Below are 223784 nucleotides of genomic sequence, written 5' to 3'. Positions count from 1 at the left end.
TGGGCGCCGCTGACCGCGCAGACGCAGGTCCGGGTGGGGTTCCACGGCCGGGCGGCCCATCCGACGGGCGATCCCACCGGTGGGATCGACGCCTTGGCGGCCCTCGTCCAGCTGTTCAACACGGCAGCGGTGATGAGCAGGAGGTTCCCTCCGGGCTCGCACGTCCAGGGGATCGTGACGGAGGGAGGTGTCGCGACCAACGTCGTACCGGCCTACGCCGAAGGCCTGTTCGGGCTGCGCGCGGCCACGGGCACCGCGCTGGACGCCCTGGTCGCGGACCTGGGCCGGTGGGCCGAAGGGGTCGCGGCCGCGACCGGCACCGGGGTCGATGCGACGCGGCTGGGCAGGGGTTACGCCCATTTCCGCGACAACGACGTCCTCTCGGACCGGTTCGGCCTGCACATCGGACGTTCGGGCATCCGGTTGACCGAACCCGTCGGCGGAGTGTTCCTCGGGTCGTCCGACATCGGTGACGTCAGCAACCGGGTGCCCGCCATCCACCCGTTCGTCGCCATAGTGGGCGACGGGGCGTCGGACCACACCCCGGCCTTCACCCGCGCCGCGGCGTCGGACCGTGGACGCGAGGTGATGCTCGCCGCGGCCGAGGCACTGGCCTGTACGGCGGCCGATGTCCTCACCGATGCGGGACTCGCCGCCCGGGCCTGGGAGCGGCAGCGCGAAAAGGCGGCGGCCGGACTCTGAGGGCAGGACGCGACCGGCTGGCCGGCGACCCGCTGTGCCACCCCCAACCGAAATCCGGTCCGTTTCACGTGGAATGCCAGGTTTTCTGGGTACGCGCAGCATGACCGTGTGAGACCACGTCGATGAAGGGATCGGTCATGCCGCGAGGATCCAGCCCCAAGCGCGAGCGCCAGTACGAGCACATCAAGGAGTCCGGGAAGGAGCGCGGGATGTCCGAGGACCGCGCCAAGGAGATGGCCTCCCGGACGGTGAACAAGGAACGCGCGCGTTCGGGAGAGAGCAAGACCGCGAGCAGCAGCTCGACCCAGGGCAAGTCCGCCTCGCAGCGCGGCGGCGAGAAGTCCGGCGGCGGTGGCGGCGGCAGCTCCTCCGGACGCACCAAGGACGACCTCTACCAGGAGGCGAAGAAGCGCGGCATCGAAGGCCGTTCCACGATGACCAAGCAGCAGCTCAAGAACGCCCTCGGCCACTGACCGCGAGTGGGAGCGTACTTCCGTGCCTGACGCGGTGGTGATCGGCGCCGGCCCGAACGGGCTGGTGGCCGCGAACGTGCTCGTCGACGCGGGCTGGAGCGTGGAGGTCCTGGAGGCGCAGGAAGAGCCGGGCGGGGCCGTGCGCAGTGACCGCCGGGTGCACCCCGACTACGTCTCGGACGTGTTCAGCGCCTTCTACCCGCTCGCCGCGGCCTCGCCGGTCCTCGCCCGCCTCGACCTGGCGGCCGAGGGCCTGCGCTGGAGCCACGCCCCCGCCGTTCTGGCCCATCCGCTGCCCGACGGGCGGTGCGCGGTGCTGGAACGCCGGGTCGAGGACACCTGCGCCGGTCTGGCCGGGTTCGCCGCGGAGGACGGCGACGCCTGGAGGGAGCTGTACCGCACGTGGAGCCGGCTCGGGCCGGACCTCGTACAGGCCCTGTTCACGCCCTTCCCCCCGGTCCGGTCCGGGTTGCGACTGGCTGCGAGGCTGCGCGCCTCCGGCGGTCTGCGGCTGGCCCGGAAGCTGGCCCTGCCGGTACGCCGCCTGGGCGAGGAGGAGTTCTCCGGGGAGGGCGGCCGGATCCTGCTCGCCGGGAACGCCCTGCACGCGGATCTGGCTCCCGAGGCGGCGGGCAGCGGCGGTTTCGGCTGGCTCATGTCGATGCTCGGGCAGAGCCACGGGTTCCCGGTCCCCGTCGGCGGGGCCGGCGCGCTCACCGCGGCGCTCGTGAACCGGCTGCGCCGCCGCGGCGGCGTCCTGCGCTGCGGTGAGCGGGTGGCGGCCGTGGTCGTACGGAACGGCACCGCGGTCGGGGTCCGGACGGCGGGCGGTGAGGGCGTCGCCGCCCACCGGGCGGTCCTGGCCGACACCTCGGCGCCCGCGCTGTACAGGGAACTGGTCGGCGAGGAACACCTCCCGTCCCGCCTGGCGCGCGATCTGGAACGCTTCCACTGGGACTTCGCCACCTTCAAGATCGACTGGGCGCTGACGGGACCGGTGCCGTGGACGGCCCCGGGAGCGGCCGGCGCGGGCACCGTCCACCTCGCCAGCGGTGTCGACGGGCTCACCCGCTTCGCCGCGCAGATCGCCGCCGGCCAGGTCCCCGACGAGCCGTTCACCCTGTTCGGCCAGATGACCACCGCGGACCCCAGCCGGTCACCGGCCGGCACGGAGTCGGCGTGGGCCTACACCCACCTCCCGCAGGACATCACCGCCGACGCCGGCCCCGACGGCATCACCGGCCGCTGGGACGCCCGCGAACAGCGGGCCATGGCCGACCGCGTGGAAGCCCAGGTGGAACGGTTCGCGCCCGGCTTCCGTGACCTGATCGGCGCCCGCCGGATCCTTGCGCCCACCACCTTGCAGGCCATGGACGAGAACCTGCACAACGGCGCCATCAACAACGGCACCACGGCCCTGCACCAGCAGCTCGTCTTCCGGCCCACTCCCGGGACCGGTCGGCCCGAAACCCCCGTGAAGCGGCTCTACCTGGCCTCGGCGGCCGCACACCCCGGCGGCGGCGTCCACGGCGCTCCGGGCGCGAACGCCGCCCGTGCCGCCCTGCGGCTGCACGGATGGCCGGCTCTTCTCCACCGGGCCCAGCGCGTCTGACGCCCTCGGAGCACGGCACGGCCCCACCGACGACGGGTCCCACCGCCCTGCCGGGTGGTGGGACCCGCTCCGTCCGGTCCTGCTCGCTGCTATTCGGGCATCCCGGCGTCGCCGGTCTTCTCGGCGGCCCTGCGCTGCGCACCGCTGTTCGGGGTCAGCGCGTCTCCCGCCTCGCCCTCGTTCGTCTCGGTGAGCGCGGCCTCGTCCGCTTCCTTGCGCGCCTCCTCGTCGCCGCTCTCGCCGGGCGCCTGCGAGGGAGGGGTCGTGGTCCGCTCGTGCTGCTGCCTCTGCTTGCTCATCGCGCTCCTGTCCTCTGCGTCGACATCACCATGGGTCGCGTCTGCCCCGTCAGCACCACCGCACGCTCACGACGTGATCGTCAACTCCGCGCACCGGGTGACGACGGACCCGAGGTCCTGGCGCTCGGCGTGGAGCCGCCGCTGGACGCGGGCGCCGTTCCCCTCCGCGTGCAGTCGCGCGATGGCCTCACGGACGCGTTCGTCGTCATCGTGGTCCTTCAGCGCCTCGCGCACGTGCTGGTACAGCGCGTCGACGGCGTGCTCGGCGGACGTCTCCCGCATCGTTTCGGGGTGCAGCAGCGGTCCGTCCAGGCCGGAGCGGGCGGCACGCCAGTTGGCCAGGCGCAGCAGGCTCGTGTCGACCCGGGCCGGCGGTTGCCCGTCCTGCCAGGCGCGGGCCGCCGTCTCCACCAGACCGCGGATGAGGGCGGCGAGCAGGACCGGTGTGGAGGCGTCCAGGCAGACGTCCGCGACCCGGATCTCGACGGTGGGGTAGGTGGCCGACAGCCGGGCGTCGAAGTAGATCATGCCCTCGTCGCGCAGCACGCCGGTGTCGATCATCTCGCGGACCTGCTCGTGGTAGCGGTCGGCCGAGCCGAAGATGCCGACGGGGCCGGCGGAGGGCCAGCGGTTCCACACCCGGCTGCGGTAGCCGGCGTACCCGCTGTCCTCGCCCTGCCAGAAGGGGGAGTTCGCGCTCATTGCCGTCAGCACGGCCAGCCACGGCCTGATGCGGTCGAGGACGGCGACGCCCTCCTCCTCCGAGGCGACCGACACGTGCACGTGACACCCGCAGGTGAGCTGCTCCTGCGCCGTGAGACCGAACTGCTCCCCCAGCCAGCGGTAGCGCCGGCCCACGCTGAGTGACGGCTGCACGGGCAGGGGCGAGGTGGCGACCGCCGCGACCACGGCGCCGGCAGTCGCCGCGTGGCGGGCCGCCTCGCCCCGGATACGAACGATCTCCTCATGGAGCTCGCCCATCTGCGTGATCGGTTTGGTGGCGAACTCCAGCTGCTCCTTGTGCAGTTCCTTCTCGAACTCGTGTTCCGCCGCGCCGCCGGCACCGGATCGCTGCCAGGTCCGGCGTTCCGCGGCCGCCAGGACCGCTCCCGACACGGCGAGAGGAACCCCGCTGTCGGCGTCCACCAGCAGCAGTTCTTCTTCCACGCCTACGCTTCGCATGTCGCCGCCTGTGCATCGAGCTGTCAGATGCCCCGCACCTGCCCCGGCCGCGCCCGGGCCATGCGGCCACCCCCGTCCGGCCCGGCCCGGTGTACCCCGGCCGGACGCGGCTCATGAACGCACGGGCACCGGGCACACGCCCCTCACCTGACGAAAGGGGCATGGACATGCTCGGAATCACCGCCGCAGTGCTGTTCTTCATCGCGTTCCTGATCAACGCGGCCGGCATCGCCACCAACGACGTGCTGAGTTCCACCAACATCATGCTGATCGGTCTCGCCGCGCTCGCGCTCCACGTCGCCGGTATCGGCCATGGCTGGGCGGCCCGCGGCCGGAGCCGCAGGCGCTGACGCGGTCACGTGCCGGGCGACGGTCCGAGGTCGGCCCCTACGGTCCTGCCGACCCGTGCGCCCGGCCGTCTTCCCGGTCGACACCGTCCTCGGACGGCCCCGCGCGGCGCGCCGGTCCCCCGCGACCGGGCGCGTCTGGTGCCTTCGGGCGACACGAGGGCCGGAAGGCGTATGGCACCGGCCGGGCGGGGCACTGGCGAAGTATGACGCGACGCGACGGGGGCGGCCCCGACCACGAACACCGACGCCCCGATGGAGTCGGCGACCTCACGGTGGAGGCGCTGGGCTCCTTGTCGAAGGCACTGGAGACGGTGGAGCGCGCCCGGGGCCACCTCTACGGATTCCACCAGCTGACGGGCACGGCGGACCTGGAACTGGACCGCGCTGTCCGGCTGCTGCGGGAGGCGGGACACGAGGATTGGGCCGATCGGGTGGAGGAGGACATCCTGGGACGCAACGTCATCCCGGGGCACTGGACCTTCCAGATCGTGGAAGCGTACGACCGTACGTACTACGAGGCGTTCAAGAGTCTCGAACGGCAGGCGGTCGAGGCACTCGTCTCGGGCAGGCAGCACCTCTTCGAAGCGGAGATGAAGGAGGCCCGCCGGACGGCCGGCCACCCCGACCACGTGGCCCGTCCCGCCGATCTGCGGCCCGGCGACGACACCCCGGAGCAGCCGTGACGCCCCGGGGCCCGGCCGCCGCTCCCGGCGCCGCCACTCGAGTGACCGGGGCCGGGGCCACGGCCACGTGCCCCGCAGCACGGTCGTGTCGCGGTGAGGATGGACCGGCCCGCCGGCTGACCGGACAGAACACCGCCCAGTTCGAGCCCACCGGCTCGGAGGAGGACGTACATGGACGCACCACTTGGAGGAAGAGGAGAAGGACTGGTTCCCCGACGTCCGCAAGGCCGTGGGACGCAACCGGGTCACCGGACCCGGCCGGCAACTCGGAGCGGAGGCCGGCGGTCGCCGCGGCGACGCACCGCTCGACGGGTGTTCGGCGGCGGGGCCTCGACCGTGCTGGCCGTCGCGCTCCTCGCCGGCTGCGGAGCGTCCGCGGTGCGGGTGGACGGCGCCCGCGACACGGTGCGCGTCTTCGAGGCGGCCCTGGCCTCCCACGACTACGCGGCGGCGTGCGCACTGCTGGCCCCGGGGACGCGCACCCAGCTGGAGCAGGACGAGAAGCAGACGTGCCCGCAGTCCCTCGGCGGCCAGGAGCTGCCGGTGTCGGCGGCGATCGACACACCGCAGGTCTACGGCCGGCAGGCCCTGGTCCGTGCCGGAACGCAGACGCTGTTCCTCTCGCAGTTCACCGGTGGCTGGCGGGTGGTCGCCGCCGGCTGCACCCCTCAGGGCGACGAACCCTACCGGTGTCTGGTGAAAGGCGGTTGACATGCGGGGACTGTTCGCAGCCTGCCTGGTCGTGATCGTGGGCGGGCTGGGGTACTTCATCGCGATCGGGGCGATGCACCGGTGAACCGACACGGGCAGGACCGCAACCGGCCCGGGAACTTCTGGAGGGACAACAGCCTCACGCTGGCCTTCGGCACCGCGTTCCTCATCGTCCTCCTCGGACAGGCGCTCGCCGGACACGCCGAGTTCAACGAACAGCTCACCGTCGACGGTCTCCAGCGGATCAGCCTGGGCCAGTACGTGACGTCGTCGGACTTCGCCGTGGACGTCACCGAGAACTGGCAGTCCGAGTTCCTGCAGTTCTCCCTCTACATCTTCGGGACCGTCTGGCTCGTCCAGCGCGGGTCGCCGGAGTCCAAGGAACTCCACAAGATCGGTACGGAATCCGACCGGGAGCAGCGCGTCGGCGACCACGCCACGGAGGAATCGCCCCGCTGGGCCGGCACGAAGGACTGGCGCCAGGGCGTGTACGCGCGCTCGCTGGGCCTGGTCATGGGCGGGGTGTTCGCCCTCTCCTGGGCGGCGCAGTCGATCACGGGCACGGCCGCGAACAACGATCAACAGCTGGGCCAGCTCCAGGACCCGGTCGGATGGGGCGGTTACGTGGTCTCGGCGGACTTCTGGAACAGGACGCTGCAGAACTGGCAGTCGGAGCTCCTGGCCGTGGCGGCCATGGTCATCCTGTCCGTGTACCTGCGCCAGCGCGGCTCCCCGGAGTCCAAACCGGTCGGCGCCGCCCACACCTCCACCGGGGTCGAAGGCTGACCGCCCCGGACGGAGCCCTGAACAGCTCGACAACGCGGGCACCAATGCCGCGACCCCCTCTCTCGTCCTGGACCCGCCACGGTGCGCCAAGTCCTCGACGTCGATACGCGGGCGGCCCTGTCAGCGGGCCGGGCCGCCTCCCAGGTACCGTTCCAGCCAGTCCGCGGCGGCCCGCCGGTAGAGCCTCCTGTTGTCCGCCCGCAGGAACTCGTGCCCCTCGTCCCGCAGGGTCAGCTGCCGTGCGGGAATCCCGCGGCCGCGTGCGGCGCGGACGAACTGCTCGGACTCCGTCGGTGGCACGTTGGTGTCGTGTTCGCCGTGGACGGCCAGCACCGGTGCCCGCAGTTGGTCGATGCGGCTCATCGGGGACAGGGTGCGCAACAGCTCCCGGTCGTGTTCCGGATGGCCGTACTTGGCGGTGGCGGACTGGGCGATCCACGGTTCCGTGCCGGCAAAGAACGTCGCGAAGTCCGACATCCCGCAGACCGCCACCCCGGCACGGAAGAGCTCCGGATGCCACACGAGGGAGGCCATGGTGAGGTAGCCGCCGTAACTGCGCCCCATCACCCCCAGCCGTACGGGATCGGCGTAGCCGAGGGCGACCACGTGCGCGGCGCAGTCGGCGACGTCGGCGATCGCGGCGAACCGGCCGGCGCCGAGGTCGGCGTCCACGAAGGAGCGTCCCCAGCCGGAGGAGCCCCGGACGTCGGGGGCGAAGACGTCCAGGCCCCGGCCGAGGAGTTCGTGGTAGAGCGGGCTGAACACCGGCCGCTCCTGTTCCTCGGGACCGCCGTGCAGGTGGATGACGCACGGGGCCGCGGCCCGGATCCCGGCCGGGCGCGCGGTAGTACCAGCCGCCCAGCGTCAGGCCGTCCCGGGCGCGGCAGCGCAGGGGCACCGGGCGGACGGGAGGCCGACCGGGCGGCACCGCGTCCTCGTCGCGGGCCGACCAGCCGGCGCGCGCGGGCACGAGCCCCTGGTCCAGTTCCCAGATGCCGGGCCGGCGCCGGGAACCGGCCAGTGCGGCGAACAGGCCGCCGCGCTCCAGGGGCGCGATGCGGGTGACGACCTCGTGCGGCAGGTCCGGCCGGTGCCGGGGGCCGGGAGCGCCGTCCTCGTCGGTGAGCGGCAGTCCCACGCTCTCCAGCTCGGTCGCCCCGTGGACGTTCCAGGCGAGGAGCGCCCACCGGCCGTGGTCGGGCACGCTCAGCAGGTCGAGGCCGACCCCTTCGCGTTCGACCGCCACGGAAACGGCCCGGCCGGCGCCCTCCTCGTCCAGCCGGACCTCCAGGAGCGCCGCGAACTCGCGGTCCGTGTCGCTGCGCACCCAGACGGTCCGCGCGTCGGCGGAGAACCTCCCGATCCACGGGTCCCCGTCGGCGACGTGCAGGGAGAAGGTCGAACGGCCGGAGGCGGTGTCGAGCACGAGGGCCTCGCGGCGGCCTCGCGGACCACGGCGGACGAGCGCGAAGCGGCCGTCCGGGCTCGTGTCGCACACGCGCAGCGACGCCGCCCCCTCCTCGCCGTACAGCAGGACGGGCGCGTGCGCCCCGTCCGGGTCGACGAGGTAGGCGGCCAGACCCCCGCCCCGGACCTGGCCGGAGGCGGGTGCGGGGCCCGTGGCCGCGAAGGCCCGGTGCGCCGCCGCGCCCGCGAGGAGGGTGGCGGGGCCTCCGCGGTCGGACCAGGCCCCGCCGGGGCTCCACACGCCGCCGGGCGCCGGGGCACCGTCGACGTCCGACGGGAGGTGTCCCGCTCCGGTGTGCTCGGCACCGGAGACGGAGGGCTGGGCGACGGTGACGGCCAGGGCGGTGCCGTCGCGGGTCCAGCACCCGAGGTGCGCCGAGCTTCCGGGCTCGGCTCCGGCCAGCACCTGCCGTCCGGTTCCGTCCGGGCGCACCACGAGGACACGGGTGTGCTCGCCGCCGCCGGGCGCGGACGTGTAGGCGATCCAGCGCCCGTCGGGCGACCAGGAGACCTCGGTCACCGGGTCGGGGTCGCCGTCCAGGACGTGGGCCTCGCTCCCCCGGGCGGGACCGCTCCACAACTGGGGTACGCCGGCCCGGTCGCAGATGAAGGCGACGTGCTGGCCGGTGGGGTCCGCCGAGGGGTACCAGCATCCGTGGGCCGTGAGCAGCGTGGGCGGGTCGGCGCTGAGGTGGTCGGGCAGCCGCGCGGGTACCGGCGCGGGGGAGGCGGCGTCGGGGGACACCGCGTCGGCCCCCGTCGTGCCGGGGGCCGACGCGGCTGCGCCCGCCGCACCGAGTGCGTGATCCAGCAGGTCCGTCCGCTCCAGGGGCATGGCCACCTCTCCCAGGCTTCCTCTTCCCGAGTGTTCCCACCACTCGGCGCCGACATCCCACCGCGGTACGTCACCGGATGCCGTGCGCCTGCAGCCAGATCTCCAGCGTCGCGACCTGCCACAGGGTGTTGGCCCCGCGCCTCGCCCGGTGGCGGTTGGGCGCCGCGAGCAGCTCGTCGACGAGGCGCTCGTCGAAGATCCCGCGCCGTCGCGCCTCGGGGGCCGTCAGGGCGTCCCGTACCCGGGCCAGTACGGGTCGCGCCATGTGGCGCACGGCGGGTACGGGGAAGTAGCCCTTGGGGCGGTCGACGACCTCTCGGGGCAGGACCGCACGTCCGACGTCCTTGAGAACCGCCTTGCCGCCCTGCGCGAGCTTCAGCCCCGGCGGGCAGGCCGCGGCCAGCTCCACGAGGTCCTGGTCGAGGAACGGCACCCTGGCCTCCAGTCCCCAGGCCATCGTCATGTTGTCGACCCGCTTGACCGGGTCGTCCGGCATGAGGGCGTGGACGTCCATGCGCAGGGCGGCGTCGAGTGCGGTGTCGGCTCCCGGCGTGGCCATGTGGCGGCGGACGAAGTCCGTGGAGGCGTCGTGGTCGGTGACGAGGTCCGGACTGATCATCGCGGTGAGGTCGGCGTGCGTCCGGTCGAAGTACGCGCGGGCGTAGGCGTCGTCCGCTCCGGCCCGGGTGGCGGAGGCGATCTGCGGATACCAGTGGTAGCCGGCGAACACCTCGTCCGCGCCCTGGCCGCACAGGACGACCTTCACCTCTTTGGAGACCTGTTCGGACAGCATGTGGAACGCGACGGCGTCGTGGCTGACCATGGGCTCGCTCATGGATCCGATCGCGGCTTCGAGGGCGGTGGGGAGCCGGTCGGAGGGGATCAGGAACTGGTGGTGGTCGGTCGAGAACCGGCGGGCCACGAGGTCCGAGTACAGGAACTCGTCGCCGTCCTCGCCGTTCTCCTCCTCGAAGCCCATGGCGAAGGTCGGCACGTCGGCGTGCCCCTCCTCGGCGAGCATGGCCACCATCAGGCTGGAGTCCAGACCGCCGGACAGCAGCACGCCGACGGGTACGTCGGCGACCGTGCGCCGACGTACCGCGGTGCGCAGGGCGTCGTGCACGGCCTCGCGCCAGAGGACGGGGTCGTCCCCGAGCTCGGAACGCCGCATGTAGGAGGGCTGCCAGTAGCAGTGGTCGTGGGAGGTGCCGTCGGGCTCGACGACCCGGACGGTCGCCGGCGGGATCTTGCGTACGCCGGCCAGCACCGTGCGGGGTGCGACCACCGTGCCGTGCCAGCTCAGGTACTGGTGGAGGGCCGCGGGGTCGATGGACGTGTCCACTCCCCCGCCGGCCAGCAGGGCCGGCAGTGAGGAGGCGAAGCGCAGGCGGTCGCAGTCCTCGGTGACATAGAGGGGCTTGATGCCCAGCCGGTCACGGCCCAGGACGACGCGTCCGGTGCGGTGCTCGGCGACGGCGAAGGCGAACATGCCGACGAAGAAGTCGACGCAGTCCCGGCCCCACTCCGCGTACGCCTTGACGACGACCTCGGTGTCGGAGTCCGAGAAGAAGCGGTAGCCGTGCTTCTCCAGGCGGGCGCGCAGCTCGCGGTGGTTGTAGATGCAGCCGTTGAACACGACGGTGAGACCCAGCTGGGCGTCGACCATGGGCTGGGCGCCACGCTCCGACAGGTCGATGATCTGCAGGCGCCGGTGGCCCAGGGCGACCGCCGCCTGCGACCAGATTCCTCTGCCGTCGGGTCCGCGCGGCTCCATCTCATCGGTCATTCGTTCGACTGCGGCGAGGTCGGGGCGCCTGCCGTCGAACCTCACCTCTCCGCTCAGGCCGCACATGAGGCACCTCCGTGCGCCTCGACGCCCCGGGGCGCCCGGCAGACTCCGCTCTTGTCGGCGGACCAGGTCGCGTAAGCCATGCTTCTGCACTCCTGTGCCGGTTCGGCCGGCCCGTGCGAGCCGGCCCGAACGGGCGATCGACATGTATCGCGCCTGCCCGCACCTGGGGCTTTCAAGCGGAACGCGCTCCTCCGGGCGGAAGGGCGGGGTCCTCACACCCGACCGGGCAGGGTGCCCAGCTCCCCGAGGAACCGGGTCAGCGCACGGGTTCCGAGGCCGAGGGCGCGGATGTCGACGTGCTCGTCGGGGCCGTGCCACCGGTCACCCGGGAGGCCCGTGCCGAAGAAGAGCACCGGGGCCCCGCAGGCCCGCGCGAGCTGCGCGGCGGGGGCGGCCCCGCCGTTGCCGATGGGGCGGGCCGGAGCCCCGTAGGCGTGTCCGACCGCCTGGTGCAGTGCGGCGAGGGCGGGGTGCTCCGGGGGTGTCCGGTAGGGGTCCGAGATGGTCGGGGAGACCTCCAGGTGGTAGGCGTAGCCCGGCCGGCGGTGCCCTCGCACCCAGGCTCGGAGCTGGCCGGCGACCGGGTCGGCCCGCTGGTCGGGGACGAGCCGGAACAGCAGGTCCGCGGACGCCTCCGCCGGGATGAGTCCGAGCGCCGGAGCGCCCGTTCGGCCGGCCGTGAGCCGGGCGATCTCGACGGAGGGGCGGGTCCACAGGCGTTCCGGCACGGAGAAGCCGGTTTCGCCGTCCGCGGCGAACGTACCGGTGGCGGCCAGCCAGGCCGCGAGATCGAAGGGCAGCGTGTCCAGCGAGGCGCGCAGCGCCGGAGCGGGCTCGGCCACGGCGTCGTAGAAGCCGGGCAGGGTGACCCGTCCCGACCCGTCGGTGAGCAGGTCGAGCATCCTGCACAGCTCGGAAGCCGCGTTGGAGGCGGCGCCCGACAGGGCCCCGCTGTGGCAGTCGCGCCGGGCCCCTCGGACGGTGAGGGTCGCGGTGACCGACCCGCGGACCACACCGCAGACGGCCGGTTCGTCCAACGACCACAACATGGAGTCGGACACCATGACCACGTCCGCGCCCAGGTCGTCCGCGTGCTGCTCCAGCAGGTCGGCGAGGTGCACCGAGCCGATCTCCTCCTCGCCCTCGACCAGGTACTTCACCGTGACGGCCGGGGCGGCCGCCTCCCGCTCGGCGAGGTGCGCGCCCAGAGCCCACAGGTGGCACATGATCTGCCCCTTGGCATCCGAGGCGCCCCGCCCGTGGAGGCGGCCCTTCTCGCGGTCGTACAGGGGCGCGAAGGGCGGTGCGATCCGCCACTCGGAGGGGTCCACGGCGTGCACGTCGTGGTGGCTGTAGACGAGCAGGGCCGGCGCGTCGGGGTCGGCAGCCGGTCGGCAGCCGTACACGGCCGGAAGGCCTGCCGTCTCCCACACCTCCGCTCGGGGAAAGCCCGCGCGGCGGAGGGTGTCGACCAGCCAGCGGGCGGACCTGCGGACGTCGGCGGCGCGCTCCGGATCGGAGGAGACGGACGCGATGCCCACCCACCGCGCCAGCTCCGCAAGCGCGTCCGGTCCGGGCGGCGTCCCGTCGTAGGCGCCCCCGATGGTGTGATCGGCGGAGTGCCCCGCGTTCATCGTCGCCGCGGCCGCAGCCTCACCGCTTGCCGCCGCCCGGGCCGCGGGTGCGGCGCGGCGCCCTGGGCTGCGCGGGGGCTGCGTCGCCCTGACGGGAGCCACCCTCCAGGAGGTCGAACATCTGCTCCATGACCCGCTGGAAATCGGTCCAGGGGGCCGCCCGGTCCTGGCCGTCGGCAGTGGGGTCCGCGGGACCTGTGCCCGCTCGGTTCGAGGTCATGTTCCACCTCTGGGAGTCAGCGCCCGGTTCGGTACCGGTTCGTCTCGCGCGCCGGATGCGTGCCCGGGGCACCTGCCCCGCCGCCTGGCGTTCATGCGCGCCCGTCGGGCTGACCGGGCCGGGCGTCGCCGACGTCCGGTCGGCACCGGGCGTCCGTCCGCGGCGGCGCGGCAAGCCGGTGGCCCGCGGCAGGTGTGGGAGGTCCGGGCGCGGGCAGACGAAACTCGCAGCCCCGCTCCCGGCGGGGCTGACCAGCTTCGCAGGGCGCGCCGGTGTCGGGCGACGAGGCCCGGCCCCCGCCGTCCGGAGGAGGATTCCATGGCTCCCGCCGAGAAGGACAGGGTCACCTACCGCGACGGCCGTGAGGACGTGCACCGCGGCCGGATCGAGGAAGTGCGAGACCCCGGCCCGCACGCGGTCTACCGAATCCGCAACGAGCGCACCAACGAGCTTCAGATCATCACCCAGGAGCAGATCGAGGGCGGGCCCGAAGAACCCGGCTCCTGAGCCGGGGCGACTGCCTTCGGGAACGTGGGGAGGGTCAGGCCCGCACGAACTCAAGTGCCTCTGCCAGGGCGTTCTCCCGGTCCCGTACCGCCTCCAAGTCCCTGGCGATGACGGTGTAGCGCCACGTACGGCCATCGTCGGGCTCGTCCGCATGCAGTACGACGCCTTCTCCGGTCTGCGGGTCGAAGGCGAGGCCGTGCACCTGCAGGCGGCCCACGGCCTGCGCGAACGTGAAGGCGTGGCGGGTCGTGCGTTTGTCGATCATCCAGGCGGGACGGGGGACGGAGGAGTGCGCCGCCAGCCGCATCACCATCGCACGGGGTGTGGTCGTTGCCGTCCGGCGCACGTTGCTCTCACTCGCGTGCACCACACCGTCCGTGCCGACGAGCGCGTCGAGACCGAACGGTCCGAGGTGGCCCCGGCCCGCCAGATGGTGGCCCAGCGCGGTTCCCCAGCGTTCCAGCTCGTGCGCCGCGTGCGCGTACGCGGGCGGGAGGGGGGAGACATAGCCGGAGAAGGAACCCCGCACCGTGCGCATGGCCCCGCTGAACAGGACCCGTGGTCCGCCCGCGGTGTTCTCCATCTGGATGCTGACCGACGCGGCGACGGGCACGAACTCCTCGACCACCCACAGGCCGTGGGGCCCGCCGACCGGGTCGAGGCGCACGGCGGTTCCGCGCACGTCCCTGGCCGAGAGGAAACGCATTCCGTAACCTCCGGCCGATCGGTCGGGCTTGACCACCACCTGTTCGTGCCGTCCGAGCAGGCTGTGGACTGCCGACTCCACCTCGCCGCGGCCACAGACCGCCCCTTCCGGCAGGCGCATGTCCAGTTGCTCGGCCACCCGGCGAAAACCTGCCTTCGTGTTGAGGAGCATCGTCGTCGCCAGAGCGGCCGTGGCGTCCTCCGCCGTGGCATACGGGTGCACGGTGATGCCGAGTTCCCGGGCGAACGCGATGGCGGATGCGTCGGGCGCCGTGGGGAGCAACTCCGTGCCCGGTTCCCGGGCGTGCAGCCGGACCCGGTCCACCAGGCCCGCCGCACGGACGGCGTCGGCGAGCGGAACAGCCCCGGCCGGTGGTACCTCGATGACGGCCGCGGCCTCCGGCGCCGTCCCGGTCAGCTCCCCCACGTAGCGGCGGAACTCCGGGCTGAGGCGTCCGGGAGCGACCAGGACGTCGCCGGTCCGCAGCAACCAGGCCTTGCGGGGTGCCTGCTGTGCCCACGTCTGCAGGACGCGGCCCTCGGACAGGTCGACCGCCAGGTCGGACAGGAAGTTGGCGAACACGACGCGGGGCGGACCGCCTGAAGCACGCACGACGGGGATCCTTGCGCGGTTCACGGAAGGCCGAAGCCGAGGACGGGGTCGGTCTGCACCGGGCTACCGCCGCCCGGGTCGGCCGACGCGAAAACGTGCACGGTGACCGTGGGGCCGGCATCGCGTACCGCGTGCATACGGTGGTAGAAGGTCTCGTCGAAGCAGAACCCCCGGCCTGCGCCCACCTCTTCGGGGTGCGGGGCACAGCCGAGGCGCGCCCGCTCGTGCGAGAGGGCTCCCCGAGCCACGAACACGGCCCCCCGCACCCCTTCGTGGTCGAGATATGCGGTACCCGGCGGCATATGGCTCCAGCTGAGGGCCCAGACACCGACATCGTCAGCCAGGAACAGCCGGATCCAGCGGCTCTCCCCGTCGGTGTCGGCCAACCGTCCCCGCCAGCTCGGGTAGTCACGGCCGGCATCGTAGGCGACGTCCAAGAGGTCCTCGGGCCGCAAGACGGACGGCGCGGACGCTCGCTCGCTCATCCCTACCACCATCCTCAGGCCTCGGACCACCACGCCATGAGGCGCACCGACCCTACTGACCGGCGTCTGCCCCCACCGAGCCGCTTCATGCCGCTGTCCGTCGACCGACGAGCGGTCCGCGATCCGCGGTCCGTTATCCGTGCGTTACCGGTGTCCTGCCGCCAGGGAACGGCTTCTTCGAACGTCAGGGCCGTCGGGACGCGAAGTCCCACGGTCAGGGGACGGTCAGGATCGCGTTGCCCCACAGACCGGCTCCTTGGCGCAGCAGCGCAAGAACCTGTTCGTCATCGGGCGGGGGCGCTCCGGGGAGCCACACCAGGACGACGCGTCTCGTCGCGACGACCATCCGCGTCCACTCTTCCGGGACGATGCCCGGACGAGGCCGGTAGAGCTCGGTTCCGTCCCAGGTGACGGCCACGGCGCCGTCCTTCGTGACCGCCCTCCATGACGGCGCCGGCCGCAGCAGGTCTGCGGCGTCGGCGGGGAAGGGGCTGAGGCCCGCGTCCGAGAGCCGCTCACGGACCGCCCCGTCGTCGGGTTGCCCATCGTTCACGAACACCAGGAGCGGCAGATCCCCCAGGGGTGTCCCCCGGAATCCGACGGTCTTGAACGCCCACGTCATGCGCTGCCTCCGGCGTTCGCCCTCGGTCGTCTCCGGGGCCGCCGGCTCAGCGGGACGCCGAGGGCGATCGGCCGCCGGGAGGTCCCTCGGATGTGCGTGGGCATGTCCCTCTCCTGGCCGTGGTGTCGCCAGGCGGCTGCCCGGGGCGGTGGTCCGCAAACGGCTGCCCCCAGGTCCTGTCGTCGAAGTCCCTCCGCGGCTACCGCCGGGGGGTGCCCCCGGCCTTCGGGCGGGTCGACGCTCCTTTGACGACACTCCCGTGGTGTACCGGGTCCACGCGCGGGCAAGGGCGAGCCATGAGGATCCGCGGCACGCGTGGCAGCGGGCACTCGAGCCCGTTGGAGGGCCGGGTGGCCGTGGTCACCGGGGCCGCGAGGGGACTGGGCGCGGGGCTCGCCCGGAGCCTGTCGCAGCGTGGCGTCCGCGTCGCCCTGATCGGCCTGGAAGCGGACCGACTGGGCCGTGTGGCAGCCGAGTTGCCCGGCCCGGCGGGCTGCTGGCCGGTCGACGTGACCGACGCGGGCGCCCTCGGTGAAGCCGCCGACGCGGTGCGGGCGACCCTGGGCCCGCCGTCGGTGGTCGTCGCCAACGCCGGGGTCGCAATGGGCGGGACCCTGCTGGACTGCGACCTCGCCGCCTGGCGGCGGGTGGTCGAGGTCAACGTCGTGGGCAGCGCCCTGACAGCGCGCTGCTTCCTCCCCGACCTGCTGCGCACGCACGGCTACTACTTGCAGGTGGCCTCCCTGGCGGCCCTCGCGCCCGCCCCGCTGCTCAGTGCGTACTGCGCCTCGAAGAGCGGGGCGGAAGCGTTCGCTCACGCACTGCGCGCCGAGGTCGCCCATCGCGGGGTGGACGTCGGCGTCGCCTACCTGAGCTGGGCCGACACGAGCTTGATCCGGGGGGCCGACGAGACGGAGGCCTTCCGGACACTGCGCGCCCATCTGCCCTGGCCCGCCTCGGCCGTCCACGACCCGGACACCTGCGTACGGGCCATGGTCCACGGCATGGAACGCCGGTCGGCCCACGTGTACGCCCCGCCCTGGCTGCGCGGGGTACAGGCGGTACGCGCCCTCCTGCCGACGGTCGTCGCGTACCGGTCCCGCCAGGTCCTCGCGGACGGCCGGGACCCCGCCCCCACCGGTCTGCTGGGACCGGGCGGCGCAGCCGCCGAGTCCCGGTGACGGTGCCGCACATCGGGCGGACCGGTGCGCGCCGGTGGCCGATCAGGCCCGGACGCGGGCACCCGTGGCGGTGTACTCCTCCACCACCCGCGCGAGCATCCTGAGCATTTCCCGGTGCCGGAGCTGGAGGAGCGCGTCGAGCACGGTGTTGTGCAGCGCTCCGCCGAGGCCGCGCAGGGGGTGCTCATCGATGATGACCAGGGACTCCTTGCCCCATGAACGGATTTCGATCGCGACCCGCGCCGTCCCGAGCGGGCCGCTGTGCACCTCCAACTCCAGCTCCTCGGCCTCCCTCACCCGCCGTACGACGGTCGTACCGGAGGCCGTCCACGGTCCGAACCGGACGGTGTACTCGAGGGAGGATCCGAGCGCGGGCCACGTCCCGCCGGCGGGGCGCGAGTCACTGGTGCCCACGACCCAGTCCGCGTAGCGCGAGGCGTCGGCGAGCACGGCCCAGACCTCTTCGGGCGCGGCATGGATCAGTCGATGTCGAACGGCCATCGTTCCCTCCCGGAACCGCGGTGGCGGCGGCAGATCCAGCCGCCGCTCGTGACACGGCGTCTGCCCGGCCGGTGCACCCCTACACGCCGGCCCCGCCCCGCGGGTGACGTGTGTCCGGCCGGGACGCGGGTAAGCGCCACGGAACAGCCGCTGTACTGCCCGATCTCCCCGAGAGCACGAGGGCCCGACCGGGCGGAGCGAGGTGACACGATGCGCTCACTCGAAGGCCTGCGCCCCCATGGCGGCCACCTGGCCGCGATGGCCGCGTTCGCCGCGTACTCGGCCGGCTGGGCCGCGGTGCGGCAGCGGTCCGGGCGGCCTCGCCCGGGTCCGCCCGGTCCGTGGGAGCTGCTGCTCACGGCAACGGCCGCCTTCCGCCTCAGCCGCCTGATCGGAAAGGCGACCGTGACCCGCCCGCTGCGTGCCCCGTTCACACGGGTGGACTGCGCCGGAGCTCCGGCGGAACTCAACGAGTCCCCGCGCGAGGAACCAGGCCGCAGGACCGCCGGCGAGCTGATCAGCTGTCCGTTCTGTCTGAGCGTGTGGCTCGTGACCACCCTCACCGGTGCCCGCGCCGTGTGGCCCGGGGCGACGAGCACCGTGACCGGGGCGCTGACCGCGCTGACCGTGGCCGATGCGCTGCAGTACGGCTACGCGGCGCTGTCCGAGCACGCCGGCCACCGACCGAACGGCCGTGGCGCGGATCACGAAGGCAGGTGACGGGCAGGACGGTCAGGTCGGACGAACCGGGGGGACCGGATGTCAGGAAGTGACCCCTCATGGTCGTGTCGTACCGGAACGACGTTCCGTCTCCCCACGGTTACCCGCTCCCGGGCGGCCCGCGGTGATCGCCCGCGCCGCGAACGTCGGCCAGCGGGTGGAGACGTGCGACGAACGGGCCGACCGTCTCTGGCTGGAGCTCCTGCACGAGGTACGCGTGGTCCTCACCGCCGTGCAGTTGCTCTTCACCTTCCTGCTGGCCGTCGCTTTCACCCCCGCCTATGACCGGCTGGACGGCGCCGGACGCCTCCTGTACCTCCTGTGTCTGCTGTGCGGGGCGACCGCGATGGCCGCGCTGACGGGCCCCGTCGCCCTCCACCGGATGGTCACCGGGCTGCGGTTGAAGTCCGAGACGGTGGCGTGGGCGTCCCGGCTGGTCGCGGCGGGGCTGGTCCTGCTGTTGTCGATGACGTCGCTGGGCCTGTTGGTGGTACTGCGCCAGGTCACCGACCCCACCACCGGCCTCGTCCTGGGCTCCGTCCTGTCCCTCTGGTGCGCCCTCTGCTGGGGCGTTCCGGCGTTCATGTTGCGCCGCCGCAACCGCCTGCGCCCCGCCTCGCGAGCCGACGGCCTCCCGGAGATCATGCGCCTCCCCCGGCGCCGGGAGATCAAGGAGTGAAATCCGCAGGGTGAGCTGCTTGTCGAACACGGTCAGCAGCGGCATCGGATCCGCCGCGCCCCCGGTAGCGAGGTGGTATCAGGGTGGGTTTCCTGGGCAGCCGCCGGATATGAACCCACTTGCGTGCACCGGAGAGTCGTACTGGATGCGGACGGCGGGCCTGCCGTCCTTCGCGCCGCTGTCAGGGCCCGCCGAAGCGGACGTGGCGGTCATCGGCAGCGGCATCGTCGGCCTCAGCACGGCCTGGGAACTCGCCCGGGCGGGACTGGGCGTGCTCGTGCTGGAAGCGGGCGCTCTGGCGGGCGGGGTCACGGGCCACACGACCGGTAAGCTCACCGCCCTGCACACCGCCGTGTACGACACGCTGCGGAGCAAGCACGGGGACGAGACCGCGCGGCGGTACGCCGCGTCCCAGAGCGCGGCCCTGCGGCACGTCGTGGAGGTGTCGGGCGAACTCGGCATCGACTGCCAGCTGGAACGGCGCCCGGCCGTCACCTACTGCTCCGAGTCCGGGGGCGTCGATGCCCTGCGCGCGGAGGCCGACGCGGCGCGTGCGGCCGGCCTGGACGCGTCGTTCGTCACGGAGACCGGTCTGCCCTTCCCCGTGGCCGGCGCGGTCAGGGTCGAGGACCAGGCGCAGTTCCACCCCCTGGCCTACCTCGGCGGACTCGTCGAGGACATCGCGGCGCTCGGCGGCCGGCTGCACGAGGGCACCCGCGTCACACGGCTCGACGACGGCGATCCCTGCCGTCTCACCACCGAGTCCGGCGACATCGTGACCGCGAGGCACGTGGTCGTCGCCACCCACCACCCCGTGTTCGACGACGCCCTGCTCTCCACCCGGCTCACGCAGCACCGGGACCTCGTGATCGCGGGTGCCGTGCCCCCCGACCAGGATCCGGGGGGCATGTACATCACGCAGGAGAACGGCAAGCGGTCCGTCCGTACGGCGCCCACGGCGGACGGCGGGCGGCTCCTCATCGTCACTGGCGAGGCGTTCGCGCCGGGTTCCGGCGAGGACACCGAGGCCGGGTACACCCGCCTCCGGGCCTGGGCCGAGGAGCACTTCCCCGGGTTCTCCGCGGCGTACCGCTGGGCCGCGCAGGACAACAGCTCGACGGACACGCTTCCCCTCGTCGGCCGTCTGCCGACGAAGGGCGACAACGTGTACGTGGCCACCGGATTCGCCGGGTGGGGCATGACGGGCGGGGTGCTCGCCGGGACGGTCATCGCCTCACTCGTCCGGGGCGAGGAGGACCCGTGGGGCGGGCTCTACGACCCCGGCCGCGTCGGCTCGCCCGCACGATCGGCCCCCACCTACCTCAAGGCCCAGTGGGACGTCGGCAAGCACTTCGTGAAGGACCGCCTAGACACCCTCGGCGAGGGGACGAACGGTCCGGTCGAGGACCTGCGGCCCGGCGGGGGCACGGTGGTCCGCGCCGGCGGCAAGCCCTGCGCGGTGCACCGCGACGACGACGGCGCACTGCACGCCGTGTCCGCCGTCTGCACGCATCTGGGGTGCCTGGTGGCGTTCAACAACGCCGAGCGAACCTGGGAATGCCCCTGCCACGGATCCCGGTTCGGCATCGACGGCGAGGTCCTCCAGGGCCCGGCCCTGAGCCCGCTGGAGCGTCGGGACCCGAAGCGGCTCTGACCCGGACGGGCCGCACCGAGCGGCTGCGGCTGCCGTGCCGGGCGCCTGCCGGGGCGGCACCCGCCCGTGTCGGTCCGGCCGACAGGGCGCTTCTTGTCCAAGATGGCTCCATGGGTTTCCGGCTCTGAGGGAGAAGAATCCGATGGACTGCGACCGGGGCGGGCGCCCGTGGTGAGGGGCGGCGGGAGCGATGGGCTGGGGCAGGTGCTGGCATGGGTGCTGCACCGGTCCCACGACGCCTCGGCCCTGGAGGTCGCCGGGCTGATCGACGAGGCGGCCGGCCGTCTCGGCATCGGATCGACGCGGCTGTTCCTCGCCGACATCCAGCAGAGCCGGCTCAATCCCCTCCCCCAGCCGGGGGGCCGCGAAACGCCGGCCGGTATCGACATCGAGAACTCCCTGGCCGGCCTCGCCTACCGCACCCAGCGGGTGCAGCAGAGCAGGGACCGGGACACCGCCTGGTTCCCCATGGTCGACGGCATCGAACGGATCGGCGTCATGCAGGCCTCCTCGTCCGGCGCGGCGGCGGACCGGATGGAGGCCGGCCGTGCGCTGGCGAACCTGGCGACGTTGCTGGTGGTGTCCCAGTCCTCGCACAACGACCTCATCGTCCGGCACCAGCGGACGAGCCCGATGACCATGCAGGCGGAACTGCTCTGGGCGTTCCTGCCGCCGCGGACCATCGGCACGACCCGCGCCACGTCGACCGCGATGCTGGAACCGGCCTACGACATCGGCGGCGACGCCTTCGACCACACCTTCATCGACGGCACACTGCACCTGACCATGCTGGACGCGATGGGCCACGATCTGGCCTCGGGAGGGGCCAGCGCCGCAGCCGTCGCCGCCTGCCGCTCCACACGCCGGTCCGGAGCCCCCCTCCCCGAGATCGCCTCCACCATCGACCGCACCTTGGCCCGGTGGATCCCCGACCGGCTCATGACCGGGGTCATCGCCGAACTGGACACCCACAACGGCGACTTCGTCTGGATCAACTGCGGCCATCCGCCGCCGCTCCTCATCCGCGACGGCCACGTCCTGCCCCGAGCCCTGGAACGCGACGCCGAGCTCCCCCTGGGCCTCGGGTTCCACGGCCAGGAACCCCCCACCCGGCACCACGCACGCCTCCAGCCCGGCGACCGCGTGCTGCTCCACAGCGACGGCGTGACCGAGGCCCGCTCCCCCGCCGGCGACCTCTACGGCGAGGAGCGGCTGACCGACACCGTGATCCGCTCCCTCGCGTCGGGGCACAACGCCCCGGAGGCCCTGCGCCGGCTGGTCGGGACCCTCCTCGCCCACCAGGAACACCGCTTGCGCGACGACGCCACCATCCTTCTGGCCGAATGGCACCCCACCCCCTGACGCGGCGCCGGGGCTTCGCCCTCGCCCGGTCCGGATCAGGGCGCCTCGGGGACGTGGACCTGCAGGACGCAGATGTCGTCGCGGTTGCCGGGACGCCGGCCGGCCAGGGTTTTGGCGAGGGAGCCGTTGCGGTCCTCCCGCACGAGCCGCAGCGCCGTGTGTGCGAGCCGGTCGAGCCCGGCGCCCAGGTCCTCGCGGGGCTCCTCCACCAGGCCGTCCGTGTAGAAGAGCAGATGGTCCCCGGGCAGCAGCTCGGTGACCTGCTCCCCGTAGAAGGGGCGGTGCGTCGCTCCCAGGAGGCTTCCCCCGGGCTGGGGGAGGTAGACCGCTGCGCCGTCCCGGAGCAGCAGCGGGGGGAGGTGCCCCGCCCGCACCCAGGTCAGCCGGTGGTCCCAGGGCTGGTAGCGCCCCATCACCATGGTGGCGGTGGCGCGGTGGGCGTCCCCGGCGGTGTGGAGCAGGAGGGTGTTGAGCCTGCCGAGGACCTCCGGCAGGGGTGAGCCGGTGATGCTCATGCCCTTGGCGGTGAACCGCAGCTGGGCCATCGTGCCCACGGCCGACAGACCGTGGCCGGCGACGTCCCCGACGACGAACAGTGCGCTCCCGTCGGGGAGTTCGATGGCGGAGTACCAGTCGCCCCCGACGTTCAGCCCGCTCTCGGCCGGGACGTAGGCCACGTCGACGCGCAGACCTGCCAGCTCCAGGGACTGTTCGGCGATCGGCAGGAGGGTGTCCTGGAGTCTCGCGGCCAGCGTGCGTTCCGCCTTCAGCATGCCGCGCTGGACGAGGTTCGCGCGTTCGCTCTCCTTCAGGGCCATCTCGGCGCCCCGCTGCGCGGTCAGGTCCTGGAAGAAGCCGTGCACCTCCACCGGGTTGCCGTCCGCGTCCCGCTGCGCCTCGGCGACGATCCGCAGGTGCCGGACGCCGTGTGCCGTGGTGATGCGGAAGGGCTGGTCGACGGCCCCGCCGTCACCGAGCAGCCGCTGGACAGCCGCGCCCAGTTCCGGCAGGTCCTCCGCCACCAGGTGTTCCGGCAGTTCCTCCAGCCGCATGGGCCCCAGGGCGGGCGCGCGGTCGAAGATCGCGTAGACCTGGTCGGACCAGGTGATCGTGTCCGTGATGAGGTTCCAGTCGGCCCAGCCGAGGTTGCCCAGGCGCTGCATGTCGTCCAGCCGGCGGGTCTCCCGTTCGCTCGTGTCGTGCCGGATCCACGTCACGACCAGACGTTCCCCCAGCCTCGACGCCCGGACCGAGTAGACGGACTGCCGAGGGGCCCCGGCCGCCACCTCCTCGTAGGTGAAGGGCTCGCTCTCGTAGACCGCCCCCGTCGCCAGCGTGTCCAGGTACCCCTCCCACACGTCGCTGCCCGCCACCGTCGGATACGTCTCCAGGACCGTCCGGCCGATGAGCTCACCGCCGCGCCGACCGGCCACGTCCAGCGCCTCGGGCGCCGCCGCGTCGATCCGGAAGTCGTCCACCTGACCCGTCGGCGAGCGCAGCGGGGTCAGCAGGACCGCCGGCCCGGGCAGGGCGTCGAAGACTGACTGGATGCCGTCGACGTCGTGCTGGAGCCGGTCGAACCGGTCGGGCCCCGCCGGGTCTTCCCCGAGAGGGCCGGCACAGAGTCCGACCGCCCGCCGGAGGAGGGTACGGGTGCGGGCGTCGAAGGGTCCGTACCGGGTACGGAAGACTCCGACGACCGCGCTCGCCGGCCGGCTCCCGGGTACGGGGAGCCAGGCGCGCGAGGGCCAGCGCTCGGGCGGCTCGCCGATCAGCTGGTAGTGGTCCGCGTCCCGCGCCAGGTCCTCGATCCACACCGCCCCGCCGGCCTCCAGGGCCTCCAGCGCCGCCACACCGCTCAGGGGCGGGATGTGGCTCCACTGCCGGGCCGTCGCTTCGTCGACCCCGGCGTGCGCGGCCAGCTCCAGGCTGCCGGCCGTGGCCACGGTGTAGACCATCACCGCCGCCACGTCCTCGGAGCCGCCCAACGCGTCGAGCAGCAGCTCGGCGACTTCGGGCGGGGTGCACGGGCCGGCGGCCGTCAGGGCTTCGGCCAGCCCGGCGAGGAGCGCCCGGTGGGCGGCCGGAGGACCCACACGGGCCGGCACGTAGCGACGCGTGTCGAAGGGGGTGTGTTCCGCCACGGGCGTCGTGTCCCCGGCCCTCCGCCCGGTGGCGTGCGGCGCCGGCAGGCCGGCTGCGGCCTGGCCCTGGACGATCCAGCACTCCTCCAGCACGCTGCGCCGGTGTCGCGCCGCGCCGTCGAGCAGTTCCTGGTGGGCCGCGTCCGAGGACAAGCCCGTCCGGGCCATCAGGATGCCCTTGGCGCGCTCCAGGACGGCCGTCATCGAGGCCTGTGCCTCGAGGTCCACGACCTCTGCCCGGAGTCGGGCCACGACTTTCGCCAAGGCCAGCATCTCGGGGCTCGCGCCCCCGTCGGCCGTAGGTGGCACGGAATCGCCCTTCACAGGTCGAGCATGCCACGCGCCACGGCCACCGGGGGCACGCGGGCGGGATCACGGAAGGGATGGCTCGTCCACTGCGGTCGCGTGGCCGCGGTGACGACGAACCGGCGGCCGTGGCCGGACGGGCGGCCGGGCGCGCGGCGCTCTCGCGGTCCTGCCGGCGGCGCCGGTCGGGGCCGCAGGCGTACCGGGCGGGGCCGGGGGCAGGTGTCCTGAGAGGTCCGCCCGGCTCGCGTACCCGCCGGGCCGGACTCCGTCCCGGTCGAGGGAGGGCCGCAGGTGGCGTACGGCATCGTGTGGGAGGAGACCGCCGTGTACGCGGCGGCCCGGCACCTCGCTGACGATCCGGCCGGCCTGCGACAGCTGCTGTTCGCCGTGGAACTGCTCTCGGGCGAGCCCTGCCCGCAGGGCGCTGCCCGCTTCGGCTCGGGCCTGTGCCGCATCCACGTCGGTCGCTACCGCGTCCTCTACACCCTCGCCCGCGATCCGGGGGCCGTCGTCATCCTGCACGTCGGCCGCCTCGGATGACCGGCTCGCCCGGCCCGCCCCGTCCGCCTGTCGTCGGGGGGCGGGCTCCCTTACCGTCGAAGTGAGCGGTGCGCTGTCGGCCTGCCCTCGGACAGTCATGTGTGAGCCCACTGGGAGATGCGCCATGAAGATGCTGATCAACAGTCCCGAGACCGTGGTCGCCGACGCCCTGCGCGGGCTGGCGGCCGCCCACCCCGACCTCGACGTGGACCCGGAGGCCCGGGTCGTCGTGCGGAAGGGCGCGAGCGAGGGCGGGCGGGTCGGGCTGGTCTCCGGCGGCGGTTCCGGCCACGAGCCGCTGCACGGCGGCTTCGTCGGCCCCGGAATGCTGTCGGCCGCGTGTCCCGGTGAGGTCTTCACCTCTCCCGTGCCCGACCAGGTCGTGCGGGCCGCCAAGGCCGTGGACTCCGGTCAGGGCGTGCTCTTCATCGTGAAGAACTACACGGGGGACGTGCTGAACTTCGACATGGCCGCCGAACTCGCCGAGGAGGACGGCATCCGCGTCCGGCGCGTGCTGGTCGACGACGACGTGGCCGTCACCGACAGCCTGTACACGGCCGGGCGGCGCGGCACGGGAGCCACCCTGTTCGTCGAGAAGATCGCGGGGGCGGCGGCCGAGGAGGGCGCCCCGCTGGACCAGGTCGCCGCGGTGGCCGAGCGGGTCAACGGGGCCTCCCGCAGCTTCGGGGTGGCGCTGAGCGCGTGCACCACCCCCGCCAAGGGCAGCCCCACCTTCGACCTGCCCGACGGTGAGCTCGAACTGGGCATCGGCATCCACGGCGAGCCCGGCCGTGAGCGCCGCCCCATGATGTCGGCCCGGGAGATCGCGGAGTTCTCGGTCGGCGCGGTACTGGACGACCTGGCGAACGTGGCCCCGGCCGACGGGCCGGTGCTGGCCCTGGTCAACGGCATGGGCGCGACGCCACTGCTGGAGCTGTACGGGTTCCACGCGGAGGTGGCGCGGGTGCTCGCGGAGCGCGGCGTACCGGTGGCGCGGACCCTCGTGGGGAACTACGTCACGTCGCTGGACATGGCCGGGTGCTCGGTGACGCTGTGCCGGGCCGACGACGAGATCCTGCGGCTGTGGGACGCGCCGGTGCAGACCCCGGCGCTGCGCTGGGGCCGCTGACCGGTACGGAGGGACCGCCCGCGGGTGCCCTCAGGTGGCGGGGTGGGGGCCGACGGCCTGCCGGTAGGCGATGTGGCCGCCCAGGGCGCCGGTGACGGCCACGGCCGCCAGCCCCGCCCACGACCACAGCCTGCCCTTGGCCGGCCGGCCGCCCAGCCGCGCCGCCAGCGAGACCGCGTAACAGCTGACGGCGGCGGCGTTGGCGACGGCGTGGGCGAGACCGACGCGGGCCTGCTCGGGCGGCAGGTCGGCCCAGTCGGCCCAGCCGGCGACCGCGGCCGGGGCCACCCCGGCGAGGCCCACGGCCGTCAGGGTCGTGGCCCCGCGCCGCTCCCCGGGTACGACGTCGAGGACGGCGGCGGACAGCCAGCACCCGATGGGTACCTGGACCAGGACGGGGTGCAGGGGGTGGCCGAGTGGCCTGCCCCTGAGCAGGTCCCTCACGTCTCCCAGGGGGAGCGAGCGGATGCCCCGCTGGAGCACGCGGATCGCCGGGTCGGCCAGGGTGGTCCGTTCGAGGCGGTCCAGGGTCGTCAGCCACCATCCGGAGGCAGCGTTCAGGGCGGGGGCGACCTTCGCGGGGTCGAGGGTTTTGGTGTCCATGGAGGGCGCCTACCCGGCTTCGGGGCCGCGCCCCACGTTGGTGTCGCCCGAATGGGGCGGGCCGCCGGCCGGACACCCGCCGCCCCCTCGGCCGGTCGACGGGCACCGGGAGGCCGGGACCGGCCGGCGCGCGCCGCATGAACGGCGGTCGAGCCGGCGGGCGCGGTGCCGGCCCGCCGGATGCCGGTGTTCAGAGGGTCTCGCTGAGGGAGTCCGCCAGCCGCCGCCGTGCCGTCCGGGTCGCCGGCAGCGCCGCCGCCGCGACCGCACCCAGGACGGCGCCGACGACCACCGTCAGCAGCACCGGGACCGGTGGCAGGCGGGCGATTCCGGCCCCGATCCCGCTCGACGCGCCCTGGACGTCCACCAGCCAGCCACCGGCGAGGGCGCCCACCGCCGTCCCCAGCAGCGCGGACGCGAGCGCGGTCAGGCCGGCGGCGGTCACGATCATGCCCCCGATCTGCCGGGGCGTCAGACCGATGGCCTTCAGGGCGAGCAGGTCCCGCCCCCGGTCGCGTACGCCCGTGCCGATGAGCGTGAGCAGTTCGATCAGCCCGATGAGCGCCAGCACGGCGATCAGGGCGCCGATCACCCCGCGCGCCGGTTCCAGCCGGTCGGCCGGGTTCGGTGTCTCGCGGATGTCCAGCGTTGTGCCGGCGGCCGTGGCGAGCGCGCCCCTCACGGACCGGGGGTCGGCCCCCGCGCGCAGTTCCAGGGCGTGGAAGGCGGGCCGCAGCTCCGGGTCCCGCTCGCGCAGGGCGTCGAGGGTCGTGGTGATCACCCGGCCGCCGGACTCGGGCTCGATGGTGCGGCCTACGAGGTGCAGGATCTGGGGCCGCCCGCCGACGGTCATCCGTACCCAGTCGCCGACGTCCACGCCGAGGAGGTCCAGCAGACCCTGGCCGGCCACGGCCTCGTCCGGGCCGGCCGGGGCACGTCCCTCCACCACGGCGGAGGGGTACGGCTGCCCGGCCGTGCCGAGGCCGCGCAGGGTGATCGTGCCGGTCTGCCCGGGGACGAGCGCCGCCATCTCCGCGCCCGGATGGACGGCGACGACGCCCGGGACGGCCGAGAGCGTCCGCGCCAGCTCCGCGTCGGACGGTCCGGCGGGCTGCTCGGGCCGTACGGTCAGGGCCGCGGCCAGGCCCACCTGCGCCGGGCGGCTGCGGAACTGGTCCAGCGTCGACCAGGCCACGAGGGCGACGGTGATGAGGACGAGCGGCAGCGCGAGCCGGACCACGGGGACGAGCGTCCGCCCGCGTCGGGGGAACGCCGCCCGCCATCCCAGGACGAGCGCGGGGGGCACCCGGATGCCCAGCGCCCGCTTGCCGAGGGCGGTCATCGGTGCGGCGGACGGCAGCGCCGCCCGGGCCACGGGTACCGGCGGCACCCGTCCGGCCCGCCAGGCCGACAGTCCGGTGGAGGCGGCGATCAGCAGCACCGCGCCGCCGGGAATGCCGATCATCAGGGCGGTGTGTCCGGGCAGGTGCTGCCAGACGGCGGCTGCCTCCCCGATCCGCCCGGGGATCCGGGCACCGAGCAGCGCGATCGCCGTGGTGCCGAGGGCCACGCCGAGGAGCGCGAAGGCCAGGTGCTGGACGAGGAAGCCGCGGGCGACCTGGCCGGGGGTGAAGCCGATCGCCTTGAGGACGGCGATGTCCCGCAGCTGGCCGCGGACGCGGGCGCCGACCGCGCCGGAGGCGGCGAGGGCGGCCGCGAGGAGGGCGCCGAGACCGAACACGGCGAAGACCGTGCCGAGGAGCCGGTCGTCACCGCCCGCGTCGGCGCGGGCCTGCTGCCACTTGGTGACCTCGGCGACCCGGTCGGCGCCGAGCACGGTGACCGCACGCTGGACGATGAAGTCGGTGTCGTCGGGGTCGTCCAGGCGCAGTCCGACGCTCTGCCCGGTGTCGCCCCGGGCGATCCCGTCGAGCGTGGCGGGGAGCACCCAGCCGATGCCGGCCGCGCCGCCCGGCTGGTAGCGGGGCTCGGCCGCGTCGGCCGTCCCGCTCACCCGCAGCAGGTGCGGGGCGCCGTCCGGCCCGGTGACGCGCACGGTGTCGCCGGGCTCGGCCCAGAGGGCCCGGGCGACGGAGGTCTCCAGGACGACGGCGCCGACGGCCCGGCCGCCGCCGGTGTCGGCGGCGTCGGGGCGGGCGAGCCAGCTGCCGTCGGCGACGAGCGGGCGTCCGGTCTGCGGGGGCTCCACGTCGGCGGCGCGGAGCGTCACCGCGGCGCGGGCGCCACGGGACTCGACCGTGGTCGCGGCCGTGCGGTAGGGCCCGGACAGCGCCGCCACGCCGTCGACGCCGGCCAGCGCGTGCGCGTCCGTGTCGGCTCCGGCCCGGGTGTGCAGCCAGATGTGCGCGCCCTGGGACTGGTTGAAGACGCGCTGCCAGGGGTTGGCGGCATAGCCGAAGAGCGCGCCGGCCAACAGGAGCGAAGCGATGACGCCGGCGCTGGCGAGGACGACGAAGAGGGCTTCGCCGCGGTGTGCGCGGAAGTCGGCCTGCGCCCAGCGCAGCGTGGCCCGCACGGTCAGTCCTTCAGTTCGAGTACGCCGGAGACGCCGCCGGCCGGACCCGGGCGGCCGCCGCCGAGCTGGGCGTCGTCGGCTATGCGGCCGTCGAAGAAGCTGATGACGCGGTCGGCGGCGCTGGCCATCCGGGCGTCGTGGGTGACCATGATGATCGTCTGGCCGCGTTGGTGGAAGCGTGTGAGCAACCTCAGCACCTCACGGGTGCCCTTGCTGTCGAGGCTTCCGGCCGGTTCGTCGGCGAGCAGCAGGGCGGGGTGGTTGACCAGGGCGCGGGCGAGGGCGACCCGCTGCTGTTCGCCGCCGGACAGCTCTCCGGGCATGGAGCGCTCGCGGCCTTCGAGGCCGAGTTCGGCGAGCAGTTCGGCGCGGGAGTCGCGGGCGGCCTTCGGGGAGGCGCCGGCGAGCAGGGCGGGCAGTTCGACGTTGTCGGCGACGGTGAGGTTGGAGACGAGGTTGAAGAACTGGAAGACGACGCCGATGCTGCGGCGTCTGAGGACGGCCCAGCGGGCCTCGCGGTAGGCGTCGACGCGCTCGCCGTCGAGCCACAGCTTGCCGCCGTCGGGCCGCTGGAGGCCGCCGATGAGGTGCAGCAGGGTGGATTTGCCGGCGCCCGAAGGTCCGGTGATCGCGACGAACTCGCCCGGCCGGACGGAGAGGTCCACGCCGCGGACCGCGGGCACCGGGGCGCCCTCGCCGTGGTGCGTCTTGGTCAGGCCCTCGGCCCGGACGATGGGCACGGCAGGAGCGGCGGTGGCCTCGTCGCTCATTCCAGCTCCTCCTGGCAGCGTTCCAGCCAGTCGAGGTCGGCCTGCAGGTGCAGCATGGCGCCCTCGATCAGCAGTTGGGAGATCTTGTTGTCGCGGTCCTCGGCGGCGGCCAGCTTCGACAGGTCCCGCATGGTGTTGAGGTACTGGCGCCGCTGCTTGTTGATCAGGGCGATCGGATCGGCCAGACCCGACTGCGGTGCGAGCGCCAGTTTCATGAAGAACTCGTCCCGTACCCGGGGTTCCTCGGCGGTGTCCTCGAACCAGGCCAGTACGGCCTCGCGCCCCGCGTCCGTCAGCTTGTACGTGCGCTTGTTGGGCCGGCCCGACTGTTCGACGTCCTCGCCCTCGATCAGGCCGCTCTTCTCCAGCCGGCCGAGGGTGACGTAGATCTGGCCGACGTTCGGCTGAGGGTACGCGGCGCCCAGCAGCTTCTCAAGGTCCTGCTTGAGCTCGTAACCGTGCGCAGGGCTACGGGTGAGGAGCGCAAGGAGCGCCAGCCGCACTCGCCCCCTCCTTCCCGCTGCGTAGTCAACCGTTCACTGGCGTACGGGCGGATGTCACCTGCGTCCGGTCCGTCTGCCTGGACGTCTAGTATCGCCCATGCCTAACGGGTATATATAGGCCACGATGGGTCGGCGGCGCAGCCGGATCGTGCACTGGGAGGAATCTATGCGGTGGATGCGTGCCGCGGGTAGAGCTCTCCTGGTGGTGGCGGTCGTCCTGGCGGGGTACGCAGGTCTCGGCGTCCGCCCGGACGAGGGCGCGGCCTCCGGTGCCCGCGGGCCCCTGACGCTCGTGACGGCGGGCGATCTGACCGATTACCTCGGCCCCTTGCTGGACGACTGGAACGCGAGCCGTCCCGACGAGCGGGTGACCCTCGTCGAGCTGCCCGACTCGGCCGACGAGACCCGGGCCCAGATGATCAGCGAGCTGCGGTCGGGCCGCGACCGGTTCGACGTGCTGAACATCGACGTCGCCTGGACCTCGGAGTTCGCGGCCGCCGGATGGATCTCGCCGCTGCGGCGGGACCGGTTCCCCCTGGACGCCTTCCTGCGTCCGGTCGTGGACACCGCGACCTTCGACGGCCGGCTGTACGCGGTCCCGTACGTCACGAACGCGGGGCTGCTCTACTACCGCAAGGACCTCCTGGACCTCGCGGGCGAGCAACCGCCGCGGACCTGGTCCGAACTGGCCCGCCAGGCACGCACGATCGCCCCGCGGTACGGGCTGGACGGCTACGCGGGCCAGTTCCTCCCCTACGAGGGGCTCACCGTCAACGTCACCGAGGCCGTGCACTCGGCGGGCGGTTCGATCCTGCGCGACGACGGCGCCCGCGTCACGGTGGACTCCGACGGGGCGCGTGCCGGGCTGCGGTTCCTCGCGGACGGCGTGCGCGAGGGCTGGATCCCGCGCGACGCCCTCGGGTACAAGGAGGAGGAGTCCCGCAAGGCGTTCCAGGACGGCCGGCTGCTCTTCCTGCGGAACTGGCCCTACGTGTACGCGGACGCGAGCGCGCCCGGGTCGAAGGTCGCCGGCCGGTTCGGTGCGGTGCCGCTGCCCGGCGCCGACGGGCCCGGCACCAGCGTGCTGGGCGGCTCCAACCTCGCCGTGAGCAGCCGTGCGCGGCATCCGGCGTCCGCGGCCGATCTGATCTCCTACCTCACCAGTGAGCGGGTGCAGCGGCGGGTCCTCACCGAGGGTTCGCTGCCTCCGGTGCGGGCCGCGCTGTACGAGGATCCGGAGCTGGTGCGCGCGTACCCGTACCTGCCGACGCTGCGCGAGAGCGTGCTCTCGGCCGTACCGCGGCCCAAGAGTCCGCGCTACGACCAGGTGAGCCTCGCCGTACAGGCCGTGGGGCAGGACGTGATGGCGTTGCGGCAGACGCCGGACGACGCGGTCGCGCGGCTGGCGCGCGAGCTCGGGGCCATCTCCCGTACCGGCTGACCAGCCGGCTCCCTGCGTTCTCGTGGCTGCCCCTCTCCAGGGCTCCTACTTACATGTTAAGTAGGAGCCCTTCCTCATGCACCTGTGCATTCAAGGACAAACCACCCCAGCTTTTGTCGGTTTCTGGACACATCGTTGACACCTTCCAGTCGCTGCTACTTAACATGCATGCATAACAGCGCACCTGATCCAGGGCGCTCTCGCATTCAGCAGACAGGTCGACGCGAGATGCTCAGCACCCTTCCGGCCGGTACCGGTCACCCCTCCCGCAGCGCCGCCCCCTCCGCCCCCTGGTGGCGGGACGCGGTGATCTACCAGGTCTACGTCCGCAGCTTCCTCGACAGCACCGGGGACGGCGTCGGTGACCTCGCCGGCGTCCGCGCAGGCCTCCCCTACCTGCGCAAGCTCGGAGTCGACGGCATCTGGCTCAGCCCCTTCTACCCCTCGCCGCAGCACGACCACGGCTACGACGTCGCCGACTACTGCGGCGTCGACCCGGTCTACGGCGACCTCGCCGAATTCGACCGGCTGGTGTCCGACGCCCACCGGCTCGGGCTCAAGCTGCTGCTCGACATCGTCCCCAACCACTGCTCCAGCGAGCACCCGTGGTTCCGGGAAGCGCTCGCCGCGGCGCCCGGCAGCGCAGCGCGCGCCCGCTTCCACTTCGCCCCGGGCCGCGGCCCGGACGGCGCGCAGCCGCCCAACAACTGGCACGCCATGTTCGGCGGACCGGCCTGGAGCCGGACCACGGGGCCCGACGGCACCCCCGGCGACTGGTACCTGCACCTCTTCACCCCCGAGCAACCGGACCTGAACTGGCGCGATCCCGTCGTGGGCGACGAATTCGAGCGGGTGCTGCGCTTCTGGCTGGACCGGGGCGTCGACGGTTTCCGCATCGACGTGGCCGCCGGGCTGTTCAAGCACCCCGATCTGCCGGACTCGGACGACCCCTCCGCGGACGAGCGGGCGCGGGACGCCGTCAACCAGCTCGCCTGGAACCGGCCCGAGGTCCACGGCGTGTGGCGGCGCTGGCGCGCGGTCTGCGAGGAGTACACCGCCCGGGACGGCCAGGAGCGGCTGCTGGTCGGCGAGGTGTCCGTGCCCACCGCGCGCGAGCACGCCGAGTACGTCCGCCCCGACGAGCTGCACCAGGCCTTCTTCTTCGACCTGCTCAGCGCGCCGTGGGACGCGGACGCCTTCCGTGCGACGATCACCGAGGCGATCCGCGACATCGCCGGCACCGGCTCCACCGTCACCTGGGTCCTCAACAACCACGACCAGGTCCGCACGGTCACCCGGTACGCGGGCGAACCGGGCGTCGAGGGCAGCGGGCTGGGAGCGGCCCGCGCCCGCGCCGCGGCCCTGCTCATGCTCGCCCTGCCCGGCGCGGCCTACGTCTACCAGGGCGAGGAGCTCGGCCTCCCGGAGGTCCTCGACCTGCCCGACGAGGTCCTCACCGATCCGATCTTCCGCCGCACCGGGAGCCGCAAGCACGTGCGGGACGGCTGCCGCGTACCCCTGCCCTGGTCCGGACACGCCTCGCCGTTCGGCTTCAGCCAGGAGACCGCCGGCGTCCAGCCGTGGCTGCCCCAGCCCGCGTGGTTCGCCGAGCACGCCACCGACCGCGCACTGGCCGACACCCGTTCCTTCTGGCACCTCTACCGCGACGGCCTCCAGCTCCGGCGCACCCTGCCGCAGCTCGGCGAGGGCTCCCTGCGCTGGCTGGAGGCGCCCGCGCAGGTCCTGGCCGTCGCCCGCGGCGAGGGCCTGATCTGCGCGGTGAACTTCGGCACGGAGCCGGTGCCCGCCCCGGTACCCGGCGCTCCGCTCCTCGCCAGCGGGCCCTGTCCCCCCGGGGTGCTGCCCCCGGCCACCGCTGCCTGGTGGACGGGCGAGTGCCCGGCTGCGGGCCCGGCGGCGGCCCCGCAGCACGTGACTCCGTAGCACGCGCCCCTCCAGAGAACGCACCCCCGCAGCAGCCCTCCTTTCCCAGCCCCGCACTTCCCCGAGAGGACTCCCCATGCGACGACCGCGCACCACGACCCGCCGGAGCACCGCCACCGCGACGGCCGCTCTCGCCCTCGCCCTCGGCGCCACCGCCTGCGGCGGCACCACCGGACCCGCGAGCGGCGGCGAACTCGGCAGCCAGACCGTCACCGTCGCCGGCGTCTGGACCGGAGCCGAACAGCAGAGCTTCAAGAAGGTCCTCGACGCCTTCACCCAGAAGACCGGTGCCCGGACGGTGTTCGTCCCTTCCGGCGACAACGTCTCCACCTTCGTCGGGAGCAAGATCGAAGGCGGCAACGCACCCGACGTGGTGATGGTGCCCCAGGTGGGCGTGCTGCAGCAGTTCGCGAAGAAGGGCTGGCTCCGGCCCCTGTCCGACCGGACCGCCCAGACGGCCGGGTCCACCCTCGCCCCGGTGTGGAAGGACTACGGCACCGTCGACGGCCAGTACTACGGCCTGTACTTCAAGGCCGCTCACAAGTCGACCGTCTGGTACGCCCCCGAGGCCTTCGCCCAGGCCGGTGTCACCGAGCCCAAGAGCTACAGCGACATGCTGAAGGCCGGCCGCACCCTCGCGGACTCCGGCCGCCCGGCCTTCGCCATAGCCGGCGAGGACGGCTGGACCCTCACCGACTGGTTCGAGAACGTCTACCTCTCCCAGGCCGGACCGGAGAAGTACGACCAGCTCGCCCAGCACCGGCTGAAGTGGACCGACGAGAGCGTGGTGCGGGCGCTGACCACCCTCGGCGACCTGTTCAAGGACGAGCAGCTCGTCGCCGGCGGGGCCCAGGCCGCGCTGGGGACCGACTTCCCCTCCTCGGTCGCGCAGGTCTTCGGCCCGGAGCCCAAGGCGGGCATGGTCTACGAGGGCGACTTCGTCGGCGGCGTCGCCAAGGGCCAGTTCGGCAAGAAGCTCGGCCAGGACGCCAAATTCTTCCCCTTCCCGTCGGTCGACGGGGGCAGGGCGCCGGTCGTCAGCGGCGGTGACGCCGCGGTCGTCCTGAAGGACGGCAAGAACGGCACGGCCGGCATGAAACTGGTCGAGTTCCTCGCGAGCGCCGAGGCGGCCGAGGTCTGGGCGGGCGCCGGCGGCTTCCTGTCCCCCAACAACGAGGTCGACTTCGCCAAGTACGGCGACGACACCACGCGCAGCACCGCCAACTCTCTCATCGCGGCGGGCAATTCGATTCGCTTCGACATGTCGGACCAGGCCCCGGCAGCGTTCGGCGGCACCAAGGGCGCGGGCGAGTGGAAGCTCCTCCAGGACTTCCTGCGCGACCCCTCGGACCCGCAGGGCACCGCCGCGAAGCTCGAGGCCGAGGCCGCCAAGGCCTACGGGAACTGAGGCGACCGACATGGCTGACACCGTGACCGTCCGCCCCGCGGCCGACGGGCGGCGCCGGGCCCAGCGCAGGAAGCGCCGCCTCGCGGTCGTCTTCGTCCTGCCGGCCCTGCTGCTGCTCGGCGCGCTGGTCGTCTATCCCGTCCTCTTCTCCTTCGGCCGCAGCCTCTTCGACGCGGACGGCGACCGGTTCGTCGGAGCCGCGAACTACGCGGCGATCGTGCAGGACCCGGCCACCCTCAAGGCGATCCGCAACAGCGCCATCTGGGTCGTCGTCGCCCCCACCCTGCTCACCGGACTCGGCCTGCTGCTCGCCGTGCTCACCGAGAAGGTCCGCTGGGCGACCGCGTTCAAGCTGGTCCTCTTCCTGCCGATGGCCGTGTCCTTCCTCGCCGCCGGCATCATCTTCCGGCTCGCCTACGAACAGGACCCGGACCGGGGCGTCCTCAACGCCGCCGTGGTGGGGGTCCACGACGGCTTCGACGACGCCGCCGCGTATCCGACGGCCCGCGCCCGGGAGGGCCACGGCCTGACAGGCGGGGCCGGCGGCCCGTACAGCACCGCGGCGACCGTGCGGCCCGGGGGCTCGCTCGGCCTCGGGTTCATCGGGGTGGCCCCCGACGCCCTGCCGCCCGGCGCGAAGGCCGCCGCGGCGGACGCGGCCGCCGACGCTCCCGGCACGGACGCGATCGGGGGCGTGGTCTACCTCGACTTCGCCCCCGGCGGCGCGGGCACGCCGGGCCGGGTCGACCCCGGCGAGAAGGGGCTGCCCGGCATGGAGGTCGAGGCCGTCCGGGACGGCCGGGTCGCCGCGACCGCCACCACGGCCGACGACGGCACCTTCCGCCTGACCGGCCTCGACGACGGCGACTACACCGTCCGGCTGCCCGCGGCCAACTTCGCGGCCCCGTACCAGGGTGTGGACTGGCTCGGTCCCGCGCTGGTGACACCGGCCATCATCGGCGCCTACCTGTGGGTCTGGACCGGCTTCTCGATGGTCCTGATCGGCGCCGGCCTCGCGGCCGTCCCGCGGGACGCGCTGGAGGCGGCGCGGATGGACGGCGCCACCGAGGGACAGATCTTCCGCAAGATCACCGTGCCGCTGCTCGCACCGGTGCTCACCGTCGTCTTCGTGACCCTGGTGATCAACGTGATGAAGGTCTTCGACCTGGTGTGGATCATCGCGCCCGGACCGGTCCAGGAGGAGGCGAACGTCCTGGCCACCCGCATGTGGCTGGTGTCCTTCGGCGGCGGCAACGACCAGGGGCTCGGCAGCGCCCTCAGCATGGTGCTCCTGCTGCTCGTCGTCCCGGCGATGATCTTCAACGTCCGGCGTTTCCGAAGGAGTGGAGCATGAGCGGCCACAGCACCGTCGAGCGGCACGGGCCCTCGCCGTCCCCCACGTCCTCGCCGGCGCCCTCCGCGGCGCCCCACCCGGCGCCCTCCGCGTCGGCGCCCTCCTCCGCGCCCGGACGGCGCCGCGGGGGACGGCTCTCGCGCCTCCTGGGCAGTTCGGCCGTCCAGGTCGTCCTGATCCTGGTCGCCCTCGTCTGGATCACACCACTGGCGGGTCTGCTGCTGTCCTCCCTGCGCTCCGAGCAGGACAACGCCACCGACGGCTGGTGGACCGCGCTCACCGACCCCTCGCAGCTCTCCCTGGACAACTACACCGCCCTGCTGCGGGATTCGGGAATCGGAGCGGCGTTCTGGAACACCGTCCTGATCTCCGTACCGACCACCGTCCTGGTGGTCGTCATCGCGGCACTCGCCGGATACGCCTTCGCCTGGCTGGAGTTCCCCGGCCGGGACGGCGTGTTCCTGGTCGTCGTCGGACTGCTCGTGGTGCCCGTGCAGATCGGGCTGCTCCCCGTGGCCAAACTCTTCGGCGCGGTCGGCCTGTTCGGTACGGTCGCGGGCGTCGTGCTCTTCCACGTCGCCTACGGGCTGCCGTTCGCGATCTTCCTGTTGCGCAACTACTTCGCCGAGATCCCGCGCGAGATGCTGGAGGCCGCCCGGATGGACGGCGGCAGCGAGTGGCGGATCTTCTCCCGGCTCGTGCTGCCGCTCGGCCGCCCGGCCATCGCGAGCCTGGCCATCTTCCAGTTCCTCTGGGTCTGGAACGACATGCTCGTGGCGCTGCTCTTCGCGGACAACGGCTCGCAGCCGCTCACGGTGGCGCTGCAGTCCCAGATGCGGCAGTTCGGCAGCAACATCGGTGTCCTCGCACCGGGGGCGTTCCTGTCCCTGGTGGTCCCGCTGGTGGTGTTCTTCGCCTTCCAACGGCACTTCGTGCAGGGCGTGATGGCGGGCTCGGTGAAGTAGCCGCCTTCGTACGCGCCGTGCGAGCGCCTCCGCCCGGCGAGTGAGCCGAAGGCGGCGCGCCGGCGAAGGCGGGCGAGCGCCCGGAGGAACCGCGAGGCACGAGCGGTTCCGAGGACGTACGCCCGCCTGGAGCCGGCAGGAAGCGCCGCCGGAGGCGAACCGAGCCCTGAAACGCGTACGGAGGCGTTCGTACGCCCGCCCGTGGTCAGGCGTTCGGCAGCCTCGGGCGGTGCTCCGCCCACGGCCGGATCTCCTCCAGCTGCGCCGCGACCCTCAGCACCGACACCTCTTCGTCGCGGCGGCCCACCAGTTGCACGGCGAGCGGCAACCCGTCCGCGGCGAAGCCGGCGGGCACGGACGCCGCCGGGTGGCCGGTGACGTTCCACAGCGCGGTGTAGGCGACCATCGGGCGGGAGCGCGCCAGCGCGGTCAGCAGGCCGGCGCCGTCCAGCGCGCCCACCGGGCGCGGGCGGGCGGCGATGACCGGGGTCAGCAGCAGGTCCATGGAGGTGAACATCCGGTCGGCGCGGTCCGCGAGCCGCTCCCCCGCCCGGACCCCGCGTTCCACGGCGGATTCGGGGACCAGGCGGGCGAGCGCGAGGGTGCTCCGGGTGCGCGGCTCCAGCAGGTCGGGCCGTTCGACGGCGGCGGCCTCCGCGCGCACCCCGCCGCAGAACTGCGCGGCGAACGGGGCCGTCGCGTCGGGGTAGCGGGGTGTGACCTCCCGCACGTCGTGGCCGAGTTCGCGCAGCGCCCGTACGGTCTCCAGCAGGGCCCCGACGTGTTCGGGGTGCGGGCGGACCCCGGGCACGGCGGGTTTGGCGGAGTACCCGATGCGCAGTCGGCCGGGCGGGGTTTCCAGGGCCCGGACCCAGCCGGTGGCGACGGGTCGGGCGCTCCAGCGGTCGGCGGGGGTGGTGCCGGCGAGGACGTCGTAGAGCAGGGCGGCATCGCGGACGCTGCGGGTCAGCGGTCCCACGGTGCCGAGGGCGTACCAGAGGTGGGGGTTCGGGGCGGTGGAGACACGGCCGCGCTGGGGCTTGAGGCCGAACAGACCGCAGCAGGCGGCCGGGATCCGGATGGAGCCGCCGCCGTCCCCGCCGAGCGCCGCGCCGACCAGGCCGGCCGCGACGGCGGCGGCGCTGCCGCCACTGGAGCCGCCGGGGGTCCGGGTGGTGTCCCAGGGGTTGTGGGCGGCGCCGTGGGTGACGGACTCGGTGAAGGGCCACTGCCCGAACTCCGGCATCGTCGTCTTGCCTATGACGACGGCCCCGGCGGCGCGCAGTCGGCGTACGGCCTCGGAGTCGGCGGCGACGGGGGTGCGGTTGGCGGCGCCGCCGAAGGTGGTGACCTGTCCGGCGACGTCGAGTTCGTCCTTCACGGCGACGGGCACGCCGTGGAGCGGGCCGTACGTCCGCTCCGCCTGCGCGTCGCGGGCGTCGGCCTCCGCCAGCGACTGCTCGGCGAGGACGACCCGGAAGGCCCCGAGTGCGGGGTCGAGCCGCGCGATGCGGCGCAACGCGGCCTCGACGAGGGCGCGGGAGGTGATCTTGCCGGTGCGCACCAGCTCGGCCTGCCGCTCGACTCCCTGGAACATCAGCTCCGCGTCGTCCCTGTCCATGTCCACCCCTTCGCCCGTACCTGCCGGTAACACCGGGCCAGGCTGTCGCCCCACCGCCCCCGCGTCAAGCACACGTCCGTCCCCGCGGCAAGCACGCAGGCCCTTTCGGCCTGCCTTCGCGGCGGGGCGCGCGTGGAGCGGTGCGGGTGCTGCCCGCGCCGGTCATCACCGGCTGTTCAGGATCTGGGGGGAGAGGTTTTTGATCAGGCTGTTGGTCCAGCGCATCTGGCGCAGCGTCCGGGGGTGGCAGGAGGACGACAGTTGCAGCAGGCGCTCGTCCCGCGCCGCTCGGGCGGCCTGGGCGAGCATCTCCCAGTACAGCGAGTTGCCGGCCGCGCCCAGATGCAGGCCGCGCAGGTCGTCCAGGAGGAGCAGGCCCGGGTCCATGATGCTGGCGGGCGGCTCGGACGGCTGCCCCCGTCCCGTCGCCGTGCGTCGCGGCAGGGGCCGGCCGACGGCGTCCCGAGATCCAGGCCGTAGTGGGAGCCCGTCTCGGACAGTCGACGGCTGTGCTCGTCGGACCACGTCGCAAGGTCCTTCGCGATGTGGTGCACCTCGTGTTCCGCACGGTGCCGCTCGGCCACCGCGGCCAGTTCCGCGGCCAGATCGCGCTCGCCGTGGTGCAGCGCGCGCAGTGTCGTGATGATGCCGTCGCTTGCGGGCTTCGCGTTCACTGAGCGCCTCCCGTGGGCTGGTCACGGTCGGGGGCGTGGCGGCCGGGGTCGGGGCGGTCGGGGTCGTGGCGGTCGGGGTCGTGGCCGCCGGGTTGCCGGTCCTCGATCACCGCGGCCGCGGGACCCCCGCGGGTGGCGGGCACCCCGTCGGGCCGCGCGGGCGCCGATGCGGTGGTGGTGGGGGCGGGGGAAGGGCGGCCGTCGCCCTTCTCGACGAGCCTGACCGCGGCGGCGGCGGTCTTGAACAGCGGCTGCTTCGAGGCGGGGTCCCAGTCGGTGATCGTGGCCTCGTTCGCCGCCCGGCCGGGATTCGACCCGTCCGGTCCGGTGCCGTGCTCGGTGTCCCAGTAGCCGTAGTGGAACGGTACGAAGACCAGCCCGGGGCGGATGCCGGAGATCCGCAACCGGCCGCGCAGCGCACCGCGCGGACTGCTGACCTCGACCAGATCGCCCTCGTCGAGGTCCAGTGCGGCCGCGTCGTACGGGGACATCTCCACCCACACGTCCGGAGCCGCGGCGTTCAGCTGCGGCACGCGGCCCGTCTTGGTCCGGGTGTGGAAGTGGTAGAGGGTGCGGCCGGTGGTCAGCTGGAACGGGTGGTCCGCGTCCGCCGGCTCGTGCGGTGGCAGGTATTCCGCGGCTTTGATCACCGCTTTGCCGTCGGGGTTGAGCGACCGGTACTCCACCACCGACACGGCGGCACCGGTGACCAGGTCCTTGCCGTACGACTCGCAGGCGTCGGGGTGGGCCCACGCGATCCCGTCACCGTAGAGCCGGTCCGTGCCCTCGGGGGCCTCCTCGTTGCACGGCCATTGGATGCCGCTGCCGCCGCGCAGTCTGTCGTACGACAGACCGGTGTAGTCGCACGGCCGGCCGGCACTGCACCGCTTCCACGCCTCGAACGCCGACTCCGCGTCGTGCCAGTGGATCAGCGCGCCGCCGTCCTTGTCGCGGAAGTCCATCCGGCGGGCGTAGTCGAGGAAGATGTCGAGGTCGGTCCTGGCCAGTCCAGGCGGCTCCACGGCCTTGTCGGACAGGTGGACCGTGCGGTCGGCGTTGGTGAACGTGCCGGTCTTCTCGCCCCAGGTCGCCGTCGGCAGCACGACGTCGGCCAGCTGTGCCGTCTCCGTCAGGAAGAGGTCCTGGACGACGACGAAGAGCCGTTCCCGGGAGAGCAGCGAGCGTATCCGGGACAGTTCGGGCAGTGAGACGGCCGGGTTCGTGCCGCTGATCCAGAGCATCCGGAGGGAGCCCTGCTCGGCGTACCGGAACATCTGCATGGCGTGCGTCGGCGGCGCGTAGTGGGGGATCTTCGAGGGCTCGACGTTCCACACCCTCGCCAGGTCGGCCACGTGCTCGTCGTTCTCCCAGTTGCGGAAGCCAGGCAGGTCGCCGTTGGCACCGCACTCACGGGTGTTCTGCGCGGTGGGCTGCCCGTTCATCTGCAGTACCCCGGCCCCGGGGCGTCCCAGCATGCCCCGGATCAGGTGCAGGTTGTTGACCTGCACGGCCGCCGCCGTCGCCTGGTGGGACTGGTAGACGCCCTGGAGCACGGTGGACAGCAGCCGGTCCGCCGTACCGAGCAGCTCGGCCGCCTCCGAGATCCTCGCTGCGGGAACGTCGCAGATGCCGGCCGCCCAGTGCGGGCCGCAGTCCTTCACAGCGGTGGCGAGTTCGTCGAAGCCGACGGTGTGGGCCTCGATGTAGTCGCGGTCGATGCGGCCGGTACGGATGACCTCGTGCAGGAGCGCATTGAGCAGCGGCACGTTCGTGCCGGCGCGGGGGGCCAGGTGCACGGCGGCCCGACGGGCCACCTGCGTGGGGCGGGGGTCCACGCAGACCAGCCGTGGCGGATCGGTGCCTTCCAGCCGGTCCAGGATGCGCATCCACTGCACGGGCTGGGTCTCGGCCACGTTGTGGCCGAACAGCGCGATGACGTCGGCGTGGTCGATGTCGTCGTAGCTGCCCGGCTGGCCGTCGCAGCCGAACGACTCCTTGAGCGCCTCCGCCGCCGTCGCGGTGCACAGGCGCGTGTTGCCGTCCACGTGGTTCGTACCGATGCCGGCCCGGGCCAGGACGGCGAGGGTGTAGTACTCCTCGAGGAACAGCTGGCCCGAGGTGTAGAACCCGATGGAACCGGGGCCCCGCTCGTCGAGCAGCTCCCGGGAACGGGCGGTGACCTGCTCCATCGCCGTGTCCCAGTCCGTCTCGACCAGCCGGCCGCCGCGCCGGACGAGGGGCCGGGTGAGCCGGTCGGGAGAGGCGTTGGCCTGCCAGCCGAACGCGTCCTTGGGGCCCAGTCGGCCCCGGTTGACCCGGTCCGCCAGCCGGCCGCGGACGCCGACGATCGCGTCGTCCACGACCGCGATGTCCATGGCGTCGCCGTCGGAGTGGAGGATGGACGCGCTCTGCACCCACCGCTCCACGTCCTGGGGCGCCACACCCTCCTTCAGGTACAGGTCACGGCGGCCCGGCCACGGTCGGTGCCGGGCGTACGGGGTGCGGGAGCCCCACGGCTCGGCGATGCGGTCCACCCGCTGCTTACCGTTCATGGCATGCGGCTACCCGCCGCCTCCCGTGGCACACGGGCGCGTCCCGAGGACCGCGGGGCGACCGTGTCACGGAGTGCGGTGCCAGCGTCGCTCTTCGCGTCGGCGGCGCGCGATGACGTACAGGTCCGCCACGGCCACGAGGGCGAGCAGGAAGCAGCAGACGGCCAGAACCGTGAAGACGGTCCGCGGCGGGTCCGCGTCGGCGGTCGTCCCGGACCCGAGCACCAGCATGAGGGCGCCGAGCAGCGCGAAGACCGGTGCGAAGATCAGGGAGAGCAGGCGGCGGAGCTTGAGATCGCTCCGGGCCCACTGGGGTTCGCTGCCGTCGTGCCGCCAGCGGGCGGCGGCCGCGCGCGCCTGCCGGTCGGCGGCGCGCGCGTTGCGGTAGTGCTGGTGTCGGTGGGGCGCCATGACGATCGCCCTCCTGCTGTCGAAGGTCCGTACTGCGCGGAGACCCGCGGCGGCGTCGGGCTGCCACCGGCCTGTCCCCGGACGGTTCGCCTGCCCGGGCGGGCGCCGTTCACACCCTGCCGGGGGCCGGTCCGTCGGCGCTCAGGACGGGCCGGGAGCGGCGGGAGGCCCCTCTTCGGCTTCCGGCCCGGGTACCGGTTCGCTGAGCTGCTCGCGCAGGTAGTTCCAGACGACTGCGATGAGTGCGGCCACCGGTACGGCCAGCAGGCTGCCCACGACGCCTGCCAGGCTGCCTCCCAGGGTGACGGCCAGGAGGACCACCGCTGCGTGGAGGCCGAGGCTGCGGCTCTGGATCATGGGTTGGAACACGTTGCCTTCGAGCTGCTGCACCGCGACGATGATGGCCAGGACGATCAGGGCGTCGGCCGGACCGTTCGACACCAGGGCGATGAGCACCGCCACCAGGCCGGCGAACAGGGCGCCCACGATCGGCACGAACGCCGATACGAAGGTCAGAACGGCCAGGGGCAGCACCAGGGGCACCCCTACGATCCACAGGCCCAGGCCGATGAACACCGCGTCGAGCAGCCCGACGAAGGCCTGGGACCGGACGAACGAACCGAGCGTCGCCCAGCTACGAGCCGCCACGACCGGAACGTCAGTGGCGAGGCGGCCCGGGAGCTGACGGGTGAGCCAGGGCAGGAAACGGGGGCCGTCCTTGAGGAAGAAGAACATCAGGAAGAGCGCCAGGACGGCGGTGACCAGCCCGTTGAAGACGGTGCTCACCCCGGTGGCGACGGTGGAGACCGCGCTTCCCACGCTGTTCTGGAGGCGGTCCATCGCCGCGTCGGAGGCACCGGCGATCTGGTCGTCGCCGATGTTCAACGGCGGCCCGGCCGCCCACTCGCGCAGTCGTTGGATGCCCTCGGTGACGCCGTCGACCAGTTCACCCGACTGGGAGGCCACGGGGACGGCGATCAGCGCCACGATGCCGGCGGCCACCAGAAGGGACAGGACGGTCACCGTGGATGCCGCCAGGGCGGGCCGCCACCCCCGTCGACGCAGGAAGTCGGCCAGGGGCCAGGTCAGCGTGGTGAGGAACAGGGCGATTATGAGCGGCCAGACGACCGACCACATCCTGCTGAGCACCCACAGGGCCGCCGCCGACATCACCCCGACCACCAGCAGTTCTGCGGAAATCCGTGCCGAACTGCGGAGTGCGGCAGCGGCCTTGGCGGAGCTCAGAGTGGCAGACATGGCGTCACCCTACGCAAAGCGACCGGAAAGCGAACACGGCCGGGCCCGGTGAACCGCGTGACCGGGCACGGATACTTGCCCGATGGACGGATCGAGGGCCTCATGGGTCAACACCACGCACGACTGGACCGGCACCGTGGACGCGGACCATCTCGCCCGGATACGCCGGGCCCCTGCGGAGTTCGCGCCGGGCGGGCCCGCACACCTCGTTCTCGAAACCGTTGCCTACGCGGCCGACGAGGCGGCGGCCCGGGGCGGTGGACAGTGTGTGATCACGCTGCACCCCGACGGCTCCGTGTCGGTGCAGGACGATGGGCGGGGCACCGACACCCGGGTCGACGAACGGGGCCACGTGGTCAAGAAGCCGGTCATGGCCACGAAGGACCTGCGGTTCTTCGACTCGCCGGAGTCGGAGCGGCTGCCGGACGGACATCCCCGGCGCGGCATGTCCGTCGTCGCAGCCCTCAGCGAGTGGCTGGTCCACACCAACCGCCGGCTCAACGGGTCCTGGAGCCGCCGCTATGAGCACGGCGTTCCGGTGACCGGACTGCAGGACGTCGCGGCGGACGGGACCACGGGGACCCGCATCCGCTTCCTGCCGGACGAAGGCCTGCGTTCGCGCTGGTCCTTGACCGCCGACGAGGTGGAGCGGTGGCGCGAGCACTGGCCGCACCTGACGGTCCGCGTCGACGACCGGGGCGCGGCGGACACGCTCCCGCCGGGGCTCCCCGCCCGCTGAGCAGGCCGTGGCCGCCGCTTGCGGTTCAGGCCTCATGCCCCGTGGGCGCCGGGACGATGCGGCGCGACCGGCGACGTGGCGGCGCGGTGGCCGGGCGGGTGGGTGGAACCGGCCCGCGCCGGGCGGCGTCTTCGTGAGTCCACAAGATCGACTTCTTCGGAGGACGCCCCCATGACCGGTACGGCAGCCCGCTACCTCTATCTCACCCGCCACGGCGAGGCGTCCTCGGACGAGAGCGAACTGACGGACGCGGGTCGTCGGCAGGCGGTCCTGCTCGGCCGGCGGCTGCGCGGCGTCCCGCTGACGGCGATCCACCACGGGCCGCTCGCCCGGGCCGAGGAGACCGCCCGGCTGATCGGCGAACAGCTGGAGGGTGTTCCCCGCCACCGCTGCGAGACGGCCGGCGACTACCTCCCCCACCTGCCGTCGCGTGAGGAACTGCCGCCGGAGGCGGCCGACGCCTGGACGGGGTTCCTGAGTGGGTTCACGGCCGAGGAGCGCGAGCAGGGCCCCGGGCTCGCGGCGGCGGCGCTCGCGGCGTTCACCGGGCCGGTCGCCGGCGACGCACCGCGCCACGAGCTGGTCGTCACCCACAACTTCCTCGTGGGGTGGCTCGTCCGGGCCGCGTTCGCCGCGCCCGAGTGGCGCTGGATGGGCATCAACCATGCCAACGCGGCCCTGACTGTGATCCGTTACGCCCCCGACCGGCCTCCGGCGGTCCTCCTCTTCAACGACACCGGCCACCTCCCGGCCGAGCTCCGCTGGACCGGCTTCCCGCAGGAACTCCACGTCTGAGCCCGGGCCCCCCGCGGCCGCCGGTGACGGCGGGGACCGCCGGACCGCGGGACCGCCTCCATTTCCGTCACGCTGCACGAGGACGCGGAGGACCGGGCACCGCCGTCACCAGGCAGAAAGCACCGGGCGCCCGGCCCGCTCGGGCCCGGGACGTGCCCCGCCAGCTGCGCGAACACCCTCCGACGTCCGCTATCCGAATGACCTGTCCGTAAATCGACCACCCATTGGCGACCGCCCTTGGGACCTGCCAGGCTCGTCTTCAGTTGAGCGTCAGATCACAGGCATCGAACCGCAATCAACCTTGAATCGAAGGCGAATCCTGTCATGCGTCACCACATCGTCGCCGTATCCGCCCTGAGCCTTCTCTGCCTCGCGGGCAGCACCGGTCTCGCGGAGGCTCAACCCGCCCGTGCGCACGGCCCGTCCGCGATGGTCTTCACCATCGCCCAGGGGTCCGGCGCGCCCACGGACACCGTCCTGCGCGCCTCCACCCTCACCTGCGCCTACACCGCGGAGGGCACCCACCCCGACCCGAGGGCCGCGTGCGACGCCCTCAACGCCACCGACGGCGAACTCGACCGCCTGCTGGCGGCGCCGAACCCGTCGCGGGTCTGCCCGATGTACTTCGACCCCGTCACGGTCACGGCCGACGGCGTCTTGCAGGGCAGGCGCGTCGCCTGGAAGCACACCTTCTCCAACCCGTGCGTGATGTCCACGACGCTGAACGACAGTCCCGTCTACGCGTTCTGACGCCGCGCAGCCGATGGGCCGGTTCGGCGGTCCGGAAGCCGGGGAGGGTTCCGGACCGCCCCGGCGCGGCTCTGACAGACCTCTGGTCACTGGGACGTGCGGAACTCGTCGAGCTTCTCCGCGAAGGCCTTCGTCTCGGCGACCAGCTTGTCGCGGGCGTCCGCCCGGGCCCTGTCGCCCTCGGCCTTGAACGCCGGGGTGAAGTGCGGCTGGAGTTGGGTCCACCAGCCGTGGTCGAGCATCGCCCAGGCCTGCGGGCACAGGGGAGCACGGGATTTCGGCAGGTAGCCGGTGCCGACCAGCGGTCCCTCGAACCTCTTGGGGTCGCTGCCCTCCAGGTAGCACAGGAAGTTGAAGACCCGCTGCTGGGTGACGGGGTGGTCGCTGGCGAACCCCTCCAGGGTGAGCTGTCCCTGTTTGCGGGCGATCTCGTCGAAGAGGAGCGCGGCGGCCACGGACGGATCGGGGCCGATCTCGTTGACGGTGTAGAACGACGCGAACCCGTCGGCGGCGTCCTCCTCGAGGCCGAGGTTCGCCAGCATGAACTGCCGCTGGAGGGCGTGGCCCATCTCGTGGCCGAGGATGAACTGGGTGGAGAGCACGGCCAGGTCCCGGGCGTTGTACTTGTCCTCGGGGAAGAGGGCGGGACGCTTGACGGTCTTGACCACGTCGTCGGAGTACTGCTCGATCTCCTTCAGGAACGACGGCGGGATGAAGACCGTCCGCCCGTCGGGTTGGGTGACGGCGTCCGTCACCCCCGGCGGGACCTTGTCGGTGACCTTGACGACCAGGTCGTGCGGGAGGGCGATCGACCGGTTCGCCCAGTCGGCGAACTGCTCCAGCACGCGGGACTGCCGGAGCGCGTCGACGGCCGGGCGGTCCTCGGGCTTGATGGCGTCGTCCTCGTAGACGATCGTGACCCTGCCCGCGGGGTCGGGCTCCCCGTCGGCGGCGGCCGCGGCGCCCGTACCGGTACCCGCGGCGGCGGCGAGGACGGCAGCGAGCAGCGTGCCCGTGAGGACGGCCCTCGCGGTCCTGTTCCTGCGCCCGCGATCGCTGCTGAGCACGCTGGTCGGCTCCTTCCCGGAGCGGAGCGGCACGCGGATCCCCTCCTCGTGCCCTTTCTCCACCATGACCCATTCCCACCCGTTCGGCGAAGGGTGGGGACGGCCGCGGGCCGCTCAGCCCGGCGTTCGGCGCAGGACGAGGCAGAGGAAGCCGAAACTGTCCCGGTACCCGTGCAGCCATCGGGACCGCTGGGCGTTCGCCGTCTCCAGCACCTGCGCGGCGGCCGGGTCGTCGGGGTGGTCCAGTGCCCACGCGGCGAGCGAGCCCCAGCAGGCCCACTCGTAGTCGTCCAGCTCGCGCCGGGTGCTGACGTGACCGTGGACGGGGGTCCAGCCGTCGGCCACCACACGGTCGACGGTGGTCGCCAGGTCGTCGAGGTCGCCGAACATCTCGACGGCCTCCGGGGAGGGGGCGCGGTCCCAGAACGATTCGCCGATCAGGACGCGGCCGCCGGGGGCCAGGTGTCCGCGGGCCGCGTCGAGGGTGGGGAGGAGGCCACCGAAGGCGTGCGCGGCCCCGACGCTGATCACCAGGTCGAAGGTCCGCGGGGAGGCGAAGTCCGCGGCCTCCTGATGGTGCAGGACCAGCCTGTCGTCCACCCCGAGGCCGCTCGCCGCCCGGCGGGCCTGCGTCAGGGCGGTCTCGGACACGTCCACGCCCTCGGCGTGCAGGTCCGGGCGCGTCGCGAGGGCGCGCAGGAGCCATTCCGCCGTGCCGCAGCCGAGGTCGAGCACGCGCTCGTCGCCCTGCGGGAGGCAGCGTTCGAGAAGTGCTCGGACCGAGTCGTCGTCGAGCGGGGCCTTGATCGGGTGCCCGGCGTGCGCGAGGCCGGAGATCCGCTCGCGGCTCACGCGGCCGTGGTCCATGTCGCCGACGGGCATGTCGGTCGTGGCGTCCTCGGCGGCGGCCGGGGCGGCGGCGTCGGCGGTCGTGGCTTCTGGCAGCGGAGTGAGGGGTGCGGAGGGGGACAAAGCGGCGGCTCCGTGGTCGGTGCGGGCGAGGAAGGCCGGGCGGCCGGCGGGGCGGCCCGCACCGCGTGCATCGCGGTCAGGTCGACGCCCCGGTCCGCGCGCGGGGTCCTCGTGCGGGGGTGCGTGCCCCCACGATCTTCCGCCCGGCGCCGCCGATCAACGGGATTTTCCGGGCGGTCCGATGACCGCCCCGTCCTCCACCTCTACGGGATGCCGCCGCGCCCCGCCCCTCGACGACGGCGACGACGGCCTCAGGGAGCGGGGGTGGTGCCCGGCACCGGGGTTTCGGCGGACCAGAAGTCGGAGCGCACGTTGGGGGCGGGGATGGCGCTCTCGCCCTCGTACGTGGGGCCGGTCGCCGCCTTGGACGGGGCCGCCACCTTCGAGTTCTTCACGCAGGGGCTGGTGACCTCGAAGAACGCCTGTCCCTGGTGGCCGAAGAGGACCATGATGCCGAAGCCGTCGGGGGACGTGGCAACGATCTCGGGCGTCTCCTTGTCCGGGTTCACCGTTTTGATCTGGTAGCCGCTCGCCTTCCAGAAGTTCTCGACCACACCGAGGAAGTTGCCGCGCCGCTGCTCGGAGACGACCGTCATCACCGTCCAGTAACGCGTCAGGTCGCAGCTGCCGGTCGTCGTGGTGTCGTGGACCCATTCGATGTCCGGCTTGATCGCCCCGACCGTCGCGTAGAACATCGCGTCGGCGCGCTCCGCGGCTCCCTGCATGTCCATGCCTGCCACTGCCCCTCGTCCGTCCTTGGTGCCGTCCGCCGGTCCGCATCCCATGAGCAGCGCGCCGGCCACCGCCAGCGCACCGGTCAGGCGAACGGTCCGATTGATGCGCTTCATCGGTACTCTTCCCTCACGATCTTCTCAGGCTGTCCGGCGACGATCCTGGCGATGTTGTTCGCCGACGTCTGGTCCTTCTCCGGAGTGAAGTACTGCGAGTGTGCGTCGAACCCTCCGCCGTCGAAGACCATCCTCGGCCCGTCGTCGACGAGGAAGCGCTGCGCCCCGAAGGCCTTGCTCGCCGGGTCCTTGCCGAAGTACACGTCGTCGTCGCCGAGGTCGAAGAGGTCCCGGCCGACGGCGACCCCCAGCGGGCCGCCCGTCAGCCAGCCCAGTGCCGCCTCGTCCTTCGAGGGCAGGTGGGTGACGGGGTCGTTGTCGGCGGCGCCGACGAAGACGTGGTCCTTGCCCACGCCGAGCTCCGTCGCCTTCTGCGCGTCCACTCCGGGGCTGCCGAGCAGGATCACGTCGTCGACGCCGGGTATGCCGCCGGACTGCTTGGCGGCCGTGCCCACGGTGAGCGAGCCGTAGGAATGCCCGATGGCCGTCACGTGCGGGTCCGCGTTCTGGTTCGTCGCGGAGAGGCCCGCCATGAACTGGTTGTAGGCCGGAGCGCCGCGTTGCGCGTCCCCCTTCGACATCACGTCGATGTTCTGCGGGGCGTCGTACCCCAGCCAGACGATCGAGGAACTGGAGGGGTCCAGACGCTGGGCTCCCTTGGCCGTGTCCTGGGCGCGCTTCATCGTGTCGGAGACGAATTCGTCGTTGAGCCTGGTGCTGAGACCGGGGACGTACGCCGAGACGTTCTTGGAGGTGTCGGGGTTTCCGTACGCGACGATCGCGCGTCCGTTGCCCTCGTCTCCGATGCCCAGGAGGAACATGGGCGGGCGGCTGGGCTCGTTGAGCTTGTCCTGGATCCCGCGCAGGGCGCTGAGCTTGGTCTCGGCGTCGTCGCCGCCGTGTCGCGCCAGGTCGTCGATGAGGACGGGCAGGTAGTTGCGGTTCGCCTCGTCGCGGGCGGTGGCCGGGATGCCGTCGAGGTTTCCGACCAGGTCGGGGGCGATCTCCAGGTACTCCTGGCGTTGTTCCTCCGTCAGGCCGTCCCACCACTTCTTGCGCTCCGCGGGGCTCTTGTCCTCGGGGACGCTTTCACCGAGGTACGTCCCGGCGGTGGAGCGGACGTCGGAGGTGTCGCGGGAGACGTCCTTCAGTGTGGCGTCGGTGACATCGAGGCCCTTCTCCGCCTTCAGGCCGCCCAGGGTCTTCGCGTACCGGGCGTCTATCTCCCGCGCGGAGCGCAGGGCCCGGGCGACGCGGTCGGCCACGTCCTGCGCCTTCGCCGCGTTCGGGTTCAGCGGCTTGAGGCCCATGTAGCCGGGGTACAGCGGCGACTGGCCCTGCTGGCCGAGGCCCGGCGGTTCGAGCGCGAGGCGGGAGCTGCCCTGGACCTTGCCGCCGGGGGCCTCCTTCTTCGCCCCCGCCACGTCCTCCACCTCGGTGGCCGGATAGCTGACGGAACCGTCGTCGTGGACGGTGAGGTTCAGGGCGGCGGCGTCCGCGAGGGCCTGCTTCAACTGGCTCTGGGGCTCCGCGAGGTCACTGGCGAGCCCGTTGAGCGTCGTACGGACGAGCCCGCACTCGGAGTGCAGGTAGTGGAAGTTGCGGCTGAGGCGCTGGAGCCTGCCGAGGGCGGCCTTCGCCGACTCGCTCTTCTGGGTCTCGCGGAGTTTGGCGGACATCGCGCGGTCGACGCGGACGCGGTCGGAGTCCGAACGGTCCGACACCTCGTGCCACTTGTCGCCGGCGTCGGTGAACTCGGAGGTCTTGAGGTCGCGCAGCTGCTTCCAGGTCAGGGTTGCGGTCATCGCTTCTCGTCCGCCTTGGATCCGCCGTCGACGCCCTTGAAGGAGCTGTCGATCGCGGCGTCCGTCTCACCCATCTCCTTGGCGACCTTCAGCAAGGCCCCTTCGAGCTGGTCGCACTCGTCGCGCACCGCCCGGAGGCGTTCTTCCCAGGAGGTGAGCACGCTCTTGAGCGCGGCGACGGAGGCGAGGCCGGCGGCTCCCGACTCGACGCCCTCGTGGCCGGGGCCGAGCGCCGCGCGGCTCGTCTCGGTGTTGGTGCGCAGGTCACCGGCGGTGCCCGAGGCGCTGGCCCAGGGGCCCTTGCTGTGCTTGAGGTCCACGTCCCCGCCACCGCCGCCTCCGGAGTCGGGTGCGGCCGAGGCGAGTTTCATGGCGGGCCCGCCGTCGATGGGCCCGAACAGCTCCTGCCAGCGCTCCGAATAGGACACGGCTCCCCCGTCTACGTATGCGTTCGGCTCCTGCGCCCCGAGAGACTAACGCAGGTCACGTATGTGTGTGCGATCGGGAACGGGTTGTGCGCGGGGGCGCCCCGGGCCACCCCGTACCGCCCGCTGTCCCGGGACCGCCACGGGCTGCTGCCCCGCGGCGTCATCTCCGACCCGGGCACCGGGCAGGGTGCGGCGGCACGGCTCGGCGAAGTCCTCCGGGAGGCGTTGCCCGGCCGGTCCCCGGCCGGTCCCCGGCCAGGACTACGCTGGGGGACATGGTGATGCGTGATGCGTCGTTCGTCGTCGACGACGGCGTCGAAGTGCCCGTTCCCGCGGCGGGTGAGGTGTGGACCGTCGGCGCCGTCATCCTCAACCGGGACGGCGCGGCCTTCGCCCAGAAGCGGAGTCCGGACCGGCGGCTCTTCCCCGACACCTGGGACATCGTCGGCGGGCACGTCGAGGCCGGCGAAACGGTCCTGGGAGCCCTCGCTCGCGAGGTGGAGGAGGAGACCGGCTGGCGCCTGAGCCGCGTGCGGCGGTTGCTCGGCACGACCGCCTGGACCGGGGACGACGGCGGTGGCCTGCGCCACGAGGCCGACTACCTCGTCGAGGTCGACGGCGACCTGGACGATCCCGTGCTGGAACGGTCCAAGCACTCCGCCTACGGCTGGTTCGGCCGCGACGACCTCGACCGCCTCAAGGAGAACCGCGGGCCCGGGGAGTTCCTGATCCACGACCTCGTCGCACGGGCCCTCGCCGGAGGCCCGGGCAACGCTCAGTCGGCCGGGGCCTGTTCCTCGTAGCGGCGCACCTCGTCGATCACGCGGTGCAGGAGGCTGCGCGCGGCCGCGATGTCGGCCGTGGCGATGTCGGCGGTCAGCACCTCGTGGATCGCGCTCGCCCGCCGGGTGATCCGCTCCAATGTGGCGTGTCCGAGCGGGGTGAGGGTCAGGAGCGGTGATCCGCGGTGGTCCGGGTTCGGGCGGAAGCCGGCGAGGTCCTCGCGGACCAGGTCGTTCGCGACCCGCTGGACGCCCTGGCGCGCGATCCCGAGACGGCGGGCGGCCCGTGCGACGGTCAGCGGCTCCTCGGAGACCACGCTGAGGAGTTGCCAGCGCGCCTGGGTCTGGCCCTCGGCCGCCGCGACGCCCTCCCCCATCCTCCGGAGCAGGCCGGCGGCCTCGAACACGTCCGCGACCAGCAGTGCCAGCTCTTCCGCCACGTCACACCCCTCCGGTATCCGACAGCACGATGACAGTTCGGGAACCTGTTGTCGTGATGTGCGACATGGTACGGGCGGCGTGGCGACGGCGGGGTCCTCGGCCGGCGGTGCGGCCAGGGCGCGGGCGACCGCCGCGGCGACGGCTGTGGCGTGCCGGGGACGTGCCGCGGGCGTGCCGCGGGCGTGCCGGGCCGCCCACGACCCACCCGGTGCGTGAAGTCCGTCAGGTCGCGCTCCGCGAGCGGCGAGCGCTCCGCCTCCACGACCAGCCGGACCCGGTCGCTCAGGGGGTGTCTTGCCGAGGGGACCGGGCCCGCGGCGCCCGCACCCGCCACCGCGCCTCGCCCCGTTGCCCTCGCCCCGGTCGGACCGCTCGTCCCTTTCGTTGCAGCAGCCGGGTACGAGCGTCCTGCCCGGCTGCTCCGTGTCCATGACCCGCAGCCCGCCGGACGCGAACAGGTCGTCCAGGGTGAGCGGGCCGTGCAGGAGCGCCCCGAGCGGGCCGCCCGGCCGCGGCGGACGTCCGTCGCCCGGTTCGGGCTCGCGTCGTTGCACGCCGCGACCGGCCTGACCGCGGTGCCGTCCTCCGCCGGGGCCGGGTGGTCCCGGTCCGCGTTCGTCAGCGGCGGGCCAGGAACTCCGCAATCCTGATGAACCCGTCGCCGCCGTGTCCGCTCCCGATGGCCCCGCGCGCCCATCCTTCGGCGGCGCGCATGACGGCGGCGTCGATGCCGTGGGCCTCGGAGGCCTCCACGATGTGGGTCATCGACGAGGCGGCCGAGGTGAGCGGGTTGCCCTCACCGGAGTACGTGCCGCCGTCCACCTCCGCGGCGGTCTCGTCGAAGAGCGGCGGGAGGATGGCGGCGATGCCCCGGGCGAACGGGGCCAGCTCCCGCGCGGTGATCCCCTCCGCCCGGGCCACCGCCAGGGCGTGGGCGTAGCCGGCCATCGCCGTCCAGAAGACGTCCAGCAGTGCCACGTCGTAGGCGGCGGCGCGGCCGATGTCCTCGCCGAGGTGGGTGTGGGCGCCGCCCAGTGCCTGCAATACGGTCCGGTGCTCGTCGTACAGCTCGCGCGGGCCGCTGTGGATGAACACCGCCGCCGGGGTCCCGATGGTCGTGGTCGGCGTCATGATCGCGCCGTCCAGGTAGCGGACTCCGTGCGCCGCGGCCCAGGCCGCGGTGTCCCGGGCCCGGTCGGGGGTGTCGGCCGTCAGATTGACGACCGTGCGCCCCTTCAGGGCGGCGGTGACCTCGTCGCGCCGCAGCACGGCGTCGGCGGCGTCGTAGTTCACCACGCAGACGACGGTCAGCCCGCTCGCGGCGACTGCTTCCTCGGCGGTCGCGGCGCCGACGGCGCCCCGCTCGACGAGTGCGCGGTCGCGGCCCGGCGTGCGGTTCCACACCGTGGTGCGCAGACCGGCCTCGAGAAACGCGGCCGCGAGCGAGCGGCCCATCGGCCCCAGGCCGAGTACGGTGACGGAAGGTCCTTCGTTGAACGAGGACATGGCTCAACTCCTCATGGAAAAAGTAGAATTACGGCTGGAACAAGCCGGAACGGAGAAGCGGAAGATGACGCGCGGTCGTGCCCAGGACCCGGACGTCTGCGGTGTGACCGCCGCGATCGCCGTGATCGACGGGAAGTGGAAGACCAGCCTGCTCTGGCTCCTGGAATCCGGGCCGTGCCGCCCCGGCGAGCTGCGCAGGCAGCTGCCGGGCATCAGCGAGAAGGTGCTGACTCAGGCGCTCCGCGAGATGGAGGCGGACGGACTCGCGCACCGGGAGGTGTACGACACTCTTCCGCTCAAGACGGAGTACTCCCTCACGGCCTTCGGCCGGGAGCTTTCGGAGGTGTTGGCCCCCCTGTCCGACTGGGGCCACCGGCGCCTGGAGAGGCTCGCCGCGAGCCGGCCGGCCGCGTCCTGACGCACCGCATCACATCACCCCCGCTCCGGTCGGCCCCACGGCCTCAGTCGGTCCCACCCGGTCCGGGGCGCCCCGTCGACCGCCCCCTCACCAGGGTCCCCCGGAGGCCGCGTCCCGCCAAGTACCCACAAAAAGGTGGGTACTCAGGCCAGGCGGGTGCTGATGCGGTAGCGCATGTCTCCGGCCGCCCGGCGGATCTCCTCGGGCTGCCCGTCGGCCTCGAGCACCCCCAGCAGCACCATCAGTGCCCGTGCCTCATCGGCGCTGATGAGCTTCAGGCGCGGTTCCGTGACCCCGTCGAGCAGTGCGTCCAGCAGGTCCAGTACGTCGTCCATGCCCACACCAACGCCCGACGCACCGGCCACGTCACCCTGGCGTCCGGCTCCAGCCGGGAGCGGACACCTCGGCGAGGAGCCCGCGCCGCAGCCGGTCGAGCGAGGCGTCGAAGCGGTCCCACTCCGCCCCGCCCGATTCCCGCCCGCGGCGCAGGTCGAGGTAGGCGCGGGCGGCGGTGTCCCGGCCGGTGCCCGGGGCCACGGAGCCCGGGACGTAGTGCCGGAAGGCGGAGAGGTGCTCCGTGCGCATCGTGGCGGCGACCGTGCGGAACAGTGCGGATATCCGTTCGGACGCGGCGGCAGCGTCGTCCGTGCGCGCGGCGGCCTGTCCCGGTCGGCCTGCCCGCAGTGCGGCGACGGCCGCCTTCGCGTGCTCCGCCACCGCGACGAGGAGCATGTCGCGGGCCTGGAGGACGCGGACGAAGAGGTATTCGTCGTGCAGGACGTACGCCGGCTGCACGGTGACGCCGAACCATGCCCAGGCGCCCGTCGCGGGCGGCCGGAGCAGCCCGGCGCGGGCCGGCGGGCCGCCGCCCGGCGCGACGAACCGCCGGGCGTGCCGCAGCCGTGCGGCGACCGTCTCCGCGTCGGGCCTGCCCCGGCCGGGCCCCTCCCGCGAGCCACCGGCCGCCCCGGTCTCGAACCGGACGACGTCGGCCACGAGCAGGGTGGCCATGCGCTCCGCGCTCGACGCGGGATGGCGCGCGTCCAGGAGCAGCTCCAGCACGGGCAGCGACAGGTACGTGCGGCCCCGGGAACGGTTTTCGTGCTCGTCGAGCAGGCAGTCGAGGAAGGCGCGGAGCAAGGGCGGGCCCGTCGCTTCCGCGGCGCTCCGGTCACGCAGTGCGGCGAGGCGCATGAGCATGCGCTGGGGCAGGAAGTGCTTCCCCGTCCGCCGCACGTGGGCGTTGACGGACCGGGCGAGAACGAGCCCGTCGGATCCCGCCGGCACCTGGTCGGCGGCCACCCAGCGTCTCTGCGCCCGGAGCGTCGAAGCGCACCGGTCGTCCTGAGGAGTCATCGCCACTCACCTCTCCCGTGCCGCTGCGAGGGCGCCGGCACCGACTTCCACCAGACGCCACCGGAGCACCGCGGGTCATGTCTCGGGAATTCGTGTCTTGACAGCACGGGCAACAACGCCCCCGCCTGGAACAGCACCCGGACGCAGGCCCGGAGCCGGGCCCCGCTCCTGAGCCGGAGCCGGAGCCGGAGCCGGAGCAGGAGCCGGGATGATCAACGGGTGCGGGCACCCCTTAGGGTGCAGTCATGTCCGACCTGATCGTCCCGTCACAGCGGACCCTGCGCCTGGAGCCCGTCACCGCCGACAACTTCGACGCGGTGTGTGCCGTACAAGTACGCCCCGACCAGGGGCATCTGGTGTCCCCGGTGGTCAAGTCCCTGGCCGAGGCGTACATCCATCCCACCAGCGCCTGGCCGCGGGCCGTCGTCGACGGCGACGACGTCGTCGGCTTCGTGATGGCCTTCCACGACATCGTCTGGGATCCGGCGGTCGATCCCGGCGACCGGCGCAGCGGCATCTGGCGTCTGAACATCGACGCCGGCCGCCAGGGCAGGGGCTACGGCCGCTTCGCGGTTCACGCCGTCCTGGCGGAGATCCGGCGCCGCGGTACCCATCCCCGGGCCCACGTCAGCTGGCACAGCGGCCCCGGCAGCCCCGAACCCTTCTACCTCGGCCTGGGGTTCACCCCCACCGGCGAGGTCTCCGGCGACGAGCGCGTCGGCGTGCTCACCCTCGACGCGACCGCACCTCGGGCGGACTGAGCACGACCGTGCAGCCGGGTCCCGGCGCCAGTTCGGTGTCGGGCCCGGACGCGCCCGTACGGAAGGCCTGCGGGCTCATCCCGCGGACGCGTTTGAACGCCGCGGACAGGGCGAACGCACTGCCGTACCCGACCCGGCGGGCCACCTTCTCGACCGTGGCGTCCGGTTCGCGGAGCATGTCCGCCGCCAACGCGAGCCGCCAGCCCGTCAGATAGCCGACCGGCGGCTCACCCATCACCTCCCTGAACCGGCGTGCCAGGGAAGCCCGCGACACCCCGACCCGTACGGCCAGTTCCTCCACGGTCCACCCGTGCGCCGGGCTCTCGTGCAGCAGCCGCAGCGCCGGGCCGACGACCGGATCGCTCTGGGCCCGGAACCAGGCGGGCGCGCCCGCATCGGCCGCCGAGGGCCACGCCCGCAGCACGCCGATGAGCAGCAGGTCCAACAACCGGTCCAGCACGACCTCCTGGCCCGGCTCCTCGCGCGAGATCTCGGACGCGAGCAGGTCGATCAGTGTCGCGTCCGCCGCCCTCGCCGGCCCGACAAGGATGTTCGGCAGTGCGTCGAGCAGCCGGCGGCCGATCTCGCCCGGGGCCTGATAGGTGCCGCTGAGCATCACCGCCGAACCGGCGTGCTGGTCCGCGGCCCCCCAGGTCCGCACGCCGAGCGCCATGGAGTCGGTGACGTCCTCGCCGTCCGGCGTGCTGCACCGCTGGTCCGGCCCCACCGTCACCTGTACCGGGGTGCCCGGTGCGTCGGCCACGGTGTACGGGTCGGGCCCGCGCACCACCGCCACGTCTCCCGGGGCGATGAGCACCGGCTCGCCTCCGTCGGGCAGCAGCCACGCCGAGCCGCGCACCATCGTCGCCACCGACAGCGGAGCGCGGTCCTCGATCCGCAGGGCCCACGGCGGGTTCAGCACGGACTTGAGGAGGAAGGCACCGCGGGCCTGTGGGCCTTCGAGCAGCCCGGTCAACATGTCCATGCGTACATCTTCTCCGCGGGCGGGGGGGGGACGGATGCTCAGGAGGCGGGGACGTCCCACACGCCGGTGGCCGCGGCCTCCCGGGCGAAGTCCGTGAAGTCCCTGGGTGCCCGGCCGAGAACCTCTTCGACGCCGTGCACCACGTGCGCGTTGCGTCCGTCGAGGATGAGGGTGAACAACTCGGCGAAGTCCTCCGGCAGGCCGTGCTCGCGCAGCTCGGCGCGGTAGGCCTCGTCCGAGACCGGTACGTAGGCGATCTCCCGTCCGGTGACCTTCGACAGCTCGGCCGCGACGTCGGCGAAGCTCAGCAGGCGCGGGCCGGACAGCTCGTACGTCCTGCCGATGTGCCGGTCGTCGGTGAGTGCGGCCACGACCACGTCGGCGATGTCGTCGGTGTCGACGAACGCCTCGACGGCGTCGGCGGTCGGCAGGGCGATCACGCCGGCGAGGACCGGCTCCAGGAAGAAGCTCTCGTCGAAGTTCTGGTTGAACCAGCTCGCCCGGACGACCGTCCAGTCGGCCCCGGACGCCTTGAGCTCCTCCTCGCTGCGTTGTGCGGCCGCCTCACCGCGTCCGGAGAGCAGCACGAGACGGCGCGCGCCGGCGGCGACCGCCACCTCGGCGAAGGCCCCGACCTGCTCGGCGGCGCCGGGGAAGGCGAGGTCGGGGTAGTAGGTCACGTACACGCGGTCGACCCCCTCCAGGGCCGGGATCCAGGTGCCGGGCTCGTTCCAGTCGAAGGCCGGCTCCCCGCTCCGGGACCCGATCCGGACGGACCGGCCCTGCTCCGCCAGCTTCCCGGCGACCTTGCGGCCGGTCTTGCCGTTCCCCCCGATGACGAGGGTGATGGCCCGGTCGGTGGCCTGCGTCTCGTTCTTCGTCGTCTTCGTCATGCCCTCAGTCAAGTCGAGCCAGACGAGACGCGACATAGCCGAAACACTCACCCGCATACGTGAGCGTCTACGGGGCGGCGTGGACAGGTGTGGACAGTGGTGGGCAGTCGTGAGGGGTGGTGGGGGCTGGAGAGTGGACAGCGGGCGAGGCGAGGGTGTGTGCCGGGGGAGGCAGCGTCCCGCCGACGAGGGCGAGCCCACTTCCCCATCTCCCCGAAGGAGTCCCATCCATGACGTCCCGTCCGCTCCGCACCGCGACCGTCCTGGCCGCCGCCGCGGCTCTCTCCGTCACCGCCTCCACCGCCTCCGCGTACGCCGCTCACGACACCGACCGGCGTACGCCGCGGATCGTCGCGGCCTGGGCCGGTGCCTGGAACGGCAGCGACCCCCGGGCCCTCGGCGCCCTGTTCACCGCCGACGGCACCTACACCGACGAAGCCGTGGCCGTCACCTTCCGCGGCCGCAAGGAGATCTCCGGGTGGAAGGCCCGCGCGGATTCCCTCATCGACAACGTCCACGTCACCGTCCGGAGCACCCGCGTCGAGGGCGACCGCGTCACCGTGCGGGCGGTCTACTCCGGCCACCTCAAGGGGGCGCCCAGGCCGTTCGCCGTGCCGATGACCACCGTCCTCGACCTGGACGCGCACCGGTGCCGGATCGAGTCCGACCAGGACCACTACAGCCTGGCGACGGTCCTCAGCCAGTCCGGTCTGCCCGCCGGCTGGACCCCGCCGACCGGCTGAACCCCGCCGGCGCCGCGGCACCGGCCACCCCTCGTCTCCCGCCCGTGGCGGTGACGGCCGGTGGCCGGTGGCCGGTGGCCGGTGGCCGGTGGCCGGTGGCCGGTGGCCGGTGGCCGGTGGCCGGTGGCCGGTGGCCGGTGGCCGGTGGCCGTGCAGAATGGACGGCCGAGGGCTCAAGTCGACCTGGGGGGACGGATCATGCGTGTCGGGGTGTACCTCGCACATCCGCGAGCGGGCAGTTTCAACCACGCGGTGTTCGACACGGTCGTGGACGAGTTGCGGGGGCTCGGGTGTCAGGTGGTCGCCCACGACCTGTACGCCGAAGGGTTCCCGCCGCTGCTGTCCGCCGAGGAGACGGAGACCGTGTCCGAGGCGCCGGGGGCCGATGATCCGCACGTGGCACTGCACCGGCGGGAGGTGGCCGGGCTCGACGCCCTGGTGTTCGTCCACCCGAACTGGTGGGGCATGCCGCCCGCCGTCCTGACCGGCTGGGTGCAACGCGTCCTGGTACCCGGCGTCGCCTACAAGCTGGGCAGCGCGGACGGTGAGCCCGCGGGGCTGCTGAGGGCGGGCCGGGCCCTCGTGCTGAACACCTCCGACACGCCGGACGAGCGGGAGGAGAGCGAGTTCGGCGACCCGCTGCAGCGGATCTGGGCGGCGTGCGTCCTGCCGTACGTGGGAATCGTCGACGTACGCCGAATCGTCTTCCGCACGGTCACCGGCTCGACCGATGAGACCCGCCTGGACTGGCTCCGCCGGGCCCGCGGCGCGGCGGCCGCGCTCACCGCCTGACCGGCCTCAGGTCGTCGGGACGGTGGTCGTGGGGGTGTTCCAGCCCGAGATCCGCAGTCGCGGGTCCGATCCGCGCAGGTCCGCCGTCCGGTACGTCGCCGTCAGCGTGGCCGACTCCCCCGGCCACAGGCTCACCTGGTTGTCGCTCCACCGCACCGGCAGCACCGGTTCCCCCGACACGCGCACGACGTGGACGTCCGTGAGCAGCGCGGGGGTGCCGCCGGTACCCGCATGACGCAGGGTCACGGTCGTCGTGGAGGTCCCCGACGCGGCGTCCGTCGACGTCGACGTCGACGTCGATGCCGTCGCCGTGACCGGCGTCCGCGCCATCGAGTCCAGGCCGCGGAGGTCGGCGTAGGCACTGGTGGGCGTGTGGAACCAGTCGCTGCGCCGGTAGTCGAGCACGTCCGGGGCGGTGGACAGCCAGTAGACGTTGCGGCTCACCTCCCGTCCGGCGGCGTCGGTCAGCAGCAGCCGGGCCAGGTAGGTCGTGGGCAGGCCGGGTACCGACTCGGGGACCGTCAGGGCGGCGCGGTTCACGCCGCCGCCTCCCGCGACGCGCAGGCCGGTCACCGTGCGGTCGTACTTCTGCGTGCCGTCGGGGGCGAAGAGCGTCACCCGGGCCGTCAGCCCGGAGGCGGGTTCGGGGCGGTTGTTGACGACCGCGACGGAGCGGTCGTCGTAGCCGTACTGCACGTGCAGGGGTTCGTTCGCCTTCTTCGCGCCGAAGTAGGAGCCGCTCTGGTCGAGGTAGCGGTCGACGAGCTGCCAGTGGAGCGAGGTCCAGCCGCTGTTGAACATCCAGTGCACGAGGCCGGTGGACGGGTCCGCGGGGTCCTTGGCGTTACGGGCGTACGCCTCGAACTGCGCGCGCACGTTCTCGTACTGGGCGAGCTGCGCCTTGCGGACGTAGTCCTCCAGGCTCGCCGGGGCGCCGTAGCGGGCGGTGAGGGCGGTGTCGTACAGCTCCAGCGTGTCGAAGGTGGCGGACGGGGAGCGGTGGTACTGGACGGCGGTCGGGTCCTTCCACAGGGTTTCCAACTCGGCCGGCGTCATCATGCGACGCAGGGTGTCGAGGGTGGGGACGGAGGGGCCGGCGCTGGTCTCGGAGTTGAAGCCGCCGGCTCCGCCCTCGCGTTTGTCGTACCAGTAGGCGGGCGGGACCCAGTCGTACGGTCCGGTCATCTTCATCCCGGAGCGGCCCGTGATCGCGGACGAGGTGTCGGCTGCCGCGGGGATCACCGGGGCCTGCCAGTCGGCGGCCTTCAGGGCGTCGAGGTAGCCGCGTTCGATCTCCTCGTCGGGGGCGGCGTCACTGCCGATGAGGAAGGAGATCACGCCGGGGTGGTGGCGCAGGCGGGCGGCTTCGGCGGCCATGGAGGCGCGGGCGGTCGCGTGGTCGCCGGTGGTCCACCGCTCTCCGGCGCCGTCTTCGTTGAACTCGGCCTCCCATTTGGTGCAGCACTCCCAGCCGGGAAGGGTGAGGATCCCGTACCGGTCCGCGAGGTCGAAGAACTCGTCGGGCTCGATGTGGCCTTCGAGGCGCAGGGTGTTCAGGCCGAGGTCGAGCGCGTACTTGAGGCGGTCCTCGACGTAGATCGGGTCCCAGCGCAGGAACTCGTCCGGGGACCAACCGGCGCCCTTGATGAGCAGTGGCCGGCCGTTGATCTCGTACTGGCGGGCGCCGTCCGCGTTGAGGGGCGCACGTACGTCGCGGATGCCGAAGGTCTGGTGGGCGGTGTCGGAGGGGGTGCCGCTGCTGTTGCTGTCGTCGGTGGCGGTGGCGATAATGGTGGCCGTCAGGTCGAGCTCGTACATCGGCTGACCGCCCATCTGCGCCGGCCACCACACACGGGGCGACGCGAGTCGCAAGGCGGGGTGGTCGGCGGGTGAGAAGGCGACCGTGCGGGTCTCGTGGGCAGCGAGCGTGACGCTGCGGGTGAAGGCGGCGCCTGGTTCCCGGCCCTGCCGCACCGTGCCGGACAGGGTCGTGGTGAGGGGGGCGTCGGAGTCGTTGCGCAACCGGGCCTTGACGGTCAGGTCGGCGGTCGCCATGGACGGCATGGCCAGGGCCGGGACGACGTGCGCGTCGCGCAGGGCGACCGGTCCGGCGCGGCGCACGGTGACGTCGCGGACGATGCCCATGTTCTCGTCCGGGGGCGGTTGCAGCCAGTCGAGCCAGCCCATCGTGAGGTGCCTGCGGGGGTTGTTGGGCTGGATCCGGAAGGCGACCGTGTTGGTGCCGGGCCTGATGAGGGCGGTCACGTCGAACTCGTGCCGGGTGTACGCGCCGGCGACGGAGCTCGTGGTGGCGATCCGGCGGCCGTTGACGAAGACGTCGGCGGCGGAGATCACGCCGCTGAAGTCCAGGTGGGTACGGGCGGTCGTGTCGGCGATGGTGAAGTCGGAGCGGAACCACCAGGGCACGGCGAAGTCCGCGGCCGGGATCCGTCGCTGCTGGGTGGAGTGGAAGGGGTCGGGGTGGACGCCGGCCGCGAGCAGTGCGGCGAGGACGGTGGAGCGGGGGGCTGCGGGGTACCAGCCGGTGGCCGGGTACCCGGGGGTGGAGACGGCTTCCGCCTTGTCGGCGACCTTCGCCGTGGACTGGACGGCGTAGCCGGAGAGCGGGGTCGCGCTGCCGGGTGCGGCGGGCACGACGGTCGTGGCCGCAGCCGTGGCGGGGGCCGTCACCGATCGGGGTGGCGCCCCCGCGCCCCGTACGGCGGGTGCCGCGCCGGACGTGCCCGCGGTGAGGACGAGGACCAGGCCGGCCACGGCGAGGGAGACGGTCTTCGCATGGTGGTGGGCGAGGCGGCGGAGCACGGGGCCTCCCGCGGGACCGGGCCCGGGATCACGCACGGCCGATCCGGGGGCTGCTCTTCGGGGTGGGACGGCTGCCGCGGCAGGCGAGCCGGAGTCACCGAGTCTGCCACGGGCGGGGCCGCGGGCGGCGGCGACAGCCCGGAGGCCGCGGGATCTCTTGCGGGTGCGTCGCCGGTCCTGCGGTGCGCTCAGGGGAGCACGACGGACGGGTAGTCCTCGGTGTAGGAGTCGCCGCCCGCGCCGTGGTAGGTGCAGGTGCGGGCGGCGGTGTCGACGTCGTACCAGACGACGCCGGCGTCCCAGCAGCCGCTGACGAACTCGGGGAAGGTCGTCTCGCCGGCCTGGTCCGCGCGCAGCGCCGCGATCAGGCCTTCCCGGTCGAAGGGCGGCGCGACGGCGAAGCCGGTGACGAGGGGCTCGCCCTGGACGACGACGTGGCCGTGCTCGGTCAGGTAGAGGAACGCGTTGGAGGGAACGGCCATGCGGCAGTGCCTCACACCGGCCTGGCGCAGGCTCTCGGCGAGGTACGGAAACCCGCCGACCCGCGGCCGCGCGGCCGCACCTCGCTCCATGGCGGCCTGCAGTCGGCTGATGGCGTCGGTGGCGGTGTGGGTGGTCATCAGGGGCTCCTTGCCGCTCCGGTGAGTCAGGGGGGTGGACGGGGGTCCGGTGCGCGTCGCCTCGAAGGCGACACCGCAACATGACACCATGATGCCACACAGACAACATGTTGTCACTCCACCCCCAGGCCACACCCCCTCCAGCAGTCGCCGGACCGCAGGCCGAGACCGGGCCGCAGGCCGAGACCGGGCCGCAGGCCGAGGCCGGGCCGCAGGCCGAGGCCGGGCCCGACACCCCCAGGCCGGCAGGCCGGCAGGCTGGGACCGCAGGCCGGCAGGCCGGCAGGCTGGGACCGCAGGCCGGCAGGCCACCGGGGCGGAGGGCGAAGGGGCGCCAGGCCGCCAGGCCGCAGGCCGCAGGCCGCAGGCCGCAGGCCGCAGGCCGCAGGCCGCCAGGCCGCCAGGCCGCCAGGCCGCCAGGCCGCCAGGCCGCAGGGGCGGAAGAATTGTTGAATGTTGCCGCAATGGCCGGGAATCTTCGGTCAATTTGGTGGATTGCGTACTGATGTTTCATCATCATGACTGCACGTCAGCTTTCGGCGTGCGTCGAGGAGGCGGGGGCGCCGGGGGGTCCCCCGTTCGTACCGGCAGATGCGGCAGGCGGGTTCACACGCGCCGTGCCCCGCCGTGGCTCCCGTCCCACTTCCATCACCTAGGCAAAGGCCCATGTCCGCCCAGCAACTCTCGGACCTCATACGTTTCGCCCGTCACAACTCGCCCTTCTACCGGGACCTCTACGCGTCCCTGCCGCCGCACGCGGACCGCCTCACCGACCTTCCGGTGGTCGACCAGGAGTCCTTCTGGGCGGCCAACACCCTGCAGGACAGCCGCGTCCTGACCGGCCCGCTCAGCGAAGCCACGGTCTACAAGACCGGCGGCACCACCGGGTCCCCCAAGTTCTCCGTCTACACCCGGGACGAGTGGCGGACCTTCGTCACCACCTTCGGGCAGGGCCTCGTCGACGCGGGGCTGCGCCCGGGACACCGCGTCGCCGACCTCTTCTACGCCGGGGAGCTGTACGCCAGCTTCCTCTTCGTCCTCGACTCGCTCGCCCACGCGCCCGTGGACAACGTCCGCCTCCCCATCGGCGGCGGCGCGCCGCCGGAATCGACGATCGCCACGCTGCGCGACCTCGGCGCCGAGGTCGTGGCCGGCACGCCCACCACCCTGTGCCGGCTCGCCGAGCAGGTCCTCGCGTCCGGTGTCCGGCTCGGTTCCGTCGAGCTGCTCCTCTTCGGCGGCGAAGCGCTCTTCGACGACCAGCGCCGACTGCTGGCCACGGCGTTCCCCGGCGCCGAGGCCCGCTCCGTCGGCTACGCCAGCGTCGACGCCGGCCTGCTCGGCCGTCCCGTGCCCGGCGACGACAGCCGCGTGCACCGGACCTTCATCCCGCACTCGCTCGTCGAGATCCTCGACGACTCCACGGACGAGCCCATCACCGAACCGGGTCGCCCCGGCCGGGTCGTCGTCACCAGCCTGTTCCGCCGCCTGATGCCGATCATCCGCTACCCGGCCGGCGACCGGGCCGAGTGGACCGGCACCGGGCCCGGGCACTTCCGGATCCTCGGACGCGCCGAAGAAGGCGTACGGGTCGGCCCCGTCTCCCTCTACACCCAGGACGCCCAGGACGCCGTGGCCGCGGCCGACACCGCCGGGCAGGTGGTCGGCATGCAGCTCGTCGTCCGCCGCTGGGAGGGCCGTGACGGGCTCGTCCTGCGGCTGGCGACCGCCCCCGGGGACGAACGGGCCACGGAGCGGCGCGAGGCGCTCGCCCGGGCCGTCGTCGCAGAGCTGGAGACCGTACGCCCGCTCTACCCGGACAGCGTCCGCGCCGGCTTCGTGCACCCGCTGTCCGTGGAATGGGCGCGCCACCGCGACCTCGCCGTCAACCCGCGCTCGGGCAAGCTCGTCCGGGTCCTCGACGAGAGGCCGACGGCATGACCGCCCCCCGCTCCTCGGCCCCGCTGATCCTGCGCAACCGCGCCTTCGCCGCCGTGTGGCTGGGCCAGGTGCTCACGCAGGCCGCCGTCCGCATGTTCCAGGTGGGCGTGTCCTGGTGGATCGTGGCGTACGCCGTGCACGACGCCCGCGGGCTGGCTTCCGGCCTGTTCATGGCGGCCTGCACGCTGCCCGCCGTGGTGCTGGCCCCGGTGGTGGCCGGTGCGGTGGGACGCTTCGCCCACCGCTCCGTCCTGCGGAACGCGGCCGGTCTGGCCGCCGCCACCGCGGGCGTCCTCGCCGTGTGGGCGCAGGGCGGCGGACCGCCCCTCGCCGGGGTCTACGCCGCCGCGCTGGCGCTGGCCACCTGCCAGGCGTTCTTCGACCCGTGCCTGACCACCTCGGTGCCCGAGCTCGTCGACGACGCCGACATCGAGACCGCGACCGGTTTCGAGCTGTCCACCCAGTCCCTGGCGGGCCTCGGCGGAGCGCTGCTCGGTGCCCTGACGGTCGACCGGGCGGGCGTGGCCGGGCTGGCGGTCGGCTGCGCGGCCGCCTACGCCGGGGCCGCCGTCCTCGTCGCGAGCGCGCGCTTCCGCACCACCGCCGGCACCCCGCACAGCGCCCCGGCCGACGCGGCCGACCCGGTCGATCCGGCCGACCCGGCCGCCACCGACCAGGCCGCGCGGCGCCCGTTGCGCCACATCCTCCGTGAACTGCCCTACGTAAGGCGCATCCTGGTCTGCTTCACCGCGGCGAACCTCTTCACCGCCGCCGTGTTCGTCGTCATCCCCCTCTACACCCGCTCCGTCCTCGGTGGCGGCGGCGGCACGGTCGCCCTGCTGGAGGCCTCACTGGGCGGCGGCGCCCTCGTCGGCGCCTTCACCGGCACCCGGGTGCCGGGGCGGCCGACGGTCGCCGGTGCCTACTGCCTGGGCCTGATGGCCCTGGCGCTGGCGCTGCCCGGACTGTTCGCCCAGCGCCCGGTCGTCGCCGGCTGCCTCGCGGTGGCCGGCTGGTGCGCCGGGGCCGTCAGCGTCCGCTTCGTGGCGCTCTTCCAGCGGCTGGTGCCGACCGCCGACAAGCCCGGCTTCTTCGCCGTGATGCAGGCCGTGCTGGGCGCCTCCCTGCCGGTGGCGTCCCTGGTCTTCGGCTCCGCCGGCGACCTCCTCCCGCCACAGACGCTCTGCCTGGTCCAGGGCATCGGCCTGCTGCCCGCCGCCTGTGCGCTGGCCCTGCTGGGGTCCCGTACGCCCGAACCGGCAGCCGCCGCAGCGCCCGCCCTGGCACCCGCCGCAGCACCCTCCGCCGCACCCGCACCCGCACCCGCAGGAGCCGCGGCACCGGCGTCCGCGGCACGCCCGGAGACCGTGGGAGGCTCCCGGTGAGTCCCGTCATCACCCGGGCCGGCGGCGCGGACATCGCCGAACTGCGCCAGCTCTACTACGCCGTCTACGGCCCGCACTACCCCGTCGCCCTCGGTACGGACCCGGCCGAGATGGCCCGCCTCATGGCCGACCCGCACTCCCTCTGGCTGGTCGCCCGCTGTCCCGGCACCGGGGCCCTGGCCGCGTCCGCCGCCATCCACGGCGAGGCCGGCAGCCGCATCGCCCGGCTGGAGGGCATCGCCGTGCACCCCGAGCACCGCTCGGCGGGTCTGGCGGCCACCCTGACCGGGGCGCTCTGCGCCGAAATGCTGGACACCGGCCGGCTGGACTCGGTGTACGCGACGGTCCGCACCGTCGGCTCCGGCCCGCAGCGGGTCGTCGCGCGCAACGGCTTCCGGCCGCTGGGCATCCTGCCCAACGCGGTGGATCTGCGCAGCCGCGAGAGCCTCGCGCTCTACGCGCGTCACTCCCCCGGGGTGCTCGACCGTCGGGTGCCCGTCACCGAAGTACCCGCCGCCCTGCTGCCGTTGCTGCGCACGACCGGAGCCGCCCTCGGCATCGGCTACCCGGGGGTCCGCGCCGCCTCCGGCCGGCCACCGGCGGCGGCCGCACTGCACGGGGCCCCCGAGCGGCTGGAGTTGATCGAGGCCCCGGCGTTCGTACGCCGCCGCTTCCGCGAGCGCTTCCCGGGCGCGGAGGGCTGGTTCTACCCGCTGCACACCCCGAACGTACTGCTCACGCCCGAGGACGGCCGGTTCGAGGTCTACGCCTACCTCAACCGCGCCGGCGGGTACTGCTCCCTGCTGACCGCCCACCCCGACCCGGCCGCCGCCGCCTCCCACCTCGAAGCCGTCACCCGGACCCTGGCCCGCGCCGGCGCGGGCTACGTGGAGGCGCTGGTGCCGCTCGCGCACCAGGAGGCCCTCTCCGCCTTCCTGACCCAGGGGTTCGTCGCGGGAGCCCTCTACCCGGCGATGCGCGCGGACGGCGACGGCTTCCACGACTACGCCGTCCTGTCCCGCTCCAGCGAGCGGATCGACTTCCGCGGCGTCGCCGTCGAACCGCCCCTCCAGCCGTACCTGGACTGCTACGCCACGGCCTGGGCGTCGGCCCACCTGCCCACATCATCCGAGGTTGCCCCATGAGCCCGACACGCCCCATCGATTCCGAAGACCCCACCCACCCTGAGAAGCCCACCCACCCTGTAAAGCCCACCCACCCCGTGAGGCACATCGACCCCGTGAAGCACATCGACCCCATGAAGCCCGCGAGCCGCACGAACCCCCATCTCGCTCCGGTCACCGTGCCCGACCCGGCCCTCCTGCCCCACGTGCAGCAGCTGTGCGACCTGACCGACCCCTACGCCCACGGACCCGCGGTGGACGAGCTGTTCGCCGCCGCCATGGCGGAGACCAACGCCTGGCACACCGAGCGTTCCCCGTTCTTCCGCTCCCTCCACGAGGCCACTCCCCCGGCGGAGCCGTACCGCACGCCGCTCGTCCACGCGAACTTCTTCAAGCGGCACGAGGTGCTCTCCGTCCCGCGTGAGGACGTCGAACTGCACCTGACCTCGTCCGGCACCACCGGCCAGAAGTCGCAGATGTTCTTCGACCACTGGACCATCCGCTCCGCCCAGCGCATGGTCGCCCGGATCTTCGAGCGCAACGGCTGGATCACCCCGGACCAGGAGGTCAACTACCTCCTCTACAGCTACGAGCCGGCCCCGTCCCTGAACCTGGGCACCGCCTTCACCGACAACTACCTGTGCGACTTCGCCCCGGCGCGCAGCGTGGAGTACGCCCTGCGCAACACCGGCGGCGACCACGAGTTCGACCCCTTCGGCTGCATCGCCGCGCTGCGCCGCTTCGAGCGGGAGGACGCCCCGGTGCGCATCCTCGGTTTCCCCGCCTTCCTCTTCTTCACCCTGGAGCGGATGCGGGCCATGGGGACGGCGCCGCTGCGCCTGCCGGAGGGCTCGCTCGTCGTCCTCGGCGGCGGCTGGAAGGGCCACGCCGACCGGCGCATCGAGAAGGAGGAGCTGTACGCACGCGTCACCGAGCAGCTCGGCATCCCCGGTGACCGGATCCGGGACACCTTCGGGTCGGTGGAGCACTGCATCCCGTACATCGAGTGCGACCACCACCGGCTGCACGCTCCCGTCTGGTCGCGGGTGACGATCCGCTCCACCCGGACCCTGGAGCCCCTGCCGTACGGGGAGCGCGGCTACCTGCACCTCGTGTCGCCGTACATCACCTCGGTGCCGGCGCAGAGCGTGGTGATGGGCGACCTGGCCTCCCTGCAGCCCGGCGGGGCGTGCGGGTGCGAACTGGAGACCCCTTGGTTCACCGTCCACGGCCGGGCCGGGGTGAGCCGCAACCGGAGCTGCGCCGTTGCCGCGGCCGAACTGATGAAGGGAATGGCGTGACCATGAGCGTGCACCACCACTACTGGCAGGGTTCCTTCATCGGCGACGAGGAGGCGGGGCGGCGCCTCGCGGGGCTGCCCGCCGCCGTCGAGGCGGCGCTGGCCACGGACCTGGAGACCGAGACCGTGCTGGCCGCCTGCGACGCCCTCGCCGGCGCGCTGTGCGACCCGGCGCACCCCGTGCACGGCCGGCTCGCGGCACACCTGCCCGAGGGCGAGGACCCGTCCGTGCTGGCCGAACTCGGCGCTCTCCTCGGCCGGCGCGAGCTGACCCGCAAGCTGCGGCGGGAGCTGGGCGGCACGGCTCCGGGCCGGCTGAACCGGGCCGATCCGCGCGAGACCGTCTACGAGGCGTGGGCGCCGGTCGGCCTGGTCGCCCACATCGCCCCGGGCAACGCGGCGACGGTGGCACCGCTGAGCATCGTCGAGGGCCTGCTCGCGGGCAACGTCAACATCCTCAGGACCAGCAGCACCGACAGCCTGCTCACCCAGCACCTGATGGCCGAGCTGGCGGCCCTGGACCCCAGTGGTGCGCTGGCCGCGCGGATCGTCGTGCTGCGGTTCCCGTCGTCGCGGCAGGAGTGGCTGCGCCTGATGTGCGCGCCCGCGGACGCCGTCGCCGTGTGGGGCGGGGAGGGCGCCGTGGAAGGCGTGGCCGCCCATGTGCCGGCCGGGTGCCGACTGGTGGAGTGGGGCCACCGGATCTCCTTCGCCTACCTGACGAGCGACGCCTGGTCGGACGCCGTGACGCTCGGGGCGCTCGCGGACGACGTGTGCCTGCACGAGCAGCAGGCCTGCTCCAGCCCCCAGGTGGTGTACCTCGACACCGAGGACGAGGCCGAGGTGTTCGCCTTCGCCGAGCGTTTCGCCGCCGTGCTCGCGGCCCGGCCGCCCGCGGTGGGCACGGTGTCCGCGGCGGACCCGGACCCGGCGGAGGCGGCCGAGCTGACCACCACCGAGCTCGTGGCCCGGCTGGAGGAACACCTCGGTCTCACCCGTGTGTTCGCCGCCCCCGACGGCTCGTGGCGGGTCATGGCCGACACCCGGTCCCCGCTGACGGCGTCGCCGCTGTACCGCAGCGTCTGGGTGAAGCCGCTGCCGCGGAAGCGGATGATCACCACCCTGCGCCCGATGCGCCGCTACCTGCAGACGGCGGGGCTCGCGGGCAGCCGGACCGACATCGCCGAGCTGTCCCGCACCGTGCTGGCCGCCGGCGTCACCCGGGTGACGCCGGTCGGGTCGATGCTGGAGAGCTACGCGGGCGAGCCGCACGACGGGGTGTACGCCCTCCAGCGCTACAGCCGCCGCGTCGCGGTGCAGGCCGATCCGGCGCTCTTCGCCACCACCGCCTGCCTGGACGACCTGGCCCGGCCCGTGCTCCTGCCGGCGCCCGCGGGCCCGCTGCTGGGGAAGGAGGACGTGCAGGAGCCGGGGCGCCGGCTGGCGCGCGCCGATGCCGAGCTGTACTTCCGCAGCGGCGGCAGCACCGGCGCGCCCGCGCTGTCGGTCTTCAGCTACGACGACTACGACACGCAGATGCACGCCGCCGCCCGCGGCCTGCTCGCGGCCGGCTACGACCCGGTCGGGGACCGTACGGCCAACCTGTTCTACTGCGGTGCCATGTACGGCAGTTTCATCAGCTTCTTCTCGGTGCTGGAACGGCTCGGGGGCGTGCAGCTGCCGCTGTCGGCCGGCCCTGATCACCGCGCCACGGCGCGGGCGCTGATCGAGCACGGGGCGGACACCCTGTTCGGGATGCCCTCCTACCTGTGGCAGCTGCTGCACGCGGAGGCGGACGCGCTGCGGGCGTACGGCGGTCTGCGCAAGGTCTTCTACGGCGGTGAGCACTTCACCGCGGAGCAGCAGCGGGCGCTGAAGGAGACCTTCGGGATCGAGGTGATCCGTTCGATCACGTACGGCAGCACCGACCTCGGCCCGCTCGGCTACCAGTGCACCGAGAGCTCCGGCGGCATCCACCACCTGCACGCCGACCTGCACACCATGGAGGTCCTCGACCTGGCGGAGGACCGGCCGGTGGCGCCGGGCGAGACGGGCCGGCTGGTGTTCTCCACGCACGCGCGGCGCGGCCAGGACCTCGGCCGGTACGTGATCGGTGACCTCGGCCGGGAGGTCCCGGGCCGCTGTCCGTGCGGCCGCCATGCTCCCCGCTTCGAACTGCGCGGCCGCACGGGTGACGTGATGCGGGTGGCGACGTACTTCCTGAACCACCGGCGGCTGGTGGACCTGGCCGCGGAACCCGGCGGGCACCGCGGTGAACTGCAGGTCCGCCTCGACGCCGGGGACGCGCGCGAGCGGCTCACCGTACGGGTGGAACGCGGCGCGGCGACGGACCCGGCACGGCTGCGGGAGGTCTTCCTGGCGGGCTACCCGGAGCTGCGGTCGGCGGTGGCGGAAGGGCTGCTGGACCTGGCGGTGGAGGCCGTCGACGGCGCGGCGCTGGACCGCAGCCCGACCAGCGGCAAGCTCCTGGCGGTGGTGGACGCCCGCCGCTGAGCCCTGGGGCGTGCCGTTCGGACCGGCCGCCCGGCACGGTACGAACGACACGCCCTGGTCGGTCCGGGGCCGGGTCACCAGCCCAGGCTGCCGGGCTGTCCCTTGAACGGGCCCGTGATCTCGTCCGTGATCCATCCGCCGTAGAAGCCGCCCTGCTGGGCCCGCACCGGTTCCCCGTCCACCGTGCACGACTCCAGCCGGTCGGCGCGGAAGGCGAGATGGCCGGCGATCGGCGCGTAGCCCGGGCTCGGCGCCTCGTAGCTCCACGCGACGTCGGGCACGGGCGGGCGGCCGGACTGCGGGCCGAGGGTCCAGTAGGTGGCCGTCCCCTTCCACTCGCAGAAGCTCCGGTTCGCCGAGGGACGGAGGGCTTCCGTGCGGACGTCGGCCCGCGGCACGTAGAAGACCGGCGGATGGCTCGTCTCCAGCACGCGGAGGCAGCGGCGGGAGTCGGCGAGGACCACGCCCGCGTGGCGCACCACCACGCGGCGTGCGTCGGGCTCGATCCGCGGCGGGCGGGGGTAGTCCCACACCGATTCCGTCCCGCGCGGGACCGCGCTGTGCTTGCGCGCGCCGCCCGTACTCGTCTCGCCCGTACTCGTGTCGTCCGTGTTGGTGTCGTCCGTGTTCGTGTCGTCCGTGTTCATGGGGCCTCCCGTCGGGGTGGTCGCTGTTCGGCGGGCGGATCGGGCGGGGCGTCCGCGTCGCCTGCGGCGCGGACCAGGAAGACCTCGTCGAGGAAGCACCAGGCCCAGTCCTCGTCCGCCGCCAGCGACACGGCGACCGGGTGTCCGCTCGCCACATGGTGCCCGTGGGCGTGCAGTCCCTTGGAGCTGTCGCAGCATCCGACGTACCCGCAGGTCGCGCACTGACGCAGCCGCACCCAGGCCAGCCCGCGCGCCAGACAGCCCGCGCAGGCGGCGGGCGACGCGGCCGGGGCGGGGCGGAAGTCCTCCAGGAGGTCGCGGTGCGGGCACGCGCCTCCGTCCGGGCGCCCCGCGTCGGCCGCCACCCGCCACACGTGCTGTCCGCCCATCGGGCCCCGCCTCCGCTGCCGGATCGCGCCCGCCGCTCGCGGACGCCTCCTCCGCGTCCTCTTCGGACCGGGCGGCCCGAACGGATGCGGCGCCGCGGGCCACCCCTGAGGGTGCGTCCGAAATGCCGGACATCGGGGAAGTACCGGTAGGGACGTATGCACTCGTGTGGAAAGGACGGCCGCATGACCCACGCGCACTGGCTCTTCGGCGATCAGCTGGGCCCCGCCTTCATCGAGCCCGGTGAGGGCGGCGTCCCCCGCGACGCCCCGCTGGTGATGATCGAGTCGCGGGCGGTCTTCCGTCGCCGCCGGTTCCACCGGGCCAAGGCGCACCTGGTGCTCTCCGCGATGCGTCACCGCGCCGCGGAGCTGGGCGAGCGCGTCGTCTACGTGAAGGCCGACACCTACCGTGAGGGCCTGCGCCGCGCCGTCGGCGGCTCGCCCGTCACGGTGCACCACCCCACGTCCCGGGCGGCCGCGGCCCTGGTGGGCACGCTCGACAACGTGACCGTCCTGCCGGCCCGCGGCTTCCTGCTGGCCCACGAGGAGTTCGCGCGGTGGGCGGCCCAGCACCCGAAGGGCGGGCTGCGCCTGGAGAGCTTCTACCGCCACGTGCGGCGCGACCTCGACCTGCTGATGGAGGGCGGTGAACCGGCAGGAGGGCGGTGGAACCTCGATCACGACAACCGGCAGCCCCCGCCGCGGGGAGCGCGGACCCTCGGCGCTCCGGCCCCGTACCGGCCCCGCGAGGACGACATCGACGCCGGTGTCCGGGAGGACCTCGACCGCTGGGAGCGGTCCGGCGAGATCGTGTTCGTCGGCCGGGACGGCCCTCGGATCTTCCCGGCCGCACGACGGGAGGCGCTGGCCGCGCTCCGGCGTTTCGTCGAGCACCGGCTCGCGGGGTTCGGAGCCCATGAGGACGTCATGCTCGCCGCCGACCCGGTGCTCAGCCACAGCCTGCTGTCCTCGTCCCTCAACCTCGGACTGCTGGATCCGGCCGAGTGCGTGGAACGCGCCGAAGCCGCCTGGCGGGCCGGTAACGCCCCGCTCAACTCCGCCGAGGGTTTCATCCGGCAGATCGCCGGATGGCGGGAGTACGTCTGGCACCTGTACTGGCACTTCGGCGAGGAGTACCGGACGTCCAACGTCCTGGGGCACACGCGGCCGCTGCCGGGCTGGTGGGACGACCTCGATGCGGACGCCGTCACGGCCCGGTGCCTGTCGACCGTGCTGCGCCAGGTCCGGGACACCGGCTGGACCCATCACATCCCGCGGCTGATGGTGCTGGGCAGTTACGCGCTCCAGCGGGGCTGGGACCCGGCCGCGCTCACCGACTGGTTCCACCGCTCGTTCGTCGACGGCTACGACTGGGTCATGCTCCCGAACGTGGTCGGCATGTCGCAGTACGCGGACGGCGGCCGGATGACGACCAAGCCCTACACCTCCGGCGGCGCCTACATCGACCGGATGAGCGACCTGTGCGGGCCGTGCCGCTACCGGCCCGGCTCCCGCAGCGGCCCGGACGCCTGCCCCTACACGACCGGGTACTGGTCCTTCCTCCACCGCCATCGGGAACGGCTGCTGCACAACGCCCGTACCGCGCAACCGGTTCGGGGGCTCGACCGGCTGGCGGACCTGCCGGAGCTGCTCCGGCTGGAGCACGACCGCGGCGACGCCGCCCCCTGAATCACGGGCGGGACACCACCTCCTGCTCACGTTGCGTAGGTACGCAATCACTCTCGGAAACGGTTGTCACACGGGAGAGTTATGGATATGTCGGGTTTGGGCAACACGAGCTTTATGTGCCGTGATGCGCGGGAGGTGGCGGCCAGAGTGTGGCTCCTCGGCAGGACGCCGGGAACCACTGACGTCGAAGGGGTACGTCCTCCATGTCTGCTTCTCTCGCCACCCGCCGCGTGCTCGCCACCCTGCTGGCCGCCGGCACCCTGATCGGGGCCGCCGCCCTGCCCGCCGCGGCCGACGACCACCGCCGCGACCACCGCGGACCCCACTCCTCCCTGGTCATCGGCGACGTCCAGTACGACAGCCCCGCCCGCCACGACCGCTCCAACCGCGCCCTGAACCGTGAATGGGTCGAGATCAGGAACACCGGCCGCCACAGCGTCAACCTCCGCGGCTACACCCTCACCGACCAGCAGGGCAACCGCTACCGCTTCCCCGACTTCCGCCTCGACGGCCGCTCCGCCGTCAAGGTCCACACCGGGCAGGGCCGCGACACCCGCCACGACCTCTACCAGGACCGCAACCGGCAGATCTGGAACGACCGCGACACCGCCACGCTCCGCGACCACCGCGGCAACGTCGTCGACACCGAGTCCTGGGGCCGCCGCGGACACCAGCACCGCGGCTGACGCACACGAGGGCACGCCGTACGTGACGGCGGGCGGGATCCCGCCGTCACGGGCAGGCAGCCACCGGGGGACACGACCCGACGGTCCTCAACGGGTGGGGTAATCCGTGTAACCGCGGGCGTCGCCCCCGAAGAAGGTGGACGGGTCCGGGGTGTTGTACGGGCCTTCGGTGCGCAGCCGGCCCGGCAGGTCGGGGTTGGCGAGGAACAGGGCGCCGAAGGCGAGGAGATCGGCGGTGCCGTCCTCGACGAGCGCGAGCGCCCGGTGGTCTGTGGGGCCTTCGGTGGCCGGGTTCAGCACGAAGAGCCCGGAGAACCGCTTGCGCAGGGCGAGGGTCGCCTCGCGCGCCTCGGGAGCGGATTCCAGGACGTGCAGGTAGGCCAGTCCGAGGCCGTCGATCTCCTTGACCAGCGCCTCGTAGACGGGCAGCGGCTCGGGCTCGGAAATGTCGTTGTACGGGTTGCCGGGCGAGACGCGCAGGGCGGTGCGCTCGGCGCCGATGGCGGCGGCGACCGCCCTGACCACCTCGACCGCGAAGCGGATCCGGTTCTCGACGGGGCCGCCCCACTCGTCGGTGCGCAGGTTCGACCCGGGGGCCAGGAACTGGTGGATCAGGTAGCCGTTGGCGCCGTGCAGCTCCACGCCGTCGAAGCCGGCCTCGATGGCGTTTCGGGCGGCGCCGGCGAAGTCGTCGATCGTGGCGCGCACTTCGTCACCGGTGAGTTCGTGCGGGGTCACGAAGTCCTTCATGCCCTCACCGGTGAACAGCTGCCCCCGGGGGGTGACCGCGGACGGGGCGACCGGGACGAGTCCGTCGGGCAGGAGCGACGGGTGGCCGATGCGGCCGGAGTGCATCAGCTGGGCGAAGATCCGCCCGCCTGCCGCGTGGACGGAGTCGGTGACCTCGCGCCAGGCCGCGACCTGTTCCGCGCTGTGCAGGCCGGGGGTGAAGGGGTAGCCCTGTCCGACGACCGAGGGCTGCACGCCCTCGCTGATGATCAGGCCGGCCGAGGCGCGCTGGGTGTAGTACTCGGCGACGAGCGGGGTGGCGACGCCGCCCGCGCCCGCGCGGCTGCGGGTCATCGGGGCCAGGGCGATCCGGTTGGAGAGGGTGCTGCCCGCCATGCGGACCGGGTCGAATGCGGTGGTCATGCCTGCCTCACAGATTAATTGGTCGGCCAATGAATGTCTGAGAAGCAGCGTACCCCATTACTTGGTCGACCAAGGTAAAATCTGGGAGTGGGTAGGATCGACGGGTACGAGCGCCCGTCCAGCAGGATCCCCGCCCCACCGGACCCCCGAGGCGCCGGCACAGGAGGAGCGAGCCATGACCGCGGAAACCGCCCCCGACACGCGCACGCCCCCGCAGTGCGCGGCGGCGCCCAGCGCCGTGCTCGACGGGCCGGTGAGCCATGCGATCAGCCGGGTGGCCCGGCTCCACCGGATCGCCGCGGGCCGTCTCCTGCGGGACCTGGGACTGCACCCGGGTCAGGAGTTCCTGATGATGCACCTGTGGGACAGCGGGGCCGTCCGCCAGTCGGAGCTGATCAAGGCGGTCGGACTCGACCCCTCGACGGTGACCAAGATGCTCCAGCGCCTCGAACAGGCCGGGCACGTACGGCGCCGCCCCGACCCGGCGGACCGCCGGGCCTCACTGGTCGAGGCGACCGAGGCGAGCTGCGGGCTGCTCGTAGAGGTCCGCGGGGCCTGGGGCGAGCTGGAGCGCCGGACCCTGGAGGGCCTGGACGACGCCGAACGCGCCGAGCTGGCCCGCCTGCTGGGCAAGGTGGAGGGCTCCCTGTGCGCGACGGTCGTCCGGAGCGGCGACGCGGAGTGCGGGACGACCGACGAGGGTCCGATCGGCTGCTGAGCCGAGCGCCGGGCCCCGCCCCGGCGTCCTTGCGGTGCCCGCCCGGCGCCCGCCCCGGGGCCCCACCACGGAGGCCGCCGGCCTCGCGCACGCGCCCGAGCGGCACAGCCACGACTCCCGAACGGCCCCGCCGCGACTCCCGAACGGCCCCGCCGCGACTCCCGAGCGGCCCCGCCCGGCATGCCCGGCCGCGGCGATCGCCGTAGCGTTTGTCCCGTGCGCCACACCACCGCGGCCGCGGCCGTGACGACCGCCCTCTGCGCGGCCGCACTGGCCTGCTCCACGCAGGCGGCCCCGCAGCGGCTGCCGGCCGGGCCGCCCGACCCGCCGGCCCGGTTCACCGCGCGGGTGACCACCGTGCCGCAGGACAAGCTGGGCGCCTCCTACCGGGTGGGCTGCCCGGTCCCGCCGGACCGGCTCCGGCTCGTCCGGATGAACCACTGGGGGTTCGACGGCCGCACGCACGCCGGCGAGATGGTCGTCCACGAGAACGCCGTCCGCCCCGTCCTCCACGTGTTCGAGCGGGCCTACGAAACCCGGTTCCCGATCCGGCGGATGCGCGTGATGGCCGAGTACCGCGACGACGCGCAGGCCATGGCCGACGACAACACCTCGGCCTTCAACTGCCGGCCGGTCACCGGCGATCCCCGGCGCCTGTCACAGCACGCCTGGGGCGACGCGGTCGACATCAACCCCGCCGAGAACCCGTACGTCGACATCCACGGGGTCGTCCACCCGCCGGACGCGCGCGCCCACCTGCGCCGCTCCCCGGCCCGCGCGGGGCAGATCCACCGGGACGACGCGGTCCACGCCGCCTTCCGCGAGGTGGGCTGGCAGTGGGGCGGCCGCTGGGCCAACCCGGACTACCAGCACTTCTCCGCCAACGGCGAGTGAGCACCGGCGCCCGCCGCGCGGGTGACACCGGCGTGTGACGCGGCGGCCACTCCCCCGACGACCCCTACAGTCACGATTTACGATAATCCGTCCTGTTTGGGGGATCCGCGTTGCGTCGAATCGCCGTCGCTCTCTCCTGCGTCACCGCCCTCTCCTGCGGCGCCCTGGTCGGCCCGCAGGCCGTATCCGCCCAGACCGCGGCCGCCGCGGTCGGCGGGCGCGGCACGAACATCCTGATCGTGGGCATCGACAGCCGCGCGGGGCTCTCGACCGCCGAGAAGAACCGGCTCCACGTGGGCGGGAAGGGCTGCAACTGCACCGACGTCATGATGCTCGTGCACCTGTCCGCGGACCAGCGCCGGGCGAGCGTCGTCTCCATCCCGCGCGACTCCTACGTCGAATACGCCGGGACCGCCGTCCCCGCGCGCAGCGGCAAGATCAACGGTGCGTTCGCCCTCGGCGGCGGCCCCCTCACGGTGGCCACCGTGGAGAAGGCCACCGGGCTCCACGTCGACCACTACCTGGAGACGGACTTCACCGGCTTCGAGCAGACCGTCGACAACCTCGGCGGCGCGACCGTGTGCACGGACCGGCCGCTGAAGGACGAGAACTCCGGCCTGGACATCGGGGCCGGCCGCCACCACACCGACGGCAACCGGACCCTGCGCTACGTCCGGGCCCGGCACGTCAACCTCAGGCCCGGCGACCTGGGTCGCGTCCGACGCCAGCAGCGCGTGGTCAACGATCTGCTGGCCCGGCTCACCGTGGAGGGCGCCCTGTCCAGCCCGCTGCGCACGGCGCGGACCGTCCACACCCTGCTGAAGACCGTGCGCACCGACGAACGGACCGGCGCGAGCGACCTGATCCGCATCGGGTGGGCCCTCGGCCGGCTGCGTGCGGAGCGGACCGAGTTCGCCACCGTACCGATCCGGCTCTTCGACCACCGCGTGCCGGGCGTGGGCTCCACCCTGGTGTGGCACGAGGCCCGGTCGGCCGCGCTGTGGGAGGCCCTGGGCGCGGACCGTCCGATCACCGGCGACACCCGGATCCAGCCCGTCGCGCAGACACCGGCGCCGACCAATCCCGCGGCCATCGCGGTCCGCGTGGACGACGCCGCCGTGGCGGCCGCGCTGGGCCGCAACGGCTTCGTCGTGAGCGACACCTCCGCGTCCGCTCCGCTGGTACGGCCCACGGGCCCGCCGGTGATCCGGTACGCCCCGGGCCAGGAGGAGCACGCGGCGACCCTCGCGGCCGCACTGCCCGGTTCCCGGCTGGAGGCCGTGCCCGGTCACGACGCGCTCTTCGACGTCGCCGTCGGCACGGAACCCGTCCCGGTCAGGACCGTCACCTACGACCGCAACATCGCCGACGGCGCGCCGGTGACCGGTGACACCCTGCGCTGCGCGGAGCCACCGGCGGTGGCTCCGGCAACGGTGCAGGCGACGGTGTCGGTGTCGGCGGAGCGGCCGTGACGCGGGTCCCGAAGATGGGTGCCGGCCCCGATGTGCGGGGCCGGCACGCCGGGTGATGGTGGGGTGGAGGACCACTTCCGTTGCGGGCGGGGTGCGGTGCCGGCGCGTCAGCGCTCCCGCCCCGGCCTCCGGCCCCCAACGCGCCGTGCAGGTCACGGTGCTGTCCGTCCGCAGACCCTCCGGTGGGAGCGGCGCGGGCGGACCCGAGAGGAGCGGCGATGCCCCACCGGGACGATGAGACCCGCGTCGTACGGGCCGCGCACGCGCACGGCCGGCCGCGGTCCGGGCGCCCGCCGGGCCGGGACCGGCCCGGCCGGCCGGCGGCCGTTCCGGCGCTGGCCCTGACCGCGGCCCTCGCCGCGGCCGTCGCCGGCGCCGTCCTGCCCCACGGCATGCTCCTCGCGGCCGGCTTGATCGCGGCCGGTCTGGCGTTGATCCGCTCCGGCGCGCCCCGCCGGGACCGCGGGCGCCTGCCCTGATCCGGCCCGACCGGCAGGACACCCACACGGGGCGTCCCACCGGGGCGGGGCCCTCCCGGCGATGGCGGGGAGGGACTGTGCGGACCCGACCTAGCGTTCCCGGGAGGCCGGTTCCGGTGGGGCCGCGGCGGTGTCGGGCACGGGTGCTGCGGGACCGCCGTCGGGGCCCCGGCGCTCGGCGAACCAGGCCGCGACGGGCTGGGTGTAGCGGGCGGTGAGCGGCCCGATGACGACCAGGATGAGGACGTAGGCGGTGGCGAGCGGGCCCAGCGCCGGTTCGATGCCGGCGGTGACGGCGAGACCGGCGATGACGATGGAGAACTCACCGCGGGCCACGAGCGTGCCGCCCGCCCGCCAACGGCCCTTGACGCCGATACCGGCCCGCTTGGCCGCCCAGTACCCGGTGGCGATCTTCGTACCGGCGGTGACGACTGCGAGCGCGAGGGCGGGCAGCAGGACGGGCGGGATGCTCGCCGGGTCGGTGTGCAGGCCGAAGAAGACGAAGAACACGGCGGCGAACAGGTCGCGCAGCGGGCTCAGCAGCGTGTGGGTGCCCTCGGCGACCTCGCCGGACAGGGCGATTCCCACCAGGAACGCCCCGACGGCGGCCGAGACCTGGAGCTGCTGGGCGATGCCCGCCACCAGCAGCGTCAGCCCGAGGACCACGAGCAGCAGCTTCTCCGGGTCGTCGCTGGAGACGAAACGGGAGATGAGGCGGCCGTAACGGACGGCGACGAAGAGCACCGCGCCCGCGACACCGAGGGCGATGGCCAGGGTGAGGCTGCCCGCCGCCAGGCTGACCCCGGCGAGGAGGGCGGTGATGATCGGGAGGTAGACCGCCATGGCGAGGTCTTCGAGGACCAGGATGCTGAGGATGACCGGCGTTTCGCGGTTTCCGAGCCGGCCGAGGTCTCCCATGACCTTGGCGATGACGCCGGAGGACGAGATCCAGGTGACGCCCGCGAGGACGACGGCGGCGACCGGCCCCCACCCGAGCAGCAGGGCCGCGGCGGCGCCGGGCAGGGCGTTGAGGGTGAAGTCGACGATCCCGGCGGGGTACTGGGTCTTGAGGTTGGAGACGAGGTCGCTGGCCGTGTACTCCAGACCCAGCATCAGCAGCAGGAGGATGACGCCGATCTCGGCGCCGATGGCGACGAACTCCTCGCTCGCGCCCAGCGGGAGGAGGCCACCGGTCCCGAAGGCGAGCCCGGCGAGCAGGTACAGGGGGATGGGTGAGAACTTCAGGCGGCCCGCGACCCGGCCCAGCAGGCCCAGCCCGAGGATGATCGCTCCGAACTCGATGAGGAAGACGGCAGAATGCACGCGATCACTCCCGACCGAGTATCTCGGCGGCGGCGTCCACGCCCTCGCGGGTGCCGATCAGGATGAGGGTGTCCCCGCCGGCCAGGCGGAAGTCGGGGGCCGGGGAGGGGCGGGCCTCGGCCCGTCGCAGGACCGCCACGATCGAGACGCCCGTCTCGGTGCGCATCCTCGTCTCGCCCAGGAGGCGGCCGTTCCAGTGCGAGTGGGCGGACAGTTCGACGCGCTCGGCGACCAGGCCGAGGTCGGTGGTGTGCAGGAGGTTCGGGCTGTGGTGCGCCGGCATCAGGGCGTCGATCAGCGACGCCGTCTCCCCTCCCGTGAGGTGGAGCGATTCGGCACAGGCGTCGGGATCGTCCGCCCGGTACAGGCTGACCGTGCGGGTGCCGTCCCGGTGTGCGATGACCGACAGGTTGCGGTGTTCGCGGGTGGTGAGGTCGTACTGGACGCCGATGCCGGGCAGCGGCGTCGTACGCATCCGTGGAGCAGGCACAGCCCATCCCCCTCGTGTTGTGAGCCTTGTGACGGTGGTGCGGCGCGCGGCGGATCCAGGCAGGCGGAACCGGCGCGGCGGGGCTCATGCTGCCATGTTTGCCATGTCCGGAATATGGGTGTCGGCACGGATGGACAGCGGGCCGCCCGGCTGGTGAGGATGGGGCGGGGAAGTGGGTTCCGCCGCAGGTCAGGCCTGTGCTCACAGCGCGCCGCACGGGATGTGCGGGCGATGTCGGGGGACCATGGACGGGATGGGACCGGGAGGGTACGGGGACGGGCGCACCGGGCCGGAGAGGAGCGTTGCCATGTCGTTGTACTGGCGGATCTTCCTGCTGAACGCCGCCGTGCTCGTCGGCGCGGTACTGCTGCTGTTCGGGCCGGTGACCGTGTCGACGCCGGTGCTGTTCGGGGAGGCGATCGTGCTGGTCGCCGGGCTGGCCGCGATGCTCGTGCTGAACGCGGTACTGCTGCGGATCGGGCTGGCCCCGCTGGGGCGGCTGAGCCGGGCGATGGCGACGGTCGACCTGCTCAAGCCGGGCGTCCGGCCGCAGGTCACCGGTCAGGGCGAGATCGCCGAGCTGACCGGGACGTTCAACACGATGCTGGACCGGCTCGAAGCGGAACGGGCCACCAGCAGCGGGCGGGTCCTGTCCGCGCTGGAGGAGGAACGTCACCGCATCGCGCAGGAGCTCCACGACGAGGTCGGACAGACCCTGACCGCGGTCCTGCTCCAGATCAAGCACGCCGCGGACCGGATCCCGGAGCCGGTGCGCGCCGACCTGCACCAGGCGCAGGAGACCACCCGGGCCAGCCTCGACGAGATCCGTCGCATCGCCCGCCGGCTGCGCCCGGGGGTCCTGGAGGAGCTGGGCCTGCACAGCGCCCTGCGGTCGCTCGCCGCGGAGTTCACCACGTCCCGGCTGGGCGTCAGCACCCACATCACGCCGGGGCTTCCGCCCCTGGACGCGGCGACGGAGCTGGTGCTGTACCGCGTCGCGCAGGAGGGCCTGACCAATGCGGCCCGCCACTCGGGGGCCACCCGGGTGGAGGTGCACCTGCGTCCGGTGCCGGGCGGCGGCACGGCGCTGCTCGTCCGCGACAACGGGCGCGGCCTCGGCGGCGCCCCGGAGGGTGCCGGGATCCGGGGCATGCGCGAACGCGTCCTGCTGATCGGCGCCGAGCTGCTCGTGGGGCCGGGGCCGGGCGGCGGTACCGATGTACGCCTGAACGTCACTGCAGACCATCACGGGGGATCCAGCTCATGACCGCACCGGCCCGCATCCTGCTCGCCGACGACCACGCCCTCGTCCGCAGCGGCGTACGGCTCATCCTCGACGCCGAACCGGACCTGACCGTCGTCGCCGAGGCGGACGACGGTGCGGACGCCGTCCTGCGGGCCCGCGAGGACCCGGGCCTGGACCTCGCGATCCTCGACATCGCGATGCCGCGCCAGACGGGTCTGCAGGCCGCGCGGGAACTCTCCCGGCTGCGGCCGGGCCTGCGGATCCTGATGCTGACCATGTACGACAACGAGCAGTACTTCTTCGAGGCCCTCAGGGCCGGTGCCAGCGGCTACGTCCTGAAGTCCGTCGCCGACCGCGACCTGGTCGAGGCCTGCCGCGCGGCCCTGCGCGACGAGCCGTTCATCTACCCGGGCGCCGAGACCACCCTGGTCCGCACGTACCTCGACCGCGCCCGCACCGGCGCGGACCTCCCGGCGCGGCCCATCACGGAACGCGAGGAGGAGATCCTCAAGCTCGTCGCCGAGGGGCACACGTCGAAGGAGATCGGCGACCTCCTCGTGATCAGCGCCAAGACGGTCGAGCGCCACCGGGCCAACCTCCTGCAGAAACTCGGCCTGCGCGACCGCCTGGAACTGACCCGCTACGCCATCCGCGTGGGCCTCATCGAACCCTGACCGCCCCAGAACGGCCGTACCGGGCTACCTGGCTGTCCTCCGCAACTGACGCCGCGGGGACGGGCACTTGGGCCGTCGGGGGCGGCGCGACCGCCCCTGCTCCCATTCTCATAAAAAAGTACCTGCCGACTGGTTTTCTTTCAGGTCACCCGATTACATTGACGGCGCAGTGATCCCCAGCAGACATCCGCCGACAGCGAACCGGGAGGACGACCACGTGGCGAGGGCCAGACAGGAACGGGCCGAGATCACCCGCCAGGCCATCCTCGACGGCGCGGCCGTCGCGTTCGACGGTTCCGGGTTCGAGGGCACCAGCCTGAGCGACGTCGTCAAGCACGCCGGAGTCACCAAGGGGGCCCTCTACTTCCACTTCCCGTCCAAGCAGGCGCTCGCCCGTACGCTGATGGACGAACAGTTCCAGATCTCGCAGCAGCTTCCGGCGACCGAGGACCCGGGGCTCCAGACCGTCATCGACCTGACCCACCGGATGGCCCATGGGCTGCGCACCGACGTCCGTATCCGTGCCGGGATCCGCCTGGTCATCGAGTTCGGCTCCTTCACCAGCCCCGACCCCACCCCCTACGACGCCTGGATCGACACCTGCCGCAGCTGTCTGGCCCCGGCGCAGCGGGTCGGTGACATCCACCCCGCGCTGGACGTCGACGCGCTCTCGGCCCTGCTCGTCGGCGCGTTCACGGGCATCCAGATCACCTCGCACGTCCGCACCCGCCGCCAGGACCTGCACACCCGTGTCACGGACTTGTGGAGCTTCCTCCTCCCCACCATCGTCCCGGCGGACCGCATCACCCGGTTCCGCCCCTCCGGCACGCGGCGACCGGACGACTCCCCCACCGACTGACCCCACCGCACGCACCGCGCAGCACCAGGACGGCCGCGCATACGCCGTGGCGAACCACGGGGGTGCTCGCCACGGGTGCCCGTGACCGCCCTGAGCCCCAGGCCTCGGTGTACGGGACGTCGTGGCCCCTGCTCCCCACGCAGTGGCGCAGCCCGGCGTGCCGCGCCGCTGGCATCCCGCGCTGGCTGTGCCCGTCGTGGTTTTCGCCACGCTCCTCCTGCCGCCGCTCGGCGTCGCATTGGCGTTCACGGCCCGCTGGGACAAGGCCGGCAAGGCCGTGTCGGTCACGCTGGCGTGCGTCTGGTTCCTGGTCCTGGTCCTCGCCGGTTCCGGGACGAAGTCCGCGCAGACAGCTGCGAAGCCCGGCCCTCGGCCGGTGGTGACAGCCACCGTTACCCTGCCGCCTCCGGCGCGACCCGGTGCGCTCGGGACGGCCACGCCACCCGCGCCGACACCTCACGCACCGGCCCCGGTCACGGCCGCGCCGCGTACCCGGACCAGCCCCGCCGTGCCCGCCGGCCCCGCCGCCCCCGTCGATCCAAAGCCACGAGCAGGGCAGGACGCTCCGGCCCGCCCCCGGCCTGCGTCCAGCGACGGCACTGCGCGGTCCTCCCTCAGCCCGAACGCAGACCAGCGCTCATCTTCGGGGTCCTCGTCCCCCGTCAGAGCTGCGCCCGGTGTCTGCTACCGGAACTGCACGGCCGTGAGGGACGCGGGTGCGGCTCCGATCCACCGTGGAGACCCCGGCTTCGGCCCGCACCTCGACCGCGATGGCGACGGCACCGCCTGCGAATGACCTCTGACGCACTGCGGCGGGCAGGCCGTGCGCATGCGGGTACCGCGCGCACACGCCGTGCGCGCCGAGGCCGCGCGTACGGCGCCCGTGGCGGACCACCCCGCCCGCCGGCCCGGGCCGGAGGCCCCGACGCCCGCCGTCGGGGCGGCGAGCTCGTAGGCGTCCGTTCAGGGCACTACCCGGGACCCCTCGGGAGGACCGGGTGCCCGGCAGGGCCGGGCGGGGCCCGGGGAGGGGCTGGACGGCAGCCCGAGCATGTCCAGCAGCATCTCCAGGTCCGCGGGATCAGTGGCTCGCGCGGCGACAGCCCGGCACGCCGCGCCCTCGTCGGCCAAGCAGACGCGGAGCAGCTGGGCGGGCTCACTACAGCCGAATGGATCCTTCACCCACCGATCCCAGCACGCCCACCCTCTCCGCGCAGCCCGGATACTCCACCTGCACGGCGCTGTTCGAAGTGCAGGCGGGGGCGAGCAGCAGGCCGGCTGACCCGATGTGGTCAGGCGGGGTGGGTCGGGGCGGTGGCGAGCGTCGCCGTGACGGTTTTGCCGCCTCGGTGGAAGTGCACGTGGGTGGTGGCGAGCTGGTTGACCAGACGCCACCCTAAGCCTCCGGGGACGTCCGGGGCCCAGGGCTGTACGCGGGGCGTGGCGGGTGACCGGTCGGAGACTTCGATGGTGACGGTGCCGGACCGGGCGGTGATCTGGAAGGCCGTGGCGCCGCCGGCGTGGCGGCTGGCGTTGGAGATCATTTCAGAGACGACGGTCAGCACGTCCTCCACGCCGACCGGGGACACATCGAGACCCGCCAGCACGTCACGGGCAGACGCCCGTGCTTCAGCGCAGCTGAGGCCCGTTCCGAGCGGGTCCGGCAGTATCCGGGAAGACAGAGTCCGTTCTCCCATGACTCGCCACTTCCCCCGCTCCCGTCCGGTAACCGGAGGACGGACCTTCCCTGCCCGCCCCCTACGCCCCCGCCCCTTGCCGACGGGCGCCGCAACACCGGCACTCAAGGCGCAGCGGCAAGGCTAACCCTCTCGAACCGGCGTGTGTAGGGCCGGGGCAGTGCCGGGCGGTTCGGGCAGCCAGTCGCGAGCCGGATCGTACTCCAGCCATCGGCTGCGCCCGGCCTCCTCCGCGCAGGCGGCGGTGAGGCTGGTGAGTCCAGGGTGCCCGTCGCCGGTGCGCCACAGCAGTGACCAGGCGTACAGCGGCGTGGGGCCGACCAGGGGAACGGACCTCAGTCCGGGTACCTCCGGCCTTGGCACATCAGCGGGTATCAGGGAGAACCGCGACGGCGCTTCTGTCACCTCGGCAAGGAAGTGGGCAAGCCCCAGGTTGACGCTCGACGCCGTGTAAGGGATGGCGAACCGGTCGGCGAACCGATCGAGGAAGTCGAGCCGGTTCCGTGGTCCGGGTGCCCACAGCACGCTGTCGCGCAACTGGTCCGGTCGCAGCGCTCGTTCGGCTGCGAGCGGATGGTCCTCGCTCAGCAGGGCATCCACCGGTTCGAGGCGGACGAGGCGGTGGGCAAGGCCGGCGGGCAGCGGGGGGTGGACGCGCCCGAAGGCCGCGTCGATGTCGCCACGCAGCAGTGCCGTCATCACCGACGGCAGGTCACGCCCGTGCCCCAAAGTCAGCTCGCCGACCCGTCCGGCGACCTGGGCCAGCGTCCGCATCGGCGCATAGAGGTGCCCCCAGACGTCCACGCGCAGCGGATCCTTCGCGCCGGCCACTGCCGCGACAGCGGCGTCCGCGGCGGCCACGACCTTTCGGGCCGGCAGGAGGAAACGCTGCCCGGCCTCGGTGAGGCCCACGCTGCTGCGGCCCCGCCGGAACAGCTCGGCCCCGAGCAGGGATTCCAGGCGCGCGATCCGCTTGGACAGTGCCTGCTGGGAGATGGCGAGGGTCCCGGCCGCCCGCCCGAAGTGCAGTTCCTCGGCGGTGCGCACGAAGGCACGTACCTGCGCCACGTCGAGATCCATGGCTCCCACCATAGGTGACAACGAAAAGTTGTCGGCTCTGCTCGTTCGTTGTTGGACTGTCAGGCGGCCGCGGAGGTTGCATCCTCCCCATGCGAAGACTGATTCCCACGGGGCAGGCGGCACGGCCGGTCGCCTTCACCGAGGCCCCCCAGCCGGTACCGGAGCCCGATGAGGCCCTGATCAAGGTCGAGGCGATCGCGCCGAACCGGGGCGAGACCGTGCGGCTCGTCGAACAGCGCCGGCGGCCCCCGGAGATCGGCCGCGTCACCGACTGGGCGGAGACCGCCGACACCCTGGTCGACTTGCGGGAGCGCCGGATACGCGGCAGGGCCGTCCTCCTGCTTGCCGGAGGAGCCCGGTGAGCGCAACGGAGTTCGCCGCCGCCCAGTGGACACGCGCCACCGGCACGGGCGTGGACCCCCACGAGTACCGGCGCGTCACCGACGGCCTCGGTTCCCTCGCCGACTGGGAGCCGTCCCTCGTGCGCGCCGGCCACGACCACCTCCGGCGCGCGCAGGATGCGACATCAGCCCTCTCGGAGGGTGAACACCTCCTGATGGCTGCACGGTGGTTCCACCTGGCCACCTTGGCGCCGTCCCCGGAGGCACATCGCGCCGCAGCGGCGGCAGATGACGCCTTGGGCCGGGCCCTCACCGTGCTCGAACCCGATGCGCGGCGGGTGAGCGGCGAGGGATTCACCGGCTGGCTACGCGGTCCCGCCGACGCACCGGGGACCGTGGTCGTCGTCCCCGGCCTCGACTCGGCCAAGGAGGAGTTCCTCGACCTGACGTCCGCCCTGCTGGCCAGAGGTCTCGCGGTGTTGGCCGTGGACGGCCCCGGACAGGGTGTACTCGCGGCCACCACGGCCCTCGTCCCGGACTACGAAAGGGTCGTGGGCCGGATCATCGATGCCCTCGGCGTCGCAAGCATCGGGCTCGTCGGCCTGAGTCTGGGCGGCTACTTCGCGGCCCGGACCGCCGCGCTGGAGCCGCGCGTGGCTGCCCTCGCCACCGTCAGCGGTCCCTTCCGCCTCGACTGGGAGCAGTTGCCTCCGCCTGTCCGGGACATCATGGCCGCGCGCGCCGGGAGCGGAGCCGCCGCCCACGACTTCGCGAGCCAGGTGGACCTCGCCGCCCTGGCACCCGGCATCACCGCGCCGCTGCTGGTCGTGGACGGAGAACAGGACGTGATCCCCGGTGTGACGAACGGGGAGCACCTGGCCCGTCTGGCTCCGCGTGGCAGCTACTTGTCCGTCCCGCACGGGGACCACCTGCTCGGCAACGCCCGGCCCGACTGGCTGCCGCACCTCAGCGACCACCTCGTCCACACCCTGACGGGAGCACCGGCATGAACCGCTTCACCGGCCGGGGCGCGGTTGCGGCGGCGTGCGAATGGCGAGGAGGGCGACGTCGTCGAGACCGGGCGGCTGGACGCGGCGCAGGAGTTGGTCGGTGAAGGACGGCAGGGGGCGGTGGGCGAGAGCTGCGGCGTGCTGCTTGAGTCGGTGGAGGCCCTCGTCGAGGGTTTGGCCGGGTGCTTCGATGAGGCCGTCGGTGTAGAGCACCAGAGTGGATCCGGGCGGCAGCGAGGTGGTGGCGTCGGGCCGTTGTGTACGGATCCCGGTGCCGAGCAGGAGGCCGTGGCCCTCGGTGAGGTAGTGGGCGAGGCCGGTGTGGTCGATGAGCAGGGGCGGCGGGTGACCGGCGTTGGTCCAGGACAGCTGCCACCGTTCGCCTTCCGTCCTGGTCATCCGGGCGAGGATGAGTGTGGCCATGCTGACGTCGGTGATCGGCATGATCGCCTGGTCAAGGCGTTCGACGATCCGGCTGGGAGGTTCGTGCTGGGACCAGGCGTAGGCGCGGAGCATGTTGCGCAGCTGGGCCATGCCGGCCGCAGCCTCCAGGTCGTGGCCGGCGACGTCGCCGACAGCCAGCGCGGTGGCGCCGTCGGGCAGGGTGAAGGCGTCGTACCAGTCGCCGCCGACCTGCGAGGCGTCAGGGGCGGGCAGGTAGCGGGCGGTCATCTGCAGGCCGGGTACGACCGGCATCTGCGGCAGCAAGTGCTTTTGCATGGTCTCGGCGACCGCGCGCTGACGCTGGTAGAGGCGGGCGTTGTCCAGGGCGATGCCGGCGCGGCGGGCGATGTCGTCGATCAGCGGTAGATCGGCGACGGTGAAGTCGCCCGGCATCTTGGCGCGGCCCAGGGTGATGGCTCCCAGGACCTGGCGGGTGCCGCGCAGGGGTGCGATGGCCGCGGAGTGGATGCCGGTGGCTTCGAACAGGCGGCGCTGCTCCACTGCGATGCCGGAGTCCGGGGGGCCTTGGTACGTCTCTGGGCCTGCCACGGCGGAGGCGACGCCGCGCAAGGCGCGCGACAGGGGCATCGGAGATTCCGCGGGGATCGGCGGTATCGGTCCTTCCAGGTTGTCGTGGTGCACGAGCGTGTCGCCGTCGGCCTGGACCACGGCCGTGCGCCACACCTCGTCACGCTCGGTGATCAGGTCGATGACGGCCCAGTCCGCCAGCCGGGGCACGACCAGGCGCACCAGTCGGCGCAGCGCCTCGTCGATGTCGAAGGTGGAGGTCAGCTGCGTGGTGGTCTCGGCCAACAGCGTCAGCCGCTCCAGATCGCTCAGTGGCTCGGCGGCCTGATCCGGACGGGGGCCGGTGCCGTGAGCGGGCTGAGAAGGGTAGAAGACCACGAGCGTGCCGGTTCCGGGCGCACTGGTGGCGTAGGGCACGATCAGCCAGGAGATGCGCAGGAGGGAGCCGTCGCCGCGGGTGAAGTACTCCTCGTCGGCCTGTGCCGGGGAGCCGGCGTGAAAGGCCTGCCGCATGCTGCACCGGGTGATGGGCAGCAGCTGTCCCTGCGGTCCTCGGTGCAGCAGGTCGTGAGCGTCCTGGCCGATGAAGTCCGCTGCGGGCCGGTCCAGCAGGTGCTCGGTGAGGGAGTTGACGGCGACGATCCGGCCCTGCTCGTCGACGAGGTAAGCGCCGGCACCGATGGCGTCCAGAGCGTCGGTGAGATGGGGGTCAGGAGCCGGCGACTGACCGGTCCCGGCTACGGCGGCCTGCGGATCCGTCATGTCCCCGCCTCCTGGAATCGAGTCTTCATCCGCGGCATCGCGCTGTGAGCGGTGCCCGATGCCCTGACGTTTCCTTCCCCGTATGCCCCCGGAAGGGCAACCGACCCCCGTAGTGCCCTCCCGCGCCGGTGCACGGCCCACTGCGGAGATCTCCGACCCGGGGTTGTGCACCGTGGCGCGCCTCTCGGCGACCACGGGCGACCCGAGCCGGGGATCACCCGAACGGCGTAGACCACTGCGGGCCCCGCGCGCACCAGTCACCCGTTCGGGGCAGTCTGAACAGGACTGTCCACCGGGATTCCCGTGATCGCCTGTTTCTTCGGGAGGCGTCGTGGTCCTGATCGCTCTGCTCCTGCCGGCGTTGATCGTGCTCATGCTCTTCGGATCGGATCCTCTGGAGAAGTTGCTGTTCCCCGCGGACGCCCGGCGGTCACAGCCGGCCGAAGGAGAGCCCCCGCGGCCGCAGTGACGGCCGACGGCGCTCGCCTCACCGGAGAGAGGCCGCTCCCCGGCAGCACGGACCGCGAGAACACGGGATCGCCTCGTTGTCTGCCGCGGAGCGGTGTCAGCCTCCGACGCGTCCGGCCTGTACCTGGCGGCCCTCGTTGGTGACGACCACGACGGGGACACCGTCGGGGATCTGTCCCTGGAGGTCGGCAAGGAGCGCCTCGACGGGGGGCAGGTCACCCGGCGTGCGGACCTGGACGTAGAGGGTCCGTGACCGCGCACTGACGCTGACGACGGACGCGCCGGGCGAGGCGGCGAGCCACTCGTCGGCGCTGTTCGTGGCGCGCGTGGTCCACAGCTGTACGAGAACGGTGGCCGCCGTGTTCGCCGCAAGCAGCACGCCCACCGCACCGAACAGCAGGACGAGCGCCAGGTAGGTCCTGCGCGCGGCGCCCGTTTCCCGCCGGCGGCCGGCAGTCGCGTAGCCCAGGCCGCCGAAAACCACCATGCCGGCGAACACCATGGCCAGCAGATTGGACACGAACAGGACGAAGGATCCCAGGGCCAGCCACCATGCCGTCTGCCCGAGGCAGACGCCGGTCACCACCAGAGGCGGTACCAGCGAGATGGCGATCGCCACTCCGGGCAGGACCGCGGCGACGTCGCGACGGGAGAGGGCCAGGGCGCCTGCGAATCCGGTGGCGAGCGCGGCCACCAGATCCATCAGGCCGGGCGAGGTGCGGCTGGCGATCTGGCTGTTCGACAGCAGGTCGTAGGAGGCGGGCAGCACCAGCGAGAAGAGCGCTCCGAGTACGACGACCAGCAGCCCGCCGGCGGCCACGAAGAGGACCGCCGTCGTCCGTCGGCGCTGCACGGCGCCGAGGGCGATCCCCATGATCGGCGTCGACAGCGGCGCGATGATCATCGCGCCGATCACCGTGGCCGTCGAGTCCGTCAGTACCCCGCCGGCCGCGATGACGGACGACAGGAGCAGCATCGACCAGAACGCCGACTGCTTCGCGCGGCTGTCACCGGCCGACAGGTCCAGGTCCCCCTCCAGCTCCTCCAGCGTCCTTCGTTGGTGATCGGGAAGCACGCGGTCACGGAGGCTCTTCAGCACCCCTCGAGTGTCGCGCCATCACCCGCAGAGGATTCGGAGCCACCCGCGGCTGTCCCTCCAAGAGAGCACTGACCCGGGCCTGGGAGGCGATCAGCAGGCCGGGGATCGACGCCGGCCAACCGACCACGACGGCTATGCCGGGTGCTGCCGACCGCCCTCCGACTGTCAGGGCTTCGCGGTGGGGGTGCGCTGGTGGATGTCGGGGATGCCGTCGGCGTCGGCGTCCAGGGTTTCTTCCTCGTAGAGGTGCTTGTAGAGCGTGTTGCGGCGGCGCAGGAGGAGGGCGGCGAGGGCGGCGGCGGTGAGGGAGCCGATGAGGACGGCGGCCTTGATCTGTTCGGTGATGTCCTGGCCCGGGAAGGCGAGTTCGCCGATGAGGAGGGCGACGGTGAAGCCGATGCCGGCCAGGACGGAGAGTCCGAACACGTCGGCCCAGGCGAGGTCGGGATTGAGGCGGGCGCGGGTGAAGCGGGCGGCGAGGTAGGTGCCGCCGAACACGCCGAAGACCTTGCCGACGACGAGGCCCATGACGACGCCGAGCGGCTCGGGGCGCGTGAACACCTCCGCCACGGCGGCACCGGAAAGGGTGACACCGGCGGCGAACAGGGCGAAGAGGGGGACGGCCACACCGGCGGAGAAGGGGTGGACGAGGTGGGAGACCCGGGCCCCCGGAGAGGCCTTCTCGCCCTGGTCGAGGGTGGTGCGCAGGATCAGGCCCATGGCGACGCCGGCGACCGTGGCGTGGAGGCCGCTGTTGTACATCAGGGCCCAGATGGTGATCCCGAGCGGGACGTACCACCACCAGCCGCGGACCCGGAGGCGCTGGAGGAGGTGGAAGAGGGCCAGGCCGGCGAAGGCGCCTCCCAGCGCGAAGAAGTCGAGGTCGCTGGTGAAGAAGACCGCGATGATGAGGATGGCGCCGAGGTCGTCGACGACGGCGAGGGTGAGGAGGAAGGCGCGCAGGGCGGCGGGCAGGTGGGTGCTGATGACGGCGAGGACGGCGAGCGCGAAGGCGATGTCGGTGGCCATGGGTACCGCCCAGCCGTCGAGGCTGCCGCCGCCGAGTCCTGCGGTCAGGGCGTAGAGGGCGGCGGGGACGGCCATGCCGCAGGCGGCGGCGATGACCGGGAGGGCGGCGGTGGCCGGGGTGCGCAGTTCGCCGACGACGAGTTCCCGTTTGAGTTCGATGCCGGCGACGAGGAAGAAGACGGCGAGGAGGCCGTCGGCGGTCCAGTGGCCGACCGAGAGGTCCAGGCCGAGGGCGGGTATGCCGAAACGGAAGTCGCGTATCTGCTGGTAGACGTCGCCGAGGGGACTGTTCGCCCAGATCAGGGCGATGACGGCGGCCGCGAGGAGGACCAGGCCGCCGATGGTCTCGGTGCGCAGGGCTTCGGCGATGGCGCGGCGCTCGGGCCAGGGCAGGAGTCCGAGGAACGGCGAGCGCTCGGGCGGCGGGGCGGCGGTCATGGCGGGGGAACCTCCGGGGGCGTCGGCACGTTGCGGGCACGCGGCCCCTGTGACGCCGACCAGACTTCCCGGCACACCCCGCGTCGATGCCCTTCTGGCGGGAGGGTTTCTTGACGCGTTCTTTACACCCTATAAGGAGGGCAGGGCTGGTGCCAGGGGGACCTTGACGTGGCGACGCGGCGGCGACCGATCGCGGTCGCGGTCCGGGCCTCGTGCAGGCGCGCCTTGAACGTCACGGGCGGCCCGGCAGGCAGGGGGGAACGCAGCCCTCCGTCACGCCCCCGACCAGGCGCTGCACTCGCAGGACGCCGGAACACCTTACGGAACACGGACACCGGCAGCGGCGCCGTCCACCGGAGCCGGATGCCTGACACGCTTCCCCGGGTGAAAGCCCTCCCCGCTCGTACCGCGACCGCCCTCACCGCCCTCGCCCTCGTCACCCTCACCACGGCCCTCGTCCTGACCGTTCGCTTCGGGGGCTACTTCAGTGACCCTGTCGGCCTGTTCTGGTGGTACGCGGCCTGCTGGGCGCTCTTCACCGTCGCCCTCCTGGCGCTGCGCCGTGTCCCGCACCGCCGTGCCGCGTGGCTGATCGCGGCAGGGGCCCTCGCCGTCACCGTGACGGGGCTGTGCGGGCCGCCCCGGACCAGCACCGACTCCTTCCGCTACGCCTGGGACGGCCGCGTCCAGTCCGCCGGCATCTCCCCGTACGACCACACCCCGCAGGACCCGGCGCTCGCCCGGCTGCGCGACCCCTGGCTGTTCCCCACCGGCGCGGCCTGCCAGGGCCGCGACCTCGCGCCGGTCCCCCGCGCCGACGGCATGCCCCGCTGCACCCGCATCAACAGGCCCGCCGTCCACACCATCTACCCGCCCGTCGCCGAGGCGTACTTCCTGGCCGTCGACGGCCTCTCCCCTGCCGGCGCCCGGCACAAGCCGCTGCAGATCGGCGCCGCCCTGACCTCGCTCGGCGTCACGGGCCTGGCCCTCCTCGTGCTGCGCCGGCGCGGCGACGACCTGCGCAAGGCCGCGTACTGGGGTTGGTGCCCCGCCGTTCCCGTGGAAGCGGTCAACAACGCGCACATCGACGTGCTCGGCGTACTCCTCGCCGTCGCCGGACTCGGCCTCGTCGCCTTCCGCGCCCTGGGTCCGAAGACAGTGGGCGGGGTGCTGATCGGCGCCGCGATCGCCACCAAGCTGATGCCCGCCGTGGTCCTTCCCGGCGCTCTGTCCGGGGTCCGGCGCGTCCGCGACGCGGCCGCCGTACTGCTGCCAGCCGCGGCCTTCGTCGTCCTCGTCTACCTCCCGTACGTCTTCCTCTCGCACGGCTCGGTCTTCGGCTACCTCGGCGGCTACGTCGAGGAGGAGGGCTACGACGACCCGTCGGCCGGGTCCCGCTACTCCCTCCTGCGCCTGGTCCTGCCCGACGGCTGGGCCTTCCCCGTCCTGCTCGTCATCGTCGCGGCCCTGTCCCTGCACGTCGTGCGCCGCGGTGACCCGCGGCGTCCCTGGAGCGGCGCCCTGCTGGTCACCGGATGGTCCTTCCTCCTCCTCACCCCCGGCTACTCCTGGTACGCCCTGCTCCTCATCGCCCTCGTGGCCCTGGACGGACGCTGGGAATGGCTCGGGGTCCCCCTGGCCGGAGCCGCCGTCTACGTCCTCGCCCCGGCCTTCGGCTACCAGTCGACGCTGACCGACCTCGCCTACGGCGCCGCCGCCGCCCTCGTCCTGACCACGACCCGGTTCCGCCGTCGAACCACGACTCGGCAGGCCGCCGGCGCGGCCGCGCCGGGGCGGGAGGACACGTGACCGATGTGGAGGCCGCGTACTCCCCTCCGGGCGGTGCGACCTGGTGGGCGTGCCTGAACGGGCACTGCGGTTGCACGGCCCGATGTACGTCCGGGCAGAGAGTCGGCGCCGGGCACCGATCACGGCCTGTACGTCGGCAAGCTTGCTGATAATGCTTCAGAACCCCTGGTCATGACGGGTGACCGCCCTGGGGGTGTGGACCGGAAGCCGCGCGAAGCGGTTTCCCCGACGTACCGAGAAGGCAATCGCGTGAGTCCCAGGCACCCCCGCCCGACGCAGAAGACCGACGAGCAAGTGCTGCGGACCACCGGCCGTACCGCGGCCCCGCAGCAGGAAGCAGCGGCGCCCGCGGGGCTGATGGGACTCCAGGCGAGCGTGGGCAACGCCGCCGTCGTACAGATGCTCCGGCAGGTCGGTCACGGGCAGGACCAGGAGCAGCACCGGCACTCGGACGGCTGCGGGCACCAGCGGCCCGGGCCCGGGCCGCATGCGGTGCAGCGGTCCGCCGTGCACGACGTCCTGCGCGCCCCCGGGCGTCCCCTGGACGCCGCCACCCGCGCCGACATGGAAACCCGCCTCGGTGCGGACTTCTCCGACGTCCGCATCCACGACAACAGTGCCGCGAAGGCCTCCGCCGCCGAGGTCGGCGCCCGGGCCTACACCTCCGGCAGTCATGTCGTCATAGGCGCCGGCGGCAGCGACAAGCACACCCTCGCCCACGAACTCACCCACGTCATCCAACAGCGCCAGGGACCGGTCGCGGGCACCGACAACGGTGCAGGGCTGAAGGTCTCCGACCCGTCCGACCGCTTCGAACGGGAGGCGGAGGAGAACGCCAGCCGGGTCATGGCACCCGGCCACCGGGCCGCAACGGACGTCCAGCGCCACGCGGCCCCCTCGGCCGCGTCCGGTTCCCACCACGCGGTGCAGCGCGTCGCGAGCCCGCAGGACCGGCTGACGGTCGAGTACTGGGAGGAACAGGCAGGACTGGGCGGATCCAGCAGCTCCGCGGCCAAGGCCAAGTCCGCGCAGATCGCCGCTTCCAAGAAGAGCGCGAAGGGCTTCAAGGCCAGCAAGCCTCCGCGCAGGATCGATGAGATCATCGCGACCGTCGGCCCTCAGCTGCTGGCCGGCCTGGCGAAGATGCCGGAGGACGCCGGGCGGATGGAGCTGTACCGCTCCATGAGTTTCGACGAGGCCTTCAGCGCCCTGACCTACTGGGGCGACGAAGCCGCACGGCAGGAAATGGTGGCCTACATAGCGGGCGGCGAGGGCACGGCCAAGGACTTCAGGCAGAAGGGGTACTCCGGCATGACGATCGGGTCCCACCTCGGCGACCAGGGTCAGGCCGATGCGTACTACGACTTCCAGGGCGATGCCTACGCGGTCCAGCTGAAGTTCGTCCTGAAGCCCGGCGCCCACGAACTTCTCTTCAACCAGGCGCACATGGCACTCGGGCCGGGCTACAAGAACGACCTGATCCGCCAGGCGAACGGCGGCGGCTACCAGAACGCGAACGCGAACGAGGGCACCCTGGGCGGGTACATCGGGGTGAAGGCCGAGGACAACGAACCGTACAGCTTGGGCATCGCCCAGGGGGCCAACGGCAAGAACGGCCGCGAGCTCGGTGCGAGTCAGCTGCTCTTCCAGTTGTTCGTCGAGAACGTCGAACTCGTCAAGAACAGGTCCGGACATGTCCTGCCCGGCGCGAGCGCCCAGCAGGACATGGCCGCATAGTCACACCGACGCACCGGGATTCTTCCGGGCCGCCGATCCGGCACGGGCCGATCGCCCGGTTCGTACAACACGGCCGCCCGGCCGCCGAGGGGCCGCCGGCCGCGACCGGGCATCATGTCGCCATGATCCCGAACGATCGGCACGCGCCCGAGGCGCTCCCGCAGCATCCGGACGTCACCGAGGCAATCGTCCGCGAGCGCCGCCTCCACGACCCCTCCGTCCGCCTCTCCGGTTCCCTCGCCGACGCCCTCCTCGACCCCGAGTTCGTCGAGGTCGGCGCCTCCGGACGGCGGTGGACGCATGCGGAGATGGTCGCTGCCCTGCCCACGCTCCACGGCGGCTCCGAGGGCAGCACCCCGATCACCGCAGAGCGCTTCGAGGGGGCGGTCCTCTCCCCCGGGATCGTCCACCTCACCTACGAGACCCGCATTGGGGGCCGCTACGCCCGCCGTTCGTCGATCTGGCGCCGCAACGCCGCGGGGGAGTTCCGGCTCTACTACCATCAGGCCACGCCGGTGCCGGACGGGACGGGCCGGCCGTAGGGTCCGGCCTGCGGCCTGGCTGTCGGGCCACGCATGTCCGCGAGTTCCCGACTGGGGCGGCGCCGCGGGTCTGCGGAGGAGGGAGCGCCGACTGCGCGCGGGCGTCAGCGGTTCTTCAGCAGGGCGCAGGCGAAATCCTCCTGGACCGTGCGGAGCCGGGCGAGGAGGGCGGGTTTGATGCCCTTGTTGGTCTGGGTGTTGATGGAGAACGTGAGGGAACGCGTGCCGTCCGGGGTCGCGGCGGCGAGCTGCGTGTAGCCGGGGAAGTTGCCGGTGTGACCGTACAGCACGCCGCAGCGGGTGGTGTACTGGTAGATCGCGAGGCCGGCGGCGTTGGTGCCGGGGCCGGCGGGTTCGGACGAGTCCCCGGGGCGGAAGGTGAGTTGCTCCTTGCGGGTCTTCTCCGACAGCAGGGTGGGGCCGGCGTACGCCCGGATGAAGGCGCCCAGGTCGTTGGGGGTGGAGACGATGCCTCCCGAAGCCCATACCCCGGAGGCGCTCAGGACCTCGCTGATGTCCTCCGGTTCGCCGGGCGGGGTGACGTCGTAGCCGTGCAGGAACGGCTGCGGGAGGCGGTGGCCCAGCGGCAGGCTGGTGCGGCGCAGCCCCAGCGGGCGGTACACGAGTTCCTTGAGGAGGTCCTCGTAGCGGCGGCCGGTCGCGGCCTCTGCCATCAGGGCGACGGCGATGTTGTCGGAGTTGGAGTACTCGTAGAGGGTGCCCGGGGTGAAGAGCAGCGACTCGCCCGCGACGTAGGTGAGGAGCGTGCGCGGGTCGAAGACGTGGCGGGGGTCGGCCTGCAGGATGCGCAGGAACTCGGGGGCGCTGGTGTAGTCCGGCAGGCCGCTGGTGTGCTGGAGGAGTTGCCGCAGGGTCGCCGGGTGCCAGGCGGCGGGCTGGGCGGGGAGCACGCCACCGATGGTGTCGTCGAGGGAAAGGACCCCCTGGTCGACGAGCCGGAGCGCGACGGCTCCGCTGAACGCCTTCGCGATGCTGGCGATGCGCATGTGATCGTCGGGCTGCGGCGGCCGTCCGGTGGCAAGGTCCCCCACGCCGGCGGTGTACACCTGTGTGCGGTCGCCCCGGGTGAGCACCGCGATCGCCCCGGGCGGGCCGTCGACCTGGTCGACGAGCTGTTCGAGCTGCCGCTGGAGCCGCCCTTCGCGGCCGGGGTCGCCCGCCGCCGCCTGCGCGGGTGGGAGGAGCGCGCCGAGTGCGGCGGCGGTGAGCGCCGCGACGGACAATCCGGCGCGCAGACCGTGAGTGGGGGTGCTGGTGGGCGGCACAGATGTCTCCCGATGTGCGGTGGGCCGGCGGTGGCGGTCTGCTGGAGATCTCTGCCTAGCAGCCGGGCAGGCGTCACGGGCACGCGCCGCGCGTGAGCCGGGCCCGGTCGGCGGACACAGGGTCCCCCGCACGGGGGTGACCGGTCTCGGAGCGGGGCGGCTGGCTTGGTGGCCACGGGCGCGTGATCGTTGCCCCGCGAGGCCGGCAACAGCCGTGGTTCCGGTCCGTGCTCAGGGTTGCATGGCCGGCCGGCGTTGTGGAGCGGCGGCGCCGGTCGGGCCTGTTGCAGGCCGAGGCAACACTCCGTCGGAGCCGGCCGTCTTCCGGGTCGGGGAGCCCGGATTCGATGGCGTCCGCCGGCGCCGGGGGACGTGTTCGCCGTGCTCGCGGCGCGGGCCGATCGGGGCACCGGGCCCTCGAACAACGGTTCCCGGGACAACCCTGTCAGGCCCGCGTGGGCGTTTCGGCGTGCACGGCCCGGCGGCATCGGCGACCTTGGACCCGCCACCGGCGCCGACCCGCGGCCCACCGAGGTCGCCGAGGAGACACCCCGTGAACTGGACCATCGAAGTCGTCCCCGTCCCCGTGACCGATCTGGACCGCGCGAAGGAGTTCTACTCCGGGAAGATCGGTTTCGACGTCGACCTCGACGACGAGGTCGCCCCCGGCGTACGCGTCATCCAGCTGACGCCGCCCGGTTCCCGCTGCTCCGTCGCCCTGCTCCAGGGCATGCCCACGCCGCCCGGCGCGAAGGTGATGGCCCCGGGCACCCTGCACGGGCTGCAGATCTGCGTGACCGACATCGATGCGGCCCACGCGGCCCTCGCCGGGCGCGGGGTGGACGTCTCCCCCGTCCGCCACGTCGGCGCGTTGGGCTGGGAGGAGGGCAAGGGCGGTACGTGGAACTCCTTCCTCACCTTCACCGACCCCGACGGCAACGGCTGGGTGGTCCAGGAGGCGCCCTCGGAACTCGGCGACCGCTGACGTCTCCCGGCAGGCCGGCCCCCGCAGCCGGGCGATGTCGCAGCAGGTGACCCGCGGGGCGTCCGTACGGCCACCCGGAAGGGCGGCGCGGCCCGGGTGCGGGACGCGCCGTCCGGGGCCGGGGCCGTGTACGTCAGTCGGTGCCGAACTCCATCGCGGCGCGGTCGAGCATCTCGTCGTCCCCCTCGGCGCGGCCGCGGGAGGCGATGACCTCGGCGCCGCCTTCCGGCATCGCGCCGATCAGGCCCGTCGAGGCGGCCTGGGCCGCACCGATGAGCGTCTCGTGCGTGTTGCCGACGATGCCGAGGGCGGCGTACTGCTCCAGCTTGGCGCGCGAGTCGGCGATGTCGAGGTTGCGCATGGTGAGCTGGCCGATGCGGTCCACCGGACCGAAGGCCGAGTCCTCGGTGCGCTCCATGGACAGCTTGTCCGGGTGGTAGCTGAATGCCGGGCCCGTGGTGTCCATGACCGAGTAGTCCTCGCCGCGCCGCAGCCGCAGCGTGACCTCGCCGGTCACCGCCGCGCCGACCCACCGCTGGAGGGACTCGCGGATCATCAGCGCCTGCGGGTCCAGCCACCGGCCCTCGTACATGAGGCGGCCGAGCCGCCGGCCCTCGTTGTGGTACTGCGCGAGCGTGTCCTCGTTGTGGATCGCGTTGACGAGCCGCTCGTAGGCCGCGTGCAGCAGCGCCATGCCGGGGGCCTCGTAGATGCCGCGGCTCTTGGCCTCGATGATCCGGTTCTCGATCTGGTCGGACATGCCCAGGCCGTGGCGGCCGCCGATGGCGTTCGCCTCCATCACCAGGTCGACGGCGGAGGCGAACTCCTTGCCGTTGATCGTCACCGGGCGGCCCTGGTCGAAGCCGATGGTCACGTCCTCGGCGGCGATCTCCACGGAGGGGTCCCAGAACCGCACTCCCATGATCGGCTCGACGGTCTCGACCCCGGTGTCGAGGTGCTCCAGGGTCTTCGCCTCGTGGGTGGCGCCCCAGATGTTGGCGTCGGTGGAGTAGGCCTTCTCGGTGCTGTCGCGGTAGGGGAGGCCGTGGGCGAGCAGCCACTCCGACATCTCCTTGCGGCCGCCGAGCTCGGTGACGAAGTCGGCGTCGAGCCAGGGCTTGTAGATGCGCAGGTGCGGGTTGGCCAGCAGGCCGTAGCGGTAGAACCGCTCGATGTCGTTGCCCTTGAAGGTCGAGCCGTCGCCCCAGATCTGGACGTCGTCCTCCAGCATCGCGCGGACCAGCAGGGTGCCGGTGACGGCGCGGCCGAGCGGCGTCGTGTTGAAGTAGGCCCGGCCCCCGGAGCGGATGTGGAAGGCACCGCAGGTGAGCGCGGCCAGCCCCTCCTCGACCAGCGCGGCGCGGCAGTCGACCAGGCGGGCGATCTCCGCGCCGTACGCCGAGGCGCGGGCGGGCACCGACGCGATGTCGGGCTCGTCGTACTGGCCGATGTCGGCGGTGTAGGTGCACGGGACGGCACCCTTGTCGCGCATCCACGCGACCGCGACGGAGGTGTCGAGTCCGCCGGAGAAGGCGATGCCGACGCGCTCGCCGGCGGGAAGGGAGGTGAGGACCTTAGACATAGGAAGAGTATGCAGCCTCACGCATGTTCATGCAATCCAGTGGGCGTGTCGTCCTGCCCTTCCAGGCGCAGGACGACCAGAACGGTGTCGTCGGTGACCCCGACCGCTGGCACCAGCTCCCCCAGGAGGGCGTCGGCGAGCGCGGCGGGTCCGTCGGCGCGGTGCCGGGCGAGGGCGTCGGCGAGGCGGCCCAGGCCCGTGTCGATGTCCTCGCGACGGCGCTCGACGAGCCCGTCGGTGTAGAGGACGAGGACGGAGCCGTCGGTGAAGGGGGTACGGGCCTGGGGGCGCGGCGCGTGTTCGGGGCGGGCCCCGAGCGGCGGGTCGGTGGCCCGGTCCAGGAAGACGACGGTGCCGTCGGGGTCGCACAGTGCGGGCGGGAGGTGGCCCGCGCTGCTGTAGGTGAGGGTACGGCTGCTCCAGTCGATGAAGACCGAGACGGCGGTGGTGGACTCGGCCCCGGCGACGGAGCGGGCGTAGAGGCCGAGGACCTCCAGGGCCTGCGCGGGCCCCTCGGCGACGAGCGAGGCGGCCGAGAGGGCGCTGCGCAGCTGTCCCATGACGCCGGCCGCGCCGAGCCCGTGACCGACGACGTCCCCCACGGCGACGGCGGTGCAGCCCGGGGCGTCGACGAGGTCGTACCAGTCCCCGCACACGTTCAGGGCCGCGGCCGCGGGGCGGTAGCGCACGGCCGCCTGGTGGTGTGCGAGCGGGCTCGGCTCCGGGAGCATCGACTCCTGGAGGTGGAGCGCCACCTCCCGTTCGCGCGCGTGGGCCTGGCGCAGTCGCTCGTTGAGTTCCTGGAGCTCTTTGGCGCGGGTGTAGAGCTCCGACTCCAGGACTTGGGTGGCCCCCTCGCCCGGGCGGGCGCCGCGGGCCCGGATCAGCTCGGTGACCTCCTCCACCCGGTGCAGCACCAGCGCCACGCTGCCGTCGGCCGCGAGGACCGGCACGTTGACCGGGCTCCAGTAGCGTTCCTGCCACACGCCCGGGCGTTCGGGGTCCTCCACGTCGTAGCGCTGCAGGGCCATCGCGTCGCGCTCCCCGGTGGCCACGACCCGCTCCAGTGAGGCACGCGTGTTGCGCGTGCCCGAAGCGTCCGGGTCGTTGGGGTTGTCGGGGAAGGCCTCGAAGATGTGGCGCCCGATGAGCTCGTCGCGGGTACGACCGGCCACGGACAGGTACGCGGCGTTCACGTCCAGGTAGACCAGACCAGGGGTCAGCAGCGCGGCGGCACCCGGCAGCGCCAGGAACACCGCCCGGTAGTCGATCCCGGATCCGTTCACGATCCACCTGTCCGTGTGCCGACGTCCCGGTCGTGAGGGTTCCTCCCACGATAGGCGCGACAGCGGAGTACGGCCCCGGCACGCGCTCCCCTCTTGGGCCGTTCGTGCCCCTCCCCCGTCCGGCGCGGCCGGTCGCTGCCCCGGCATCCGGTCCAGCGGGGACGGACGGGCCCGGCGGCCGCCGGCGGCGCGCGCCCACCTCCCAGGGGCTCGGCCGCCCCGGCCCTCGGAGCAGGACCGGGACCGGCCCGGCCGGTACGTCCTGCGCACCTGGGCCCTCGCCCTCCGGCCCGTACCGGTCACCGTGTGATCATGTGCCTCGGCACACCAGCACCTCATGGGGGGACCATGCGCACCCGCACCACCACCGCCACGACCGGCTTCGTCACCGCGCTCGCGCTGGCGCTCGCCCTGACGGGCTGCAGCGAGACCCCGGACAGGGCCGGCCGCCGACGGCGGGCCCCACGGCGTCGGCGCCCGCCCCGGCCGCGCCGGGCGGCGCCTCCGCCTTCGAGGGTCCGCGTCCGCAGGACCAGAACCTGCTGGCCTGGACCGGCGACCCCAACGACGCGGGCCACGTCACCGCCCAGTCCACGGCCGGGGTCGCCGGCCGGATCACGCTGGTGCGGATCGTCCTGCGCGAGCAGATCACCTGGTCGAACATCTGGCTGGGGCTGGCCGGGCTGGACCCGAACGCCCAGCTGGCGAACTGCTACCTCGGCGTCTACGACGCCAAGGGCACGCTCGTCGGGTCGACCGCCGACATCTCGCCCCAGCTGATGACGGACGCCATCGCCAAGCCGCTGCCGCTCGCCAAGCCCTTCACGGCCGCCCCCGGGACGTACTTCATCGCCCTGCTGCTCAACGGCAACTGGGCCACCAACGCCCTCACCCTGAAATCCACGGGCGCCGGCATCTCCGTCAACGCCGGGCTGACCCCGCCGAACCTTCGCTACAGCAGCATCCTGACCGGGCAGTCCTCGCTGCCCGCCACCGTGAACCTCGGCGAGCAGTCCACGGCCACCATCAACACGGGCTGGGCCAGCCAGTGGTACGCCGTCTCCTGACCCCGCGCACCCGGCCAGTCGCCCGGACGACATATGCCGGTGGGTGACCTACCATGCGGGCATGAGTGATCGCGCGATGCAGGAACCGACCCTTCTCCTCCTGACCGCGCTCGCGGACGCACCCCGCCACGGGTATGCGATCGCCCGCGAGGTGGAGCTGATCTCGGGCGGCCGGGTCACGATGCGCACCGGCACCCTGTACGGGGCGCTGGAGCGGCTGCTGGGGCAGGGGCTGATCGAGGTCCGCCAGGAGCAGGTCGTCGACAGCCGGCTGCGCCGGACCTACGGGCTCACGGCCGCGGGCCGGGAGAGCCTGGCGGCCGAGGCGGCGCGGATCGCGGCCACGGCCCGCGAGGCCGCCCGGCGGCTGGGCGTGTCCGGCGAGGCGGCCACGGCGTGAACCGTCGCCTGATGCGCCTGTACCCGGCGGAGTTCCGCGCAGCGTTCGGTGAGGAGGTGTCGGAGGCCTACCGGGAGGCGACCGAGGGGGCCGGGCGGCTCGCCCGCCTGCGGGAGGTCTGCGACATCGTCGCGCACGCGCTCCGCCTGCGGCTGGGCGTCGGCTCCGCGCACCGCGGCGGGCACCTGCTCGCGGCCGCGGCGCCGTTCCTGCTGGCCGCGACGGGTGCACGCGCCGCGTTCCTGCTCGCCTCGGCGCTCAACCGCGCCCACGTCACCGGCCGGCCGGACATCGAGGGTCCGATCGGGCATGCCCTCGCCGCCTGCGACCTGCTGACCCTCCTCGGCGTCGTGGTCGCGCTCAGCGGCCGCTACGCCTTCGGGGCGCGGGCGGCCTTCGCCGGGGTGGCGGGCACCTCGGCCTGTCTGCTCGCGGTCTCCCTGCCCGGGGCCCAGGAGATGCCGCTGGAGCACGCGGCGTACCTGGCGCCGCCCCTGCTGATCGCGGCGCTGCCGCTGCTGTGTCCCCCGGACCTGCGCCCCGCGGGCCGGATCGGCACGACCGCGGGGCTCGTGGCGCTGCTGGCCTGGACGCCGCTGTCCGTGGTGCTCCTGGCGCTGTTGGACGCGGGCGGGATCGGGATGTTCCCGCTGTGGCGGTTCGCCGTGCCCGTCGTGGCCGTGCTGGTGCTGGCGGGCCGCCCGGCCCTGTCCGGGATCCGTACGGCGGGCCGGTTCGCCCTGGCCGTGGCTCCGTTCCTCGTCCTCGGGCACTTCTCCGGGGTGGTGGGTGAGGCGAACGCCGTCCCGTGCCTGGCGCTGCTCGCGGCGACGGCTCTGGCCGTGCGGCTGTGGCGCCGCGGGAGCTCCGGTACGGCCGGCCGGGCCTGACCGGCCGCCCGGGTCGCCGGCGGGGGTCAGACGTCGGCCCCCACCGCGCTGACGCGGATCTTGGACTGGCCGTGGCCCAGCTCCTCCCAGTCGTCCATGAAGCGCGCGGCCAGGCCGTGCCGGGCGGCGAGGTCGACGAGGGTCTGCGTCCGGTAGTAGAAGTCCTCGCGCAGGACCTGGTGTTCGGTGCCGGTGGTGCGGTCGAAGGTGAAGTCGAAGTGGCCACCCGGTGCCAGGACGCGGCCCACGTGGGCGAGGCATTCGTCGATCACCTCGATCGGCGAGTGCGAGAACACGCTGTGGGCGTGGACCACGTCGAAGTAGGCGTCGGGCAGGAAGTCCAGCGTCAGGTTCCTGGTGATCGTCAGGTGCGGGACCTTGGCCTGGAGTCCGCGTTCGGTCAGCGTGCGCTTGGCGGCGATGAGGATGTCGGGCGAGATGTCGATGCCGTAGTAGTGGCCGGCGTCGAGGTAGTCGATGAAGCGCCAGCCGGCGCGGAGGTTGCCGCAGCCGATGTCCAGCATCCGCGCGTCGGGCTTCAGGCCGTGCCGGAGCAGGTAGTCGAACTGCATCTTCCCGAGGGCGAGCCAGCGTTCGTGGGTCTGGCTGCCGACGGCGGCCTCGGGGTTGCGGCGCGTGTCCGAGGCCATGACCGCCCGGTAGTAGCTGACGTGGTCCGGGTGCTTGAAGGCGAGCCACCGGTCGCGCGCGGCGCGCTTGAGGTACGGGGCGATGCGGTGCGGGCGGCTGGCCGCGTAGCGGACCTTGTGGACGAGGGACTCCCGGTTGGCGGTGAGGTTCTTCCTGGTGGCCATGAGCACTCCGTCTTCGTCGCAAGGCGAACTCCCGGCGCGGCGGACGGGATCCGCTGCCACCCGGGAGGATCTTCAGCATCCACCATACGTCGGTGACCGACATATGCAAATCACTGGAATGTGACGGGCGGACGCATCCACCGACGGCCGGACGGGTGGCTGATCTAGGGCGATATGCCCAAGATTGCCACTTCCCTCCCCCGCGCATCGGGCAACGCGCCCCAGCGCCGTCCCGGGAGGGGCCGGCAGCGGCCGTCAGAGGGCGTCAGGGGGCGTCAGAGGGCGTTCGTATGATCACCGCGAGCCTGACGCGCCTCCACCGTCCTGTGGCCCCCAGGACGTCGGCCGACGCGTTGGCCGGACAGCTGGGCGGCGCGGCGTGGCCCCGGGCGGCGTCAGTTCGCGGCGGTGGGGGGCCCTTCGAGCAGCAGGCGGGTGCGGAAGAGGTCGAGGACCGTGTCGAGGGCCTCGCGGGTGGGATGGCCCGGCTCGTCCACGAGGTGTTCCGTCAGCACGGAGTGCGGCGGCAGGGCGCTCCGCGGGTTCGCGTCGGCGTCCTCCAGTTCGACGGCGACGAAGGCGTCGCCCAGCTCGCGCCGCAGGTACGCGAAACGGTCGGCCGGGACCAGCCGGTCCCCCCGGAAGCGCAGACCCAGGACCTGCAGCCCCTCGCGCTCGCAGCGTCCGCGGACGACGGCGAGGTCCTGCGGGCTGATGTCGATGGCGGCGGCCCGGCCGCCGGTGCAGGCCAGCGGCAGCGACGGTTGGGACAGGACCGGGGCGACCAGGCGTTCGTCCGTGGCCATGGCCAGGGCGAACCCGCCGGTCAGGCACATGCCGACGGCGCCGACACCGGGGCCGCCGCACCGCTCGTGCTCGGCGGCGGCCAGCGCGCGCAGCCACCCCACGACGCGGGAGCTGCGGCCCGTCGCCAGCAGGGTGAACTCCCGGCTGACGCACACCCGCCACATGGTCGACGCCATGTAGCGGGCGCTGCTCGCCCAGCCGACGGCGCGGGGGTCGGGGTCCCGGCCCGGCTCGCCGAAGAGCACCGGGAGCACGGCCGTACAGCCGGCGGCGGCCACCCGCCCGGCGAACTCGGCGACCTTGGGGGTGATGCCGGGGACCTCCGCCAGGACGATCACGGCGGGGCCGGTGCCCGCGCGCAGCACCCGGCGGGTCGCGCCGTCGTGGGTGAACGCACCCTCGGTGAAGCCGGTCAGGTCGTGCTTCGGCACGGGCCCGGTCCCTTCCGTCGGCGCTGCTGGACCGCGCTCAAGTTACCGGCAGGTATGGGCTGGTGGTCAACCCCCTGTCAGCCCACCTGGATGCCGATCACGCAGGTGTCGTCGTCGGTGTCCGACCGGCTCCCGGCGAGGAGGCGGTCCAGCCGGGCGTCCAGGTCCCCGGCTCCGGCCGCCGCCGCGTTCACGAGATGGCCGAGGGAGTCCTGGACGGAGGAGTCCCGTCGTTCCACCAGCCCGTCCGTGTACATCAGCAGGGTGTCGTCCGGTTCGAGCTGGACCTCCCGCTCGCCGTACGTCACATCGGGCAGGGCGCCGAGCAGCAGGCCCTCGATCAGCGGGAAGGCGTCGGCCCGGCCGCCGCGGACGATGACGGGCGGCAGATGGCCGGCGCGGGCCCACCGCAGCACCCGCGTGCGGGGGTCGAAGACGCCGCACACGGCGGTGGCGGTCACGTGCTTGGCCAGGTTGTGGGTGACCGTGTTGAGCCAGGACAGCAGCTGGCCGGGGCCCGCGCCGGTGACGGCCAGGCCGCGCAGGGCGTTGCGCAGCACGACCATGCCGGTCGCGGCCTCGATGCCGTGGCCGGCGACGTCACCCACGGACAGCATGATGAGGCCGGAGGGCAGGACCACGGTGTCGTACCAGTCGCCGCCGACGAGCGACTCGGTCTCGGCCGGCCGGTAGCGGACGGCGACGCGCATGCCGGGTGCTTCGACGGCCGGCGGTGTCGGCGGCATGATGGCGTGCTGGAGCTGGAGGGCGAGCCGGTTGCGTTCGGCCGACTCGGCCTCGGTGTGGGCGAGCTGGTCCCTGGTCGCGGCCAGTGCCACCTCGGTCCAGTGCTGGGCCGAGATGTCCTGGTAGGCGCCGCGTACGGCGTGCAGCCGCCGGTCCGCGTCGAGGACGGGCTCCGCGACGACCCTGATGTGGCGGGTGATGCCGTCGGGGCGCTGGAGGCGGAAGTTGACGGATGAGGGTCGGCGGTGGTGCAGCAGCGCCCGCAGGAACCGGCCGAGCGCGGCGGAGTCGTCCGGATGGGCGTGGTCGGCCAGGTCGCGCAGTCCCACCGGCTGTGCGGTGGCCGGGAGGCCGTACAGGGCGTAGAGCTGGGCGTTCCAGGTGGTCTCGCCGGTGGCGAGGTTCTCCTCGAATCCTCCGATGCGGCCCAGGCGCTGGGCGTGCTGGAGGAGGTTGGCCAGCCGGGCCGTCTCGTCCTCGATCCGCCAGATCAGCAGGACGGCGGCGCCGTGGCGGCTGACGCTGATGTCCGCGAGCGAGGTGAGCGGGATCTGGTCGACCAGCGCGGTCAGGCTCATGCGTTCGGCGCGGAACGGCTCGCCCGTGGCGTGGACGCGCTCGATGATGTCGAACAGCCCGTTCTCGGCGGCGGCCATCGGGTAGGCCTCCAGCAGCAGGGCGCCGTTGACGTCGCCGCGCGGCCGTCCCACGGGGTCGACGAAGCGGCTGCCGACGTGCCGGATGCGGAAGTCGGTGAGGCGGCCGCCGGGGTCGAGGACCGGGGTGAGCACCACGGCCGGGTCCTGCAGTCCCTCGGCGAGGTCGATGAGTTCCGCGACGTCCGGGAGCACCGCGTCGTTGGCCGCGGGGTCGTACGGCGGGGAGGCGTCCATGGTGCGGGCGCACAGCTCGGCGAGCGCCTCGACCTGGCGCTCTATCTGCGGCGGCTGTGGTGCCAGGGGGCCGGGCCAGCAGATCTCGAGGACGCCGTGGATCCGGCCGCCGGTCCCGGTCGGTACGGCCATCCGACCTCCGTCGGGCCACTGGAGGTGGCCGATCGAGGGCAGGCCCGCGCGCTGGAGCCGGGCCAGGGTCACCAGTCGGCGCTCGCGCAGGGCGAGGCCGGAGACGGTGGAGACGCCGGGCGGTACGTGCCGCCAGCGGACGGCCTCCTGGGGCGGGAACCCGGCGTGGCCGGCGAGTGCCAGCGAGCCGTCGGGCATGGCGGTCCACACGGCGACGGCGACGGCGCCCAACGGCCCCAGTGCGTTGGTCAGGAGGGACTCGGCGACGGCCTGGGTGTCGGAGGCGGCGGCCAGCATGCCGCTCTCCGCGGTGCGCAGCCGGACCGACAGCGTGGAGTGCCCACCGGCGTCGCCGGCGTCGCCGGCCCCGGCCGCGCCGCCCGTGGTGCCGGCGCCTTCCACGAACGCGGCCGCGATCTCGCTGACGTGGTCGCGGGCCGCCTGGTTGACGATGTCGGCGGCCAGTTCGAGGCGGGAAGTGCCGCTCTCCCGGCAGAGCACGTCGAGCTGGCGCGCCGCCGCGGCCGGCGTGCAGTTCAGCTGTCCGATGAGGATGCCCTTGGCCAGTTCGACCAGGGCTCGGCCGTCGGCGGCGGCCTGCGCCTCCAGCACCTCCCGGCGCAGCCGTTCGACGGTGGCGACGAGCCGCCCGAGCGGGGTCGGGGACTGCTGCGGGATGGTGCAGGGGGTCTGTCCCGCGGCCGAGGCCGCGGGCGGGTGGACGGCGCTGCCGCGTGTCGTGTCCCCGGTCATCGCGTGAGCCAGTGCCGCACACGGGCGATGAGGTCGTCGGCGTCCACCGGTTTGGTCACGTAGTCGCTGGCACCGGCGGCGAGGCTCTTCTCCCGGTCCCCGGGCATGGCCTTGGCGGTGACCGCGATGATCGGCAGGGACTCGTACACCGGCATGCGCCGGATCTCGGCGGTGGCCGCGTAGCCGTCCAGCTCCGGCATCATCACGTCCATCAGGATCAGGTCGACGTCGGCGTTGCCGGTGAGGGCGTCGATGCCCTTGCGGCCGTCCTCGGCGTGGAGCACGCGCATGCCGTGCAGTTCCAGGACCCCGCTGAGGGCGAAGAGGTTGCGCGCGTCGTCGTCGACGACGAGGACGGTACGTCCGGCCAGGTCGCCGTCGGGCACGTGGGCGTCCTGCTGCCGGGCGTCCGGGCGCACCAGCGGCAGCACGTCCCCGGGCTGTTCCGCCGACAGGTGCAGGGCGATGCGTTCGCGCAGTTCGTCGAGGCTGGAGAGCAGTTCCACCCGGCCGGACGCGGCGCGCTCGCGCAGCGCCTCCTCCCGGCCGGTGCGGACCCGGGGGTTGTTGTGGGCGAGCACGGGGAGCGAGGAGAGGGCCGGGTCGCCGTCGAGCGCGTCGAGGAAGCGGAGCGCCTCGCCGTCGGGCATGTCCAGTTCCAGTACGACGCAGTGGAAGGCGTCGGACGCCAGGGCGGCGGCCGCCTCCCGCGAGCTGGTGGCGCCCACGACCTGGATGCCGCCGCGCTCCCCCGGCGCGTGCGGGTGGGGGGTGAAGTCCCGGTCGGCGCTCTCGGCGACGAGGGAGAGGAGCCCGTTCGGCCGTTCCTCGATCACGAGCAGCCGGCGGGTGCGGCGCTGCGCGGGAAGTGCGGGCGTCTCGCGGCGGCCGGTGGTCTCGCCGGTCCGGGAGGTGTCCTCGGGCACCGTGGTCAGGGTCTCGTCGGCGGGCGGGGCGTCCTCGTAGTCCGCGCGGCTGACCGGCAGGTAGAGGGTGAAGGTGCTGCCCTGGCCCGGGGTGCTCTCCGCGGTGACGGCCCCGCCGAGGAGCTGGGCGATCTCGCGGCTGATGGACAGGCCGAGGCCGGTGCCGCCGTACTTGCGGCTGGTGGTGCCGTCGGCCTGCTGGAAGGCGCCGAAGACGGACTCCAGCTGCTGCTCGGGGATGCCGATGCCGGTGTCGCGCACCCGGAAGGCCAGCATGGGGCCGCGCCGGGAGACGTCGGCGGGGATCTCCGGGGCCGTCGCGGGTTCGATGCGCAGCTCGACGCCGCCGCGCTCGGTGAACTTGACGGCGTTGGAGAGCAGGTTGCGCAGGATCTGGCGCAGCCGGGAGTCGTCGGTGAGCAGGTCGTCGGGGGCGTCGGGGGCGGTGGTGACGGTGAAGTCGAGGCTCTTCTGGGTGGTCATCGGCCGGAAGGTGGCGTCGACGTACTCGAGCAGCTGGGGCAGGTGCACCCGCTCGGGGTTGATGTCCATCTTGCCCGCCTCGACCTTCGACAGGTCGAGGATGTCGTTGATCAGCTGGAGCAGGTCGGAGCCGGCGGAGTGGATGATGCCGGCGTACTCGACCTGCTTGGGGGTGAGGTTGCGGGTGGGGTTCTGCGCGAGCAACTGGGCCAGGATGAGGAGGCTGTTGAGCGGGGTGCGCAGTTCGTGGCTCATGTTGGCCAGGAACTCCGACTTGTAGGTGGACGCCAGCGACAGCTGCTGGGCGCGGGCCTCCAGTTCCTGCCGGGCCTGTTCGATCTCCAGGTTCTTGGCCTCGATGTCGCTGTTCTGGCTGGCGAGGAGGGCGGCCTTCTCCTCCAGTTCGGCGTTGGAGCGCTGGAGTTCCTCCTGCTGGACCTGGAGTTCCTCCGAACGGGCCTGGAGTTCGCCGGTCAGCCGCTGGGACTCGCCGAGGAGTTCGTCGGTCCGGGCGTTGGCGACGATCGTGTTGACGTTGGTGCCGATGGTCTCCATCAGCTGGGCGAGGAAGTCCCGGTGGACGGCGGTGAAGGCGCTGAAGGAGGCGATCTCGATCACGCCGAGGACCTGGTCGTCGACGACGATCGGCAGGATGATCAGGCTGCCCGGGGTGGTGTGGCCGAGCCCGGAGGAGATGATGTAGTCGCCGGGGACCCGGTCGGTGGCGATGATGCGGTGGCTGCGGGCCGCCTGCCCGACCAGGGACTCCCCGAGGGCGAACCTCGTGCCCTCCTCGGAGTGCGCGGGGCGGCCGTAGGAGCCGACGAGGGTGAGGACGGTGCCGCTGGGCGCCTCCTCGGCCAGGTAGAAGGCGCCGTACTGGGCGGCGACCAGCGGTGTCAGCTCGTCCATGACGAGTTCGGCGACGGCTGCGAGGTCGCGGTGGCCCTGCATCAGGCCGGAGATGCGGGCGAGGTTCGACTTGAGCCAGTCCTGCTCCTGGTTGGCCCGAGTGCTCTCGCGCAGCGAGCCGACCATGGAGTTGATGTTGTCCTTGAGTTCGGCGACCTCGCCGGAGGCGTCGACGGTGATCGAGCGGGTCAGGTCGCCCTCGGCGACCGCGCTGGCGACCTCGGCGATGGCCCGGACCTGCCGGGTCAGGTTCCCGGCCAGCTCGTTGACGTTCTCGGTGAGCCGCTTCCAGGTTCCGGAGACGCCCTCGACCTCGGCCTGGCCGCCGAGGCGGCCCTCGCTGCCGACCTCGCGGGCGACGCGGGTGACCTCGGCGGCGAAGGAGGACAGCTGGTCGACCATCGTGTTGATGGTGGTCTTCAGCTCCAGGATCTCGCCGCGGGCGTCCACGTCGATCTTCTTGGACAGGTCGCCGTTGGCGACGGCGGTCGTGACGAGGGCGATGTTGCGGACCTGGCCGGTGAGGTTGTTGGCCATGGAGTTGACGTTGTCCGTGAGGTCCTTCCAGGTGCCCGCCACGTTGGGGACCCGGGCCTGGCCGCCGAGGCGGCCCTCGGTGCCGACCTCGCGGGCCACGCGGGTGACCTCGTCGGCGAAGGCGGACAGGGTGTCGACCATCGTGTTGATGACGCCGGCCAGCGCGGCGACCTCGCCCTTCGCCTCCACCGTGATCTTCTGCGACAGGTCGCCGCGGGCGACGGCGGTGGCCACCTGGGCGATCGATCTGACCTGTCCGGTCAGGTTGGACGCCATGACGTTGACGTTGTCGGTGAGGTCCTTCCAGGTGCCGGAGACCCCCCGGACGGTGGCCTGGCCGCCCAGGTTGCCCTCGGTGCCCACCTCGCGGGCGACGCGCGTCACCTCGTCGGCGAAGGCGGACAGTTGGTCGACCATCGTGTTGATGGTCTCCTTCAGCTCCAGGATCTCCCCGCGGGCGTCCACCCGGATCTTCTGCGTCAGGTCGCCCTGGGCCACGGCGGTGGTGACCTCGGCGATCGAACGGACCTGCGCCGTCAGGTTGTCGGCCATGACGTTGACCGATTCCGTGAGGTCCTTCCACGTACCGGACACGCCCTTGACGTCGGCCTGGCCGCCGAGCCGGCCCTCGGTGCCGACCTCGCGGGCCACCCTGGTGACCTCTCCGGCGAATCCGGAGAGCTGGTCGACCATCGTGTTGATGGTCTCCTTCAGCTCCAGGATCTCCCCGCGGGCGGTGACGGTGATCTTCTGGGAGAGGTCTCCCTTGGCCACGGCCGTCGCGACCTGGGCGATGGAACGCACCTGGGCCGTAAGGTTTCCGGCCATGAAATTGACCGAATCCGTGAGGTCCAGCCAGGCGCCCCCGACACCGGGTACGTCGGCCTGACCGCCCAGGGTGCCTTCGGTGCCCACCTCGCGCGCCACGCGCGTCACCTCGGAGGTGAACAGCGACAGCTGGTTCACCATGCCGTTGAAGACGGTGGCGATCTCCCCGAGGAGCCCGTCCGCCCCGTCGGGCAGCCGGGTACGGAAGTCCCCGTCCCGCACGGCGGTCAGCCCGGCCAGCAACTGGCGCAGTTCCGACTCGCCGATCCCGCCGTCACCCGGCACTGCCGGAGCCCCGCCCAGTGGATCCCCGCCCGCCCGCTCGGCCATCCGTCACCCTCACTCTCGATCCCAACCGCGCCGACACGCGGACAGACAGCGCCCTGGAACCAGGGCATGCCGGAGCGCCCGGTCCAGCGGGATCCGTCCAGGCCGCGGCACCGGTCCGGTGAAGGCTAACGCCGTCGGAGGTGCGATGGAGCACGGTCGATCACTCCGGCGGCCGACACATCCGGAATCCGGGGAGGGGCACCCGCCCGGGTTTCCGGCCCCTCGGGCCCGAACTCACGTTCCCACCACGGTGCTTCGGAAATCTCCGGATGCGACCGGTCCCTCCGGGTAGACGAGCGGTGACGAACGGCACGACGGCGGAAGAGGGGTGAGGACCTTGGCGGTCAAGGCAGTGGGCTGGGCACGTTCGTTCCCGATTTCGATGGGAGTCCGGGCAGCGCGGCAGTGGACCGCCGCGCACCTGGCGTCCCTGCCGTGGAACGCCTCGGCGGCCGACACCGTGCACTCCGTGCTGCTGTGCGTCTCCGAGCTCGTCACCAACGCCCACCTGCACGCCTCCGGCACCGCGCACCTGGTGCTGACGTGGGACGGCCGCTGCCTCCACGTCAGCGTCGCCGACTCCGATCCGAGGCTGCCGCGGACCCGGACCCCCGAGGGCGACGCGAGTGCCACTTCCGGCCGCGGGCTGGGCATCGTCACCGCACTGGCCGACTCCCTGGACGTGCACGCCTGCCACGGCGGCAAGGCGATCACCGCCTGCTTCCGCCCCGCCGGCGGGCCGGACCCGCACGGAGCCGCGCCGTGCGGCGTGTGACCCGTTCCCGGGACCGACGCGTGCGGCCGGTTCACGCGGCGACGGCGTCCTCGACCGTCGCGTGCAGGGAGAGGACGGTGTCGGCGCCGGTCACGGCGAACAGCCGGCGCAGTTGCTCGCCCGGGGAGGCGATGCGCAGCGCGGTGGTGTGGTGCAGGCGCAGGAGCAGGTTGAGGAACGAGGAGTCCCCGAAGGTGATGGACGCGGCGTCCAGAACCACCAGCGGGTGCCGCCGAGCGGCCGCGGTGAGAACCTCCTCCAGCGGGTTCAGCGTGTCCTGGTCCAGTTCCCCGTGGGCCGCCACCACCCAGCCGTCGCCCGCCGGGTAGCCCTCCCCCACCGCTCCCGGCTGGTACGCGTCCCCGAATCCGCTCATGTCCGCCTCCACGGATCGCCGCCTGTTCCTCTACGTCAAGGGAGTATGCCTGCTCACAGCGGCGGCACAGCGCCCCCGGGTCGCCCGGCGCCCCCGTCGGGCGCACGGTGCGACGCCGGGAAAAAAGTCGTGCAACCCGTGTGTGTGAAATCAAAAAGTCGGGGCACAAGCGCCACGGCAGCCGCAGTCAATCGGGAGGGAGCGGCCAACCATGTCTCGCTCGGCCACCGTCGTAGTGCCCGTTCACGCAACCGACGTGCACGTCCCCATGCACGACCTGGAGGACCCCGGAGCACCGGCGCGGGACCAGGAAGTGTCGCGGGTGGAGAACGCCCGTGAGATGTCGCCCGCCGACGCGCGCGAGCTGTCGCGGCACTTCTTCCGGCGGTTGCAGGCGCTGGAGGAGGGCACGCACGAGTACCAGTACACGCGCAACACCCTGATCGAGATGAACCTCTCGCTCGTGCAGTTCGCCGCACGGCGCTTCCGGGCCCGCGTGCTCGGCGGCGGCCTCGACATGGACGACATCATCCAGGTGGGGACCATCGGCCTGATCAAGGCCATCGACCGCTACGACCTCGACCGCGAGGTGGAGTTCTCCACGCTCGCCCTGCCGTACATCACGGGCGAGATCAAGCGGTACTTCCGCGACACCACCTGGGCGGTGCACGTCCCGCGCCGCCTGCAGGAACTCCGCACGGAGCTGGCCAAGGCCCAGGAGGCCCTGACCGACGTCCTGGGCCGGGCACCGACGGTCAAGGAGGTCGCCCAGCACCTGGAGCTGTCGGAGGAGGAGGTCATCGACGGGCTGGTGGCCGCGAACGGCTACACGAGCGGTTCCCTCGACGCCTCGGGCGCCGACGGCGACGCGCCGTCCACGCCGAACGGGACGACGCGGCCGCTGGCGGAACGCCTCGGCGAGGTCGACCCGGCCATGGAGCTCTTCGAGGAGTTCCACACCCTGGCACCCCTGCTGGAGGAGCTCGACGAGCGCGACCGGCGCATCCTGCAGATGCGCTTCGGCCAGGACAAGACCCAGGCCGAGATCGGCGCCGAGCTGGGCATCTCGCAGATGCAGGTGTCCCGCCTGCTGTCCCGCACCCTGGCACGCCTGCGCGCCGGCATGCTCGCGGCGTAGGCAGACGTGCACCATGACGCCGAGGCCGGGCGCGACGACGCCGCCGGCAGCCCTGCCGCTGCGGGGCCCTCCCGGCGCGCGTCCGAGCGGGAGCTGCGACCTCGACACGCGACGGGTCCTGTCCGGTCCCCTCGGCGTCGTGGCCGGGCCGACGCGGTACGGGACGCCCGGCGCAGGCGCCCCGCTCTCATGGAGCGGGGCACGGACCTGCCGAGCCCGGGCCGCGCGGGCCTGTCGGGCCTCTCGGCGGACCTGGACCGCCCGCTGTCCGAGCCGGCCGGGCCGGTGGCCCGGCCGGCGTACGCGTACGGCGGGGCGGCGGAAGTGCGCGACCACTCCGAGGACTGGGGACGCCGTACCGCCCGGACCGCGGCGCGACGCGACGACCTGGTCATGGCGATCAGCGAGGCCGCGGCCGACTCCCTCTCGCACGGTGGCGGGCGGCCGGCCGATCCGATGGCGGGACGGCGGCGTCCCTCCCTCGCCTCGGACCACGGCGGCCGCGGTCCGTGGATGATCCACCAGCTCTGTGACCTGGTGGAGGTGCGGGCCGTGGAGAGCGGCCTGACGCTTCGGCTGCATGTGGCCACACCCTGAGAGCGGCTGTCGCCTACAATGTCACGCGCCTGCCAGGGGGACCACGGGACGCCTGCGGTATGTGGACTGTGTCGTACATCGATCGTGGCCGCGCCGGGCATACGCCTGTGACAGAGACCAGTGCCAACGCGGGGGTGAGAGAGCTCAGTGGAGACCGTCGGAGCGGAAACGGGTGATCCTGTGGGTGTCGGCCTTCCCGCCGCGGGGCAGCGCCGCAGGCTCGCCCTGGCGGGCGTGCGCGGCTCCGTGGCCAAGGGGCGCGACTTCACGCGCCAGGCCCTGGGGGACTGGGGCTGGGACGGGACGGAGACCGCGGAGGACACTCTGCTCCTCGTCTCCGAGCTGCTGACCAACGCGTCACTGCACGCGGGTGGCTGCCACGAGCTCGTCCTGACGGGCGGAGGCAAGGCGCTGCGCATCGAGGTGTTCGACGGCAGCACGACGCTCCCCCGCCGTGATCCGGCGCCCCGGCGCGGCGTTCCCGGCGGCCACGGCCTGCACATAGTGGAGCGGCTGTCCGATCGCTGGGGAGCCGACGTGCACGCGGGCGGCAAGGCCGTCTGGGCCGAGATCGAGGCCTCCCGGCTGGTGTCCGGCGACGCCACGGGCCGCTGATCGTCCCGCACGGATTCCTTCCGGCCCGTCTCCGTCCGTAGTGGAGTCGCCTACACGGGGTATCCGCGGGGCATGGAAACCTCTTCGGATCGGCCGGGCGGCACGCGGCGCCCGATGTGGGGTCGGATCGCCGCCGCACTGGCGGTGGTCGTGGTGCTGTTCGTGTTCGTGGAGCGCTTCAGCCTGCTGCCCGGCTTCGGCGGACTCTTCGGATCGGACACCAGGGACCGGTCGGGGCCGGCGCTGCTGAAGTCGGTGCAGGACATGGATCGTTATGAGGCGGCCGTCGGAAACTTCCAGGTGGTCGTCGACCTGGAGAAGGACGCGGCGTTCCTGCCGGACGCGATCCGCGGGACCCGCACCCTGTACGTGGGGGCCGGCACGGTCAGCGGCTACGTCGACATGGGCGGGCTGGACGAGCGCAGCGTCACCGTGAACGAGGACCGCACGGGCGCCACGATCCGGCTGCCGCACGCGGTGCTCGGCACGGCGGCCCTCGACCCGAACCGTTCGTACGCGGTGTCGAAGCAGCGGGGCCTGCTGGACCGGCTCGGCGATCTGTTCTCCGACAACCCGGGGGGCGAACAGGCCGTGCAGAAGCTCGCCGCACAGCACATCGACGCGGCGGCCCGCGACAGCGGTCTGGTGGACCGCGCCGAGAAGAACACCACGTCGATGCTGGAGGGGCTGCTGCGCTCGCTGGGATTCCGCGAGGTGACGGTCACCTACGGCTGAACGCCGCCCTCGGGCCGGGCGGGGTCCTCCCGGACGGCCGCGAGGACGAACGCGTGGCCGGCCGGGTCGGCGTAGCGGCGCAGGGTGGTGCGGTTGTCCGGCCGGGTGCCGTCCTCCTCCGCGGCCACCGGGCGGGCTCCCAGGGCAACGGCCTCCCGCTCGGCCTCGTCGAGGGCGTCCTCCGTCACCAGGATCCGCAGGTGGACGTCGTGGGAACCCTCCAGCAGCGGCCAGCTCGGGGTCGCCCGGTGCGGATCCCGGCGGACGCCGAGCAGCGGGCCGGCGCTGCCGGTGACCAGGAAGAGCTCGCCGTCGTCAGTGGCCGGGCCGGCCGACGCGCCGAGCAGGTGCGCGTAGAACCGGGCCAGCGGCTCCGGTTCGGCGCAGTCCAGGACGATCACGCTTGTCTTGAGTACGGTCATGCCCCCCGTGTGCCCTGCGTCGTCACCCGTACACGCGGCGTACCCGCGCCTGCGGGCGGGGCCGCGCATGGCGCCGACGCGGCCGGGTACCCGCGCTGCGAGACGTCCAGACGGACGCCCCGCACCTCCGGGGTGCGGGACAGCCGACGACAGGGAAGGGGTGCGCATGTCGCACGTCGAGGAGTATGTCGAGGTCAACGTGCCGGTTCGCACGGCCTACAACCAGTGGACCCAGTTCGAGGACTTCCCCGCCTTCATGGAGGGCGTCGAGCGCATCGACCAGCGCACCGACACGCTCACCCACTGGGTGACGAACGTCAACGGCGTGCGCCGCGAGTTCGACGCGCAGATCACCGAGCAGCTCCCGGACCAGCGGGTCGCCTGGATGACGGTCGACGGTGAGACCCGCCAGGCCGGACTCGTCACCTTCCAGCCCATCGACGCGAGCACCACGAAGGTCGTCCTGCGCATGAACTGGGTGCCCGAGGGACTGGCCGAGGGCGCCGCCGACAAGCTCGGCTTCGTCAAGCGCCAGGTCACGGGGGACCTGAAGCGGTTCAAGACGTTCATCGAGTCGCGCGGGATCGAAACCGGCGCCTGGCGGGGCGAGGTCTGAGCACCATGAGCGGCGAGGCTGCGAGCAGGGGTGCCCGGACCGTGTCGCGCGGCGGCACGGTCCGGGAGGTCGCGGGCAGATCCGGGCTGGTGGCCCACGGAGTGCTCTACGCGCTGATCGGGGTGCTGGCGGTACGCGTCGCCTTCGGGGGCGGCGAGAAGGAGGCCGACCGGCAGGGTGCCCTGCAGGAACTGGCCGACAAGCCCCTCGGCTCCGTACTGATCTGGGCCGTCGGCATCGGTGTGGTGTGCATGGCGGTGTGGCGCCTGTCGGAGGCCGTGTTCGGCGCGGCGGGGCCGAAGGGCGACAAGGCCACGAAACGGCTGGCGGCGGCGGCCCGCTGCGTGTTCTACGTGGTGGTGGCCTTCTCCGTCTTCGCGTTCGCCGCCGGCAGCGGCGGGAGCTCCGGGGACGCGCAGTCGCGTGACATGACCGCGAAGGCCCTCGGGCTGCCGGCCGGCCAGTGGCTGGTGGGCGCCGTCGGGCTGGGGATCGCCGTCGCGGGTGTGGTCATCGCGGTGAAGGCGGTCCGGCGCGACTTCCGCAAGCACCTCGACATGGGCGGGTCCTCGCGGGGCTCCCGCAAGGCGGTCGACTTCCTCGGGGTGGGCGGCGGGCTGGCCCGCGGAGCGGTGTTCGCGGCGGCCGGCGGCTTCATCCTGTACGCGGCGGTGCGCTACGACCCGGGGCAGGCCAAGGGACTCGACGACACGTTGCGGTCGTTCGCCCTGACCCCCGCGGGGCCGTGGCTGCTGGTCGCGGTCGCCGTCGGACTGACGCTCTACGGGGCGTTCGACTGGGCGATGGCCCGGTGGCGCGAGGTGTGAGCCCTCGCGCGGGGGCCGGCGGAGCGGGACCCCGCCGGTCTTCAAGGCAGTAACCCGCCGAAGGGGGCGCGGATCCGTGACCATCTCGGCCAAGTTGTGCGTGCGCCCCCGAGAGCCCCCCGCAGTGACGTTCCATCTCCCCTGTACGGGGGCAGCCGCGTGGTGCTGTCGTTCGATCACCGAGGAGAGCTCACGATGACGAAGGTCCTGGTCCTGCACAATGTCAGCCTGGTCCGGTCCGCCCTGGCCGCACTGCTGAGATCGGAAGGACCTTTCGAGGTCACCTCCGCGGGATGGCGCAGCGCGGCGCGGCGGGCGGAGTCCTTACGACCAGACGTGACGGTCGTCGACCTCGACTGTCCGGGAACGACGGCCGTGCTGGCCGAGCACGGGCCCGCCGCCGACCGCCAGGTCCTCGCCTCCCCCTCCCCCGTCCTCGTGCTCGCGTCGACCGGCGCGCCCGGTTCGCTGCACCGGGCCTTCCGTGCCGAGGCCCGCGGCTACGTCGACAAGGACGGCTCCCCGGGGCGGCTGGTCCGGGCGGTGCGCAGAGTCGCGGCGGGGGAGAAGTTCATCGACGCCTCGCTGGCCTCCGCCTTCATGGCGGCGGACCCGGTTCCGCTGAGCCCGCGCGAGCTGAGCGTGCTGGCCCGGGCCGCGGAGGGCGACTCCATCGCCGAGATAGCCCGCGCGCTGCACCTGGCGAGCGGGACGGTGCGCAACTACATGGCCGCGGCGACCCGTAAGACCGGCGCGCGCAACCTGATCGACGCGATCCGCATATCCCGGCGGGAGGGCTGGGTCTGAGTCATCCGTCCGCGGTCTCGTTCCACTTCCCCACCAGATCGCGGTAGAGCGGCGATCTGGCCGGGAGTTCCGCATGGGTGCCGCACACGGCGCGGGTCCCGTCCAGGACGAGGACCCGGTCGGCGCGGGCCGCGGACGAGACGCGGTGGGCCACGACGACGAGGGTGCCGGGCCGGGCCGCGAGGGCCCGTTCGGCACGCTCCTCCGTAAGCGGGTCCAGGTGGCAGGTGGCTTCGTCGAGGAGCAGGAGGGGCGCCGGCGAGAGGTAGGCGGCGGCGAGCGCGAGCTGCTGGCCCTCGCCGCGGGACAGCAGCCCGGGCCGCACCTCGGCGTCCAGTCCGCCCAGCCGTTCCACCAGGCCGTCCAGTCCGAGGGTGTTGACGGCGTGCCGCAGCCGGGCGTCGCCGGAGCGGGGGCCGTCCGGGCCCTCGGCGCCGCAGAGGTGGGTGAGGTTCTCCCGTACGGTGCCGGTGAACACGTAGGCCTGCTGCGGCAGGAGGGTCCGCCGCGGATCCGGTCCGCCCGCGCCCGGTGCCCTGCGGGCGGCGGCGCCCGCGATGAGCACCGTGCCCGCGTCCGGTGCGAGCATCCCGGCGAGCAGGACGGTGAGCGTGGATTTGCCGATGCCGCTCGGACCGACGACGGCGAGGTGTTCCCCCGGCCGCACGACGAGGTCGAGGGCGTCGAGCACGGGCGCCGCGCCGCGGCCGTAGGCGAAGGTGACGCCCCGCAGTTCGGCCGCGGCCGGGGCGGGACGGGCCGGGCCGGTCGGCGGCGGCGCCGCCGCCGGAGGCTTCGCGAGGGCCGTGCGCGGGGACGCCGGGGTGCAGAAGCGCTCCAGGACCACCAACAGCCGGGTCCCCGCGGAACCGAGCGCCGTCATCAACGAGTTGAGCGCGGGCAGCAGGGCCTGCAGCACGTAGGTGAGACCGCCGGCGAGCGTTCCGGCGGTGACCCCGTGCGCGAGCAGCCAGGGCGCCGCGACGAGCAGGGCGATCACCGGCAGCCGGCCCGCCGTGCCCAGGGCCAGGGTTCGCAGGGCCGCCCAGTGCGCGAGCCGGCGGGCCAGCTGTTCCTGCGCGGCGATCAGGGGCTCGATCCGCTCCCGCTCCGCCTGCTGTCCACCACAGGCCACGACGTCGCGCAGGCCCGTGCCCAGCTCCCCCAGCCGGTCCGCGAGCGCCTCGTCGGTGTCCAGGGAGCGTCGTTGCACGGCCGCCATGGGCCGGAGCGTGGCCAGGAACACGACCACGCCGAGGAGCAGGGGCGGCAGCACGACCAGCAGCAGGACCGGGGCCAGGGCCGCCATGCCCGCGAGGGCGCCGACCGCGGTGAAGACGAACGAGCGCACCGTCAGGACGAGGCCCGCGAAGGAGTCCCGGGCCATTTCGGTCTGCTGGGTCAGGCGGGACACCGCGCCCGCGTCGGGAGCGCGTGCCGGGTCGTCGACCGCGCGGTCCAGTGCCTGCCGGACCGCCCGCCGGACCAGGCCGTCCCGCAGGGGTTCGACCAGGTCGGCGAGTCCGGCGAAGACGCCCCGCAGCGCGAAGCCGCCGAGGACCGCTCCGGCCGCGGCCGCGGCCAGCCAGGCCAGCCCGGTGCCGGTGCGACCGGCGAGGAAGCCGTCGTCGAGGGCGCGGGCCACTCCGTAGCCGCCGAGGAAGGTGTGCGCGGACTCCAGGAGCGACCACCCCGCCAGGCGCGCCAGGACGCTTCCGCGGCCGCGCAGGAACCGCCGGGCTTCGGGAGCCACCCGCCGCCAGGCCTCCGTCTCGGTTTCGGTCGCGGTCCCCGTCCGGGTCCGGGCCCCCGCTCCGGCTCCGGTCATCGGCCCGCCTCCTGCTTGCGCGGGGGCGACGGCCGGTCGTCCGTGTCCGTTCCGGGCGGCGGCGTCGTCGTGGTGTCGGCGGCGAACACCTCCCGGTAGGCGGGTTCGCGCCGCCACAGTTCGGCGTGGGTACCGGCCGCGCGCATCCGTCCGTCCTCCAGCCAGACGACGAGGTCGGCGCGGACGGCGGACGAGAGGCGGTGGGCGACGACGATCCGGGTACCGGGCCGGATCTCGCGGGCGAGCGCCCGCTCGACCTCCCGGGCGGTGACGGTGTCGAGGCTGGAGGTGGCGTCATCGAGTACGAGGAGCCGGCCGGCGCGGCAGAACGCCCGGGCGAGCCCCAGGCGTTGGACCTCCCCGCCGGACAGCGGGGCGTCGGCGAGGCGCGTCGCGTACCCGTCGGGCAGACGGCGTACGAACGGGTCGGCGCCCGCGGCCCGGGCCGCGGCCCGCACCGCCTGCGGTCCGGGAGCCGGGCCCGCGCCGAACCCGATCGCCCCGCCGACCGTTCCCCCGAGCAGCACGGGCCGGTCGAAGGCGTACCCCACCTCGCGGCGCAGCGCTTCGGCGCTCAGTTCCCGCAGCGGCACGCCGTCCAGCAGCACCTGGCCGGCGTCGGGGTCGGTGAGCCGGCCGGCGACGGCGGCGAACAGCGTCTTGCCGGCCCCGGACCGGCCCACCACCGCCACGGTGGTGCCTCCGGGGACCACCAGGCTGATGTCGCGCAGGACGGCCGAGCCGCCGCGCACGACCCGTACGCCGCGCAGCTCCAGGGTGCCCGGCCCGGCGGGCGGCAGCTCGGCGCGGCCGTGACCGAGCGGGGGCAGGGCGAGGAGGGCGGCGGTCCGGCGGGCGGCGGCCCTGCCGCGCACCACGGCGGCCAGGGCGCCGGTGACCGCGCCGACTCCGGCGGCGAGGCCCGCGTACCGCAGCACCGCGAGGAGTTCACCGACCCCGATGGCCCCGGCCGACAGCCGGATGCCGCCGACGGCGAGGACGGCGTACAGCAGGATGGGCATGAGGGCCGAGGAGCGGGCCGTCGTACCGCCGTAGACCTGCCACATGCGCCGGCCCTCGGCGCCGAGTTCGGGGAGCCGCGCCAGGATGCGGGCGCGTTCGCGGTCGGCGGTCCCGGCGGCGGCGATCGTGCGCGCTCCGGCCAGTGCCTCGACGAGGCGTCCGGCGGTGTCGAGCTGCACCTGCTGGTAGCGGGCGACGCTGCTGAGGGTGTCCCGGGTGAAGGCCCGCAGCAGGAGCACCAGCAGCGGCAGGCCGAGGAGGAAGGTGAGCGCCGTCCACGGGTCGATGAGGAAGAGCGCGGCCATCGCGCCGAGCGGTGGCAGCAGCGCCGCGACGCCGTGCGCGACGGCCGCCGGGACCTTCCCCGCCTCGGTGGCGTGCGCGGTCAGTCGCGCGGCCGTCTCGCCGGGCGGGTACCGGGCCGCGTGGTGCGGTGCGGTCCCCAGCAGCCGGGCGAGCCCGAGCCGGCGCAGCCGGGCGGTGGAGCGGCCGTCGACGTCCCCGGTCAGCCGTGCGGCGGTGGCGTCCAGGGCCACTTCGGCGGCGATGACCGCGGCGCACAGCAGCGTCCATGCGGGGCCGGACGGGTCGGCGCGCAGCAGCAGGTCGAGGGTGTGGCCGAGGACGGCGGGTTCGGCGAGGGCCGCCGCCGCGGCGGCCAGGGTGCATCCGAGGACGGCGGCGGTGCGTCCGGCGCTGTGCCGGGCGGCGGCGACGAGCGCCCGGTCCGCGCCGCGGGCCAGTGCGGGCTCCGGCTCCTGCGCGGGTCCGGCGGCCGCGTCGGGAGGGCTCATCGGCGGATGCCTCCAGTGATGTGGTGCGGGCCCGGGCGGTGAACCGCCCGGGCCCGAGCCGACCTATGTCAGTTACAGGTCGTGATGCTCAGGCTGCTGTCCCCGCAGAGGAGCAGGCTGGCGCGGCTGCCGCCGCCGGTCATCGCGACCTCGGTGGTCTCTTCCTTCGGGGTCTCCATCGACTGCAGGTCAAGAAGCGTCATGTCAGATTCCTCTTCTCTCGGGTGGTGCGATGGGTCACGGTCCCGGACGGGACCGGCTCGTGGGCCGCGGCGGCGTCGCGCAGCGGCGGGAGGAACGGCAGGTGCGCGCGACCGCCGGGCGCGGCGCTGCCGAGGGCGAGGAGAGCGCCGGCCGTGCCCGTGGTGAGGTCCATGGACAGGCGCATCATCTGCTCGCCGGGGAAGGCCAGATGTCCCTGGTACGGCACGGCGTGCCGGGCCAGTGCGTCGATCTGGCGGGCGATGGCGGCGGGCCCGGTGCCGGGCCCGGGGGTGGTGGTCCGGGCGAGGTGCAGGATCATTCCGGCGGCACCGCGCATCAGGCCGGGCTGGGCGTAGAAGGTGGCCTGCGCCGCCCTCACGATCTCCGGCCGGGCCCGTTCGAAGCGCTCGTCCGGACCGTGCTCCAGCCAGTCGTCGAGGACCATGCCGATGCCGACGCTGCCTTCGCCGAGGTACGGCATGGTCCGCCAGCCCTCGTTGACCTGGAGGGTGCCGAACGCGCTGGTGACGCAGCGGTCGAGGTCGCGGTGGAGTGCGTGGGCGGCCTGGATCAGCAGTTCCTTGTCGCCGGTGCGCTCGTAGAGGCGTACGAAGAGCAGGGCCGGGCCGGAGTTCCCGTACAGCAGGCCGGCGCGGGTGGGCCGTTGACCGGGCCGGGCGAGCCGTTCGGCGCAGCGCAGGGCCGCGGCGTGCAGGGCGGGCTCGCGGCTCGCGGTCCCGAGCGCGTCCAGGGCGAGGCCGATGCCGGCGAGGCCGCTGTACAGGTCGGGGCCCGCGCTCTCCCAGGGCTGCTCCAGGAGCCGTTCGGCGAGGGCGAGGGCGCGCTGGGGGTGTCCGAGCCGGTGCAGCGTCCACGCCGTGCCGGCGAGGCCGTCGTAGAAGCCGAGCGGGGTGCCGGAGGCCGGATCCGCGGTTCGGTCGAGCAGCCACTCCTCGGCCTCGGGCCAGGGCCCGGCGCCGGTCTCGGCGAGGGCGTGGAGCACCCCGGCGATGCCGTTGCCGAAGCCGATGCCTCCGTGGGCGGTCGCGAACTGGGCGATGTCGCCGGGGACGAAGCGGTCCTCGCGGTGCGGAGTGGCGCTCGCCCGCAGTGCCTCGGTCATCGAGGCGCGGGCTGCGGGCCAGTGACCCGGTTCGACGGGGAGGTACGGTCCGGCCGGTGCGGGCAGCCGGTCTCCGGGCCGGTCCTCCGGTGCGCCGGAGAGGATCTCCTCGACGGCCTCGTCGAGGAAGCGGCGCGGCACGGGGAACTGCTCGGCGGCGACGGCGGCCAGGTGCACGGCCTTGGTGCGGTCCATGACGAGCAGGCTGGTCAGCGGGAGGAACAGGGCGAGCCGCAGGCAGGCGAGGGCGTAGCGGTCGACGGCAAAGCCGCGGCGCTCGGCGGGGGCGACGAAGGCCGGGTTGGCGACGGTCTGGCGCAGCCCCTCGTCGATGTGCGCGGCGGCCTCGAAGTCCAGCAGGGCGACGGAGGGTTCGCCGGTCTCGTCCTCGGCCACCATGATGTTGAAGAGGTGGAGGTCGTTGAAGACCACCCCGCGGGCGTGGACGGCGTCGACGGCCTCGGTGACCCGCTGGTGGATCCTCAGCGCCCACGCGGTGTACGAGGCCAGCTCGTCCGGGGTCGGGTCAGCCTCGATGAGCGGGTGGCGGCGGGCGAAGTAGGTGTTGAGGGGTTTGCCGTCCAGGTGCTGCATGGCCAGGAAGTGGTGGTCGCCGACGGTGAAGGCGCCGCGGACGGCCGGTACGCAGTCCAGGCCCGCCAGCCTTTCCAGCGCCGCCTGTTCGCGGTGCAGCCGGGTCACGGCGTCGGCGCCGTCGGCGGCGAGTCCGGCGTGGGGCCGGGCCTCCTTGAGGACCACGGTCTCGCCGGTGCGGGTGTCCTTGCCGACGTAGACGCCGCCGCCGTTGGAGAAGTGCAGCGCGCGTTCCACGGTGAAGGGGACGTCGGTCAGGGTGACGGCGGAGCGCGCCCGCAGGTGGGGCGTCAGGAAGTCGGGCAGGTCGAGCCATTCGGGCGGCTGGAAGGCCGGTCCGCGCCGGTCCGGTACGAGCCGGCCGTCGGGGGTCTCGATCGCCGGGACCAGTTCGCCGTGCTCGTCGTAGCAGTGCCTCAGGGTGAAGCTGCCGTAGCGCAGGTGGACCGGCCCGGCGCCCCAGCGCAGATCACTGAGGACGTACGGGCCGGCCGCTCCGTCCAGCGCGGCGTCGAGGTCTTCGGCGATGCGGCGGCACTGCTCTTCGTCGGCGGGGTACACGGTGATGAACTTGCCGCTCGCCGCGCGGTCGGCGTACTTGGCGTTGCGCAGGTGCAGCAGGTAACGGCTCGGGATGAACTTGAAGGCGATGGTGCGTTCGGTGCAGTAGTCGTACACCGTTGCGAGGACCGACTCGGCGTTGTCGAGCGTGGCCGAGACGTGGATCTTCCAGCCCTGCGCGGGCAGTTCCGCACCGGCGGGCCGCAGGGCGAGCCAGTCGCCGCTGCGGTGCGAGCGCCAGCCCGACGGGACGGGGGCGAGGGCGGCCGGGTAGCTCTCTCCGGCCCGCCGGTACGGCGCGTCGTAGAACCAGCGGTCTGCGTCGCAGAAGGCGGCGTACCCCTTGTTCACACCTGCTCCCTCGGTCGGTGGCAGACCCGAAGGTGTCACGCCGGGCGCAGGGGGCGACAGTCACCGCTGTCACCGGCGGGGTGTGCAGTACTCACGAGTCACGAAGGGCGGCGGTGCCACCAGTGCCTGCGGCGCGGGTGCACGGCGCGGCCCAGCCGCAGGCCGATCAGGAGGTAACCGAGCAGTGCTCCGGCGGTGTTGAGGATGACGTCGTCGATGTCGAAGACGCGTCCGGTGACGAGGGCGCCCTGGATGAGTTCCACCAGCGTCATCAGGCACACGGTCACCGCGGCGACCCGCAGCAGGCCGCGGGCGGGCGGCAGCAGGACGGGCAGGAGCACGCCGAACGGCACGCCCAGCAGCAGGTTGCCGCCCACCTGGCGGGCCGCTTCGAACGTCGACGCCCCCCGCAGGTAGGCCCCGATCGAGTGGCCGGGCCGCAGGTTGGGGTGCACGAGGTCCGCCGATGCGGCGGAGGGTTCCAGGGTCAGCCGGGCCAGGACCACGCTGAACAGGACGGTTCCGGCGAAGGCGGCCAGCATCGCGAGGGCCCGTACGGCCGGGTGGGCCGGGAGGGCGGTGCGGGCCGCGCTGCTCGTCGTACCGGTGTCCTGTCGGACCGCTTCCTGAGGCTTCTCGTCGCGCCGTCGCGCGTAGCTCCACGTCATGCGGGCGCGTCTACCCGGCGGGCGGACCGGTACGCGGGCCCGCGCGGGCGCATGGGCGCGGGCCCGGGAGGGCACGCGCACGGGGTGACCGACATCCCCCGCACCACTGCGCGGCGAGGCGCTCCGCCCGCCGTCGCTTCCCCCGCCCGCGGCCTCGCGGCGCGCACCCGCGCCGAGTTGCGGCGCACGGCCGTCCGCGTGTGGACGGACAATCTGGCCGACCACGCGGCCGCCCTGACCTACTACGCGCTGCTGGCGCTGCTGCCGGCGCTCGTCATCGCCGTCTCCGTCGTGGGGCTGCTGGGTGGGGCGCGGCGGGACCGGCTCGTCGCCGACCTGACCGCCTACGCGCCCCCGCAGTCGGCGCAGGTGCTCCGCGAGGCGCTCGGCGCCATCCCCGAGGGGCATTCCTCGATGTGGGCCCTGCTGCTCGGCGGGGTGGTGAGCGCGCTGTGGTCGGCGTGCAGCTACCTGGCGGTGTTCCGCCGCGCCCTGCACGCGATGCACCGGGTGCCGGACACGCGGCGGCCGCTGCGGGCCGCGCACACCCTCGTCGTCCATGCGGCGCTGCTGCTGGTGCTGCTCGTCGTCGGCGCCGTGGGGCTGGTCGTGTCCGGGCCGCCGGCGCGGTGGGCCGCGCGGGCCGTGGGGGCGGGCGGTGCGGAGGCCGTCGCGTTCCTGCGCTGGCCGGTGCTCCTGGTGGTCGTGACCCTGCTGGTACTGGTCCTGTTCCGGACCGGACCGGCCCAGAGCCGGGGCACCCGGCGGGGCCTGCCGGGCGGGGTGCTGGCGGCGCTGCTGTGGCTGGCCGCCTCGGCCCTCTTCACGCTGTACACCGAACTGGACACGTACGGACGGCTGTACGGGTCGCTGGCCGGAATCGTGGTCTTCGTGATCTGGCTCTGGTTCGCCAACCTCGCGCTGGTCACCGGCGCCCAGTTCAACGCGGAACGGGCGCGGCGGCCGGCGGCCGGGCCGCGGGCCTGAGGCCCTGCGGCCCGGCCGCCCGGGGGCACTACTTCGTGCGCCGGGCGCGGCGGGCGAGTACGGCTGCCGTCAGGACGCCGGCGACGGTGGCCAGCGCGGTGCGGTTGGCCCGCGCCAGGCTCGCGGCGCGGCCGGCCGCGGCCCGTGCGGAGTCGAGCCTGCGGTGGCCGGCGAACCGTCCGGCGCGGGCGGCGGTGTCCCGGACGCGCGTCGCCGTCCGGAGCGCCCCGGCGAGGACGGGATCGGGTGTCTTGTCCTCCACGAGGCGCCCGACGTGCACGGCGGTGTCCCGGAGCCGGCCGGTGGCGCGCACGACGTGCCCGCGGCTCGGCCGGGCCGGGGACGGACTTGTCGTTGGCGTGCGGTATCAGCGTCATGGCGCTGCCCTCTCCTTGAAGTACGCGTCGTCGGACGCGAGTTGCCTGCGTACGGGTGTGTGCTGCGCGGGTACCCGGCAACGCCGGGATCACGCGCGCCGGGCCGCGGTACGGCCCGTCAGCCCGTTCCGCCGGGGAGGATCTCCTTGGCCTTGGCGACGGCGAACCCCCAGGCCTGGCCGACGGTCGGCCTGGCGGGAACGGCGACCTCGTCGGGGTTGGTCAGTACGTCGAGCAGGACGGGACCGGGGGTCTCGAACGCCTTGCGCACGCCGTCGTGGAGGTCGTCGGGGTCGGTGACGCGGATGCCGGTCAGTCCGAGTGCGGTGGCGACGGCCGCGAAGTCGGGATTGTCGAGGACGGTGCCGAACTCCGGCAGTCCGACCTGTTCCTGTTCGAGTTCGACCATGCCCAGGCGGCGGTTGTCGAAGACGACGATCTTCACGGGCAGCCGGTACGCGGCGATGGTCATGAGGTCGCCCAGCAGCATGCCCAGGCCGCCGTCACCGCAGAGGGCGACGACCTGCCGCTCGGGTGCCCAGAGTTGCGCCCCGAGGGCCTGCGGCATGGCGTTGGCCATCGATCCGAGGTTGTACGAGCCGATCAGGCGGCGCTCGCCGCGCAGGGTGATGAAGCGGGAGAGCCAGACGGTGGCCATGCCGGTGTCGGAGGTGAAGACGGCGTCGTCGGTGGCGTAGGAGTCCACCGCGGCGGCCAGGGCCTCGGGGCGGACGGCTCCGTCCCGGTTGTCCAGGGCCGCCCGCAGCCTGCCGGTGGGGCGCCGGTCGTGGGCGGGGTCGGCCAGCCGCCGCTGGCCCTCCTGCCACTTCGCGAACCGGTCCCGGGCGTCGTCGAGGTGGGCCCGGTCGGGCACCTTCGCCAGCAGCGGCAGCAGGGCCCGCAGGGTCGCCCCCACGTCTCCGGCCAGGCCGACGTCGACGGGCACCCGGCGTCCCAGGTGCTCCTCGCGGACGTCGATCTGGACGACCTTGCAGCTCGTGGGGTACCAGTCGCGGTAGGGGAAGTCGGTGCCCAGCATGAGCAGCACGTCGCCGTGGTCGAGGGCGTGGGCGGCGGCGGGGTTGCCGATCAGGCCGGTCTGCCCGACCTCGTAGGGGTTGTCGTGCTCGAATCCCTCCTTCGCCTTGAGGGTGAGCACCATCGGCGCGGCGAGCAGCTCCGCCGTGCGGAGCACTTCGGTACGGGCCTCGCGGGCTCCGCGGCCGACCAGGAGCGTGACGCGGGAAGCGGCGTTGAGGAGCTCGGCGGCCTCGGCGAGGGCCGTGTCGTCCGGGCGCGTGACGGCGTGGCCGAGGGCGAACCGGACGGGCCGGTCCTCGCTCAGCTCCATCTCGCCGAGGTCGGCGGGCACGGTCAGGACCGCCACTCCGCCCTGGCCGACCGCCGCGCGGACGGCGGACTCCAGCATGCGGGGCATCTGCTCCGGGGAGGTGACGGTGGCGCGGTAGACGGCCACGTCACGGAAGAGGAGGTCGTTGTCGACCTCCTGGAAGTAGTCGCCGCCCATCTCGGAGCGGGGCACCTGGCCGCAGATCGCGAGCACGGGCGCGCGGCTCTTCGCCGCGTCGTACAGGCCGTTGAGGAGGTGGACGGAGCCCGGTCCGACGGTGCCCGCGCACACCCCGAGGACGCCCGAGAGCTGGGACTGGGCGCCGGCGGCGAAGGCGGCGGCCTCTTCGTGCCGGCACCCGACCCAGTCCAGGCCGTCGGTGGTGCGGATGGCTTCGGTCAGGGGGTTCAGCGCGTCTCCGACGACGCCGAACACGTGCTGGACGCCCAGGCTCTTCAGTCCCTCGACGATGACGTGGGCGACGGTGCGCGATGCCATGGGGGTACCCTCCGGTCGTTCGGTACGGCTCCCCGCCGGTGCGGGGGGCCGGGTCGGTCAGTGGGCGAAGCGGTCGGGATCGGCCGCCTGCCAGTCGGATGCCCAGTCCTCGGGCGCGGATGCGAGCAGCTGGCCGGGGGTGAGCCAGGTGTGCAGCTCGGCGTAGGAGCGGACGGTGTGCGGGTCCACGCGCTGGAGCAGCATGTGGGGGCGCAGGCCGCGCGGGTCGTCCACGCCCAGCGAGGCCATGATCTGCAGGGCGCTCTTGACGGTGGCCTCCTGGTAGCGCCGTACGCGCTGCGACTTGTCGGCGACGTCGACGGCGCGGGCGCGCCGCTCGTCCTGGGTGGCGACCCCGACGGGGCAGGTGTTGGTGTGGCAGCGCTGGGCCTGGATGCAGCCGACCGCGAACATCATGGCGCGGCCGGCGTTGGTGTAGTCGGCGCCCTGCAGCAGTCGTTTCACGAGGTCGCTGCCGGTGGCGACCTTGCCGCTGGCGCCGATCCGGATCCGGTCGCGCAGTCCGACGCCGACGAGGGCGTTGTGCACGGCCATCAGGCCCTCGCTGAGCGGCAGGCCGACGTTGTCCACGAATTCCAGCGGTGCAGCGCCCGTGCCGCCCTCTGCGCCGTCGACGACGATGAAGTCCGGAGTGGTGCCTTCCTCCAGCATGGCCTTGCAGACGGCGAGGAACTCGCGGCGCGAGCCGAGGCACAGCTTGAAGCCGACCGGCTTGCCGTCGGCGAGTTCGCGCATGCGCGCCACGAAGCGGACCAGCTCCCGCGGGGTGGAGTACACGCGGTGGTAGGGCGGCGAGATGACGGTCCTGCCCTGCGGGACGCCCCGGACCTCGGCGATCTCCGCGTTGACCTTGGCGGCCGGCAGGACGCCGCCGATGCCGGGCTTGGCGCCCTGGCTGATCTTCAGCGAGACGCACTTGACGTGCTCGTGGGCGGCCTTGCGGGCGAACTCCCGCTCGTCGAAGCCGCCGTCGGCCGTCCTGCAGCCGAAGTAGCCGGTGCCGATCTCCCACACGAGGTCCCCGCCGGGGCGCAGGTGGTACTCGGACAGGCCGCCCTCGCCGGTGTCGTGGGCGAACCCGCCCATCTGCGCACCGGTGTTGAGGGCGAGGACGGCGTTGGCCGAGAGCGAGCCGAAGCTCATCGCCGAGACGTTCAGCAGGGCCATGTCGTACGGCCGGGTGCAGTCGGGGCCGCCGATGCGGACCCGGGGCGGGGTGGTGCTCACCGGCCGGGGGGCCATGGACGGGGTGAGGTACTCGCTGCCGGCCCGGTAGAGGTCGAGTTCGGTGCCGAACGGCTCCTCGGCGTCGGTGCCCTTGGCGCGCTCGTAGACGAGGTCGCGGGTGTCGCGGTCGAAGGGGCGGCCGTCGAAGTTCCGCTCGATGAAGTACTGCTGGAGCTCCGGTCGTATCTTCTCCAGCGCGAAGCGGAGGTGTCCGAGCACCGGGTAGTTCCGCAGGATCGAGTGCCGCCGTTGCAGGACGTCGTGGACGGCCGTCGCCGCGAGCAGGAGCAGTGGGCCGGCGGCGGCCGCCCACCAGGGCGAGACGAGGGCGGTGGCGGCGCAGGCGACCACCGCGAGCGGGACGAGAACGGCGATCACGAATAGTTTCAGCACATCGCGCTTGTGTCCCGGAGCCGGGGAGCCATGCGGCCGGCCTGCGGTGATGCCGTCGTGCCGGGCCCGGCACGGCCGTGGGCCCGAACTCGGTGAGTTCGGGCCCACGGCCGTCGCAGCGTCGGACTCGGGCCGGTCAGAGCGGCGGGAGGCCGAGGCGGGTGGTGGCGTAGTAGGTGCCCAGTTCCTGGTGGTAGTCCCGGTCGCCGAGGTGCTTCTCCCGGTGGAACTCGGGGGCGTCCTTGATCTGGCCCTTGGTGCGGTCCACGTAGACGATCCGCTCCTCGGGGTCGATGCTGACGACGGTGCTCGCCGGGAGCAGGACCTCCTTGCCGAAGATCCACACCCCGGTGTCCACGACCAGGTAGGCGTCACCGACCTCGTCGGAGTGCTTGTCCACCTTGCCGATGCCGCCGTCGGTCGCCTCGACCTTGTAGCCGGTCAGATCGGTGCCGGCCAGGTGGCCCGAGGTCGACTTGTAACTCCACACATGCTCAGTCACGCGGAAACAACTCCTCCGGTGGACGGGGGACGGCGGGGACTCCCCGCAGTCCGTCCTTCTTCGTACGTCGTGCCCGGGGTGTGCGTGCGCCCCGTGAACTCCGCCTGCCCCGCCTCCGGCGCCCCATGCACCGGCACGGAATCTCCCGGTCCGCGGGCCCCTGCGCCACCGGTCCGGCCCGGACCCTATGCTGCGGGGGTGATCAAGCCGATTGAACTCGTCATATTCGACTGCGACGGCGTGCTCGTCGACACCGAGCGCATCGCGACGCGCGTCCAGGTCGCCCTGGGCGCGGAGCTGGGCTGGCCGCTGACCGAGGCCGATGTGATCGACCTGTTCATCGGGCGGTCCAACGCCTCGGTACGGGAACAGGTGGCGGCCCGGCTCGGCGGGGCGACGGCCGACGTCTGGGCGAAGCGGTTCGAGCAGCTGCACCGTGAGGCGGTGGACGCAGGTCTGGCCGCCGTCGAGGGACTGCCCGAGGCGCTCGACGCGATCACGCTGCCGACCTGTGTCGCGTCCAGCGGCTCCCACGAGAAGATGCGTCACACCCTGGGCCGCACCGGTCTACACGACCGGTTCGCGGGACGCATCTTCAGCGCCACGGAGGTCGCGCACGGCAAGCCGGCACCGGACCTGTTCCTGTACGCGGCCCAGCGGATGGGTGTCGAACCGGCGGCCTGCGCGGTGGTGGAGGACAGCCGTCCGGGTGTCGAGGCGGCGCGCGCCGCCGGGATGCGGGCCTTCGGTTTCGGGGGCGGGATGACTCCGGCGGAGCGGCTCGCCGGGCCCGGGACGCGGGTGTTCCACCACATGCGCGACCTGCCCGGTCTCATCGCGGCGGGGTGACGGGGGCGGGGGCGTCCCGGCGCCCCGGCAGGGTGCCCGCGGCCCCCGCCGCGGCTTCTGAGCAGGCGTTCCCGCGTTTCCTCTAGAGTGCTGGTGGCCCTTCTTCGCGCCCGCGGCCCGCCCGCGGCGCGAACCGAACTGTCCACGGGCCCGACCGAGGAGCAATCGTGACCGACCAGGCCATATCGCTGCAGCAGGAGATCGCCCGGGACCTCCAGGTGAGCGCGTCCTTCGACGCCTCGGAGGAGATCGAGCGCCGGGTGGCCTTCCTCGCCGACCGGCTGCTCTCCACGGGCCTGCGCTCCCTGGTCCTCGGCATCAGCGGCGGTGTGGACTCCACGACCGCTGGGCGGCTGTGCCAGCTGGCGGTCGAGCGGGTGCGCGCCGCCGGGCACGAGGCGACGTTCTTCGCGATGCGGCTGCCCTACGGCGTCCAGGCGGACGAGTCCGACGCGCAGCTGGCGCTGGAGTTCATCCGGCCCGACCAGGTCCTGACCGTCGACGTGAAGGCGTCGAGCGACGCCGCCCTGGAGGCGGTGCTGGCCGGCGGCACGGTCTTCCGTGACGAGCACCAGCAGGACTTCGTGCACGGCAACATCAAGGCCCGCCAGCGGATGATCGCCCAGTACGCGGTGGCGGGTGCGCACGCGGGCCTCGTGGTGGGCACGGACCACGCCGCCGAGGCGGTGTCCGGCTTCTTCACGAAGTTCGGCGACGGCGCGGCGGACGTGGTCCCGCTCACCGGCCTGACCAAGCGCCGGGTGCGGGCCACGGCGGAGGCCCTGGGCGCGCCGTCCGCGCTGATCTGGAAGGTCCCGACCGCGGACCTGGAGACGCTGAAGCCGGGCCTCGCGGACGAGGAGGCCCTCGGCGTCACCTACGACGACATCGACGACGTCCTGGAGGGCAAGCCGGTCGACCCGGCCGCCCTCGACATCATCGTCTACCGCTACCGCGCCACGGAGCACAAGCGCCGGCTCCCCATCGCCCCCTGACCTCCGCCCGGGGGCCGGTCCGTGCCGGCGCCCGGGGTGACGGCGTCGGGAGGGTCAGGCGGGGGTGGACAGGATGGTGTCCTCCGCCCTGCGTGCCGCGGGACGGGTGCTGCCCGCGACGATCAGGGCGAGCAAGACCGCGGCCGCCTCGCTCTGCAGGATCCGCGCGGCCTGTTTCAGCCGGCCCGGATCGGGGACGGGGATGGACAGCGCCACGCATTCCGGGTTGCGGCCGGCGGTGATCGGCACGCCCGCGCACACCGTGCCGAGCGCGTACTCCTGGAGGTCGAGGAGGGGCGTGTTGGGCGGGCGGCCGTCGAGTTGGGCGAAGAGCACCCGCTGACTGGTGAGGGTGTGGGTGGTGAAGGGCGTCAGCGGGTGGCGGGACAGGTGCTCGCGCCGGTCGTCGTGGTCCAGTTGGGCCAGCAGGGCCTTGCCCACCGCGGAGGCGTGGGCGGCGGCGCGGAAGTCGACCCACTCCTCGACCACGGGTGCGGCCGGACCGTCCGCGTACTGCGTGATGGCGACCTCGCCGTCGGTGTAGCGGGCGACGTAGACGGCGGCGCCGACCGCGTCCCGTACCCACGCCAGGGTCTCGCGCAGGTGCCCGCGGCCCTCCCCGCCGTCCATCTCGCCCCGCGGCAGGGCGTGCCCGGCCACGTACGCGTCCGGTCCGACCGGTGTGGCCAGGTCGGCACGGACCAGCTGTTCGACGGCCCGCGCGAGGACGAGCTGCGGCAGCTTCGTCTCGCGGGCGATCTGGGTCAGGTTGACCCCGCCCGAATAGCGGTTGACGACCTCCAGGACCCGCAGGGCCCGGTGGACCGATTCCAGCGCCGCCGGGGCCGGGCGTCCTTCGGGGGACGTACGGGCCGCATGCGTCAACTGCGGCTGTTTGAGCGCTTCGAGGGACCACCCGTTGGCCTGCTCCGTGAGGTGCAGCGGGTTCAGCCGGGCGTTCCGGGCGACGGCCACGGCGACCTGCGGGCCGGGGGTGTAGACCTCCCCGAGATCGGGGTGGTCCTTGCGCGGGCGCCCCACGAGGGCCTGCCGCAGTCGCGCGGGGAGCCGCAGCGGCGGCCTGCAGGCCCGGCCCGGCCCGCCGGTCAGGGAGGTGAGGTCCTGGGTGGTGATGGGCGGGGACGTCCAGATGACGGAGGCGCCGAGGGCTTCTTCGAGGTCGGGCGGGATCTGCGGCAGGGGCGGCAGGTGCTCGTCGGGCGGGAGGGCGTGGGCCTGGCGTTTCCAGTACCGGGCGGTCGCGACCTCGGCGCGCGACAGGTGGTGCAGGTGGAGGCAGTGGGCGGCGGTCTGCGAGCCCGCCCCGGCCGCGTACTGGAACCAGAACTGCGCGCCCTCGGTGCGGTCGGCGAGGTGGAGCAGGCACGCGAACAGCAGCGCCGAGTCCACGCCGTGGGGCCAGGAGTCGGCGGCCAGGGCGATCTCGGCGAAGTCCCGGCTCTCCGCGAGCGACCAGGCGAGGTCGTCCAGGCCGCGGGCGGCCCGCACGTGGCAGGCGGCGTCGAGGACGAGGTCGTCGGCCTCGGCCGGAGCGGTCCGCCCGCTGCCGGCCGCGGCCGCCCCCGGGGCGGTTCCGCTCGCCGAGCGGGCGCGGTCGGCGGCGATCCGGCGGGCGATGCGCCGCCGGGCGGCACCCTCGTCGTAACCGGCGTACTCCTCCGCGAGCACGGTCGCGTCCGCCAGGGCCGCGTCCAGTTCGCACAGCGGCATGTCGCGGTGGCGTGGCATGTCGCTCACTGGTCCTTCTCCTCTCCGGGGATCCAGTCCACCCCGAGTTTGCGGGACAGGGTTCGGCGTGCGCCGCGGATGTGCGACCGGACGGTGGCGGGGGAGATCCCCATCATCCGGGCGACCGTGTCGCAGTCGTTGCCCAGCAGGAACGCCAGCAGCACCACGTCGTACTGCCGCTCGGACAGACCCGCGATCGCCGCGTACAGCCCGAGTTTCGACTCCAGCAGCTCCAGCCGCTCCCGGGAGGACCGGCGCAGGGCGGCGAACCAGGCGGTCTCGACCATGGCCACCTGCCGGCCCAGGACGGCCAGCCGCCGCTCGACGTGTTCGCGCAGCACCGCCCAGGCGAAGCCGTGCAGGCTCGCCTCCTTCAGTGCCTGTCGCCACACCTTCAGCAGGAAGGTGAACACGTCGTCGACGACTTCCTCGGCGTCCTTGGGGTTGCCCAGCTGCAGGTGGGCGTAGCGCAGGTAGGCGCGGTGCTGCTGGGAATGGAAGGCGGTGAACTCCACCGGCAGCACTCCGGCCAGTTCACTGGAGACGGCGCGGTCTCCCGACGGGTCGCATTCTCCTTCGTTCACACGCTCCCCCACAGCTGTGCACGGCCGCCGGTCGCGGTGACGCGGAGGAGGCGGTGAGGACGGAGGGGGCCATGGGGACGGAGGTGGCCGTGGGGGCGGCGGAGGGGGCCATGGGGACGGAGGTGGCCGTGGGGCCGACGGGGGCGGTCCGCGGGACCGGCTGGGACGCCGCCGTCGGACGGCCCGTCGGCTCCTCTGCCCGCCCCGCGGCCCGGCAGGCGCAGCGGCGTCCGGAACACATCGGCTGCGTCGGCGTTGACCACGGTGGTGACTGAGAGCGCGCGGGCGACCGTCTCGGCGACATTCACGTCGGAGCGAACCTTCCAGGTGGAGTGTGCGTTACCGGCCGCCTGCCCCCGCACCAGCGGCCGCGGAGCGCCGGGCGCCCCCATCACCACCCCATCGGAAAACGAGCCCGATCGTGCAAGCCGGTTCCCGGAAATCCCGGGAACGAAGCGCACTCGCCTCTGCGTGCGCCCCTGACCCCCAGCGCACGCCCCCCGACCGGCGGGCCGCCCGTCGCCCGGGACACGGAACTGCCGGGTTTCAGTAACGTGGTCGGCCTGCGGAGTACCGGGGCGGCTCCACGGAGGATCGTCCAACAGCGGGCTGTCAGGAGGCGGTTGTGCGGGGCGGAACGATTGCGGTGATCGGCGGGAGCATCGCGGGCTGTGCGGTCGCCACGGCGGCGGCGCGGGCGGGCGCCGGACGGGTGGTGGTCCTGGAACGGACGCGCGGCCGGCTGGCCGACCGGGGCGTGGGGTTGTGCGTGCACGACGACCGGGCCGTCGAACTCCGCGCGAGCGGCGCGCTGCCCGCGGGGATCGCCACGCACCGGCTGCGGCGGCGGCGCTGGGTGGTCCGGGACGACGCCGAAGGTCCCGGCGGGCGGCTGCTCTGGCAGCAGCCCTTCCCCTTCCACTCCTACCACTGGGGGCTGCTCTGGCGCGCCCTGCGCGAGTCCGTACCCGCCGCGGTGGAGTACCGGCAGGGGGAGACGGTGACGGCCGTCGGGGCCGCCGGAAGCGGGACCGGCGGGGGTGGCGGCCCGTGGGTACGCCTCGCGGACGGGTCGGTGGAACGGTACGACCTGGTCGTCGGCGCGGACGGCTACCGGTCGGTGGTGCGCGCGGCGCTCTGCGCGGACTCCCGGCCGCACTACGCGGGATACGTGTGCTGGCGCGGGAACGTCGACGCCGCCCGCCTCGACGGACTCGGCGCTCCGGCGGACGCGGTGCCCGAGGCGGTGACCACGGTCTGCTTCCCGGGCGGGACCTGCGTCGTCTACCGGATCCCCGGCCCCGGCGGCCCGCGCGTGAACTGGGTGCTCTACGCGGCTCCCCCGCCGGACGGGCGGCTCCGCCTCGACGACCCGACGAGCTTTCCCCCGGGCGCCCTGACCCCCGGACTGGCGGAGCACCTCGACGCCCTGCTGGAGCGGGAGTTCCCGCCGTACTGGCGGCGGGCGCTCGCGCTGACGGACCCGGCGGACACCTTCGTCCAGCCGATCTACGACCTGGAAGCGGCCCGCACCGCCGGCGGCCGGCTGCTGCTGGCCGGGGACGCCGCCAGCGTCGTACGCCCGCACAACACGAGCGGCGCCGCCAAGGCCCTGCAGGACGCCACCGCCCTCGCGGACGGCTGGCGCCGCGCGGAGTCCTTCGAGGAACTGCTGGACGGCTACCACCGGGCACGCGGGGCCGCCGGCCGGGAACTGGTCGCGCTGGCCCGCCGCCTGGGCCGGGCACAGGTGGAACGGACCCCGGCCTGGGCGGGCATGGACGGCGACCGCATGGCCGCCTGGTGGCAGGGCCAACTGGACGGGGCCCCCGGCATCGGGGGCCGCGCCATGATCTAGAGGGTGTTGTTGCCGGTGACCGTGCCGTCCGAGCCGGACACCGTGACCGCGTGGCGGACGCCGTCGGGGCCGAGGACCACGGCCAGCCAGGCGCCGCCACCGCCGTCCTGCGCCACCGCGCGCAGGCTTTCCACCTTGCCACCGGACACCGCGGCCGCGGCCTTGGCCGCCGCGTCGCCGATGGGCAGGGACGGCAGCGGCGCGGGTGCCCGGCCGCCCTTGCCTGCGCCCCCGCGGCCCTCGGACCGGCCCGGTACGCCCGGAACCTCCGGGACGTCGGGGACGTCGGGGACGTCGGGGCGGCCGAACCGCTCGCGCACCGCGGGACCGTCCTCGCCGCCGGGCATCTCGCGGGCGCGCTCGTCGCCGGGCGCCCCGCCGTGCGGACCCCGCTTGAACACTCCGCCGTGGCCGGCCTCGAAGCGGAGCAGGTGTCCGGCCCGCCCGTGATGATGGTGGTGCTCGGCCACGGCGACCGCCGCGGCCCCGCCTCCCACGACCACCACGACGGCGCCCGCCGCCACCCAGCGGGCGCGCCGGCCGCGGGGCACCAGCCGGGACAGCACGACACGCTTCCGCGCGCCGGCCTCCGGCGCGTTCCCGGGCGACTGCTCGGGCGGCGGCGGAACGGATTCAGACATACGGGCGCTCCTTCTGACGGCCGGACGCGGTGCCCGGCTCGTCCCAGAGCATGCTGAGCGGATGCTGAAGCCCAGCTGAAGCCACCTGAAGACCTCTTCAGCCGGGCGCGGTGACGGCCTGCGATCCTGTTCGGCATGCGCGTACTGGTGGTAGAGGACGAACGGCGGCTCGCCCTGGCCCTGCAGCGGGGCCTGCAGTCGGAGGGGTTCTCGGTGGACGTGGCCCACGACGGGCCGCAGGGCCTGTGGATGGCCACCGAGCACGACTACGACCTGATCGTCCTCGACATCATGCTGCCCGGACTGAACGGCTACCGGGTCTGCGCGAAGCTGCGCGCGGCCGGCAACGAGGCGGGGATCCTGATGCTCACCGCCAAGGACGGCGAGTACGACGAGGCGGAGGCGCTGGACACCGGCGCCGACGACTTCCTGTCGAAGCCGTTCTCCTACCTCGTGCTGGTCGCCCGGCTGCGCGCGCTCGGCCGGCGTGCCGGTGGCCGGCGCCCGCAGGTGCTGCGCTTCGGCGACCTGCTCATCGATCCGGCGCGGCGGACCTGTTCGCGGGGAGCGGCGGAGATCCGGCTGACCGCACGGGAGTTCGCGATCCTGGAGTACCTGGGCCGCCGGTCCGGGGAGGTGGTGTCCAAGCGGGACATCCTGGAACAGGTGTGGGACGCCGCCTTCGACGGCGACCCCAACGTCGTCGAGGTGCACGTCAGCGCGGTACGCCGGAAGGTCGACGCGCCGTTCGGCCGGGCCGCGCTGGAAACCGTACGGGGAGCCGGGTACCGGCTGGCGGCCGACGGTGGCTGAACCCTTCCGCCTGCGCGGGCGCGTGGGCGACCTCCTGCGCCCGCTCCCCCGCGCCGCCCTCGACCGGTGGCCGGTCCTGCGCAGGCTGTGGCCCACCACGGTCCGGGCCCGCGCCACCGCGGGCGCCGGCCTGGTGGTGGGGGCGGCCCTGGCGCTCGCGTCCTTCTCCCTCCTCGGGCTGCTGGAGGCCAATCTGCTGCGCAACGCGGAGAACGACGCACGGAGGCAGGCCGAGACGGTGGCGCAGCTCGCCGCCACCGGAAAGCTCGGCCGGGCCCGTCCGGCGGGCCGCGCGGTGGAGTTCGTCCAAGTGGTGGGTGCGGACGGGCGGGTGCTGTTCTCCAGCCCGAACCTCGCCGGGGTGCCCCCGTTCCCGCCGGCCCCGCCCGAGGCGCCCGGGACCCGGCTGCACACCTGGCGGATCCGTCCGGTCGACGGAGACCACCGTCAGCGGGTCGTGCAGGTCGTCACGCAGACACCGGACGGCCCCGCCACCGTCTACGCCGGTGCCTCGCTGCGGGACGCGGACGCGGCCGACGACGTCACCACCGCCGCGCTCGTCATCGGCATGCCGCTGCTCCTGGCCACCGTCGTCCTCGTGACCTGGCGGGTCACCGGGCACGCGCTGCGGCCGGTGGAGGCGATCCGGGCGGAGGTGGCCGGGATATCCGACCGGGACCTGCACCGCCGGGTCCCGGTCCCGGCCACCCACGACGAGGTCGCCCGCCTCGCCGAGACCATGAACGCCACCCTGGACCGGCTGGAGGCTTCCGGCACCCGCCAGCGGCAGTTCATCGCCGACGCCTCCCACGAACTGCGCAGCCCCATCACCGTGCTGCGTACCCAACTGGAGGTGGCGCTGGCCGTACGGGACCCGGAGCTGTGGCCGGAGCTGATCGGCGGCGCCCTGGAGGACATCGAACGGCTCCAGCGCCTCGCGGCGGATCTGCTGCTGCTCGCCCGGATCGACGCGGCCCAGCCGGTGGCGGCCGTTCCGCTGGACCTGGCCGTGCTGGTGCGCGAGGTGGTGGAGGCCCGACTCGGCGACCGGGTACCCGTCCGCCTGGACCTCGCACCGGACGTCGAGGTCACCGCGGGGGCCCTCTGGCTCGGCCGGATCGTCACCAACCTGGTCGACAACGCGCAGCGGTACGCCGAGCGCGGCGTCGAGGTGACGCTGCGCATCGCCGCCGGTGGCGCGGGACGGCGTACGGCCGTGCTGGAGGTCGTCGACGACGGGCCGGGGATCCCCGGGGCCGACCGGGAGCGGGTCTTCGAACGGTTCACGCGGCTGGACGACTCGCGCAGCCGCGACCACGGGGGAGCCGGTCTGGGCCTCGCCATCGCGCGTGACCTGAGCGCGCACCACGGGGGAACGCTGACGGCCGAGGACTGCGCGGGCGGCGCCCGGCTGGTGCTCAGGCTGCCGCTGACGTCACGGGCCCGGCACGGCGCGCACGGCAGGCCGTGACCTGGGAACAGGCATTCACGGCGCGATGACGGGCAGGTGGGGCACATGAACACCGAACGAGAAACCCACGCGCCCGGGGCGGCCGAACCGGAGCTGCCCGCCAAGGTCCCCGAGAACGGCAACGCCGTCACCCCGGACCTTCCACCGCTGGACCCTCCGGCACCCGACCTGTGGGCGGACGAAGACGCCGGGGCGACCGAGGACACCGAGGACACCGAGGACACGCAGGACGCCGAGAACCCCGAGGGCGTCGCGCCCTCCGACGCCGATCACCCGGCGGACGCCGGCGGCGGGCCGGGTGACGAGGAGGAGGATCCCGACCCCCAGGAACCCACCGACTGAGCCCCCGGGCTCAGCGTGTATGGCGGTGCCGGCCGTGCTTGTGCGGGTGGTGGTCGGTCGTCAGGAGGACGAGGGCCAGTCCGAGCGGCAGCAGGAACAGCAGGAGAAGTGTCATGAGGCGCTTGTGCCCACGCTGCCGCCGCCGACACGGCCGACCACCCGTGCGCCGCTCCGGGGCCCGCTCGGACCGCCCTTCAGGGGGTCTATAGTTAGGTCACCCTAACCGGAGTTCTCCCGTGTGCTGCCGCATGCGGCCGAGCCCCGCCGAGCAGAAACCGGAACCCGTATGAGACCCGAGTCCACCGCCCTCACCTCCCCGCGCGCCGACCTGCTGACCGAGACCGTCGAAGGCTTCGGCACGGTCCGCTTCACCCCGGTCGACCCCGCCGCGGACTCCGCCGTGCTGCACTCCTGGGTCGTCGAGGAGCGCGCCCAGTTCTGGGGCATGAACGGCGCCAGCCGGGAACTGGTCCAGGAGATCTACGAGGACGTGGACCGCCGCGACACCCACCACGCGTACATGGTCCGGCTGGACGACGAGCCGGTGGCGCTGTTCCAGACGTACGAGCCGGCCGAGGACCGCATCAGCGAGTGCTACGAGGTGCGGGAGGGCGACATCGGCGTCCACCTGATGCTGGCGCCGGTGACCGGCCGGCCCCGGCCCGGCTTCAGCAGGACCCTGATCGGGTCGCTGATCCGGTTCACGTTCCGCGACCCGGCCGTGCTGCGCGCGGTGGCCGAGCCCGATGCCGGCAACGACAAGGCCGTCGCCCTGATGAACCGGCTGGGCTTCGTCCAGCAGGGAGAGATCACCCTGCCGGAGATCGACCTGCCCGAGGTGTACCTCCCCGAGAAGCGGGCCGTGCTCGCCTTCCTGGACCGCCCCGCCGTCCTCCCGGCCGCCGTCGCGGTCAACGCCTCCTAGGTCCTCTCGTCAGGGCCCCCGTCGGGCCGGCGGAGCCCGGCGGGGAGCCGAGGTCGGGCGGGCGGCGGCTGCTGTCCGGCGGCCACCATCTTGCCCCGCCGCCACCGGCGCGTCGTCCCCGACGACGCAGAGCGTCTGTTTTTGCTGCTGAACGTCACGCACGGTCGACGCGGTCCCCGGAAAAAAATGCGGTGCCCCGGCCCCGGGCACTCCCTAGACTCGCCGTACGCGCCGCCCCACGGGGCCTCGCGCGCCTCATGCCGAGTCAGAAGAGCCGAGTCAGAAGAGAAGGGGAGCAGCGCCATGTGCACGTACCGCACCGCCGCTTTCGCTCCCCCGTCCCGGTACGACGTGATCCCGGTGTCTCGTGACGCCCGGTGCCGGCTGCGCGGCCGTCACCGCATGCCTCTGACGCATTTCTAGGCTCCCGTCCCCCTCCCCCGCCGCCCGCCGTACGCACGCCACCGCCCGCCCGGATCCATCACCGGGGTGGTCAGGCGTCCGCGGCCGCCGGTCGGGTGGGTGACGGGCCGTCGTCAGGGGATTCGCGCCGCCCCCTTCATCTCCTCGCTCGAAAGGCCCCGGGCCATGCGCGCCAACGGACGCCCCCTCAGCACCACTTCCCTCACCGCGGTCCGCAATCTGGGCATCCTTGCCCATGTGGATGCCGGCAAGACCACCATCACCGAACGGATCCTGTTCGCGGCCGGCGCCATCCACAAGCGGGGCGAGGTGCACCACGGCACGACCGTCACCGACTACGACCCGCAGGAACGCGACCGCGGCATCACCATCTTCGCCGCGGCCGTGAGCTGCACCTGGGACGGGCACCACGTCAACCTGATCGACACACCCGGACACGTCGACTTCTCCGACGAGGTCGAACGCTCCCTGCGGGTGCTCGACGGCGCCGTCGCCGTGTTCGACGCCGTCGCCGGGGTGGAGCCGCAGAGCGAAACGGTGTGGCGGCAGGCCGACCGGCACGGCGTGCCGCGGATCGCCTTCGTCAACAAGCTGGACCGGGCGGGCGCCGACCTCGACGCCGCGGTCGCGTCGATCCGCCGCCGCCTGGGCGTCGTGCCCCTGGTGGTGCAGCTGCCCATCGGTCAGGAGGACGCCTTCACCGGCGTCGTCGACCTCGTCACCCTGCGCGCGCTGCGCTGGACGGCCGGGTCCGCCGCCTTCGAGGCGGGGCCGGTCCCCGGCCCGCTGCGGGAGGAGGCCGGCCTGCGGCGCAGGCTGCTGGAGGAGACGGTGGCCGAGCTGCACGCCGGGGCCCTGGAGGAGTTCTGCGCGGACTCCGCGCTGAGCGACGGGACGCTGGCGAGGGCCCTGCGGGAGCTGACGCTGCGCGGGGACGGCGTGGTGGTGCTGTGCGGTTCGGCGTACCGCAACCGCGGGATCGAACCGCTGCTGGACGCGGTCGTCGCGTACCTGCCGGCGCCCGCCGACATGCCGCCCGTCCGCGGCGCCGCGGACGGGGCGGAGCAGGAGCGCGCCCCCGATCCGACGGAGCCGTTCGCGGCCCTCGCCTTCAAGGTGACGGCGACGCCGACCGGACGGCTCACCCACCTGCGGGTCTACTCCGGCACGTTGCACAAGGGCGGGACGGTACTGGACGCGGCCACGGGCCGTACGGAGCGGGTGGGCCGGATCCTGCGGGTCCAGGCCGACCGGCACGAGGACAGGGAGGAAGCGGTGGCCGGTGACATCGTCGCCGTGATCGGGCTCAAGTCCGCCCGGGCGGGTACGACCCTGTGCGCGCCGGGTGCGCCCCTGCTGCTCGAACCGCCCACGGTGGCCGAGCCGGTGGTGTCGGTGGCGGTCGAGGCCCGCCGGAACGCCGACACCGGCCGGCTGGCAACGGCGCTGGCGCGGCTGGCGGAGGAGGACCCGTCGCTGGTGGTGCGGACCGACCCGGAGACGGGGCAGACCGTGCTGTCGGGGCTGGGCGAACTGCACCTGGAGGTCGCGGTGGAGAAGATCCGCAGCGGCCACGGGGTGGAGGTCGTCGTGGGCCGCCCGCAGGTCTCGTACCGGGAGACGGTCGTGCGCGGGGTGACCGGCCTGGTCCACCGGCACGTCAAACAGGACGGTGGCGCGGGCCAGTTCGCGCACGTCGTGCTGGACGTCGAAGCGCTGGAGGAGCCGGTCTTCGAGTTCCGCTCGACGGTCGTCGGCGGCCGCGTCCCGCAGGAGTACGCGCGGGCCGTGGAGGCCGGCTGCCGGGACGCGCTCACCGGGGGCCCGCTCGGCGGGTACCCGGTGACGGGGCTGCGCGTCACGCTCACCGACGGGGCGACGCACTCCAAGGACTCCTCGGAGATGGCGTTCCGGGCGGCGGGCCGGTTCGGGCTGCGCGAGGCGCTGCGGCTCAGCGAGATGGAGCTGCTGGAGCCGGTGGTGGAGGTCACGGTGAGCGTCCCGGAGGACGGCGTCGGGGGTGTGCTGGGTGACCTCGCGGCCCGCCGCGGACGGGTCTCGGGCCAGGCCGCCGAAGCCGGCACCGCGGTGATCACGGCTGCCGTACCGCTGGCCGAGCTGTTCGGGTACGCGTCCCGGCTGCGGGGCCGGACCCAGGGCCGGGGCGTCTTCACCACCCGGCCGGCCGGTCTGGCGCCGGTACCGGCCTCGGTCGCGGGGGCCCTGCCCGGCCGGTGACCCGCCCCGCCCTGCTCCGTCCCGTCCCGCTCCTGGCTTCGGCTTCGGCTTCGGGAGCGGGGCGGGGTGCACCGCCTATGCTGCTGCGGGTTCCGCTTCCTTCCGGCGGGGCCTTCCGCAGACAGGTGGGCAGGCAGGGTGAACATGTTCGAGTCGGTGCAGGAGAATCCGTACCCCGACAGCCACGTCCTCGGCGAGGGTCCGGACCCGCATCCGCTGCTGGAGCCGGTGCTGCCGCTGCTGGGGCGCTGGCACGGCCGCGGCCACGGCGAGTACCCGACGCTGGAGGAGGACTTCCGCTACGCGCAGGAGGTCACCTTCAGCCACGACGGACGCCCGTTCCTGCGCTACGAGGCCCGGGCATGGCTGATCGACGCGGCCGGGGCGCCGGTCCGGCCGGCCGGGCGCGAGGCGGGGTGGTGGCGGGTGACGCCCGACGCCTCCCTGGAGGTCGTGCTCGCCCACCCCACCGGCATCGTCGAGACCTACGTGGGGCGGGCGTCCGGTACGAAGTTCGAGATCGAGACCAAGGACGTCTCCCTGACACCGCTGGCCAAGGAGGTCACCGGCACGCGGCGCCGCTACACCGTCCAGGAGGGTGGGATGACGGTCGTTCACGACATGGCCGCCGTGGGCCGGCCCCTCCAGCACCACCTGACGACGCACCTGCGCCGCAGGCCCTGAGGCGAGGGTTCACCCGGCTGCACGGCCGGGGCTGCGCCCGCGCCGGTGGGTGCCGTCGCATAGTCGTGCCAGGCCCGTGGCGACGCGCCGCGCCGGAGGGAGCGACCGTGGTAGACATCGGACGACGCGCCGCCCTGGCGGCGCTGCTCGCGGCAGGGCTCGGCCCGTGCTCGGGCGCCCGCGCCGCGAACGGTACGGCCGGGGCCTCCGGCGCGGCTGTCACGGAGGGTACGGCCCCACCCTCCGGTCCGCGCCCGCCGGCCTCGCTGCTCGGCGACGAGATCCGGCGGTTGCCCACGTCCCGCAAGGTCGTGGCGCTCACCTTCAACGCCGCCTGGGACGAGGCGGGGATCGACACCGTCCTCGCGGAGTTGCGGCAGCGTGCGCTGCCGGCCACTTTCTTCCCGACCGGCGCCTTCGCCGACGCGCACCCGGGCGCGGTCCGCGCGATCGGCGCGGCGCACGGCCTGGGCAACCACTCGTACAGCCACCCCTCCTTCGAGGACCTCGGCACGGCGCAGCGGGTGGAGGAGGTACGCCGCGCCGACGCGGCGATCCGGGCGGCGTCGGGCACGGAGCCGTTGCCGTTCTTCCGCTTCCCCTACAGCGCGACGACCGCGGACTCCGTCGCCGACGTCAACGACCTGGGGTACGCGGCGATCGAATTCACCGCCGACACCAACGGCTACCTCGGCCCGCGGGGCGGCATGACCGTGGAGGCCGCCGCCCGGCGCGCCATCGACGCCCTGACCCCCGGCGCAATCATCCAGATGCACGTCGGCAGCAGCGGCGACGGCATCGTCCTCGATGCCGAGGCCCTCCCCCTGATCATCGACGCCGCCGAGGCCGACGGCTACACGATCACCGACCTCCGCGCGTTCCTGGTGCCGTAGCCGGGCCCGTCGGCTCCGGGGCACATCGCCTCCTGCACGGGGCGGCGGGGGGGCTTGACCTCGAGTGGGGTTGAGGTCGGAGGCTTCTGGGTGTGCCGCGGCCGCATCGGAGCCGGGTACGCCCTACGTTGGGGGAACTCTCATGTCGCACAGTGCTCTTCGGGACTCCGGCTCTTCCGCGGCCGCGGCCGCCGCGCCCTCCGCCCGCCGTTCCGGGTTCGGCCGGTGGAAGGTGCTCCTCGCCGGCGCGGTCGGGGCGGCGGTGGTCAATCTGGTCGTCTTCGCCGTCGCCGGGCTCGCCGGTGCCTCGCTCGTCGTCATGGACGCCGGCGCGGAACACCCGATCACGGTCGGAGGCGTGATCGGTTCGTCCGTCGTCCCGCTGGTCGCAGGGGCGGGCGCCGCCCTGCTGCTGGCCCTGTGGAAGCCGGTCTTCCTGCGGATCGCGCAGTACGTGGGCACGGGTCTGGCGCTCCTGTCGGTCGCCGGCCCGTTGTCGGCCGACGCGGACGGCGGGACCGTCGTGGCCCTGACCCTCATGCACATCACCCTCGGTGCCGCGGTCTTCACCACCCTGGAGCTGCTCCGCCGCCACCGCTGACCCCGCCGAAAACCCGGTGCGTGGTGGGGGCGGACCCCCACGTGGTGCGCTGGGCCGCCGTCGGCGACCCGTGCTTCGGGCCCGTCACGGCGGAAGCGGTCGGGTTCGGGTTCGGGTTCGGGTTCGACAGCATGCTCAGGCTCGACCCACGGGAGTCGGCCGTGTTCACGGTGGAGAACCGGGGCGACGGACAGGTGATCGGCATGGCCGACTACGGCGCGTACGGGCGGGTTCGGACGCTGGACTCCTGGTTCAGCAGCGGGGACGGCCCCGAACCGGCAGCGGCCCCGACGAGGCAACGCGCGAGCCGCGGGCGCCGCCGGGCGCCGGGACCCGTACCCCGGTCAGGCACCGGACCCGGCCCGACTGCGGGCGGTGGTCGCCGCTTTCCGCGCGACCGGGCGGGTTCCGGCAAGCCCCCGTACGGCAACCTCCCGTGCGCGTACGGGAGGCGACGGACCGTCGGACCCGAAGCGGCGCCGCCGACCCTCACCGCTCGTGACGGAGAGAATTCGGCAGGTAGTAATTAGGTGAATTCCTGACTGAATTCCCGTCAACAAGCTTCCGCATCGTATCTCGATTTGATAACAACCCACCCCGAAAGGACTGGACCTTTCCCGCGCGACGCGCGTAACTCCGTTTTATTTATGGCAAGTTGAGTGTTCGTCAAATCATGCCGACAGGTAACGGAATGATTTCCCGGACCACGCCCCCGTTTGTCCGAATTCTCCGCAGCAATCGTCTGGCAGGCTTCCGCGCACCCCACAAGTACGACAACGATTTGAGGTGCCCATGACAGGACGTCGCAGACGCACTGCAACCGATCACCGCCGCAAACCCCGGCGTTTGATACTCGCCACCGCCGCCGTGGCAGCGGGGGCGGTGATCGCCGCGGGCATCGCCTACTCCGGGCTCGGCGACGGTGCCCAGGCCGCCGGATCCGTCGAGGCCGCCGCCTCCGCTCCGGCCGCCGCCCCCGCCCGGGACCAGGAGCCGGAACCCCTTTCCGCCGCGCCCGCGAACGAGAACGCGCGCGGCATGGTGTACGACGGCCTGCAGCCCGCGCCCAAGGGTGACCGCTGCGTCGGCGTCTACCGCACCGGGGACGGGCTGTGCACCCACGGCCCCGACGCCCCGCCGAAGGGCGTCGACATCACGAAGGAGATCGCGCCGGCAGTCAAGGAGACGGCCCCCGCGGCCGATCCGGCCAAGCCCTCCACCGACGACCCGGCCTCCAAGGAAGGCGGCGGGCGTCCTCAGGACGCGCCCGCGGCCGACGCCGCCGCCACCAAGGCCACCGCGCCCGCGCCCGCCGCCGCCGAGGGCGGCCAGGCCGTCGCAGCGGGCCCCGCCGGCCAGACCGTCCAGTGCGACGGCGACGGCAGCACCGGCAACCGCGTGCAGGTCGTGTACGTCCACGCCCCGGGCAAGGACCGCTACTCCGAGTACGTCGCCTCGTTCCGCAAGTGGGCGGCCGACGCCGACCTCATCTACTCGGCGAGCGCCAAGGAGACCGGCGGCGTCCGGCACATCCGCTACGTGACCGCCGCGGACTGCACCCCCACGGTGCTCAACATCGAGCTTCCCGGCCAATGCCCTGGCCGAGTTCAGCGCGACCAACAACGCGCTCGCCGCCAAGGGCCTCGACCGCCGCGACCGCAAGTACATGATCTTCGCCGACAGCCAGGTCTACTGCGGCATCGGCACCTTCGCGGGCGACGAGCGTCCCGGCCAGGCCAACCAGAGCAATTTCGGCCCGTCCTACGGACGCACCGACTCGGGCTGCTGGGGCGGTCACACCGCCGCGCACGAGCTGGGCCACAACCTGGGCGCCGTCAACAACAGCGCCCCGAACACCAGCCGCGGCGCGCACTGCACCGACGAGTACGACGTCATGTGCTACTCGGACACCCCGTACTACCCGCAGATGCGCAACGTCTGCACCAACCAGGCGTCCGAGAACATCCTGGACTGCAACCACGACGACTACTTCCACACCAGTCCCAAGGCCGGCAGCTACCTGGCCACGCACTGGAACATCGCGGACAACCAGTTCCTGATGAAGACCAAGGGCGGTGGCGGCGGCACGGACCCGGGTCCCAACCCGTCCCCGACGCCCACCAAGAAGCCCTCGCCCACGCCGACGAAGAAGCCCACCGGCGGCCCGACGGCGACGGCGGCCCAGATCCAGTCCACCTCCGTCGTGGTGAGCTGGCCGAAGGTCGAGGGCACCGCCTGGTACCAGGTGATGCTGAACGGCAAGCACCTGGCCTGGGTCCAGTCGCAGGTGCTGCGCATCTACAACCTCCAGCCCAACACCTCGTACACGGTGACCGTGTCCGCCCGTGACGGCTCCGGCCGCGACACCGGCCCCGGCAAGGCCGCGACGTTCCGTACGACCGGCGCCGGCGGCGGGGCCACCACCCCGGGCAGCCGCTACACGCTCGGCAACGGCAGCACCGGCATGGCGGCCGAGGTGTGGGGCGGCCGCACCGCCGACGGCACCGTCCTCGTCGGAGGCCGCGCCAACGGCTATGCCCAGCAGCAGTGGTACTTCGACGACGCGGGCAGCGGTCAGGTCCGTATCCGGTCCGCGGCCTCCGGGAAGTGCCTCCAGCCGGGCGGCGCACCCGCCGCGGGCATGTGGGTCTCCCAGCAGCCCTGCGACAAGAACAACGCCGCGCAGGCCTGGAAGCTGACGTCCCGCGCCGGCGCGGTCACCGTGACGGACCCGAGCGGCGGCTTCGCCCTCACCGTCAGCAACCGCCCCTACTACGGGAACTGGCTGCTCGACCTGCAGCGCGCGGACGGCCGCGCGGCGCAGGCCTGGACCCTCCAGAAGTCCGGCTGAGCACTGCCGCCACGCCCGGTGCCGGAGCGCCCCCCGCGCCCCGGCACCGGGACCACCCCGTGACGCCGTGATCCCGCCCCGGCGGACGGCCGCCCCCCGTGCGGCCGTCCGCCGGTTTCCCCTCATCTCGACCGGAGCACCCCGACGATGCGCATACGAATCGCTCTCTCCGCCACCCTGGCCGCACTCGGTCTCATGTTCCTGGTCCCCGCTGCGGCCCACGCCCACGGGGACACCTTGAAGGTGGTGGTGACCGGACAACGCGCCGGCCACGTCACCGCCGACATCACCTGGGAGAACGACGGGGACGCCGTCGACGAGACGGTCGCCGCGACCGTGAACGCGGTCAGCCCCGACGGCTCCCGCACGATGGGCCCCTGGCGCCTGGTCCGCGACCCGGCGGCGGCGCCCGCCGGCTGGACCACGGCCGAGGCCCTGCCGCCGGGTTCGTGGAAGGTCAGCGTCGAGGTGGGTTTCCCCGCGCTCGGCAAGGGTGAACTCGAAGTCGGCGTGCCCGTGGTGGACCCGGCTCCGACCACCGGCGCGGGGACCACGGCCACCGGGACGGCGGACTCCGCGACCGGCGGCACCCCGGCCGTCTCGGCCCCGAACCCCGCCTCCGCCTCCGGTTCCGACGCCGCGGCGGGCCCGGCGGCTTCGCCGTCCCCCGCTCCGGCTCCGTCCGGGTCGCAGGCGGCCTCCGGTACCGAGGGTGCCGCCGTCTGGTGGACCACGGCGGGTGTGGCGGCGACCGCCCTGCTGGGAGCGGGCGTGGGCCTGCTGCTGCGCCGGCGGCGGATGCGGGGTGCGTGCAGGACGTCGTAGCGGGCGGATGACCTGTCGGCCGACGGGCGGCGGCCGACGGGGGTGTCGCCCAGGTCCTCCCCCAGCTACCGCTGGGAGGTGCCCCCTGGCCGACGGGACTCCGACGGCACTCCCCGGGCCGTCGCTCCGCGGGCCGCCTCCGCCACCGCCCGGGCGAGCCGGTCCGGCCCGCCCGGGTCGAGGCCCAGGAACAGGTTCGGCTCGATGAGTTCCAGTTCCATGAGCACCGGACCCCCGGCCGCGTCCAGGACGAGGTCCACCCGGGCGAACAGCGGTTCGCCCGGGGTGGGAGCCGCCGCGAGCGCCGCCCTCGCCGTCCGCAGCTCCGCTTCGGTCGGCGTGTGCGGCGCCGCCCCGGGGTGCGCCACGCGGGAGTTGTCCATCTCCCCCGGCACCGTCAGCAGGGCCTGTTTGCGGATCGCGTGGCTGAAGGACCCGGCGATGAAGACCAGGGCCCGCTCCCCCTCCTCCACCAGCGGCATGTACGGCTGGACCAGCGCGGTGCGGCCCTGTTCGAGCAGCATGCGGGCGTGTCGTTCGGCGTCGGCCCCGCGGCCGGGCGCATAGCGGGCGGTGTCCCGTGCTCCCGCGGAGACGGACGGTTTGACGACCACTCCGTGCGCCCCGTCGAAGTCCTCCCTGGCGTAGGTGTCGCCGGGTGCGATGCGGCGCGTGGGCACCACGGGGACCCCGCGCGCGGCGAGGTCGAGCAGGTAGCGCTTGTCGCTGTTCCAGCGCACCAGCGGTGCGGGGTTCCACAGCCGGGTGACGCGGGCCGCGGCGTCGGCCCAGGACAGGAACTCCTCGACGCGTCCCACGTAGTCCCACGTCGAGCGGATGACGGCCAGGTCGTACCCGGCCCATCCGCGCGGGGGGTCCGCGTCCCACGCCACCGGCTGCGCGGACAGGCCCGCCGCGTGCAGGGCGGCCAGCAGCAGCGGCAGATCGGCGTCCTGGTCCTGTCCGGTCGCGCTCGTCACGACGGCGACCCTCGCTGCACCCATGCGGCTCTCCCGTCCTCCCGCCCGGCCGCCTGCGGCCGGGGGTCCCGTCACTGTCGCACGGGCCCTCCCGCGGACCTGCCGGGCCGCGTGCGCCGGTCCGGACGGGAACCCGGGCGGCGGATCCCGCGTCGTAGCGGCTGGATGCTCCGCGAAGGCAGGGGGCCGGGACGGATGGGCGGGGCTTCGGTGACACGGGCGGGTCGCGAGAGGGGCGACGGCACGCGCGGCGGAAGCCGGTGGCGGTGGCGGGCGGCCCCGGCGGCGGGGCGGGGGCGCGTCCTGGCGGCGCTCGCGGTACTGACCGCCGCCCTGCTGACGTTCCACTCCGCCGTGCCCAATGCGGTGGGCCGCCTCGGCAGCCTGCTGGAGGCGTTCCTGCCCTGGCTGGGCCTCGCCGTTCCGCTGCTGCTCGTGGCAGCGCTCGTACGCCGCTCCGCCGTCGCCCTGGTGGCCCTGCTGCTGCCCGCACTGGCGTGGGCGGGACAGTTCGGCGGGCTGCTCCTTCCGGCGGACCGCGGTCCGGGCGACCTGACCGTGGTCCAGCACAACGTCAGTGACGAGAACCCGGACCCGGCGGGCACCGCGGCAGCGCTGGCCGGGGCCGCGCCCGACCTCATCGCCCTGGAGGAGCTGACCGGCCCCGCCCTGCCGGTGTACGCGCAGGCCCTGGCGTCCCGCTATCCGCACCACGCGGTCGAGGGCACGGTCGGCCTCTGGTCGAGGTACCCGCTGACGGGCGCACGGCACCTGGACATCAAGCCGGCGGGGATCGGGGAGGGCTGGAGCCGCGGCCTGCGGGCGGGCGTACGAACGCCGCAGGGCGAGATCGCCGTGTACGTCGCGCACCTGCCCTCGGTCCGCATCCGGCCGTCCGGCTTCGCCTCGCGGCCGCGGGACGAGAGCGCGGGGCTGCTGGGCGCGGCGGTCGCCGCCGAGCCCGTCGACCGGGTGGTGGTGCTCGGTGACCTCAACGGCACCGTGGACGACCGCGGGCTGGCTCCGGTGACCTCGCGGGCGCGAGGGCCGCGGCGGGGGTTCGCCCTCAGCTGGCCCGCGTCCTTCCCGGTCTCCCGGATCGACCAGGTCCTGGCCCGCTCGGCGGTCGTCGACGACATCCGCACGCTGCCCGCCACGCGGAGCGACCACCTGCCGGTGATGGCCCGCATCACCCTGGACCGGCCGCCTGCCTCATGGGCGGACGGCGATCGCGGTCTTCCCGCGAACCCGACCGCTCCTCAGGTACCGGGACGGCGTCGGGCACTTCGGCCGACCGACAGGTGCGGAAAGGTGCGGTCGAGGACCGGGGTGCCGGAGCCGGCCCCGATGAGGTCCGTGAGACCCGCAGGTCGCTGTGGTGCTGCCGCATGACGGCGAGCGGGCGCAGGCGCCGGCCTCCCGCGAAGAGGGCAACAGGAGGGCGCCCGGCCGGCGTCCGCTGCCGCCGCGCCACCGGCCGCCCGCTGTCACCGCCCTCAACGCCCCCAACGCCCTGCGCGATGTCGGCCGGGTCCGGGCCGGGCAGCGCGTCCTCGTACTGGGCGCCTCGGGCGGCGTCCACACGTACGCCGTACAGCCGGCCAAGGCCTTCGGGGCCGCACGTCACCGGGGTGTGCAGCGCCGCCAGGACGGACTTGGTCCGTCCTGCGGCGCCGACGGGACCGTCGACTTGGCGCGGACGGGCCCGACGGCCGCCACCCGTCGGGCGAAGGTCCGTGCCGGGCGTCCGCACGCGTGACGCCCGGAGGCCGAACACGGGGCGCAGTGCGTCGGGCAGGCCCGTCACGGGGTGCCGGCCGCCCTGGCCGACCGCGGCGGCGCGGATCCGGCAGGACGAAGGCCGGTCGGACGGCGTTGTTCGATCCGGAACCGGTCCGTGGGACGGTGACGTGCAGCGCGATCGAGGCGGCGGCGGCCGAGCCGGTGTCACTCCGCTGCGGGGTCCGCGGGGTCGTCGAGGAGCTGCGGCCCGTTGTTGCGCACGTTGTTGACCGCCGTCGACACGGCGCGGACGTCCAGCCGGCCGCCGCCGGGGGCCGCGAGGAGGGCGCGCAGCTCGTCCGCGTCCTGGTGCGAGGGGTCGAGCCAGGCCTCGTAGTCGGCCGGGGCGAGTGCGAGCGGCATGCGCGGGTGGACACGGCCGGCGGCGTCGGTCGCCTCGGTGGTGATGATCGTGCAGGTCGCCCACCACGCCGCCGGATCGTCGTCGTCGGCCACGCCCGGGTCGCGCCAGAACTCGTAGAGCCCGGCCATCGCCATGACCGAGCCGTCCTCGGGGCGGATGAAGTACGGCTGCTTGTACGCCTTCGCCCCGGCGGAGGCGGGGACGGCCTGCCACTCGTAGAACCCGTCCGCCGGCAGCAGGCAGCGGCGCTTGGCGAAGGCGCGGCGGTAGGCCGGCTTCTCGTGCACCGTCTCCACCCGCGCGTTGATCATCTTCGCGCCGCCCGTCGCGCTCTTCGACCACGAGGGCACCAGGCCCCATCGCAGCGGCCGCAGCGTGCGTTCCAGCAGCCCGCTCTCCCGGTCGGCGCGCTCCAGCACCGCCCAGACCGCGTCGGTGGGGGCGACGTTCCAGCTGGGCTCCGGCGCGTCCGCCGGATCCGGGGGCGCCGCCCGGAACAGTCCGGAGAGGTCCTCGGGACCACGGGTGGAGACGTAACGGCCGCACATGCCTTCCACCCTGCCACGTGTCGCCGCCTCCCGGGGGCTGCGCCGCGAACGGGTCACGCGGGCGGGGCGGAGGGCGGGCCGGAAGCGTCCGCTCCCTGTACGCGCAGGATCTGGAGGGCGAGCTGCAGCTCCAGGGCCCGGTCGGGGCGCGGCCAGTCGCGGCCGAGCAGCCGGCCGATCCGCTCCAGCCGCTGCACGACGGTGTTGACGTGCACGTGGAGGGCCTCGGCGGTCCTGGACGGGCTCGTACCCGCGTCGAAGTGGGTGCGGAGGGTGTGGACGAGTTCGGTGCCGCGCCGCGCGTCGTAGTCGAGCACGGGGCCCAGGGTCCGGCGCACGTAGCCGCCGAGGTCCGTCTGGTCGCCGAGCAGCACGCCGAGGAAGCCGAGGTCGCCCAGGGCGGCGCCGGATCCCTCCCGGCCCAGCGCGCGCAGGGCGGTCCGGCAGCGCAGGGCTTCGGCGTGGACGTCGGGGAACCGCCCGGGGCCGGTGACCGGTCCGGCGGCGCCGACGGTGACGGGGGCGGCGAGGGCCTGGCCCAGGTCGCGGGCGAGGCCCGCGGCGGCCGGCCCGGGCTGTTCGGCGGGCAGGACGAGGACCACGTCGTCGTGGTGCGGGCCGGCCAGGCCCTTGCGGGCGTGCGCGACCCGGGCGGCGGCGGTGAGGAGCCGCTGCCGGGGGGCGGTGGTGGAGTGCAGGACGAACACCGCGTGCGGCTGGTGCAGGTTCACGCCGACCCGGCGGGCGCGTGCGGGCAGGCCGGCGGGGTCGGCGGCTCCGGTGAGGAGGTCGCCGAGGAGTTCGCCGCGGACCCGGTCCTCGGTCTCGGCGACCGAGCGCCGCTGGAGCAGCAGCAGAGCCGTGACGACCCCGGCGCGCTCGAAGAGGCGGCGGTCGGCCTCGCCGAGGTCGGGGCGGCCGGTGAGGGCGATGCTGCCGAGCAGTTCGGGGCCGGCCAGGACCGCGCACACCCAGGTGCCGTCGGCGGGCACGGCGCGCCCGCCGGCCCGGGACGCGGCGACGGCCGACTGCGGCGGCGGCCCGGCATCGGTGGCGGCGCGGGCGAGTTCGGCGCCGTCGGCGTCGTGGATCAGGGTGCCGCCCTGGAGGACGGCGCCGATGGCGGTGGCGACGTCGGTGATGTCGGCGCCGCGCAGGACCAGGTCCGTCAGCCGGTCGTGGGCGTCCTCGGCACGCCGCATGGCGTCGCTGTGCGCCTCGATGGTCCGCGAGGCCTCGTTGAGGTCGACGAGGGCGCTGCGGGTCTCGTCGAGCAGGCGGGCGCTGTCGATGGCGATGGCGGCGTGGTCGGCGAGGGAGGACAGGAGCGCGACCTCGTCGGGCGTGAAGGCGCGGGTGGTGCGGTCCGCCGCGTACAGGACGCCGATCACCCGGGTGCCCAGGCGCAGCGGTACGCCCAGGATGGCCCTCAGTCCCTCCTCCGTGACGGCGTCGTCGATGGTCGTGGTGTGGCGGAAGCGCCGGTCGTCGCGGTAGTCACCGGTGGAGTAGGGGCGGGCCGTCTCGGCGACCAGACCGCCGAGGCCCTCCCCCATGCCCAGCCTGACCTGCTGGAACGCGGCGGAGACCGAGCCGTCGGTCACCCGCATGTAGGTGTCGCCCGCCTCGTCGTCATTGAGGGACAGGTAGGTGACATCGGTACCGAGGAGCAGTTTGGCGCGGTGGACGATGGCTCTGAGCACGGCGTCCAGGTCCCTGAGGCGGGCCAGGTCTCCGGCGGTGTCGAAGAGCGCGGCGAGTTCGGCCTCGCGGCGGCGGTGCTGGCTGAGTGTGCGGCGGATGCGGAGTGCGACCCGGGTGGCTTCCGCCACCACCGCCGCGTCGCCTTCGTCGAGGTGCGGGCCGGGGGCCGGCGCGGCGGGCGGTGCGAACTGCTCGGCCGGCGCGCCCCGGTCGAGCAGGTCCAGCAGGTGCCGCAGGTACAGGAGCGCGCTCCCGGCCTGGCCGGATGCGGGGCTCGCGGTGGTTCCGGTGGTTCCGGTGGTGGGCATCGGGCGCTCTCCGTCGTGGTGGTGGACGCGCACGGACCGGCGGGACCGGTGCGCGCGGCCGGAGTCGGCCGGCGCGCGCGATCCGCTTCGGCCGGCGCCCGCCGGTCCGGTTCGGCGGTCGTCCCGCGGCCGGGTCAGCCGTCGGCCCGCGGCCCGTTCAGCCGTCGGCCCCCACCGGTGCGGGCCCGGTCGTGCGCGGAGCCGGTACCGGGCCGTCCGCAGGGGCGTGTTCGCGGGTCAGGCTACGCCCGCGGGTCTCCTTCGCGACCAGGACGGTCAGTGTGGTCACCGCCGCGGCCGCGCCAAGGTAGATCGAGACGGGCACGGAGGAGTCGTAGTCCTTGAGGAGGGCCACGGCGACGATCGGGGCGAGCGCGCCACCGACGATCGACGCGAGCTGGGAGCCCATCGAGGCACCGGAGTAGCGGACCTCGGTGGCGAACATCTCGGAGATGAACGCGGCCTGCGGTCCGTACATCGCGCCGTGCAGGAGCAGTCCGACGGTCACGGCGGCGACGATCACCGGGAAGGACCCGGAGTCCAGCATCGCGAAGAAGGCGAACGCCCAGCCGATCATGCCGACCGAGCCGATGAGGGTGACGGGGCGGCGGCCGATGCGGTCGGAGAGCGCACCCCAGGCCGGGATGGCGGCAAAGTGGACGGCGGAGCCGATCAGGACGGCGTTCAGGCCGTCGCTCTTGGGCAGCCCGAGGTGGCTGGTGACGTAGACGAGGAGGAACGCGGTGATGACGTAGTAGGAGATGTTCTCGCCGAGGCGCGTGCCGACGGCCGTCAGCACACCGCGCCAGTTCGTACGGAACACCTCCGTCACGGGCGCCTTCGCCCTGACCCCGGCGGCGGCCTGCCGGTCCGCCCGGGCCCGGGCCTCCAGGAAGACGGGGGACTCCGAGACGGAGATCCGGATCCACAGGCCGATCATGACCAGCACGCCGGAGAGCAGGAAGGGGATGCGCCAGCCCCAGGCGAGGAAGGCCTCGTCGGACTGTACGGCGGCGAGGAGGGCGAGTACGCCGGTGGCCAGCAGGTTGCCGCCGGGCGCCCCCGCCTGCGGCCAGGAGGCCCAGAAACCGCGGTTGCGGTCGTCGCCGTGCTCGGAGACGAGCAGCACGGCGCCGCCCCACTCACCGCCGAGCGCGAAGCCCTGGATCAGGCGCAGGAGGGTGAGCAGGACGGGTGCGGCAACGCCGATGTCGGCGTGGGTGGGCAGCAGGCCCATGGCGAAGGTGGCGCCGCCCATGAGGAGCAGGCTGAGGACGAGGAGCCGCTTGCGGCCGATCTTGTCGCCGTAGTGGCCGAAGACGAGACCGCCGAGGGGGCGGGCCGCGAAGCCGATCGCGTAGGTGAGGAAGGCCAGGAGGGTCCCGACGAGCGGTTCGCTGTCGGGGAAGAACAGCTCGTTGAAGACGAGCGCGGCGGCCGAGCCGTAGAGGAAGAAGTCGTACCACTCGATGGTGGTCCCGATCAGGCTCGCTGCGACGATGCGCGTCAGTCGTCCGGGGTTCGTGGATGCGGGTGTTGCGGCGGCCATGGCTACCCATTCCGAGAGGTTCGGGGGACGTCGTCGTGTCGCCACACCATAGGAACGCCCAGGTCGACGGCACATGTGGCGCGTCGCCATACTTCGCGGCCGCCGCATGTGGAGCCCGCCCATCGTCCGCCCGGTGCGATCCGGGCCCGTCCTGCCGGGGCTGTCGCGTCCGGGCGCCCGGCGGGCCGTCCGGACGCCATCACCCCGGACCGCCCGGTGACGAACCATGGCCCACGCCTATCGCCGGAGGCTCGGGCACCGCTAGAAGTGTGACGCTTCAACAACTCCTTTTCCCCACAACATTCCAGGGAGTTTTTGTCATGTCCGCGACATTATGGAGACGGGGCCTGCCCGCTCGGTTCGCCCCGGTGACCGCGACCACCCTCGGCCCGGCCCAGGAGGCCTCCGCGACCCCGGCCGCGGGAGAGCGCTTCGTCGCGCTCGGCGACTCGTACTCCTCGGGGATGGGCGCCGGAAGCTACCTGTCCGACAGCGGCAGCTGTCAGCGCAGCAGCAAGGCCTACCCCTCCCTGTGGGCGGTGGCCAACGCCCCGGCCTCGTTCTCCTTCACCGCCTGTTCGGGAGCCACGACCGGTACGGTCAAGAGCGGTCAGCCGAGCCCGCTCAACAGCTCCACCACGCTCGTCAGCGTCACCGCCGGCGGGAACGACGTGGGATTCGCCGACGTCATGCAGACCTGCGTCCTGCAGAGCGCGGCGACGTGCGTGAACGCCGTGAACAAGGCCGTCGCGCAGATCACCAACACCCTGCCCGGCAGTCTGTCCTCCCTCTACGGCACCATCCGCGGCAGGGCGCCCCTGGCACACGTCGTGGACGCATTCACCGGCCACGAGATCTGCTCGGGCGCCGCCCGGCTGCACAGCGTCTCGGTGCCCGTCTCCAACAGCTACCACCCCACGGCCGCCGGCCACTCGGGCGGATACCTGCCCGCCTTCCGCTCCGCCGTCTGACCCACCCCGGACGACATCCGCAGGGCCTGCCGCACGCCGGGTGGTCCACGCGGGTAGACCGCCGTGGTCCACCCACCGTTCCCCGCCCCGCCCCGCCCCGCCATCCGTGCCCGGACATCCGAACACCCGAAGGAAGGCCCATGACGCTCCCCCAGTCTGCGACAGGCCGCCGCACTCGGCGCACATCGCTCCGCTCCGCCCTCACCGCTTTCGCCCTCGTCGTGGGCGTGCTGCTCGCCCCCGGCGTCGGCGTCGTCGGCGGGGCGGGCGAGGCCCACGCGGCCACCAAGGTCAGCCATGCCACGGCGACGTCCCTGTTCCGCGGCTCCGGCATCACCTGGTCCTCCTCCGGGGCTGCTCGGACCGCAACAACCCGACCTGCACCTCCTTCGAGCAGCTCAACCTCACCACGGCGAAGGGCGCCCAGACCCTCAGGAGCGCCAGCGGCTGCGCTCTGAACATCACCGGCGGCACGGAAACCGGGCACGCCGGCGGCACGTACTCGCACTGGAACGGCTACAAGCTCGACTTCAGCGCGTACGCGTGCGTCGAGAGCTACATCAAGAGCACCTTCACCTACATCGGCGTACGTAGTGACGGCGCCCCGCAGTGGAAGTCGGGGGCGGGCAACGTCCACGCCGACGAGGGCAACCACTGGGACGTCACCTTCTACACCTGCGGCGGCTGCTGACCCACGTCTGCCCGCCCCCAGCCGGGCGGGCAGGTCGGGGTGGAAGCTCAGCCGGGGCTCCTCGCAGCCCGGGGCTTCGCCGGATCGCCGGGGGCTTACCGTACAGCGCGGCTGGGCCCCGACCCTGGGGGAAGAGGTCGGGGCCCGGCGTGCGTCACGGGGATGTGCGGTCCGCGGTCAGGGGCGGAACACGTCCTTGACGTCTTCCTTGGCGTGGCGGGCCTTGCCCCTGGCCTGCTCGGCCTCGCCCTCGGCGGTCATCCGCTCGTTGCCGACGGCCCGGCCCAGGGCCTCCTTGGCCTTGCCCTTCGCCTGCTCGGCGTGCGCCTTGCTCTTCTCCGTGCCCGACATCGGGGACCTCCTCGTGGTCGTACCGGCTTGGTCGTGACCGCTCTCCTGCTCCCGATCCCCGCCCGCAAACCCCGGCCGACGCGTCCGTTCGGAGGTGCAGGTGGGGGTGGGGGTGTCACTTCGGGGGTGAAGCCCGTACGGTCACCGGTGAAGAGTTCGGTGTGGCCGCCCCGCAGGGCGTGGGCTGGAGGGCGCGTATGAAGGTGCCGAAGGTGACGGTCCGCTCGGGGACGGGCGCGGTGAGGGAGGTCGTCTGCTCCGGAGAGTTCGATGTGGACTCGGTCGGGCAGCTGGCGGAGGCCTGCCTGCCGGAGGCCGGTGATACGAGGGGTCTGGTGATCGACGTCTCCCAGGTCGCGTTCGCCGATTCCTCCTTCCTCAACGTCCTGATCCGGGTGCACAACAGCGGTCCGCTGGTGCTGGCGGGGCCGCTGCCGCGGCAACTGCGCCGCCTGTTGGAGATGACCGGCGCGCTGTCCCTCTTCGACGTACGGGACGACGACGCCGGAAGGGCCTGAGCGTCAGGGCGTGCCCGTGGAAGGTGCCGGAGGCCCGCCGGGCCGGGTGAAGAAGGTGGCGTAGACGGTCTTCGCGTCACCGTGGAAGTGGACGTGCGCGCGGTCGGCGAGCTGCTTGACCAGCCGCCAGCCGAAGCCTCCAGGCTGACCCGGTGCCCAGGGCCGGGTCTGCGGCCCGTGCGGTGACCGGTCGGACACCTCTACCACGAGCGCACCGCGATGGAGGCGGATGTCGAAGTGCGTGACGCCGCCCCCGTGGCGTCGGGCGTTGGCGATCAGTTCGCTCACCACGGTCAGCACGTCCTCCCGCCGCTCCTGGAGCAGCGCGGGCCCCAGGCGGTCGAGAAAGCGCCGAGCCGTCTCCCGCGCCTGCGCGCACGTGACGTCACCTGTCAGCTCCGGAAGCATGCGGGATCCGTCGTCCATGAAATGCGCCTCCCCCACTCGTCCACCGGCATGCGTCGGCCCCGTCGACCTGCGCCCTCGGATTCAGGGACGTCCCTGAGCCGGTCCCGGTTCATGCGCGGGACGAGTCACGGCCTCGTATCCAGGTGTGGGCTGCGTGCGGGAGGACCATACGTCCTGCACCTCGCAACCGGGCGGGACGGGCCTCGTGCGGCGTCGCGGTCGAACGAAAGGGTCCGCCCCGGCCCAGCAGATACCGAGGGCCCACTCCCAGGTACCGGGCGCCCCACGCCGCCCGGTCCGGTTGCACGGTCACCGGCCAAGGGTCGTGGAGCCGGGCACAGCTGTCCTGCGCACTCGCGTGGAACACGGAGCAGCGGCCAGCAGCCCCCGCCCTGGGGAGCGCGGGTGCCAGGCGGCGCCGACCGGCCGGGGCTTCGACGACACGACCTAGCCGCCGCCTCCGCCCCCGCCGCAGCCGCTGCCGCAGCTGTAGCCGCCGGCGCCGCTGATGCCGATGCCCGAGGTGCCGCCCCGGCTGGGGCGGCGGCGGGGGGCGGGGCGGGTGGTGCGCCGGACGTGCAGTTCGAGCAGGACCGCGGGCCCCAGGGCACGTTCCAGCGCCGCGAGGAGGTCGCGGGCGTCGGTGCCCGGCGGGAGGACCGCCCGGCAGTCGTCGGAGCCGTCCCGGATCAGGCGCAGCGTGAGGGTGCTGGTGGCGGGGCGCGGGTCACCGGCGTACGGCTCCTCGATCTCCTGCTCCAGCCGCAGGCGGTCCGACGCCGCCATCGGGCGCCACGGACCGCTCCCCAGGCCGCGCACCAGCCGTACCCCGGGCGGATCGCCGGCGGCCGAGAACCTGATCCGGTACACCCCGAAGCAGGCCGCGGCCAGGGCTCCGACGAAGCCCGCTGCGGCAGCTGCCGACACCGTCCAGCAGGCCACGACCCACACCGTGGCCCAGCCGGCGCCGGCGAAGAGCAGGATCACCGCCACGGGCAGGACGAGGGCGATTCCGACGAGGCAGGCGCCGAGCGCGGTCTGTGCGGCGCCGACCAGCGAGCGCGGCACGGTGAGCCAGGAGGCACCGCCCGTGCGCAGCACCAGATCCGTCGTCCCCGACCCGCCCCGCTCGACGCTGCCGGGCGCCCCCGCGCTGTGTGCCGTCATGTCCCCACGGTAGAGCTGCCGCCGGGGCACTGACCAGACGTCAGCGGTCGTCGTCGGAGGTCGGCTTGGTGCCGAAGTTCCCGTATCCCTTGAGCTCGTGGGGCTTGAGGCGGTCTCCGGAGTCGGGGTCCGGCATGGGGTCGGCCTCGCGGCCGGTGGGCCCGGTCCCTGTCTCCGGGGCGGGCCGCGGGTCGGCGGGGCGGGTGGGCCGGTCCGTGTGGAGGGGCCCGCTGTCGCGTGCCTGGATCCGCCGTCCGCGGAAGAACGCGACCAGCAGGAACACCACGACGGCTACGCCGACCAGCAGAAACACCCAGATCATCGCACTGTTCATGCAAGGCGTGTACCCAACCTGCCGTCACCATGCCGGCCGGACGTCAATGGCGGCGAATCCCGCCGCCGCGGCGGATACGATCACCCGATGATCACCGAGGCACGCTGACCGCGGCCCGGCCGGGGCCACCTGGCCGAACGGCGTCAGGTCGCGAGGTGGCTGTTGCCGTCGGGCCGCCCTTCGGCGCTGTCGTCGTTGAACCAGTAGTCGCCGGCCGCCAGGTAGCGGAAGGAGTGACTGGCCGCGGCGGCAAGGGCGACCGTGACGGCCCGGGTCCCGTCGGGTCGTGGGGTCAGTTCGTGGATGCCGGGCTTCCACTCGTTGAAGTCGCCGACGACGCTGACGGGGCCGGGCGGGGTGTCGGCGGGCAGGACGAAGGTGACCTCGGTACGGCCTTCGCGGCCTTCGCGTTCGAGCACGGCAGAGCTCCTCGGGCTGGTGGGGGTTGGTGATGTGTGAGACCGGAACGATCACGTGCAGGCCGATCGCACTCGGTCACCAAATAATGCGGTATGTGACGGTTGGTGGCAGCGTGGCGGTGCACCATTCCCCCAACCACGGAGTGCAGTGATGAGCGGTATGCAGGACAAGCGACAGCAGCCGGGCAAGGGCCGCGAGGAGCAGGAGCACCTCCAGCGCCAGCGCCCGGACCAGGGCGGCCAGCAGCAGGGCCGGCACCCGGACCAGGGCCAAGGCCGGGGCCAGCGGCAGGGCCAGGGCGCGCCGAAGGACATGCAGGGCCGCCCGTCGCCTGAGCGCGGCCGCCCGAACCCTTCGCGCGAGCCGGCTCAGGACGTGCGCGGCGACCTGCGCGACGACGCGCTCTAGTCAGCGTCGTCGCGAAGCGGGCCCGCCCGGGGTGCACCTCGGGCGGGCCCTGCCGCGTTCCCGCAGATGCCGCGGGCCCGATGCGGACGGGGCCCGTGCAGGGCGTCCTCCGATGGAGAGAGGGAACGGGACTAGCCCGAACGGGGCTGGACCAGTGGGTGCGGCGGCGACGGAGGACTCCTGGACCGACAGCTCTGCTGCAAAAGCGATCGTCCGGCCGGAGGAGCCGGACGAGGCAGGAGCCGGACGAGCCGGATGAGGTGGGGACGCACCGGACCGGGTGCCCGGGGAGCCCGGGGCACTGCCCTCGGCACTGCCCGCAGGGACCTCCCGTACGGCGGCACCCGCGGGTTCCGTGGAACGATCCGCTCACCTGGAAGGCATTCTCCGTTGCCCGAACGCAAGCACGGTCGCGCGTCGGCCGAGGACACGCACTCCGCAGCGCCCCGCAGGCCCGCACCGCCCGACCGTCCCGGAGTCCTCGGGCTGCAACGCACCGTCGGGAACTCGGCCGTCCTGCGCATGGTCCAGCGCTCCGGCGGCCCCGGGCGGCCCGCGGTGCAGCGCTCCGCGGTCCGCGACGTCGTCGGCAGCGGCGGCCGCCCCATGACGGAGGCCGAAGCCGGCAGCTACGCCGTCCGTGGCGGCGGAGTACGGGTGCAGCGCGCGGCGGAGGAGGACCGTCAGGCGGCCAAGGACCTCGCGGACGCGGCGCGAGGGCGCACCGAGCCGTGGGAGCGCGAGGTGTTCGAGCCGCACGACGCGGAGATCGGCGCGGAGAGGACAGGCGTCCACGTCGCCAGTGTCCAGGCCCCCACGGACAAGGTGATGGGCGGGGGCGCGGAGTGGTCGGGCGTGGACCTGGAGCAGAAGAAGAAACTGCTGGGCGAGGCCCTGGACACCGCCTTCCTCGAATGGAGCGAGCGCTACGACCCCGAGCACGTGTACGTCTTCACCGCGCCGGAGTACTACTTCAGCGGTGAGGACACCCACTTCCTGGGCGCGGAGCAGGCGGCCGGCGTGGACGAGTGGCTCGCCGGCCGCCTCGCGAAGCTGCCCAGCAACTACCTGGTCGTGCCGGGAACCATCGGACGCCGACGCGACCTCGACGGGCAGGAAGCCGATCAGGCGCGCGAAGACCAGCGCACCGGCCGGGCGCGCTTGCAGGAGGAGGCGGAAGCGGGCAACTACTACGCCGAGGACGCGGCCGACATGCTGCGGGAGGTCTGGGACCGGGGACCCGCCGTCGACGGGTCCGGCGGCGTGACCGTGTTCGACAACTACGCGCGTGCCTACCAGGGCGGCCAGGAGCCGAAGAGCTACACGAAGCGCTTCGAGGCCCCGGAAGAGGGTGGGGCTCCGGACCGTTCACCGGAGGAGATCAAGGAAGGCTTCTTCACCATCGGCAGGGAGACGTTCGAGACCACGGTGAAGGGCGTCCAGGTCCGGCTCGAAATCTGCTCGGACAACGCCGCGGAGAGCCTGTGGACCGCTCCGTACGAGGGCGTCCACATCCTGGTCGCGGCGGACTTCGGTGACGCGGGCGCAAGCCCGGCCAACATGCACGGGGACACCTTCGTCGTGGCCGACGCAGGACATTCCCAGCTGTTCGAGTCCGACAAGCCGCTCCCGCCGGCGAAGAACGTCGGCGACGCCCGCTACGCCGCCGCGGAGAAACGGAAGATGAAGGCCAAGAACCCGGAGGCGACCAGCCGGAAGGACCAGGTATCCCTGAACTTCTACCGCACGGCGACACGTAAGCCGACCGCGCGGTAGCCGCCGGCGGGTGAATGAACCCGCGGAACAGGGGCACGGGCGGACAGGCAACCGCAAGGACGCGAGAGGAGCCCTCCCATGACCGAGAACGTGTGGAACTACCAGCCGACCGCCGGCCGTCTGACGGCCACGGACCTGACCGGCTACAAGGTCGAGGCGACCGACGGCACGATCGGCAAGGTCGACAAGCACTCCGACGAGGTCGGAGACGCCTATCTCGTCGTCGACACCGGCGTCTGGATCTTCGGCAAGGAAGTCCTGCTCCCGGCGAGCACGGTGATCCGGATCGACGCGGCCGAGGAGAAGGTCTACGTCGACCGCAGCAAGGAACAGATCAAGGACGCACCCGAGTTCCACCGGGACAAGCACCTCGGCGACGGCGGCTACCGGGCGGAGCTGGGGACCTACTACGGCACCGGCGCCCCCTTCGGCGGCCGCCCCGCCTGATCCGCCGGCACGTGCACAGTTCGGCCCCGGCACCTCATCGGAGTGCCGGGGTCGACCTGTGCGCGCATACGGGACGCCCGGCGCGCCCGGTGGGGCCGACAGCCCGGGAAGCGTGCAGGTCAGGGCCGTGCGGGGGCGGGGAGATCACCTGTTCGGGGTGGTTTCGTGGGCGAACGCGTCACCGGGATTGCGGGGGACCCGCACGCGTACACGCTGGGAAGCAATGGACCTGACGGCACACGGCGAGGGGCAATGATCGTATCGGTGATGCCCATGCCGGACGGCACGATGACGCGCACCGACGCGTCCGGGGCGCGGGAGCGACTCGCGACGTCCCCCTTCCTGCTCGTGGACGTGCAGCTGACCGAGGAGGGCGCGCCTGCCGGGCCGCCGCTCGCGCACCTGCTGGGTCTGACGGCCGCGGACCTGGCGTGGCTGGGCCAGGAGGGTGAGTCCGCGCGGGCCGAGTACCTCGGGGACAGCGCCGCGTTCGTCGTGCCCGCGGTCGAAGCGGGCCAGGTCGTCCACGTCCATGCCGTGGTGACCGAGCGGTACCTCGTCACGGTGCACCGGGGCGCGGCGGCCCGACTGATCCGGAGCCTTACCGCCCGCTTCCCGAACGAACGTCCCCCGGACGCCGTCGCCATGCTGTTCCTGCTGCTGGACGAGGCACTGGAGACGTACCGGGGGGCGGCCGTCCAGGCCCTGCTCGACGTGGAGGACCTGGAGGACGAGATGTTCCGGCGGCGGCAGCCCGAGCAGGTCTACCGTCTCGCACGCCTGCGGCGTACCGCGGCACTCCTGCACCACACGCTGCTCCCGTACCACCGCGTGGCGGAGGAGACCGTCACCCGCCGGATGATGAGCGGCAGCGTCCCGGAGGACCGCCAGCGGCTGGTCCGCGAGTACCAGCGCACGGCCGGGCAGGTGCTCGCGGACATCGAGTCGCTCCAGGAGGCGTCCCGCCGCGCGTTCGGCAGCTATTCCTCCCTGGTGTCCGCCGACCAGAACGGTGTCATCAACCGCCTGGCCATCGTGTCGACGATCTTCCTGCCACTGACCTTCCTGACCGGTTTCTTCGGCATGAACTTCGCCTACCTCACGAACGAGATGGAGGGTGAGGGCGTCTTCTGGCTGCTCGCCGTGGGACTGCAGGTCGCCTTCCTCGCCATCGCGCTCTACACGCTGCACCGCACCGGCCTCTGGCGCAGGCTCCGGGACGAGGACGCCAACCTCGACGACGAGTGACGGCGGTGGCTTCTTCCCGCCACTCGGACGGGCGCGGGCAACCGGGTCCGTTCATCCCGCATCTACCGCATGTCGGCATGCGGCGGACGAGAGCAACCGTCCTCCCCCGCAACCGACATGACGTCGTACGCCTTGATCACTGATCTCAAGCGCGGCGCCGGGCCGGGGTGCTCTTGGCGCTGATCGCGGCCCTGAGCGCCGTCATCAGCACCACCGCGCTCGGCACGAGCCCGGCGGCGACCAGCGACGCGCCCGTGTATGAGCTTCGGGGTGGCCCGGCTCGCGGTCCTCCCGAGCAGCGTCCATGCTGGGTGGTAGGGCACCTCCGGCTCTGAGGGCTGTCCTCCTGCAGGGCCGCGGAAGGCGCCCGTGAGGAGGAAGCCATGCGTATCCGCAGAACGCTGGGCCTCGTCCTGGCCGCAGCGACCCTCGCCGGTGCGGGCGCCGTGAGCGCCGCGGGCGCCGTGGGCGCCCAGGCAGCCGGCTCTCCCACCATCACCAGGCAGGAGTGCACGGACGCGGGCGGGCAGGTCAAGTCGATCCCGTACGGCGGTGACACCTGCACCCTGCCCGACGGAACCAGCCAGAAGATCACCTGACGGAGACGTCCTGCGGCCCGGCGCTCCTGCGGCGCGAGGCGTGACGCCTACCGCGATGAGGGTGAACAGGGTTGGCCGACAACGGACTTCGAGCCGCACGGGATGCGACCGGCTGCGGCCTACTTCCAAGTACGCTGACCACATGACCGATACCAGCACGAATGACGAGCAGGTGTACGACGACCTGCGCGCCCTGACGGACCAGTACATGCAGGCGGTCCGCACGCGCCTCGCCGAGATCGAGTCCCCGCTCACCCGTGAACGCGGCGCCCGGCTGGTCACCGACGAGCTGCTCACGGGCGCCAAGCAGGCCAAGCTGATACGCAGCGCCGCCGTGGGCGAGTTGAAGCAGGGCCGCACGCTCAAGCAGGTCGCGGAACTGACCGGTCTCTCCGTGCCGCGGGTCGACCAGCTGCTCAAGGCGAAGTAGGCGGCGAACACCGGTCGCGCCCGCCCGAAGGGGGCCCCGGGGACTCGTTCCCGGGGCCCCTTCGTCCGTGCCTCAGCGGACCGTCCCGCGCCGGCCGGCCCTGACGCGGAGGGCCGCGGTGGCGGTGGCCGCGGCGAGGAGTCCGGCCGCCATGAATCCGTCGCGCGAGCGCCAGGAGAGCACCGACCAGCGGGACCGGGCGGACAGCAGCGAGCCCGTGCTGAGCCAGGAGCCGGCGGAGAGGAACGACAGGGAGGAACCGATGGAGGCGGCCGAGAGGGCGGAGCCCACCGATCCGACGGACAGCAGCGAACCGACCGAGCCGATCGAGAGCACCGAACCGACGGAGCCGATCGAGAGGATCGAGTCCTTGGAGCAGAGCGAGAGGCAGGACCGGTCCGCTCCCCGGCCCCACGGCCCCGCCGCCGTGTGCGGTCCTCCCGCGCGGCTCACTCCGTCGCCTCGGCGGGCAGCAGGTCCTGCGCCCTGCGCTCCATCAGAACGGGCAGGTAGGCCCGCACCCGCGCATACCTGAGTTCCTCATAGGCCGTCTGCACCGAACTCTCCACCAGGCGGGCGTCGAGCCACGGATACGCCTTCATCAGCCGCTCGGCGACAGCCCGGATGGTCGTCGCGTCCTCTGATTCCGCCATCGCACGCCCCAGCCTCCCGGTCGGACACCTCACCCCATTTTCGCGGCGCGACGCCCCTCCGGGAAGTCGATCATTCGCCGCAGACTCCGCCGCCCGTCCCCGCCCGCCGTCCCCGCCCACCGGACGGGTGAGCCAGGCGGTCAGCAGCGTCTCGAGGGCCGCCGCGGTCGTGGTGCCGTCCTCCGCGCACGTCCCCACCACACGGTGGAACACCGGCGGCAGCCGCCCCGCCGACGGCGGAGGCTGACCGGTGGATCCGGGCGAAGGGATGGCGCGGGCGGGCCGCCCGCGGCACGACGGCACGGCGCTGCGGGGAGCGGGAGAGCACCCGTCGGCCGGCCGGGTGAGGGGGCTGCCGGGGTAACCCGCTGCCTCATCCGGGTGGCGACTTTCCCCCTTCCGGGGATATGCGCTGGTCAGATGGGGTGAATGGGGCGTGCCAGTCGTTTCCCGACCCCCTGCCGCAGGCGTTGATGGGGATGTGAATACCTCAAGCACCGCCCCGATACTGACCGGCCCGCTCGTGTCCGAGGCGCCGCCCACCGTGCACGACTCGGGCGCGGACACCGCGCCCGGCGTCATACTGATCCGGTCCTGCACCACCCTCGGCACCACCCTGGTCGTCCACCTCGCTGGCGAGATCGACCACTTCAGCGCGGCCCCGCTGCGGGCGTTCCTGGCCTCGGCGGCCGACAACGGCATCACCGGCCTGGTGCTGGACTGCTCGCGGATCACCTTCTGCGATTCCGGCTTCCTGGCCGCCCTGGACTGGTGGCCCCGGCAGGGGCGCCGCCTCAGGCTCACCCACCGCTCCCGCGCCGTGGAACACCTTCTGCGGGCGGTCGCCTCGGCCGCGGGTCCACGGCCTCCCGGCAGGCCCCTGATCCACGCCCAGCCGGCGCGCCCACGCCTGGGCCCGACCGGATAGCGACCGGGATGGGCGACCGCGACCCGGGAGCCCGCGACATGCCGCGGTCCCCCGGGTTCTCGCCGGTCACGCCGAGCCCCCTGCCCCACCTCACTGAGCAATACACCTGGTCCAGGCGCGGAGTTTCTCCGGGTTGCGGACCGCCCAGATGCGGTGGACACGGCCCTCGGTGACGTCGAACGCGGCGACCGTCACCGGTACGCCGCCCTGCCGGGCGAGGAGGCCGGGCCGGCCGTTGACCGTGCGCTCCACCAGCTCCGGCCGGGCCCTGTCGGCGATGTGGATGAGGTACTGGGCGATGCGCTCGGCGCCCTCGACCGGGCGCTGGACGGCCCCGACCATGCCGCCGCCGTCGGCGGTCATGACGGCGGCGGGGTCCAGGAGGCCGACGAGGGCCCTGATGTCCCGGGACTCCCACGCCTCCTTGAAGTCCCTGACCAGTGCGGCCTGTCCCGCGACGGGGGTTGCCGGGGCGTGTCCGGCGCGGATGCGCCGGCGGGCCGAGGAGGCCAATTGCCGGCAGGCCGCGGGCGTGCGGCCGACGATCCGGGCGACGTCGGCGAAGGGGTACCGGAAGACGTCGTGCAGGATGAACGCCACACGTTCGGCCGGTGTCATCGACTCCAGCACGACGAGGAAGGCCATGTTCACCGACTCGTCGAGGGTGACCTGGTCCGCCGGGTCGGCCGGGGCGCGGCCGCTGCCCGTCACTCCCCCGGCCCCCGGCCACTCCCCGCGGTCGGGCAACGGCTCGGGTATCCACGCGCCGACGTAGCGCTCGCGGCGCGCCCGCGCGGAGCCGAGCACGTCGAGGCAGATGCGGCCGGCCACCGTCGTCAGCCAGGCTCCCGGCGATTCCACGGCCTCCTGCTGGGCCCGGGACATGGCGTACCAGCGGGTGTACGTCTCCTGGACGACGTCCTCGGCCTCGGCCAGTGAACCGAGCAGGCGGTAGCCGAGGTTGATCAGCTGACGGCGTTCACCGACGATCGCGTCCAGGTGCGGTGCGGACACCTGGTACCGGGGCTCTGGCGGGGTGTTCACGGTCGCGGCTGCTCCCTCGCTCGTCGCGTCGACTGCTGTCCCACCGTCACGACGAGGCAGGCGTGCGAAAGGTGAGGCGGGGCCCGGCCTCACCTTTCGCGGGGCTGCTTCGTCGGACGGTCGGAACACCAAGGATCCACAGCCGTGAGGCAGAAGCAGAAGAGGAGGCCGCGCCATGGCCGTGCGGACGACGACGACAGCACCCGGCAGGTTCACGTTCCAGGGCATCGCGCTCGGTGTGCAGACCCTGGCACTGCTCTTCCAGGCCGTCACAGCCGGGCTGTTGCTGTCCACCTCCTACGGGGAGGTGCTGCACGGCGTCGGGGCGCGGGTGATGTACGGCGCGTCGATGCTGTACGTGCTCGCGGCGGTACTGGCGTGGCGGCCGGGCGGCGGATCGCTGCGGCCGGTCCTGCACGCGTCGGGATTCCTCGTACTCGCCTCGCTGCAAGTGGTCCTCGGCATCGCCCACCTGCCGGGACTCCATGTACCGCTGGGTGTCGTGATGTTCGCGCTGAGCGTGCTGGCGCTGCACCGGACGGTCTCAACGGGCGCCGGTGGCGGGGCGTTTAGCCCGGCCGCGTGAGCCGACCTGCCCGTCCGGGGGGGGCGGGCAGGCCGGGCGGGCGGCAACGGGCCCCGGATCAGCCGAAGCTCCGCCGGTGTTCCCGGGTCTGCTGCGGTGGGATGGTGCGCAGTCGGCGGGCAGGGGGACGCTCCGGACCGGTCCTGCACGGGTCCTCGTCACCGGATCGGCCCGCGGACCGGTCGGGTTGCGCGGCTGCCACCGCCGGGACGAGCGCGATCACTGCGATGACCGCCGCCACCACGACCAGGATGACTGCAATGCTCACGGACATGAATCCCGCCTTTCGCCTTGACCTTTACACCTTGTGGCTACTCAGCGTTTCCAATATCCGTCCGATTAAACACGGTAAGTGATGCGAGGGCGGGCCTGCTTCGCGCTCTCACTTCTCACAGGTGAACGTCACGGGCCCGCTTCGCGCGGTCATCTTCTGGTCGGGCAGGTGCAGGGTGACGTAGACGGTCACGGTCGCGGCGTTCGGCCGGGCGGGCACCTCGGCCACGTGCAACAGGGCCTGTGTGGTGGTGCCTGCGGGGAAGTCGGCCGAGCCGGGTGAGACGGGCCGGGAGCTGGTTCCGAACGTCCAGTGGAAGCGCACCTTCCCCGGGCCGGTGGCCGTGACCTTGCCGTCGAACTCCGCCGTCGTCGGTTTGGCGCAGTCGATGGCCGTCCCGGGCGGCGTCAGGACGACCACCTCGACCTTGGTCACCTTCACGCTCTGCTTCGATCCGCCCGTCTTGTCGGCGGGCGCCGCCGCGGCGCAGGTGACGCGCGCGTCCTGGCGGGATCCGCCGGCCTTGTACGTGACGGTGTACGCGCCGTGTCGCAGGCCCTGGCGGTCCAGTTGGCCCTTGCCGTTCACCGTGGCGCGGAAGGACGTCTTCGGTCCGTCCACGCGGACCGCCTGCTTCGCGGGGAATCCGGTCAGGCGGAGCTTGTACCGCGCGTCGCCGCCCGGCTTCCCGCTCGCGCCCACGACCAGCTCGCAGGCGGCTGCCGCGGGGGCGGTTCCCGGCGCGGCGGGGCGTGCCTGGGCGGCGAAAGCGGGGGTGAGGCCGACGGCGGAGGCGACGAACGGTACCGCGAGAAGCAGAAGACGCCGATGCCGGTTGGTCTGCCGGTCCATCGTGCTGCCCTTCGAGAGGAGAGCCCCCGGGAAACCACCTCAGGATATCCGTCACCGGGCCGCGGGGCACGCGTGGAAGCGGCTGGAGCGTACGTGCCCGAAGGAGGGCGGGAGCTGCGGGATCCCCTGGCCGGGCCGGACGGTCAGCTTCGAGCCGGAGTAGTCGGGCTCGTTGTAGACGGTGACGCAGCGGCCTCCGCGTGCACCGTTCGCACGTGGCGTGCCGGCCGCGTTCCACACCGACGCGGCGTCGTTGAAACCGACGTAGGCGGTCGTCTCGGGATACCGGCGCATGTCCTGCGCCGCCAGGCTCGCCACGCCGGTGTAGCCGGGGCCGGTCCAACCGCACAGCCACCCGGGCTCGCAGGGCGGCACGAGCGCGGCGGCACCACCGGATCCGGCCGGTACCGCGGCCGTGGCGGGCGTGGCCGTGGCGTGTACGTCAGCCGTCGCGGGCGCTGCCGAGGCCGGTACCACGGCCGTGGCCGTGGGGGCGAGTGCGGCCAGGAGGCACACGGCGCCCAGGGCGCTCGGCACCCTCGTCCGCGCCCTGACGGCTCGGGAACGTCCGGTCATGGGTCTCGCCTCCCGGCGGGTGGGGATCCAAGGCACTGCACGCCTCCATCCCACCTCCCGTCGGCGCTGATCGCACGCCGTCGGGTGAGCGCGAGCAGGCGCCGGGACAGGGTGCGGAGTTCTTCGTCCGGGTGGACCTCGGCGAAAGCGACCGCCGGGAGCAGGCGCACCGGCGAGAAGGCGAAGGAGCGCAGGGTGGCCCGGAGTTCCTCCGGGGCGCGGCCGATCGCGGCGAGGGCCCTGAGGGCGTACAGCCCGGCCGGGGTGGGGGCGATCAGCGCGGCGAGGATCGGGACGGCACGCTCCGGGGAGCCGGTGACCGAGTGGTGGGCCTCGGCGGCCGCCATCCGGGTCCACTCGTACCGGGCCGTCAGCAGCGGCTCGATGAGCGGCAGCAGCGGAGCGGCAGCGCTGCCGAGGGGCTGGAGGCTGCTCAGGTGCCAGTGGACCGGGTTCTTCGCCGTCAGCAGGTCCTCGAAGACACGCAGGGCCGGTTCCACTTCGCCGGTCAGCCGGTGGAGGGCCAGGGCCGCCGCGGCGCTCAGCGAGGGGTCGGCGCCGTGCACGGCCTCGTGCAGCAGGGTGGTGGTCTCCGTCGTCACGGCGCCGTCCCGGCCGATCCGGCGGGCGGCCACGACGGCCGCGCGACGGGTGCGGAGGCAGTCGAGCACTTCCGGCTGCGCCCGGCGCGCGGCGGTACCGAACCGGTCCAGTGCCTCGATCAGGGCGATGGCCCCGTTGCCCGTGGCCCCGTCGGCCAGCATGCTGCGTACGAGGGGTACCAGCCGGTCCGCGGCGTCGGGGAAGGACGTGGCGGCCGCCCTGAGCGCCTCGGGAGTGGGCTTGCGCGGGATGAGGTCCAGGGCGCGGGGATCACGTGTGCGCACGAGGGCGAGGAGGGCGGGTGCGGCACCCTCCTCCTCCGCGAGGGCGCAGCGGTGCAGCGTGTCCCTCAAGGCGGCACCGGGCGCGGGCAGGCGCTCGACCCCGTCGGCGACGGTGGTCAGGCACCGGGCAGACGCGCGGCCGTCCCGCTGGTGCGGCAGCGCGGCGAGCGTCAGGTCCAGCACCTCGGGCTCCCGGTCGCGCCAGGTCTCCTGGATCTGCCGGGCGAGCCGGGATCCGCGCGAGCCGAGGTCACCGGCCTGGATCCAGCGGGCGGCCACGGCGAGGCCGGCGTCCACGTCGCGGGCGAGCACTTCGTGGAGCGCCGCGTCGGTCGGGTCGGCGGCGACCCCGTGGAGCGCCCTGATCAGGCCGGGCACGTCCGCGGCCGGCTCGTGGGCGGCGGTCGGGTCGTGCCGCGGGACGTGGTCCGCTTCGGCCGGAGATCTCATGGTGGGCGCTCCTCGGTGATCAAGTGCGCCGACCGTACCGATCACCACTGACAACGGGGCGCCGTCCCGTCAACGAGGCACGGCGGAAGGGGGGGTTGTCGGCCAATCCGTCGAAGTGGAGGCGTACGGCGGGCTCTTGGTGCCCGTGGGACGCGCGGACGGGGTACCGGTCGGCGCTGAGCTGCGCGGACCCGCGCCCCGGGGGTCTCGTTCCCGCTGTCCGGGAGTCTCCTCGTACGGCGCCGACTCCCGTACGTTTCAGGGCAGTCGGGTGATCACGGGCTCGCACCCTAGCGGATGGAGGTCCATATCCTGCCCGAATACCTGATGTTCGCCACGGGCCCGGCCCTCGACGCGTAGCGTCCCCCCTGCAACCCGGGTCGGAGACGTGAAGCCGGCCAGGACCGTGAAGAAACGAGGAGGCTGCAACGATGGTCAACGTGGAGACGTCCCTGAAAGAGGCGATGACCTCGATCGAGGGGAGCGTGGGCGCCGCGCTGGTCGACTACACGAGTGGCATGGCCCTCGGCACGCTGGGAGGCAGCAAGGAGCTGGACCTGACGGTCGCCGCCGCGGGCAACACCGACGTCATCCGGGCGAAGGCCCGCACCATGGAGATGCTGGGCATCAAGGAGGACATCGAGGACGTACTGATCACCCTGGGCAGCCAGTACCACCTCATCCGGCTGCTCAAGGGGCGCGGGGGGAACGGCCTGTTCCTCTACATCGTCCTGGACAAGGCCAAGTCGAACCTGGCCATGGCCCGGCACCAGCTCAAGCGCATCGAAGCGGACCTGGAACTCTAGCCGCCTTCCTGTACCCCGACTTTTTTTGCCCATGAGTTGAAGAAATCTTCAACTCGGCACATCCGAATCTGGTCACCGCAGGGTGGGGCGGGGCCGGGGTACAGGAGAATGGCTGGTCATGGTCACCGGGGGCGGGCGCGGCAGGGCCGACGCCGTCCCCGTCCATTGGTCAGAAACCGGGTAGGAGCGTTGCCACATGCAGGTCCCGCTGTACCAGGCCAAGGCGGAGTTCTTCCGGATGCTCGGACACCCCGTCCGGATCCGTGTTCTCGAGCTCCTCCAGAACGGCCCCGTACCCGTGCGCGAGCTGCTGAACGAGATCGAGATCGAACCGTCCAACCTCTCTCAACAACTCGCGGTGCTGCGCAGGTCCGGCATCGTGATCTCCATACGCGACGGCTCGACGGTCAGTTACGCCCTCGCCGGCGGCGACGTGGCGGAACTCCTGCGAGCCGCACGTCGCATCCTCACCGAGCTGCTGGTCGGGCAGAGCGAGTTGCTCGCCGAGCTCCGCGATGCCGACACCTCGGTCCACACGGGGCCTCCCGCGCTGTAGCCCGGCGCGTGCGCGCGCCGCAGGGTGGACACCTCGGAAGGGCCGGCGGCGCGCGCCACGGCCACGGCGCGCCCCGGCCGTGGCGGACGTCAGCCGAGGCGCAGGTCGGCTGTGGTGGGTGTCAGCCCTGGCAGAGGCCGCGGGTGTGGTCGTACGTCGCGGTGGCGCGGGAGTAGCGCCACTGCGGGTCGAGCAGGTCGCTCTTGAGCTGTGCGGCCGCCGACGGGCTCTCGACGACGTAGCCGAAGTCCTGGAGCCAGGACGGGTACAGGTTCTTGGAGCCGATGTAGAAGGCCGAGTCGTCGACCGAGACCAGCTTGTGGTGCTGGGCGTAGGGCTTGCCGTCCGCCCAGGTCGGCTGGTCGGAGGCGCGGAAGGTGGCCAGCTGGAGGTTCTCGCAGAGGGCCGTCCGCGCGCGGCCGCCGTCACCGGTCAGGGCCGTGACCCGGCCGCGCAGGGCGTCGCTCACCTCGGAGAGGGACTTGATCTGCGAGTAGCCGCCGCTGCCGATGGTGCCGCGGTTCGCCGGGTCGCTCACCACGATGCGGACCTTGACGCCGGAGACCAGCTTCGCGGCGAGGGCGTCGTAGAGGCGTACGTCGTAGCGGGGCAGCGGCGGGCAGGTGGCGTGCACGTCCTGCTGGGAGATCTCGATGTGCGAGGTCGCGCTGGAGACGAGGGCGCGCAGGGCGCTCTCCTCCGGGTTGACGGTGTCGTAGTCCCGGTCGGCGTTGGTCTTGTCGGGCACCCCGATCCCGCACCTGGTGTCGCCGGCCGTGGGCAGCACGGGGCGGAAGGCCGAGCTGGGGTCGCTCTGGCGGATGCCGACACCGAGGCCGCCGACGGCGAGCGCGGGGACGTCCCCGCCGCCCTCCGGACGCGCGGGCCGGGGCAGGGAGGGCAGGCAGTCCGCGCCGGGCGAGGCCGCGAACCACACCGAACTCCAGTTGCCCTTGTTGCGGCAGGTCCAGTCCCACAGGGAGTCCAGGTAGCGGCCCGCGGAGCCGGCCGCGGGACCGGACAGCGCGAGGTCGACGTCGCTGACGGGGTGGGTGGTGTCGAGGTAGTCGTCCTTCCAGCTGTTGATGCCTCCGGTGATGACCGAGCCGCCGTCCACCACGACCAGCTTGGAGTGGTTCCAGGAGAAGGAGGTCTTCGACGTGGTCATCGAGGCCACGTTGAGGGTGATGTTGGCCGCGGCGGCGGGGCCGAGCTTCGCGAGCAGCTCGTCTCGGTAGGACGAGGGGATCACCGTGGAGTGGTAGAGGGGCGCGGCGCCCACCATGACGCGGACCTTGAGCCGGTTGCCCTTCTGGGCGGACTCCTTCAGGCCCGCGACGATCGCGTCCTGGTAGCCGCCGTTGGGGAAGGGCGCCAGCGTGGATATGTCCACCGTCTCCCGGGCGCCGGCGATGTCCTGGTGCATCTTCTCCAGGAGGCGGCGCGAGCCGGGCCGGTCGGTGCAGGCGGCGTCGCCCCAGCAGCCGGGGGTCTGGAGCAGCCAGTCGGCGCCGCCGGGGGTGGTGGAGCCGAGCCGGTTGCCGGAGGTGCGCTCCCAGACCGAGCCCTCCAGGCCCGGCGAGACCTGACGCAGGGTCTGCTCGACCGAGTCCAGGTGCGGGGTGGGCGCTTCCGCGGCGTGCGCGGGGGCGGTGGCGGTGGCGCCGAGGAGGGCGAAGCCGAGGGCGAGGGCCGAGGTGGAGACGAGGGCCGTCGTACGGACGGTGCGTGCCAATGTGGTTCCTTGAACTGGGGGGGTGGCTCCGGCCGGGGACGGGCGCGGGTCGGCCGCGCCTCCGACCTTGATCAACTCGCGCAAGTTACCAGTACGTAGCTCGCTGTCCGTCCGGGTCGGGCGAGTTCCGGCCATGCGGACGTAACGGGACGGGTAGCGGGGCGCGGAGCGGGGAGCGGAACGGGAAGCGGGACGGACGTCCGAGGCGGGCAGCGGGGGCGGGGCCGGTGCCGGGGCGCTGTCCGGCCGGTTCCGTACCCTGGGGGCATGCGCATGCGCCCCACCCTGAGCTGGACTCCCCCCGAGGACCTGCGGCCCGGCAGCACGGATCCGGAGCCGGTGGCCGAGGCGCTGGGCGCGGGCGGCGTGCTGGTGCTCAGCGGTGCCGGCATCTCCACGGAGTCCGGCATCCCCGACTACCGCGGTGAGGGCGGGAGCCTGCGCCGGCACACCCCGATGACGTACCAGGAGTTCACGGCGAGCGCGCAGGCCCGCCGCCGGTACTGGGCGCGCAGCCACCTCGGCTGGCGCACCTTCGGCCGGGCCAGGCCCAACGCCGGGCACCGGGCGGTCACGGCGTTCGGACGGCACGGGCTGCTGTCCGGGGTGATCACGCAGAACGTCGACGGCCTGCACCAGGCCGCGGGCAGCGAGGACGTGGTGGAACTCCACGGAAGCCTGGACCGGGTCGTGTGCCTCTCCTGCGGTGCGTCCGGCTCGCGCCGTGACCTGGCGCTGCGGCTGGCGGAGGTCAACGCGGGCTTCGAGCCGGTGAGCGCCCGGCTGAACCCGGACGGCGACGCCGACCTCACCGACGAACAGGTCGGGGACTTCTCCGTGGTGCCGTGCGCGCAGTGCGGGGGCGTTCTCAAACCGGACGTGGTGTTCTTCGGCGAAGCGGTCCCCCCGCGGCGGGTCGAGCGCTGCCGGGAACTGGTCGACGGGGCGACCTCGCTGCTGGTCCTGGGCTCTTCGCTGACGGTGATGTCCGGTCTGCGGTTCGTCCGCCAGGCAGCCCGGGCGGGCAAGCCGGTGTTGATCGTCAACCGGGACGCCACGCGCGGCGACCAGCACGCCGTCACCCGCCTCGCCCTCCCCCTGGGCGAGGCGCTCACCGCACTCGCCGCCCGACTGGACGTCCCGGTGGACGCGGCTCCGGCGTCCTGACGTGCGGGTGCGGGGCGGGCCGTCGGGGCACCGGGGCACCGGGGCACCGGTCGACGAGGCCCGGTCCGGGTGCGCCATCATGAGGGGCTCCGGCGGTGGGGGTGCCGTCACCGGTGTCGAGGGCCGAGGGCCGAGGGCCGAGGGAGGAGGACGGGGATGTCCGACGAGCGGGTGGCCGGCGCGGCCCGGCCCGTGCGCGGGATGCTGCACCACGTCGAGGTCTGGGTGCCCGACCTCGGCCGGGCCGTGGCCTCTTTCGGGTGGCTGCTGGAGTCCCTGGGCTACGCGCCGTACCAGAGCTGGGACGCTGGACGGAGCTGGCGGCTCGGGGCGACGTACCTGGTGTTCGAGCAGTCCCCGGCCCTCACGGCGGACCGTCACGACCGCTGCCGGCCCGGGCTGAACCACCTCGCTTTCCACGTGGAGGACCACGCGGCGGTGGAGGTCCTGGTGGCCGGGGCCCGGCGGCACGGCTGGAGCCTGATGTTCCCCGACCGCCACCCGTACGCGGGCGGCCCGCGGAGCTATGCCGCGTACCTGGTGAACGCCGACGGCTTCGAGGTCGAACTCGTCGCCGTCGACGGCCCCGCACCCGGGTGACCGCTCCGGGGCACGGGCACGGCTGCGGCTGCGGCTGCGGCTGCGGCTGCGGCTGCGGCACAATGACTGCCCATGACCGACCCGTTGGGCGTTGTGCCCCCGATTCGCCGCACCGGTGACGAACCCCTGCACCTGCACGGCACCGTGCACGGAACCGTGCTCGGCTTTTGGTCCTGGGCGTACTCGGGTCTGGCGGGCAACACCCTGCGCGGCGCCCTGGCGGAGTACATCGTCGCGCTCGCCCTCGGTGCCACCGGTGCGTTGCGGGCCTTCTCGATCGCCCCGGCGGCGGGCTGGGACTCGGTGACCGGGGCCGCGGGCCCCGTCCGGCTGCGGCGCGCCGACGTGTACGTGTTCTGTCTGCTGCGGCACCTGGACAAGCCGACGCTGGATCCGCTGGACCTCTCCCAGTGGGACTTCCACGTCCTGCCGACCAGGGTGCTCGACGAGCGCAAGGCCGACCGGCGGACCATCGGGCTGCCGGCCCTGCTCGCCCTGGGTGCCGAACGTACGGGCTTCGACGACCTGCGGGCGGCGGTATTCGCCGCAGCCGGGCCGTGCGAGCGGGCGGTACCCGCGCAGGCCGACGCCCCGGCCTGACCGCCCGACCGGACTCCGGCGGCGGGGTCGTCAGGGCCCGGCCCCACCTCCCGCGGAAGCGGCTGCCGGCGACGGCCACGTGGCCGCCCCGCCCGCCGAACGGCCCGCGAGAAGCCGGTTTGCGGTTCCAGCGGGACCCGGAGCTGACGGTCTACCGCATGCGTTCCATCGGCTCAGCCTCACAGACCGCCCCGCCTCAGCTCTCGCAGTGCCAGCAGGCCCCCGACGCCGGGGATCCACGCCCGCCACCTCGCCGCCGGCGCCGCCGGGGCCCGCCGGACCGCGAGGATGACGACGAGGTACACCGTACCGTGCACCGGGCCGCCCAGGGAGGCGACCGCCCCGGTGTGCACGGTGAGGAGGTTGGCCAGGAGGAGGGCCAGGGAAGCGGCCTCCACCCGGGCCGCGATCCGCAGCATGCGCATGGCGTTCACGCCCCCGTGGTGGAGCCGGGCCGGACGATCATCAGGACGACGACGACCGCCCAGAGCAGGTTGAACACGCCGGTCACCATCGCCAGCCGGGCCGCCCCCGACCGGTCCGGGCCGCCGAGCAGCCGCTGCTGCCCCGGCAGGATCGCCAGGACGAGCAGTGCCGCCGCCGCGGCGGTGAGGACGATCGAGGCCAGCAGCCAGGCGTCGGTCAGGACGCCGAGCCGGGCGCCCGTGGCGACGCCGAAGACGGGGACGGCGATCCCGACGACCGTGTAGCCGCGGCAGATGCGGTGCAGGACCCGGGCCGTCCGCAGTCCCTCGCCGCCGTCGGCCTCGGCCGGGGAGCGCGTGCAGCGGGGGAACATCGAGGCCGCGACCGCGATCGGCCCGATCGCCAGGATCGCCGCCAGCACGTGGACGGACAGGAGCAGCTTGGTCACGGGGTTCTCCCATGTCTCATGGATCGGCTGGCAATAGGTTGCCAGGCAACCTATACGACGGCGGTCGGGTTTGGGTAGGCTGCCTGACCATGAAGGCCAGTGAGGTACGCGGACACCTGGACGGGCTGCTGCTGTCCGTGCTCGAATCGGGCCCCCTGCACGGCTACGCAGTGATCACCGCGGTGCAGGAGCGCAGCAACGGAGTGCTGGAACTGCGCAAGGGCACGATCTACCCCGCCCTGAACCGGCTGGAGCGGCTCGGGCTCCTCGACAGCGCCTGGGAATCCGTCGGGGAACGCCGACGGCGCTGCTACGAGCTGACCGACGCCGGCCGGCGCAGCCTGGACACGGAGCGGAAGGTGTGGCGGGAGTTCACCGCCGCGATCGGCTCGGTGCTCGAACCGGCGCAGCCGCGGACCGCGACGTGAACGGCCCTTCGCCGGACGGGGCGCGCCGCGACCCCATCGAGGCACATGTGGCCGAGCTGGCCGCCGTCCTGCGCGGCACGGAGCGCGCGAAGAGCCGGATGCTGGCCGAGCTGCGCGAGGGGCTGCTCGACGCGGCGACGGAGGTGGCCCGCGGGCGCGAACCGGACGACGCGGCGCGGCGGGAGGCGGTGCGTCAGTTCGGCACCGTGGCCGACCTCGCCGCGGGCTTCCAGCACGAACTCACCGTCGTGCAGGCCCGCCACACCTCCCACAGGATCCTGCTGCTCGCGCCCCTCCTGCCGGCCTGCTGGTACGTACTCGCCGCAGCCGGGCCCACGGCGCACCGGCTGCCGCACCCGGCCCAGGTGCTGCTCGCCCATCTGGGCGGAGCGGCTGCGGCCGCCGCGGTGGCGGCAGCGGCGTTCCTGGCGGTCACCGGCCCGCTCGCCCGCAGGCTGGCCACTCCTGAGCGCCTGCCGGTCGTGGTCGCCTGGACGGGCACCACCGCCGCGGTCGCCCTGGCCCCCAGCGCCCTCACCCTGGGCGTCGCCTCCCTGCTGACAGCGAACTGGCCGCTGTGCGCGCTCGCGGGTGCGGTCGCCCTCGTCCTCCACGCGCAGATCGCCGCCTCGGCCCGCGCCTGCCGCACCTGCGCCCGGCTGCCCGCCGCGGCACGGGCATGACCACCGGCGGGGCACCGCGCCGGGACCCCTTCCGCGGTGACGCGCGTCAGCCGGCCGGGGCGTGCCAGGGGATCTCGGCCCAGACCTGTTTGCCACCGCTGAGCGGGACCGAACCCCATGCCGTGGCCGTCGCCTCGACGATGAGGAGCCCGCGGCCGCCGGTCGACTCCCAGCTCACCGAGACCGGCTTGACGGGGCTGCGCGGCGACGCGTCATTCACGGCGATGCGCAGCCGGTCCGTCGAGAGGGTCAGGTCCATGCCCACCTCGCCCTGGGTGTGCGCGATGGCGTTGGTGACCAGTTCGGACACGATCAGCAGGGCCGTGTCGAGTTCCTCCACCACGCCCCAGGACCGCAGCGTGCGGGCCGTGAAGCGGCGCGCGTGCAGGACCGCTTTGGGCAGCCGCCACACCGTCCAGTGGCTCCGCTTGGGCCGGCCGCGCGTGCCGTCGTAGCGCAGCAGCAGCAGCGCGACGTCGTCGTCGCGTCGCCCCACGCCCATGACCAGCTCGTCGGCGACGCCTCCGGCGTCGACCGGGTCGACCTCGGCGAGCGTCTCGCACACCCGCCGCATGCCCTCCTCCAGGGGCAGCCGGGCGGACTCCACCAGGCCGTCCGTCAGCAGGACGAGCAGGGTTCCGGGGAGCAGTCCCGTCTCGGTCATGGGGAATTCGGCTTCCGCGAGGACGCCCAGGGGTGGACCGCCCTCGACCGCCATCTCCTCGGTGACTCCGTCGGGATGGCGCACCACCGGGGGCAGGTGGCCGGCCCGGACGACCCGGGCGATGCCCTCCTCCATGTCGAGGTCCACGTACGTGCAGGTGGCGAAGAGGTCGGTCTCCATGCCGACGAGCAGCCGGTTGGCCCGCGCGACCACGACGTCGGGCGGGTGGCCCTCGACCGCGTACGCCCTGACGGCCGTCCGCATCTGGCCCATGATGGTGGCGGCGCCGGCGCTGTGCCCCTGGACGTCGCCGATGACGAAGGCCACGTGTCCGTCGCGGAGCGGGATGACGTCGTACCAGTCGCCGCCGACCTCCAGTCCCGCCGTGGCGGGCAGGTAGCGGGCGACGGCGGTCCCGCCCGGCAACTCCGGGAGTTTGCGGGGCAGCAGGCTGCGCTGGAGCATGGTGGCGAGTTCGTGGCCCGCGTCCAGCGCGTGGGCGCGTACGAGGGCCTGCCCGACCAGTCCGGCGGTCGCGGTGAGCAGCGAGCGCTCCTCCGGTGCGAAGCGGTGCTCCTCGTCCCACCCGACCAGGCACACCCCGACCATCCGGCCTTCGGCGGGCAGCGGCAGCACGGCGAGGCCGCCGGGTCCGACGCCCAGGAGCCCTGGTTCGAGTGCCGCGCCGGGTGGCCACAGGCTCATGTGGCCGGCCCGCAGCGCGCTCTGCAGGGTGGGGAGGTCGCCGAGGGACACGTCGGGCCACTCGGAGCGCCATTCCGCGCGCCAGGTCTCCGGCCAGGCGTCGGGCTCCGGCGGGTCGAGGGCGGTGACGATGAGACGCTCGGGCTCCAGTTCGCCGACCGCGACCCGGGACGCGCCGAGCGGCTCACGCAGGGCGGCGACCGCGAGCCGGCTCACCTCCCGGATCGTCGCGGCTCCGGCGAGGGTGGCCGAGAGGCGCTGGACGAGGGATACCTCGTCGGCGCTGGGTCGCAGGTAGGAGGCGTCGGCGACGACGCCGAGGACCCGCCGGGGCGCCCCGTCGGGGTCCACTTCGACGCGGCAGCGCAGGCCCAGCCAGCGCAGCTCGCCGCCGGGGCGGCGGATGCGGAAGGCCAGCTGCTGGCCGGTGGCAGCCAGCCGGTCCGGCTCCACGACCGCCATCAGCGCGGGCATGTCATCGGGGACGGCGCAGGCGAGGAGGCTCTCCACGCGTCCGTCGAACTGCTCGGGGGCCAGGCCGAGCAGTTCCAGTACGTGCGCGTGGGCCTCCATGCGGCCGGTGTCCAGGTCCAGGATGAAGGCGCCGCCCTGGTCGGGGACGAGGGACTGGACCAGATGGGCCTGGGGGGCCCGGCGCCCGGCGAAGCGGGCGGCGACCGATTCGAGTCCGGCGGCCACCTGGTCGGCGTACAGCTCCAGGAGGCTGCGGTCGTCGGCGCTGAAGCCCTCGCCGACGTCGCCCGCGACGACGAGGCATCCGAGTTCCTGGTCGCCGTGGCCCAGGGGCAGGGCGCCCAGGGAGATCCTGGCGGGGGAACTGGGGGCGCCGTTGCGGACCCGGGTGGGGAAGTGGTGGGGGTCTTCCTCGATGAACGCGGCGAGTTCCTTCGGCGTCAGCCACAGCGGGCGGCCGGAGCGGAAGGCGTTGGCGGCGGGTGAGTGGCCCGCGACGGCGAGGATCGCGGGCAGCCCGTAGAGGACCCCGCGGTTTCCGGTCAGCTCGGCCAGATGGAGTTCCCTGTCCTGGTCGGCGGCCACGTAGACGGCGGCGAGCTGAGCCCCGCAGAACGCAAAGCGATGCCTGGTCACTGGCCGTGTCGCCTCCTCCCGAGGCCGTCCCGTCGAGCGCCGGGTCTCCCTCCATGCTGTCGCGCCCTGGACCCTTCGGGCGAGTCGGGGGGCGACGGTCCGCGGTACGGGACTGCGGGTCAGCGGTACGGCGCGACGCGCGAAGCGAGGGAGGAGGGCGGCCGAAGCCGCGAGGGCGGGGGTCCGGTGGCGGTCCGACGCGGCCAGTGGGAGGGCGCCGGCCCGTGCCGCCCCGCGAGGGTGGCGGCCCACCGGCCGGCGGCCGAGCCCACCGCGGCGAGGGGCCGCGACGCCGGCAGCGCGGTGGGGACGACGGCGAGCCGGGGGGGGGTGGTCTCCAGCCGCCTGCAGACGGCCATCAGGGTGATCGGGCGGGGTTCGACGGTTCGGCCTGTGGGTGCCGGTGAAGTGGAACACGCCCGGGCCGACCCATCCGCCGGCCCGCTGGAGCACGGGGCGTTGCCCGCTGGTGCTGTCCGCCCCCCGCTCGGTGCAGGTGGCCTGACCGGCCTGTGGCCCGATGTCGGGCAGGTGGACCATGAGGCGCGCCCAGCTGAGCTTCGTAGCCGCCGCCCACCTGGCGCAGGTCGGCTTGGCCCGGTGGCGGCCCTCCGTGCCGGGGTTGAGGCCGAACTGGAAGTTGCCCGCCGGGTGATGCGGCCGCGGTCGTTCCGTGTTGCGGTGCCGGCGGGGACGGAGGCGACGCCCTTCGAGCCGGCCGGCGCGCCCGTGCCGACCGGCGTCCCGCCCTGTAGGCGCGTTCCCCGCCCCCCTGGTCAACCAGGAGGCCGGACCGGCGCCATGGGCTGACCCGGGCGGGCGGGCCCGGCCCTCCGGCGCGAGGGGGCCGGCCGACGTGCATCGGCGCACGCGGTGCGCGGGGCATGGGCCGGTTCCAAGCTGGCCACCCCACCCCCACATCGGCTAAGTTAGGCGAGCCTTACCTAACTGGAGGTTGCGATGAGTGCTGCCGCCCCGCCCGCGGCCGAGCCGACCCTCGCCGAGCGGACTCGCTCGGTACTGGCCCGTGCGGTCTCGCTGACCGTCACCACGCACGGTCTCCGCTACGACCTGGTCGGCCTGCACTCCGTCAACACGAGAGGGCAGGTGCGGATGCGCCTGGCGGCCGACAGCCTGCCGGCGGCACATCTGAAGTGCGCACCCCGCGGAGCCCTGGCCGCGCTGGTGGAGTTCACCGACGTCGCCCCCGTCGCCGTGCGCGACCGCGTCCGGGCCCGGGTGACGCTGTCCGGCTGGCTCACCCGGTCCGGGCAGGAGACCCGCGCGGACGAGGTCGACCTGCGCCTCGACGCGGCGCGGGCGACCCTGGCGACGCCGGAGACGACGGTGACCGTCGGCCTCGACGAGCTCGTCCTCGCCGAGCCGGACCCACTGGCCGTCGACGAGGGATCACTGCTGACCCACCTGGCCGACGCGCACCAGGACGCGCTGACCCGCCTGACCCGGCTCGCCGACCCGTGGCTCCTGCACGGCGCCGTCCGCGTCCTGCCGCTCGCCGTCGACCGCCACGGCATCACCCTGCGGTGCGAGTACGCCCGGAACCAGCGCGACCTCCGCCTGCCCTTCCCGGCGCCCGTGCGGGAGGCCTCCCAGGTCGGCGAACAGATCCGGCTCCTCCTCGACACGGCCCGGGTCTGCCCGAGGCGCCGCCATCCGGGGCTGTCCGCGAAGTAGCGCCCGCCCGTCCGCGGGCGGGCGTGGTGGAGTCCGGTGCGTGCGATGGCACGGCGGAGGAGGGAGGCGACCCGGTGCGTCGCCGACCGGGGACGACGCGGCGAGGCGCGGTGGCAGGCGCCGCGAACCCGGCCCGACCGGCACGACGCCCCCTGGTGCAGGGGGCGGGTTCCCGGGGGACGATGGGGCGTGGAGGGCCGCGTTCGGCCGGGCCGGGACAGCTGGAGGGAGCGACCATGCTGGGAGACAGCAGGGCATTCAGCGGATTTTCCGTCGACAGCATCGACACCGCGAAGGACTTCTACGGCTCGACCCTCGGCCTGCGGGTCACCGAGGACAACGGGATGCTGTCCCTCCACCTCGCCGGCGGCGCCGACGTGCTGGTGTACCCCAAGAACAACCACAGCCCGGCGAGCTTCACCGTGCTGAACTTCCCGGTGCCCGACATCGACCGGGCCGTCGACGACCTCGGCGCACGCGGTGTGACCTTCGAGCGCTACGACGACTTCGGGCAGAACGAGAAGGGCATCTCCCGCGACGAGGGCGGGCCCCCGATCGCCTGGTTCAAGGACCCGGCCGGGAACGTCCTGTCCGTGCTCGAAGTGGGCTGACCCGGCCCGGCGGCCTCGGGACACCGGGCCATGGTGTCGGACCGGGACGACCCGGAGGCTCGGCTGCGGGCGAGGGACGAGGCCGTCGAACGGATCGGGACGTCCTCCGACGAGCGGACGACCTGGCAGGAGCTGACGGGTTTTCTGCTGAGCGGGCTGTGCGACGCCGCGGCCGTGGAGCTGGCCGGCACGGGGCCGGACGGCCGCGGCGGACGCGTCGCCGCGACGGGCGACACCGCCGGCCTCCTCGACGAGGGCGGCGGCCCGGCCGGTTCCGCGCACGTCGTCTCCGTACCGCTGACCGGGCGCGGCGGGGACTACGGACACCTCCTCGCGGCCCGCGCCCACGACCGCGCCGCCTTCGACGCCGACGAGACGGCCACGCTCCGCTTCGCTGCGCGGCTGGCGTGCGCGCACGTCGCGCACGCCCGCCGCCTCGCGGCCACCGAGAGGGTCGCGCTGGACCTCCAGCGGGCGCTGGTCGCCGAGCCCGGCCGCGGCCGCACCCGAACCTGGAGGTGGCCAGCCGCTACCTGCCGCTGGGCTCCCGCGCGCTCGTCGGCGGCGACTGGTTCGAGACGGTGCGCCTCCACTTCGGCCGCACCCTGCTGGTGGTCGGCGACGTGATGGGCCACGGTCTGGAGGCCGCCGTCGACATGAACGTCTACCGCTCCATCCTGCGCGACGTGGCCTCCACCGACCTCGCCCCGCACCGCGTACTGCGCCAACTGGACGCCCTGGCGGCCGCGGACGGCAACCGCCGCCCCGCGACCTGCCTCATCGCCCGGGTCGACCCCGCCCGCGGAACGGCCGCGTACGCGAGCGCGGGACATCTGCCGCCCGCCGTCTTCACCGCGGACGGCTCGGGAGGACTCCTCGACGTGCCGGTGGGCCCGCCCCTGGGCACCGGCGTCGGCGGGTACGAGGCCGTCGCGCTGCCCTTCGCCGCGGACCGGACGGTGCTGCTCTACACGGACGGACTCGTGGAGCGGCGCGGGGAGGACATCGACGTGTCGCTGGCCCGGCTGGCCGCGCTCCGGATGACCGCCGGGTGCGGGGTCACGGAGGTGGTGGACGCGGTCTGCGCCGGCCTCGACGCGCAGCACGCCGAGGACGACGTCGCCGTCCTCGCAGCTCGTCTCCGCCTCCGGCCGCCCCCGGAGGGGACGACCGGCTGAGGCGTACGCCGGCTCAGCGCAGGGGGCCCGGCGCGGTCGAGGTGAGGGCCGGGAGGGGCGGAAGGGCCCGGAGGCCCGGGAGGAGCGGAAGGGCCCGGGAGTGGGCTGCCGGAGCCTCGGCGGGATCGTGCTGCGGGACCTCGGGCGCCCGCGGCGGCTTGGGCGCGGTCCTGCCGCACAGGGCCCGGTCGCGGTAGTCGGTCATGGCGGCGTCCGCCGGGTGCGGGTCGAACGCGGTGCCCGCCTCGTTGACCCGCTGGTACTTCATCAGGTTGTACCCGAGGGCGAACTGCCGGGTGCCGTCCGGGCTGGACAGTGCCTGTGTACCGGCGCCCCAGACGCCTCCGTCGTGGCCCCAGGCCGGGCCGCACGGCGTGTCCACGGAGTAGATGCCGAGGCCGTAGCGCAGGGCCACCGCGCCCGTCTCGTCCTTGACGTCGACGGTGGTGCGCATGTGGTCCAGTTGGCGGGGCGGCAGGAGGTCACCGGTGAGCAGGGCCCGGTAGAAGGTGTTCAGGTCCTGCGGCGTGGAGACGAGGGCTCCCGCCGTGCCTCCCCACGTCATGTTGTAGACGCTGTAGTCGCGCGGCGGGTCGATGAGCCCGTAGAAGCTCTCGTACATGCGGGCGTGGGCGCCGCGGATGCGGGGGTCGGCGCCGGGGAAATAGGTGTCCCGCAGGCCGGCCCGCCGGATGACGTCCTGGGTGATGAGCCGCTCGGGGTCCTGGCCGGTCACCTTGCGCAGGATCTCTCCCAGCAGCAGGTAGTTGGTGTTGGAGTAGCCCCATGCGGTGCCCGGTTCGAACCGCTGCGGCGCGGCCACTCCGTAGCCGATCAGCCGGGTGGGGCCGATCGTCCGGAAGCGGTGCTCGTCCAGGCTCGCGGTGGTGCCCTCCTTGAGGGAGGGAAAGGCGTCCGCGATGTAGTCCTCGATGCCGCTGGTGTGGTTGAGCAGCATGCGCACGGTCACCTCGCGTCCGCGCTCGCCGGGCAGGAGTTCGGGCACGTAGTCCCCGACCGGCCGGTCCAGATCGATGCGGCCCCTCGCGTTCTGCTGGAGCACGGCGACGGCGGTGAACGTCTTGGTGACGCTGCCGACGCGGTGGCGGAGGTCGGGGCGGACCGGACGGCCGGTGGTGACGTCGGCGAGGCCGGAGGCGCCGTCGAAGCGCTCGCGGCCGTCGCGGGCCGCGGAGAAGATGCCGTACACGCCCGCGTCCCGGACCGCGTCGAGCCCGGCCTGGAGCGCGGCCCGGTCGAGCGGGTGGCGCCCGTTCGCCGCCTGGGCCTCGCTGTGGGCCTGGGGCTGGACCTGGGCTGCCCGCGTGCCCGGGCCCGCTGCGTACGCGGCGGGAGCGAGACCCGCCAGCAGGGCGGCGGCGACGGCGGTCGCCGAGGCCGCGCGGCGCATGCGCCGTAAGGGTCGGTCGACGGGACAGGGGTGGCTCATGGCGGCTCCTCGTCGGCGGCCCGGTGGGGGCCGGTGAGCGGTACGCCTCGATTCTTCGCGGCCGGCCGCGGCAGGACTTCCTCCCTCCGGACGAACCGGGCATCAACCTCCGGAAGGAGGAGCACCTTGACGAGCCGTTACATTTGTCATCCCATGGGTGCACGTCGCAGCTCCCGACGCCCCGCTCAGGCCGCCGTCCAGCCGCCGTCCAGCGGGATAGAGGCGCCGGTCAGGTAGCCCGTGTGGGGGCCGCAGAGCCAGAGGACCGCGGCGGCCACCTCCTCCGGTTCGATCAGCCGCTTGACGGCGGAGCGGGCGAGCAGCACGTCCGTGACCACCCGGTCGGGGTCGATGCCGTGGGCGGCCGCCTGGGCCTCGATCTGCCGTTCCACCAGCGGTGTGCGGACGTAGCCGGGGTTGACGCAGTTGCTGGTCACCCCGTGCGGCGCGCCTTCGACGGCCGTGACCTTGCTCAGCCCTTCGAGGGCGTGCTTCGCGGTCACGTAGCCGGCTTTGAAGGCGCTGGCGCGCAGGCCGTGCACGCTGGAGATGTTGACGACACGGCCCCATCGCCGGGCGTACATGTGCGGCAGCACGCGGCGGAGCAGGAGGAAGGGGGCGTGCACCATCACCCGCTGGATGAGTTCGAAGCGGTCCGCGGGGAAGTCGGCCAGGGGCGCGACGTGTTGCAGTCCGGCGTTGTTGACCAGGATGTCGACCTCGGCGGGGAGTTCGCCGACGGGGGCGGCTTGCGACAGGTCCACGACGTGGGCCGTGCCGCCGATCGCCTCGGCGGCGGCACCGGCCGCCGCGGCGTCGACGTCCACCACGTGTACGCGGGCCCCGGCCGCGGCGAACGCGGTGGCGCAGGCCCGCCCGATGCCGCTGCCGGCCCCGGTGACCAGGGCCGTACGGCCCGCCAGATCGACGCCGGCGGCGGCTGGTGTCCCGTGGAAGCCGGGAGGGATGGCACTCGTCATGGCAGGGATCATCGATGACGCCCGCGCCCCGTTCCCATGTGCGCGCACACCACAGTCACCGGGCCGGAAGTGTCGGCCGGAGCGCATTGTCTGAAAAGTACTTGCTGGAAGGTGGTCGGGCTGCCCGGCTACGGTGCGGGCATGGTGAATTTCGTGCTGGTCGCAGGTGCACGGCTCGGGGCGTGGGCGTGGGACGAGGTGGTGCCGCATCTGCGCGCGGCCGGCCACGGCGTCCATCCGCTGACGCTGTCCGGTCTCGCTGACAGGCGGGGTGTACCGGCGGGGCAGGCGACTCACGTCCAGGACATCGTGGCCGAGGTGGAGCGCCGGGGTCTGCGTGACGTGGTCCTGGTGGGTCACAGCTACTCGGGCATTCCGGTGGGTCAGGCAGCGCAGCGGATCGGTGACCGACTGGCCCGCGTGGTGTTCGTCGACTCAAGTGTTCCGGCTGACGGCAAGTCGTTCGTCTCCGCCTGGTCGGACGGCGGGGCGGCGGTGGAGGCGTCGATCGCGGAGAACGGAGGGTTCTGGCCGCTCGCGCCGGCCTCTCATTACGACGGCGAAGGTCTCACCGATGGGCAGATCGAACGCCTCGTGCGCGGGTCCACGCCTCACCCAGGTGCCACGCTGACCGAACCCGCCGTGCTGACGGCGCCGCTCGGTGACCTTTCGGCGACATACGTCCTGTGCGTGAGGCCGGGGTCCGAGCCTGACGACGCCGAGCCCGACGAAGACGTGAGCGAGTTGCTGCACAACGAGCGCTGGCGGCTGGTCACGATGGCCACCGGCCACTGGCCGATGTTCTCGCAGCCGCGCGAGCTGGCGCGGATCCTCCTCGACGCCGCCGTGGAGTGAGAGCACCTCCGTACCCCGGGCCGGCCGCTCGCCCATGGGAACGGTTCAAGTGAGCACCCATTGGGGCGGGTGTGCCGGGTCGGCAGGACAGGTGAAGACGTGCAGGTCCCGGTCACGGCCGAAGCGGAGCCGGGTGGGCTGGGCAACGGCTCGGCCGCCTCGGATCGAGGCCCTCCCCTCGACGGACGGGTCTCGGTCTTCCACTGGCATCCAGCTGTGCGAGGAGAAGTCCATCTCGTTGGTGTCCACCTCCTCCGGGTGCACAGCACAGGGCTCGGGGAGTTCGTGCTCCCACCGGACCAACGGCACATCGGGCGCGGCGTCCAGGAAGCGGTCCGCGCGCTCGGTCTCCGCGGCACTCCGCCACTTCAGGAGGTATCGACGCGCTCCAGGTGCGGGGGGTGGGTGCGCGGGCAGCGGAAGAGCTGCACGAGATCGGCACCATCGGGACCGGCGGCCAGGCCGGGTGCGTCCCGGCGGAAGAGCTGGGCGAGTGCCACGAAGGGCGTCGGCCCGCCCTCGTCCGGCTGGCCGGCGCCGGTCCACCGGCGGCTCCGGGGCCACGCGCCCGCTGCGCGTGCCGCTCGGATGTCCTCGGGCGCGTACCCCTCGGTCTCGGGATCGTGGGGGTCGCGGCAGACGGGCCACGGCTCGCCGCTCGGCCACAGCACCGGCCCGCCGACATGGCTGTCGTGCCGCCCAGGCTGCCCGGGCCGCGGGTGCAGGCGGGTCGTCCGCCCCCGGTATGCCGCCAGCTCCGGGAACACGGCCTCCACAGCGACCGGCCTGGCCGGCGCGTGGTTCTGCTCATAGGACGAACGTACGCGGCCGGGACGACCTCACGTGGCGGGACTCTTCGGACACGGTCTGGCCCAGCAGGTCCAGGAGGGGGGTGAGGCCGTGGGGGCGGCGGTCGGCCGGGAGGTGGTCGACGAGGTGCAGCGGGCAGCCGAGCGCCGCTGCGCCGCCGTCCGCGGTGCGGTCGTCGCCGACCATCAGCACCTCGGCGGGCGGCAGGCCGAGCCGTTCGCAGGCGGTCCGGAAGATCAGCGGATCGGGCTTCTGGACGCCCAGTTCGAACGAGAGCACGTACGCGTCGACCAGCTCGTCCAGACCGTGCGTGCGGAAGATCGGCCGCAGGTCCCATCCGATGTTGCTGACGACGGCCACCGGAACGCCCCGCCGCCGCAGTTCGCGCAGCGTCGGCCCGGTGTCCGGGTAGGGACGCCAGGCGGCGGGGTTCATGTGGCGGTCGTAGAGCGCCTGGGCCAGCTCCGGCTCGGGGTCCGGCAGCCCGGCCGCCAGCGCCAGGCCGCCGCAGGCCGCCCGGTGCCGGTCGGCGCTCACGTCCCGTTCGCCCCACGGGGCTTGGAGGTGTGCGGGCATCCGCCGGGGAGCGGACCCGCCCGGCAGGGCGCCGTACTCCGTCAGCCGCCCCGCCGTCGCGCGGAACTCCTCCTCGGACAGTCGCACGCCGGTCGCCGCCAGGCCCGCGCCGAGCCACTCCTCGGTGGACTCGATGCGCAGCAGCGTCCCGGAGAAGTCGAACGTCACTCCTCTGATCATGCGGTGATCGTAGTCCGGGCCGGGGGCCGGGGGCCGGGGGCCGGGTGCCCCGGATCAGGTCGTCGGGTGCAGCCGGGACGGGGTGAGCGGTGAGACCTCGGGAGAGGCGTCCACGTCGGTCAGGGCGCTGCCGGCCAGCCAGCTCCGCCAGTCCACGTTCCAGTCGCCGAAGCCGTTGTCGAAGGGGGCCATCCTCGCTCCGCCGCTGTTGACCACCTCCACGATGTCCCCCTCGCGGACCGTCTCGAAGAACCAGGCGGCGTTCTCGGTGCTCATGCCCGTACAGCCGTGGCTGACGTTCTCCTCGCCCTGGGACTCGACCGACCAGGGGGCGGCGTGGATGTACTCGCCGCTCCAGGTGACCCGCGTCGCGTAGGAGACGGGCAGGTCGTAGAACTCCTTGGTGCCGCGCTGGATGCCGACGGTGTCGCCGCGCATGCGGACCTTGGACTCCTTGCGCAGGACGACCTTGATGCCGCTGCGGGTCCGGAAGCCCTCCTTGCCGGTGGTGACCGGGATCGTCCTGATGACACGGCCGTTGCGGCGTACGGTCATGCGGTGGGTGGCGGAGTCGGTGACCGCCTCGATCCGGTCGCCGATGGTGAACTCCAGGTCCTCGGAGGGGCCTCCGTAGGCGTGGTCCCCGACCTCGACCCCGTCGAGTCCGCTGCGCACGCGCACCACCGTGTGCGCGGGCCAGTACGTGCGCGGCCGGTAGTGGAGGGTGGAGTCGTCGACCCAGTGCCAGGCGCCCTCGACGTGCGGCTCCGAGGTGACCTCCAGCGCCTGCTCCAACCGGGCCCGCGCCACGCGGTCGTCGGCCGGAACGGGCCGGCTGAGGGCGGCCGTCACGATCTCCCCGGCCCCGTACGTGCCGGGGCGCGGCCCGAACTCGACGGTCAGCCGGCCGCCGTCCGCGGGCGGCGCGGTCCGGAACGCCATGGTCACGCCGACGGGGCTGCCCGCCGCGTCCTGCGCGCCGACCTGCACGGTGTAGGTCTCCCCCGCGCGCAGCGACTCGCTGTTCAGCCAGCGGTCGCCGTGCGGGCCGAGCGCACCGGCCAGGTGGCGTCCGCGCCCGTCGCGGACGGTCACGTCGGTGATGCGGCCCGGTTCGGTGAGGGTGATCTCGAGGGGCCCGCCGGAGTCGGTGGCCAGGACCTGGGCCCGGGCGTCGCGGGCGGCGTCGGCGAGCACCGGTTCCTCCAGGACGGATCCCACCCCGCCCGAGGTGGCCCGGACCCGCTGCTCCTGCCAGCCGCTGCACAGCCCGGGCTGGAACACCCGGGCGGCGCACCGCCCTTCGCCGGTCCCGTGGGCGCCCTCCAGCACTCGGCCCACGAGCAGGGTGACGGCCGCTTCCCGGGACGGGCCTGCGGGTTTCGCGTCGGTGGAGGTCTCGTCGGGCGCCCGGCCCGGCGCTGCGGCGACGACCAGCATGGCCCCCGTCACCGCGGCCAGGGCGCCCCACGCCGTGGTCGGTCGTGTCCGTCGCATTCGTGGCATAGCCGTATCAAACCGATGGATCGCCAACCTGATGATCATGCGCTCGGCGCTGGGGCCGAACGGGCACCCGAAGTGAACTCGGACGGAGCACACACCGCACGCCCGGCCCCGGTCCGCGAAAACTCGCGTGACCCCGCACGGTCGCGCGGCGGACAATGCCGCCATGCCCCTACGTGCGGTACGCCCGGACGAACTGACGGCCCTCCAGGACATCGAGAGGGCGGCCGGACGTTGCTTCCGGGACATCGGCATGCCCGAGATCGCCGATGACGAGCCGCTGACGACCGGCGAACTCGCCCCGTACCAGCAGGCCGGGCTCGCCTGGGTGGCGGTGGACGGCGCAGACGCGCCCGTTGCCTATCTGATCGCCGAACGCGTCGAGGACGCCCTCCACGTCGAGCAGGTGTCCGTGCACCCGGACCACGCCCGCCGGGGCGTCGGCCGGTCCCTGCTGGAGCACGTGGCGGAGGTCGCCGGGCGCCGGGGCGTGCCCGCGCTGACGCTGACCACCTTCACCGAGGTGCCGTGGAACGCGCCGTACTACACCCGGCTCGGGTTCCGCGCACTCGGCGCGGACGCGCTCACCCCGGGTCTGCGCGAGATCAGGGCGCGCGAGGCGGCCCACGGCCTGGACCGGTGGCCCCGCGTGTGCATGCGGCGGGACCTCTGAGGCCGTGGTGGGACCTCTGATGCCGTGGCGGGACCTCTGATGCCGGGGCGGCTCCGCCGTCCTTCGCCGACCGCGAACCGGGGTCGTCTTCGCCCGGGCGGTGTGCTGGGGTGGCCTGATGAACCTTCTGGTACTGGGCGGGACCGCGTGGCTGGGCCGTGAGATCACCCGGCAGGCGGTGGCGCGGGGACACGCGGTGACGTGCCTGGCGCGCGGCGAGAGTGGCGAAGTCGCCCCGGGTGCACGCCTGGTGGCGGCGGACCGCAGGGACGGGTCCGCGTACGACGAGCTGCTGGACCGGGACTGGGACGCGGTGATGGAGGTGTCGTGGCAGCCCGCGTTCGTCCGTGACGCCCTGGTGGCGCTGGCGGAACGGACCCGGCACTGGACGTACGTCTCGTCGGTCAGCGCCTACGCCGATCACGGCACGGTCGGCGCTGACGAGTCGGCCGCGCTGCTGGCGCCCACGGAGCAGCAGTACGTGGGGCGGGAGGAGTACGGGGAGGCCAAGGTCGCGTGTGAGGCGGCCGTGCGCGCGGCCGTCGGGGACCGCCTCGTCGTGGCGCGGGCCGGCCTGATCGGCGGCCCGGGAGACCACTCGGGGCGCTCGGGGTACTGGGTGGCCCGCGCCGCCCGCGCGGTGGACGGGCCCATGCTGGTGCCGCACTCCCCCGGGCTGCCGACGCAGGTGGTGGACGTACGGGATCTCGCGGGCTGGCTGCTGGACCTCGCGCGCGCGGGCACGGCCGGGACCTTCGACGCCGTGGGGCCCGTCGTGCCGTTCGAGGAGTGGGTGGACCTGTCGCGGCGGGTGGCCGGCCACGACGGGGAGGTGGCGGCGGCGGACCCGCAGTGGATCCTGGCCCAGGGCGTCGCACCCTTCATGGGCCCGGAGTCGATGGCGATGTGGATGCCGGAGCCGGGCTGGGAGGGCTTCTGCAGCCGCAGCGGTGCCGCTGCCCGCGCTGCGGGGCTGCGGCACCGGCCGCGTGCCGAGATGCTGGCGGACCTGCTGGAGTGGGAGCGCGCCGAGGGATTGGAGCGGCCCCGCCGGGCGGGTCTGAGCAGCGCCCGCGAACGCGAACTGCTGACCGCGCTCGGCGACTGAGGCTGCATCCGCGGGCGGGTGCGGGCGGGCCCGCTCAGCGCCGCGGCCTCGTCGCCAAGGCGGCGCCGATCCGCAGGGTCCGGTCGTAGGTGCCCCGGGGGTCGTGGTCGAGCAGGGCCCGGCGCAGTTCCGCCCCGAAGGCGGTCATGCGGGCGCCCAGCACGGCCGGGCTGGTGGCGGGCAGGGAGAACTGGAGGCCGATCACCTCGTCCAGGGTGTGGCGGACGGGCTGGTCCCACTGGTGGGTCTCGACGCGGGAGAGCGGCGACTTCGCGAGTCGCTCGACCAGATCGTCCCAGCCGCCCCGGTCGACCCGGTCGCCATGCTCGCCGCGGTCGCCCCGCTCGGCCCTGTCTGCCCGCTCTGCTCTGGCTTCCCGACCGGCGCCGGGCGGGCCGTCGGCGCCCGCCGCCGCCGGGCTCGCCGCTGGGCCGAGGAACCGGTCGCGCACCTGGTCGACGACGGCCAGCCAGCCCGGCCGCGGGTCGCCGGGCCGGTGCAGCGAGGTGACGACGGCGACCCCGCCCCGGGGCGCGAGCACCTCGTCCAGGTCGCCGGGCACCCGCTCGCGGTCCATCCGGTGGAAGGCCCTGCCGATGACGCACAGGTCGATGCGGGGCAGGCACAGCCGGGTGACGGCGGCGTCGTCGCCGCGCAGCCACGAGATGTTGGTGACGCCGCGCTCCCCGGCGAGCCGGGCCCCCTCGGCGAGCATGGCCGGCTCCGGGTCGACGGCGTACACATGATCGGCCAGGGGGGCCAGCGGGAGGCTGAGCGTACCGGGGCCGGCGCCGAGGTCCAGGAGGGTCTGGGACCCGTCGAGGGCGAAGCGGTCCGCGAGCAGGGTGTGGAACTCCCGCGGGTACGGGGGCCGGTAGCGGGCGTAGTAGGGCGCGGCGGACGCGAACGGGGTGCTCATGGGGTCCTCCCTCCGGTGGTGCGGTGCACCCGCCGATCGTGGGGCACCGGAGCGGATTCGGCGGCCACTGGCGCCCCGAATCCCCCGAACGGATGTCTGCGCGGCACCCCCGGACGCCTTTCTCCCGTCACCCGGAGTTCCGCCGGCGTTCGTCGCGCGTTCCCCCGGACGCGGGCCGCCCGGGGGGGGTCCCGGGCTGTCGGCGGGCCCTGGCCAATCCGGAATGCGGTGGTCACAGCCGCGGTGCACGCTGGAGGAACACGGGCCGGGACGGCGCCGTCCCGGCTTCGGTCCGGATCCCGGTTCGCTCCGGATCCCGGTTCGAGCGAGGGAGCCGCGCGTGGACGCGAACGCCTACCCGCCCATCGCCGACCACGGAATGGTCGGCGATCTCCAGACAGCCGCCCTCATCTCCTCGCAGGGCACGGTCGACTGGTGGTGCACGCCCCGCTTCGACTCCCCCAGCGTGTTCGCGTCCCTCCTCGACAGCGAGCGCGGCGGCTACTGCCGGCTCTCCGCCGACCTCGCCAATGAGCCCGGAGCCGTGGTCCGGCAGCTCTACCAGGCGGACACGGCCGTGCTGGTCACCCGGTACATGGGGCCCGGAGGGGTCGGCGAGGTCGCCGACTTCATGGTCCCGCTGGACACCACCGCCACGACGCAACGGCACCGGCTGGTACGCGTGGTGCGCGTGGTGCGGGGCAGTCTGGACTTCGCACTCGAATGCCGCCCGCGCTTCGACTACGGGCGCGCCTCGCACACCTTCGAGCAGACCGACGGAACGACGGTGGTCTTCCAGGGCCCGGACCAACGGCTGTACCTCCAGGCCGCCGGGGCGTCCGGTCCCCTCGCGCTGCGGCGCGACGGCGACGACGCCACCGCCCGCTTCACCCTGACCGCCGGGAACGTGGCCGCCGTGGTACTGACCAGCGACGCGGCGGACGCCCCCGCGCCGGCGCCGCTGTCGGCCGCGTCGATCAGCGCCGAGCTGCAGGCCTGCCGCACGTTCTGGCACGCGTGGCTGCGCTCCTGCACCTACCGCGGCCGCTGGCGCGACATCGTCCACCGCTCGGCGATCACCCTCAAGCTGCTCACCTACGCCCCCACGGGCGCGCCGATCGCCGCGCTCACCATGGGGCTGCCCGAGCAGGTCGGCGGCGAGCGCAACTGGGACTACCGGTTCACGTGGATCCGCGACGCCTCCCTGTCCGTCAAGGCCCTGATCGACCTCGGGTTCGTCGAGGAGGCCGCCGCGTTCCGCCGCTGGCTGCTCGACCGTCTCGCCGCCGGCGGCACCGCCTCCGGCGAACCGCTCCAGATCATGTACCGCGTCGACGGCGAACCCCACCTCACCGAGGTGGTCCTGGACCACCTGGAGGGCTACGCCGGTTCCAGGCCGGTCCGCGCCGGCAACGCGGCCGCCGACCAGATCCAGCTCGACATCTACGGCGAGGCCTCCGACGCCCTCGCCCAGACCCGGGACATGGGCGGGATCAAGGGATGGCAGGCGTACGCCGACGTCCTCGACTGGCTCGCCGACCACTGGGACCGTCCCGACGAAGGCATCTGGGAGACCCGGGGCGGCCGCCAGGACTTCACCTTCAGCCGCCTCATGACGTGGGTGGCCTTCGAGCGGGGCATCCGCCTGGCCTCCGCGTTCGCCCGCCCCGCCGACATCGTCCGGTGGCGCACGGTCCGCGACGCGGTCTTCGCGCAGGTCGTCGAGCGCGGCTGGAACGCCGACAAGCAGGCGTTCGTCCAGCACTACGCCACCGACGTGCTGGACGCCTCGCTGCTGCTGATGCCCCGGGTCGGTTTCCTCTCCCCCACCGACCCGCTCTGGCTCAGCACCCTCGCCGCCATGGACCGGGAACTGGTCAGCGACAGCCTGGTCTACCGCTACAACCCCGAAGCCTCCCCGGACGGGCTGCGCGGCTCCGAGGGCACCTTCAACCTGTGCAGCTTCCTCTACGTGGAGGCGCTGGCCCGCGCCGGCAAGCTGCAGGAAGCCCGCTACGCCTTCGACAAGATGCTCACCTACGCCAACCACGTCGGCCTGTTCGCCGAGGAGATCGGCCCCTCCGGCGAACAACTGGGCAACTTCCCACAGGCGTTCACCCACCTCGCGCTGATCGCCGCAGCCCTCGCCCTGGACGAGCAGCTCGACCGGATCGAGGGGAGCCGCGCCGATGGCTGACGCGGACACCCGCCGGGGGGCGCCGAGCGGGCTGCGCGGCGTACTCGCCCCGCTCGCCCTCGCACAGTTCATCTGCAGCTTCGCCGGTTCCAACATGAACGTGATGATCAACGACATCAGCACGGACCTGGACACCACCGTGCAGGGCGTGCAGATCACCATCACGATCTTCCTGCTGGTGATGGCCGCGCTGATGATCCCCGGAGGCAAACTGACGGACCGCTACGGCCGCAAGCGGTGCTTCCTGGCGGGTCTGACCGTCTACGGCATCGGCGCCCTGCTGAGCGCCGCAGCCCCGGGTTTGGGCGTCCTCGTCCTCGGCAACTCGATCCTGGAAGGGGTCGGCACCGCCCTGCTGATCCCGCCCGTCTACATCCTCACGACGCTGCTCTTCTCCGACTTGGCCTCGCGCGCCCGCGCGTTCGGGACGATCATGGCGCTCGGCGGCATCGGCGCCGCCGCGGGGCCGCTGATCGGGGGGCTCATCACCTCGGCCATCGGCTGGCGTGCGGCCTTCGTCTTCCAGGCCCTGGTGATCGCCGTGATCATCCTGCTGAGCCGCCGGATCCGGGACCCGCTGCCACCGGATCCCACGCGCGCCTTCGACACCGGCGGAGCCGTCCTCTCCGCCATCGGCCTCATCCTCCTCGTGACGGGGATCCTGGCCGCCGACGACAACCTCTGGCTGATGGCGGGGCTGCTCGTCCTCGGCGCGCTCGTGCTGTGGTGGTTCTTCCGCCGGGTGCGGGCCGAGGAGCGGGCCGGCGAGGAGCCGCTGCTGGCGACGATCCTGTTCCGTGACCGCACCTCCAACCTGGGCCTGGTCACCCAGAACGTCCAGTGGCTGCTGCTGATGGGTACGTCGTTCACCGTGGCGGCCTACCTCCAGGTCGTCCGCGGGTACGACGCGATCCGGACCGGTGTGATCTTCACGGCGGCCACCCTGGGGCTGCTCGCGACGTCGCTGGCCGCCGAACGTCTGGCGCAGCGGTACACGCAGCGCGCCCTCATCATGACGGGCTTCGTCGTCACGATCGCCGGCATCGCCGTCCTGCTGGCGATGGTGAGCGGCTCCCCGAGCCCGTGGGCGTTCGCACCCGGCCTGTTGCTGGTCGGGCTCGGCCTCGGCGTGATGCTGACCCCGTCGGTCAACGTCGTGCAGTCGAGCTTCCCCGAGGAGCGGCAGGGCGAGATCTCCGGCCTCTCGCGCAGCGTGTCGAACCTCGGCTCCTCGCTGGGCACCGCGGTCGCCGGCACCATCCTCGTCGCCGGTCTCACCACCCACGCCTACGGCGCCGCCATGCTCACCCTGGCGGTGCTGGGCCTGGCCGGTCTGGCCGCGGCGGCCCTCCTCCCCCGGGGCCGGAGCCCGCGGACCGCCGCCACGCCCCCGAACGGAACCGGGTGAAGGGGGCCGGGCACGCCGCGTGCGTGGCCGGCCGGCCGGTCACTTCGACGGGGTCAGCCGGTCCCACAGGAAGGTGTGGACGAGCGCCTCGTTGAAAGCCGTCTGCCGGTGGTCGGTGGCGCCCGCGTGGCCGCCGCCGATGTGCTCGTGGAAGAGCACGGGGTGCCCGGCCTCGCGCAGCCGCGCCGCCATCTTGCGGGCGTGCCCGGGGTGGACCCGGTCGTCACGGGTGGAGGTGAGCAGGAGCAGCGGCGGGTACGCGGGCCCGTCCGTCCGGATCCGGTGGTAGGGGGAGATGTCCTCCAGGTGGGGCCGGTCCGCCGGGTCGTCGGGGTCGCCGTACTCGGCGATCCAGCTGGCTCCGGCGAGCAGCTTGTGGAAGCGGAGCATGTCCAGCAGCGGCACGTGCGCGACGACCGCCCCGAACAGTTCCGGTTCGCGGGTGAGCATGGCACCCATGAGCAGGCCGCCGTTGCTGCCGCCCTCGATGCCCAGCTGGGAGGGAGTGGTGATGTCCCGGGCGACGAGGTCCCGGGCGACCGCCGCGAAGTCCTCGTACGCCCGGACCCGGTTCGCGCCGAGCGCCGCCCGGTGCCAGCCCGGCCCGTACTCGTGGCCGCCCCGGATGCCGGCGACGACGTAGGTGCCGCCGCGCGCCAGCCAGGCGCGGCCGGTGACCCCGCTGTAGGAGGGGACCATGGAGATCTCGAAGCCGCCGTACCCGTAGAGCAGGGTGGGCCCGGGGCCGGACCGCTCCCGGGGGCCGACGACGAAGTAGGGCACCCGGGTGCCGTCGGCGGAGGTCGCGAAGAACTGGCTGACGGTGAGACCGGCGGTGTCGAAGAACGCAGGGCCCTGCTTGACGGGCTCGCTGTCGTCCTCGCCGCCCGCCGTGCCCCGGTAGAGGGTGGAGGGCTGGAGGAATCCGGAGACGTGGTGGAAGTACTCGTCGCCGACGTCCGGTTCGGTGCAGGTGACCGAGGCGGTGGACAGGGGCGGCAGACCCGGGAGGGGCGCGCGGCTCCAGCCGTCCGGGCCGGGGGTGAGCAGCTCCATGGCGGAGGAGACGTCGGCCCGGGTGGTGAGGATGAGGTGGTGGCGGGTCCAGCTGTACCCGGCGAGGGCGGTGCGCTCGTCCGGGGTGAACAGCACCTCGGCGTCGCGCGCCCCTTCCTGGAAGGCGGCGAAGTCGAAGGCGAGCAGGCTGCCCGCAGGGTGGCCGAGCCACGGCGTCCTGGTGGTGACGGTGAGCCACTCGCGGTGGACGGAGGCGGCGGCGTCGTCCGGTACGTCGATCCGCACGGGCGGTTCGGCGGGGTCCTCGGGGAGCAGGAACAGCTGCTGGTTCCAGAAGTCGATCTGGCGGTGGACGAAGTCCCGCTCGAAGCCGGGGGTGTCGTCGTGCCAGCCCGAGACGGACATGTCGTTCGGGTGGCCCTCGTGGACGAGCTCGGCGTCCGCGAGGGGCGTTCCGCGGCGCCAGCGGCGGACCTGGAGCGGGTAGCCGGAGGTGGACATCGAACCGGGGCCGAAGTCCGTACCGATCCAGACCCGTTCGTGGTCGATCCAGCCGATCCGCGTCTTCGCCTCGGGGACCGCGAACCCGTCCGGGACGAACTCCAGGGTGTCCAGGTCGAACTCGCGCACGACGCAGGCGTCCGCGCCGTCCCTGGAGAGCAGGACCAGGGCGTGGCGGTGCCCGGGGGCCAGGACCCGGCTGCCGGCCCAGGCCCATTTCTCCCCCTCCGCGGCGGCCAGCGCGTCGAGGTCCAGGAGGACCTCCCAGGCCGGGCGGTCCGTGCGGTACTCCTCCAGGGTGGTCCGCCGCCACAGGCCGCGCACGTGGTCGGCGTCCTGCCAGAAGTTGTAGAGGTGCCGGCCGCGGCGGACGACGTAGGGGATCCGGCCGTCGTCGTCGAGGACCTCGCGGACCTCCTGTTCGAGCACCTTGAAACCCGGGTCGCCGGTCAGCGCGTCCACGGTCTCGGCGTTGCGCTCCCGCACCCAGGCGAGGGCGGTCTCGCCGGATACGTCTTCCAGCCACAGGTAGGGGTCTTCATCGCTCATCAGGCGATTGTGCAGGAAGCGACGGGCGGGTGTGCGGCGCCCTCCCCATGCGGTGGCCCAGGCGGGGCCGCGGGGCGGTCATCCGCCGGCCGGGGGCGCGTTCGTAGGCGGGACCGTGGGCGGGTTCACGGGCGGGACCGCGGGTGCTTCCGGGGGCGCGTCCGGTGGCGGTGGCGTGGGGCGCGCCGCGCGCAGGGCGCAGTGGACCGACCAGACGACGGAGACGAGCGGGACCGCGACCACGGCGCCGACGACGCCGGCGGCGATGGCGCCCGCGACCACCGAGATCGCCACGACCAGCGGGTGCAGGCGGACCGCCCGGCTCATCACGAGCGGGTGCAGCAGATGGCCCTCGATCTGGCCGATGATCACGATCAGCGCGACGACGATCGCCGCGACGACCGGCCCCTTGGCGGCGAGGGCGACGACCGCGGCGACCGCCAGCGCGACCGGCGACCCGATGAGCGGGATGAAGGCCGCGAAGAACTCCAGGAGGGCGAGCGGGACGGCCAGCGGGACCCCGAGGAAGTACAGCGCCAGCCCGACCAGGACCGCGTTCGTCGCCGCGACGACGATGATCCCGTGGGTGTATCCGGTGAAGGTGCGCCAGCCCGCACGCCCGGCGATCGTCACGCGGTCCCGGGCGGTCTCGGGCAGCTGGTCGCAGAACCACGCCCACTGACGGTCGCCGCCGTGGAGGAAGAAGAAGGAGCAGAACACCGCGAGGGCCAGGACGGTGAGGACGTGGACGAGGCCGGCCCCGCTGACCGCCTGGCTCAGGACGGTGGAGCGGTGGCTGGAGAGGTACTCCCCGATCCGGGACTGCACGTCGGACAGCGCCTGCGGGTTCAGCCGGAAGGGCGGTTTCTCCAGCCACGTCTCGATGCTCCCGAGTCCGTCGCGGAACTCCCGGGCCAGGGTGGTGCTCTCCCCCGCCACCGCCTCGCCGACCAGCGTCAGTACGCCCAGCAGGAGCAGTGCGCTGCCGAGGAGGGTCAGCGCGACGGCGATCGTGCGGGGCACGGCGGTGGCCAGGCGGCGGGTGGGCGCCCAGAGCAGCGCGGTGACGACGAGGCCGAGGAACACGGCGACGGCGATCTCGTGGAAGCGGCCCAGCAGGGCGAAGACCACGTAGACGGCGGCGCCGACGACCAGCAGGCGCCAGGCGTACGACGCGGCCGCACGCAGGAACGGGGACACCGGCGGCATGCTCCATGGGTGCCACGGCGGGCGCCCGGTGCCACGCGCCCCGCCCCGGATTCGCCCGTCCGGGCAGGTGCCGGCCCGACCGGGGCACCCCTCGGGCAGCGGTCGGGGCAGGGTCCGGAAAAAACCCTTTGCCGGGGTCGGGGGTGTCCGCGCACGATGGCCTCCCGTGAGCACCTCCCGATGGACCGCCGTACTGCCCGACCTCGCCCCGTGGCGTTCCAGCCGCGACTTCCGGCTCCTCTTCTACCAGGGGACCGTGACGTACTTCGGCTCCTTCATGGCGATGATCGCGCTTCCGCTGCAGATCAAGCACCTGACGGACTCGCCGCTGGCCGTCGGGGCGATGGGCGCGGTGGAGCTGATCCCGCTGGTCGTCTTCGGGCTGTACGGGGGCGCGCTCGCGGACGCGGTGGACCGGCGCCGGATGATCCTGCTGACCGAGGCGGGGCTCGGGGTGCTGGCCCTGGTCCTGCTGGTGAACGCGCTGCTGCCCGACCCGCTGCTGTGGCCGCTGTACGTGGTCGCCGCGGGTGTCTCGGCCCTGGCGGGGTTGCAGCGGCCGGCGCTGGACTCGCTGATGGCGCGGATCGTGCCGCACGACCAGCTGACCGCCGCCGCCGCGCTCAACGGGCTGCGCTACCAGTTCGGTGCGATCGTCGGCCCGGCGCTGGCGGGCCTGGTCGTCGCCTACGCCGGTCACGCCTCGGCGTACGCCGTCACCGTGGCGGGCTTCCTGGGCTCCGTGGTGCTGTGCTCGCGGCTCAGTCCGGCGCCGCCCGTCGAGGGTGCCGAGCGGCCCTCACTGCGCGGGATCGCCGAGGGCGCGCGTTACGCGTGGAGCCGGCCGGTGCTGCTGGGCACCTACGCCGTGGACCTCGCGGCGATGTTCTTCGCCTTCCCGAACACGATCTTCCCGTTCCTCGCGGACGAGCTGGACGCGGTGTGGGCGCTGGGTCTGATGTACGCGGCCGGGGCGGTGGGCTCGATGGTGCTGGGGCTGACCAGCGGCTGGGTGTCCCGGGTACGCCGGCACGGGCTGCTGGTCGTCTTCGGGGCCACGGTCTGGGGTCTGGCCATCGCGGGGGCCGGCGTGGCGCCCGGCATCTGGCTGGTGCTGCTCTGCCTCGCCGTGGCGGGCGCCGCCGACATGCTCAGCGGGCTGGGCCGCGCCACGATCTGGAACCAGACGATTCCCGAGGAACTGCGCGGTCGGCTCGCGGGCATCGAGGTGCTCTCGTACAGCGTGGGCCCGCAGCTCGGCCAGGTCCGGGCGGGCACCATGGCCGGCTGGACGGGGACCCGGCCGGCCTTCTGGAGTGGCGGCCTGGCCTGCGTGGCCTCGGTGGCGGTGCTGGCGGCGCTGCTGCCGAAGCTGATCTCGTACGACGCGGACACCGACGAGGACGCGCTGCGCCGCCGGGCCGCGCGGGAGGCCGAGCCGGTGTGACGCGCCCAGCTCTCCCGCCCCCTCAGCTCTCCCGCCCCCCGTCAGCTCTCTCCTGCCGTCAGCTCTCCTTCTCGGCGAGGATCCGGTCGGCGGCGTAGTGGGGGCAGTTCAGGGCGTGCCAGGTCACCGAGAGGGAGCCCGTCCCCGTCCGCAGCGTGCGCACCGCACCGTCGGCGGCGGTGGCCTTGCAGAAGGGGCACATGACGGTCTCCGGGCGCAGTAGATCGAACATGCCCAGTCCTTCCCGCAGGTTTCTCACACCGGACCTGTCCAGAACTATCAAATCCGGCGCCATTCGGCCGCAGTACCCACAAGTACGGATGGGTATTGCGTGGCCTTCCCGCCCGGCGGGCACGGCCGAACGGCCCCGGGGAGCCGCCCCCGGGCCGCCGCCGTCACCCCGCGGAGCCCCATGACGCCGTACGGGTCGCCCGGCACCACCGTGCTGACGGCCGCCCGCGCAGGCTCAGGGAAGGGGGACCCCGCGGGCCGTGACCCAGAGCCGGTACCACTCCTCGTGCGTGAGGTCGGGTTCGCGCACGGCGGCGTCGCGGCAGGCGCGGATCCGGTCGGGGCGGGCGCTGCCGATGACCGGCGCGATCCTCGACGGGTGCCGGATCAGCCACCACAGCAGCACCGTCTCGGGCGTCGTCCCCTTGCTCCGGGCCAGTTCGGCCAGCAGCTCGGCGGTGGCCCGTTCGGCCGGCGTCTGCTGGCGGCCGGTGAACCGGCCCTGCGCCAGCGCGCCCCAGGCCTGGAGGCGGATGCCGTGGTCGCGGCAGTGTTCCAGGGTGCCGAAGGGGAACCCGTTGGCCGCGGCCGCGGGCGTGTTCAGGAGCACCCCGGCCTCGACCCAGTCGCGGCTGTGCAGGCTCATCTCCAGCTGGTTGGCGACGAGTGGCCGGTCCAGGCGGGCCTGCAGGTGGGCGATCTGCGCGGCGCCCATGTTGGACACGCCGAAGCGCCGTACGAGGCCCTGCCGGTGCAGGGAGGTCAGCGCCGACGCGATGGAGTCGACGTCCGCGAGGGGGTCGGGGCGGTGCAGCAGCAGGACGTCGATCACATCGGTCCGCAGCCGGGTGAGGCTCTCCTCCACCCGGCGTGTGATGCTCTCCCCGCGCAGGTCGTAGAGGCCGGGGCGGTCCCCGTCGCCGAGCCGGATCCCGCACTTGGTCTGGAGCGTGATGCGTTCGCGCAGGCCGGGCGTCCGTGCGAGGACCTCGCCGAAGACGGCCTCGGACTTGCCGTGGCGGTAGATGTCGGCGTGGTCGAAGACGGTGATGCCGCTGTCGAGGGCGGCTTCGACGGCCGCCTCGGCGTCGTCGATGTCAGCGGGCCCGTACGGTCCGGGGTCCCAGCTCCCGCCGAGGCCCATGCACCCGTACAGCACCCGTTCGTCGTCGCCCATGCCCATGCCCTCGTTCGTCACCGGGCCACCCTAATCGGGTTCCCGGTCCACTCTCCCGCGGGGAGACACCCGCAGTCCGCCGACGTCCTCGTGCCGAACCGTGCCGTGCCGTGCCGTGCCGAGCCGAGCCGAGCGACGTGCGTGGAGTTCAGCGGCGCCTGTTGGGGGTTCTGCCGAGCAGCCGGGGCGCAGCTGGTTCGTCCGGCGCCTTGTGTGCGCCGGTGGTGCCGGTTTGGCTTCGAGCGGGCCGGCGCCGTGCCGCGCCGCACGTCACCGGTACCGAAGGAAGCACATGACATCCATGCTGGACGGCTGCACTCCCTGGCCCGAGGGGTTCGTCGACCGCTACTGGGCCGCCGGCCACTGGCGCGGCACCACGCTGGACAGCCTGCTGCGCGGCTGGGCCCTGCAGTACGGACCGCGCACCGCGCTCGTGGCGGGGGACGGCACGCGCATGACGTACGCGGCCCTGAACCGGCGTGTGGACCGCATGGCGGCGGGCCTGCGGCTGCTCGCCCTGCGGCCCGGGCAGCGGGTCGTCGTCCAGCTGCCGAACGTACCCGAGTTCGTCGTCACCTTCTTCGCGCTGATGCGCGCCGGTGCGGTCCCGGTGCTGTGCCCGCTGTCGCACCGCGGACCCGAGGTGTCGGCCCTCGTGCACGTCACCCAGGCCGTCGGATACGTCGGCCCCGCGACGTACGGGGGCTTCGACCACACGGCGATGGCGGCGGACATCGCGGCCCGCGGCCCGTTCCTGCGCCGGGTGTTCACCCTGGAGGCGCTGGGCGCCTCCTCCCCGTACGGCGGATACACGACCGACCCGTCCGGCTGTCACTACTTCCCGCTGGACTCGCTCGACGCGCCGCCCGCGCCGGCCCTGCGTCCGAGCGCGGGCCAAGTGGCCTTCCTGCTGCCCTCCGCCCACCCCGGCGGGATTCCCGCGGATGCGGACGCCGCGCCGCCCCTGCTGGTGCCGCGCACCCACAACGACTACGCCTACCAGGCGTCGGCGGCCGCCGAGGCGGTGTCGCTCACCCAGGACGACGTGTACCTCGCCGCGCTGCCCGCCGCGTCCGACTTCGCCCTCGGCGGCCCCGGCATCCTCGGCACGCTCTCGGTCGGCGGCACGGTGGTCCTGGCCGAGGACCGGGGAGCGCGGGCCTGCCTGGCGGCCGTCGCCCGGGAACGGGTCACCGTCACGTCGCTGGTGCCGGCCGCCGCCCGGGGGTGGCTCGACGCGCTCACGCCCTTGAGCGCGGCCGGGGCCGCTCCCCCGCCCGCGCCGGGCGGCCCGGGCACTCTGCGTCTCGTCCAGCTCGACGGGGCGCCGCCGGAACCGGCGCTCACCCAACGGCTCGCGTCCGCACTGGGCTGCCGCACCCAGCAGGTCTTCGGTATGGCCGAGGGGCTGCTCACCCTCACCCGGCCCGCCGACCCGGGCGGGGCCCTGCCCGCCGCGCAGGGCCGTCCGCTCTCCCCCGACGACGAGCTCCGCATCGTCGACGCCGACGGCACGGAGGTGCCCGACGGCGAGCCCGGCCGGCTCCTGGCCCGCGGTCCGTACACCGTGCGCGGCTACTACCGGGCGCCCGAGCACAACGCCCGCGCCTTCACGCGCGACGGGTACTTCCGTACCGGCATCCTCGCCCGCCGCACTCCCGAAGGCGATCTGGTGGTGCTCGGGTGCTGATCCGGAGCGGCTGCGACGGGGGGCGATTGGGCGGCTGACCGGCGGATACCCAATGATGTCGGAATGCAGAAGCACAACGAGGCCGGGTGGCGGTCGATCCGCCGCCGGTTCGGCCGCACGGCGGCGGTCCTCGGCCTGTTGACGTCCGTGGCCTGTACGTCCGCCCAGGCGCCGGCCTCGATCGCCGGCGCGGGTTCGGGTCCGGGGAAGCCGGACGAGGTCTCCGTCGCGACCTGGAACATGTGCGGGGTGCGGCAGTGGAGCTGTGAGCGCACGGGCAGCTCGAAGGAGAAGTTCCAGCAGCTGCGCGACCTGATCGGCGACTCCGGCGTACGCGTGCTGCTCCTGCAGGAGGTCTGCTCGGACGACCTGTCGTCCTCGGCCCTGCGCCTGGGCCCGGAGTGGCAGTCGGTCTTCGAGCCGTACGCGAGCGTGGACTCGGCGGGCGCCCGTACCGCGATCCAGTGCACCGACAACGGCCGCGGGCGGGCCGGCTTCGCCCTGCTGGCCGCCTCCCGGCTGACGGACGTCGAGGTGATCCCGACCGAGCAGCCGACGGTGGGACTGCACCGCGGCATCCTGTGCGCGCGCGTCCCGGCGCAGGGACTGCGCGTGTGCAACGCGCACCTCTCGCTGCGGGACAGCGACGACGAGCACCCCGAATGGGACTTCCGTGACGACCAGCTGAGTTCGCTGTTCGCCGCCGCCTCGACGGACGGGCGTACGGTCGTCGGCGGGGACTTCAACTCCCCGCCGCCGGTCCAGGAGAACACGGCCGCCTGGATCTGGCCGTCCGAGGCGTACGCCACGTACCGCGAATGCGATCAGAAGGACGGCTCCCGGAAGGGGCGCCCCACGCACACGGACGGCACGAAGATCGACTACCTGTTCACCGCTCTGCCTCGCACCGGCTGCGAGGTGGTGAGCACCAAGGCGTCGGACCACCGGCCCCTGGTGATGCGGGTGAGCCGCCCCACGGAGACGGCGTCCGCCACCCCCGGGGTCAGTACGCCGAGTTGAAGTAGGCGCCCTGGACGGGTGCGGGGTATCCGCCCACCCTGGTGAAGGGGATCCCCGCCCACGGGGACACGTTGCCCCTGGCGTCCACGGCGATGGCCTCGACGAAGTGCTCGCCGTCGTTCCAGGGCCAGCCCGGCTCCCAGATCCAGCTGCCGTCGGGCCGTACCTCGCACGCGCCCAGGGCCGCCCCGGCCTCGTGGAAGTCCACGCGGACGGCGCCCGGCGCGTATCCGGCGAAGCCGACGGCCGGGCCGGGCACCTGCTGGTGTGCGGCGGGGGCGGTCACCGTCAGCACGAGCTGCTGCGCCGTCATCGCGGGCTGCGGGGCCGGCTCGTACTCCGGCGTGGTCGCGTACACGTGCTCCGCGGCCGTGAAGGCCACTTCGGTGCGCTTGGTCTGGTAGTTGTTCGCGTCCGCCGCGAAGAGCCGGATGACGTGCTTGCCCTTGGGCCAGGGTTCGGTGCGCTCCCAGGTCCACGTGCCGTCGGGCGCTACGGGCGCGGTACCGCGGTACTTGCCGTCCTCCCAGAAGCTGACGCGCACGGCACCGGCCGCGGTGCCGGTGAAGCGGACGGCGTTCGCCGGCACCCGCTCCCCCGCCACCGGCGTGTGGACGACCGGCCTGGGGAAGGAGTCGCCCCTCACCTGGGCGGTCTGCGTGAGGTAGGTGTCGATGGCGGACGTGTCCCGCTTCGGCTGCTCGTGGCCGTTGCGCACCATCCCGATCCGTGGGGCGAGCCCGTCGACGAGGAGGTTCAGCAGCCCCATGAGGGCGGGGAGGTTGTGCCGCGTGATCTTGCCCGCGTCGGTGATGAGGGGGGACTCGTTGTAGACGAAGTTGAAGTTCTCGCGTCCCTGGAAGTGCCCGAGGAAGGGTTCGACCTGCTGCTGGTACTGCGCGTCGCGGGGGGAGGTGAGGACGTAGATGTTGGCCGACGGGTTGGCGCCGCTGCCCACGAGCTCGGGCAGGACGGAGTCCAGGAGGTGGACGTTCCGCTCCGTGGGTTCCCCCATCATCACCCGGGCCGCGTCGGGGTTGCTCTGCAGGACGCGCGTGCCGATGCGGAAGTGCGGCGTGCCGGCCACGATGTTCCGGAAGCCGTACTTCAGGCCGAAGAACAAGGCCGCACTGCCGCCCTCGGAGGTGCCGAACAGCGTCACCTGGTCCGGTGAGAGGGCCAGCGCGTGCATGACGCGCGAGACGAGTCCGGCGACGGACTGCTCCAGCGAGAAGTCCATTCCCCTGCACAGGTGGTACGTGTGCGCACCGTCGATCAGGTCCCGCACCCACAGGACGTTCGACCGCAGGTCGTCCAGTTGTCCGTTCGCCCAGCCGTACCCGCCGGACGCGTGGCGGTTCGCGAAGACGACGACCAGGTGGCGGTTTCCGCCCCGCGCGTGGGAGAACCTGTACTCGACGGGCACCGACCCGGAGGAGTCCACGCCGCTGAAGACGCGGCGTGCTTTCTGGGCTGGCTCAGACATGCTCGGAATCCATCCTTCTCACCGGCTGGCGCGGCACCTGGCCCAGGGTGCCCCCGTTCCAGGGGCCGGCCTGGCCCGCGGGACGGCCCGCCTGGCCCGGGTGGCCTCCGTGGCCGTGAGCCGGGTGGCCCGGGTGGCCTCCGTGGCCGTGAGCCGGGTGGCCCGGGTGGCCCGGATGTCCCGCGGGGCCCTGGCGGCCCGGGGCGCGGACGCCGGCCGTGCCCACGGCCGGCGCCTGGGCCCGCGCCGGGTCGAGGTCCCCGCCCGCGATGAGGATGCGGTCGGTCAGCCTGGCCGAGGCGTAGCCGTCGTCGAGGTCGCAGAACTCCTGCTGGAACCAGCGGTAGCGGGCGGCGTAGCCGTGCTGGATGCTGTCGATGTTGCGGATCGCCCCGATCAGTTCGGGGGACGTGAAGACCAGCGGACCGGGCGCGGACTGCTCGAAGTCGAAGTAGAAGCCGCGCAGGGTGTCCCGGTAGTGGTCCAGGTCGTAGGTGAAGAACAGGATCGGCCGCCCGGTGTTGACGAAGTCGAACATCAGGGAGGAGTAGTCCGTGATCATCACGTCGGCGATGAGGGACAGGTCCGCCATGTCGGGGTAGTCGGAGACGTCGAAGACGAAGCCGTCGCCGGCGCCCGGCACCGGGTCCACCACGTTGGGGTGACGGCGCACGAGCAGCACGTGGTCCTGGCCGAGCCGCGCCCGGGCGTCGTCGAGGTCGATGCGGAAGTCGAGCTTGTACTTGCCGGGCGCGTAGAACTGGTCGTCGCGCCAGGTCGGCGCGTACATGATGACCTTCTTGCCCGGCGGCAGACCGATGCGGCGGCGCACTTGCGCCGCCCGCCCGGGCTCCGCGCGGCGCAGGATGTCGTTGCGCGGGTAGCCGCTCTCGACCATCTCTCCCGGGAACTGGAAGGCCCGCTGGAGGATGGGGGTGCTGAAGCTGTTCGGGGACACCAGCATGTCCCAGTTCTGCACCTCCTTCTCCACGCGTTCCAGGTACCGCTTGTCGGCGAAGTGGACGGCCTCGATGTCGTGGCCGATGCGCTTGAGCGGGGTGCCGTGCCAGGTCTGTACGACGACCTGCCCGTCGCGCTTCTCGAACCAGTCGGGCAGGTGGTTGTTGGCGACGATGTACTTGGCCCGGCCCATGGCCTCGTACCAGTCGGGGGACCACATGCGGACGGGGCGGGCCGTGGGCGGGACGGCGACCTGGTCGTCGCGCACGACCCACAGGTGTTCCAGGTCCGTGCCGCGGCGGACCAGCTCCTCGTGGAGGGCGCGCGGGCTGTCGGAGTACTGGGTGCCCTTGAAGGCGTCGAAGAGCACGGCGGCGGTGACGGGCTTGCGGCGGGCGTCCGGGTACGTCTTGGTGCGCATCAGCTTCTGCCGGTACGGGCCGCGGGCCTCGTCGGGCATCGCCGAGTGGACCAGGAGCGAGAGCCGGTCGTAGGCCTCCGACTGCAGTTCGTAGCGGCGGTCGTTGCTGCTCATGTCGCGGGGCAGGGTGGGGATCAGGTCCTGGGTCATCTTGACCATGAGGTCCCCGGAGCGGTCCTCCGGATCGACGGCCGAGGGGTCCTGACGGCGCAGGAAGAAGTCCCAGCGGCCGGCGGCGAGCGGGATGTCGCCGGCCAGGGTGCGCATCGCGGCGGGGGTGACGACGAAGCTGAAGTCGTTGCCCTGCCAGGTGATGGGAACCACGCGCTCCGCTCCGTGGGCGCGGGAGCGTACGACGACGTGCGCCGTGGCGTACTCGGAGGCGTCGAGCCGGTCCTGCGCGGCGTAGCCGACGACGACTTCGAGGGAGCCGTCCTGGCGCCAGGTCACGGACTTGGCCAGCGGCAGGGTGTCGCGTTCGAACAGCACCACGTAGCCGGAGCCGTTGCGGTGGACGAAGACCTCGCGGTCCCCGCCCTCGGTCTGGAGCCGGGCGGGCACGCGGTAGTGGCCGTCGGTGGCCTCTTCCGCCATGACGGGGTAGATGGGGGCCTTGCGGCCCTCGACGTGCAGGGTGGTCTTCCAACCGTTGGCGCCGGTGTTCCAGGTCTCCGGAACCCCGTCGGAGGAGTGCGTGCGGTGCCCCGGGACGAGGGCCTTGGCCGGGATCCGCGTCACGAAGCCGTACCAGCCCTCGCCGCCCTGCTGGAACTGCACCCACGCGTCGTGCCGCCCGGCGCCGCCCATGCTCGCCACACGGAACTTGCCCCATTCGGGAAGCTTGGGGCCGAGGTAGACGCCGCGGAGTTCGAGGTGGTCGCCGACCATCCGGTGCTGGGTGATGCGGCAACGGACCCGCTCGACACGGAGCTTGAGCTTCCCCTGGATGAAGAGGGGCACCACGCGGGTGTTCTTCTCCACATACCGGTAGGGCGGGTTGGCGGCGCTTCCGGCTCCGCCGCGGACGATCCCCTTGTAGCGGAAGAGACCGCGGCTGAGCACGCCGGCCGCCACGTCCCAGGTCCCCTCGACCCACTCGCCCTTGCGCTTGAGGCGGCTCACGTCGAACCGGACCTGGAACCCGGACCAGTCGTAGCAGTACCGGCTCTGGTTCGAGTACTCGGTGGCCTGCGGGTAGTAGGTGGTCTTCGCCTTGGCGACGACCACCCGGCCCTGCTTCTTGTTGCGCAGCGCGATCGCCTTCATCGACATGTGCCGCTTGTGCACGTTGATGAAGCGGACGTAGGCGGATCCTTCGAGGACCAGGTGGTCGGAGTCGTCCCACTGGGCGCCGCTGAGGGAACCGTGCAGCGAGAGTTCCTTGTCCAGCCGGTAGGCGCTCTTGTCGATGCCCACCGAACGGTCCCCGAGGTAGGGGTAGTTGAGGTAGCGGTGGAAGCGCCGCTGGACGGGCATCGGGCCGCCCTTGCGCTCGAACTCGACCACGTCGAGCAGTTCCTTGAGGCGGCCCTCGCGTACGAGCAGCCACTTGACGCGGGCGTCGGCGGGCAGCTCGTGGATGATGTCGGCGTCGGCCTCGTCCAGGAAGTCGTTGGCCCACCGCATGAAGGCCTCGCGGTACTCCTCGTCGGCGTCCGGGAGCACCTTCAGGTGCAGCATCAAGTCCGACTTCAGGCAGGCGAGATCATACTTGCGCTTGTGGTCGGAGTAGGAGCGCGCCCGGTGGCCGGCGAGGAAGCGGCTGACCGACTGCACGGCGGAGACGCGGTCCTGGAGGTTGCTGAACTCGGTGTGCCGCTGGGTGATCGAGGGTGCGGCGCCGCCTTCGCGCCGACGCCAGAAGTAGACGATGTCCGTGAGGATGTCGACCTTGGCGGCGCGGAAGTGGGCGAACATGTTGACCCAGGAGTCCTCGTACATGACGCCTTCGGGGAAGGCTATGTAGTGGTAGTCCCAGAAGGACCGCCGGAACAGCTTGTTCCACACGGTGCGGTCGTAGATGAGGTCGGGCAGCCTGGTGATGTGCGTGCCCCGCTTGTTGGCCCGCATGGGCGCCTTGTGCAAAGGGGACTGCCACCTCTTGGTGGAGTTCATCATCTGCACGTTGCCGGAGACGAAGTCGGAGCCGGAGGCTTCGAGGGTCTGCACGAGCAACTCGTAGGCGTATTCGGGTATGACGTCGTCGCCGTCGACGAAGGCGAGGAACTCGGCCTGGGGATGAGCGGCGCGGATGCCGACGTTCCGGGCGTGGCCGGGCCCCATCGACTGCTGCCGCAGCAGCCGGAAACGCGGGTCCCGGCGGGCGTAGTCGGCGGCGATCGCGGTGGAGGAGTCGGTCGAGCCGTCGTCGACCATGATCACTTCAAGGTCGCGGAACGTCTGCCTGGCTATCGACTCCAGACATTCCTGGAGATAGATCTCGACGTCCTGGAAGGGCACGACGACGCTCAGGCGGGGCATACCTGCCACTCTCAGCAAACTCCTCGGTAGACACACTTCTCACAGCGCACCGGGAGGTGCTGCGGCGTGCCACCAGACCCGCCCCAGAATCCGGTCACCACCGCTCCCCGCACGCTCGACCCTCCCCACAGCCTGTGACCGCACACTTATGCGACCTTCACAGGGTGTGCGCAGCGTAGGCCAACTGTTCAACGCCGGGCAACTATTCACAAGCACGCAAGACGTCCGAACCTTCACACCAGCGAACGGGTGACGACCTCCCGTTGGTGCTGGACGCGTCAACTACCCACCGGTCGGGGCGGCCTGTGCGGGGGCGGTGATTCCGCCGCCGGAGCCCCTTCGCCCCCGGTGAGGTAGGTCACCCCACGTGACACCAGGGCTCGAAGGAGAGGCCCGTGTCCGTCAGGTCCTGCCGGGCGATCCGCAGTCCGCCGTCGGCGTCGAGCATCGCGATCGTGACGGCACCGCGGGCATCCCGGGCAATTGCGGGCAGACCCGCGCACCGGTCCCCCACCGGCGCCCACCACGCGCCGTACTGCTCACCCTCCGTAGGGTAGGCCGCGATCTCGGGGTGCCCCTCGGCTCCGCGCTGGAGCAGGACGGTGCAGTCGTAGCCGTTGATGCGGGTGCGGGTCACGCCCACGGGGCCCACGCCGCCGGCGCCGCCCAGGGGCATGAGGGAGTTCGGGGTCCCGGCGGGAGCCTGCGGACGGTAGGCGATGACGCCGCCGTCCGCCGGGTGCCGCCAGAAGTAGGTGCCGGAGCCGGGGCTCGTCTCGCAGGAACTGAAGGTCCCCTCGACGGCATCCGCCTCCATGCGACCGAGCCAGGTGAAGCCGGCCCCCGGTCCGCCCTGACCCCAGTACGACGCACCGCCGCGGAAGGGTGCGAGGAATTCGGCACGGCCCCGGGTCGTCACGAGGGGCGCGATGGCCCCGCGCACCCACTTGCCCTGGTAATCCTGCCAATTGTCCCAAATGCCGTCCGCGCGACGCGTTCGGCCCCGCACCCCGATTCCGAAGCGGGTGGCGAGCACATGGAGCGCTCCGGTGCCGTCGGGCAGCACGATCGGGTCTCCGTACGGGGGCTGGGACTCCTCCTCCTTCTCCGGGAAGGGGTTGCCCACGGCTCGCCATTCCCCGAGCGGCCGGCCGGTCTGGTACTGGGCCGCCAGGACCAGCTCGCGGCCGTTCGGCGCTCCTTCGCGGTGGCGGGTTCCGGCGAACCAGACGAATCCGTCGGAGTCCTGGGCAAGCGTGAACCGGCCGGCCCACCCCTCCACGGGGAAGAGGTCGGGGCCGTGCCACACGTCCGAGCAGGGCGCCGACTCGGTCCAGCGGACCAGGCCTTCGGCGCAGCTCGCGTAGGCGGTCAGCCGACCGTCCCGGCCCAGGCGCAGCCAACCCGCGGCCAGGTGCCCGGCGTCGGCCGCCGCGGCTATCTCGGGGCCGGGGACGGCGGGCTCGGCGGGGGTGACTCCGCGGTCCGCTCCGTCCCGTCCGCGTCGCGCCATGTCCTGGCCACTCCTGCCCACACTCGCCCTATTTGTCCGTCCCGGCCCTGCGGGCCGTTGGACAATGTACGTCAGGACGACAAGCGATCGGCGGCGGGGCCGGAATGTCTGATTCCTTGAGCGGGGCCCATGCCATGTGCTGCACGTACGGCGTCCTCGGTGTACTACGTGGGGAGTACTCCGGAAACGCTACGCCGGGGTGACGCGGGTGACGGCGGGTGCGGCATAGCGTGGCCGTATGGAAGAGCTGCGCGAACGCCCGGGTCCCCCGTGGCGGCACTGGGTGGAGCGGACCGGGCGGGGCCCGGCCTGGCGCTCCTCGCTGCTCGTCGCGGTCTTCACGCAGATCGGCGCCGGGTGGGCCGCGCACGCGCAGAGCGGGCGGGTGCCACTGGACTGGTTCGCGCGGCTCCTGCTGCTCACCGGGCCCGCCCTGCTCGTCGTGCGGCACCGGTATCCGGCGGCCGTGGCCTACGGCGTCAGCGCCGTCACCCTGGTCTATCTCGCCTGCGGCTATCCGTACGGTCCCGTGTTCCTCAGCCTCGCCCTGGCCTGCTTCGCCGCGGTCGTGGCCGGGCGGCGGCGCGCCGCGTGGGGGGCCGTCGGGCTGTTCTGGGCCGGGCACCTGCTCATCGGGCACTGGCTGTACCGGTGGCTGCCGCCGCCGGGGGACGGGCCGACGCCCTGGGCGCAGGAAGTGGGCGTCACGGCCTGGGTGCTCGCGGTACTGGCCGTCTCCGAGCTCGTCCGCGTACGCCGGGAGCAGTGGGCCCGCGAACGCGCCGAACGGGCCGCGGCCGCCCGGCGACGGGTGGACGAGGAGCGGCTGCGCATCGCGCGCGAGCTGCACGACGTGCTCGCCCACAGCATCTCGGTGATCAACGTCCAGGCGGGCGTCGGCCTGGCCCTGCTGGACTCCGATCCCGAGCAGGCCCGTACGGCGCTGTCCACCATCAAGGCGGCAAGCAAGGAGGCGCTGGGCGAGGTCCGGCAGGTCCTGGACACCCTCCGCGCCCCCGGTGAGGCGCCCCGGACGCCCGCGCCCGGTCTGGACCGGCTCCCGGAACTCCTGGAGCAGGCGGAGGCGGCGGGGCTCCGGGTGGAGGTCACGACCGAAGGGAATGCACGGGCGCTGCCTCCCGGGGCGGACCTCGCCGCCTTCCGCATCCTCCAGGAGGCACTGACCAACGTCATGCGGCACTCCGGAGCGCGCACCGCCCGAGTCCGTCTCGGATGGCGGCCGCGCCTGCTGGAACTGGCCGTGGACGACGACGGCCCGGCCACCGGCGGTGGCTCGGACGGCGGGGGCAGCGGCCTGGTCGGCATGCGCGAACGGGCTGCGGCCCTGGGCGGCACCGTGGAGGCCGGCCCGCGGCCGGACGGCGGCTTCCGGGTGACGGCCACCCTGCCGTTGAAGGCCGGCGCCCCCGGGGAGGCGCCGTGATCCGTGTGGTGCTCGCCGACGACCAACTGCTGGTGCGCGCCGGGTTCCGCGCCCTGCTGGACGCACAGCCCGACATCGAGGTCGCGGGCGAGGCCGGCGACGGCGACGAGGCCGCGCGGCTGGTGCGGCGGCTGCGCCCCGACGTCGTGCTGATGGACATCCGGATGCCGGTGATGGACGGGCTCGCCGCGACCCGCAGGATCACCGAGGACGAGGCGCTCGCCGAGGTGCGGGTGGTCATGCTGACCACCTTCGAGCTCGACGAGTACGTCTTCGAGGCGATCCGGTCCGGGGCCTCGGGGTTCCTGGTGAAGGACACCGAGCCGGAGGAACTGCTCCGGGCGGTCCGGGCGGTGGTGAAGGGGGACGCGCTGCTGTCCCCCGGCGTCACCCGGCGCCTGATCGCGGAGTTCGCCGCCCGTTCCAAGCGGCCGGCCGCGGCGGCGGGGTTGGAGCGGCTCACCGAGCGGGAGCGGGAGGTGATGGCCCTGGTGGGCATGGGCCTGTCCAACGAGGAGATCGCGCGCCGCCTGGTGGTCAGCCCGCTCACGGCGAAGACGCACGTGAGCCGGGCCATGGTCAAGCTCGGCGCCCGGGACCGCGCCCAGCTGGTCGTGCTGGCCTACGAGTCGGGGCTGGTGCGCCCCGGCTGGCTCGGCTGAGGCGGACCCGGCCCGCACCGCATCCCCTGCCGTACCCCCGGCCCTCGTACCTGGTGTCCCGTGCCCCGCGTACCCCGTACCCCGTACCCCGTACCCCGTACCCCGTACCCCGTACTGCGGGGGAGGTACCGACGGTGCCTCCGGCCGTACGACGCCCCGGCGCTCCTCGCGGGGCCACTCTCGAAGCAGGACGAAACGGCCCTGCCCGATGAGGAGATGAACACCTTCACCACGCTCGCGTACGACGGGCCCGGCCCGTGGATCCTGTTCGTCCCGCTGGTCTGGGCGGCGGTGGTCGTCGGCGTCGTGACCGTGCTGCGCCGGACCGTGGGGCGCGGACGCCGGGGACCGTGGCAGGCGCGCACGGCGGCGTACGGCGAGACCTCCCCGATCGCGGTCCTGGGGCGGCGCTTCGCCTCGGGTGAGATCGACGAGGACGAGTACTGGCGGCGGCTGTCCGTCCTGGACGAGCAGTTCGGGCGCCCCCTCAAGGACGGCACGCCCTGACCGCGACCCGGTGCGGCGGTGCTGCGGTCGGGCCGGGCTGCGGTCCCCACCGGCCGCGAGGCGGGCCGGCGTGGCGCGCATCCCGGCCCGGGGGAGGTCAGGGCAGGTCTTCGGTGGGCGGGTCGGCCTCGTAGACGTGCGGGGTGTCCGACTCCCACTCCACCAGTTCGGTACCGCCGAGGACGACGTCGTCGGGATCCGGCATGCCCGCCCGGCGAAGGAACTCGATGAGGTCCGCGTCCGAGCGGGCCAGACCGAGGGGCTCCTCCCGGTTGGCGGTCCGCAGGGTCACCTGCCGACCGCCCGACGGGAAGATCCGGTGCACGACGACGGGCGCATGATGCATACCCCCAGCCTCCCCGGGCCGGCCCGGTCCGGCATCCCGGGAGTCAGCGCGTTCGGCCGACGGTGGCGGCGCGGTCGGCCGACGCGCGGATGCGGAACGTCGCGGGGTCGGGGTAGGTCGCCTTCTCGGCCCGTATGACCTCTTCTATCTCGGCCTTGAAGGCGGGCTCGAAGAAGTCGACGCCCAGGAGCAGGTCCAGGCCCCGCAGCGTGGGGTCCAAAAGCGGGCGCGCCATCCGTGCCCCGCCACCGCCGATGCCGGCGAATCCGGCCCGGGCCATCGCCGGCCGGGCGGCCACGCGGTCCTCGACGCCCGCGGTCGCGTAGCCGAGGATCAGCGCGAGCTCGGCGAGGAACTTGCGGGTGCCCAGGGCCATCTCCTCGGCGCCCTGGAGCGTCTGTACGGTGCCGCCCGCCACCTTGAAATCGTCGCTCGTGCGCTTGAGCCCGCGCGTCTCGTACACGGCGAGCGCCTCCTCGAAGAGCCGTCCCGCCTCGTCGACCGCCTGCATCGCCGTCACCAGCTGGTCGATGTCGATGTCGATGTCGCGCTTCACGCTGCCTCCTGGTCCCGGAACTGTGCTGCACAGACCGTAGGAGGCAAAACCCCGCCGGGGAACCTCTCTGCGCGGTCGTATCCGGCGGGCCGTGCTCCGGTGCGCAGGAAGCCCGCGCTCCGGGCCCGCACGGACGCGTCCGCTTTCGATCGTCCGTTCCGAAAAGCCCCACGGCCGGGCCCGGGCCGGGGATACTCGGACGCGTGGAACTGCACATCGATCACCGCTGGCTGCTGGAGCGGCAGGAGGCGCTGTTCAAGGACGTGGAGGTGGCCGACCACTCCGCCCTGGTCGCCGCCGTGGCCCGGCACCGGGTCAACACGCCCAGCCTGGAAGTGGACGCCCCCGACGCCTACTGGCGCGCGGCCGCCCTGCTCGACGCGATCGTGCTGCTCCGGCCGCTGCCCACCTCGAACGAGTACTTCGCCTACGGGGTCGCCGTCGCCTACATCGAGGCCTCCGGCAAGGCGGTGGAGGCCTCCTACGAACAGTGGCGCGACCTCGTCACCGACATCCGCATGCTGCGTGTCAGCGTCTTCGACGTCGCCGCCCGGCTGCGCTCGTGGCAGCCGGCCTGAGCGCCCGACCAAGGCCCGCCGCGGCCCCGGGCCCCCGGCCGCCGGTCAGCGCCGGCGCTGGGCGGGGGTGCCCACCAGGAGGGCGTCCGAGACGAGCCGCGCGCCGCGGGCCAGGCGGCCGAGCTGCTCCAGCTCCAGGGCGTACATCCGGATCGAGTTCTCGATGACCGACTCGGCTATGCCCATCATGGGCAGCTCGGCGCGGCTGGTCTGCAGGGCCGCCCGTACCGCCCGCATCTCGTGCTGGAGCTGGAGCTGGACGTGCCGGGCGAGGAGCGCGTGGTGACGGGTCAGCGTGAGGTAGCCGCCGTAGCGGGCCGGGAGCAGGTCCCGCAGCCAGCGGGTGGCCGTGCGCTCCCAGTCGTGCGTACCGGGCGCCTTGACCTGCAGGGGCCAGTCCGGGCTGAGCGTAACCGTGGCCGTCTGGGGCATTCTCGTCACTTCCGAGGGGTGTCGAAGCTCTGATCGAGACGTTCTGTCGAGACGTATGGGGGGCGGCCTCGGCCCAGGGGTTGACCGAGGCCGCCATGGGCGCTCTGCAGGATCCGAAAGCCTGGACTCGACCCGCGGTCGCGACGGAGGAGGAGGTTCGCCGTACCGCGGTGCGTTCGAGAGGACGTGGGGTCGTCCTCCTTGGCATCTGGTGGATCAGGAGCGCCGTCGTCAGTAAACATATATACCGTCGAGTAAGCAAGGGTATGAAAAATTTCATGCACCTCGAAGGCTGAATATCGCCTGGTGAAGTCGGCGCGCACCCTCTAGAGGGATCTGAGAGATCTACAGGAAGAACCCGTGCTGGTCCGCGACGTGCTCGTAGTCCTCCAGGCGGGCCTGGGTCCGTTCGGGATCCGCGTCCGCCATGGCCTGCAGCAGGGCCGCCGACAGCATGCCGGGGGCCGCGTAGGAGTCGAACACCAGGCGGGAACCGGTCGCCGCCGTCAGGGCCACGTCGGCCTCGTCCACCAGCGGCCCGAGCGTGGGGTCCGTGATCAGGACGACGCGCAGCCCCGTACTGCGGGCGGCACGCACGGCGGACAGGGTCTCCCTGGCGTGCCGCGGCATGGCGAACGCCAGGACCCAGGTCCCGCCGGCCGCTCTGGACTGCAGCAGGGCGTCGAAAGCGACGCTGCCGCCGCGCGTCACCAGGCGCACGTCGGGGTGGATGCGCCGGGCGGCGTACGCGAAGTACTCCGCGAGCGAGACCGAGATGCGCAGGCCCAGGACGGTCAGCGGCACGGAGGCGGCCAGCTCGCGGCCGATGTCCAGGACCTGGTTGGTGTCGGCGAGCAGCCGGCGGACGTTCTCCAGGTTCTCGATCTCCGCGTCGACGGCCGCCTGGAGTTCGTTGCGGCGGATCTGCTCACGGGTGTCCGGCGCGCCGGCCACGGCGCTCAGCGCGATGGGCTGGAGCACGTCGCGCAGCGCCGGGTAGCCGCTGAAGCCGAGGGAGGACGCGAAGCGGGTGACGGAGGGCTGGCTGACGCCCACCCGCTCGGCGAGCTCGGTGATCGAGAGGAAGGCGGCCTCGGTGAGGTGGTCGATCAGGTACTGGGCGATGCGCCGCTGGCCCGGCGACAGGCGGCGGCCGTCGAAGAGCGCGAGGAGCCGGTCGGCCGGAGGGCGGACGGGTTCCTCGGCCGACTGACCGCTCGGCGTGATCGCAGCCGCTTGTGCGCGTGCCTGCTGCCCCGATGACACCGGAGGGCCTCCTTCTCACGTCATTCGCGCCAAACATAGCTCACCCCCCGTGGCCGATGATGATCAGTCCTGGGCGCGGGAGGTGACCGGGGCGTCGGTGCGGTCGCCGAGGAACTCGTACCAGCGGCGCTGGAGGCACAGGTAGCGGGTGTCGGCCTCGACCAGGTCGAGGAAGGAGCCGATCGTCGCGGCCAGCCGCTCGCCGAGACCCGGGTCGGTCAGGGCGCCGTCCTCGGCGAAGGCGTGGTGGGCGCCGGCCAGGCTGAACATGTCGGGGTAGACGCGGGCGCCGAGGTGTTCGAGGGGGACGCGCAGGGCCCACAGTCCGCGGTTGCCGCCGACCATCGAGGGCGAGGCCGACACCAGGAGGGTCTGCTTGTCCTTGAAGGGCTGCGGCCGGTAGCGGGACACCCAGTCCACGGCGTTCTTCAGGACGCCCGGCACGGAGGCGTTGTACTCGGGCGAGGCGATGATCAGCGCCTGGGCGGCCGCGATGCGTTCGCACAGGGCGAGGGCGCCCTCGGGCAGCCCTTCGCCCGCTTCGGCGTCGCCGTCGTACGGGGGCATGGGGAAGTCGCGGAGGGTGACGGGCTCCGCCACGGCCCCGGCCTCGCGCACCATCGCGGCGACGAGGGCCGCGAGCCGGACGTTGACCGAGCCGGTGCGGGAGGACCCGGACAGGACGAGCGCGCGCAGCGGGGTACGGGGGTGGTCCCCGTCGCGCGGGCGGCCCGGATCCGTCGGGAAGTGGTCGGGGTCGGTCGGGGGGGTCATGCCGTCTCCTGCCCTTGGCTGTCGCTGCGGCTCTCTGCTCTCTGCTCTCTGCTTCGGTCCGGGCTCTCGGCTCTCGGCTCTCGGCTTCGGTCCGGGCTCTCGGCTCTCGGCTCTCGGCTTCGGCTCTCCGCCCTCGGTTCCCGTGTCCGCTCTCTCGGTGCGTCCCCGGAGGCGGGCGACGCGCGGCGGGACCCGCACACGCCGGTGTGCGGGTCCCGTCCGGGGCCGCCGGGTCACTTCGCGCCGGGGTTCTCCCAGCGGTAGAACTCGTGGGCCATGGCGTCCTTCGGGCTGCGCCAGGTCTCCGGGTCGTGCGGGCTGATGTACGCCTGGAGCCGGTCGCTCAGCCTGCGGAACTCCGGATGCTCGGTGACCCTGGCGATGGCCGGGCCGGGCGCCCGGTCCGCCTCGATGAAGTGCATGTAGACGTCGCCGAACTGGAAGAGGCTCCGGCGTGTGACCCCT

General features: G+C 73.3%; 211 protein-coding genes and 5 pseudogenes (2 of these 216 cut by a window edge). 113 read left to right on the top strand and 103 right to left on the bottom strand.

What is annotated here, in order from left to right; all coding sequences use genetic code 11:
- From AC2RP6_RS35965 to AC2RP6_RS35955, 3 genes are all read left to right on the top strand, one after another.
- Positions 1–702 carry the 3' portion of an amidohydrolase gene (locus tag AC2RP6_RS35965; protein ID WP_486450571.1) on the top strand. 432 nt of this gene lie to the left of the window's left edge, so the window shows 702 of its 1134 coding nt (coding positions 433–1134); the start codon falls outside the window, past its left edge; it ends in the stop codon at positions 700–702.
- Between the two features lie 137 nt (positions 703–839).
- Complete coding sequence (locus tag AC2RP6_RS35960; protein WP_486450005.1) at positions 840–1175, top strand: plasmid stabilization protein; 336 nt, start codon at positions 840–842, stop codon at positions 1173–1175.
- A 22-nt stretch (positions 1176–1197) separates the two neighbouring features.
- On the top strand, positions 1198–2787 hold the full coding sequence (locus AC2RP6_RS35955; protein ID WP_486450004.1) for a phytoene desaturase family protein: 1590 nt from the start codon (positions 1198–1200) through the stop codon (positions 2785–2787).
- Positions 2788–2876: 89 nt separating this feature from the next.
- Here the strand turns inward: AC2RP6_RS35955 and AC2RP6_RS35950 are convergent, their stop codons facing one another.
- Both AC2RP6_RS35950 and AC2RP6_RS35945 read right to left on the bottom strand, forming a co-directional pair.
- The gene (locus tag AC2RP6_RS35950; RefSeq protein WP_486450003.1) at positions 2877–3086 is read right to left on the bottom strand and encodes a hypothetical protein; all 210 of its coding nucleotides are present in this window, start codon (positions 3084–3086) and stop codon (positions 2877–2879) included.
- Positions 3087–3152: 66 nt separating this feature from the next.
- Positions 3153–4268: a glutamate--cysteine ligase gene (locus AC2RP6_RS35945; RefSeq protein ID WP_486450002.1), complete on the bottom strand. Its 1116-nt coding sequence runs from the start codon at positions 4266–4268 to the stop codon at positions 3153–3155.
- 167 nt (positions 4269–4435) lie between these two features.
- Between AC2RP6_RS35945 and AC2RP6_RS35940 the strand changes: the two genes are divergently transcribed.
- From AC2RP6_RS35940 to AC2RP6_RS35925, 4 genes are all read left to right on the top strand, one after another.
- The gene (locus AC2RP6_RS35940) at positions 4436–4618 is read left to right on the top strand and encodes a hypothetical protein (protein ID WP_486450570.1); all 183 of its coding nucleotides are present in this window, start codon (positions 4436–4438) and stop codon (positions 4616–4618) included.
- Positions 4619–4821: 203 nt separating this feature from the next.
- A complete protein-coding gene (locus tag AC2RP6_RS35935; protein WP_486450001.1) occupies positions 4822–5301 on the top strand; it encodes a hypothetical protein in 480 nt (159 codons plus the stop codon).
- 312 nt (positions 5302–5613) lie between these two features.
- Entirely contained in the window at positions 5614–6012 is a 399-nt protein-coding gene (locus tag AC2RP6_RS35930) for a hypothetical protein (RefSeq protein WP_486450000.1), read from the top strand.
- 81 nt (positions 6013–6093) lie between these two features.
- Positions 6094–6798, top strand: a complete 705-nt coding sequence (locus tag AC2RP6_RS35925) for a DUF6766 family protein (protein ID WP_486449999.1) — start codon at positions 6094–6096, stop codon at positions 6796–6798.
- Positions 6799–6918: 120 nt separating this feature from the next.
- Here AC2RP6_RS35925 and AC2RP6_RS35920 read toward each other — a convergent pair.
- From AC2RP6_RS35920 to AC2RP6_RS35905, 4 genes and pseudogenes are all read right to left on the bottom strand, one after another.
- A pseudogene (locus AC2RP6_RS35920) lies at positions 6919–9100 on the bottom strand (S9 family peptidase).
- A gap of 70 nt (positions 9101–9170) precedes the next feature.
- Positions 9171–10952, bottom strand: a complete 1782-nt coding sequence (locus AC2RP6_RS35915; protein ID WP_486449998.1) for an N-acetylglutaminylglutamine amidotransferase — start codon at positions 10950–10952, stop codon at positions 9171–9173.
- Positions 10953–11164: 212 nt separating this feature from the next.
- A complete protein-coding gene (locus AC2RP6_RS35910) occupies positions 11165–12586 on the bottom strand; it encodes a M20/M25/M40 family metallo-hydrolase (RefSeq protein ID WP_486449997.1) in 1422 nt (473 codons plus the stop codon).
- Between the two features lie 19 nt (positions 12587–12605).
- Positions 12606–12806: a hypothetical protein gene (locus tag AC2RP6_RS35905; RefSeq protein ID WP_486449996.1), complete on the bottom strand. Its 201-nt coding sequence runs from the start codon at positions 12804–12806 to the stop codon at positions 12606–12608.
- Positions 12807–13124: 318 nt separating this feature from the next.
- On the opposite strand from AC2RP6_RS35905, the gene AC2RP6_RS35900 reads away from it, so the two are divergent.
- The gene (locus AC2RP6_RS35900) at positions 13125–13313 is read left to right on the top strand and encodes a hypothetical protein (RefSeq protein ID WP_486449995.1); all 189 of its coding nucleotides are present in this window, start codon (positions 13125–13127) and stop codon (positions 13311–13313) included.
- 34 nt (positions 13314–13347) lie between these two features.
- Here AC2RP6_RS35900 and AC2RP6_RS35895 read toward each other — a convergent pair whose 3' ends face one another.
- The 3 genes from AC2RP6_RS35895 to AC2RP6_RS35885 all read right to left on the bottom strand — a co-directional run bounded on the left by AC2RP6_RS35895 (position 13348) and on the right by AC2RP6_RS35885 (position 15738).
- Positions 13348–14631, bottom strand: a complete 1284-nt coding sequence (locus AC2RP6_RS35895; RefSeq protein ID WP_486449994.1) for a preATP grasp domain-containing protein — start codon at positions 14629–14631, stop codon at positions 13348–13350.
- Between the two features lie 20 nt (positions 14632–14651).
- Positions 14652–15116 carry a cupin domain-containing protein gene (locus tag AC2RP6_RS35890; protein ID WP_486449993.1) on the bottom strand — a complete coding sequence of 155 codons (465 nt, stop codon included), beginning with the start codon at positions 15114–15116 and terminating at the stop codon, positions 14652–14654.
- A 214-nt stretch (positions 15117–15330) separates the two neighbouring features.
- The gene (locus AC2RP6_RS35885) at positions 15331–15738 is read right to left on the bottom strand and encodes a hypothetical protein (protein WP_486449992.1); all 408 of its coding nucleotides are present in this window, start codon (positions 15736–15738) and stop codon (positions 15331–15333) included.
- A gap of 296 nt (positions 15739–16034) precedes the next feature.
- Here AC2RP6_RS35885 and AC2RP6_RS35880 point away from each other — a divergent pair, with 296 nt between their 5' ends.
- Positions 16035–16919: an SDR family oxidoreductase gene (locus tag AC2RP6_RS35880; RefSeq protein ID WP_486449991.1), complete on the top strand. Its 885-nt coding sequence runs from the start codon at positions 16035–16037 to the stop codon at positions 16917–16919.
- Between the two features lie 42 nt (positions 16920–16961).
- Here AC2RP6_RS35880 and AC2RP6_RS35875 read toward each other — a convergent pair whose 3' ends face one another.
- Entirely contained in the window at positions 16962–17420 is a 459-nt protein-coding gene (locus AC2RP6_RS35875; protein WP_486449990.1) for an SRPBCC family protein, read from the bottom strand.
- Positions 17421–17630: 210 nt separating this feature from the next.
- On the opposite strand from AC2RP6_RS35875, the gene AC2RP6_RS35870 reads away from it, so the two are divergent.
- The 4 genes from AC2RP6_RS35870 (at position 17631) to AC2RP6_RS35855 (ending at position 21835) form a co-directional block, all read left to right on the top strand.
- Positions 17631–18140, top strand: a complete 510-nt coding sequence (locus AC2RP6_RS35870) for a DUF1360 domain-containing protein (protein ID WP_486449989.1) — start codon at positions 17631–17633, stop codon at positions 18138–18140.
- 124 nt (positions 18141–18264) lie between these two features.
- Entirely contained in the window at positions 18265–18819 is a 555-nt protein-coding gene (locus AC2RP6_RS35865) for a DUF6328 family protein (protein ID WP_486449988.1), read from the top strand.
- Between the two features lie 109 nt (positions 18820–18928).
- On the top strand, positions 18929–20473 hold the full coding sequence (locus tag AC2RP6_RS35860; protein ID WP_486449987.1) for an FAD-dependent oxidoreductase: 1545 nt from the start codon (positions 18929–18931) through the stop codon (positions 20471–20473).
- Positions 20474–20677: 204 nt separating this feature from the next.
- On the top strand, positions 20678–21835 hold the full coding sequence (locus AC2RP6_RS35855) for a PP2C family protein-serine/threonine phosphatase (protein ID WP_486449986.1): 1158 nt from the start codon (positions 20678–20680) through the stop codon (positions 21833–21835).
- 35 nt (positions 21836–21870) lie between these two features.
- Here the strand turns inward: AC2RP6_RS35855 and AC2RP6_RS35850 are convergent, their stop codons facing one another.
- The gene (locus AC2RP6_RS35850) at positions 21871–24207 is read right to left on the bottom strand and encodes a SpoIIE family protein phosphatase (RefSeq protein ID WP_486449985.1); all 2337 of its coding nucleotides are present in this window, start codon (positions 24205–24207) and stop codon (positions 21871–21873) included.
- Between the two features lie 372 nt (positions 24208–24579).
- Here AC2RP6_RS35850 and AC2RP6_RS35845 point away from each other — a divergent pair, with 372 nt between their 5' ends.
- Together AC2RP6_RS35845 and dhaK are read left to right on the top strand one after the other, a co-directional pair.
- The gene (locus AC2RP6_RS35845; RefSeq protein ID WP_486449984.1) at positions 24580–24828 is read left to right on the top strand and encodes a type II toxin-antitoxin system RelE family toxin; all 249 of its coding nucleotides are present in this window, start codon (positions 24580–24582) and stop codon (positions 24826–24828) included.
- 124 nt (positions 24829–24952) lie between these two features.
- Complete coding sequence (gene dhaK, locus AC2RP6_RS35840; protein ID WP_486449983.1) at positions 24953–25957, top strand: dihydroxyacetone kinase subunit DhaK; 1005 nt, start codon at positions 24953–24955, stop codon at positions 25955–25957.
- A 30-nt stretch (positions 25958–25987) separates the two neighbouring features.
- Here dhaK and AC2RP6_RS35835 read toward each other — a convergent pair whose 3' ends face one another.
- The 4 genes from AC2RP6_RS35835 to AC2RP6_RS35820 form a co-directional block, all read right to left on the bottom strand.
- A complete protein-coding gene (locus AC2RP6_RS35835; RefSeq protein ID WP_486449982.1) occupies positions 25988–26560 on the bottom strand; it encodes a DUF2231 domain-containing protein in 573 nt (190 codons plus the stop codon).
- Between the two features lie 190 nt (positions 26561–26750).
- A complete protein-coding gene (locus AC2RP6_RS35830) occupies positions 26751–29096 on the bottom strand; it encodes an ABC transporter permease (RefSeq protein ID WP_486449981.1) in 2346 nt (781 codons plus the stop codon).
- 2 nt (positions 29097–29098) lie between these two features.
- The gene (locus tag AC2RP6_RS35825) at positions 29099–29866 is read right to left on the bottom strand and encodes an ABC transporter ATP-binding protein (RefSeq protein WP_486449980.1); all 768 of its coding nucleotides are present in this window, start codon (positions 29864–29866) and stop codon (positions 29099–29101) included.
- Positions 29863–30369, bottom strand: coding sequence for a PadR family transcriptional regulator (locus AC2RP6_RS35820; protein WP_030660918.1), 507 nt, complete (start codon positions 30367–30369; stop codon positions 29863–29865). The genes AC2RP6_RS35825 and AC2RP6_RS35820 overlap by 4 nt, the downstream gene beginning before the upstream one ends.
- A 166-nt stretch (positions 30370–30535) precedes the next feature.
- On the opposite strand from AC2RP6_RS35820, the gene AC2RP6_RS35815 reads away from it, so the two are divergent.
- The 5 genes from AC2RP6_RS35815 to AC2RP6_RS35795 all read left to right on the top strand — a co-directional run bounded on the left by AC2RP6_RS35815 (position 30536) and on the right by AC2RP6_RS35795 (position 37481).
- Complete coding sequence (locus AC2RP6_RS35815) at positions 30536–31810, top strand: ABC transporter substrate-binding protein (protein ID WP_486449979.1); 1275 nt, start codon at positions 30536–30538, stop codon at positions 31808–31810.
- A 228-nt stretch (positions 31811–32038) separates the two neighbouring features.
- Positions 32039–33754 carry a glycoside hydrolase family 13 protein gene (locus AC2RP6_RS35810; protein ID WP_486449978.1) on the top strand — a complete coding sequence of 572 codons (1716 nt, stop codon included), beginning with the start codon at positions 32039–32041 and terminating at the stop codon, positions 33752–33754.
- Positions 33755–33830: 76 nt separating this feature from the next.
- A complete protein-coding gene (locus AC2RP6_RS35805; RefSeq protein WP_486449977.1) occupies positions 33831–35162 on the top strand; it encodes an ABC transporter substrate-binding protein in 1332 nt (443 codons plus the stop codon).
- Positions 35163–35172: 10 nt separating this feature from the next.
- Complete coding sequence (locus AC2RP6_RS35800; RefSeq protein WP_486449976.1) at positions 35173–36516, top strand: ABC transporter permease; 1344 nt, start codon at positions 35173–35175, stop codon at positions 36514–36516.
- On the top strand, positions 36513–37481 hold the full coding sequence (locus AC2RP6_RS35795) for a carbohydrate ABC transporter permease (protein WP_486449975.1): 969 nt from the start codon (positions 36513–36515) through the stop codon (positions 37479–37481). The genes AC2RP6_RS35800 and AC2RP6_RS35795 overlap by 4 nt, the downstream gene beginning before the upstream one ends.
- 205 nt (positions 37482–37686) lie before the next feature.
- Here the strand turns inward: AC2RP6_RS35795 and AC2RP6_RS35790 are convergent, their stop codons facing one another.
- Positions 37687–39102 (bottom strand): amidase, encoded by a 1416-nt coding sequence (locus tag AC2RP6_RS35790; protein ID WP_486449974.1) that lies wholly within the window; start codon positions 39100–39102, stop codon positions 37687–37689.
- A gap of 165 nt (positions 39103–39267) precedes the next feature.
- Positions 39268–39686: pseudogene (locus tag AC2RP6_RS35785) on the bottom strand (hypothetical protein).
- On the opposite strand from AC2RP6_RS35785, the gene AC2RP6_RS35780 reads away from it, so the two are divergent.
- Entirely contained in the window at positions 39612–39779 is a 168-nt protein-coding gene (locus AC2RP6_RS35780) for a hypothetical protein (protein WP_486450594.1), read from the top strand. The pseudogene AC2RP6_RS35785 and the gene AC2RP6_RS35780 sit on opposite strands and share 75 nt — an antisense overlap.
- On the opposite strand, the gene AC2RP6_RS35775 is transcribed toward AC2RP6_RS35780, so the two are convergent.
- From AC2RP6_RS35775 to AC2RP6_RS35765, 3 genes are all read right to left on the bottom strand, one after another.
- On the bottom strand, positions 39773–42328 hold the full coding sequence (locus AC2RP6_RS35775) for a molybdopterin oxidoreductase family protein (RefSeq protein ID WP_486449973.1): 2556 nt from the start codon (positions 42326–42328) through the stop codon (positions 39773–39775). The genes AC2RP6_RS35780 and AC2RP6_RS35775 overlap by 7 nt on opposite strands.
- A 66-nt stretch (positions 42329–42394) precedes the next feature.
- A complete protein-coding gene (locus AC2RP6_RS35770) occupies positions 42395–42739 on the bottom strand; it encodes a DUF6343 family protein (RefSeq protein WP_486449972.1) in 345 nt (114 codons plus the stop codon).
- Positions 42740–42880: 141 nt separating this feature from the next.
- On the bottom strand, positions 42881–43996 hold the full coding sequence (locus AC2RP6_RS35765; protein ID WP_486449971.1) for an AI-2E family transporter: 1116 nt from the start codon (positions 43994–43996) through the stop codon (positions 42881–42883).
- An 82-nt stretch (positions 43997–44078) separates the two neighbouring features.
- Here AC2RP6_RS35765 and AC2RP6_RS35760 point away from each other — a divergent pair, with 82 nt between their 5' ends.
- The 3 genes from AC2RP6_RS35760 to AC2RP6_RS35750 all read left to right on the top strand — a co-directional run bounded on the left by AC2RP6_RS35760 (position 44079) and on the right by AC2RP6_RS35750 (position 46280).
- Positions 44079–44735, top strand: a complete 657-nt coding sequence (locus AC2RP6_RS35760) for an ATP-binding protein (RefSeq protein WP_486449970.1) — start codon at positions 44079–44081, stop codon at positions 44733–44735.
- Positions 44736–44906: 171 nt separating this feature from the next.
- Entirely contained in the window at positions 44907–45530 is a 624-nt protein-coding gene (locus tag AC2RP6_RS35755) for a histidine phosphatase family protein (RefSeq protein WP_486449969.1), read from the top strand.
- Positions 45531–45854: 324 nt separating this feature from the next.
- The gene (locus AC2RP6_RS35750; protein ID WP_486449968.1) at positions 45855–46280 is read left to right on the top strand and encodes a subtilase-type protease inhibitor; all 426 of its coding nucleotides are present in this window, start codon (positions 45855–45857) and stop codon (positions 46278–46280) included.
- Between the two features lie 86 nt (positions 46281–46366).
- On the opposite strand, the gene AC2RP6_RS35745 is transcribed toward AC2RP6_RS35750, so the two are convergent.
- From AC2RP6_RS35745 to AC2RP6_RS35725, 5 genes are all read right to left on the bottom strand, one after another.
- On the bottom strand, positions 46367–47347 hold the full coding sequence (locus tag AC2RP6_RS35745; RefSeq protein WP_486449967.1) for a DUF4344 domain-containing metallopeptidase: 981 nt from the start codon (positions 47345–47347) through the stop codon (positions 46367–46369).
- A 114-nt stretch (positions 47348–47461) separates the two neighbouring features.
- Positions 47462–48199, bottom strand: a complete 738-nt coding sequence (locus AC2RP6_RS35740) for an SAM-dependent methyltransferase (RefSeq protein ID WP_486450569.1) — start codon at positions 48197–48199, stop codon at positions 47462–47464.
- A gap of 371 nt (positions 48200–48570) precedes the next feature.
- The gene (locus tag AC2RP6_RS35735) at positions 48571–49167 is read right to left on the bottom strand and encodes a hypothetical protein (protein WP_486449966.1); all 597 of its coding nucleotides are present in this window, start codon (positions 49165–49167) and stop codon (positions 48571–48573) included.
- A complete protein-coding gene (locus AC2RP6_RS35730) occupies positions 49164–50972 on the bottom strand; it encodes an alpha/beta hydrolase (protein ID WP_486449965.1) in 1809 nt (602 codons plus the stop codon). Before AC2RP6_RS35730 ends, AC2RP6_RS35735 begins: the two co-directional genes overlap by 4 nt.
- The gene (locus AC2RP6_RS35725) at positions 50969–51400 is read right to left on the bottom strand and encodes a hypothetical protein (RefSeq protein ID WP_486449964.1); all 432 of its coding nucleotides are present in this window, start codon (positions 51398–51400) and stop codon (positions 50969–50971) included. The genes AC2RP6_RS35730 and AC2RP6_RS35725 overlap by 4 nt, the downstream gene beginning before the upstream one ends.
- A gap of 275 nt (positions 51401–51675) precedes the next feature.
- Between AC2RP6_RS35725 and AC2RP6_RS35720 the strand changes: the two genes are divergently transcribed.
- Entirely contained in the window at positions 51676–52203 is a 528-nt protein-coding gene (locus AC2RP6_RS35720) for an NUDIX hydrolase (RefSeq protein WP_486449963.1), read from the top strand.
- Here AC2RP6_RS35720 and AC2RP6_RS35715 read toward each other — a convergent pair.
- Both AC2RP6_RS35715 and AC2RP6_RS35710 read right to left on the bottom strand, forming a co-directional pair.
- Positions 52176–52622 carry a MarR family winged helix-turn-helix transcriptional regulator gene (locus AC2RP6_RS35715; protein WP_486449962.1) on the bottom strand — a complete coding sequence of 149 codons (447 nt, stop codon included), beginning with the start codon at positions 52620–52622 and terminating at the stop codon, positions 52176–52178. The genes AC2RP6_RS35720 and AC2RP6_RS35715 overlap by 28 nt on opposite strands.
- 619 nt (positions 52623–53241) lie before the next feature.
- Positions 53242–54129, bottom strand: a complete 888-nt coding sequence (locus tag AC2RP6_RS35710; RefSeq protein WP_486449961.1) for an NAD(P)-dependent oxidoreductase — start codon at positions 54127–54129, stop codon at positions 53242–53244.
- 64 nt (positions 54130–54193) lie between these two features.
- Between AC2RP6_RS35710 and AC2RP6_RS35705 the strand changes: the two genes are divergently transcribed.
- A complete protein-coding gene (locus tag AC2RP6_RS35705; protein WP_486449960.1) occupies positions 54194–54547 on the top strand; it encodes a winged helix-turn-helix transcriptional regulator in 354 nt (117 codons plus the stop codon).
- A 143-nt stretch (positions 54548–54690) separates the two neighbouring features.
- Here the strand turns inward: AC2RP6_RS35705 and AC2RP6_RS35700 are convergent, their stop codons facing one another.
- Both AC2RP6_RS35700 and AC2RP6_RS35695 read right to left on the bottom strand, forming a co-directional pair.
- Positions 54691–54882, bottom strand: a complete 192-nt coding sequence (locus AC2RP6_RS35700; protein WP_486449959.1) for a hypothetical protein — start codon at positions 54880–54882, stop codon at positions 54691–54693.
- A 31-nt stretch (positions 54883–54913) separates the two neighbouring features.
- Positions 54914–55903, bottom strand: a complete 990-nt coding sequence (locus AC2RP6_RS35695; RefSeq protein ID WP_486449958.1) for a hypothetical protein — start codon at positions 55901–55903, stop codon at positions 54914–54916.
- A gap of 245 nt (positions 55904–56148) precedes the next feature.
- Here AC2RP6_RS35695 and AC2RP6_RS35690 point away from each other — a divergent pair, with 245 nt between their 5' ends.
- Positions 56149–56664: a GNAT family N-acetyltransferase gene (locus tag AC2RP6_RS35690; RefSeq protein WP_486449957.1), complete on the top strand. Its 516-nt coding sequence runs from the start codon at positions 56149–56151 to the stop codon at positions 56662–56664.
- On the opposite strand, the gene AC2RP6_RS35685 is transcribed toward AC2RP6_RS35690, so the two are convergent.
- Together AC2RP6_RS35685 and AC2RP6_RS35680 are read right to left on the bottom strand one after the other, a co-directional pair.
- Positions 56630–57649, bottom strand: coding sequence for an AraC family transcriptional regulator (locus AC2RP6_RS35685; protein ID WP_486449956.1), 1020 nt, complete (start codon positions 57647–57649; stop codon positions 56630–56632). The two genes, AC2RP6_RS35690 and AC2RP6_RS35685, sit on opposite strands and share 35 nt — an antisense overlap.
- Positions 57650–57687: 38 nt before the next feature.
- On the bottom strand, positions 57688–58542 hold the full coding sequence (locus AC2RP6_RS35680) for an NmrA family NAD(P)-binding protein (protein WP_486449955.1): 855 nt from the start codon (positions 58540–58542) through the stop codon (positions 57688–57690).
- Between the two features lie 230 nt (positions 58543–58772).
- Here AC2RP6_RS35680 and AC2RP6_RS35675 point away from each other — a divergent pair, with 230 nt between their 5' ends.
- Together AC2RP6_RS35675 and AC2RP6_RS35670 are read left to right on the top strand one after the other, a co-directional pair.
- On the top strand, positions 58773–59285 hold the full coding sequence (locus AC2RP6_RS35675) for a nuclear transport factor 2 family protein (protein ID WP_486449954.1): 513 nt from the start codon (positions 58773–58775) through the stop codon (positions 59283–59285).
- Positions 59286–59483: 198 nt separating this feature from the next.
- Positions 59484–60077, top strand: coding sequence for an NAD(P)H-dependent oxidoreductase (locus AC2RP6_RS35670; protein WP_486449953.1), 594 nt, complete (start codon positions 59484–59486; stop codon positions 60075–60077).
- Positions 60078–60083: 6 nt separating this feature from the next.
- Here AC2RP6_RS35670 and AC2RP6_RS35665 read toward each other — a convergent pair whose 3' ends face one another.
- On the bottom strand, positions 60084–62852 hold the full coding sequence (locus AC2RP6_RS35665; RefSeq protein ID WP_486450568.1) for a glycoside hydrolase family 2 protein: 2769 nt from the start codon (positions 62850–62852) through the stop codon (positions 60084–60086).
- 236 nt (positions 62853–63088) lie between these two features.
- Entirely contained in the window at positions 63089–63520 is a 432-nt protein-coding gene (locus AC2RP6_RS35660; RefSeq protein WP_486449952.1) for a DUF1398 family protein, read from the bottom strand.
- A gap of 666 nt (positions 63521–64186) precedes the next feature.
- On the opposite strand from AC2RP6_RS35660, the gene AC2RP6_RS35655 reads away from it, so the two are divergent.
- From AC2RP6_RS35655 to AC2RP6_RS35635, 5 genes are all read left to right on the top strand, one after another.
- Complete coding sequence (locus AC2RP6_RS35655; protein ID WP_486449951.1) at positions 64187–65461, top strand: phenylacetate--CoA ligase family protein; 1275 nt, start codon at positions 64187–64189, stop codon at positions 65459–65461.
- A complete protein-coding gene (locus AC2RP6_RS35650) occupies positions 65458–66846 on the top strand; it encodes an MFS transporter (protein WP_486449950.1) in 1389 nt (462 codons plus the stop codon). Before AC2RP6_RS35655 ends, AC2RP6_RS35650 begins: the two co-directional genes overlap by 4 nt.
- Positions 66843–67991: a GNAT family N-acetyltransferase gene (locus AC2RP6_RS35645; RefSeq protein WP_486449949.1), complete on the top strand. Its 1149-nt coding sequence runs from the start codon at positions 66843–66845 to the stop codon at positions 67989–67991. The genes AC2RP6_RS35650 and AC2RP6_RS35645 overlap by 4 nt, the downstream gene beginning before the upstream one ends.
- A gap of 113 nt (positions 67992–68104) precedes the next feature.
- Positions 68105–69271 carry a LuxE/PaaK family acyltransferase gene (locus AC2RP6_RS35640; protein WP_486450567.1) on the top strand — a complete coding sequence of 389 codons (1167 nt, stop codon included), beginning with the start codon at positions 68105–68107 and terminating at the stop codon, positions 69269–69271.
- A gap of 2 nt (positions 69272–69273) precedes the next feature.
- Complete coding sequence (locus AC2RP6_RS35635; protein ID WP_486450566.1) at positions 69274–71784, top strand: acyl-CoA reductase; 2511 nt, start codon at positions 69274–69276, stop codon at positions 71782–71784.
- A gap of 74 nt (positions 71785–71858) precedes the next feature.
- On the opposite strand, the gene AC2RP6_RS35630 is transcribed toward AC2RP6_RS35635, so the two are convergent.
- Both AC2RP6_RS35630 and AC2RP6_RS35625 read right to left on the bottom strand, forming a co-directional pair.
- Positions 71859–72431, bottom strand: coding sequence for a DUF427 domain-containing protein (locus tag AC2RP6_RS35630; RefSeq protein ID WP_486449948.1), 573 nt, complete (start codon positions 72429–72431; stop codon positions 71859–71861).
- Positions 72428–72820 (bottom strand): UBP-type zinc finger domain-containing protein, encoded by a 393-nt coding sequence (locus AC2RP6_RS35625; RefSeq protein ID WP_486449947.1) that lies wholly within the window; start codon positions 72818–72820, stop codon positions 72428–72430. The genes AC2RP6_RS35630 and AC2RP6_RS35625 overlap by 4 nt, the downstream gene beginning before the upstream one ends.
- Before the next feature lie 183 nt (positions 72821–73003).
- Between AC2RP6_RS35625 and AC2RP6_RS35620 the strand changes: the two genes are divergently transcribed.
- The gene (locus AC2RP6_RS35620; protein ID WP_486449946.1) at positions 73004–74509 is read left to right on the top strand and encodes a cryptochrome/photolyase family protein; all 1506 of its coding nucleotides are present in this window, start codon (positions 73004–73006) and stop codon (positions 74507–74509) included.
- Positions 74510–74712: 203 nt separating this feature from the next.
- Positions 74713–75195, top strand: a complete 483-nt coding sequence (locus AC2RP6_RS35615) for a lamin tail domain-containing protein (RefSeq protein ID WP_486449945.1) — start codon at positions 74713–74715, stop codon at positions 75193–75195.
- Between the two features lie 87 nt (positions 75196–75282).
- Here the strand turns inward: AC2RP6_RS35615 and AC2RP6_RS35610 are convergent, their stop codons facing one another.
- Positions 75283–76320 carry an alkene reductase gene (locus tag AC2RP6_RS35610; protein WP_486450565.1) on the bottom strand — a complete coding sequence of 346 codons (1038 nt, stop codon included), beginning with the start codon at positions 76318–76320 and terminating at the stop codon, positions 75283–75285.
- 202 nt (positions 76321–76522) lie between these two features.
- On the opposite strand from AC2RP6_RS35610, the gene AC2RP6_RS35605 reads away from it, so the two are divergent.
- The 4 genes from AC2RP6_RS35605 (at position 76523) to AC2RP6_RS35590 (ending at position 79910) form a co-directional block, all read left to right on the top strand.
- The gene (locus tag AC2RP6_RS35605; protein ID WP_486450564.1) at positions 76523–77065 is read left to right on the top strand and encodes a MarR family winged helix-turn-helix transcriptional regulator; all 543 of its coding nucleotides are present in this window, start codon (positions 76523–76525) and stop codon (positions 77063–77065) included.
- 216 nt (positions 77066–77281) lie between these two features.
- Positions 77282–77959: a M15 family metallopeptidase gene (locus AC2RP6_RS35600; RefSeq protein WP_486449944.1), complete on the top strand. Its 678-nt coding sequence runs from the start codon at positions 77282–77284 to the stop codon at positions 77957–77959.
- A gap of 110 nt (positions 77960–78069) precedes the next feature.
- On the top strand, positions 78070–79431 hold the full coding sequence (locus AC2RP6_RS35595; RefSeq protein WP_486449943.1) for an LCP family protein: 1362 nt from the start codon (positions 78070–78072) through the stop codon (positions 79429–79431).
- A gap of 218 nt (positions 79432–79649) precedes the next feature.
- Entirely contained in the window at positions 79650–79910 is a 261-nt protein-coding gene (locus tag AC2RP6_RS35590) for a DUF3040 domain-containing protein (RefSeq protein WP_486449942.1), read from the top strand.
- Between the two features lie 90 nt (positions 79911–80000).
- On the opposite strand, the gene AC2RP6_RS35585 is transcribed toward AC2RP6_RS35590, so the two are convergent.
- On the bottom strand, positions 80001–81233 hold the full coding sequence (locus AC2RP6_RS35585) for a cation:proton antiporter (RefSeq protein WP_486449941.1): 1233 nt from the start codon (positions 81231–81233) through the stop codon (positions 80001–80003).
- A gap of 4 nt (positions 81234–81237) precedes the next feature.
- On the bottom strand, positions 81238–81708 hold the full coding sequence (locus AC2RP6_RS35580; RefSeq protein WP_486449940.1) for a cation:proton antiporter regulatory subunit: 471 nt from the start codon (positions 81706–81708) through the stop codon (positions 81238–81240).
- 322 nt (positions 81709–82030) lie between these two features.
- Here AC2RP6_RS35580 and AC2RP6_RS35575 point away from each other — a divergent pair, with 322 nt between their 5' ends.
- The 4 genes from AC2RP6_RS35575 to AC2RP6_RS35560 all read left to right on the top strand — a co-directional run bounded on the left by AC2RP6_RS35575 (position 82031) and on the right by AC2RP6_RS35560 (position 85298).
- On the top strand, positions 82031–82990 hold the full coding sequence (locus AC2RP6_RS35575; protein ID WP_486449939.1) for a HAMP domain-containing sensor histidine kinase: 960 nt from the start codon (positions 82031–82033) through the stop codon (positions 82988–82990).
- Positions 82987–83643: a response regulator gene (locus AC2RP6_RS35570; RefSeq protein WP_486449938.1), complete on the top strand. Its 657-nt coding sequence runs from the start codon at positions 82987–82989 to the stop codon at positions 83641–83643. The genes AC2RP6_RS35575 and AC2RP6_RS35570 overlap by 4 nt, the downstream gene beginning before the upstream one ends.
- A gap of 217 nt (positions 83644–83860) precedes the next feature.
- On the top strand, positions 83861–84502 hold the full coding sequence (locus AC2RP6_RS35565) for a ScbR family autoregulator-binding transcription factor (RefSeq protein ID WP_486449937.1): 642 nt from the start codon (positions 83861–83863) through the stop codon (positions 84500–84502).
- Positions 84503–84623: 121 nt separating this feature from the next.
- On the top strand, positions 84624–85298 hold the full coding sequence (locus AC2RP6_RS35560) for an excalibur calcium-binding domain-containing protein (RefSeq protein ID WP_486449936.1): 675 nt from the start codon (positions 84624–84626) through the stop codon (positions 85296–85298).
- Between the two features lie 496 nt (positions 85299–85794).
- On the opposite strand, the gene AC2RP6_RS35555 is transcribed toward AC2RP6_RS35560, so the two are convergent.
- Together AC2RP6_RS35555 and AC2RP6_RS35550 are read right to left on the bottom strand one after the other, a co-directional pair.
- Positions 85795–86199 (bottom strand): ATP-binding protein, encoded by a 405-nt coding sequence (locus AC2RP6_RS35555; protein ID WP_486449935.1) that lies wholly within the window; start codon positions 86197–86199, stop codon positions 85795–85797.
- 123 nt (positions 86200–86322) lie between these two features.
- Positions 86323–87279 carry a LysR family transcriptional regulator gene (locus AC2RP6_RS35550; protein ID WP_486449934.1) on the bottom strand — a complete coding sequence of 319 codons (957 nt, stop codon included), beginning with the start codon at positions 87277–87279 and terminating at the stop codon, positions 86323–86325.
- Positions 87280–87368: 89 nt separating this feature from the next.
- Here AC2RP6_RS35550 and AC2RP6_RS35545 point away from each other — a divergent pair, with 89 nt between their 5' ends.
- Together AC2RP6_RS35545 and AC2RP6_RS35540 are read left to right on the top strand one after the other, a co-directional pair.
- On the top strand, positions 87369–87641 hold the full coding sequence (locus AC2RP6_RS35545; RefSeq protein ID WP_486449933.1) for a hypothetical protein: 273 nt from the start codon (positions 87369–87371) through the stop codon (positions 87639–87641).
- The gene (locus tag AC2RP6_RS35540; RefSeq protein WP_486449932.1) at positions 87638–88630 is read left to right on the top strand and encodes an alpha/beta hydrolase family protein; all 993 of its coding nucleotides are present in this window, start codon (positions 87638–87640) and stop codon (positions 88628–88630) included. Before AC2RP6_RS35545 ends, AC2RP6_RS35540 begins: the two co-directional genes overlap by 4 nt.
- A 6-nt stretch (positions 88631–88636) precedes the next feature.
- Here AC2RP6_RS35540 and AC2RP6_RS35535 read toward each other — a convergent pair whose 3' ends face one another.
- Entirely contained in the window at positions 88637–90364 is a 1728-nt protein-coding gene (locus tag AC2RP6_RS35535) for a PP2C family protein-serine/threonine phosphatase (RefSeq protein WP_486449931.1), read from the bottom strand.
- A gap of 331 nt (positions 90365–90695) precedes the next feature.
- Here AC2RP6_RS35535 and AC2RP6_RS35530 point away from each other — a divergent pair, with 331 nt between their 5' ends.
- The gene (locus AC2RP6_RS35530) at positions 90696–90833 is read left to right on the top strand and encodes a hypothetical protein (protein WP_486449930.1); all 138 of its coding nucleotides are present in this window, start codon (positions 90696–90698) and stop codon (positions 90831–90833) included.
- 96 nt (positions 90834–90929) lie between these two features.
- On the opposite strand, the gene AC2RP6_RS35525 is transcribed toward AC2RP6_RS35530, so the two are convergent.
- The gene (locus AC2RP6_RS35525) at positions 90930–91931 is read right to left on the bottom strand and encodes a TIGR00341 family protein (RefSeq protein WP_486449929.1); all 1002 of its coding nucleotides are present in this window, start codon (positions 91929–91931) and stop codon (positions 90930–90932) included.
- Positions 91932–92096: 165 nt separating this feature from the next.
- Positions 92097–93398, bottom strand: a complete 1302-nt coding sequence (nhaA, locus tag AC2RP6_RS35520; protein ID WP_486449928.1) for a Na+/H+ antiporter NhaA — start codon at positions 93396–93398, stop codon at positions 92097–92099.
- A 384-nt stretch (positions 93399–93782) separates the two neighbouring features.
- Between nhaA and AC2RP6_RS35515 the strand changes: the two genes are divergently transcribed.
- The 3 genes from AC2RP6_RS35515 to AC2RP6_RS35505 all read left to right on the top strand — a co-directional run bounded on the left by AC2RP6_RS35515 (position 93783) and on the right by AC2RP6_RS35505 (position 97486).
- A complete protein-coding gene (locus AC2RP6_RS35515; RefSeq protein ID WP_486449927.1) occupies positions 93783–95207 on the top strand; it encodes a glycosyltransferase 87 family protein in 1425 nt (474 codons plus the stop codon).
- A gap of 249 nt (positions 95208–95456) precedes the next feature.
- Complete coding sequence (locus AC2RP6_RS35510) at positions 95457–96944, top strand: eCIS core domain-containing protein (RefSeq protein WP_486449926.1); 1488 nt, start codon at positions 95457–95459, stop codon at positions 96942–96944.
- 122 nt (positions 96945–97066) lie between these two features.
- Positions 97067–97486, top strand: a complete 420-nt coding sequence (locus AC2RP6_RS35505; protein WP_486449925.1) for a nuclear transport factor 2 family protein — start codon at positions 97067–97069, stop codon at positions 97484–97486.
- A gap of 104 nt (positions 97487–97590) precedes the next feature.
- Here the strand turns inward: AC2RP6_RS35505 and AC2RP6_RS35500 are convergent, their stop codons facing one another.
- Positions 97591–98772, bottom strand: a complete 1182-nt coding sequence (locus tag AC2RP6_RS35500) for a serine hydrolase domain-containing protein (protein WP_486449924.1) — start codon at positions 98770–98772, stop codon at positions 97591–97593.
- 553 nt (positions 98773–99325) lie between these two features.
- Between AC2RP6_RS35500 and AC2RP6_RS35495 the strand changes: the two genes are divergently transcribed.
- Entirely contained in the window at positions 99326–99757 is a 432-nt protein-coding gene (locus AC2RP6_RS35495; protein ID WP_486449923.1) for a VOC family protein, read from the top strand.
- A 133-nt stretch (positions 99758–99890) separates the two neighbouring features.
- Here AC2RP6_RS35495 and argG read toward each other — a convergent pair whose 3' ends face one another.
- Both argG and AC2RP6_RS35485 read right to left on the bottom strand, forming a co-directional pair.
- Positions 99891–101339 (bottom strand): argininosuccinate synthase, encoded by a 1449-nt coding sequence (gene argG / locus AC2RP6_RS35490; RefSeq protein WP_486449922.1) that lies wholly within the window; start codon positions 101337–101339, stop codon positions 99891–99893.
- 17 nt (positions 101340–101356) lie between these two features.
- Positions 101357–102628 carry a PP2C family protein-serine/threonine phosphatase gene (locus AC2RP6_RS35485; protein ID WP_486450563.1) on the bottom strand — a complete coding sequence of 424 codons (1272 nt, stop codon included), beginning with the start codon at positions 102626–102628 and terminating at the stop codon, positions 101357–101359.
- 311 nt (positions 102629–102939) lie between these two features.
- Between AC2RP6_RS35485 and AC2RP6_RS35480 the strand changes: the two genes are divergently transcribed.
- The 3 genes from AC2RP6_RS35480 to AC2RP6_RS35470 all read left to right on the top strand — a co-directional run bounded on the left by AC2RP6_RS35480 (position 102940) and on the right by AC2RP6_RS35470 (position 104982).
- Positions 102940–103692, top strand: coding sequence for a hypothetical protein (locus AC2RP6_RS35480; protein ID WP_486449921.1), 753 nt, complete (start codon positions 102940–102942; stop codon positions 103690–103692).
- A 61-nt stretch (positions 103693–103753) separates the two neighbouring features.
- The gene (locus AC2RP6_RS35475; protein WP_486449920.1) at positions 103754–104092 is read left to right on the top strand and encodes a PadR family transcriptional regulator; all 339 of its coding nucleotides are present in this window, start codon (positions 103754–103756) and stop codon (positions 104090–104092) included.
- Entirely contained in the window at positions 104089–104982 is an 894-nt protein-coding gene (locus AC2RP6_RS35470) for a hypothetical protein (protein ID WP_486449919.1), read from the top strand. Before AC2RP6_RS35475 ends, AC2RP6_RS35470 begins: the two co-directional genes overlap by 4 nt.
- A gap of 26 nt (positions 104983–105008) precedes the next feature.
- Here the strand turns inward: AC2RP6_RS35470 and AC2RP6_RS35465 are convergent, their stop codons facing one another.
- The 4 genes from AC2RP6_RS35465 to AC2RP6_RS35450 all read right to left on the bottom strand — a co-directional run bounded on the left by AC2RP6_RS35465 (position 105009) and on the right by AC2RP6_RS35450 (position 113576).
- Positions 105009–105797, bottom strand: coding sequence for a class I SAM-dependent methyltransferase (locus AC2RP6_RS35465; RefSeq protein WP_486449918.1), 789 nt, complete (start codon positions 105795–105797; stop codon positions 105009–105011).
- A gap of 395 nt (positions 105798–106192) precedes the next feature.
- On the bottom strand, positions 106193–107035 hold the full coding sequence (locus AC2RP6_RS35460; protein WP_486449917.1) for a dienelactone hydrolase family protein: 843 nt from the start codon (positions 107033–107035) through the stop codon (positions 106193–106195).
- A 77-nt stretch (positions 107036–107112) separates the two neighbouring features.
- On the bottom strand, positions 107113–109560 hold the full coding sequence (locus tag AC2RP6_RS35455; protein ID WP_486449916.1) for a GAF domain-containing SpoIIE family protein phosphatase: 2448 nt from the start codon (positions 109558–109560) through the stop codon (positions 107113–107115).
- On the bottom strand, positions 109557–113576 hold the full coding sequence (locus AC2RP6_RS35450) for a HAMP domain-containing protein (protein ID WP_486449915.1): 4020 nt from the start codon (positions 113574–113576) through the stop codon (positions 109557–109559). Before AC2RP6_RS35450 ends, AC2RP6_RS35455 begins: the two co-directional genes overlap by 4 nt.
- 382 nt (positions 113577–113958) lie before the next feature.
- Here AC2RP6_RS35450 and AC2RP6_RS35445 point away from each other — a divergent pair, with 382 nt between their 5' ends.
- A complete protein-coding gene (locus AC2RP6_RS35445) occupies positions 113959–114351 on the top strand; it encodes an ATP-binding protein (RefSeq protein ID WP_486449914.1) in 393 nt (130 codons plus the stop codon).
- 31 nt (positions 114352–114382) lie between these two features.
- Here the strand turns inward: AC2RP6_RS35445 and AC2RP6_RS35440 are convergent, their stop codons facing one another.
- Positions 114383–114727 carry an STAS domain-containing protein gene (locus AC2RP6_RS35440; protein ID WP_486449913.1) on the bottom strand — a complete coding sequence of 115 codons (345 nt, stop codon included), beginning with the start codon at positions 114725–114727 and terminating at the stop codon, positions 114383–114385.
- Between the two features lie 268 nt (positions 114728–114995).
- On the opposite strand from AC2RP6_RS35440, the gene AC2RP6_RS35435 reads away from it, so the two are divergent.
- The 4 genes from AC2RP6_RS35435 (at position 114996) to AC2RP6_RS35420 (ending at position 117812) form a co-directional block, all read left to right on the top strand.
- Positions 114996–115865, top strand: a complete 870-nt coding sequence (locus AC2RP6_RS35435) for a SigB/SigF/SigG family RNA polymerase sigma factor (RefSeq protein WP_486450562.1) — start codon at positions 114996–114998, stop codon at positions 115863–115865.
- A gap of 189 nt (positions 115866–116054) precedes the next feature.
- Positions 116055–116462, top strand: a complete 408-nt coding sequence (locus AC2RP6_RS35430) for a hypothetical protein (RefSeq protein WP_486449912.1) — start codon at positions 116055–116057, stop codon at positions 116460–116462.
- A 180-nt stretch (positions 116463–116642) separates the two neighbouring features.
- Positions 116643–117077, top strand: a complete 435-nt coding sequence (locus AC2RP6_RS35425; RefSeq protein ID WP_486449911.1) for an ATP-binding protein — start codon at positions 116643–116645, stop codon at positions 117075–117077.
- A 72-nt stretch (positions 117078–117149) separates the two neighbouring features.
- On the top strand, positions 117150–117812 hold the full coding sequence (locus AC2RP6_RS35420; RefSeq protein WP_486449910.1) for a DUF4230 domain-containing protein: 663 nt from the start codon (positions 117150–117152) through the stop codon (positions 117810–117812).
- Here AC2RP6_RS35420 and AC2RP6_RS35415 read toward each other — a convergent pair.
- Complete coding sequence (locus AC2RP6_RS35415) at positions 117803–118234, bottom strand: VOC family protein (protein ID WP_486449909.1); 432 nt, start codon at positions 118232–118234, stop codon at positions 117803–117805. The genes AC2RP6_RS35420 and AC2RP6_RS35415 overlap by 10 nt on opposite strands.
- A gap of 166 nt (positions 118235–118400) precedes the next feature.
- Between AC2RP6_RS35415 and AC2RP6_RS35410 the strand changes: the two genes are divergently transcribed.
- From AC2RP6_RS35410 to AC2RP6_RS35400, 3 genes are all read left to right on the top strand, one after another.
- Positions 118401–118850: an SRPBCC family protein gene (locus AC2RP6_RS35410; protein WP_486449908.1), complete on the top strand. Its 450-nt coding sequence runs from the start codon at positions 118401–118403 to the stop codon at positions 118848–118850.
- A gap of 5 nt (positions 118851–118855) precedes the next feature.
- Positions 118856–119677 (top strand): DUF1206 domain-containing protein, encoded by an 822-nt coding sequence (locus AC2RP6_RS35405; protein WP_486449907.1) that lies wholly within the window; start codon positions 118856–118858, stop codon positions 119675–119677.
- A 195-nt stretch (positions 119678–119872) separates the two neighbouring features.
- A complete protein-coding gene (locus AC2RP6_RS35400) occupies positions 119873–120484 on the top strand; it encodes a response regulator transcription factor (protein WP_486449906.1) in 612 nt (203 codons plus the stop codon).
- A 1-nt stretch (position 120485) separates the two neighbouring features.
- Here the strand turns inward: AC2RP6_RS35400 and AC2RP6_RS35395 are convergent, their stop codons facing one another.
- From AC2RP6_RS35395 to AC2RP6_RS35375, 5 genes are all read right to left on the bottom strand, one after another.
- Positions 120486–122312: an ATP-binding cassette domain-containing protein gene (locus AC2RP6_RS35395; protein ID WP_486449905.1), complete on the bottom strand. Its 1827-nt coding sequence runs from the start codon at positions 122310–122312 to the stop codon at positions 120486–120488.
- Positions 122309–124129: an ABC transporter ATP-binding protein gene (locus tag AC2RP6_RS35390; protein WP_486449904.1), complete on the bottom strand. Its 1821-nt coding sequence runs from the start codon at positions 124127–124129 to the stop codon at positions 122309–122311. Before AC2RP6_RS35390 ends, AC2RP6_RS35395 begins: the two co-directional genes overlap by 4 nt.
- Positions 124130–124197: 68 nt before the next feature.
- Positions 124198–124332, bottom strand: coding sequence for a SapB/AmfS family lanthipeptide (locus tag AC2RP6_RS35385; protein ID WP_030655136.1), 135 nt, complete (start codon positions 124330–124332; stop codon positions 124198–124200).
- Complete coding sequence (lanKC, locus tag AC2RP6_RS35380) at positions 124329–126962, bottom strand: class III lanthionine synthetase LanKC (protein ID WP_486449903.1); 2634 nt, start codon at positions 126960–126962, stop codon at positions 124329–124331. The genes AC2RP6_RS35385 and lanKC overlap by 4 nt, the downstream gene beginning before the upstream one ends.
- A 98-nt stretch (positions 126963–127060) precedes the next feature.
- Entirely contained in the window at positions 127061–127630 is a 570-nt protein-coding gene (locus AC2RP6_RS35375) for a VanZ family protein (RefSeq protein ID WP_486449902.1), read from the bottom strand.
- 51 nt (positions 127631–127681) lie between these two features.
- Between AC2RP6_RS35375 and AC2RP6_RS35370 the strand changes: the two genes are divergently transcribed.
- Positions 127682–128617, top strand: a complete 936-nt coding sequence (locus AC2RP6_RS35370) for a YihY/virulence factor BrkB family protein (RefSeq protein WP_486449901.1) — start codon at positions 127682–127684, stop codon at positions 128615–128617.
- 28 nt (positions 128618–128645) lie between these two features.
- Here AC2RP6_RS35370 and AC2RP6_RS35365 read toward each other — a convergent pair whose 3' ends face one another.
- The 4 genes from AC2RP6_RS35365 to AC2RP6_RS35350 form a co-directional block, all read right to left on the bottom strand.
- Complete coding sequence (locus AC2RP6_RS35365; protein WP_486449900.1) at positions 128646–128930, bottom strand: hypothetical protein; 285 nt, start codon at positions 128928–128930, stop codon at positions 128646–128648.
- A 182-nt stretch (positions 128931–129112) separates the two neighbouring features.
- Positions 129113–130843 (bottom strand): thiamine pyrophosphate-dependent enzyme, encoded by a 1731-nt coding sequence (locus tag AC2RP6_RS35360; RefSeq protein ID WP_486449899.1) that lies wholly within the window; start codon positions 130841–130843, stop codon positions 129113–129115.
- Positions 130844–130900: 57 nt separating this feature from the next.
- Positions 130901–132469: an FMN-binding glutamate synthase family protein gene (locus AC2RP6_RS35355; RefSeq protein WP_486449898.1), complete on the bottom strand. Its 1569-nt coding sequence runs from the start codon at positions 132467–132469 to the stop codon at positions 130901–130903.
- A gap of 151 nt (positions 132470–132620) precedes the next feature.
- A complete protein-coding gene (locus AC2RP6_RS35350) occupies positions 132621–132986 on the bottom strand; it encodes a PRC-barrel domain-containing protein (protein WP_030833251.1) in 366 nt (121 codons plus the stop codon).
- 198 nt (positions 132987–133184) lie between these two features.
- Between AC2RP6_RS35350 and AC2RP6_RS35345 the strand changes: the two genes are divergently transcribed.
- The gene (locus AC2RP6_RS35345; RefSeq protein WP_486449897.1) at positions 133185–133835 is read left to right on the top strand and encodes an HAD family hydrolase; all 651 of its coding nucleotides are present in this window, start codon (positions 133185–133187) and stop codon (positions 133833–133835) included.
- Between the two features lie 167 nt (positions 133836–134002).
- Entirely contained in the window at positions 134003–134830 is an 828-nt protein-coding gene (gene nadE / locus AC2RP6_RS35340; RefSeq protein WP_486449896.1) for an ammonia-dependent NAD(+) synthetase, read from the top strand.
- Positions 134831–134884: 54 nt separating this feature from the next.
- On the opposite strand, the gene AC2RP6_RS35335 is transcribed toward nadE, so the two are convergent.
- Positions 134885–135715, bottom strand: a complete 831-nt coding sequence (locus AC2RP6_RS35335; RefSeq protein ID WP_486450561.1) for an IclR family transcriptional regulator domain-containing protein — start codon at positions 135713–135715, stop codon at positions 134885–134887.
- An 869-nt stretch (positions 135716–136584) separates the two neighbouring features.
- Positions 136585–137163: an RNA polymerase sigma factor gene (locus AC2RP6_RS35330; RefSeq protein WP_486449895.1), complete on the bottom strand. Its 579-nt coding sequence runs from the start codon at positions 137161–137163 to the stop codon at positions 136585–136587.
- A gap of 71 nt (positions 137164–137234) precedes the next feature.
- Between AC2RP6_RS35330 and AC2RP6_RS35325 the strand changes: the two genes are divergently transcribed.
- On the top strand, positions 137235–137438 hold the full coding sequence (locus AC2RP6_RS35325; protein WP_486449894.1) for a hypothetical protein: 204 nt from the start codon (positions 137235–137237) through the stop codon (positions 137436–137438).
- Between the two features lie 350 nt (positions 137439–137788).
- Positions 137789–139021 carry an FAD-dependent monooxygenase gene (locus AC2RP6_RS35320; RefSeq protein ID WP_486449893.1) on the top strand — a complete coding sequence of 411 codons (1233 nt, stop codon included), beginning with the start codon at positions 137789–137791 and terminating at the stop codon, positions 139019–139021.
- Here AC2RP6_RS35320 and AC2RP6_RS35315 read toward each other — a convergent pair.
- A complete protein-coding gene (locus AC2RP6_RS35315) occupies positions 139018–139662 on the bottom strand; it encodes a hypothetical protein (protein WP_486449892.1) in 645 nt (214 codons plus the stop codon). The two genes, AC2RP6_RS35320 and AC2RP6_RS35315, sit on opposite strands and share 4 nt — an antisense overlap.
- 135 nt (positions 139663–139797) lie before the next feature.
- On the opposite strand from AC2RP6_RS35315, the gene AC2RP6_RS35310 reads away from it, so the two are divergent.
- The 10 genes from AC2RP6_RS35310 (at position 139798) to AC2RP6_RS35265 (ending at position 151728) form a co-directional block, all read left to right on the top strand.
- Positions 139798–140475, top strand: a complete 678-nt coding sequence (locus AC2RP6_RS35310; protein WP_486449891.1) for a response regulator transcription factor — start codon at positions 139798–139800, stop codon at positions 140473–140475.
- 76 nt (positions 140476–140551) lie between these two features.
- Entirely contained in the window at positions 140552–141946 is a 1395-nt protein-coding gene (locus AC2RP6_RS35305) for a sensor histidine kinase (RefSeq protein WP_486450560.1), read from the top strand.
- A gap of 45 nt (positions 141947–141991) precedes the next feature.
- The gene (locus AC2RP6_RS35300; RefSeq protein ID WP_486449890.1) at positions 141992–142288 is read left to right on the top strand and encodes a hypothetical protein; all 297 of its coding nucleotides are present in this window, start codon (positions 141992–141994) and stop codon (positions 142286–142288) included.
- Between the two features lie 286 nt (positions 142289–142574).
- On the top strand, positions 142575–143213 hold the full coding sequence (locus AC2RP6_RS35295) for a GNAT family N-acetyltransferase (RefSeq protein WP_486449889.1): 639 nt from the start codon (positions 142575–142577) through the stop codon (positions 143211–143213).
- A 588-nt stretch (positions 143214–143801) separates the two neighbouring features.
- Positions 143802–145874 carry an elongation factor G gene (gene fusA / locus AC2RP6_RS35290; protein WP_486449888.1) on the top strand — a complete coding sequence of 691 codons (2073 nt, stop codon included), beginning with the start codon at positions 143802–143804 and terminating at the stop codon, positions 145872–145874.
- A 144-nt stretch (positions 145875–146018) separates the two neighbouring features.
- Complete coding sequence (locus AC2RP6_RS35285) at positions 146019–146558, top strand: heme-binding beta-barrel domain-containing protein (protein ID WP_486450559.1); 540 nt, start codon at positions 146019–146021, stop codon at positions 146556–146558.
- Positions 146559–146665: 107 nt separating this feature from the next.
- Complete coding sequence (locus AC2RP6_RS35280; protein WP_486449887.1) at positions 146666–147451, top strand: polysaccharide deacetylase family protein; 786 nt, start codon at positions 146666–146668, stop codon at positions 147449–147451.
- Between the two features lie 142 nt (positions 147452–147593).
- Positions 147594–148052, top strand: a complete 459-nt coding sequence (locus AC2RP6_RS35275) for a DUF6069 family protein (protein WP_486449886.1) — start codon at positions 147594–147596, stop codon at positions 148050–148052.
- A 1666-nt stretch (positions 148053–149718) separates the two neighbouring features.
- A complete protein-coding gene (locus tag AC2RP6_RS35270; protein ID WP_486449885.1) occupies positions 149719–150903 on the top strand; it encodes an RICIN domain-containing protein in 1185 nt (394 codons plus the stop codon).
- A gap of 147 nt (positions 150904–151050) precedes the next feature.
- On the top strand, positions 151051–151728 hold the full coding sequence (locus tag AC2RP6_RS35265) for a hypothetical protein (RefSeq protein ID WP_486449884.1): 678 nt from the start codon (positions 151051–151053) through the stop codon (positions 151726–151728).
- Positions 151729–151793: 65 nt separating this feature from the next.
- Here the strand turns inward: AC2RP6_RS35265 and AC2RP6_RS35260 are convergent, their stop codons facing one another.
- Positions 151794–152732, bottom strand: a complete 939-nt coding sequence (locus AC2RP6_RS35260) for an ATP-grasp domain-containing protein (protein WP_486449883.1) — start codon at positions 152730–152732, stop codon at positions 151794–151796.
- A 141-nt stretch (positions 152733–152873) separates the two neighbouring features.
- On the opposite strand from AC2RP6_RS35260, the pseudogene AC2RP6_RS35255 reads away from it, so the two are divergent.
- Positions 152874–153902: pseudogene (locus tag AC2RP6_RS35255) on the top strand (endonuclease/exonuclease/phosphatase family protein); the annotation flags it as partial.
- A gap of 184 nt (positions 153903–154086) precedes the next feature.
- Positions 154087–154467, top strand: a complete 381-nt coding sequence (locus AC2RP6_RS35250) for a hypothetical protein (protein WP_486449882.1) — start codon at positions 154087–154089, stop codon at positions 154465–154467.
- Positions 154468–154655: 188 nt separating this feature from the next.
- Here the strand turns inward: AC2RP6_RS35250 and AC2RP6_RS35245 are convergent, their stop codons facing one another.
- The 3 genes from AC2RP6_RS35245 to AC2RP6_RS35235 form a co-directional block, all read right to left on the bottom strand.
- Complete coding sequence (locus tag AC2RP6_RS35245) at positions 154656–155402, bottom strand: SOS response-associated peptidase (protein WP_486449881.1); 747 nt, start codon at positions 155400–155402, stop codon at positions 154656–154658.
- A 53-nt stretch (positions 155403–155455) separates the two neighbouring features.
- Positions 155456–157414 carry a helix-turn-helix domain-containing protein gene (locus tag AC2RP6_RS35240; RefSeq protein ID WP_486449880.1) on the bottom strand — a complete coding sequence of 653 codons (1959 nt, stop codon included), beginning with the start codon at positions 157412–157414 and terminating at the stop codon, positions 155456–155458.
- Positions 157415–157571: 157 nt separating this feature from the next.
- Positions 157572–158963, bottom strand: a complete 1392-nt coding sequence (locus AC2RP6_RS35235) for an MFS transporter (protein WP_486449879.1) — start codon at positions 158961–158963, stop codon at positions 157572–157574.
- 320 nt (positions 158964–159283) lie between these two features.
- Here AC2RP6_RS35235 and AC2RP6_RS35230 point away from each other — a divergent pair, with 320 nt between their 5' ends.
- Together AC2RP6_RS35230 and AC2RP6_RS35225 are read left to right on the top strand one after the other, a co-directional pair.
- Positions 159284–159934, top strand: coding sequence for an SGNH/GDSL hydrolase family protein (locus AC2RP6_RS35230; RefSeq protein WP_486449878.1), 651 nt, complete (start codon positions 159284–159286; stop codon positions 159932–159934).
- A gap of 140 nt (positions 159935–160074) precedes the next feature.
- Positions 160075–160625 (top strand): annotated as a pseudogene (locus tag AC2RP6_RS35225) (hypothetical protein).
- Positions 160626–160802: 177 nt separating this feature from the next.
- Here the strand turns inward: AC2RP6_RS35225 and AC2RP6_RS35220 are convergent.
- Positions 160803–160976 (bottom strand): CsbD family protein, encoded by a 174-nt coding sequence (locus AC2RP6_RS35220; protein ID WP_486444947.1) that lies wholly within the window; start codon positions 160974–160976, stop codon positions 160803–160805.
- A 197-nt stretch (positions 160977–161173) separates the two neighbouring features.
- Here AC2RP6_RS35220 and AC2RP6_RS35215 point away from each other — a divergent pair, with 197 nt between their 5' ends.
- Complete coding sequence (locus AC2RP6_RS35215) at positions 161174–161494, top strand: STAS domain-containing protein (RefSeq protein ID WP_486449877.1); 321 nt, start codon at positions 161174–161176, stop codon at positions 161492–161494.
- A 3-nt stretch (positions 161495–161497) separates the two neighbouring features.
- Here the strand turns inward: AC2RP6_RS35215 and AC2RP6_RS35210 are convergent, their stop codons facing one another.
- The 4 genes from AC2RP6_RS35210 to AC2RP6_RS35195 all read right to left on the bottom strand — a co-directional run bounded on the left by AC2RP6_RS35210 (position 161498) and on the right by AC2RP6_RS35195 (position 163822).
- The gene (locus tag AC2RP6_RS35210; RefSeq protein ID WP_486449876.1) at positions 161498–161920 is read right to left on the bottom strand and encodes an ATP-binding protein; all 423 of its coding nucleotides are present in this window, start codon (positions 161918–161920) and stop codon (positions 161498–161500) included.
- Between the two features lie 429 nt (positions 161921–162349).
- The gene (locus AC2RP6_RS35205) at positions 162350–163069 is read right to left on the bottom strand and encodes a hypothetical protein (protein ID WP_486449875.1); all 720 of its coding nucleotides are present in this window, start codon (positions 163067–163069) and stop codon (positions 162350–162352) included.
- Positions 163070–163109: 40 nt separating this feature from the next.
- Entirely contained in the window at positions 163110–163391 is a 282-nt protein-coding gene (locus AC2RP6_RS35200; RefSeq protein ID WP_486449874.1) for a DUF6479 family protein, read from the bottom strand.
- A gap of 155 nt (positions 163392–163546) precedes the next feature.
- Complete coding sequence (locus AC2RP6_RS35195) at positions 163547–163822, bottom strand: early set domain-containing protein (RefSeq protein WP_486449873.1); 276 nt, start codon at positions 163820–163822, stop codon at positions 163547–163549.
- A gap of 151 nt (positions 163823–163973) precedes the next feature.
- Between AC2RP6_RS35195 and AC2RP6_RS35190 the strand changes: the two genes are divergently transcribed.
- From AC2RP6_RS35190 to AC2RP6_RS35165, 6 genes are all read left to right on the top strand, one after another.
- Positions 163974–164231, top strand: a complete 258-nt coding sequence (locus tag AC2RP6_RS35190; protein ID WP_486449872.1) for a hypothetical protein — start codon at positions 163974–163976, stop codon at positions 164229–164231.
- 390 nt (positions 164232–164621) lie between these two features.
- Positions 164622–166007, top strand: a complete 1386-nt coding sequence (locus AC2RP6_RS35185; protein WP_486449871.1) for a DUF4157 domain-containing protein — start codon at positions 164622–164624, stop codon at positions 166005–166007.
- 78 nt (positions 166008–166085) lie between these two features.
- Positions 166086–166454, top strand: coding sequence for a PRC-barrel domain-containing protein (locus AC2RP6_RS35180; protein WP_486449870.1), 369 nt, complete (start codon positions 166086–166088; stop codon positions 166452–166454).
- Between the two features lie 267 nt (positions 166455–166721).
- Positions 166722–167702 (top strand): magnesium transporter CorA family protein, encoded by a 981-nt coding sequence (locus AC2RP6_RS35175; protein ID WP_486449869.1) that lies wholly within the window; start codon positions 166722–166724, stop codon positions 167700–167702.
- A gap of 383 nt (positions 167703–168085) precedes the next feature.
- Positions 168086–168301: a hypothetical protein gene (locus AC2RP6_RS35170; protein ID WP_486449868.1), complete on the top strand. Its 216-nt coding sequence runs from the start codon at positions 168086–168088 to the stop codon at positions 168299–168301.
- Between the two features lie 142 nt (positions 168302–168443).
- Entirely contained in the window at positions 168444–168731 is a 288-nt protein-coding gene (locus tag AC2RP6_RS35165; protein ID WP_030030332.1) for a hypothetical protein, read from the top strand.
- A gap of 72 nt (positions 168732–168803) precedes the next feature.
- Here the strand turns inward: AC2RP6_RS35165 and AC2RP6_RS35160 are convergent, their stop codons facing one another.
- Positions 168804–169184: a hypothetical protein gene (locus tag AC2RP6_RS35160; RefSeq protein ID WP_486449867.1), complete on the bottom strand. Its 381-nt coding sequence runs from the start codon at positions 169182–169184 to the stop codon at positions 168804–168806.
- A complete protein-coding gene (locus AC2RP6_RS35155) occupies positions 169181–169384 on the bottom strand; it encodes a three-helix bundle dimerization domain-containing protein (protein ID WP_486449866.1) in 204 nt (67 codons plus the stop codon). The genes AC2RP6_RS35160 and AC2RP6_RS35155 overlap by 4 nt, the downstream gene beginning before the upstream one ends.
- 523 nt (positions 169385–169907) lie before the next feature.
- On the opposite strand from AC2RP6_RS35155, the gene AC2RP6_RS35150 reads away from it, so the two are divergent.
- Positions 169908–170312: an STAS domain-containing protein gene (locus AC2RP6_RS35150; protein ID WP_486449865.1), complete on the top strand. Its 405-nt coding sequence runs from the start codon at positions 169908–169910 to the stop codon at positions 170310–170312.
- A gap of 90 nt (positions 170313–170402) precedes the next feature.
- Here the strand turns inward: AC2RP6_RS35150 and sigJ are convergent, their stop codons facing one another.
- Positions 170403–171356: an RNA polymerase sigma factor SigJ gene (sigJ, locus tag AC2RP6_RS35145; protein ID WP_486449864.1), complete on the bottom strand. Its 954-nt coding sequence runs from the start codon at positions 171354–171356 to the stop codon at positions 170403–170405.
- Between the two features lie 175 nt (positions 171357–171531).
- On the opposite strand from sigJ, the gene AC2RP6_RS35140 reads away from it, so the two are divergent.
- On the top strand, positions 171532–171942 hold the full coding sequence (locus AC2RP6_RS35140) for a hypothetical protein (protein ID WP_486449863.1): 411 nt from the start codon (positions 171532–171534) through the stop codon (positions 171940–171942).
- Between the two features lie 58 nt (positions 171943–172000).
- Here AC2RP6_RS35140 and AC2RP6_RS35135 read toward each other — a convergent pair whose 3' ends face one another.
- The 4 genes from AC2RP6_RS35135 to AC2RP6_RS35120 all read right to left on the bottom strand — a co-directional run bounded on the left by AC2RP6_RS35135 (position 172001) and on the right by AC2RP6_RS35120 (position 174981).
- The gene (locus AC2RP6_RS35135; RefSeq protein WP_486449862.1) at positions 172001–172210 is read right to left on the bottom strand and encodes a hypothetical protein; all 210 of its coding nucleotides are present in this window, start codon (positions 172208–172210) and stop codon (positions 172001–172003) included.
- Positions 172211–172324: 114 nt separating this feature from the next.
- The gene (locus tag AC2RP6_RS35130; protein WP_486449861.1) at positions 172325–173068 is read right to left on the bottom strand and encodes a hypothetical protein; all 744 of its coding nucleotides are present in this window, start codon (positions 173066–173068) and stop codon (positions 172325–172327) included.
- 51 nt (positions 173069–173119) lie between these two features.
- Complete coding sequence (locus AC2RP6_RS35125; protein ID WP_486449860.1) at positions 173120–173644, bottom strand: peptidase inhibitor family I36 protein; 525 nt, start codon at positions 173642–173644, stop codon at positions 173120–173122.
- Positions 173641–174981: a hypothetical protein gene (locus tag AC2RP6_RS35120; protein WP_486449859.1), complete on the bottom strand. Its 1341-nt coding sequence runs from the start codon at positions 174979–174981 to the stop codon at positions 173641–173643. The genes AC2RP6_RS35125 and AC2RP6_RS35120 overlap by 4 nt, the downstream gene beginning before the upstream one ends.
- 431 nt (positions 174982–175412) lie before the next feature.
- Here AC2RP6_RS35120 and AC2RP6_RS35115 point away from each other — a divergent pair, with 431 nt between their 5' ends.
- Together AC2RP6_RS35115 and AC2RP6_RS35110 are read left to right on the top strand one after the other, a co-directional pair.
- Positions 175413–175787, top strand: a complete 375-nt coding sequence (locus AC2RP6_RS35115) for a hypothetical protein (RefSeq protein WP_030817869.1) — start codon at positions 175413–175415, stop codon at positions 175785–175787.
- Positions 175788–175983: 196 nt separating this feature from the next.
- On the top strand, positions 175984–176343 hold the full coding sequence (locus tag AC2RP6_RS35110; protein ID WP_486449858.1) for an ArsR/SmtB family transcription factor: 360 nt from the start codon (positions 175984–175986) through the stop codon (positions 176341–176343).
- Positions 176344–176464: 121 nt separating this feature from the next.
- On the opposite strand, the gene AC2RP6_RS35105 is transcribed toward AC2RP6_RS35110, so the two are convergent.
- Entirely contained in the window at positions 176465–178078 is a 1614-nt protein-coding gene (locus AC2RP6_RS35105) for a phospholipase D-like domain-containing protein (RefSeq protein ID WP_486449857.1), read from the bottom strand.
- Positions 178079–178345: 267 nt separating this feature from the next.
- Between AC2RP6_RS35105 and AC2RP6_RS35100 the strand changes: the two genes are divergently transcribed.
- The 3 genes from AC2RP6_RS35100 to AC2RP6_RS35090 all read left to right on the top strand — a co-directional run bounded on the left by AC2RP6_RS35100 (position 178346) and on the right by AC2RP6_RS35090 (position 180445).
- Positions 178346–179245 (top strand): NAD-dependent protein deacetylase, encoded by a 900-nt coding sequence (locus AC2RP6_RS35100; protein WP_486449856.1) that lies wholly within the window; start codon positions 178346–178348, stop codon positions 179243–179245.
- A gap of 156 nt (positions 179246–179401) precedes the next feature.
- The gene (locus AC2RP6_RS35095; RefSeq protein WP_486449855.1) at positions 179402–179845 is read left to right on the top strand and encodes a VOC family protein; all 444 of its coding nucleotides are present in this window, start codon (positions 179402–179404) and stop codon (positions 179843–179845) included.
- A 72-nt stretch (positions 179846–179917) separates the two neighbouring features.
- A complete protein-coding gene (locus AC2RP6_RS35090; RefSeq protein WP_486449854.1) occupies positions 179918–180445 on the top strand; it encodes a hypothetical protein in 528 nt (175 codons plus the stop codon).
- Between the two features lie 179 nt (positions 180446–180624).
- Here the strand turns inward: AC2RP6_RS35090 and AC2RP6_RS35085 are convergent, their stop codons facing one another.
- Both AC2RP6_RS35085 and AC2RP6_RS35080 read right to left on the bottom strand, forming a co-directional pair.
- A complete protein-coding gene (locus tag AC2RP6_RS35085) occupies positions 180625–180870 on the bottom strand; it encodes a hypothetical protein (RefSeq protein WP_486450558.1) in 246 nt (81 codons plus the stop codon).
- Between the two features lie 5 nt (positions 180871–180875).
- Entirely contained in the window at positions 180876–181319 is a 444-nt protein-coding gene (locus tag AC2RP6_RS35080; protein WP_486449853.1) for a hypothetical protein, read from the bottom strand.
- An 89-nt stretch (positions 181320–181408) separates the two neighbouring features.
- Here AC2RP6_RS35080 and AC2RP6_RS35075 point away from each other — a divergent pair, with 89 nt between their 5' ends.
- Complete coding sequence (locus AC2RP6_RS35075; protein WP_486449852.1) at positions 181409–181747, top strand: helix-turn-helix transcriptional regulator; 339 nt, start codon at positions 181409–181411, stop codon at positions 181745–181747.
- On the top strand, positions 181744–182430 hold the full coding sequence (locus AC2RP6_RS35070) for a permease prefix domain 1-containing protein (RefSeq protein ID WP_486449851.1): 687 nt from the start codon (positions 181744–181746) through the stop codon (positions 182428–182430). The genes AC2RP6_RS35075 and AC2RP6_RS35070 overlap by 4 nt, the downstream gene beginning before the upstream one ends.
- A gap of 46 nt (positions 182431–182476) precedes the next feature.
- Here AC2RP6_RS35070 and AC2RP6_RS35065 read toward each other — a convergent pair.
- Positions 182477–184933 (bottom strand): annotated as a pseudogene (locus AC2RP6_RS35065) (SpoIIE family protein phosphatase); the annotation flags it as partial.
- Positions 184934–185869: 936 nt separating this feature from the next.
- Between AC2RP6_RS35065 and AC2RP6_RS35060 the strand changes: the two are divergent.
- From AC2RP6_RS35060 to AC2RP6_RS35045, 4 genes are all read left to right on the top strand, one after another.
- Positions 185870–186604 (top strand): DUF2470 domain-containing protein, encoded by a 735-nt coding sequence (locus tag AC2RP6_RS35060; RefSeq protein ID WP_486449850.1) that lies wholly within the window; start codon positions 185870–185872, stop codon positions 186602–186604.
- Positions 186605–186840: 236 nt separating this feature from the next.
- Entirely contained in the window at positions 186841–187215 is a 375-nt protein-coding gene (locus AC2RP6_RS35055; protein WP_486449849.1) for a VOC family protein, read from the top strand.
- Positions 187216–187245: 30 nt separating this feature from the next.
- Positions 187246–187842 carry a hypothetical protein gene (locus AC2RP6_RS35050; RefSeq protein WP_486449848.1) on the top strand — a complete coding sequence of 199 codons (597 nt, stop codon included), beginning with the start codon at positions 187246–187248 and terminating at the stop codon, positions 187840–187842.
- Positions 187734–188393, top strand: a complete 660-nt coding sequence (locus AC2RP6_RS35045; protein WP_486449847.1) for a PP2C family protein-serine/threonine phosphatase — start codon at positions 187734–187736, stop codon at positions 188391–188393. The genes AC2RP6_RS35050 and AC2RP6_RS35045 overlap by 109 nt, the downstream gene beginning before the upstream one ends.
- Positions 188394–188406: 13 nt before the next feature.
- On the opposite strand, the gene AC2RP6_RS35040 is transcribed toward AC2RP6_RS35045, so the two are convergent.
- Positions 188407–189843, bottom strand: coding sequence for a serine hydrolase domain-containing protein (locus AC2RP6_RS35040; RefSeq protein ID WP_486449846.1), 1437 nt, complete (start codon positions 189841–189843; stop codon positions 188407–188409).
- Positions 189844–190028: 185 nt separating this feature from the next.
- Positions 190029–190823: a 3-hydroxybutyrate dehydrogenase gene (locus tag AC2RP6_RS35035; RefSeq protein WP_486449845.1), complete on the bottom strand. Its 795-nt coding sequence runs from the start codon at positions 190821–190823 to the stop codon at positions 190029–190031.
- Positions 190824–190964: 141 nt separating this feature from the next.
- Between AC2RP6_RS35035 and AC2RP6_RS35030 the strand changes: the two genes are divergently transcribed.
- A complete protein-coding gene (locus tag AC2RP6_RS35030) occupies positions 190965–191678 on the top strand; it encodes an alpha/beta fold hydrolase (RefSeq protein ID WP_486449844.1) in 714 nt (237 codons plus the stop codon).
- Between the two features lie 368 nt (positions 191679–192046).
- Here AC2RP6_RS35030 and AC2RP6_RS35025 read toward each other — a convergent pair whose 3' ends face one another.
- From AC2RP6_RS35025 to AC2RP6_RS35015, 3 genes are read right to left on the bottom strand one after another with little or no spacing between them, the layout of a single operon-like run.
- A complete protein-coding gene (locus AC2RP6_RS35025) occupies positions 192047–192454 on the bottom strand; it encodes a hypothetical protein (protein ID WP_486449843.1) in 408 nt (135 codons plus the stop codon).
- 31 nt (positions 192455–192485) lie between these two features.
- On the bottom strand, positions 192486–193244 hold the full coding sequence (locus AC2RP6_RS35020; RefSeq protein WP_486449842.1) for an HAD family hydrolase: 759 nt from the start codon (positions 193242–193244) through the stop codon (positions 192486–192488).
- Positions 193245–193298: 54 nt separating this feature from the next.
- Positions 193299–194750 (bottom strand): L,D-transpeptidase, encoded by a 1452-nt coding sequence (locus AC2RP6_RS35015; RefSeq protein WP_486449841.1) that lies wholly within the window; start codon positions 194748–194750, stop codon positions 193299–193301.
- Between the two features lie 163 nt (positions 194751–194913).
- Between AC2RP6_RS35015 and AC2RP6_RS35010 the strand changes: the two genes are divergently transcribed.
- Positions 194914–195420: a GNAT family N-acetyltransferase gene (locus AC2RP6_RS35010; protein WP_486449840.1), complete on the top strand. Its 507-nt coding sequence runs from the start codon at positions 194914–194916 to the stop codon at positions 195418–195420.
- Between the two features lie 118 nt (positions 195421–195538).
- On the top strand, positions 195539–196528 hold the full coding sequence (locus tag AC2RP6_RS35005; protein WP_486449839.1) for an NAD-dependent epimerase/dehydratase family protein: 990 nt from the start codon (positions 195539–195541) through the stop codon (positions 196526–196528).
- 34 nt (positions 196529–196562) lie between these two features.
- Here AC2RP6_RS35005 and AC2RP6_RS35000 read toward each other — a convergent pair whose 3' ends face one another.
- A complete protein-coding gene (locus AC2RP6_RS35000; protein WP_486449838.1) occupies positions 196563–197447 on the bottom strand; it encodes a class I SAM-dependent methyltransferase in 885 nt (294 codons plus the stop codon).
- 379 nt (positions 197448–197826) lie between these two features.
- On the opposite strand from AC2RP6_RS35000, the gene AC2RP6_RS34995 reads away from it, so the two are divergent.
- Entirely contained in the window at positions 197827–199644 is a 1818-nt protein-coding gene (locus AC2RP6_RS34995) for a glycoside hydrolase family 15 protein (RefSeq protein WP_486450557.1), read from the top strand.
- Positions 199637–201052 (top strand): MFS transporter, encoded by a 1416-nt coding sequence (locus tag AC2RP6_RS34990; RefSeq protein ID WP_486449837.1) that lies wholly within the window; start codon positions 199637–199639, stop codon positions 201050–201052. Before AC2RP6_RS34995 ends, AC2RP6_RS34990 begins: the two co-directional genes overlap by 8 nt.
- A 39-nt stretch (positions 201053–201091) precedes the next feature.
- Here the strand turns inward: AC2RP6_RS34990 and AC2RP6_RS34985 are convergent, their stop codons facing one another.
- Together AC2RP6_RS34985 and AC2RP6_RS34980 are read right to left on the bottom strand one after the other, a co-directional pair.
- Positions 201092–203119: a prolyl oligopeptidase family serine peptidase gene (locus tag AC2RP6_RS34985; RefSeq protein WP_486449836.1), complete on the bottom strand. Its 2028-nt coding sequence runs from the start codon at positions 203117–203119 to the stop codon at positions 201092–201094.
- Between the two features lie 78 nt (positions 203120–203197).
- A complete protein-coding gene (locus AC2RP6_RS34980; RefSeq protein WP_486449835.1) occupies positions 203198–204328 on the bottom strand; it encodes an AI-2E family transporter in 1131 nt (376 codons plus the stop codon).
- 166 nt (positions 204329–204494) lie between these two features.
- On the opposite strand from AC2RP6_RS34980, the gene AC2RP6_RS34975 reads away from it, so the two are divergent.
- Positions 204495–205775: an MFS transporter gene (locus AC2RP6_RS34975; protein ID WP_486449834.1), complete on the top strand. Its 1281-nt coding sequence runs from the start codon at positions 204495–204497 to the stop codon at positions 205773–205775.
- A gap of 58 nt (positions 205776–205833) precedes the next feature.
- Here AC2RP6_RS34975 and AC2RP6_RS34970 read toward each other — a convergent pair whose 3' ends face one another.
- Entirely contained in the window at positions 205834–206007 is a 174-nt protein-coding gene (locus AC2RP6_RS34970) for a hypothetical protein (RefSeq protein ID WP_486449833.1), read from the bottom strand.
- A gap of 234 nt (positions 206008–206241) precedes the next feature.
- The gene (locus tag AC2RP6_RS34965) at positions 206242–207150 is read right to left on the bottom strand and encodes an aldo/keto reductase (protein WP_486450556.1); all 909 of its coding nucleotides are present in this window, start codon (positions 207148–207150) and stop codon (positions 206242–206244) included.
- A 325-nt stretch (positions 207151–207475) separates the two neighbouring features.
- Between AC2RP6_RS34965 and AC2RP6_RS34960 the strand changes: the two genes are divergently transcribed.
- Together AC2RP6_RS34960 and AC2RP6_RS34955 are read left to right on the top strand one after the other, a co-directional pair.
- A complete protein-coding gene (locus AC2RP6_RS34960; RefSeq protein WP_486449832.1) occupies positions 207476–208873 on the top strand; it encodes an AMP-binding protein in 1398 nt (465 codons plus the stop codon).
- A 63-nt stretch (positions 208874–208936) separates the two neighbouring features.
- Positions 208937–209893: an endonuclease/exonuclease/phosphatase family protein gene (locus tag AC2RP6_RS34955; protein WP_486449831.1), complete on the top strand. Its 957-nt coding sequence runs from the start codon at positions 208937–208939 to the stop codon at positions 209891–209893.
- Here AC2RP6_RS34955 and AC2RP6_RS34950 read toward each other — a convergent pair.
- The 3 genes from AC2RP6_RS34950 to AC2RP6_RS34940 all read right to left on the bottom strand — a co-directional run bounded on the left by AC2RP6_RS34950 (position 209877) and on the right by AC2RP6_RS34940 (position 216754).
- The gene (locus AC2RP6_RS34950; RefSeq protein ID WP_486449830.1) at positions 209877–211379 is read right to left on the bottom strand and encodes a hypothetical protein; all 1503 of its coding nucleotides are present in this window, start codon (positions 211377–211379) and stop codon (positions 209877–209879) included. The genes AC2RP6_RS34955 and AC2RP6_RS34950 overlap by 17 nt on opposite strands.
- Positions 211372–215241 (bottom strand): bifunctional glycosyltransferase/CDP-glycerol:glycerophosphate glycerophosphotransferase, encoded by a 3870-nt coding sequence (locus tag AC2RP6_RS34945; protein WP_486449829.1) that lies wholly within the window; start codon positions 215239–215241, stop codon positions 211372–211374. The genes AC2RP6_RS34950 and AC2RP6_RS34945 overlap by 8 nt, the downstream gene beginning before the upstream one ends.
- Before the next feature lie 358 nt (positions 215242–215599).
- Positions 215600–216754, bottom strand: a complete 1155-nt coding sequence (locus AC2RP6_RS34940) for a hypothetical protein (RefSeq protein ID WP_486449828.1) — start codon at positions 216752–216754, stop codon at positions 215600–215602.
- Between the two features lie 238 nt (positions 216755–216992).
- On the opposite strand from AC2RP6_RS34940, the gene AC2RP6_RS34935 reads away from it, so the two are divergent.
- The 3 genes from AC2RP6_RS34935 to AC2RP6_RS34925 all read left to right on the top strand — a co-directional run bounded on the left by AC2RP6_RS34935 (position 216993) and on the right by AC2RP6_RS34925 (position 219367).
- Positions 216993–218198: a sensor histidine kinase gene (locus tag AC2RP6_RS34935; RefSeq protein ID WP_486449827.1), complete on the top strand. Its 1206-nt coding sequence runs from the start codon at positions 216993–216995 to the stop codon at positions 218196–218198.
- On the top strand, positions 218195–218860 hold the full coding sequence (locus tag AC2RP6_RS34930) for a response regulator (RefSeq protein WP_486449826.1): 666 nt from the start codon (positions 218195–218197) through the stop codon (positions 218858–218860). The genes AC2RP6_RS34935 and AC2RP6_RS34930 overlap by 4 nt, the downstream gene beginning before the upstream one ends.
- A 216-nt stretch (positions 218861–219076) precedes the next feature.
- On the top strand, positions 219077–219367 hold the full coding sequence (locus AC2RP6_RS34925; RefSeq protein ID WP_486449825.1) for an SHOCT domain-containing protein: 291 nt from the start codon (positions 219077–219079) through the stop codon (positions 219365–219367).
- A 97-nt stretch (positions 219368–219464) separates the two neighbouring features.
- Here the strand turns inward: AC2RP6_RS34925 and AC2RP6_RS34920 are convergent, their stop codons facing one another.
- Together AC2RP6_RS34920 and AC2RP6_RS34915 are read right to left on the bottom strand one after the other, a co-directional pair.
- Entirely contained in the window at positions 219465–219713 is a 249-nt protein-coding gene (locus AC2RP6_RS34920; protein WP_486449824.1) for a hypothetical protein, read from the bottom strand.
- 43 nt (positions 219714–219756) lie between these two features.
- On the bottom strand, positions 219757–220269 hold the full coding sequence (locus AC2RP6_RS34915; RefSeq protein WP_486449823.1) for a hypothetical protein: 513 nt from the start codon (positions 220267–220269) through the stop codon (positions 219757–219759).
- A 203-nt stretch (positions 220270–220472) separates the two neighbouring features.
- On the opposite strand from AC2RP6_RS34915, the gene AC2RP6_RS34910 reads away from it, so the two are divergent.
- The gene (locus AC2RP6_RS34910) at positions 220473–220847 is read left to right on the top strand and encodes a hypothetical protein (RefSeq protein WP_030029734.1); all 375 of its coding nucleotides are present in this window, start codon (positions 220473–220475) and stop codon (positions 220845–220847) included.
- A 45-nt stretch (positions 220848–220892) separates the two neighbouring features.
- Here AC2RP6_RS34910 and AC2RP6_RS34905 read toward each other — a convergent pair whose 3' ends face one another.
- The 4 genes from AC2RP6_RS34905 to AC2RP6_RS34890 form a co-directional block, all read right to left on the bottom strand.
- On the bottom strand, positions 220893–221279 hold the full coding sequence (locus AC2RP6_RS34905; RefSeq protein WP_350993410.1) for a hypothetical protein: 387 nt from the start codon (positions 221277–221279) through the stop codon (positions 220893–220895).
- A gap of 345 nt (positions 221280–221624) precedes the next feature.
- The gene (locus AC2RP6_RS34900) at positions 221625–222545 is read right to left on the bottom strand and encodes a MurR/RpiR family transcriptional regulator (RefSeq protein ID WP_053629580.1); all 921 of its coding nucleotides are present in this window, start codon (positions 222543–222545) and stop codon (positions 221625–221627) included.
- Positions 222546–222608: 63 nt separating this feature from the next.
- Positions 222609–223241, bottom strand: coding sequence for an NADPH-dependent FMN reductase (locus AC2RP6_RS34895; protein WP_486450555.1), 633 nt, complete (start codon positions 223239–223241; stop codon positions 222609–222611).
- Between the two features lie 311 nt (positions 223242–223552).
- Positions 223553–223784 carry the 3' portion of a TcmI family type II polyketide cyclase gene (locus AC2RP6_RS34890; protein ID WP_486449822.1) on the bottom strand. Its footprint extends 110 nt past the window's final position, so only the last 232 of its 342 coding nucleotides appear in the window; its start codon lies beyond the right edge, outside the window; it ends in the stop codon at positions 223553–223555.

It is taken from the genome of Streptomyces sp. WAC03905 (genome assembly GCF_057371075.1).
This window is presented reverse-complemented; position numbering and strand designations above follow the sequence as displayed.

Bases quoted from the DNA above. Each gene is read 5' to 3' on its own strand.
- AC2RP6_RS35960 (WP_486450005.1), top strand. From the start codon at position 840: ATGCCGCGAGGATCCAGCCCCAAGCGCGAGCGCCAGTACGAGCACATC.
- AC2RP6_RS35950 (WP_486450003.1), bottom strand. From the start codon at position 3,086: ATGAGCAAGCAGAGGCAGCAGCACGAGCGGACCACGACCCCTCCCTCG.
- AC2RP6_RS35945 (WP_486450002.1), bottom strand. From the start codon at position 4,268: ATGCGAAGCGTAGGCGTGGAAGAAGAACTGCTGCTGGTGGACGCCGAC.
- AC2RP6_RS35940 (WP_486450570.1), top strand. From the start codon at position 4,436: ATGCTCGGAATCACCGCCGCAGTGCTGTTCTTCATCGCGTTCCTGATC.
- AC2RP6_RS35935 (WP_486450001.1), top strand. From the start codon at position 4,822: ATGACGCGACGCGACGGGGGCGGCCCCGACCACGAACACCGACGCCCC.
- AC2RP6_RS35915 (WP_486449998.1), bottom strand. From the start codon at position 10,952: ATGTGCGGCCTGAGCGGAGAGGTGAGGTTCGACGGCAGGCGCCCCGAC.
- AC2RP6_RS35910 (WP_486449997.1), bottom strand. From the start codon at position 12,586: ATGAACGCGGGGCACTCCGCCGATCACACCATCGGGGGCGCCTACGAC.
- AC2RP6_RS35905 (WP_486449996.1), bottom strand. From the start codon at position 12,806: ATGACCTCGAACCGAGCGGGCACAGGTCCCGCGGACCCCACTGCCGAC.
- AC2RP6_RS35900 (WP_486449995.1), top strand. From the start codon at position 13,125: ATGGCTCCCGCCGAGAAGGACAGGGTCACCTACCGCGACGGCCGTGAG.
- AC2RP6_RS35890 (WP_486449993.1), bottom strand. From the start codon at position 15,116: ATGAGCGAGCGAGCGTCCGCGCCGTCCGTCTTGCGGCCCGAGGACCTC.
- AC2RP6_RS35885 (WP_486449992.1), bottom strand. From the start codon at position 15,738: ATGACGTGGGCGTTCAAGACCGTCGGATTCCGGGGGACACCCCTGGGG.
- AC2RP6_RS35880 (WP_486449991.1), top strand. From the start codon at position 16,035: ATGAGGATCCGCGGCACGCGTGGCAGCGGGCACTCGAGCCCGTTGGAG.
- AC2RP6_RS35875 (WP_486449990.1), bottom strand. From the start codon at position 17,420: ATGGCCGTTCGACATCGACTGATCCATGCCGCGCCCGAAGAGGTCTGG.
- AC2RP6_RS35870 (WP_486449989.1), top strand. From the start codon at position 17,631: ATGCGCTCACTCGAAGGCCTGCGCCCCCATGGCGGCCACCTGGCCGCG.
- AC2RP6_RS35860 (WP_486449987.1), top strand. From the start codon at position 18,929: ATGAACCCACTTGCGTGCACCGGAGAGTCGTACTGGATGCGGACGGCG.
- dhaK (WP_486449983.1), top strand. From the start codon at position 24,953: ATGAAGATGCTGATCAACAGTCCCGAGACCGTGGTCGCCGACGCCCTG.
- AC2RP6_RS35835 (WP_486449982.1), bottom strand. From the start codon at position 26,560: ATGGACACCAAAACCCTCGACCCCGCGAAGGTCGCCCCCGCCCTGAAC.
- AC2RP6_RS35825 (WP_486449980.1), bottom strand. From the start codon at position 29,866: ATGAGCGACGAGGCCACCGCCGCTCCTGCCGTGCCCATCGTCCGGGCC.
- AC2RP6_RS35815 (WP_486449979.1), top strand. From the start codon at position 30,536: ATGCGGTGGATGCGTGCCGCGGGTAGAGCTCTCCTGGTGGTGGCGGTC.
- AC2RP6_RS35810 (WP_486449978.1), top strand. From the start codon at position 32,039: ATGCTCAGCACCCTTCCGGCCGGTACCGGTCACCCCTCCCGCAGCGCC.
- AC2RP6_RS35805 (WP_486449977.1), top strand. From the start codon at position 33,831: ATGCGACGACCGCGCACCACGACCCGCCGGAGCACCGCCACCGCGACG.
- AC2RP6_RS35800 (WP_486449976.1), top strand. From the start codon at position 35,173: ATGGCTGACACCGTGACCGTCCGCCCCGCGGCCGACGGGCGGCGCCGG.
- AC2RP6_RS35795 (WP_486449975.1), top strand. From the start codon at position 36,513: ATGAGCGGCCACAGCACCGTCGAGCGGCACGGGCCCTCGCCGTCCCCC.
- AC2RP6_RS35790 (WP_486449974.1), bottom strand. From the start codon at position 39,102: ATGGACAGGGACGACGCGGAGCTGATGTTCCAGGGAGTCGAGCGGCAG.
- AC2RP6_RS35775 (WP_486449973.1), bottom strand. From the start codon at position 42,328: ATGAACGGTAAGCAGCGGGTGGACCGCATCGCCGAGCCGTGGGGCTCC.
- AC2RP6_RS35770 (WP_486449972.1), bottom strand. From the start codon at position 42,739: ATGGCGCCCCACCGACACCAGCACTACCGCAACGCGCGCGCCGCCGAC.
- AC2RP6_RS35765 (WP_486449971.1), bottom strand. From the start codon at position 43,996: ATGTCTGCCACTCTGAGCTCCGCCAAGGCCGCTGCCGCACTCCGCAGT.
- AC2RP6_RS35760 (WP_486449970.1), top strand. From the start codon at position 44,079: ATGGACGGATCGAGGGCCTCATGGGTCAACACCACGCACGACTGGACC.
- AC2RP6_RS35755 (WP_486449969.1), top strand. From the start codon at position 44,907: ATGACCGGTACGGCAGCCCGCTACCTCTATCTCACCCGCCACGGCGAG.
- AC2RP6_RS35750 (WP_486449968.1), top strand. From the start codon at position 45,855: ATGCGTCACCACATCGTCGCCGTATCCGCCCTGAGCCTTCTCTGCCTC.
- AC2RP6_RS35735 (WP_486449966.1), bottom strand. From the start codon at position 49,167: ATGAAGCGCATCAATCGGACCGTTCGCCTGACCGGTGCGCTGGCGGTG.
- AC2RP6_RS35730 (WP_486449965.1), bottom strand. From the start codon at position 50,972: ATGACCGCAACCCTGACCTGGAAGCAGCTGCGCGACCTCAAGACCTCC.
- AC2RP6_RS35720 (WP_486449963.1), top strand. From the start codon at position 51,676: ATGGTGATGCGTGATGCGTCGTTCGTCGTCGACGACGGCGTCGAAGTG.
- AC2RP6_RS35710 (WP_486449961.1), bottom strand. From the start codon at position 54,129: ATGTCCTCGTTCAACGAAGGACCTTCCGTCACCGTACTCGGCCTGGGG.
- AC2RP6_RS35705 (WP_486449960.1), top strand. From the start codon at position 54,194: ATGACGCGCGGTCGTGCCCAGGACCCGGACGTCTGCGGTGTGACCGCC.
- AC2RP6_RS35700 (WP_486449959.1), bottom strand. From the start codon at position 54,882: ATGGACGACGTACTGGACCTGCTGGACGCACTGCTCGACGGGGTCACG.
- AC2RP6_RS35695 (WP_486449958.1), bottom strand. From the start codon at position 55,903: ATGACTCCTCAGGACGACCGGTGCGCTTCGACGCTCCGGGCGCAGAGA.
- AC2RP6_RS35690 (WP_486449957.1), top strand. From the start codon at position 56,149: ATGTCCGACCTGATCGTCCCGTCACAGCGGACCCTGCGCCTGGAGCCC.
- AC2RP6_RS35685 (WP_486449956.1), bottom strand. From the start codon at position 57,649: ATGGACATGTTGACCGGGCTGCTCGAAGGCCCACAGGCCCGCGGTGCC.
- AC2RP6_RS35680 (WP_486449955.1), bottom strand. From the start codon at position 58,542: ATGACGAAGACGACGAAGAACGAGACGCAGGCCACCGACCGGGCCATC.
- AC2RP6_RS35675 (WP_486449954.1), top strand. From the start codon at position 58,773: ATGACGTCCCGTCCGCTCCGCACCGCGACCGTCCTGGCCGCCGCCGCG.
- AC2RP6_RS35670 (WP_486449953.1), top strand. From the start codon at position 59,484: ATGCGTGTCGGGGTGTACCTCGCACATCCGCGAGCGGGCAGTTTCAAC.
- AC2RP6_RS35660 (WP_486449952.1), bottom strand. From the start codon at position 63,520: ATGACCACCCACACCGCCACCGACGCCATCAGCCGACTGCAGGCCGCC.
- AC2RP6_RS35655 (WP_486449951.1), top strand. From the start codon at position 64,187: ATGTCCGCCCAGCAACTCTCGGACCTCATACGTTTCGCCCGTCACAAC.
- AC2RP6_RS35650 (WP_486449950.1), top strand. From the start codon at position 65,458: ATGACCGCCCCCCGCTCCTCGGCCCCGCTGATCCTGCGCAACCGCGCC.
- AC2RP6_RS35640 (WP_486450567.1), top strand. From the start codon at position 68,105: ATGAAGCCCGCGAGCCGCACGAACCCCCATCTCGCTCCGGTCACCGTG.
- AC2RP6_RS35635 (WP_486450566.1), top strand. From the start codon at position 69,274: ATGAGCGTGCACCACCACTACTGGCAGGGTTCCTTCATCGGCGACGAG.
- AC2RP6_RS35630 (WP_486449948.1), bottom strand. From the start codon at position 72,431: ATGAACACGGACGACACGAACACGGACGACACCAACACGGACGACACG.
- AC2RP6_RS35625 (WP_486449947.1), bottom strand. From the start codon at position 72,820: ATGGGCGGACAGCACGTGTGGCGGGTGGCGGCCGACGCGGGGCGCCCG.
- AC2RP6_RS35620 (WP_486449946.1), top strand. From the start codon at position 73,004: ATGACCCACGCGCACTGGCTCTTCGGCGATCAGCTGGGCCCCGCCTTC.
- AC2RP6_RS35615 (WP_486449945.1), top strand. From the start codon at position 74,713: ATGTCTGCTTCTCTCGCCACCCGCCGCGTGCTCGCCACCCTGCTGGCC.
- AC2RP6_RS35610 (WP_486450565.1), bottom strand. From the start codon at position 76,320: ATGGCGGGCAGCACCCTCTCCAACCGGATCGCCCTGGCCCCGATGACC.
- AC2RP6_RS35605 (WP_486450564.1), top strand. From the start codon at position 76,523: ATGACCGCGGAAACCGCCCCCGACACGCGCACGCCCCCGCAGTGCGCG.
- AC2RP6_RS35590 (WP_486449942.1), top strand. From the start codon at position 79,650: ATGCCCCACCGGGACGATGAGACCCGCGTCGTACGGGCCGCGCACGCG.
- AC2RP6_RS35580 (WP_486449940.1), bottom strand. From the start codon at position 81,708: ATGCGTACGACGCCGCTGCCCGGCATCGGCGTCCAGTACGACCTCACC.
- AC2RP6_RS35575 (WP_486449939.1), top strand. From the start codon at position 82,031: ATGTCGTTGTACTGGCGGATCTTCCTGCTGAACGCCGCCGTGCTCGTC.
- AC2RP6_RS35570 (WP_486449938.1), top strand. From the start codon at position 82,987: ATGACCGCACCGGCCCGCATCCTGCTCGCCGACGACCACGCCCTCGTC.
- AC2RP6_RS35555 (WP_486449935.1), bottom strand. From the start codon at position 86,199: ATGGGAGAACGGACTCTGTCTTCCCGGATACTGCCGGACCCGCTCGGA.
- AC2RP6_RS35550 (WP_486449934.1), bottom strand. From the start codon at position 87,279: ATGGATCTCGACGTGGCGCAGGTACGTGCCTTCGTGCGCACCGCCGAG.
- AC2RP6_RS35545 (WP_486449933.1), top strand. From the start codon at position 87,369: ATGCGAAGACTGATTCCCACGGGGCAGGCGGCACGGCCGGTCGCCTTC.
- AC2RP6_RS35535 (WP_486449931.1), bottom strand. From the start codon at position 90,364: ATGACGGATCCGCAGGCCGCCGTAGCCGGGACCGGTCAGTCGCCGGCT.
- nhaA (WP_486449928.1), bottom strand. From the start codon at position 93,398: ATGACCGCCGCCCCGCCGCCCGAGCGCTCGCCGTTCCTCGGACTCCTG.
- AC2RP6_RS35505 (WP_486449925.1), top strand. From the start codon at position 97,067: ATGATCCCGAACGATCGGCACGCGCCCGAGGCGCTCCCGCAGCATCCG.
- argG (WP_486449922.1), bottom strand. From the start codon at position 101,339: ATGTCTAAGGTCCTCACCTCCCTTCCCGCCGGCGAGCGCGTCGGCATC.
- AC2RP6_RS35475 (WP_486449920.1), top strand. From the start codon at position 103,754: ATGAGTGATCGCGCGATGCAGGAACCGACCCTTCTCCTCCTGACCGCG.
- AC2RP6_RS35465 (WP_486449918.1), bottom strand. From the start codon at position 105,797: ATGGCCACCAGGAAGAACCTCACCGCCAACCGGGAGTCCCTCGTCCAC.
- AC2RP6_RS35455 (WP_486449916.1), bottom strand. From the start codon at position 109,560: ATGACCGGGGACACGACACGCGGCAGCGCCGTCCACCCGCCCGCGGCC.
- AC2RP6_RS35450 (WP_486449915.1), bottom strand. From the start codon at position 113,576: ATGGCCGAGCGGGCGGGCGGGGATCCACTGGGCGGGGCTCCGGCAGTG.
- AC2RP6_RS35445 (WP_486449914.1), top strand. From the start codon at position 113,959: ATGGGAGTCCGGGCAGCGCGGCAGTGGACCGCCGCGCACCTGGCGTCC.
- AC2RP6_RS35440 (WP_486449913.1), bottom strand. From the start codon at position 114,727: ATGAGCGGATTCGGGGACGCGTACCAGCCGGGAGCGGTGGGGGAGGGC.
- AC2RP6_RS35435 (WP_486450562.1), top strand. From the start codon at position 114,996: ATGCACGACCTGGAGGACCCCGGAGCACCGGCGCGGGACCAGGAAGTG.
- AC2RP6_RS35430 (WP_486449912.1), top strand. From the start codon at position 116,055: ATGGAGCGGGGCACGGACCTGCCGAGCCCGGGCCGCGCGGGCCTGTCG.
- AC2RP6_RS35420 (WP_486449910.1), top strand. From the start codon at position 117,150: ATGGAAACCTCTTCGGATCGGCCGGGCGGCACGCGGCGCCCGATGTGG.
- AC2RP6_RS35415 (WP_486449909.1), bottom strand. From the start codon at position 118,234: ATGACCGTACTCAAGACAAGCGTGATCGTCCTGGACTGCGCCGAACCG.
- AC2RP6_RS35410 (WP_486449908.1), top strand. From the start codon at position 118,401: ATGTCGCACGTCGAGGAGTATGTCGAGGTCAACGTGCCGGTTCGCACG.
- AC2RP6_RS35405 (WP_486449907.1), top strand. From the start codon at position 118,856: ATGAGCGGCGAGGCTGCGAGCAGGGGTGCCCGGACCGTGTCGCGCGGC.
- AC2RP6_RS35400 (WP_486449906.1), top strand. From the start codon at position 119,873: ATGACGAAGGTCCTGGTCCTGCACAATGTCAGCCTGGTCCGGTCCGCC.
- AC2RP6_RS35395 (WP_486449905.1), bottom strand. From the start codon at position 122,312: ATGACCGGAGCCGGAGCGGGGGCCCGGACCCGGACGGGGACCGCGACC.
- AC2RP6_RS35390 (WP_486449904.1), bottom strand. From the start codon at position 124,129: ATGAGCCCTCCCGACGCGGCCGCCGGACCCGCGCAGGAGCCGGAGCCC.
- AC2RP6_RS35385 (WP_030655136.1), bottom strand. From the start codon at position 124,332: ATGACGCTTCTTGACCTGCAGTCGATGGAGACCCCGAAGGAAGAGACC.
- AC2RP6_RS35375 (WP_486449902.1), bottom strand. From the start codon at position 127,630: ATGACGTGGAGCTACGCGCGACGGCGCGACGAGAAGCCTCAGGAAGCG.
- AC2RP6_RS35370 (WP_486449901.1), top strand. From the start codon at position 127,682: ATGGGCGCGGGCCCGGGAGGGCACGCGCACGGGGTGACCGACATCCCC.
- AC2RP6_RS35360 (WP_486449899.1), bottom strand. From the start codon at position 130,843: ATGGCATCGCGCACCGTCGCCCACGTCATCGTCGAGGGACTGAAGAGC.
- AC2RP6_RS35325 (WP_486449894.1), top strand. From the start codon at position 137,235: ATGGGGACGGAGGTGGCCGTGGGGGCGGCGGAGGGGGCCATGGGGACG.
- AC2RP6_RS35315 (WP_486449892.1), bottom strand. From the start codon at position 139,662: ATGTCTGAATCCGTTCCGCCGCCGCCCGAGCAGTCGCCCGGGAACGCG.
- AC2RP6_RS35310 (WP_486449891.1), top strand. From the start codon at position 139,798: ATGCGCGTACTGGTGGTAGAGGACGAACGGCGGCTCGCCCTGGCCCTG.
- AC2RP6_RS35300 (WP_486449890.1), top strand. From the start codon at position 141,992: ATGAACACCGAACGAGAAACCCACGCGCCCGGGGCGGCCGAACCGGAG.
- AC2RP6_RS35295 (WP_486449889.1), top strand. From the start codon at position 142,575: ATGAGACCCGAGTCCACCGCCCTCACCTCCCCGCGCGCCGACCTGCTG.
- fusA (WP_486449888.1), top strand. From the start codon at position 143,802: ATGCGCGCCAACGGACGCCCCCTCAGCACCACTTCCCTCACCGCGGTC.
- AC2RP6_RS35285 (WP_486450559.1), top strand. From the start codon at position 146,019: ATGTTCGAGTCGGTGCAGGAGAATCCGTACCCCGACAGCCACGTCCTC.
- AC2RP6_RS35275 (WP_486449886.1), top strand. From the start codon at position 147,594: ATGTCGCACAGTGCTCTTCGGGACTCCGGCTCTTCCGCGGCCGCGGCC.
- AC2RP6_RS35270 (WP_486449885.1), top strand. From the start codon at position 149,719: ATGATCTTCGCCGACAGCCAGGTCTACTGCGGCATCGGCACCTTCGCG.
- AC2RP6_RS35265 (WP_486449884.1), top strand. From the start codon at position 151,051: ATGCGCATACGAATCGCTCTCTCCGCCACCCTGGCCGCACTCGGTCTC.
- AC2RP6_RS35260 (WP_486449883.1), bottom strand. From the start codon at position 152,732: ATGGGTGCAGCGAGGGTCGCCGTCGTGACGAGCGCGACCGGACAGGAC.
- AC2RP6_RS35245 (WP_486449881.1), bottom strand. From the start codon at position 155,402: ATGTGCGGCCGTTACGTCTCCACCCGTGGTCCCGAGGACCTCTCCGGA.
- AC2RP6_RS35240 (WP_486449880.1), bottom strand. From the start codon at position 157,414: ATGCCCACCACCGGAACCACCGGAACCACCGCGAGCCCCGCATCCGGC.
- AC2RP6_RS35235 (WP_486449879.1), bottom strand. From the start codon at position 158,963: ATGGCCGCCGCAACACCCGCATCCACGAACCCCGGACGACTGACGCGC.
- AC2RP6_RS35230 (WP_486449878.1), top strand. From the start codon at position 159,284: ATGTCCGCGACATTATGGAGACGGGGCCTGCCCGCTCGGTTCGCCCCG.
- AC2RP6_RS35220 (WP_486444947.1), bottom strand. From the start codon at position 160,976: ATGTCGGGCACGGAGAAGAGCAAGGCGCACGCCGAGCAGGCGAAGGGC.
- AC2RP6_RS35215 (WP_486449877.1), top strand. From the start codon at position 161,174: ATGAAGGTGCCGAAGGTGACGGTCCGCTCGGGGACGGGCGCGGTGAGG.
- AC2RP6_RS35210 (WP_486449876.1), bottom strand. From the start codon at position 161,920: ATGGACGACGGATCCCGCATGCTTCCGGAGCTGACAGGTGACGTCACG.
- AC2RP6_RS35205 (WP_486449875.1), bottom strand. From the start codon at position 163,069: ATGACGGCACACAGCGCGGGGGCGCCCGGCAGCGTCGAGCGGGGCGGG.
- AC2RP6_RS35200 (WP_486449874.1), bottom strand. From the start codon at position 163,391: ATGATCTGGGTGTTTCTGCTGGTCGGCGTAGCCGTCGTGGTGTTCCTG.
- AC2RP6_RS35190 (WP_486449872.1), top strand. From the start codon at position 163,974: ATGAGCGGTATGCAGGACAAGCGACAGCAGCCGGGCAAGGGCCGCGAG.
- AC2RP6_RS35180 (WP_486449870.1), top strand. From the start codon at position 166,086: ATGACCGAGAACGTGTGGAACTACCAGCCGACCGCCGGCCGTCTGACG.
- AC2RP6_RS35175 (WP_486449869.1), top strand. From the start codon at position 166,722: ATGCCCATGCCGGACGGCACGATGACGCGCACCGACGCGTCCGGGGCG.
- AC2RP6_RS35170 (WP_486449868.1), top strand. From the start codon at position 168,086: ATGCGTATCCGCAGAACGCTGGGCCTCGTCCTGGCCGCAGCGACCCTC.
- AC2RP6_RS35165 (WP_030030332.1), top strand. From the start codon at position 168,444: ATGACCGATACCAGCACGAATGACGAGCAGGTGTACGACGACCTGCGC.
- AC2RP6_RS35155 (WP_486449866.1), bottom strand. From the start codon at position 169,384: ATGGCGGAATCAGAGGACGCGACGACCATCCGGGCTGTCGCCGAGCGG.
- AC2RP6_RS35140 (WP_486449863.1), top strand. From the start codon at position 171,532: ATGGCCGTGCGGACGACGACGACAGCACCCGGCAGGTTCACGTTCCAG.
- AC2RP6_RS35130 (WP_486449861.1), bottom strand. From the start codon at position 173,068: ATGGACCGGCAGACCAACCGGCATCGGCGTCTTCTGCTTCTCGCGGTA.
- AC2RP6_RS35125 (WP_486449860.1), bottom strand. From the start codon at position 173,644: ATGACCGGACGTTCCCGAGCCGTCAGGGCGCGGACGAGGGTGCCGAGC.
- AC2RP6_RS35120 (WP_486449859.1), bottom strand. From the start codon at position 174,981: ATGAGATCTCCGGCCGAAGCGGACCACGTCCCGCGGCACGACCCGACC.
- AC2RP6_RS35115 (WP_030817869.1), top strand. From the start codon at position 175,413: ATGGTCAACGTGGAGACGTCCCTGAAAGAGGCGATGACCTCGATCGAG.
- AC2RP6_RS35110 (WP_486449858.1), top strand. From the start codon at position 175,984: ATGCAGGTCCCGCTGTACCAGGCCAAGGCGGAGTTCTTCCGGATGCTC.
- AC2RP6_RS35100 (WP_486449856.1), top strand. From the start codon at position 178,346: ATGCGCATGCGCCCCACCCTGAGCTGGACTCCCCCCGAGGACCTGCGG.
- AC2RP6_RS35095 (WP_486449855.1), top strand. From the start codon at position 179,402: ATGTCCGACGAGCGGGTGGCCGGCGCGGCCCGGCCCGTGCGCGGGATG.
- AC2RP6_RS35090 (WP_486449854.1), top strand. From the start codon at position 179,918: ATGACCGACCCGTTGGGCGTTGTGCCCCCGATTCGCCGCACCGGTGAC.
- AC2RP6_RS35085 (WP_486450558.1), bottom strand. From the start codon at position 180,870: ATGCGCATGCTGCGGATCGCGGCCCGGGTGGAGGCCGCTTCCCTGGCC.
- AC2RP6_RS35075 (WP_486449852.1), top strand. From the start codon at position 181,409: ATGAAGGCCAGTGAGGTACGCGGACACCTGGACGGGCTGCTGCTGTCC.
- AC2RP6_RS35060 (WP_486449850.1), top strand. From the start codon at position 185,870: ATGAGTGCTGCCGCCCCGCCCGCGGCCGAGCCGACCCTCGCCGAGCGG.
- AC2RP6_RS35055 (WP_486449849.1), top strand. From the start codon at position 186,841: ATGCTGGGAGACAGCAGGGCATTCAGCGGATTTTCCGTCGACAGCATC.
- AC2RP6_RS35050 (WP_486449848.1), top strand. From the start codon at position 187,246: ATGGTGTCGGACCGGGACGACCCGGAGGCTCGGCTGCGGGCGAGGGAC.
- AC2RP6_RS35040 (WP_486449846.1), bottom strand. From the start codon at position 189,843: ATGAGCCACCCCTGTCCCGTCGACCGACCCTTACGGCGCATGCGCCGC.
- AC2RP6_RS35035 (WP_486449845.1), bottom strand. From the start codon at position 190,823: ATGACGAGTGCCATCCCTCCCGGCTTCCACGGGACACCAGCCGCCGCC.
- AC2RP6_RS35030 (WP_486449844.1), top strand. From the start codon at position 190,965: ATGGTGAATTTCGTGCTGGTCGCAGGTGCACGGCTCGGGGCGTGGGCG.
- AC2RP6_RS35020 (WP_486449842.1), bottom strand. From the start codon at position 193,244: ATGATCAGAGGAGTGACGTTCGACTTCTCCGGGACGCTGCTGCGCATC.
- AC2RP6_RS35015 (WP_486449841.1), bottom strand. From the start codon at position 194,750: ATGCCACGAATGCGACGGACACGACCGACCACGGCGTGGGGCGCCCTG.
- AC2RP6_RS35010 (WP_486449840.1), top strand. From the start codon at position 194,914: ATGCCCCTACGTGCGGTACGCCCGGACGAACTGACGGCCCTCCAGGAC.
- AC2RP6_RS35005 (WP_486449839.1), top strand. From the start codon at position 195,539: ATGAACCTTCTGGTACTGGGCGGGACCGCGTGGCTGGGCCGTGAGATC.
- AC2RP6_RS35000 (WP_486449838.1), bottom strand. From the start codon at position 197,447: ATGAGCACCCCGTTCGCGTCCGCCGCGCCCTACTACGCCCGCTACCGG.
- AC2RP6_RS34995 (WP_486450557.1), top strand. From the start codon at position 197,827: ATGGTCGGCGATCTCCAGACAGCCGCCCTCATCTCCTCGCAGGGCACG.
- AC2RP6_RS34990 (WP_486449837.1), top strand. From the start codon at position 199,637: ATGGCTGACGCGGACACCCGCCGGGGGGCGCCGAGCGGGCTGCGCGGC.
- AC2RP6_RS34985 (WP_486449836.1), bottom strand. From the start codon at position 203,119: ATGAGCGATGAAGACCCCTACCTGTGGCTGGAAGACGTATCCGGCGAG.
- AC2RP6_RS34980 (WP_486449835.1), bottom strand. From the start codon at position 204,328: ATGCCGCCGGTGTCCCCGTTCCTGCGTGCGGCCGCGTCGTACGCCTGG.
- AC2RP6_RS34970 (WP_486449833.1), bottom strand. From the start codon at position 206,007: ATGTTCGATCTACTGCGCCCGGAGACCGTCATGTGCCCCTTCTGCAAG.
- AC2RP6_RS34965 (WP_486450556.1), bottom strand. From the start codon at position 207,150: ATGGGCCTCGGCGGGAGCTGGGACCCCGGACCGTACGGGCCCGCTGAC.
- AC2RP6_RS34960 (WP_486449832.1), top strand. From the start codon at position 207,476: ATGACATCCATGCTGGACGGCTGCACTCCCTGGCCCGAGGGGTTCGTC.
- AC2RP6_RS34955 (WP_486449831.1), top strand. From the start codon at position 208,937: ATGCAGAAGCACAACGAGGCCGGGTGGCGGTCGATCCGCCGCCGGTTC.
- AC2RP6_RS34950 (WP_486449830.1), bottom strand. From the start codon at position 211,379: ATGTCTGAGCCAGCCCAGAAAGCACGCCGCGTCTTCAGCGGCGTGGAC.
- AC2RP6_RS34945 (WP_486449829.1), bottom strand. From the start codon at position 215,241: ATGCCCCGCCTGAGCGTCGTCGTGCCCTTCCAGGACGTCGAGATCTAT.
- AC2RP6_RS34940 (WP_486449828.1), bottom strand. From the start codon at position 216,754: ATGGCGCGACGCGGACGGGACGGAGCGGACCGCGGAGTCACCCCCGCC.
- AC2RP6_RS34935 (WP_486449827.1), top strand. From the start codon at position 216,993: ATGGAAGAGCTGCGCGAACGCCCGGGTCCCCCGTGGCGGCACTGGGTG.
- AC2RP6_RS34925 (WP_486449825.1), top strand. From the start codon at position 219,077: ATGAACACCTTCACCACGCTCGCGTACGACGGGCCCGGCCCGTGGATC.
- AC2RP6_RS34920 (WP_486449824.1), bottom strand. From the start codon at position 219,713: ATGCATCATGCGCCCGTCGTCGTGCACCGGATCTTCCCGTCGGGCGGT.
- AC2RP6_RS34905 (WP_350993410.1), bottom strand. From the start codon at position 221,279: ATGCCCCAGACGGCCACGGTTACGCTCAGCCCGGACTGGCCCCTGCAG.